The following is a 230686-nucleotide window of genomic DNA, read 5'->3' on the forward strand; positions in this document are numbered from 1 at the left end:
GTTTTAGGGAATTGCTTCGCCACTTTCTCTACGATAGGCGCTTGCTGGAACCCTACTGCAACGATTGGGCTGAAACCGCGCTGAGCCATGCGCAGCATCGCTTGCTCACGCTGTGCCTCGTTGGTGATTTCAAACTCACCGTAGCTGATACCTGTATCAGTCTTAAACGCTTCTGCGCCAGTATAAGCAGCCTGGTTGAATGATTTGTCGAACTTACCACCCATATCGAAAATGACAGAAGGCTTGAACTGAGCTGCTGACGCCGATGCAGACATTAGACCCAGAGTAACTGCTGCAGCCAGTGAGGTGATCGTTTTCATCCTTGATACTCCATCTATTGAGGAAATCCGTTGTTTGATAAATTTATACGCTAGGGGCTGTTGACCTTTGGTGGTTAAATTTTGTTCTCGCTATAAGCGTTTTAGGCGCGGCGAGGTGTGTGCCGCCTAGTCATTCTAAGCAAATACACCTCAACAAAGCGTAAAACGCTTAGGGCAGAACCCTTCGGGCAGCGTTTGTGGGGAATTTCTGCTGCGTTATCGTCTTCTCATGTAGGCTAGCTACACATCGAAGCCTCTGCCTTGCATAAAATCCCCACAAACTGCTGCAAAAATCATCACCAAAGGTCAACAGCCCCTAGCCACATGAAGACTCAGAGCTTCATATGATTTGGATATATGTATTCATAGGACAAATTAACATTTCATCCACAAAGCACGGACAAATATCGTTCCGCATGCGGTGAAATCTTGAACGCTTTCACACACCGCGCGCATTTACGTGCGCTGACTCTCGTTTTCACAGGGGGCTTCTATGGTGGCTCTTACAGTATTACATCAACAAACACCAAACGGTGATCAGAAGACCGACCCGGCACTGGCTTTCCACTCTCGTTGTATATGAATGGAGCTAAAGCATCATCTACTTTGGGCCAGAACACACCAGAATTGATCGGTTTAAGATGGTGAGATGGCAGCACATAGTCCAACCTTAAGCCTCGGTTATGGGTCGCACGGCCTTTTCCTCTCATCCGCGAATCTGATACAGACCTTGTCGCCCCTTCACTTTGTGGCTGAACATCATGAAGAATGAGATCAGAAAGCAAAGTGCGGATCATCGCTTTGTCCCCATCTCCGTTGACAGGATCCGCATTCAGATCACCCATAATGACAAACGCTTCGCTGCTATCAAGTCCACCTCGCTTTCCGCTGTCGTCAACAAGAAAAGGGGCGTTGGTCACAATGTCATGCAGTAGCCTCAGCTCATCAGCGTTTCTTCTTAAGTTACGCTTTTCTGGGCCATCGAAAACCGGAGGTGTAGGGTGACATGCTACCAAGTGAATACGCTTATCTCCGACAATCACTGGCAGTGCGATGTGGTTTTTGGATGAGAGACGGATGGATTCCAATCCCTTATTCAAAAAATACGATTCTGGCATCTGGCTGCCAGGATAATCCTGCCAAGTGGTTTTTTGCCAATGGCGGCAGTTTTCGATATCGAGGGGGTATTTGCTGAGAATGGCAAAGCCATATTGGCCGTGATGCCTACCGAAACCATGTGCCCTTTCTGGCGACACCGAGATCTCCTCTCCTTCAACAACAGACAACCCCGTGTTAGTGGCAGGAAGGTAAGAGTAAGGGAAGTGAATCGCTAGTTGCCCAAACTGAGACTTCTCGAGGTATTCATTCTGGAAAAACGCCAGCATGCCATCATCGCCGCCATTTCCAGGGTGATCGAATTCGCACAAAAGCAAAACGTCAGGCTGACTGTGTTGGATCACAGCGGCAATATTGGCGAAACGACGATGCGTTCCTTCCTCCAGTTGACTGAAGAGTTCGCCAGATTTGTCTGCCGACATTGCCACATTGAAAGTGGCAAACCTCAGCGTTTTGGGTGCAGACGCCATTTGCTCAGACATGATGATACTACTTGCTCTGTTTCAGTCCACAAATAGTAACCCTCTGAGCAACTTAAGAGCAACGTTCCTTACCAAGCGTCATAGAAAGTGCCTCTCGAATATACTTTGCATCTGCTTCTGCGCGGTGTGGAGCAGGCCCAAGAGATTCCAGTGCGGCAAGAAAATCTTGCCTGCTAACACCATCATGATTGAGAAGCCAATGGCCAACTTCCGTCAGGGTAAAAGTTGGTCGCATATGTGCTGCTTTATATAAACGACCCAACCAGAACAAATCCCACTGGCTATCACACAAAACATCGCTGTAATAGCAGAGCGCCCCATTGAGATGCTTACACACATCGATGACAGAAAGCCCGTCTTTTTTCAACGCGAAACGACTCAGACCATGAATTTCTGTTTCAGCAAAATCATCCCAATGCTGCCAGTTCTCGGGAGAGGTATCTGGGTTTATTAGTAAGCTGATACTGTTACCGTCTGGCAAACTGTAACCAACTTCAATGGGATATGAAGCTTCCGTGAGTCCAGACGCTTCAAAATCGAGGGTAACCCACATATTATCGCTCCATGATAATGTAGTGCTCATGAATGGTTGGCGGAAATACATGTCAGGCGTGGGCAATTGCAACAGGCACATCCACTTTGCCCTGCAATATCATCCCGTTATCACATCTGTTGTATTCTGCATTGATTGTATACCTCAGACAGGAAACCTGCGGAATTTCTGACCAAAGAAGAGAGGTTTATCCCATCCCTTTGCGACGAAAGCAGTTCCGACTGAGAAATATCAGTAATTGTACTAGCACGGATATGCAACAGCGAACGAGTGTCATACGAAACTAAATGTAGTGCGTTTCATTTTTTCTGCACGTAAAACATTAACCGTATGTCATATTCACTATCGCTTTATCACTTTTTAGAAAATTAGCTTTAGGCAATATTGATGATTGACCAATCGAGGCAGGTAACTCCCGTGCTCGGGTTTGCTGGATTTAGTGGTTCAGGAAAAACCACTTTGCTGGAAGCCGTTATCCCACATTTAAATTCCTCGGGCTTACGGGTAGGGCTTTTGAAACACAGCCATCATGACATCGAACCGGATAAACCTACCAAAGACAGCTATCGACTCCGCTATGCTGGCAGCGACCAGCTTTTACTGGCAACCTCTAGACGCCACATGCTGTTTTTTGAGTATCGAGGCAATGAAGAAAGAGACCCTCAGTTAAGAGAGTGTTTGGCTCAACTCGACCATTCACGGCTTGACATCGTGCTTGTTGAAGGCTTTCGCAATGAAACTCTGCCAAAAATCGAAATTCACAGGCCAAGTTACGGAAAGCCGACTTTATTTCCGCATGACACTCATATTATTGCCATTGCTTATGACCAGAAACCTGATGCTTTAGATGAGTTCAATCTACCAAGTCTGGACCTGAACCAGCCATCAGATATTGCCGGATTCATAAAATACTGGCTGGCAAATGCGCCCGAAAGTGAGAAATATCTCGCTTATGAGCTAAAGCTGTAAAAATACCTATTTGGCGCGAAATAATGAGGTGAACAACCACAATGATAATGTAACAATCATTTTGTGTCGGGACTCTTGGTGCCAGCTGTACATTATTACAGCAACCAATTAGACAGATGCCTAGTGGATGAATTGACGATCTATGTCGGCCTTTTCCCATTAATGGGTCGCCCGTTTCGGTTAAAAACTTCAAAATGAGTCTTTCTAAAAATGCACAAGAAGTTAGATATGAAGTCAACTACCCGCACCGTCAGTTCAAATAAACAAGTCGCACTCGTTGCCCACGACCATTGCAAATCAGAATTGCTACGTTGGGTAAAAGAACACAAAGACGCACTAGCTCATCACAAACTCTTCGCCACAGGTACCACTGGAAACATCCTAAGCCGTGAAACCGGCTTAGCCATCACCTCTTTAATGAGTGGTCCAATGGGTGGCGACCAACAGTTGGGCGCAATGATTTGCGAAAAGAAAATCGATGTGCTGGTCTTCTTCTGGGATCCACTCTGTGCCGTTCCTCATGATCCTGATGTAAAGGCACTACTCCGTATCGCCACAGTTTGGAACATTCCGGTGGCCATCAACCGCGCTTCTGCAAACTACCTAATCACTTCACCAATGATGATGAACGAAATTGACATCGAAGTGCCAGATTACGATAAATATCTATCAGAAAGGCTATAATCCTTAACTCATGATTATCCAGCCCAAAATTCAAGGTGTGGTAGCACGTAGCTGCCACCCTTTCGGTTGTCAGGCAGCTATCTCTGAGCAAATTTCAAAATCACTTTCCCAACAATCTCCTTCAAGGATTTTGCCCAAGCGCGTTTTGGTGCTTGGCGCGTCATCCGGATTTGGCCTTGCTTCTCGAATTGCTCTTGCATTTGGGTCAGCAAAGGCAGGAACCATTGGGGTGTCCTTCGAGCGCGGCGTGTCAGAAAAAGGCATTGGCAGTGCAGGATGGTACAACAACATCTTCTTCCGTGATGCTGCAGAAAAAGAGGGATTGGTATCTACCAACATTGTAGGCGATGCGTTTTCCGCCGAAACCCGTGAGCAAGTAGCAAAGGCCATTGAGTGTGATTTCGATGGCCAGGTTGATTTAGTAGTCTATTCTCTCGCGACAGGTATAAGGCCAAACCCTGAAAACGGCGAATTCTGGCGCTCAGCAATTCGTCCTGTTGGGGAGACTGTAGAGGGTTACTCGGTCAACTTCGAGAAAAACAGTCTGGACATGGTCTCGTTCCCTCCAGCAACCGAGCAGGAAATCGAAGAGACCGTGAAGGTGATGGGCGGTGAAGACTGGCTTAGTTGGATGCAGTTCCTCAGCGAGAGAAAGCTACTATCTAAAGGCTGTGAAACGGTGGCCTACTCCTACATTGGTCCCGAACACACCCATGCCATTTACCACAAAGGCACGTTAGGACTCGCTAAAACCCATCTACACAACACCCGTGATGATATCAACACACTGCTAGAAAACATAGAGGGTAATGCCAATATCGCTGTGTGTAAGGCTTTAGTTACCAAGGCGAGCGTGTTTATACCGGGTTTGACTCCTTACCTTCTGGCGCTTTACCACGTGATGAAGCAGAAAGGACTTCATGAAGGTTGTATCGAGCAAATGAACCGCTTGTTTTACGACAAGTGGCAAAACAGTTCGGCGCGCGATGCTGAAGGCTTGATCCGCATGGATGATTGGGAACTGCGAGATGACGTCCAACAGGAAGTAAACGCACTGTTGGCTGAAATGAATACTGAAAACTTCACTGATGTCGGTGATTACCAAGGCGTCCTAGGCGAGTTCTTGCAGCTGAACGGCTTTGAATTCGATTCCGTCGACTACTCACAGGATGTCGACATTGAGGCACTCAAGGTGCTTCACCCTTAGTTTAAGCGTCCGATAAGTCTGCTGAAGATAAAAATGGCAGAGCTACTCTGCCATTGTTATCGTTTATCCCGACGTTGGATATTCCAGAAGGGCTTTAATCTCATCCAAGTGCTTTCTCACCCAAGTACGGTTTATCGCGCCCCAGTCTTTAATCTCATATCCACCGTTTTTATTAGCACCGACAAATTCGGTTTCAATATCCAACTCGCCAAGCGCTTCAATCGTGTCCTGAGCCGTTCGTCTCGGCATACCGGTTTCGCTAATAATGGCAGGGACAGTATTTACGCCATTGTCGATAAGGTGCGCCACCAACAGGCGACGATAGAAACTGGTTTTGGTTTTGCTCGGTTTACTCAAATGCTTTCCCTTTCAGATTATTAGCCTGATTTAGACTGACGTTGAGTGTAACGCCAAAGCATGGCAGAAAAATGTTATCCGCTGTTTTTAGTGCAGCAACTCACGTCATTGTGTCCACCCATAAGTGAAATCATGCGTAATGCAACAATCCACACCCAGTCTCAGCAATAATACGGGATTCACCGACTGCACGCTGAGATGCGTGCCAGACTGTTCGGTGCTCAAACTATTCCGATATCAAAACGGAGGACAGTGATGGCTCAGCAAAAAACAAAAGTATCCACCCACGAGACCATGGAAAATGCTTATGGTGACGACGTCGAACATAAGCACAACAAAGATCACCTCGATTACCGCGCCCATTAGCCCAGCCATGGACACCACTTGCATGGTGGTGTGAATTCGCACAAAGGGACTCACCACCATCACCGCACAACACACCACCACCATCACTACTATGGTCCGGTGACGATTGTTATGGGCCCGGACGAGGACGACGAATAATAGATGACAGGTAGAGCCCGATGATCGTCGGGCTTTGTCCAGATTAGAGATACACTGACACACCAACGGCGAATCTAGGCTTTATTGCCATATGCAAACAACCTCTTGGCGTTGGGCTGGTTTTTTCCTCACATACAAACTGACCTGTAGCACTAGACGCTCTCATAGCGAGTATGGTTGAAAATAGGTTCCTGTCAGTTTCGTTGATGCTGCAATATGAGCCATTGGATAACTTGACGATTGGATTTAGGCTTTGCCCAGCCCAATAAGTAACAACTTGTTCGATTTTTACATTGTTGTTCCGATGCCAGCCACCATCAAAATGGGGGTATCAGCACTCACCCCGAATGAGTTCACTAAAAGAGAAAATAAAATTAGATTAATTGGCTTCATTAAATAGAATCCTTCCTATATACCGATAATTAGTCTCTGGAACCATATAGACAACCCAATAAAATGGCTCCCTCTTAGAGGAATTAAACACTCTCAAGGTAAGTGAAGAGTCATCTGTGATAATCTTATAAACCCTTTCATTTGTCCTAAAAGAAAACGTTTTATCTGTAAATCTTGTTGAAAGTCCCTGCAAAGAGCGAACAATCTCAATTGAACTTTGAGGCTCTCCATCTAAAAAAACAGAGTACTCGCTATAAGGCTTGGACACAAAGCTCTTTATTTCCGACTCTACTTTAATTTTAAGAAACCCATCAAAGACAAAAAAACCTCCCCAGACAAAGGCGACTACGGAAAATAAACAGACGGAAGCCCGGAAAACTTTTTTAGCTTTTTTCTTTATAATTAGAAGAGAAATCAAAATCAAAGGAGAGGAAAAAAAAGGATTTTACCAATGAAATAATATGTATCTACGTAGTCTTTTAAGCTCATCGTTATCAACAAAACTCTTACTGTATTGAAGGTAGTTCTTAGTTAGGCCAAATATCCTACCTTAGAGGAATCCCAAACTCCAGCCGCATGGTCGCACCTATTACCCATCGGTTAGACCCTAGCTGTAAAACCAAGACCCAATCATTTCTCTCGCCATCAATAATTAAGGCCGCTGCTGAGTTCGGTAGTATCGCAAGTATTGATAGAATAGTATACTTTGAGTAGTGTTCCTTCTTCATCTTTTGCATTCCCTATAAAGTAATCACCCTTGTAAAGTGGTGAGATTTTAGCTGAAGAGTAAAAAGACCATTTCGATTCCCCCTGATAATATGCATTAATCGAAAATTTATACCCTTTTTCTAATTCAAAAACAATATATAGACGAGTATCTCTTCTAGCACTCTGATTACTAATAGAAGTAGCATACGTAGCTCTATTAATTATTTTCTTTATTTTAACCTCGTTAAATCCTTAGGGCTGAATCTATAAACGTTGCTATACCACCTTGATGAAATACCAATATCATAGCCGTAGGTAGGCGTTACTTGAATGAAACTATTGTTTAGTGAATCTGGGTACGCATCCACTATAATTGCAGCCAGCTGCTTTGCAATATTAGCATCGTAAACATCTTTTTTATTAAGAAAAACATTAGCTTCAACAAATTTTATTGTTTTGCTGCCAGAATCAAACGAGTTAAAAGCACTCGAAACTTCTTGAACCGTCGCACTTTTTACTAGTTCATTTTTTCTTATCTCTCTTTCAGTTTCTAACAGACTTATAAAATCCTTAGATTTGACCAAATCAGATGTAAAGATAGGAGAAAGAAAGGATGTTATAAGAACCAACGTTACTATAACCAGATGCGTTTTCCATATTGAAAGAGGAGTACCGATACTACCATTAACACTCACAACATAAGTCCCGCTTACTAGATCATGTAGTGACTGTCTAGTAACACGATTGAAGATATATAAATAAAGTATAGATAGGAAGCCACCCAATATAATAAAAGACAATGGATAAATTAAGTATGGGAGAAGTACTTCGGAAGAGAGTTGCGCTCCAGAAAGAAAGATCGGGATCAAAAAAAAGCTAGATCTTAAAAACGACCTTGGCAGACTAACTGTTGAGTTTGATGAATCTACAACTCTTATCTTTAACAGCATCTTACCTAATATTTGGCCATTCACTAAAGAGCTATTCATTACTCCAAAATAGACAATCGATATAGCAAAGCCTACTAATAAACCCCACCCACCAAGCTGAGCGAGAAAGTCTTTTTGGGTGATACCTAAAAGATTCCCGACAATTGATAAAAATAGAAAATCAGCACATAAAGCTCCGATTCTTCGCCAGAATCCACAAATCCATGTTTCTTGTGCTTTCCCCAAAATAAAGCCCTTAGTATGAGATAGAGCGACCTTTGTGAAAATACCCCAAAACGGTGTGCTTCTGTATTATGCGACACCTTTTCTAGTCCTACATGTACCAACAGTGCAAAGCTCTGGGTCTTTAACTTCCCAACTCCACCCATTAATTAAGCATCCAATCGTCACCTACCAGACGTAGAGTTTGAAGCAGGCAAGGACGATTGACACAGCCACAAGGCCAATCCAACCGATTGAACGTGTCACTGACTCCGGTGATTGGGTGTTGATTTGAGGGAATAAAATCGCCCCTAAAGACAATAGAGGTACCAGACCGTATAGCTGCCCCATTTGTGATGAAGTCCCTAGCGGAAACGGGGGAACAAACACATTAAAAATCGTAGTTGAATAAGAAATTCAGATCGTGTCCCACCAGTGCCCCATTTAGAGGAACTACGGAGAACTAATTCCATAAATTCATAATATTAAATACTTACAGTAATTTTGGCCCCAAATGTATACCAGCGGCAGAAGCAAGTTTGATTCTGCTTTTGGAGGTCTTGTTTGGACCACTACTGGTTTGGCTAATTCTAGGAGAAGTGCCAACTCCCTCTGTGGCAACGGGTGCAGGTTTAATTGTCGTAACTTTGGCAGCTCACACCCTCTGGAATCAACGCAAGCAAAGCCGTTAGCTTTCTTTTTCTTTCACCAAACCATCACCGGAGCGCAGCAGCATACCCAATAACTGTTCATTGCTAATGGGCTCCCCAGATAACACACTGGCAAGGATTTCACTGCCAAACAGCTGAGGCGATAGCAATACGTCCGCGTTTACACGCTTAACCTTCTTCATATTCTTGGCGTCATTCACTGCGGTAACCACTTTAATATCGGGCGAGATGGCCTTTACCGAAAGTACGATAAATGCGTTGGTGGCATCATCTTCCGTCAACGCCAACACAGCACGACAATGCTCGACACCCGCTTCCAATAACACATCGCTGTCGGTGCTATCGCCGGAAATAATATCGAGCTTAGTCCCTACTCTTTGCTCAATCTGGGCAAACTTATCTTCGTCTTCAATCGTCACCATAGTGACAGCCAATTCGCGCTTATGAAGCTGCCAAATCGTGCTGGATGCCAGCACTGAAGTGCCACAGACAATAAAGTGATTTTTCCTGTTCATCGGCTTTTGCACTCCTTTCACAAGCTTGTTCAACCCTCCCCGGATAATCGGGCCAAATACGGTAGTCAGAGAGGTAGCAAATACGGTGATCCCTGCGATGATAACAGAGATGGTAAACAGCCTCGCCGCCTCAGTTTGAGGGATAATGTCGCCATAACCGACGGTGGTCATAGTCACCATGGAAAAGTAAAACGCCGTCATCAAATCATGGATAGCGGGATGGAAGCCTTCACCGAAATAGAGCGCACCGTAAGTGGAATAAAACAGCAAAACGGCAAAGCTTATAAAGGCTGCAATACCACCCGCTGTGGCACTGGAATGGTTGAAGTCTTTGCTCAGCAAAATCAACAGTAATACGGCGCTGGCGCTCCAATACAAATGCGCGCCAAGATGCGGGAAAAAATGCCAGGTAAAGGTGAACACAATCATCAACAGAATGAGACTCACCGCCCAGGCAATCCGCGCTCTGAACAACAAACCAAAGGCGTTCAGCATCAAGAAGATACCGAGGAGTAACCAAGGCCCATTGACCGCATGTGTCCAGTTGATGTCAGTAAAGCTTTTGATGTGGAACAGCGCCACCAAATCGAGATTCTGTCCCCAAACAGATTGGAAAATCAGAAAGCCATTGATAAATACCAATGCGGCGACTAGAGAGTGACGAACACGACGCCAGAAATCGAGAGCTTTTTGAAGAAGATGAATGTGCAATCTGGTCACCTGAGAGACTAATCCGAAGGGAGTATAGTTCTCAGCCCACTTGCACTATGTTTTGTTGCCAAGACAGTGGGATGCAAAAGAAAACCCGTGCTGGGCGGGTTTTCAAGACTGACTTTGATTCAATCTGCGCGGTTCATTTGGGCAAGGATTTCCTCAGCCGCCCGCTTTGGCGATTCCGCATGGCAAATCGCTGACACCAGCGCAACACCCGCAAGCCTTGTCGCCATCACCTCATTAAGGTTAGAGGTGTTAATACCACCAATCGCAACAATCGGATAGCCGCTTTGCTCAACGGCTTTTCGTAGCCCTTCAACACCCCACTCTTTCTTGATATTGGTTTTTGTTGGCGTCGCGAATATCGCACTGAGACCAAGATAATCGACAGGTAAGTTATCGGCTTCTTCAAGCTGGGCTTCGGTTTCGATAGATAGCCCCAGCAGTTTGTCAGGACCAATCAAATCAAGAGCAATCTCTGCTGGCATGTCCGATTGGCCAAGGTGCACGCCATCCGCATCAACCGCTAAAGCCACATCAACACGGTCATTGATGATAAGTGGAACACCGGTTCCTGCCAGAATCGCTTTCACCGCTTTTGCCCGCTCGATAAACGCCCTGACATCACCGTGCTTCTCTCGCACCTGCACCATGGTGACACCACCTGCCACGGCTTCGGAAACCACGTTTTTCAACGTATCCAAATCCTGTTGGTCATCAGTCACCAGATACAAGCGATATGGGTTTAACGTCTTTTCCGTGTTCATGAGATTTTCAGGCGTTTGAGAAGCGTCGCTTCATCCAGTTGGTAAAGTGCATCCAGGATCTCAACTTGCAAACTGCCCGGTCCCTTTGCCCTTTCAGCGGCAATTTCTCCCACCACGCCCATGACGGCTGCGGCTGCAAGTCCGGTATTCTCCCCAACAGCTGCAAACGCTCCAGTAAGAGCAGACAGCGAACAACCCATACCCGTAACGTAAGGCATCATTTCATGACCGTTGTTGAGCTGGGTTTCCCCTTGAGATGTCACGATGTAATCTGTCGCGCCAGAGACCACAACGTTACAGTTGTAAGCTTCAACCAAATACCTCGCTGCCCCAAGAGCGGCTTCGCTGCTGTCCAACGCATCCACACCTTTGCTTTGCGCTCGCTCTCCGGCCAATGCAATGATTTCTGAGGCATTGCCCCGAATGATGAGGGATTCAGCCCAGGCTGCGATTTGTCTTGAAGTCTCGGTGCGAAGCGCGCTGGCTCCGCAACCGACAGGATCCAGCACCACGGTTTTCTTATTCAGGTTGGCTTGCTCAACAGCATGAATCATGCGCGGCGTCCAAGCGCTGTCCAACGTACCGATATTGATCACCAAGGCACCGGAAAATGACATCATCTCTGCCATTTCCTGCTGGGAGTGCGCCATGATTGGGGACGCCCCGAGCGCCAGCAACGCGTTGGCAGAGTTATTCATCACCACATAGTTAGTAATGTTCACCACCAGCGGTTTGGACTCTCTAACCTGTTTAAGTGCCGCTACGATCGTTTCTGTGTTCATCGCCTGCTCCTTTTCAGCGCACCGCGCCGTGTCCTTGGTAAAAGTGATTTACTGGGCCGTGGCCCTGCCCGACTTCGAGTTCGTCTGCGTGAGAAATGGCCTCAGAGATATAGCGTTTTGCAAGCGCTACAGCCTGACTTAACTCATTGCCTTGCGCCAAATAAGACGCAATAGCCGAAGACAGCGTGCAACCTGTGCCGTGCGTATTCTTGGTCTGCGTGCGTTTGGCAGAGAAAGTCTCAACCTGGTCTTCGAAAATCAAAAGGTCATTGCTGTTTTCGTCGGACTCCAAATGCCCACCTTTCAAAAGCACCGACCCAGAACCCAGAGCGCGCAGGTCTGCAATCATCTCACTCATCTCTTGCTCGGTTTGGGGCACCTCCGCGCCTGTTAATGCGGAGCCTTCCGGCAAATTGGGCGTAATGATATTGGCCAACGGCAGCAGTTCATTTTTCAGCGTGCTGATGGCCTCTTGCTTCAACAGCAAATCGCCACTGGTTGCGACCATCACAGGGTCAACCACCAGATACTGAGGGCGATAATGGCGGATTTTGTCTGCGACAACTTTGATGATATTGGCATCTGCCAACATACCCACTTTCACTGCGACCACATTAAGGTCGGAAAACACGGCATCCAACTGATGGGCAAGGTGTTCGACGGGAATCGGGAAAATAGCAGATACGCCGAGCGTGTTTTGAGCAGTGATGGCAGTGACCGCTGAACAGGCATAGCTTCCCGTCGCGGAAATGGCTTTGATATCTGCCTGAATACCTGCGCCGCCACCGCTGTCAGAGCCTGCAATGGTGAGAACAATGGGTGTTTGCTTTGATTGGTCTTGCATGGAAGTCCCTTAAAAATAAGGGGAACTTGAGAAAGCTGGGGATGGTAGTTAGTGAATACTGGCCCGATTGAAACCCAACTTCAACATAGTTCCCTACGTCAGTATTAACTGCCTCAGGTTCAACGGGTCACGCGATGCGTTCTCAGCCAATTGGCTCCCCGACTATGGCTTCGATACTAACAAGATTACCTGAAAGTGCAATCGCTTACCCCGCAGGTGATCACCTCCTCCGGCTGAAAAGTTCATCAATCGAATCAGGGTAAAGTGAAATTTTGTTGACCTTACCGCTAGGTAAAGGTTTACACTTGTCGGTAATGTTGTTTCGCTATTGAAGTTAGATGCGTATTTCTTCTCTCAGAAAATACTGGATATCCATCATCAGCCTGCTTGCCATGCTGGTGTCGGCTATTGCATCTGGCTCTCCGATGAACACAATGGAAATGATGACCCAACATCATCAGCCTGTTGTGCCCTGCGAAATGAAAGAGCAAATGGCTAATCCACATGCCGGTCACACCATGATGACCGAAGCCTCTGCTCCTGACTGCGGTTCAGCGTCCGGCATGGACCACAACTGTTGCCCTGCAACCTGCTTCTCTGCCTTTGCGCTATTCACAGACCAACAAACATCCCCACTCAATCAGGCCAAACTGGCACTGATGAATACCGACCTGTCAGCCCCGACGGTCTATCAACCACAGTCTCTCTACAGACCTCCAATATCCTAAATCCATCATATTGACCTTGTTGCGCCCGAAATAAGGCGCTGAGTGTATTTTCGCGTCGCTTTTCGACGCCAGAAATGGATTTAGTTATGAAATTCAAACCAAGCTTACTGGCTTTGTCGGTATGTGCTCTGGTCTCTGTCTCTGTACCTGTTTTTGCCCACAGTGTGGCAACAGCAGCTGAGATAACGGCCAAGCAAGACTCTCTGACACAGTTGATTGAACAGGCGCTGCGCTATGATGCCAGTCGCAAACAGTTTTATGCGCAATCTCAAGCCATGCGTGAAACCGGCATTGCCAGCGCAACGCTGATGGATCCGAAGCTTAAAGTCGGGTTCGGCGGGTTACCTATCGACAGTTTTCAGTTCGACCAAGACCCAATGACCAATATCTCTTTGGGTCTGATGCAACAATTCGAACGTGGTGAAACCCTCTCGCTACAGCAGAGAAAAGCCAATCAACAAGCCGACGGTATGTCGCTTCAAGTCGACGCCCGCGAGCGCGATATTGCCAATGGTATTACCCAACTTTGGCTGGAATTGGGGTATCAGCAACAAGCCGAAGATATTCTGAAAGAAAACCAACGCCTGATGCGTGAACTGGCCAACTTCATTCAAACCAATTATTCGATTGGCAAAAACGAAGCACAGGATTTACTGAACGCACAACTGCAAGTGAGCAAGCTGGATGAAAAACTTCAGGCCAATGCCCAAATGCAGCGCCGCATTACCTCGCAGCTTTCCGAATGGCTCGGTACAGAATGGCTGGCACAAAATGGTCAACTTCTCACGTCAAACCAACTCGATTGGCAACACCTGAACCAACGCATTGAACGCTCAGACGGCACTGAGCATTACGCACTGTTGGTCGATCACCCTATGGTCAAAATGACCGATGCCGCCATTTCAGCCAGCGAAACGCAGGTGGAAATTGCCGAGCAAGCTTACGCACCGCAATTTGGTGTTGAAGTCATGTATGCCTACCGACAGGCAAACGGCATGAACGGCCAACCAGCATCAGATTTGGTCAGTGCTTACCTGACCATGGATTTACCGCTGTTTACGGATAACCGTCAGGATAAAAACCATGCTGCTGCCCAGTACCAGGTAGGTGCAGCCAAGTCCCAGAAAGATCTTCTTCTCGCACAGATGAACGCCAAGGTGAATGCCTTGCTCGTTGACAGGGAAAACCTGGAACAGCGTTTGGAGCGCTACCGAAACACCCTGATTGAACAAGCAAAGGCGCGCACTCAAGCCGTTGAACGTGGATATCAGAACAACACCGCACAGTTCAGCGATGTGATTGCCGCTGCCAGCGATGAGCTGACACTCGCGCTGGAAAAACAGCGCCTTATCACTGACCTGAACTTAGTGAACAGCAACCTCGCTGCTTTGCTGGGTGGCTTTGACTATCGCGTCGAAACGCCGGATATCGCACAACCAACAACAAGAAACGCTCATCAGTAACGGGGAAATAACAATGAAAACAATGCAAGTAGCCACATTGGCGTTACTGGTCGGTGGCGTGATTGGGTTTAGCGCGAATCAATTTATGGCCGGGCATGGCCACGATATGTCGGCCATGGCAGAAAGTACTTCATCTGCAGGCTCAGACGAGCCTCTGTACTGGGTCGCACCGATGGACCCTAACTATCAGCGCGATAAGCCGGGTAAATCACCGATGGGGATGGATTTGATCCCGGTTTATGCCGAAGACCTGGCTGGGGGTAACGACAAACCCGGCACAGTGAAAATCGACCCAGCAGTTGAAAATAACCTTGGCGTGAAAACGGCGGCCGTTGAGTTATCCCAACTATCTCCACGCATCGAAACCGTCGGTTACATCGCCTTCGATGAGAGCCTGCTATGGCAAACGAACGTCCGTGTCGCGGGCTGGGTTGAGAAACTTTACATCAACGCAGTCGGAGAGAAAGTCAGTAAAGGCGATGTGCTTTTCACGCTCTACTCTCCTGAGCTGGTCAAAGCGCAGGAAGAACTGCTCAACGCCTACCGCACTGGCCGAAATGGGCTGGTCAAAGGCGCGACCGAACGTCTGGTTTCACTTGGCGTCGACCGCGAACAGATCCAGCAAATTAAAAAGCGTGGCAAAGCCTCACAAACTATTGAAGTAAAGGCGCTCGCAGACGGTGTCATCGCAAGCCTGAACATTCGCGAAGGGGGTTATCTTTCCCCTGCTCAAGCGGTGATCAGTGCAGGCCCATTAGAAGAAGTCTGGGTTGATGCCGAAGTCTTCGAACGTCAGGCCCACTGGGTGAAAGCAGGCAGCAAAGCCACCATGACGCTCGACGCGATTCCCGGTCAGGAATGGCAAGGTAAGGTCGACTACGTTTATCCGATTCTGGATCCAAAAACCCGAACCCTTCGCGTTCGCCTGAAATTCTCGAATCAGGATGGCGATCTCAAGCCGAACATGTTCGCCAATATTGCATTGCAACCAGTGACCGATGAGGCGGTGCTGACTATTCCTAAGTCATCAGTGATCCGCTCTGGCGGCATGACCCGCGTGGTGCTGGCAGAAGGTGAAGGCAAATATCGCTCTGCCCGCATCGAGGTTGGTCGCGAAGCAGGCGATAAGATCGAGGTACTGCAAGGGCTCACAGAGCAAGATCGCATTGTCACTTCTGCACACTTCATGCTGGACTCTGAGTCTAGCCAATCTGCAGATTTAGCGCGCATCTCTTCTTCTCAAGATCAGGGTGTAGTACCACCACCTGAAACCCAGTGGGCAAAAGGCGAAATCACTAACGTGATGGCAGGCCACCGCATGCTGACCATCAACCATGAACCCGTTCCTGAATGGAACTGGCCGGGCATGGTGATGGATTTCACCTTTGCAGAAGGCATCGAAATGGGCGACTTCTCTGCTGGTCAGGCCATCGACTTCGAAATGCAGAAAGGCGCTTCCGGTCAATACGAAATCGTTGATTACAAAGTCAGTGAAAGCACAACACCAAATGAAGTTTGGGTCGTCGGCGATATCTCCATGTTAATGGCAGATTTCGGCATGATCACACTCAACCACCAGCCGGTAGATGAGTGGAACTGGGAAGCAGGAGAAATGAACTTCTCGGTAGATGGAGACGTTGACCTTGGCAGCTTTGCAGAAGGTCAGACGGTACGTTTTCAGGTTCAGAAAAACGGTTCTGACTACACACTGAAAGCGCTGGAGCTGAATGGAGGTAATCAATGATTGGCGCAATTATTCGCTGGTCGATTGCCAACCGTTTTCTGATGTTGGTTGCGACCTTATTCCTGACGTTGGGTGGTCTCTACAGCGTAAAAAATACGCCTGTTGATGCCATTCCTGATTTGTCTGATGTTCAAGTGATCATCAAAACCACCTATCCCGGCCAAGCGCCACAGGTAGTGGAAGATCAGGTCACCTACCCTCTCACTACCGCGATGTTGGCGGTGCCGGGTGCGGAAACCGTACGCGGGTATTCCTTCTTTGGCGACTCGTACGTTTATATCATTTTCAATGATGATACCGACATGTATTGGGCACGCTCCCGTGTGTTGGAATACCTAAGCCAGGTTGCACCCAAACTGCCGCCGAATGCCAAACCCACCCTGGGTCCGGATGCTACCGGTGTGGGCTGGATTTACAGCTACGTGTTGCAGGACAAAACTGGGCAACACGATCTGGCTGAACTTCGCAGCTTGCAGGATTGGTTCCTGAAGTACGAGCTTCAAACGGTCGAAGGTGTATCAGAAGTGGCCACTGTCGGCGGCATGGTGAAGCAGTATCAAGTGCAAATTGACCCTGCCAAACTGCGTGCTTATGACCTGACCTTGCAACAGGTCAACATGGCAATCCAGAACGGCAACCAAGAAGCGGGCGCGTCGGTGATCGAAATCGCTGAAGCTGAGCACATGGTACGCACCACAGGTTACCTTTCCAGCGTGGAAGATATTCAATCACTGCCTATCAAGGTAACCGACAAAGGCACGCCTCTGTTGCTGGGTGACATCGCGGATATCAACATCGGCCCTCAAATGCGCCGCGGTATTTCCGAGTTTAACGGTGAAGGTGAAGCGGTTGGCGGCGTGATTGTGATGCGCTTTGGTGAAAACGCCAGCGAGGTGATTGGCAACGTTAAAACCAAACTGGAAGACCTCAAACGCAGCTTGCCGGAAGGTGTGGAAATCGTCCCGACCTATGACCGCTCGACGCTTATTGATGCGGCCGTTGAGAACCTTTGGAAGAAGCTCGCGGAAGAGTTCATCGTGGTTGCGGTGGTCTGTGCTCTGTTCCTGTTCCATATCCGCTCGTCGCTGGTTATCGCCATCAGTTTGCCAATCGGTATTCTCTCTGCGTTTATCGTGATGCACTGGCAAGGTATTAACGCCAACATCATGTCGTTAGGCGGTATCGCCATCGCCATCGGTGCCATGGTGGACGGCGCGATCGTGATGATAGAGAACGTCCATAAGCATATTGAACGAACGCCGCTGACGGACAAAAACCGCTGGCAGGTGATCAGCAAAGCCGCAGAAGAAGTCGGTGCGCCACTGTTCTTCTCGCTGCTGATCATTACGCTGAGCTTTGTTCCTGTGTTCGCCCTGGAAGGTCAGGAAGGCAAAATGTTCTCGCCACTGGCGTTCACCAAAACCTACGCAATGGCTGCCGCTGCCGGTTTGGCGATCACGCTCGTGCCTGTGTTGATGGGTTACTTCATTCGCGGAAAGGTACTGCCTGAGAACAAGAACCCGGTAAACCGCGGTTTGGTGGCGCTATATCGCCCACTGTTGAACCTCAGCCTGAAATTCCCGAAAACCATGATTGTGGTAGCAATCGCACTGATGGCGTCGGCGTACTACCCGACCAGTAAGCTCGGCAGCGAATTCATCCCACCGCTGGATGAAGGTGACCTGATGTACATGCCAACCACTTACCCTGGCATTTCCATCGGTAAAGCGCGTGAACTGCTGCAACAGACTAACAAGCTGATCAAAACCGTACCTGAAGTGGAATCTGTCTGGGGCAAGATTGGCCGTGCCGAGACCGCGACGGACCCTGCACCGCTGACCATGATTGAAACCGTGATCCAATTGAAACCTCGCGAAGAATGGCGTGACGGTGTCACGACAGATTCACTGCGTAAGGAGTTCGATGATCTGGTGAACTTCCCGGGATTAACCAACGCCTGGGTGATGCCGATTAAAACCCGTATCGACATGCTGGCCACCGGAATCAAGACACCGATTGGTATCAAGATCGCCGGCCCAGATTTGGCGGTGATTGAAACTATTGGCTCCCAACTTGAGCCGATCCTGAACGGCGTCGAAGGCACAGCCTCAGTTTACGCAGAACGCGTTGCTGGCGGGCGCTACGTCACTATCGATATTAAACGTCGTGCCGCCGCCCGTTACGGCCTCAGCATCAAAGATGTTCAGCAGGTGATTACTACTGCAGTAGGTGGCATGAATGTCGGCGAAACCATCGAAGGCTTGGAGCGCTACCCCATCAACGTGCGTTATCCGCAAGATTACCGCGACTCAGTGGTGAAGCTTCAGGAACTGCCTTTGGTAACACCAAACGGTGCGCGTATTGCGCTAGCGGACGTCGCGGATATTCGTTACGAAGATGGCCCACCGATGATCAAAACGGAAAACGCGCGTCCTAACGGCTGGGTGTTTGTCGATATCGACGGCCGTGATCTGGGCTCTTATGTGGCAGAAGCACAGCAAACCGTCGCAGAGCAGTTGGTACTGCCAGCAGGGTATTCACTCGCTTGGTCAGGGCAATACGAATACATGGAACGCGCCAAAGAACGCCTGAGCGTTGTGGTTCCTGTGACGATCGCCATCATCATGTTGCTGCTTTACATGAGTTTCCGCCGCGTCGGTGAAGTGCTGATCATCATGGCAACCCTGCCACTCTCTCTGGTCGGCGGCCTGTGGCTGATGCACTACCTTGGCTTCAACTTCTCCGTTGCTGTTGGCGTGGGTTTTATCGCCCTTGCCGGTGTTGCGGTGGAGATTGGGGTCATCATGTTGGTTTACCTCAATCAGGCTTGGCATTACCGCAAACTCCATGCTCAGGAAGAAAACCAACCGCTCACAATCACGGATTTAACCGATGCCATTCGCGAAGGCGCAGGCTTACGTGTACGTCCGGTCATGATGACGGTGCTGACAGTCATTATCGGCCTTATCCCCATCATGTATGGCGAGGGTACAGGCTCTGAGGTCATGCAACGTATCGCCGCGCCAATGATTGGCGGCATGGCGTCTGCCCTGCTGCTCACCCTGCTGGTTCTCCCAGCCATCTTCAAGCTATGGAAAAACAAAGAAGTCACCCAAAACGCATAACAAATCCACTGGGCTTTTTAGCCCAGTGATAACCATTTTTAAAAGGAAAACACGATGAAAAAGACACTGATTGCACTTTCTCTGGCTCTGGTTACCACTGGTGTATTTGCTGACACGATGGACCATTCGAAAATGGACCACGGTTCTATGGATCACAGCACGATGAATCATGGAGAAATGGATCATAGCGCCATGGGTCATGGTGATATGGACCACTCTAAAATGGACCATTCAAACATGATGAACATGGAAGGCATGTCAGCGGTAGGTATGCCAGCTAACGGCGCGAAGCCCGACAAAGTGGTTCACGTTATCCTGACTGATGACATGCGCATCAACTTCAAAAAAGACGTGACTATCGAACCGAACGATGTGGTGCAGTTCGTGGTGATGAACGCGGGTAAAATCGACCACGAGTTCTCTATTGGTTCGATGGAAGAGCAACTGAAACACCGTGAGATGATGAAAACCATGACAGGCCATCACGATCATGATTCGGGCAGCACGGTGACCGTGAAGCCGGGTAAAGCCAAACAGCTGCTGTGGCACTTCCATGGTGACAAGAATGTGGAGTTTGCTTGTAACATCCCAGGCCATGCGGAAGCAGGTATGGTGAAGAGTGTGAAGCTATAACTCATCAGACAAAGTGGCGCAATGATGCGGCTCTTTCATTTTTGTAGGAAAAGGCGTCATTAAAGATGTATTAGAGAGGGGCTGCAAAGAAATAAGCCTCTTTCGCACTCAACACATGTTGATAAACAATTTGGACTCTTCTGTTCTTTTTGGTAAAGATGATTCATTCACTAGGTTCGAAAAGTAAGAATGCTCAGCGGGTATTTTCTGCTGATTACGTCAAATAGGTGGGTGTAGAGAAAGCCGAAAGTGAGTCAGGTTAGTGAGTATTCTTTTGCTACATATTGACTCACCCTGTAACAAAATGACCAAATAAGCATACACTGCAATCCCGGGGCAAATTGACCAATAATATGGGTAACATGTAAAATTTTCCGACAAATTCACTAAATACAGGGTCAAATAGAATGACTACTCACTACTCTCTGCAACATGACTGTTGTTGAAATTAGATTCATCTCTCACATCAAACCCAAAAACTCGGACATTCATTGCAACATCAAGACAACATAGGTCATATAATCCTTCCACTATTGGAACAGGACTCAATAAATAACCAATGTCACGATGTACCCCCTCTTACAAAAGTCTTGAAGTCTTTCTGGCTGTAGCCAGAACCCAGTCTTATTTCCTAGCCGGAGAGGAAATGTGTATCGATGCAACAGGCGTCTATAAGCACATTAAGACTGTCGAAAACTACTTTGATCAGCGACTGGTACTTGGCAGTAAGGGGAATGTAAAACTGAGCGAAGCCGGGAAGCAATTGGCAAAGCAATTAAATGATGGATTTGAAATCATCAACTCGGCTTGTTCAACGCTAAAAAAAGATGATTCGTTGAATGTAAAACTCCCAATCTCTTTCGGATTGCGCTGGTTACTCCCCAATACCCACGATAACTTTTCAATGGTTAGCGAATTCGGTCAATTTCACTTTCATGTTGCCTATAGCCACACCATCGATTTTGCCGATGAAGACTTTGATATGGCAGTGGTTTATACCGTTAATAGCAAGGATGAGAAGTTCTACAATGAGCAGCTCGTTGCTGTCGCTAAACCGGAATACCTTAAAACCCTCAACGATCCTTCTTGGCCTGAGTTGCTCAAACACGGACGCATCGTTCACCCTACATCGACTGAAGCCGACTGGAACATCTTTCTGAACAAATTGAATATAGATATTTCCCAAAGTTGTTGCTCGCAGCGCATGATGACGGATTCCATCAGCAGCGCAATTTCCATCGTTAAGGAGATTGGTGGTATTGCCGTGGTAGATCCCCTCTTCATCCAAAAGGAAATTGCCAGTGGGGAATTGGTGATGGTGACACCAGAGGTCGTACCAACTGGATTTGGCTACAAACTCGCTGGTTCACGTGTTATGCCGGATGAGGATGCCTATCGATTTTTTGAAAAGTGGCTGACGGAAAACTGCCAATTCGTTCTCCCCGCCTTATCACAGGCTGACGTCGCATAAAAAACTCGCCCTAGGGCGAGTTTTTACGGTTTTGAAGAGCTTCAAATAAATATCGTTAGGAGTTTACGGGCACTTCTGATGCGTTGGTTTCCTCGTTGCCCTTCTCTCCTGGCCTTCGCATATTTGCCAACATACTTGCCCCTAAGATCAGTGCTCCGCAAACCACACCGGACAGCGTTGGGATTTCATCAAAAAACACCACACCAATAATAAATGCCATAGGAACTGACAGATAAAGCAACACGCTACCTGTAGACACATGTGCTCGGCGGAACCCCATAATAATGAAATAGTTGTAGGCATTTCCCAACACTGCCGCGAGAAGTACGATGCCCCATTGCATGGCCGAGATATCTACCCAGCCTTCCACAAACACTGTCATTGGCAGAGATACCGCGGCCAACGGTACCGCCAACCAGAACAGCATAAACTGGGGGTTTTCTTGTGAGCCAAGGCGTTTGTTTAGAACATGTTCGACAGCAAGTGTCAGTGCCGCCACAATCGGCGCAACCACACTGAAGCCACTTCCCGCCTCTTCAGGTCGATTGATGTAAAACACCGCACCAAAACCTACTAAACTCGCGATAACATTCTTCAGCGAAATCTTTTCACCGAGTAAAACAACAGCCAGCGGGATAATGAAAATAGGCTCTGCAAACAAAATGGTAATCACGGTGGCAAACGGTAGGTTGGCCAAGGAGTAAAACAAGGCGTAACAACCCACCAGATTGAGCGCAAAGCGCCAGTAGTAGATACGGCGATCTTTAATCGTCTCGCGCTTTTTCCAGTAGTAGACCACCACAGGCAAGATGACTAAAGTGCCGATTATCCAGCGCATAAACAGCAACTGCCAAGTGCCTATATCACCACCAGCAAGCTTGATAAAAGCATCCATGGCCGTCGCAGAAAGGACAGCCAGGAATATCATCGCCAGTCCACTCCAATGTGTCTCTCTATGCAAAAGACGCCTCCTTGTCCTCTTGCTCGGCGTCAAACCATGGCGTTTCTATGCGCTGCGGTCTAGCGATAACATCGCTTAGGTATTCATAGACAGAGCCATGGTAAAGTCCTTTACCATGCAGCCACTCATCGTTGTAAACCGTGTTCAGGTACTTTTCTCCGCCATCGCAAATCAGGCAAACCATGTTGCCGCTGCCTTCGCGCTTCGCACAGCGTTTAATGGCTTCGTAAATTGCGCCACCCGCTGAACCACCCACCAACAATCCGTGCTCACGGGCGAGATATCGACAGGTCGTGAAGGCTTCCGCATCGCTGACGCGAACGCCTTCGTCAAGAAGGTCAGGGTCGTAAAATGGCCCCATCACATCCCCTTCTGGCATGCCTGTTCCAGATTGCCAGTAAGGCCCACTTGGGAAACCGAAAATCACCGAACCAACCGGTTCCACACCAATAATTTCCAGCGCTGGATAACGCACGCGAAGCGCCTCGCCTACACCGACGATGCTCCCGCCTGTGCCAACGCAACAAACCAGACTATCGAGGTCGTCGCCAAGCTGCTCCTGGAGCTCTACCGCCAGCGTGTTGGTGTAACCCGCTGGGTTCGCAGCGTTATTGCACTGGTCCATAAACAGACCGCCATCAATAGAAGCGGCAAGATTTCGTGCAGTTTCAATGCGGGCAACCGTTGCCACTTCATCATCGGCAAAATCACCTTCCAGCAGATGTATTTTGCCACCATAGGCTTTTACCGCTGCAAGTTTGTCGGGGGCCGCATGATGATCGACAACGGCGATAAAGTTGATGCCAATTTCCGCACACATATAAGCGAGTGCAGTGGCAGTGTTACCGGAAGAGGATTCCACCACTGTTCCGCCGCGTTTCAATCGACCTGAGCGCAGCGCATCAAAAAGCATCTCCCTTGCCATACGATCTTTCATGCTTTGCCCGGGATTATTCTTTTCCACTTTCAGCCAAAGCGTCCAATCACTATGGGAAAATTTCAAGGCAAGCATTGGGGTTTCCCCAATCATTTGATGCATTGCTGTGCAGAGTTTCATCCCCTTACCTCCTCGATTAAAAAAGAATCTTCCTTGTTATCCAGTACAACTTTGTTAGGGATAGGCAAACCATGAAAGCGAGTTTCCAGCAGATCCATCAGATAGCCAGCGGTGTTATTAAAAACCAGTAAGTCTCCCGCTTTGGGCATTTGAGAAAAGGGGACTTTTCGGTAAGTTAGTACATCTTCCTCAAGGCAGCTTTGCCCTGCGATGTATGCACGAACAGGGATAAAGCTATCTGTGCTCTCCTCAGAAACTGGAAGATGTAAAGGATCGACGATAAATTCTGAGTTGAACCAGGTCTCAGAGAAACTAAAGCTCAGTCCTTTGACAATCACACAGTAATCTCCCGCATTGGTGGTTTTGGTACCAAGCACCTCGAAAGTGGTAAAACCAGCCCCATCAGTTAATGCCCTTCCGGGCTCAACAATAAGCTCTATTCTGTTGGCTTTGAGGCGTGCTGCGTTGTCGCCTTCTTTCAGGACTTTCTCCACAGCGGTTTCCAGGGTATCCGGATGCCAGTAAGGGTAAAAACTTTTTGGCATGCGGCCCGCAGCAAAATCCTCTTTATCGATAGCATTTTGAAAACGTCGCCAAGTAGCTTCTTCGACATAGCGGAGCGGATATCCGCCACCAATGTTTATTGCCTTCCAGCGAATGTCGGCCCCAAAGCGTAACGCGTCTGCAATATCAAGCAGTTCAGATAACGCTTTGCCTCGCTCAAAGGGGCAGTAACCAGAAAGGTGGAATCCCGCCCCTTCCAATTCAATATTTGACAGGCTGTCAGCAAACAATGAAGCTGCTTTGAGTTTCTCTTTGTTCATTCCAAAACGAGTGTGGGGCTGCTCTGCGTTCCAGCGAAGTAATACTCGAGCACTCTTCCCTATTGATGACGCAAGTCCCTGAATTTGAATTAACTCCTCGTCGGTGTCGACAACAATTCTGGCTTCCTGTCTAAGCGCCAGTGTCAGAAACGCTTCCGACTTAAACGGCCCCGACAGGCTACACTGTCGCCCAATCACGCCTTGGGTAAGAGCCAATTGGAATTCTTCAAGGGATGATACATCTATGCCAATTCCTTCCTCAGCGGCCGCTTTTACCAATGCAGCCGAGCGATTGGTTTTCATGGCGTACAGCACTTGGAAATGTGCTCCCAATTGATGGGAAAGTACCTGTTTTAAGCTATTGATATTTTCCTTTATGCGGTGGGGAAGAATAGCGTGAAATGGTGTGTTTGCCGCGTTGGTGATAAGTGGAAAAAGTTGGCGATAAGGAAGCGACAGATCCTCTTTTGCCGGAAAGCGGATGTCGAAGTCGTTACGTGCTACCACCTCCACCCCAGTATCCATACTGATATGATTCATTGCGTCTCCAGCGTCCAGGCTACAAATCAGGACAGCCGCGTGAAAAATTCAAGCATCTTGGCTGTGTTCAATTACCCGAACAATCTGAGGCACTTATTCCTAAGTGCACCAGATTGTCGGTTTCTATGATTAATTTTCAGGACATCACACGCTATAGAATTAAGTGCACATTAGTCTGCATTTTTTGCATTCCTTTGCTTTGGAGACACTTTTCCTACTCGCTGGAGCTAACAAAAACGGGTGGAGGCATAATTTCACTAACGGGAATCTGCGGCGCATAATCCGCATGATTAGGAATCATATTACCTACGCCAGAGTTGGTCAGAAAAGGGATAATCCAAATCAGCCAAGGTGGCTGCGGACAGTCAAATGCCGAAGATGTATCCGATAAAACCGCTTCAGTAAATGGTGTGCCAAGCTGATAGATGTCTCCGGTATTAAGCCCAAACTCCGTAAGGACATGTTGCCAGACCGATTTACTCATCCATTTTTTGAGAAGCACTTCATAACTTACACGCACCAGCTCAGCCTTCATTTGCTCGTCCTGACCCAGTCGCTCCTCAAGGCAGGCAAGCGGTGGTGGCAGACGTTCACCTATCATCAGCTGAACCATGTCTATGACAGTCAGGCGAACGACCCCATATCCCATAAGGTCGAAGACTACAGAGGGTAAATCAGAGCGCTTTGTTCCCGCCAAAGGGCGGCTCATATCCTCCACATTACGGAGTTTGACCCTAAATGAAGCCAGCATTTGGTCTTTGCTGTCTGTTGCTGATGCCCTTCCCTGCTGTCCTGACATAATGGTCAAAGCACGGAGGCGGTGAAGCGTTGAAAGGACAAGGCTTAGCGCCATGTCCGCATCTTTTTTGCTTTCAACTGTACGACTGAAATTACCCTGGGAATAGCCGCTCAATCTACACAGTTGAAGCGCGCTGAAATTAAGTTTCTCCAGTTCTTTCCGGACCGCTTCTGAAGGTGGTGCATGGAGTCTCAACATATGGCAAGCCGAAGACTGCAATTCGCGAACCAGCATGCTCGTACTTTCAGCATCTCCCCAACGATTCAATGGAAACAAAGCCGGTAAGAATTTCGACGCAGCGCGGGCGGAACCATCTTGCATGCCGGCGAGGCAAAACATATTACTCCAAGAAAGCACTACTGTATCTGTGCGCTCCTGATAACAGAGATCTGCGGTAAAAGTGCCGTTGTCCTGAAATGACAACGGGCGAAGGCAATAGGCGTATGTTGGCTGTGTCATCACTCCCCCCTAAATGAACAGCGAGGCTGTAAACAACGCTAACTTCTTGGGTCAGCTCGAGTAGATGACAGCGTACAAGTTAAGGCTGGGGGATATTTGGAATTGTTTGCAACTGCGAATGCAGGAAATGCACCTCCATGATTTTCAAGAATTTTTGTTGCATGCTGAGAGCATTTTATAAAGGACAGCTCTGTTAACTAAGCTAAACCCAACATAGCGGACCCAGAAAAATACATAGCGGGGTTTACTTGGGCAACCCCCACTTGCCCTTCGGGCCGTTGCCTAATCGGCTTCGCCGAACAACGCTGTCTCACTTCGCTCGGCTGAACCCATAGGGTCTAGGGCTCTGCACCCTATTCTTGAAAGGGGTAAAAATGCAAAAAGGCCGCTGATAGTTCAGCGGCCTTTTCTAATATGGCGGAGAGATAGGGATTTGAACCCTAGATACGCTATTAACGTATGCCGGTTTTCAAGACCGGTGCTTTCAACCACTCAGCCATCTCTCCGTAAGTGCGGCGAATATTAACGGGGGCGCGGAAGAGTGTAAACCCCTTTTCTACACATTCGCATTTAAGTGCCTCTTTTTTAAACGCACTGACGGTATAAGACGAAAGTTTCCACAAATATCCAGCCAAAAGATCCAACATCCAAGCCGAAAGGCGCAATTAACCCTCTGATTTGGTCAGTTTCTCATGGTTGTGACTACAATGATGAAAAAAGCCTTGCGCTATTGATAGGCATATCACTTTGACAACCGAAGAGATGAAGGCACTTCCTGCTTAACATTAAACGTCGCAGAAAGGTCTGGAGGTCATCTTGTGGAGCATAGGCTAATTGGCCAACGAGAAGAGAGACGACAATGAAAACTTCAGATTTATTTGTGCGTGCGCTGGAAAATGAGGGTGTTGACTATATCTACGGCATTCCGGGTGAAGAAAATCTCGATTTTCTGAACTCGCTGAAAGATTCCAAAATTGAACTCATCCTGACTCGTCATGAGCAAGCTGCAGGGTTTATGGCAGCGACATATGGTCGATTAACCGGGAAACCCGGAGTCTGTCTCTCAACACTTGGTCCAGGTGCAACGAATTTTGTTACAGCGGCTGCTTATGCTCAATTAGGCGCGATGCCGATGCTAATGCTTGGCGGTCAAAAGCCGATTCGTAAGAGTAAGCAAGGACGTTTCCAGATTGTTGATGTCGTCAACCTAATGAAACCAATTACCAAGTATTCCGAACAAGTCGTAGACGGCAATAATGTCCCCGCAATGGTACGCGAATCCTTCCGTGTGTGTATGGAAGAGCGTCCGGGCGCTGGTTATCTCGAACTTCCGGAAGATATTGCCGAAGAAGATTCAGGCGCAACGGTATTTGATGTGGTGAATCACCGAAGGCCTGATGCGAACGAGAAATGTCTCGATCAGGCAGCAGAAATGATCAAAAACGCCAAGATGCCGCTGTTGTTGATTGGTGCGGGTGCTAATCGCAAACGTTCCAGCCAAGCTCTAAAAGAATTCATCGAAAAAACGGGTATCTATTTCTTCAATACTCAAATGGGTAAAGGTGTGGTGGATGAGCGTCATGAGCGTTTTATCGGCACTGCAGCCCTTTCAAGCCATGACTTCCTGCACTGTGCGATTGAAAAAGCTGACCTGATTATCAACGTCGGTCACGATGTCATCGAGAAGCCTCCGTTCTTTATGGAGAAAGGCGGTACCAAAGTCATTCACATCAACTTCTTTGCAGCGCGCACTGATGAAGTGTACTTCCCGCAACTCAATGTCGTAGGTGACATCTGTTCATCAGTGGGCCGTCTGACGGAGAAAGTCGGCAAGCTTTCACAAGATATGAGCTATTTCGGCCGCGTAAAAGCCCATGTTGATGAGCGCACTACCAAGTACTTTGAAGATCGACGCTTCCCTATTCTTCCCCAACGTCTTGTGAAAATCCTACGTGACCAGTTAGATGATGAAGACATCGTCACACTCGATAACGGCGTATACAAAATCTGGTTTGCTCGCAATTACCAGTGCCACAGCAATAATACCCTTTTATTGGATAACGCCCTCGCCACAATGGGCGCGGGTTTGCCTTCAGCCATGGTGGCTAAACAACTCTATCCGGACAAGAAAGTGGTATCAGTCAACGGTGATGGCGGCTTCATGATGAACTCGCAGGAAATCGAGACCGCAGTTCGTATGGGGCTGGATCTGGTCGTTATCATACTGAACGACAGCGCCTACGGCATGATCAAGTGGAAACAGGAAGGCATGGAATTCGACAACTTTGGTTTGGATTTCGGTAACCCTGATTTCGTGAAATACGCCAACAGCTTCGGTGCGATTGGTCACCGTCCTGATAGCCATGACGAATTCCAGTCGATTCTAAAACATGCGCTAAACACCAAAGGCGTTCACCTCATTGATTTGCCAGTGGACTACTCACTAAACCACTCCATTTTGAATGTTCTTATCAAGGAAAGCCGTTCTATCGGATAAAGGGAGAGTGTAAACATCATGTCTGAACTGAACGTCTATCGCCCCTATGATGGCGGTTTGATTCGGTCGCTGCCAATGCAGACAGCCGACGATGTAGAAACAGCGCTGGCGACAGCGCACACGCTGTTTCTCGACAGAAACACATGGATGCCGCCATATCAGCGCATTGAGATTCTTGAACGTGTGATTGAAATCATGTCGTCTCAGGTAGAGTCACTCACACGCATGGCTGCGGAAGAAGGTGGTAAGCCCTACATCGACTCCAAAGTAGAAGTGCTGCGTGCCATCAACGGCGTAAAGCTGGCCATTGAACATATTCCGCAAATCAAAGGTGAGCAGATCCCGATGGGACAAACCTCGGCATCAGTAAATCGCATGGCTTTCACGATTCGTGAGCCAATTGGTGTCGTAGCGTCTGTGAGTGCTTTCAATCACCCACTCAACCTAATCGTACATCAGGTCATTCCTGCATTGGCAGTAGGTTGTCCTGTGATTGTAAAACCCGCGCTAACCACACCCCTATCTTGCCTGAGATTAGTTGAGATCCTGCATGAAGCGGGCTTACCCAAAGGTTGGTGTCAGGCACTGGTTTGCGACAACGACGCTTCCAGCAAACTGGTCTCTGATTCACGGGTTAACTTTCTTTCATTTATTGGCTCTGCAAAAGTAGGCTGGATGCTGAGATCGCAACTCGCACCGGGCACACGCTGTGCACTGGAACATGGTGGTGCCGCCCCTGTGATTGTTGATGACAGCGCCAATATTGATGAGGTCGTACCTATGCTTGCCAAAGGCGGCTTCTACCATGCAGGACAAGTTTGTGTATCTGTCCAGCGAGTGTACGCACAGCAAGGGTTTTGTCGTGAACTGGCGGTAAGACTTGCACAGGCAGCAGAAAAGATGAAGGTCGGTGATCCATTGGATCCGGATATAGAAGTCGGTCCGCTCATTCTGCCGCGCGAAGTCGAACGTGTTGACGAGTGGGTGCAGGAAGCAGTAAAAAGCGGTGCTGAATTGCTTTGTGGTGGCAAGAAAATCTCCGAGAGTTGCTACGCGCCAACCGTATTACTCAACCCACCGGATGACGTCCGCGTTTCCCAAATGGAAATCTTTGGCCCCGTGGTGTGCGTGTACTCTTATGCTGACAAACAAACGGCTATTGACCGTGCAAATGGATTGCCATATGCCTTTCAAGCAGCGGTGTTTACCAACGATTTAGAAGACGCATTGAATGTCACTCAGCAACTCAACGCAACTGCAGTGATGGTAAACGACCACACAGCATTCCGTGTCGACTGGATGCCATTTGGCGGCCGCGACGCTTCTGGTGTGGGCCTTGGTGGCATTCAATATTCCATGCATGAAATGACAAGGGACAAGATGCTCGTGTTTAAGAGCAAGCATTTGTGAGAAGGCCTATTTAAATCTATCCCTCTGACCCACCCCTGTTACCAGCGACAGCGTTCAACACTGGGTGGGTCACCCTATTCTTTTACATCCCAGTTTCGTTGAATTCCCTCCATATCAGATAGCTTAGGCAAAATGTCTTATAGTTAAATCATACATCTCAATTTTACAGCACAGGAGACGGCGTGAATATCCGAGCTAGGGCGATTCTCTTAACCGCGTTCATCTTTACAGCCGTCATCCTTACGTTTATCACAATAACAATCGGTTATCTGGGCGATGCGCGCAAAGAGGAAATGAATTACCGCGCAAAAGAACTCGCTGGGCTTGTTGCTGTTACCTTCGAAATTCCTTTGCTTGAAAAGAATCATACAATCATTAGAGAGATGACAGATCGCTTTGTCACGCATGAAGATCTGACCTATCTGACTATTGATCAGGGGGATACACTGATTGCACATAGCCGGAGCTTGGAGACTCCGGAAGATGGCGTTACAGTGGTTTTCCAAGAAGTGAAGAATGCCGAAGGGAAGGTGCGCTTAAACTTAGGCACACGGCCGGACATTTGGTCCATGTGAACGCAAAAATGAAGGCAAAACACAATGAGCACGAAGATTTGAAATTCTACATTGCGCACTTTGAGGTGGTTGGCAGGAGTAGGGATGATCTTACCCGTGAAAACAATCTCGAAGGCGAAGAACAAAGCCCACCGTAGCGGGCTTCTTCATTCTTTGGCTTGAACAAGCTATAACGCAATAAACACGCCTGCCAGCGCAGCACTCATCAAGTTAGCTAAAGTCGCCGCCACTACGGCTCGGAAGCCTAGCTTTGCGACATCCTGCCTACGCCCTGGAGCCATAGCACCGATTGAGCCTAGGTTAATCGCAATCGAACCAATGTTGGCAAAACCACACAGAGCAAAGGTGACAATGATTTGGCTGTGCTCTGTCAGCGCGTCTTTCACGTTTACAAAATCCATGAATGCAACGAATTCGTTAAGAATTGTCTTCTGACCAATCAGTGCTCCCGCACTGAGCGCTTCATTCAAAGGAATACCCGCTGCAAATGCCAGTGGAGAGAAAAGGTAACCGAAGATCAACTGTAGCGTCAGACCGTCATATCCAAACCAAGTACCCACAATTTCAAACCCAGCGTTTACCATTGCAATCACGCTCACGAAGGCAATCAACATGGTACCGACAGCCACGGCCACTTTCACACCGTTCATTGCACCGGATGCCAATGCATCAATCGCGTTAACATCTGTACTCTTCTCTAGCTCGATGTTTGATTGGTCAATCGCAACTTCACGCTCTGGCACCAGCATCTTTGCCATCAAGAGGCCACCTGGAGCAGCCATAAAGCTCGCCGCAATCAGGTACTTCAATTCGATACCAAGAGCAGCATAACCACCTAAAACAGAGCCAGCGACAGAAGCCATACCACCCACCATGATGGCAAACAACTCTGAACGGGTCATGTTCTTCAGGAATGGGCGAATAACCAGTGAAGACTCACTCTGGGAAAGGAAAATGTTGCTGGTCGCAGCCAAAGACTCAACCTGAGAAGTACCCAGAAAACGTCGAATTGCACCGCCAATCACTTTGATCAGCCATTGCATGATACCAAGGTAATAGAGAAGAGAAATGATGGCGGAAAGGAAGATGATAAGAGGAAGAACGCGGATAGCAAAAATGAAATTGCCACTTGCTAAATCACCGAAAACGAAGCTGATACCTTCGTCCGCAAAAGCTAATAATCCTGAAACGCCGTTGCTGATTGAACCGAGAAGAGATTGACCAAGGGGGAAATAGAGAACCAGCGCGGCGAAGCCGGCCTGAAGAGAGAAAGCGCCAAGAACAGTTCGCCAATTGATGTCACGACGACTGTCTGATAGTGCGTAAGCACACGCCAACAGGGCCAATACGCCGGCCAAGCTGTAGAAGATTTGCATTATGTTACCTTGCTATTGTATCTGGATTTTGGAGGGTTTGATTAGACGCGCGTAGGCAAAGGCAACATGGCAGGAGGCTGCAAATGCTGTCCTACCCCAAGACGAATATCAAAGGCCCATATACCCAAACGACCTGAAGATACAGGATGTAGTTTGTTTGGGTATTCATGCTCACAGTTACGCTGGGCCCAGTTCCTTGGGGCAAGTTTCCATTTTGCAGCCGATTGAAAGCTTGGTTATTCACGCCATTCGTTAACGAAAAGCGCTCGCTTTAACCGGGCAGAGAATATAGCAAAGCCAAACCGTGCGTGACAATGATCGCTTTTGTTAAATTTCATGGTTTGATTACAGAACAAGCACAAAAGGCTGATTTAGATAAAAACTAACAAAGAGAAAGCCCGGCTAGAAAACCGGGCTTGTCGATTTATCATTGAGCTAAACTCACTTCAAATGGAAGATTTGTTCAGTCTCCAGTGAGGTCATCGCACGTACCTGACGCCAAACGTAGTAGAAAATACCAAGCATCATCAACATGCTTGGGATCGCAATCATTGGATAGCTATAGAGCGTCATCTTGCCCAGTTCTTCATTGAATGCCACTGTGCCTGCCGGACTGGTCACAATCCAGGTTGCGAGGAAATAATTCATCGCTGATGAGAAAACGAAAGTGCTGGCAAACAGATAGTTGGACGTTGTCAGGCAACGCTCAAACGCTTCGGTATTGTTAGTTTGTGCCAAACGTTCTTTGATAAGTTCAAGGTTGAGCAGCGTGTCGTTGAAGATCATCTTCTTCACAATAGGGTAAGGCGTGAAGGTAGAAATGAGTACCGCCAGACCAATTACGCCAGGAATCAACGCTTCCTTAATCGCCAGCCATTGAGTGTCCAGTTCAAGAAGGCCGATCCCCCCCGTCAGCAGCACACTGACAAAGCCCAGTGCAGCAATCAGGTTCAGTTTCTTACTGCGGATGAGTTCCATGCCACCATATGCTACCGGGAAAGCCAGCGCCACAACCAACGCCATTACGGTGCCAAGGTGTTCTTCACCGCTAAACTTCATCAAAATGAATGAAGGCAAAAATACGTTAAAGACAATTTCGAACAATGCGTTCGGCTTTTTAGTTTCGGTATTACTCATAATCTTCCAGTTTAAAGCGCCATGTTATTTTTCAGGCTTTGTTGAATTGTTCCCTGACAGCCACGAGATGTAAAGGTTGGATACCTCATCCTGTGTAACGACATGTGTCGATTCCCTAGTTCTTCAGGCAGCTATTTGATGTAAAAGGTTCCGAAAAAGCTCGAGTGACTGGGATTTTGAGATACAAAAAAGTCCCGACATTTCTGTCGAGGCTTGGTTGTGTTGGCGGAGCGAATGGGATTCAACGCGCCGGGCGCCCGGACGCGACCCAAAGTGCGCAGCACTTTCTGGGGCGCGTATAAGAAAAAAGCCTGACGCTTTCGCATCAGGCTTAAATCGTTGGCGGAACGGCTGGGCTGGCGCTCCAGCGGGACTCAAGCCGCATGGCTCGTGAGAGCCCCCCTCTTGGAATCTGATAGATACAAAAAAGCCCCGACATTTCTGTCGAGGCTTCATTGTGTTGGCGGAGCGGACGGGACTCGAACCCGCGACCCCCGGCGTGACAGGCCGGTATTCTAACCAACTGAACTACCGCTCCAATTCTTGTGAAATCCGGCTTTACAGCCCAACTTCCAGAATGTGGCGGAGAGATAGGGATTTGAACCCTAGATACGCTATTAACGTATGCCGGTTTTCAAGACCGGTGCTTTCAACCACTCAGCCATCTCTCCGTAAGTGCGGCGAATATTAGCGAGGTCTCGGAAGGCTGTAAACCCCCTTTTTGCATGTTTTAATTCAAATGCTCAAAAAGCCACCAAGAAGTGTGCATTTTCTTGCTGCACATCAGAAAACCCAGTATCTTAAAAATGGGAAATTAACCTTCAAAACGAATTTTAAACTTTCTCGTCCCCTGAATGTCAGTGACTGCTAGAATGCCCGTTATCTAAAACAATTCGAACATAGCGATGACAAAAAAACTGCTCACCTTCTTTCTTTGCTTTTTTGCCCTTTCACCTGCATTTGCTACCGAACAACCGGAAATCATCAGAGGCGCAGCCTGTATAGTCTCAGATGGCCAAGGCCGCGTGTTAGTCACCCGGGATATTCTAAATAACCGAATTTCAATACCTGGCGGCTTTGTAGATAGTGACAACCCCGCTGACGCTGCGATCCGCGAAACCCTCGAAGAGACGGGTATTGCGGTTGAAGTAGTCAAAGAGTTTGCACGATTAGATAGAGCCGTTTTGTTTGATTGTCGTGCCCTATCCCCTATTGCCATCCACAGTCAGGAAGATGGCAATGCTATGGTGGCCAGTTGGCAAGCGGAGCATTTCGGCCGGGAAGTTCGCAACGTCTCCATGATGAAACCAAGCTCGGTAGACATTAAAGAAGTCCGATTCCCCGATCAGATAAGAATGATCCCAACCTGGCTGGAAACAGCTACACCCAGTGAAACCGCCCACTTCGAAGAGTTCAGTCATATGAGTGCTGAGTTCAATGTATGGAATGCATCGATTAACCAAACGTTCCAACAAGCCATCAAAGCAATGCCTTCCATTTGGGGTGGACTGCTTACAGCGTCCTCGGCAATGGGAAGCGGCGTGTTGTTCTTCTTGCTTATCCCAATTGCAATGGCAGCTGGCGGCGTAAAACGGGTTTCTCAATTGATGTTTACAACCGTCGCTGTCACCTTGATTGTCAGCTTCGCAAAGCTGCATTTTGCTGTTCCCAGACCCTTTTATCTGTTCCCAGATCTTCAGCTTACAAGCGCTTCAGGCTTCGCTTTCCCGAGTGGCCATACAGCGACAGCCTTCGCAGTGTGGGGACTGGTTTATCTGTGGTTGAAACAAGCAGGTAAGGGATATCTCGCTATTTGGTTAATACCGTCGGCATTGGTGGCATTAAGCCGCGTTTATCTTGGTGTCCATTATGTTACCGACGTGCTGGCCGGAGCCGTGATTGGTACGTTGGTGGTGTCAGTTTCACACGCTTTGACTCAACACCAGAGCAAAGTTGTTTCACCAGTATTGTGGGCTCTGATTACCGTTGTCACCCTTCCGCTCGCCGCCACCCAGATCCAGCCAACTTTTCTCTACTGTGCGGCTTTTTCACTGACTTTCGCTGTGATGCTATTCCTGACAAAAAAGCAAATCCCGACTATTGATGCACCTTTAGGTCAGAAGGGTTTCATTTGGGCATTTGTCAGTGTCGCGGGAATCGCCGGGCTGATTGGCGGCACTGGGCAAGTGTCCAACTCAAGTATCGAAATTCTTGCTGCAACCACACTGGGGTTTGCCTTGTTGGCTGTGTTGTTATCTTGGTTGGTTCCTAAACTCAGCAGATAATTCGCCAACAGCCCGCCACAATAAAGAGCGCCCAGAGGCGCTCTTTCAACTATCAGACTTATTAGCCTTTGGCGATATCTGCCAATTCTTTTTCCGCATCGTGATCAATTTCCACATGCGTAACAACACCAGCAGTCGGGTCGTTAAAGATAGACTCATCCAGCTTACCTTCGCTTTTCGCAACAATACAGCTTACCGCCGCATCACCGGTCACGTTAACCGCAGTACGCACCATATCCAACAGGCGGTCAACACCCAGAATCAAGCCAATGCCCTCCAGCGGCAGACCAACCTGCGCGAATACCATCGACAACATGATTAAACCAACACCTGGTACACCCGCGGTACCGATGGAAGCCAGGACAGCCATCAAGATAACGGTCAGGAAGCCACCAACACCCAGGTCAATGCCATAGATATTGGCGATAAATACCGTCGCCACACCCTGCATAATCGCCGTACCATCCATGTTGATAGTTGCTCCGAACGGAACGGTGAAAGAACCGACAGAGTTCTTCACACCCATACGCTCAGTCACGGTGCGCAGCGTAACAGGAATAGTCGCATTCGAGCTTGCAGTACTGAAAGCGAATACCTGCATGTTGCGCGCCTTCTTCATGAAGGTCACGATGTTCAGGCCAGAGAAGACTTTCAGAATGGTCGGGATAACCACAAAGAGGTGCAGTAATAGAATAGCAATCAGCACGACCACGTAGCCAATCAGTTCAACGAAAAGCCCTAAACCGAGGTTAGCCATGGCTTTGGCGATCAAACAGAACACTGCGTAAGGAGCGATCTCCATGATGAGCGTAACCATCTTCATCATGATTTCGTTCAACACTTCCACCAGCTCAACCACTTTCTTCGCTTCTTTACCCACCATCAAGATGCACACACCCATCAGGATCGCGAAGAAGATGATTTGCAGCATCTCACCCTCAGAAAGCGCATTCACTGGGTTGTTTGGGATGATGTCGATAAGTACTTGAGAAAGTGGCGGTGCTTCACGACCCGAGAATGCGGTATCAGCCGCCATTTGCATGCCAGTACCGATACCGCTGATTGATGCGATTATGATTGCAACGGCTATAGCAACAGCAGTAGTCAGAATGTAAAGACCAAAGGATTTAGAACCCACCCGGCCAAGCGTTTTAATGTCACCAATCCCGCAAACCCCGCAAATTAGCGAGAAAAGTACCAGCGGAACAACCATCATTTTCAACGCGTTAACAAACATTTTTCCCACAACGTGGAACAAACCGTTTGTAATGTAGGTCTCAACAAATCCACCTGCTGGGTTTAAGCCCAGAATGTTAATAGCGAGTCCAAGAATAATACCGCCTACCAAGCCGACAATAACCTTGGCGGTTAGGCTCATCTTGCCATCACCGTTTGATGCAGCATCTACCATAATTACCTCCATGATTTTAGTTATGCAGTCGTGAAAACTCTTTCTTTTGTCTAATTAACTGTCAATTGGCAAAATCTGCACAAGCTAATTACGCATAAATAGTCACAAGGAGAGATATTCCACTCACTCAATGAGAAAGTGATTTGATTAGCTTAAAAATCAATCCGCAGCGAAAGACTTATGTATGGAAAGTCCACGACTGGCAATAGATATATCCTGAATTCAAAGAAGGCTTTGTCTCGAAATTGAGTGTAAATGCAGTTTCTGTTAACAGGGTGTTAACTAAATTTGTTGTATGAGAAAAAAGGCAAACAAGAGTCAACTGGGTTCCCCCGGTAAACCGAAAACTACACCTCGGCCGATATCAAAACTGACCGATTTCACCGCACGGAAATGACCATCATCTGTGATGTAGTCAACGCACAGATCTCGAACGCTTAACAAAGGGTCAATATGAAAGGCATGTTCACTTGCCATGCAGATTCACTCTCAAAACAATATTGAATGCAAACCATTATCATTTATTTTTGCAGTAAAGTAAGTCCTAAAAAAAGAGTGAATTAGATCGCAGAGAATGGGGTAAGGATCGCCGGCATCCTTTCATGTATAATCCCCGCTCATTTCTTGAACCCGTGGTAAGCATGAGTCAATGTCCTGAGTGCGGAAACGCACTTGAATGTACCGCTGAATCAGGTCAATGCTGGTGCATGCAGTATCCCAATATTCTTCCTCCGGCAGCAGAGGACAACCTCTCGTGTCTGTGTAAAAACTGCCTGGCGAAACGCATCAACGAGAAACTGGAAACCCTTTATCAGGAATACAGCACCAATGATTTGATTCGTCTGGCAAAGCCCTATCGCGAGGAGAAGGAGTTAGTGGAAGGACTGGATTACACCATCGAACGTGGACTCTATGTATTCTCAGCTTGGTACCATTTACGCCGTGGCACCTGTTGCGGAAACGGCTGTCGCCACTGCCCATACGGCAAAGCAGAGCCATCAGGCTACAACAAAGTGGGCTAAATCACGGACTCATTGAAGTTCTTCGCTGAAAATACGCCGTTTTTTCACCCAAACGAGGCAATCCAGAAAAATGAAAATCGTTGCAGTCACCGCCTGCCCAACAGGCATTGCCCACACTTACATGGCTGCCGCTGAACTCAAAAAAGCAGCACAACAAATCGATATTCAAATCATGGTTGAGACCCAAGGTGCGATGGGCATTGAGAATCCTCTCAGCATTCAAGACATCGCCCGTGCCAATGTGGTGTTGATTGCCTCCGACATTGAAGTAGAAGACCGCGCCCGATTCTCGGGCAGTAAAATCCACTGTGTGACCATTGAAGAAGTCCTGACGGATCCTTTGAAAGTATTGGAGCGCTGCAAGTCGTTATGATCACCCGGAGGATAACCTTCTTTGTTGATGAAGAAGGCTTGGCAGCATGGAGGCTGAACCGTCTGAAAACGATGGCGGGGTATTTCCGATCTGTCACTATGTTATGCAATATCTCCCAACGCAAACAAGCCAGCGTCGAACATCCTATTCGGATGATGAGCCTGAGTATCAAGCCTGGCGATCTCTGCCAGTTATTGATTGAAGGGTCTGATGCCGAGCTTGCTTCCATGGTGCTCACCGATTTTCTGGATGAACATGCTCACGTCCTTTCCGGTGGTAAAAACAGTGCGCCGTTCGAGCCTTCTAATCATGTCACCCTGCCTTTCACGGGCTGTATCCACCGCATTGACAATTCTCCATTGGATAAACATACGTTATTGGCAGAGTTCGCGCTGAGAGTATCAATGAATGAATCTACCAGTCAGGAAGACTTGTTCAATGCGCTATGTAAACGGGAGAGTGTTTCGGCAACCTGCATGGGCAATGGCATTGCACTGCCCCATATCATTTCACCGAATGTCAGCAAGGCGCATCTGATGATAGCGACCACAGCGTTGCCATTGGATTGGGGCTCAAAGCGCGGTGAAGTGACGCGGGTGGTAGGAATGATGCTCCCTGCGCCGCCGGTTCGCGAGCATGTGCTCGCCTTTTCTGGCTTTTCCCAATTGCTATTAGAAAAACATTTCTGTCGCTATCTGACCGATAATCAGGATACGGATATTCTGGAAACCATTATCGTTCATTCCCTTTCCAATGCGTCAGTCTGAGCCCCGATATTCAGACGGTGTCATGCCAGTTTTGGACTTAAACACGCGGTAGAAGTAATTCACATCCTGAAAACCACAACGGGTCGCCACTTCCGCAAGACGAAAGTCATAGCGTTTCAACATGAACTTGGCGCGATCTATCCGCACCCAGGTAATGTAATCCGCCATCCGCATATGGCCTTGCTGACGGAAAAGCCGCGACAGGTGATTCGGCGTGATATTGAAGCGATGCGCTATCGACTCGCGCGTGATGTGGCGGTGAAAGTTCTCCTGAATGTAGATACAAATCCCCTGATACAAATCTTCCACCCGATTGCGCGTAGCTGCTGTCGGCGCAGTGAGCATCTGCTGGCAATAGCTCAACAGCGCGTGGAGCAGATATCCATCCATCGGCGTTTGCACGGGCTCTTTGGCAAGTGTATTCAGCGCAGCGAGAATGTGGTCAATCGCATGGCCAGTTCGGGTTTGGAGACTGTGCTTTTGCACATCATAGAAGCCCGGTTGATTCTTGGCCTTACTCACCAAACTGAAGCCCAGTTGGCGCTTACCAAACAGAAGACTCAGTACAGAGCAGTCTGTGTCCCAGTTGGGTTTATTCCAGCTGTTTGGCGGCACATACAAAGCATCCCCTGCCAATAGTTTTGATTCGGTGATCGACTTGTCGGGATTTTCCAGAAGGTTGGGATATTCACCGCTAATCACCAGTTCAACCCGGGGAAAATTGACCTGATAACTGAATTGAGGTGGTGTTACCTGATCACTGGCAAACCAGACGTGATTGAAATGTTCGCGCTCTGCCAGAATATTCTCCAGCAGTAATTGAAAGACCTGACTCATGGTTGTTTTATCTAGGGGCTGTTGACCTTTGGTGGTTAAATTTTGTTCTAGCCATAAACGTTTTAGGCGCGGCGAAGTGTGTGCCGCCTAGTCACTCTAAGCAAATACACCTCAACAAAGCATAAAACGTTTAGAGCAGAACCCTTTGGGCAGCCAGAGAGTCTCTACAGCACACATCCAATGCGTGACTAAGCTCACCAAAAACAGGCCTTTTGACGCCATTTTAAAGTTACTAATCTCTAGCGGTTAAATATTTCTAAAAATGACCACCTCAATCAAATAGATAATAATATAAATATAAATCATTGTTTAAAATTGTATTTTATAGAATCTCTTGCAAAAAAGTAACTCTTCTCTTACTGAGAACAAGATCACACCTCACTTTTAATGATACAAATATCCAGCAAAAGCCTTATCTCTCCTCTTCAAACAGTGCGCGCTAAAACGGGAAAATATATGTATTGGTGAGAACCGTTAAAAACAAAAACTTTTGAGGGATAGACATCATGATTACATCGCTAATCAATGAAGATCTGATTTGCCTGAACCTGAAAGCAACGTCCAAAGAAGACGTTTTTACAGAGATGATTGAACTTCTGCATGCTCAGGGCAGAGTCAACGACAAAGCACAGTTCCTGGCTGATATTCACGCACGTGAAGAACTGGGTAACACCGGTTTCGAAGATGGCGTTGCCCTGCCGCACTCAAAGAGTGCAGCGGTAATTGAGCCTGCTGTTGCTATCGGTATCAGCCGCGAAGGCATCGAATACGGCGCTGAAGATGGTCTGCCTTCAAAACTCTTTTTCATGATTGCTTCGCCAGACGGCGGCGCAAACCACCATATTGAAGTGCTGGCTGAACTGTCTTCAAAACTGATTGAAGATGGCTTTATCGAAAGCTTCATGAAAGCCGAAAGCGCTAAAGAGGCGCTAGCTCTGCTACTTGAGAAAAAAGAAGAGCTGAAAACACCAGAAGCCAATAAAGGTTTGCTGATTGGTGTGACTGGTTGCCCTGCTGGTGTTGCACACACTTATCTGGCGGCAGAAGCTCTGGAAAAAGGTGCAGCGGAATTGGGCTTTGAAATGAAGGTAGAAACCAATGGTTCTATCGGCGTGAAAAACAGCCCGACTGCGGAAGAAATTGCCCGCGCAGAAGCGATTATCGTTTCCTGTGACAAGCAGGTGGACATGACCCGTTTTGCTGGCAAACGCCTAATCAAAACCGGTGTTAAAGCGCCAATCAAAGATGCAAAAGGCTTGATCAATCAAGCGCTCGATGCCCCAGCATACGTTGCCTCTGCTGATGATAAAGCATCTGAGTCGTCTGAGAGCAAAGCTTCACAGGCACGTTCTGATTTGTATCGCTACCTGATGAATGGTGTATCTCACATGATCCCATTCGTGGTAACAGGTGGTCTTCTAATCGCACTGGCACTGGCAATTGGCGGTCAGCCTACCGAAGCGGGCATGGCGATCCCTTCCGGCAGTATATGGAACAAAGTCCTGGATGTGGGCGTGGTGGCTTTCACCTTGATGATTCCAATCCTTGCTGGCTACATCGCTTACGCGATTGCTGATCGTCCGGGTCTGGCTCCGGGCCTGATTGGTGGCTGGATTGCCAATAACGGTTCGTTCTACGGCGCAGAAGCGGGTACAGGCTTCATCGGCGCTATCGTTGCGGGTCTGCTGGTTGGTTACTTCGTGAAATGGGTGGCTACCCGCGACTATCACAAGTTTATCCAGCCGCTGGTGCCAATCATGATTGCACCTATCACAGGATCCCTTTTCATTGCTGGTCTGTTTATCTTCGTTATCGGCGCGCCAATCGCTGGACTGATGGAAGGTCTGAACACCATGCTGACCAGTATGAGCACAGGTAACGTTATCCTACTGGGTATTGTGTTGGGTGGTATGGCTGGCTTCGACATGGGTGGTCCATTCAACAAAGTGGCATTCCTCTTCTCAGTAGGCATGATTGCAAGCGGCCAAACACAGTTCATGGGGGCAATGGCGTGTGCAATTCCGGTCGCTCCACTGGGTATGGCGCTGGCTACCGTGATCGGCCGCAAGTTCAACATCTTCGAACAATCTGAAATCGAAGCGGGTAAAGCATCAGGTGCAATGGGTTTGGTTGGTATCTCTGAAGGTGCGATTCCATTCGCGGCGCAAGATCCAATGTCAGTGATTCCTGCTAACGTTATCGGCTCAATGGTGGCCGCAGTGATGGCCTTCTCCTTCGGCATCACCAACAGTGTGGCGCACGGTGGTCCAGTTGTTGCTCTTCTGGGTGCAATGAATAAACCTTTGCTGGCTCTGGCTTGTATGGCAGTAGGTGCAATCGTCACCGCGCTGGTCGCTGTTTCTCTCAAGAAAATGCGTCAGGCGAAAACGCAAAACGAAGTAGCTACAGCATAACCAAATGAATAGCGCTCCCTATCGGGAGCGTTTTATTTTGCACAATATCAGCTATGCACAGACATAATTTGGTAGACTTATTGTCAGGTTTTAAGGGCTTAAAGACAAACAATGACAACGCAATTTTTCCCCCTGAGAAACGTTATCCAGGATTACGCCTGGGGCAGTTACACGTCGCTGACTGAACTGTTTGATATGCCAAATCCAGATCACAAGCCACAGGCAGAAATCTGGATGGGCACCCACCCAAATGGGTGCTCAAAAATTGCTGTCGATAGTAAAGAAACCCTGCTGTCAGATTTCATTGGCTCAGACATGGAGAACATTCTGGGCGCATCCACTACCCAACAATTTGGCGAACTACCTTATCTGTTCAAAGTTCTGTGCGCAGAAAAAGCACTCTCGGTGCAGGTTCACCCAAGCAAGGAACAGGCTGAAGCAGGTTTTGCAAAAGAAGAAGCGGCAGGCATTCCCCTTTCAGCAAGCTTTCGCAACTACAAAGATCCGAATCACAAGCCAGAACTGGTTTTCGCACTGACCAAATACACTGCAATGAACGGCTTTCGTGATTACAGTGAAATTCTGGATTTCTTCCACCAGCTAAACATCGAAGAGCTGGCATCGCTGGTTAAAGCGTTTGAAGCAAATCAAAACGAACAAGGCTTGAGCGAATTCTTCGGTGCACTTCTTTCTCTGGAAGGCGAAGCCAAAAATGCAGCCGTAACAAAACTGCTGGCCTATGCAGATGCGAACCAAACTGATGAATTGTTTGCGTTACTGTTGACACTGTCTAAGCAATACCCTGGCGATATTGGCCTGTTCTCACCGCTGATCCTGAACACGCTAACATTTCAGCCGGGCGAAGCGATGTTCCTTGATGCTTGCACACCGCATGCTTACATCAAAGGCACCGGGCTGGAAATCATGGCGAATTCAGACAACGTTTTACGAGCGGGCCTGACACCAAAGCATATGGATGTAAAAGAACTGATTTCCTGTACCCGCTGTTTACCGATGCCGAAAGACACCATTCTTTTGGCACCCAGTATCGAGGGCAATGCACAGCATTACCCAATTCCGGTACCAGACTTCAAGTTCAGCGTTTACGGTAACACTCAAAATGAGCTTTTGAGCACTCAAAGTGCAGAGATCTTGATTGCTATTGATGCGCCATTGACGGTGACACACAACAACGGTGAAAGTGTCACACTGGGCAAAGGCGAGTCGGTATTCATCCCTGCTTATGTCGGTGTTTATCAAACTACCTGTGCCGGCTTATTTGCCCGCGCTTATAACTAGTCACACCTGAATCCCCCTAAGATAAGAAAGTCCGGCAAACGCTGGGCTTCTTTTTCTCCTATTTAAAGAACAATGTGCGCTCCCCATCATGACAGTCCATTGACGCTACTGTCGCTCTGTAGATGGCTCAATGAGATATGTAACAATCAATTAACAATGTATTTCCACCATCTGAGAAAGTGTTGCTAATGCCAAATACGCTAAAATAATGGCTTAGTTTGCTATGTTTAACATAACGAAAAGCCCTACTATGCCTAGGGGCTGTTGACCTTTGGTGATGATTTTTGCAGCAGTTTGTGGGGATTTTATGCAAGGCAGAGGCTTCGATGTGTAGCTAGCCTACATGAGAAGACGATAACGCAGCAGAAATTCCCCACAAACGCTGCCAGAAGGGTTCTGCTCTAACCGTTTTATGCTTTGTTGAGGTGTATTTGCTTAGAATGACTAGGCGGCAAACACCTCGCCGCGCCTAAAACGCTTATAGCTAGAACAAAATTTAACCATCAAAGGTCAACAGCCCCCTATTACTGAACAGGCAATGTATCAGTATTTAGTGTGCTCGAGGGAGTCATCTCACACTTAAAGAAAGCGCTTTCACAGGCAATTGAGATAGTGAGCACGCAGTCTAACTGGAACTGACTACCCTCGGAGGGGCTCTATGCTCAAAGGAAAAATTATAGTGTCAGGAGTAACGTCACTGGCTATTGTGTCGGGCTGCTTTCTAGAATCGAAAGTCCCCTATTTCCCGGATTGGCCGCAGATTAACAGCGCCATTAAAAAAGATCCGGAGATTGAAAGCCGGGTCGCGGAAATACTCGCGCAAATGACGCTGGAAGAGAAAGTTGGCCAGATGATCCAACCCGACCTTCGCAGCGTGACACCTGAAGAAGCCAAAGAATACAAACTGGGCTCCATTCTTAACGGAGGTGGAGGCTGGCCCGACGGCAATAAATACGCCACAGCACAGGACTGGGCGGAAGAAGCGGACAAATACTATCTTGCCCTTGAAGAAGCTTATGCAGAACGTGGTTTCCGTATTCCTTTCATGTGGGCAACCGATGCCGTGCACGGCCACAACAATGTTTTCAAAGCCACTGTCTTCCCACATAACATTGGCCTTGGTGCTGCTAACAACCCCAAACTTATCAAACAAATCGGTAAAGCCACTGCACGCGAGGTCGCTGCAACCGGCCTTGATTGGACATTCGCACCCACTGTCGCTACCCCGCGTGATTATCGGTGGGGGCGTGTTTACGAAGGCTATTCAGAGGATCCCGAAATCGTTTATCAGTACGCTGGAAAGATGGTTGAAGGCCTGCAAGGCGGCGTAAAAGGCCTGAAAAGTGAGCGTCACGTTATCTCTAACGTCAAGCATTGGCTGGGGGATGGTGGTACCACTGACGGTGTCGACCGCGGCATGAATGAATACAGCGAGGAGTATCTTCGCAATATTCATGCAACTGGCTATTTCTCAGGGCTGGATGCAGGTGCACAAGTGGTCATGACCTCGTTCAACTCCTGGTACAACGATAGTAATTACGATGTTATGGGCACCGACAATTATAACAAGAAGCTTCACGGCAGTAAGTACATCGTTAATGATGTACTGAAAGACAAAATGGGCTTTGATGGTTTGGTTGTCACCGACTGGAATGGTCACAGCGAGATCAACGGCTGTACCGCAGGTAACTGCCCTCAAGCCGTGCTGGCCGGTAACGATATATTTATGGTCACCGCCCGTAAAGACTGGCAGGCGTTCTACCACAATGTAATCGATCAGGTCAATGACGGTATTATCCCAATGACCCGAATCGATGATGCCGTTACCCGAATTCTTCGTGTAAAAATGCGTGCAGGGCTTTGGAAGAAGCCTCAACCTAGCTTGCGTCGCCTAGCTGGCAAGCAGGATATTCTAGGCTCTGATGCACACCGCGAACTTGCGCGTAAAGCTGTCAGCCAATCACTGGTACTGCTAAAGAATAAAGACAAAGCGCTTCCCCTTTCTACCAAGAAGCAATATCTAGTAGTCGGTAGCGCGGTCAATGATATCCAGAAACAAACAGGCGGATGGTCCTTGACCTGGCAGGGCACCGAAAACACGCTAGAACGTGACTTTCCGGGTGCTACCACTATGTTGATGGCGATGCAGGCTCAAGTCGGTGAAGAGAATGTCTTTACGGATGTGTCTTCCGCACCAAAAGGTGTCACCGCGGTCGTCGTGATTGGGGAGGACCCTTACGCTGAAATGTTTGGTGATATCAACAAAACCAAGACGTTGGAATATGCCACGCTGAAATCTTCTTATGGTACCGACCTTCGCCTGATCAAGTCGCTCAAAGATCAAGGTTTTAAAGTCATCACGGTCTTCTTCTCTGGCCGCCCACTTTATGTAAACGAAGAGATTAACCACTCTGATGCTTTTGTGGCTGCGTGGCTACCAGGCACAGAAGCGGGCGGTATCACTGACGTGCTTTTTGGTGTTGATGACAAAGACTTCCGCGGTCGTCTTTCTTTCTCCTGGCCAAAAACCAAGTGTTCTACCACAATCAACCGCAAAGCACCGAATCTGGTCAGCTACGAAACGCCGGAAATGGAGCAGGATATCGAAGGCGACCACGCTCCATTGTTCGCTTACGGCTATGGCCTTTCTTACAACAAGAGGAAAAGCAGTAAGCTGAAAACCGATCTGGATAATCTGCCACTCGATCCCCGCGAATACGGTTGTGGCCTGGATGCACCAGATGACGGTATTGCGACCACCAATCTGGAAATTTTTGGTCGTTCAGCCGATGATGAATTTACACCTCGCATTGCAGGCTCATCGAATGGCTGGGTCGGCGAAACCGTATCTAACGGTACACCAACTACGATTGGTTCTATCACCACCACGCCGATTGACCACCTCCACCAGCAAGATGCAGTGAATGTGAAGTTCACGGGTGAAGCGCCAGCGCAGATCTATATGCAAACGGCGGATGAGCAGGTAACCGACAAGCAAAGTTACCTCAATTCAGACGCTACCCTGCAGTTCGATATAGACATGAAATCAACCGCGCCGCAAAGCATGATTCTCGCTACTCACTGTGAGTGGCCGTGTCTGGGTCAGGTGCCTATCCACAAAGTCTTGCCTGCGCCAAGCGGCCAGAACGAAACCAAGTGGACGACCATCAAGATACCTCTGCAGTGCTTTGCTGACGAAGGCATGGCCTTCCAGATCCTAAACACACCCTTCCTGATTTATTCAGACGGTGAGGTTGAGTTCAATCTGGGCGAGATTCGCTATGTGCCTCGTAGTCTTGATGCAGCAGAAGACGCCATCACCTGTGAAGCGTTGAAAGTCCCTGTCGAACCTCCACTGGAAGGCGGACTCATTGATATCTGGCAAACGTGGGAGCCAAACATTAACACTTGGCAAGCACGTACCGACACTTGGGAAGGTTTGACCGACCATGTCGTCGTGACTGGCAACGATCCTTCTGATACCACTCACGAGTTCACCGTTACTTACGATGCGGCGAGCCCTGAGTATTACAAAGGCTTGGTGCTGGTGCAGGGTAAAACCTTAAACCTGTCTAATTTCACTTCAGGCAACCTGACGTTCGATATTTACATCGAAACCTATGGTGAACCTTCAAACCCTGGTGAAACCCAAACCGAAGAATTGGTCGTTAAGATGGAATCGACAGCTGGCTCTGGCAATGACTATCCGTTGGGCAGCCTTACTACTGGACAATGGCACGCCATTTCAGTACCCGTTGCGGAACTAAACACGGGCGCTTTAGATATCACCAAAGTGAATACGCCGTTCGCCACCTTGTCTGACTGGAATGCGTCACAAGCTGGCGTGGTTTACCGCATCAGGAACATCAAACTGGAGCAATAAGCTCACTCATAAATTGTTCCCAAAGCCCGCTTCGGCGGGCTTTTTTTGTCTTTCTCGACAATTCCTCCGACTAACCTCCGTTTTTCCAGCCCATGCAAAAGAGATGACAGGTCTGATACGGTAACATCTTGATGTCTGGAGATTATGTGGAAAGGAATCCATGCCGTTCAAATCTATGTCGTTTTGCTATCCGTGGCGTCCCTATCAATCCCGCGTGCTCGATGCCATTCATGAGCACCTCAACGATCAACGACTGCACATCGTCGCTGCACCTGGCGCAGGCAAAACTACTTTGGGATTGGAGGTGTTCCGACTATTGGGGAAACCGACTCTGGTGCTCTCTCCAACCCGCGTGATACGCGACCAATGGATTGACCGTCTTAAAGATTTTTGCGATACCGACTCGGTACATGCATTGCCTTGGGTCAGCAATTCTATTGCAGAGCCGAAGACTCTCACTTCCATCACTTATCAGGCTCTGCACACCAAGCTCTCCGACGTGTTGGACAGTGAAAATGACGAAGCCGCGACGCTAGAAGACGACGATGGACTGGAAGGAGAAGAAGTTGACTGCTTTATTCAGCTTCTGCAAATCCACAAGATTAAAGTCCTGATCCTCGACGAAGCCCATCACCTTCGCAACGAATGGTGGCGGGCACTAGAAAAAGTATGTCAGGAAATCCCCGACATCACGCTGGTCTCGCTGACTGCCACACCACCTTATGATGCCCAAGGCCATGAATGGTCACGGTACGAACAACTTTGTGGCCCCATTGACGAAGAAATCTCAGTCCCCGAATTGGTGAAAGCAGTCACTCTATGCGCCCATCAGGATTATGTCTGGGCCTGCAACGCGACCCAAAAAGAAAGTCAACAAATCGAAGAATACGACGAGCAAGTGTCTACCCTTTGCCAATCAATGTTCGATAACCCAACCTTCGAAGCGGTCGTGCTTGCTCACCCTTGGCTGAATGAGGGAGAGTTTGAGCTGGCAGTGATCAAGCAACCCGAAATCGCCATCGCATTGCTGAGTTTTCTGAAAGCCAAAAATCTGCCCCTCGATGCGCAGTTGAAAACACTGTTGGACCTTACAGCCACTGATATTCCAGAGCTTGGCCGACATTGGTGGCAGGTATTAATTGAAACGGTTCTTTTCTCCAATACCTTCCAGCATGGCGAAGAGCATCTGTCATTTATCGATGATTTAAAGAGGCAGCTCAGAGCCAATGAGCTCCTCTACAAACGCGAATTATCACTTGAGCGTTCACGTCGCAATGAGCGATCGCTTGCGTTAAGCGGCGCCAAGGTAGAGGCCTGCATCAAGATTCATCACCTTGAACTTAAAAAACGTAGAAAATCCTTGCGGCAGGTCTTTTTGACTGACTATATCCGCGACGAAAACCTGACATCAGAAATCGATGCTGGAGAAACCAATCTCGGCGCGTGGCCCGTGTTTAAAACCATTACCTCAGACTCACCAATTCGTGATCAGGTAGGTTTGCTGACTGGTCGTCTGAGTATTATTCCCACTCCACTATTGCCCGACCTCATCAAGCATATTAGTCATGACAAAATTAAAGCCCAAGCCATGGGCTATGAGGGGCAATATCAGAAAGTGACTGCACCATTAAACCAACTGACCATCGCTTTTACCGCGCTGCTGATGGAAGGCAAGCTCAAGGTACTTGTTGGCACACGTTCGCTGTTGGGCGAAGGTTGGGATGCACCTGCAATCAATTCGTTGATCCTCGCCAGTTCAGTCGGTTCGTTTATGCTCACCAATCAAATGCGCGGGCGGGCTATCCGTATCGACAAAAGCGCGCCGGATAAAATCAGTTCGATTTGGCATCTTGCCGCCATCAACGTAAAGGCTTTTTCCGGTTGGTCTGACTATGACAACCTCAAGCGACGCTTTGATACTTTTGTCGGCCTATCCGAGAAAGACGATACCATTGAAAGCGGCTTTGACCGCATGGCAGCGAGATGGCTAAAGAGTGATTACGTCCAAACAGGGACCTCACCAATTTTCGCCAACAACTCGCAAATGAGCCAGCGCTTTAAAGATATTGAACGCGTGGGTGCCCGCTGGAAGAAGGCACTAACAGTAGAAGGCTCTGCGAGGGTATTGCCATCAGTCAAAACACCACAAATTCAGGCGCTCCGTGGGTATATGCTCAAAAACAGCTGGCGCTATCTGTTTTCACAGCTGTTGATCGCCTTGTCCGGCACCTTTTTTTGGACGGTGCACTTATTCCAAAGCTCTAGCAACGTATTGTTACTGCTGGCTATGGCACTCACTGCCACCCTTATCTACAAATTTCCGCAAACCATCGCGACCACCAAAACCTTGTTACGTTTCTTGCCCGTAGATGGGGCACTCAAACAAATGGGTGTGGCATTGGCAGAAGCGCTTTGTCAGGCAGGATTTGTAGAAACCTCTATCCGCAGAATGAAAGTCAATGTCTATGAAACAGCAGATGGGCAATTTTATCTCTCCCTGTCTGGCTGCAGTTTCTATGAGTCTTCGATATTCGCCGATTGCATGCATGAGATTGTTTCGCCGATCGACAACCCAAGGTATTTGGTGATTCGGGAAGGCAAATTTCTAGGCACCAAGCGCGACGATTACCATGCTGTTCCTCTTCGGTTTGGTGCAAAGAAAGAGACTGCGATGATCTTCTATAAGGCTTGGTGTCAGCGCGTCAGCTTATCTGAGCTGATCTACACAAGAACACCGCAAGGGAGGCAGGCGCTCTTACAGGCCAAAATGAAGGCCTTTTCGTCCAACTTCGAAAACGAGGTCAAACGTCAGGATCGCTGGAACTGAAAGTCTTTAATAACTATTTGAAATTTGAATTGATAATACCAGTTTTCATGATTACCTTTTGTTTCTCAAACCAGTGGTTTGCTGCGCGTTTGTTTTTACCTTAATGTCAGAGTCATCAAAACGCACTTTTCCGGTTCAAGGATGGCACGGAAATCATGGAAAATAGCCTCAGTATTCGCGCTTACACCCGCAAGCGACAGGGTCATGCGCACAACTACCATCAACTGGTTCTGCCCATTAAAGGCACAGTCCAGATTGAGCTAGATAACTATTCTGGCGCTGTCATTGTTGGCGAATGTATTGTGATTCAAGCTGGTACTTTTCATCACTTCCGCGCCAACGAAGCAGCAAGGTTTATTGTAGCTGATATGACTGAGCTACCGCACAATATCACTACACCTGATTTCGCGGTGTTTTCCATCAGTGCGCCTTTTCTCAGTTACCTCTACTTCGTGGAAAAACAGCTAGAGAATGAGGTTGATAAATTACTGGAAGAAGCGATATTCAGTGTATTCTCTTGTTTGCTTGCACAGCAGAAAAGTAACGATGTGCCTGATCCGCGTATCCGTAAAGTACAGGCATACATTGTCGAGCACCTAGATACCGAACTATCCATTCAATCTCTCGCAGCACAAGCTTGTTTGAGCCCAACCCAATTCAAAAAGCGTTTCAAAGAAATGCTCGGTATAAGTACTTTCCACTACATCACTTTGCAACGTATGGAGAAAGCTAAAGCTCTGCTGACTCACACGGATTTACCTGTGCAGATAGTGTCCGAGCGGGTTGGTTATCGTGATCTTTCAGCGTTCAGCCGCCGCTTTTCAACACACTTCGGCATGTCACCAAGAGTCTTGGCTGGTAACAGGGAATAAAGCGGCTTTTTAGCAACAAAAAGCGTCCTTTCAGCAAAGTTTTATAGCCAAGCTAGCACTATCCTTGTTCTCATTCGAACAGATAGGGCTGGATGATTGAATAATGAAAGGTACTGCACTGAACATGGACCGCTCACTTCAAGGTAGCCTAGCCATTCTATTTTCCTCTATCCTCTGGGGAACAACTGGAACAGCAGTGACTTTCGTACCAGATATTAGCCCTTTAGGCATTGGCGCCTTTTCTATGGGAATATGCGGTTTGTTACTGGCATTGATGGCGAGAAAACCGCTTAAGGCAGACTGGTCACTGATTCTCCAGTCTCGCTCTGCATTGATCGTCAGTGTTGTCGCACTTACGGTTTATCCTCTCGCCTTTTACTCTTCAATACGCATGGCTGGTATTGCCGTTGGGACGGTGGTGTCTATTTCCAGCGCCCCTCTTTTGACTGTTTTTATCAACCGTCTTTTGGGCAAAGAAAATAGTGTGAGTTTTCGCTGGATATTGAGCTTTCTGCTGGGAACAGTCGGAATAGCCATGTTGACCCTTGCTGAATCAGGTCACGTGGCATTAACTGATGAAAACAGCCAGAAGTTGCTTGGGGTTTTACTCGGACTGGTAGCAGGGCTCTCTTACGCTATCTATACCTGGGTAGCAAAAAAACTGATTAATAGTGGTGTGAAATCTGAATCTGCCATGGCTGCCATCTTTGGCTTGGGTGCCTGTGTACTTCTTCCAACCTTGTTCTTCACCGGAAGCAATTTATTTTCTACCTGGTGGAACGCCGGCGTCTCGCTCTATATGACGCTTATTCCCATGTTTTTTGGCTACCTTGTCTTTGGGTTTGGCCTTCGCCACGTTGATGCCAGTAAAGCAACCTTGTTGACGCTCTTTGAACCCGTTGTTGCAGCCTGTTTTGCTGTTGTGATTGTCGGTGAGGTGATTACAACTATTGGCTGGATTGGGATGATGCTCATCTTGATATGTTTGCTATTGCAAGCGACCCAAAAAACTCGACACTCGAGTGTCGTCGTCCGTCAAGCTTGATACTTTCTCAGAAAATCGGAGAGGATGTATACGCTGTTGCTCTCGCCTTTTTGCTCCGCTAACAAAAAATCATAGATCGCGTTTTCATGGTCACTGACCAATTCGAACAATTCGAAGTGTTCGGTTGCACGATTTGTGGCCTCTTGATAACGCTTTTGGTAAGGCGCAACCCAATCCACCATCGTATCAATTAAAGATTGCCAAGGCAGATCAACCCATTTCCCTGCATCTGCCACGCCTTTAGCAGTCTTATCCTCATCGGTTTCCGGCATTAACTCACCCAATTGTCCGAACCCTTCTCGCAGGCGCTTTGCTGTTAGCAACTCGACATCCAACAATAGTTGCCAGACATGTTGTTTATCGCCATCCCGACGTTGCTCTATGAAGTGCTGGAAAAACGCAATGCCATAGAGTTCGCCAAGATAGGCGGATTTCAATTGTGCAATCATTTCATTCTCCTACGGATTCGGTTACGAAGCGGTTGTGCACCACGATAAATCAGCAAAGACGCAAGGATCAGCGAACAACCGGCAATCTTATGACCCGGCATAGCTTCATAATACCAAACAACACTAAGGATCACTGTCCATACTGGCTCCAATATCATAATGATTGCGGCATTGGCAGCGCTTGCACCTTTTTGCCCCAGCGTTTGCATCAAATAACGAAGACTGGTGGCCACAACCACACTCAACGCAAACCAAATCCAGATATTCGCCGGAACATGCTCCGGCCAAGTCTCCGTTGAGAGCGAGGCAATCGTTGCTATCACGCCGGTAACAAATAGCTGCACGCAGGTCAGCACTAATGCTGGAATACGTTGGGCATAACGGCTGTTGGCGTTGAAGTGAATCGCGAGACACACTGCCGCCAGTAAGAACCAGATTTGGCTTGCAGATAACTGCCAACCCACACCACCCAGAGACAGCAGTGCCAAACCGCATACTGCGATTGGCATCGAAAACCAAAAAATACGCGGTGGTACCTGTTTGAATAGTAGCCAGGCGATAGGTGGTACAAACAGCATCGACAGGCTCATGATGAATGCCCCCTCCCCTATCGAGGTACTGACAGACATGGCATAGATCCAGGAAAGCAGTGCACATGAAAGAATGCTTCCCACTCCGCCAGCGCGGAGAAGATCAGCTTTTTCCACTCGTCTAAAAGATTTCACGCAAAAAGGCATGAGAAACAAAGACGCAGCAATAAAACGAAGACCAACAAAACCAAAGGGTGGCAACCCTTGAATCGCCTCTTTAGAGAAAATCCAGCCCCAGGCTGCCAATACCGTAGCAGCAAGCAAAATCAAAGAAGCGCGTCTTTCAGCCAACATTTCGCACCAAAAAAAGAAAAGGAACAAAGAGGCGGGCATTATCCCATTCAGTAATGTTCATGAACATGAAAAATGCGAGAAACAACAAAAAAAGCTATCCCTCAGCACTTTAGTAAAATTCATTTCCATGTGGTCAGAGCGAGCACAAAGGATAGCTTTCAGATAGCGCAGGATAAAGTCGCCTCAAACGCTGCCCGAAGGATTCAGATTTACGCCTTTTACCAAAATCAACAAGCCCTGTTAACAAGAAGCTTCGATAAAGCTCTACAGTATTTACTGTGTTTGTTATAAATAGAATATACCTAGGATATCTCATGCAGTAAGGATGAAAAATGAGTGCAGGACAAAGGGACATCACATTACGTTTTCTAGCAGAACCCGGAGATGTCAATTTTGGCGGTAAGGTACACGGTGGTGCCGTGATGAAATGGATTGACCTTGCAGCCTACGCAAATGCAGCGGCATGGAGTGGCAAATATTGCATTACTGCATACGCAGGCGGTATTCGCTTCGTGCAACCAATTCACGTTGGTAACCTTGTCGAAGTCAGTGCCAAAGTCATCTACACGGGCACATCTTCCATGCATATTGCAATTGATGTGCAGGCCAGTGACCCGAAAGAGATGAAAAATCGTCTGACTACCCACTGTATCGTCATCATGGTGGCCGTGGACGAAAACGGTAAGCCAACACCTATTCCGAAATGGGTGCCGGAAACTGACGAAGACAAAGAGCTTGAACAATCTGCCATTCGTCTGATGAACATGCGTAAGCAAATCGGCGAAGAGATGGAAGCGCATGTAAAACTTCTTAAGTAGGAAACAATAGGCTCTCTACTCAGTATCTCCAAATTTCTTTGCTATGTTTGGATGCAGTAGGAGTTTATATCTAAAAGAGCTAAAGATGTAGGATTCAGAGAGTTTGACTGACGTTGTGATCGCGGCGTTCCTTTGCAGGTCAAAAAGGAACAACAAGGATGACGCCAGTCAACTCGTCCAAAGGGAGGGCCTCAATGCGCCCACTTCATCGTTAAATTCCACGGAAACAGAATAACTAATACTCGCGAAATTTGCCTCGAATTGAACGCACTGATGACCTCTGAATGAGAGCATCTTCAGGTAGTTTGGGTATAAACTCACGATAGTAGCTAGTCGGCCCTGAATTACAAATAAGACACTGATCTATTTGATGATCTCATCGATCTTCCTACCCTCATATTGCAAGCTTTTTAAGCCTCCCCTTCCAAAACCTTGCAATTTGGGTGATGAAAATGAAACCGAAAACGCCTGAACGGACAGAGCACAACCTCTTTCGCCTTGAGCTGGTCAACATGATTAATCTGCGGCACGAGCTGGTGAAACTGGCTCAGGTGATTGACTGGCAAGCCCTCAATGATGCCTTCGAGCCTTTGTATCACGGGGAAACAGGGAGACCGGGTAACAACATACGCCTTATGTGTGGGCTCCATTACCTCAAACATGTCTACGCCCTGTCCGATGAAGAAGTCTGTGCCCGATGGGTAGAAAACCCCTACTATCAGTACTTTTGCGGCAATGTGTATTTTGAGCACAAACTCCCGATAAACCCCTCGTCGATGACCCGCTTCCGCCAACGCATCGGTGAAGACGGGGCAAAGAAGTTGCTTCAACTGACGGTTGAAGCGGGTGTGAAGACCAAAACCGTCAAACCTGCGAGTTTTAAACAGGTGGTGGTTGATACCACAGTGATGGAAAAGGCGGTCGCGTTTCCCACCGATGCCAAGCTGTTAAACCGGTGTCGTGAACATCTGGTCACACTCACCCACAAGCAAGGGATGGGTCTTCGCCAAAGCTATGCCCGATTGGGTAAGCGTGCCCTGCTAAAAGTCTGGCGCTACGGCCATGCCCGACAGTTCAAACGAATGCGTCGGGAGGTCAAACGGCTTAAGACCTATCTGGGGCGGGTAGCGCGGGATATCCAACGCCGACTGGTTAACCATCCCCATCTACGCCCTGTTTTTGAAGAGAAATTGTGCCAGGCAGAGCGCCTTCTCACACAAGGTAAAACAGGCAAAAACAAGTTGTACAGCCTTCACGCACCGGAAGTGGAGTGTATCGCCAAAGGCAAAGCGCATAAGAAATATGAGTTTGGTGTGAAAGTGGGCATCGTCACCACGTTAAAGGAGCAATTTGTGTTATGCAGCCAAGTCTTCCCCGGTCGCCCTTATGACGGTCATACCTTGTTTCGCAGTCTGGGAGAAGCGTCTCGCCAATGCGGTTGTTGGGCAGAAAAGGCGTTGGTAGACCGAGGTTGCCGGGGCTATCTGACGCAGGGAAATGACTGTTTTACCATTCACATAGCGGGTCAAAAGCGAGGGTTGACGGTGCATGAGAAACAAACACTCAAACGACGAAATGCGATAGAGCCTATCATCGGGCACATGAAGACAGACGGTCTGTTAGGGAGGAACTCTCTGCTGGGTGAAATGGGCGATGCCATCAACGCCGTGCTTTGTGGTGCTGGACAGAACCTGAGAATGATTTTGAAGAAGCTACGGCTTCTTTTTGTCTGGGTTTTGGCCCAGATGATGAGCCATCAAGGGCAGATGCCAGTTCAGGACAATGAACAAAGGGGCTATTGCTACTAAGCAGGCGCAGTTGTCTAAAAAATAGGGAAGCTGGTATTTCAGCTTCCTTATTTTTTGCTTGATTTCTTAATGGCAAAAACGGCTTTTTCAGGGCCGACTAGCTATAGTGTAACGAACTCAGTTAAATCCCACGTAAAATAGTTCGTTCGACAGCCTCATACGGTGTGAACTTTATTTCTTCAAACTAAAAAATTCAGTGGTCGTTTTTAGCTTTTTAAACCACTTTAAAAGAGCCATGCACACAGTGTTCTGACTTATACCTCCAATAAAAATAACAACTTTATTACTCGATCTTCTTCCACACTCATTACAGAAAACCTCACACAATATAGTTTTTATTCGATACTATTATTTCGATTAGCAGGCTAAATTTCATGCCAAGACATTCATATCTGATATAGTAAAAATCCGAAGCCTCCACAGCCATCAAGAATATAAGCACGCCGTTCCATAGAAGTTAATCGTTAGCCACAAATATCAATAGACGATTCTCAAGTACTAGGAGAAACTTAAATATCACTCTGAGGTAGGGAACTGTCAGAGAGATTATTCAGCGATTTTTTTGATACTGACTTTCATATTACAAGAACTAGAGCATCAATAAACATGAATATCAGCCTTAATTAACACTTGAGTAGGTCATTACCTGTCAAGTCTCTCTCGGATCGATAAATTATGATAGGCCAATTGAGAAAATCATTTTTATTTGCTATTAATCATTAACTTAACAGTCGACCACTATTACGTAGACATCACCCACCTAGCACTAAGCTAGTACTTTAGAATTAAGCAACCTAATATCTTAAAACTCGGCAATAGGTAAAGAAATCAATACAAGAAAAGCATGTTTAAATAGCCCAAGTTGAAACCATCAATCTTTGAAAATCCAAAGTAGCACTCAGTAAAAAAACTTAGCCAATGAATGAACACCGTTTAAATTCATGAGGTTATTATTGAGATTACGTTTAGTTAAGCCTGCAAAGTTTTCAGTAAATTGCAAAAAGAAACCATGGAAACATACAGTCTTTAGATTTCGCCAGACACCTATTATTTAACAACTCATGTCTCACATTCGAGACGATAGAGGTTTGAATATTCCCTATCACCACTGTTACATTCGAAATATCCCACAACTTAAAAGTTAAATTTGCCTATTTCGGCCGCGAACCAATATGAGGTCAAAAATAATGCCCAACACGATTAATGGAACTGAAAATAACGACACACTTAACGGGACCATTGAAGTAGATACTATCTATGGAAACGGTGGTGATGACACTATTAATGGAAACGGTGGTGATGACGTTCTTTATGGTAATGATGGTCGTGACAGGGTCTCGGGTGGCGACGGAAATGACACTGTGTATGGTGGCATCGGCAATGACCGGCTATTCGGAAATGATGGTGATGACGAGCTACATGGGGACGAAGGTAATGACATTATCGCTGGCGGAACAGGTGATGATTCGATTTTTGGCGGTACCGGACGGGATGTTCTAGATGGGGCGTCCGGAGACGATAAGCTCTATGGTGGTGATGATTCCGACAACCTCTACGGGCAGGATGGAAATGATACGCTTAAAGGCGGTGCAGGCGATGATTATATTTACGGAGGTGAAGGCTTAGACCACCTTCAGGGAGAAGATGGGAATGACACCCTGTCAGGCAACGCCGGTGACGATGAGATTGAAGCTGGTAAAGGTGAAGACATTGTCTATGGCGGCTCTGGTGATGATGAGATTGATGGTGGTGACGGTGATGATATTTTATATGGCGACACAGGTAGCGAGTCTCCAATCAGTTCTGTAGCCTCGCGCTCCTTTCGTTTTCAGAGCCTTGATAGCGCGATTACATACAACGACACCATTACCGCGGGTAACGGAAACGACACTGTATACGGCGAAAACGGCGATGACCAGCTTCATGGTGAAAGTGGCGACGACAAAATCTACGGTGGAAACGGCAATGACCGCCTAACTGGTGGCTCAGGTTTTGACCTTCTCGAAGGAGGGGCTGGTGATGACACCTTAGAGGGGGGTGCTGACGACGACGAGCTGTCTGGCGAAGAAGGCAACGATACACTATCCGGCGGTGTCGGCGACGACACGATTAAAGGTGGTCTAGGCGCTGATACCATTTATGGTGATGAAGGTAACGATGTCATTTTTGGTGACGAAGGCAAAGATACCCTCTCGGGTGGTGAAGGTGATGACAAGATAAATGGTGGTGAGGGCGACGATGTCATTGGCGGTGATGCCGGTGATGACAAAATCTATGGTGAGGATGGCAACGATGTCCTCTCCGGCGGCGAAGGCAATGACTCCCTGTTTGGGGGCATAGGCAATGACACACTCAATGGGGAATCAGGTAATGATGTTCTTCATGGTCAGGATGGCAACGACATCTTAAAAGGCGAAGATGGTGACGATACACTTCACGGCGGCAACGGTAACGACAGCATTTATGGTGGAGTAGGTAGCGATTACCTTCATGGAGATTCTGGCGCAGACCACTTAGAAGGTGGCGAAGGAGATGACCATTTAGATGGCGGTAGCGAAAATGACGTACTCCATGGTCAAGATGGTAACGACACACTCACTGGTGGGACAGGTAACGATATTCTGACTGGTGGAGCGGGTAACGATGAACTCCATGGTGGCGATGATAACGACAGACTCTATGGCCAAGACGGAAATGACAAAATATTTGGCGATGGTGGTAACGACTATATAGAGGCAGGCGCAGGCAACGATACCGTTGACGGCGGTGACAATAATGACGAGATTTATGGCCAGGGTGGCATCGATAACATCGATGCAGGTGCAGGGAATGACTATGCCAACGGTGGCAATGACAAAGATAGGGTTGATGGCGGCGATGGTGACGATGTTGTTGATGGTGGCGCAGGCAACGACCATGTATTAGGCGGCAATGGTGACGACCGAGTTTATGCCGGTACAGGTTGGGATCACTTATGGGGCGGAGAAGGTAACGACAAACTCTACGCTGGTGATGACAGCATAGGCGACGCCCTGTTTGGCGAGAATGGCGACGACGAGCTCTATGGTAATAAAGGAAACGACTACATCGTTTCGGGCGCCGGAAATGACAAAGCCTATGGCGGCGCGGGTGATGACGTTCTTTATGGCCAGGATGGTGACGACCTTATCGAAGCAGGAGAAGGCAACGACTACGTCGAAGCGGGCAACGGTAACGACGCTGTCAAGGGCGATACAGGCAATGACACCATTCATGGCCAGGGTGGCATCGATAACATCGATGCAGGTGCAGGGAATGACTATGCCAACGGTGGCAATGACAAAGATAGGGTTGATGGCGGCGATGGTGACGATGTTGTTGATGGTGGCGCAGGCAACGACCATGTATTAGGCGGCAATGGTGACGACCGCGTTTATGCCGGTACAGGTTGGGATCACTTATGGGGCGGAGAAGGTAACGACAAACTCTACGCTGGTGATGACAGCATAGGCGACGCCCTGTTTGGCGAGAATGGCGACGACGAACTCTATGGCAATAAAGGAAACGACTACATCGTTTCCGGCGCCGGAAATGACAAAGCCTATGGCGGCGCGGGTGATGACGTCCTTTACGGCCAGGATGGTGACGACCTTATCGAAGCAGGAGAAGGCAACGACTACGTCGAAGCGGGCAACGGTAATGATGTTGTCAAAGGTGATACAGGCAATGACACCATTCATGGCCAGGGTGGCATCGATAACATCGATGCAGGTGCAGGGAATGACTATGCCAACGGTGGCAATGACAAAGATAGGGTTGATGGCGGCGATGGTGACGATGTTGTTGATGGTGGCGCAGGCAACGACCATGTATTAGGCGGCAATGGTGACGACCGAGTTTATGCCGGTACAGGTTGGGATCACTTATGGGGCGGAGAAGGTAACGACAAACTCTACGCTGGTGATGACAGCATAGGCGACGCCCTGTTTGGCGAGAATGGCGACGACGAACTCTATGGCAATAAAGGAAACGACTACATCGTTTCCGGCGCCGGAAATGACAAAGCCTATGGCGGCGCGGGTGATGACGTCCTTTATGGCCAGGATGGTGACGATCTAATTGAAGCAGGAGATGGCAACGACTACGTCGAAGCCGGCAACGGTAACGACGTTGTCAAAGGTGATACAGGCAATGACACCATTTATGGCCAGGGTGGCATTGATAACATCGATGCAGGTGCAGGGAATGACTATGCCAACGGTGGCAATGACAAAGATAGGGTTGATGGCGGCGATGGTGACGATGTTGTTGATGGTGGCGCAGGCAACGACCATGTATTAGGCGGCAATGGTGACGACCGCGTTTATGCCGGTACAGGTTGGGATCACTTATGGGGCGGAGAAGGTAACGACAAACTCTACGCTGGTGATGACAGCATAGGCGACGCTCTGTTTGGCGAGAATGGCGACGACGAACTCTATGGCAATAAAGGAAACGACTACATCGTTTCCGGCGCCGGAAATGACAAAGCCTATGGCGGCGCGGGTGATGACGTCCTTTATGGCCAGGATGGTGACGATCTAATTGAAGCAGGAGATGGCAACGACTACGTCGAAGCGGGCAACGGTAACGACGTTGTCAAGGGCGATGCAGGCAACGACACTATTTATGGCCAGGATGGCAATGACACTATCTATGCCGGCGCAGGCAATGACGGTGTAGACGGTGGTAACCACAACGATATTATCCATGGTCAGGACGGTCATGATGGCCTATCCGGTGGTTCGGGCGACGACTACGTCAACGGCGGAAACCACAACGACCGCGTCTACGGCAATGACGGAAACGACCATCTTGTCGGCGAAAACGGTCATGACCTGCTGGTTGGCGGCCATGGCAACGACAAGCTCGAAGGCGGCAACGATAACGATAAGCTCTACGGCGAATGGGGGGATGACGCCCTGTACGGCGGTGCCGGTAACGATGAGCTTTATGGCCAGGATGGCCACGACTATATCCTGGGTCAGGACGGTGACGATCTCATCAAGGGTGGCACCGGTAACGATACCATTGGTGGTGACAACGGGAATGACACCATTTATGGCGAAGACGGCCACGACCGCATCTGGGGTGGCACCGGCAATGACACCATAGATGGCGGTAACCATAACGACACCATTTACGGCGAAGATGGCAATGACACTATCTATGCCGGCACAGGCAATGACGGTGTTGACGGTGGTAACCACAATGACGTGATCTATGGCCAGGACGGTGATGATGGTCTGTCCGGTGGATGGGGCGACGACTACGTCAACGGCGGAAACCACAACGACCGCGTCTACGGCAATGACGGAAACGACCATCTTGTCGGCGAAAACGGTCATGACCTGCTGGTTGGCGGCCATGGCAATGACACCCTCGAAGGCGGCAACGATAACGATAAGCTCTACGGCGAATGGGGGGATGACGCCCTGTACGGCGGCGCCGGTAACGATGAACTTTATGGCCAGGATGGCCACGACTATATCCTGGGTCAGGACGGTGACGATCTCATCAAGGGTGGCACCGGTAACGATACCATTGGTGGTGACAACGGGAATGACACCATTTATGGCGAAGACGGCCACGACCGCATCTGGGGTGGCACCGGCAATGACACCATAGATGGCGGTAACCATAACGACACCATTTACGGCGAAGATGGCAATGACACAATCTATGCCGGCGCAGGCAATGACGGTGTAGACGGTGGTAACCACAATGACGTGATCTATGGCCAGGACGGTGATGATGGTCTGTCAGGTGGATGGGGCGACGACTACGTCAACGGCGGAAACCACAATGACCGAGTCTACGGCAATGACGGAAACGACCATCTTGTCGGCGAAAACGGTCATGACCTGCTGGTTGGCGGCCACGGCAATGACACCCTCGACGGCGGCAATGACAACGATAAGCTCTACGGCGAATGGGGGGATGACCGCTTAATCGGAGGTGAAGGTGACGATATTCTCCATGGTCAGGACGGTAATGACCGCCTTGAAGGCGATAACGGCAACGATGCCCTGTACGGCGGTAACCATAACGATGTCCTGATTGGCGGCCACGGAAATGACCACCTCGATGGCGGCGAGCATGACGACAAACTCTACGGCCAGTGGGGCAATGACCGTCTCGAAGGCGGCAATGGTAACGATGGCCTGTGGGGTGAAGATGGCGACGACACCCTAGTCGGCGGTCACGGTAACGACCACCTCAACGGCGGTAACGGCAACGACACGCTGCATGGCCAGTGGGGTCACGATGACATGCACGGCCTGGCCGGTGACGACAAACTCTATGGCTGGACCGGCAATGATACCCTCCGCGGCGGTGACGGTAATGACCACCTCTACGGCGAGCAGGATAACGACTCCCTCTTTGGTGACAATGGCCATGACCGACTTTACGGCGGTACGGGTAACGACTACCTTCACGGCGGCAATGACAACGACGCGCTATATGGTGAAGACGGGAATGACACCCTGGTTGGCGGCCACGGTAATGACGCCTTGTACGGCAATAGTGGCGACGATGTCCTTCATGGTGAATGGGGCAATGACTATATCGAAGGCAATGGCGGTAACGACTGGATCTCCGGTGGAGATAATGATGACCGACTATACGGCTTAGGACAGAATGACCGCATTTGGGGTGGAAACGGCAACGATCACATCGAAGGCGGAAATGATGGGGACTGGTTATACGGTGAAGCAGGCAATGACACTGTCCTTGGAGGCACCGGTAATGATTACATTGAAGGTGGTGATGGTAATGACTACCTGACAGGTGATGGTCACGACGACGTTATCCATGGTGGCGCGGGCGATGACACCATACTTGGTGGTAACGAAAAAGACCAACTTCACGGTGGTGACGGTGCCGACAGAATATGGGGCGGCGCAGATAATGATCTTCTCCACGGCAACTCAGGTAATGACCACTTATGGGGCGAGGATGGTAAAGACACCCTCTATGGCGATGGGGGCAACGATTGCCTTTATGGCGGCAATAACGATGACGTCCTTTACGGTGAGGGGCAAAACGATCTTCTGTACGGGGGCTACGGCAATGATTACATCGACGGTGGTAATGACGGCGATGCACTTTATGGTGAGCACGGAAATGACACCATCATCGGCGGAACAGGTAATGATTACATGGATGGTGGTGATGGACACGACACCTTAAAAGGTGGTGGACATGATGACAGGCTCTTAGGTGGTGCCGGTAACGACCACCTCTACGGTGAAAATGAAAAAGACCGTTTATATGGTGGAGATGGAAATGATTTCCTCAGCGGTGGGGCTGACAACGATTATCTTTGGGGTGACAGTGGTGCCGATACACTGTGCGGTGATAACGGCCAGGACTTCCTCAATGGCGGTTACGGAAACGACAGGCTTTATGGCGGTAACAACAAAGATATCTTCTATTTTGAGCGTTGGGCTGGCTCCGATGTCGTCGCTGACTTCAACAAATGGCAAGACAAGATCCAGATTGATGATTCTCTGGCAACGAACTATAACCAACTTTCCTACTGGGCAGACGGTAACAATACTGTTATCTCGGTTAACAATGGTTCCGCCTATATTACGCTAGAGAATTACTCAACCTCTAATATGAGTTCAGACATGTTCCATTTCGTCTAATGAGGTAACTGCAACAGCAACCCAAACGGGCAGTGAAAACTGCCCGTTTTTGTTAAGACATCAGCGCTGATGATTTTGATTTCTTCTATCTGTCTTGATGTTTCACATCATCGTTCTGAAAACAGCGCCGATTGGCGCTGTTTTTTCAACTTAGACCTCAAAAAACCTTACACCGCGTATCAAAACTAAGCCAGTCAAGCTGATAGGCATTTAGTAGCATCAATTTAGAAAAGGAAATTCAAATATAAGCTCATTGGTTAGCAAGAAAGTCTCACCAGAATCATGGAAGTTGGCGGTCATGAAAAATTTAGTTTTAGCTCTATTCTCTGTTGTACTGATTGTTAGTTGCGGTGGCGGTGTGTAGTAGCTATGTAACTATAGCCAACGAACAACATTCTAAATTTAAAGAGTATTGGGTTCCAAATAAGATAAGTAGATTGGTTGGTGCTTACCAAGACAATAATGGTAATGTATGGATCTCTGGAAGAACAAAAAATAATACATTTATAGCAATAAAGGTTGAAGGTCCAACATTATAGGTAAAGGCCCCAAATTATGGGGGCTATCTCATTCGTTCAATAAAGTGAGAGAAACAGACCGAAAAGTCGGCGAAATGATCAATGAAAAGCAGCTGCCGTTGGTTGAGCTTGGAGCTTACATAGACAGAGGCAAAGTAATCAAGTCCGATAGGGCTGAGTTTTATAGTACTGCCAATTTCCTAGACTTTGTAAGTGAATACGGCAATAAAACCCCTTTTCGCTGGCAGTTTACTCCCTCCCGGCAGCACGGCATTACTGTAGAATCCGGCAAGGACTTTTTCTTTGAAAACCTGGCTTCCAGCCTGAAAGACAATCCCGTTTCTTGGGACATGAAAGCTATTCTTGCCAACAGTGATGATGATATTGATAACGCTGCAATCCCATGGACAGGTGAACACCGAACCATCACGGCTGCAAAACTGGTTATCGATAGCATTAGCTCAGAAGCCGATGGCCAGTGCGATAAGATTAACTTTGACCCACTGGTTTTAGCCAAGGGTATTTCTCCTTCAGAAGATCCTATTCTAAAAGCAAGAAGCCCTGTTTATGCCGTAGAGTTAGGAAGAAGGCTCAGCGAAAAAGCCAAAATGTAGAGTAGATAAAGCGGTGCTTCTGCGCCGCTTTATCTAGGGCCTGTTGACCTTTGGTAACACCGTGACAAGCTAAGGTTCAATCTGCCCTCTTATCTCGCCACTTCCAACCGCAGGTGTATGCACATTCACATAATGCCCGCCCGACTGAAACGCCAATTTTTGTTCGTCAGTTAAAGCGGTTCCTTCTGGCGTTTGCCATACGTTAACGTCATCCACGCTTTGCTCCAAACCAACCACGACGCCACCATTGGTGCCTGCTATGCCTTGGTGGATATGTGCCGCTACTGCATCTTCAACACCTTGGGTAACCAATCTTAAATCCAGGTGACCGTTTACATCATTCAGCAAGGCATAACCATCACCGCTCGCGTCTGTCGTAACTGGCGGAACTTCCTGATCGCCTGACAGCGGGAAGGTGTAGATGGAATAGTCAGACGAGAAAATCTGCCCACGGATTTCACCAGGCGGGTTCGCTGGCGTGTGGAAGTTGGTGTAAAAGGCGCCTGAAAGCATGTCTTCAAACGTTTCTGCACTTAGTGACGTGTCTTCAGGCGCCGTCCACACATTGGGATCCTCCGCGTTTTGATCCAACACCACCAGCACGCCACCATTGCTGCCAACGCGACCAGTATGGATATGGGCTGCGACTGCATCTTCAATGCCCTGCGAATTCACCCTTAGATTCAGCGTTTCTTCGACGCTGTTATAAGCCAGATACCCTTGTCCACTGGCACCTGTCGTGACCGACGGCACCTGTTGGCTGCCATCCGCTTTAAAGGATATAATCATGGTAGTCTTTGGTACGATTTGCGCGCGAACTTCGCCGGAAGGCACCGCTTCGGTGTGAAGATTGATGTACCAATCGCCGTTCTTCAGCGCTTCCATTTCTGCATGACTTAAGCCGTTCTCACGAACCACTAAATAGCGCTTTTCACCGTGTTTCCATTTGTGCTTTTTCGGCGCTTCGAAAGTGTATTTCACCCCGCCTGTCTGCCCTATTCCACCGCTGTGAATATGGGCAAACTTAAAGCCTTCAGTACCATCGATATACAGCCTTGCCCGAAGTTTTCTACGCTTCTCATCAAGCCTGACAATTGCTTTTGTTGATAGCTCCGAATCATTGATAGGTACTGCCTGACTGTCACTCAAGGTTAAACGATAAGTTTGAGTAGCCTCGAATCCACACGCTGACAATAGAAACACCGTTATCAACACCACTAGCTTTTTCATCCTAAAGTCCTCTTTCATTCCAAGTATTCAGGCTTGTCTCTATGCCTGTTCTCTGAAGACGAAAATAGAATTTGGTCAGATGCAGTGCTTTGAACAATTATCTATAAGCGTGAGTGAATATTCAGGAGTGAAATGCTAAGTGCGGTATCGAGACAGAAAGCTGTAAAGCGAGGAATGCGTAGCCCAAAGATCAATCCCCCCCGCCACCACAGCCACCACCATCTCCACCACCGTCACTAATGCCATCAGCAGTAGATCCTGCACAGCCTGAAGAGCAGCCAATATGGCTGGCGCAGTATTCGTTTGCATGACTCTTTTGACAGTCGAGCGTGTACTTGAAGCCGTCTTCAATGTTCAACTTTGAATCAATTTCAAACAGCAAAGGAAGCCTTGTCGGATTGACGGGGTCGATGTTGTGGTGAACACAGGATAAGCGCCATGCCCGTTTGATACCTTCTAACGCTCGCGTAGGCGTAACCATGGCTTCCGTCGGCGTATGGTGCAAAAAGCGATTAAACGCTTTATCGCAAAACGATTGGTATTCACGCGTGAATAAAATGAACTCGTGCCAAGCCACATCAACAACCTGTGAAGGCATCGCGACAATGCGTTTGTTAGCGACATGACAAAGTAAGAAATATTCTTTCAAACCATCCAGCACCAATGAAAGGTTTTCATCGGTCAGGTGGGGATAACGCTGGGCCACTTTTGTTTTGATGATTTTGTTAAATCGATAAGTGCCGATAAATGCGTATTGATCTTTTCGTTTTTGGTTCCGCGAAACAATGAACACTGCAACAACCAAAACCACTATCCCTATAAGCCAGATTTGCATATCACGCCCTACCCACTTTTTTACTACGCTAACTGAATCTGAAGGTAGATAAAACGGATGAATTCTCAAAACTAAGTGAAAATCAAAATCATCACCGGGAATAATGAACGAGATAACGGAGAGGCTTACGCAAAAGTAAAAACCGCTGCTTAGCGCGCCCAACCCACTCAATATGAACCAATACTCACAATCAATTACCCAAATTTGTACACAAGTAAAGCATCAACGGCACTGCCTATTAAAAAGATAGGAAGAAACAATCATATTTTGGGGAAAATGCTGGTATTTTATTGGCCTCACGACCTTGGGCACGTTTCTCCATTCGAGACTGATTAATCGCCCATCGCAGGGAAATCCAAATGGCGAAAGAAAACAACAATATTGTGATTTTTGGTGCTTCCGGTGATCTTGCTAAGCGCAAGCTGATCCCAGCCCTCTATCACCTTTATGCAAATGGCATGATGCCAGAGAACTTTACGATTCTTGGCGTTAGCCGCACCGACTACTCCGACGACGCTTTCCGCGACAAACTCGCCTCGTTTTTAAGAGAAAATGAGAAGGTGGATGAAGCCGTTCTCGCGCGTTTTAGCCAACACCTATACTACCTTCCTATCAATCCTGCTGAGTCCAGCGAATACAGCAAACTGGTTACCCGCCTGGACGAACTGAGCGATAAGCACCACACCGGCAACAACAATCTCTACTATCTAGCGACGCCGCCAAGCCTTTATGGTGTTATCCCCGAGTGTCTTGCAGACCACAACCTCCATGAACAAACCAACGGATGGAAGCGCCTTATTGTTGAGAAGCCGTTCGGCTATGACACAGCATCTGCAGAAGAGTTGGACAAGAAACTCCACCGTAATTTCAACGAAAAACAGCTGTACCACATCGACCATTATCTGGGTAAAGAGACGGTTCAGAACCTGTTGGTATTCCGCTTTTCAAACGGGATGTTTGAGCCTCTGTGGAACCGTAACTTCATTGATTACGTTGAAATCACGGGCGCTGAATTCCTCGGTGTAGAAGGTCGTGGCGGTTACTACGACGGTTCAGGCGCGGTGCGCGACATGCTGCAGAACCACCTGCTTCAGGTGCTGGGTATGGTTGCGATGGAACCACCCGCGGCTATCCGCTCTGACTCCATTCGTGATGAAGTCACCAAGGTAATGCAGAGCTTCCGTCCGCTGAGTGACGACGATCTGAAGAACAATCTGGTGTTGGGTCAGTACACTGGCTCCAACGTTCGTGGCGAAAAGCTGTTAGGCTATCGCGAAGAGCCGGGCGTGGCAGAAGATTCACGTACCGAAACTTACATCGGCTTGAAGATGTTTGTCGACACCTGGCGCTGGAATGGCGTGCCATTTTATGTACGCACAGGAAAGCGCTTACCAACACGTGTGACCGAAGTGGTTATCCACTTCAAGAAAACCCCTCACCCTGTGTTTGGCGCCAATGCCCCCGAGAACAAACTTATTATCCGCATTCAACCGGATGAAGGCATTCTGATGAGCTTCGGCCTGAAGAAACCAGGTGCTGGTTTTGAAGCCAAAGAAGTCTCAATGGAATTCCACTATCAGGATCTGAAAGAGGCACAACTGCTGACTGCCTACGAGCGCCTACTGTTGGATGCCGTAAAAGGTGACTCGACGCTTTTCGCGCGCTCTGATGCGGTAAAAGCGTGTTGGGAGTTTGTTGAACCCATTCTGCGCTACAAGGAAGATCCAGATGTACTGTTCGGCTATGCCGCAGGCACCTGGGGCCCAGAAAAAGCGGATACGCTGCTGAAACGCGATGGACGCGATTGGCGTTATCCATGTAAGAACCTAACCAATACAGAATATTGCGAGCTGTGAAATGAAGGAATTCCGCATTTTAGATAATGCAGACGCCGTGGTGCTAGAACTTGCGTCATCGATGAAAAACCTGAGTGAACAAGGACGTCCCGTTCATATATCACTCTCTGGTGGCAGCACACCGAAACTACTGTTCAAACTACTGGCACAGCCAGAGTGGGCAAAGAGCATTCAATGGCAAAACCTCCACTTCTGGTGGGGTGACGAGCGTTGTGTGGCACCGGATGATGCTGAAAGCAACTTTGGCGAAGCCAACGCTTTGCTATTTAGCCAAATCGATATCCCTGCTGAGAATATTCACCGCATTCGTGGTGAAGACGAAGCAGAGCAGGAGGCCAAGCGACTGGCTGACGAAATCAAAGCCCTCGTACCTGAGAAAAACGGCCTGCCAGCATTTGACTGGGTCCTACTTGGCATGGGCGACGACGGCCACACGGCTTCCCTCTTCCCGGGTCAGACAGATTATGACAAACCTGAAACAACCGTGGTTGCAGCGCATCCACAATCAGGTCAGTTGCGCGTATCAAAAAGTGCCTGCCTACTGAAAAATGCTCACCGTATCAGCTATCTGGTGCTGGGTGCAGAAAAAGCAGAAATGATTGAAGCGATTCACGGTGAAAACGCCGACGCAAACCTGCCTTATCCGGCAGCACATATTCAATCCACACATGGCACAACAGAATGGTTTTTAGATGCTGCTGCCGCAAAGGCATTGGCGTAAGGAGTTTATAGAAATGAAAGGCGATATCGGCGTAATTGGTCTGGCGGTAATGGGCCAGAACCTTATCCTGAATATGAACGACAACGGCTTCAAGGTGGTTGCTTACAACCGCACCACGTCGAAAGTTGACGAGTTCCTTGAAGGCGCAGCAAAAGGCACCAACATCATTGGTGCATACTCGCTGGAAGATTTGGTTGAGAAGCTGGAAAAACCGCGCAAAGTGATGCTGATGGTACGTGCGGGCGACGTTGTTGATCAGTTTATCGACGCCCTGACTCCGCTGCTGGATGAAGGCGACATCATCATCGATGGCGGTAACTCTAACTACCCTGACAGCACACGCCGCATGAAAGACCTGGAAGAAAAAGGTCTGGTATTCATCGGCGCTGGCGTTTCAGGTGGTGAAGAAGGTGCGCGTTTCGGACCTTCAATCATGCCAGGTGGTAACCCTGCGGGTTGGCCAGCAGTAAAACCTATCTTCCAAGCGATTTCTGCAAAAACCGACAGCGGCGAAGCTTGCTGTGACTGGGTTGGCCGTGAAGGTGCAGGCCACTTCGTGAAGATGGTTCACAACGGAATCGAATACGGCGACATGCAGCTGATCAGTGAAGCTTACCACTTCATGAAAGAAGGTCTGGGCATGAACCACGATGAAATGCAGGCGACCATGACTGCATGGAACAAGACCGAGCTGGACAGCTACCTGATGGAAATCAGTGCTGAAATCGTGGGCTACCGCGACGAAGACGGCGACATCGTGCTGGAGAAAATCCTTGATACCGCAGGCCAGAAAGGCACCGGTAAATGGACAGGCATCAATGCGCTGGACTTCGGTATTCCACTGACGCTGATCACTGAATCTGTCTTTGCGCGCGCACTGTCTGCACGTAAAGAAGAGCGTGAAGAAGCCGCTACTCTGTTCCAACACAAAATTGGTCCTGTAGAAGGCGACCGCCAAGTTTGGCTGGAAGCACTGCGTAAAGCACTGCTGGCAGCAAAAATCATCTCTTACGCGCAAGGCTTCATGCTGATCCGCGAAGCGTCTGAGCAATACAACTGGGACCTGAACTACGGTAACGTTGCCCTGCTGTGGCGTGGTGGCTGTATCATCCGCAGTGCGTTCCTTGGTAACATCCGCGATGCATACGAAGCAAACCCAGAGCTGAAATTCCTGGGCTCTGACGAGTACTTCAAGAACATCCTGGAAGATTGCATGGGCTCATGGCGTAAAGTCGTGGCGAAGACTTTCGAAATCGGCCTGCCATCACCAGGCCTATCTTCAGCACTGACCTTCCTTGATGGTTACACAACTGCACGCCTGCCAGCGAACATGCTGCAAGCACAGCGCGACTACTTCGGTGCGCACACTTATGAGCGTACTGACCGTCCACGTGGTGAATTCTTCCACACCAACTGGACTGGTAAAGGCGGCGACACGGTATCGACCACTTACAACAGCTAATCCCTGTTGCTGTAACAAAAAAAGGAGCCGAATGGCTCCTTTTTTGTTCCACATATCAAAAAGTAAAAGTTATTCACCTGCAGCTCGCCGATGCTCCAAATCGCAACAGAGCGTCGGGTACATCTTCGCTAAGTCTTTCTTGAGGTATTCTACAAATGCGCGGGCTGTGGGAGATAGGCTAACTGTTCTGCGGTGTACCAACATAACAAAACGATAAACGGTGACATCTTCGATAGAAAAAGAAAGCAGTCTCCCAGAAGACACTTCATCCTGAACCAGAAAGTGAGAGGCAATAGCAATACCGGCATTCAGTTCTACTGATTTTTTCACGGCCTCCATGCTACCCAGCGCCACCACTTGCTTAAAGTCCATGCTTTTGCCGCTGGTTGTCTCCAGGTTTTTGACCGTAGAGCTCTTTCGATTAGAAGTCAGCAGTGTCTGACCTTGAAGATCATCTAAAGAAATGGAATGTTTACCCACCCATTTGTCTCTCACCATAGGGTGCTGAGGTGACACAATGACCGCAAGACCATCTCTTAGAATAGGCTCAAACTTCAATTTCTTATCATCAACGCCAACATCAGCAGGCTGAGAGACAAACCCTAATTCACACTCTGATCCAAAGGAGATCTCACTGATCACATCCTTTGCATACTTTATCTGGGATTCCAGTTCAATGCCTGGGAACCTGAGATGAAAGCTGGATAAGACCTGAGGAAGGATATAGGTTCCGGGTGTATTGGAACTGCAGATTTTCAACTCACCAATAGAGAGTTGATCAATGTTTAACAACTCGTTCTTTGAGTCGCGAAGAGCAACTATTATGGCTTCACAATAGGGCAGTATTTGCTGTCCCGCCAAGGTCAGTTCAACGCCTCTACCATCCCGATGAAGTAGTTGGACTTTATAGTAATCCTCTAACTTCTTAATCCTTTGGGACATCGTCGCTTGAGTACAAAAACACTCTTCGGCCGCCTGAGTAAAACTTCCCAAACGAGCAATGTTAACAAACGCCTCAAAATTCTCGATTCTCACCGTAGATCCCTCTCGAAGATGAGAAACAGCATGACAGCCACAGTGTCACCGTCATGCTGCTTTTATTACGCGCCGAGTTTTCTAACAGCCTCCAAGTGATCCATCTGAATATGGAAAAAATCTATCGCTGTGAGATTGTTCAAAGCGCCATGAACAAGAAATTTCTCGCCGAAGTCTTCAACGGGCAAACTTCTCACATTCCCACCCGCAAAGAATGTAGGTACCGGATCCCCGGAGTGGTCACGCCGATCACACGGCGTTGAATGATCACTGGTATATCCAATGTAGCACTGTTCCAAATCTATCTGCTGAAGAATGTGGCCAACCATCATATCGAGGTTAATTGCTGTGGAGACCTTTGTCATAGGCTGACAGTCGTGACCAGCAAGATCAGGAGCCTTCACATGCAGTACAACCCAGTCGTATCCTTCTTTCAGTTTACTGACAGCCAGTTCAGCTTTGCCAATGTAGTCCGTATCATAGCCTGCTGTAAAACCTTTCTGATGGAATACATCCAGCCCTGCCATTCTGGCAATACCCAACACTGTTCTGTCACCCGCTATACAAGCACCACGGATGCCAAAAGACTCTGTCATTTTAGGGGCCTGAATTTCACGGCCAATACCTCTCAACAAAATCATATTAGCAGGTGGCAGTCCATCTAGGATACGCTGCTGATTCACCGGATGAAGACTCAAGACTGAGTACATTTTCTCTGTCAGCTCATTGATAATCTTGGCTGTTTCGAGCGCATCTTTATCTTCAACTAACGCAGCGCTTTGCTGAACCCGCTCACCTTCTTTCGCAGTACCAGGATCCGTGGTACTGATATGCTCTGAAAGATTTTGACCACGAATAACAACCGCCACTCTATGCGCACTTAAAGCACGGGCAATCACTCTGGCACCATTAGAAAGTACAATGCCGTCGATCGCTTCCGCCAGTTCATCAGTGTTTTGGTTAATGCGGCCAGCACGCCTATCAATCACGGTTAGTTCATCATCAACCGTCGCGAAATTGCCACGAAACGCAATATCGCTGGGAAGTAGGTCAATACCCGCTCCGTAAGCTTCTATCGGCCCTCTTCCCGTGTACACCTCATAAGGGTCATAGCCAAAAATAGCTAAGTGACCAACATCCGTCCCGACTGGAACACCGGGCTTTACTGGATAGACGTTGCCAAAAAGACCCTTGGATGCAAGCTCCTTTAAATTAGGCGTCGCCGCATATTCGAGCGGTGTCAGCTCATTTAATAATGATATCGGGTTATCTCCCATACCATCGGCGATGATTAGTAGTGCTTGCTTGCTCATTTTTGCCCCTCTGGCAGTGAAGATTCTGACTCATTGTTTTCTGAAAGCACATCTCTGCGTTTCCATAATAAAGCTCCCGAAAGCAGGATGACGACGCTCCAAAGTACCCATTTAATCATTGGAGATGGTCGATACAGTCTCACTTTGAGTTCAACTTCATCCCCTGCGGATACACCAGAGCGCTCAACGCTCACCTCTTTCCAGCCGTCATTTTCACCAATCTCAAAAGTCTTCTTTTTCTTTGACCATTTAGGTGTCACCACGCCATAAAGCTCTGTGCCTTTTGGCACTGAAAACTGGGTAGAAAATTTCTCAATCGTTGAAGGCGATGTATTTACAAAGGTGTACGAGACACGGGTAACCCCACCCGGATGGCTGTACTTAAGTTTCGCCTTCTTCTCTTTGTAAACCTTCCCTACGTCGAAAGTTTGTGTGAGCGCAACAGGGCGACCATCTGCTTCGAAGCGGTACAAAATGGCCTCTCTGCCATGAATCGCCTGCTCGATCGGCTTTTCAAGCAAGGTCCCGCCCAACACTTCGTAATTCGTCAAAGACCCCTTCTTATATGCGGGCAAGTAAACCCATCCTTCATTGTTGGGCATCGCAATGACATCAGCGGTTATCTTTGCATCAGCACCAGAGGGATAAATAACTTCATGATACTGCTCAATGCTTCCGAAGCTTTCAGCAAGCGCCATTGGAGATAAAGCCAACGTAGCGCCCACCAGACTTAAACGGGATAGATTCTTTAAACTCAGTTTCAATAAATGCTTTAACATGACAAACCCTCCTATGGTGTAATGCCGAGATACGCGAACCAGGTAAACGACGCTCCAAACATCAAGCACCATTTGGCCAACAAGGTTAAAACACCATAAGTAAGCTGGTTATTGACTGAGAAATAACCCGTACTGTAGTAAATCAGGTTTGCTTTGCTGTGTGGCGGAAGCGTAATGGTATCCGCGATGGTAAATGCTGCAGGTAAGGCCAGCATGAGTGGTGGGACACCCGCACTTTCCGCTAGTCCAATCAGCGTTGGGATTAGAATAATGGTTCGGACGGTTTTACTGGTAAAGACAAAGTGACTGAAGCTCGATATCGCTATTACAACCGCGTAGAGCATAGTGAAGCTCATATCTTTCACACCAAAGTGGCTGAAAATACTGCCCAATGCCCATGAAGCTACACCCGTTTCACTAAGAGAGACGCCCACAGCATAAGCACCAGCCGCAAACACCATCAAGTTCCATGGAATCTTCGCTTCTTTCCATGTCAATATGCCTACATAAGGCATGAAGAAAATTGACGCTGAGATAACAGCAACCATGACGAGACTAATCTGGAAACCGAACAAGTCCATATGCCATTTATCTGTCGCCCATAAGAAAATGGTAACGAAAAAGATAGAAGCGGCTTTCTTTTCATCAAGTGATACAGGGCCCAGTTCAAGATACTGTCTGTTAATTTCTTTTATTTCTTCCCCCCCTGCCTTAGCAGCGCCATTTGGTTTGAAGAGGAAAATACCGATAAAGAAAGAAGCGATAAGCGTTAGGATCGCGATAGGTGCAGAGGCAATAAACCATTCACCCCATGACACGGAAGAACCCGTCAGTTCTTTCATCAAGCCGATCGCAAGAATTTGAGGTGCTGTTGCTGTGACAATCGCAGAAGTTGAAATATTGTTAGCTTGTAAACCTTGAATAGATAGCAGTTTACCTAAGTTCTTATTTCCACTTTCTACATTGAAGGCTTTTGCAATGAGCAGCACAATCGGTAAAAGCATTGCTGCACGTGCAGTTGTAGAAGGAACGATAAACGCGATAGTGAAGTTTGCTGCCATTAATGAGAGCAGCATAGATTTCCAGGTTTTACCAAAACGCGTGATGATGGCTAGCGCTATCCGCTTTGCAAGTCCACTCTTCTCCATACCAGATGTAATGATGAACGCAGATATCATCAACCAAATGACACCGTACCCCATCGTACCCAGCGCATTCTTTTCTGCCCATCCGCCCAATATCGACAAAAGTGCTATAGATATCATAGAAACTGCGTAATTGGGCAGGGATTCAGTAACCCATAGGATGAGAGCGAATAAGAAAATACCCAGAGACATCTTACCTTCAAAACTAATGCCTTCCGGGGTTGGAATAGAATAAAAGATCGCTAGAACTACCATCGCTAAAGGTAGCCCAACGTAATACATTATTTTCTCCGTTTTACTTTTTGATTTTAGATCTCTCACAATGCTTACCACTAGCATTCTCCTTTGCTTAGAGTTTGTGAAACAGTCTTATAGGTATTATAAATCTTGACATTCACCAAGATGAAAAAAGAGACTACATTCCGCTAATTATCGAATCCAATTAAATTAGTAAATAACATGAATCACCTTATTGAATACCTGTAAGCCCACTCAGACAATAAAAAATAAAGCATTGATAATAAACAACTTAAATGTAAATCATCACAAAATACATAGATGTATCACAGTTGGAAACCGAGGATCTATAAACAGAGTTCAAAACAAGAAGACTAGCTATCTATACATTATGATTAATAATTCATATAACCTATGTCAGGCGTATTAAAAGACCTATTCAATAATAATTTAAATTGAGAGATAAAAAACAAATAAACACGCACCACTCAATCATACGAAAAGATATTCACGAATAGGAATGATTTATTTTTAATATAAAAAAGTGAGGAAAAGAAAGTCTTGGTTTACAGCCAATCTTGGCTGTACAAAATTTGCTGGCGAACGCATAAACGCTGGTGATTGATTTGACGCACACTTTCGTGTCATCGCTAACATCTCTCGCATCCAACGCCCGATGATCTCTCGTCTCTTAATTGGATATCTACACCCAAATGACAAACCAGTAATCATTAGGAGACTAAAATGCGAAACATCTTCCTCATATTCACTGTCAGCTTTAGCCTAGTAACCTTCTCTTCTTTCGCAAAATCCTCAGACGGTATCGAGTATCTCAACTCCGGCAAAGTGCTCCCGACCCACCTCCCATTTTCAGAGGCAGTTCGGGTCGATAACACCCTTTACCTTTCAGGACAGATTGGCATTTTGCCGGGAACATTAAAGTTGGCTCCGGGTGGCGTTCAAGCTGAGTCGAAGCAAACGATGGAAAACATCAAAATATCCCTCGAAGCTAATGGTTATAGCATGAGTGATCTCGTCAAATGCACCGTGATGCTGGCTGATATTTCAGAGTGGGCGACATTCAACGAGATCTACAAAACCTATTTTTCCGGAAAGTATCCGGCGAGAAGCGCGTTTGGTGCAAATGGACTGGCTTTGGGCGCCAAAGTTGAAGTGGAATGCATTGCTGCTGTTGACTGATTAACCTCAGCCACACAACCGTGAAAAAGGCCGAATTTTAATGGCCTTTTTTTGTTTAAATTCATACTGATATTATCATTTCGCTAATACCTACTCTACTCATCACCTTCGCTTTTTATAGGAGCAGACACCCCATTAATAGTTTCGCATCAATACCATATTGACCAAGGACGATCTTGCTGGTAACTTGGTTTCGCATCGAAACAATATAAATGGTACCACTAAAAAGGAGAAACAAAATGGCAAACCTAAACCCAGTAAACATCGCGAATGCAGACAGCAAACAAACCGAATTATTTGATCAAATTCAGAATGCATTCGGTGCTGTCCCTAACATGTTCAAAACGATTGGCCACTCCTCGTCGGCATTGGAAAGCATGTGGACCTCATTTGGTGCACTTGCCAAAGGAAACATAGGCGCTAAGCTCGGTGAGCAAATTGCAGTGCTGGTCGCTGACATCAATCGCTGCGAGTATTGCCTTTCCGCACACACCGTTTTGGGACAAAATGCAGGAGCAACCCTAGACCAAATGAATGCCGCTCAGCGTGGTATTGCAGAAGACGCTAAATCTCAGGCGGCACTGGACTTTGCCTCCAAACTGGTCAGATTCAATGGTCAAGTGAGAGAATCGGATGTGCAAGCAGTCCGTGCCGCTGGTTTCTCCGATTCAGATATTGCTGAAATTCTTGCTCATGTCGCTTTGAATATCTTCACAAACTACACCAACGTCGCTTTTGATGTAGAAGTCGATTTCCCAAAAGTTAGCCTGACCAAACGTTAATGAAATCAGGGGTGGGAGTTTTGCCTTTCACCACCCCTATACCTATCCAGATAAAGCTGAAAAGTGACTTCTCCTAATTGGCACAAACAATAAAGTCACAGCAATTGACTTTGTTCTGCCCCCTGCCCTCACCATCGTAATGATTTAATTAGCGATACCAAATCTTTTCACTTGCATACAGTTAAACGGCTTACGTCTCTGTTGCATTAGTTACCGCGTTCAAATCAGCCTGAGCGACTTCACAAGCTTGGTAAAACGCTTTTGTTGCCAATGCGTGACCTTTAGAACCATCACCAAAAGCATTCTTTAGTGCATAAAAAGTTTTTCTGATTTGTACAGATATACAAACCCTCATAACTTGCCGATTCATACAACAAGAAGCCAGGAGGCACCATGAGCTCATCATTTATCAACGGTATTAACCTTCCCGCGTTAGACGAATACACTCAGAAAACGATCAAAAGCGCCCCCCAAGCTATCTCCCATTACGCCATAGAAGCGAATTGGGTATATGGCACCAACACCAAAATCACTACGTTAAACCAGAAAGTCGGAGACATCGACATCCAGAAAAACTTCACGTTTGAAATTGATGAACCTGAAGCCTTGCTGGGCGAAAACCGCTTCCCAACACCTCAGGACTACCTGCTAGGTGGCTTAGCTGGTTGCATGATGGCAAGCTTTGTCATTACTGCCGCACAAAAGGGCATCGAGATTAAAAGCGTGAAGTTGACCATTGCCGGTGACTTGAATCTGCACGGATTCCTAGAAGTCGATCCATCAGCAAAAGTGGGATTTGATGAAATTGAGTACCACTTTGAAGTAAAGGGAAACGGTACGCAATCGGACTATGACGACATCATCCAAACGGTTCGGGAACGCTCTCCGAATTATCACACCATTCAGGATGCGGTTACGTTGAAGGCCGTTTCTTCGGTACATACACATAACGAAAGCTAAACCCATATAGCAACGAGAACCCAAAGATGAATAAGTTCAGAAAGATAGCTCTCATCTGTTATATCGTTCCCGCGTTGACACTGCTCATTATTGGCATCATCTACACATTTAAAGGTGAATTTATGCCTTATCACTCAGTAGCCGTTCAACTCAATTGGGAAGAAGTACCCGGAACATTTCAGATACTAATTACCGCATTGATGAGGGCATTTGGCGGCGTCAGTATTGCGCTTTCCTTCGCCATACTTCTGATGCTTTTTTTCCCGTTCCGTTCACAAGAACCTTGGGCTGACTGGGCTATCCCGACCACCTTGATTGTTGCAAACATGGGCTCGTTCTATGCCATGAGCCATGTAATTTTGAACACCGAAGCCCAACCTCCGGTTGGTGCGGCATTAGTCAGCCTTATTTTTACCCTATTGGGACTGCTATTTAACATTAAGAAGAAACGCTAACGGATTGACACTGGGTGCGAAAATAGAGGTCGAATGCATCACAGCGGTTCAGTGATTGATTCTGAGCCATATACAATGAGAAAGGCTGCCAATCGGCAGCCTTTCTATTAAACTCATTTCTAATGTATCCAACCTACTCACCCGAACGGCTAATAGCCTCTTTGCCGTTATAGACCAATCGCGTCGACCAAGGGATAGGGTTTCTCAGCGCAAAATGCGCCATGCAGCCGTTTTCAGCTTCATCCAGCAGATCTTTAATTCTCTCTTCCGGTTCAGGGCTGTCAATAATCACGTGCGTTTCGACAATGTCGCACCCGCCGTCAGTCATGTAACCGTGCTCACGCATATGACCGAGGTTGGTTCTGAACACAATGCGCTGTTCAAGCTTCAACGAATCTACCTGGATTTTTCGGGCAGTGAGGATATCCGTCAAGTGCGTCATCAAACAAAAGCCGATGCCCGCTGAAAAGAACGCTAACGGTGGTGGCGCCGTGTCATTACCAACAGGCGGCTGTTCATCGCAATAGAGCTTTACCGGACTGAAACCCGGAATATTGACGGAAACCACCCCCGTTTTTTTTTGCATGTCTCCGGCCTTCGCGCTTAGGTTCACTTCAAAGCGATACGGTTCCGGGTGTCGGGCTTTCGAGAAGGTAGATTGTTGGTATTGGGTGGTTGCCGGCTGTTCACTGCTCAGTTCGCCAACATGAAAGAACTTTTCGTTCGACATTGTACTCTCCTTATACGCACTAGAGCCTGATTAAATCTTACCCAAGAACAGGTGGAGAATGCCGTCAAAGTCCCCTTTGAGATGAGATTTTTCGGTGCTATCATTCAATTTATAATACTTTATTGAAGGAAATCGTCATGTTGACTAGTCAGGACAAAAAAATACTCTCACAACTTCAAGAGAACGGACGCATGACGATTGTCGAGCTCGCCAAAGCCACTGACATGTCAGAATCAACCTGTCTACGACGCACAAAAAGCCTTGAAGATTCCGGTGTGATAAAAGGCTATGGCGCAATGCTTGATGCCGAAGAAGCAGGATTTGGTGTGACGGCTTTTGTTCAGGTCAGCATCGATCAGAAAAGCGAAGCGGCATTTGATTTGTTTAAGTCAGCAGTGAAAGATCACCCGCTCATCCTGGAGTGCTATTCCCTTTCCGGCTCTTATGACCATCTGATGAAAGTGGTCGCCAGAACCAATAAAGAACTCTCACACTTTGTATTGAAGACATTGAGAAGCTTTCCTGAAGTGAGAGAGGCGCAAACCCTGTTTGTGTTGGATGAAGTGAAACACACAATGGCGTTACCCATTAATCTGGCAGAGCCGGTTAAGAAGGGTTGATTCTCTCTTAAATTTTCCACGATTAGTGTAACGAAAAAACGACCCTACTGAGAGCCGTTTTTGTTAGTAAAGTGAATTCTACTATTTCACATGCTTACGCCAAGTATCTTAGCGTAACCAGCCGACAAAATTACTATTACTCTTCACCTGATAAAGCAGCGGCTAACTCTGGATCATCGAAAAATGCATCAAGCAATATTTTCACCGCTTCCTGGTAACCGATATGTGCATTGGGAATAGCAATGTTGCCCATGAAAGAAGACTCCCATTCGTGATGAATTTTATGAGTCTTTTCATAGATGGTCTTTTCACTACGGACAACATTGAAGTCTGCAGCTAAATCAGCCGTACCGATACTTGTACCAGAAGCATCGACATTGTTTTCTGTTAGCACAGCATTAATAACAGTATTGCTATTTTCATCCCATAAAGAGGCCAGTTTGAGTTCTTCTTCCAACCCTTTCTTAAGGTATTCAGCATATGAGTTGCTATAAGGAGAAGACATACGCCCTCCTCTTAGTGTCACATTGTTAACAGACACTTCTTCCATGGAGAAGTCGCCAGATTTCATATCCGCGAATTCAACATCCTTCAACTCATTCCCGACAAGAAGACCTGCTTGATAGGGAGGAGCCATCGTCGAACAGCCAGAAACCATCGCTACAAGAAACAGCAATGCAATACACTTCTTAATATTCATGAATAACTCCTTTTACTTCCTAAACTCTGGCGCAGCTGCGATTTCTTGCAACATTTTCTTATAAGCGTCTTCAGTCGCCCGTCGAGCGGACAGGGAAAAGTCATGCTTAAACTCATCAAATTCCGCTTTACCCTCAGATGTAACGGTTTTGCTCCAAACATTTGCGCCAGAACTATCAACCGCAGAACAAGTCAACTCATAGGTAAAGTCGGTTGGGGGCCAAGTGAAAGCACTATCCGAAGAGGAGTCCGTTTTTAGTTGAGTACTGAAGACATAACTAATGTTTTTATCAGCAATAAACGCTCTGTTATCGCCGTCTTCAAGCGAATATACTTTCGAGAATACTCGTGCCAACATTGCATGTAAGGCAACTTCAGTATCTGCGTACGGCTTGTAGGTAACATCATCACCACCGCCACCCGGTGTAGTCACTGACTTTACGCGATCTTCACTTGAGATATGGTATGCAACGGTCTTATCGATTTTATTCTGAACATTTACAGATGTAATGTTTTCTATTGGTGGGGAAATCTGTATCGCATGTGAACATCCACCAAGGATTGAAACAAGAGCAATACTTCCAGCTAATTTCATAAATCCATTCATATTACAACTCCTAAAAAGCCACATATAAGTTTGAGGCACAGACTTTCTTTATCATGACTCAGCTTTACTACTAACGTTGTGTAGCTATATATCAAATATCGATTGAGTTAAAGATCCATATTTAATAGCTAATATATAATTTGCCTCCACCATAACGTACGACGGTAGATAACCCGTTAACTTTACAGCATCACTTTTGGAATCAGTATACTAAAATACCGATAAACATATGAATATCTTACAGTTGCGACGCGCGGCACGTTCGAATAGATTAAGCACCAGTTGATAGTCTCGTATGCTACACAACCTCAGAAAATAGGCATTTTTAAAGTTGAGATTTGTCACATAACCAATGATATTTACAAACAACCAGCTAGCTTATTCCGACTCGTTTCATAATAAATCAATAAATTATCAATATTTAACTAGCCAACATTTAGATACAATAAAGTACACTTAGCTTTATTTATGATTTTCACCAGAGCTCATAAGAAACACTACTTCGTTATGTATTTTAGAGGTTAAAATTCACCCCAGTCTTCATTGTTAATCTTTTCGGAATCACCTTTATTTTCCCTAATAACGTTTCTGTTGGCTGAAACTAGTCTTCAACATCACCACCTTTATCTTCTACGGCAAACACCTCAAGTATTGCAACAACAGCTGCAGCCTGATGAACCATATTCGCACTCAAGGTTGAAACTTCTTCAGCCAGTGCGGCGTTTTGTTGCGTAATGTCATCAATATCTTCTGAAAAAGAAGAGCGCTTGATACAAAAAGCTCTTGAGAAAGCGAGGGCCAAACTTGCTGCTAGCTGCTGAATATCGTGAAAGTTTGGCAGTTGAAAAATAAATGCAGAATGACACTATTGCTTAATAGATCTCAAACCGCCCTAATGCCGATCAGTTAAGCAATAAATGATCGGTTGAACGATCCTTATAGGCTGTCAAAATCCGAGTGTTTCTCTGCACTCGGATTTCTTTATGTTCTTAAGGCAAGCGCTCGACCGAATACACCAATTCTCTGCTGACCAACTCAATGGGCTATCAGATCTCCTTTGCCCAACACTGATTAATCAATGTCTTGAAGACACGGGCGTCGCCACGATTCGTAAGCGTCGACTCCCCATGGAACTGATGGTGTGGAGCGTGGTGGGAATGTCTCTTTATCGGCATCTATCGATGAGCAAGGTGGTCTCTCAGCTCGATATATTACTTCCGGGTAAGAAGCCTTTTGTTGCGCCGAGCGCGGTGATTCATGCCCGTAAGAAACTAGGACATGAACCCGTAGAAGCGGTGTTCAACCAAACTCAGCAATTGTGGCATGAGAAAACCCCGCATCCCGATTGGTACGGGCTCACTTTGCATGCCGTCGATGGCGTGGTTTGGCGAACACCTGATACGACTGACAATGATAAGGCGTTTAGTCGAACAGGTAATAAAACAACGACGTCAGACTATCCTCAAGTTCGCATGGTCTGCCACATGGAATTGACGAGCCATCTGCTCAACAGTGCCGCCTTTGACTCCGTCTCGGTCAGTGAGATTGACCTCACTGCTCAGCTTATCGACAAAGCCCAAGACAATAGCCTTACCCTGTTTGACAAAGGCTTCTATGCATTGGGACTTCTCCATCGTTGGCAAAGCCAAGGAGAGGAAAGACACTGGCTAATTCCCCTGCGTAAAGGGGCGCAATATAAGACGTTAAGAAAACTGGGACGCGGTCAGGAGCTGGTTGAACTCTCCCTGACTGCCCAAGCGAAAAAGAAGTGGGTAGATGCGCCGGATACACTGGAAGCCAGACTCATTACCACCAAGATAAAAGGGAAAGAAGTCAAACTGCTGACTTCCATGACCGATCCTAAGCGTTATATAGGTGCAGATATCGCAGAGCTCTACAGTCATCGCTGGGAAGTCGAATTAGGCTACCGAGAGATGAAACAGTACATGCTTCAAAATAGCCTGACGCTAAGAAGTAAAACGCCGGCGTTAGTGAAACAGGAGCTTTGGGGAATGCTGCTCGCCTATAACCTGTTGCGTTTTATGATGTGCCAGATGGCGTATTCCTTGAATACGGTGATGCCATACCAAATAGGCTTTAAGCAGGCATCGATATTTTTGGTGAGTCAGTTGCAAATGCTTCCGGCTGTCGCGCCGGGCAGATACCCAGAAGTACTCAGATATATCCTCGATATGGCAGAGAGCTTTTTGCTTCCAGAGAGGCGGGAGAGGACATATCCCAGAGCAGTAAAGAAAAGGCCCAGTCGCTATGCGACTAGGCCTTCTAGAAAGCGTCATTCAGCTTAATTCACATGCATTACTCAAACCGCCCGCCTTTTCAGGCGGGCGTTTATCATCTCCTCCAACAACCTTTGCTCTTTTCTCGCTTTCTCATAGCTCTGCTTTTTCTTCCAATGCTCTAGTGCCTTTTCCAAGCCCTGAACACGGGCGTGTCGATATTCCAGCTCGTGTTTTACCGCAGCACATTCTGCTTCCAGTACGGCTTGTTCCTGTTGGCAATGGTTGAACATTTTTTGCAGCATTTGGTCGACGCGGGTGAGGTTCATGAGCGCGGCGCTGTTGAAGGTCGGGGCGCTGTTTGTCGATGAGTTTGCGTGCTGTTTGAGGTCGGTAAGTTGGCCTAGCTTGGTTTCAATGTGGGCATGGCGCTGGCGCATGGTTTCCAACTTTTGCCCCGTCCGATCGCGGTGTTTTTCTTCAACTTGTTGGAGTTTGCCGCAGGCTTTGATTTTAGCGTCCATCACTCACCTTCTGTTGAGCATTGTTAGCGTCTTTTGACCCTAGGATTGAAAAAGCTGAGCCAGTGCCGTCAGGCTGTCGGTGTAATCGGATTTCTCGCTGACATCCTGCAGCAGGTAGGCTTTGAGGTGCGGATACATCGCCACTGAGCGGTCGAGTTCCGGATCTTGTCCCGGTTGATAGCCGCCAAGTGGCAGGAGTTCTTTAACCTGAAGGTAATTGGAATAAAGTGTGCGGAACTGGTTAGCCACAGTGACATGAGAAGGCTGGGTGCAGCCAGACATGCAACGACTGATGGAAGCGTTGATATCAATTGCCGGATAATGGCCTTGCTCCGCAAGCTGGCGCGACAGGACTACGTGTCCATCGAGGATCGCGCGAGCGGAATCGACTACTGGGTCTTGCTGATCATCCCCTTCGGCCAACACGGTATAAATTGCCGTTAGGCTACCGTATTGATTTTCGCTGTTTCCCGCCCGCTCTAAAAGCTGTGGCAGCAAGCTGAAAACGGAAGACGGATAGCCGCGGGATGCCGGTGGCTCACCCAGAGAAAGGGCAATTTCCCGCTGCGCCATGGCATAGCGGGTAAGCGAATCCATCAATAGCAACACGTCTTTGCCCTGGTCGCGGAAATACTCTGCAGCGCGGTGGCAAAGCAGTGTGGCGCGAAGTCGCATCAGTGGCGATTCATCTGCGGGGGCGGCAATAATAATCGCTTTCTGGCGCGCTTCCGGCGTCAGGTTACGTTCGATAAATTCGCGTACTTCGCGACCACGTTCACCAATCAAACCTACCACAATCACATCGGCTTCGGTGTTTTGGGTGATCATGCCCATCAGCACACTCTTACCCACGCCACTGCCCGCCATCAAGCCAATACGCTGCCCCTTACCAACTGTAAGCAATCCATTGATGGCACGAACGCCGACATTCAACGGTGTGTCTACCGGGCGGCGCTTTAGCGGGTTAATGGGTTTAGGTTCGAGGGAAACACGCTCGCCACCTTTAAGGGGCGTGCCGTCATCAATCGCTTCACCTTGTCCATTCACCACACGCCCCAACCAATGGGCGCTGATTTGCACTGTGCTGTCGCCATCCAGCGGCACCACTTTCGCACCTGCGAACAATCCACCTAAGCGGCGCAATGGCATCAGGTACGCCACATTGTGGTCAAACCCCACTACCTGCGCTTCAATCATGTCGCCTTCGGCGGTTTCCACCAAACAGCGTTGTTCCAGTTTGAAGCGGCAGCCCACAGCCTGAAGCATTAACCCGTTCACTTTCACTAATCGTCCGGTGACTCGGGCAATGGGAATAGAATCGAGCGAAGCCAGTGCATCGCTCAGTCGTTCAGACAGCAGATCGTGCGCCAGCGAGTTACTCATTCACCGCCTCGGATTGTTCTTCGCGCGGTTCTTGAAGAGGTTGAGTGTTAAAAGATTGTGACACCGTCACCTCATCAAGCAAGTGTTGCTTGACGTTGTCCATGCAGGTTTGCAGTCGCGAATCGCAACTGGCATCCGCTTCCGCTTCTTCTGTCACTAAATGGCAGCCTCCCACAGGCAGTTCTAAATTCGAAACCAGCTTCCAGGCGTTTGGCAAATCCGCATTGATCTGGCTGATACGCTCCAGATCCTGCGGGTTCAGATGCACCGTGACTTTCTCTGATTTGCCCGGAAGGGCCTCGAGGGTTTCATCTACCAGCGTCAGGATTTGCTGTGGCATCAGCGTCAGCTCAGCACGGATAACCTGCTGCGCAACCTTCTGCACCAGTTCGCAAATCATATGGCGTTGCTGCTGCTCGCGTTCTGCCTGCCAACGGGACAGCGCCTGAAAGAGTTCATTCACGGGTTTAGCGGCATCCAGAAACGCCTGTCGACCTGATTGCTCACCGGACACAAAGCCTTTCTGGAAGCCTTCTTTCTGCCCTTCCAGCAAACCTTGTTGTTTGCCCTGATCTGCCCCCTGACGGAAACCCTCCTGATGGCCCTGCTCCAGTCCTTGCTGGAAACCCGCTTCCAATTTCTGCTGCATGTCGGCTTGAAGGCCAAGGTTGCCGTCTAACTCCAAGCCAAATGGCTCATCCGTCGGCGCAACCGGCTTTGCCAGTGGTGGAAAGCGGTGTACACGATAGCCAGAGGGTGGGACTTTCATAAACTTTCCGGTCATGGCTTACTCCACCGTCGCTTCTTCGTAAAGAACCAGTTCAATGTCGCCCGCCTCACTCAGCGCGCGCACCATCTGCATGATTTCAGCACGTGCAGATTCCACACGGCTTAGCGGCACAGCGCCACGAAGTTCCATGTCATCTTCCAGTGCTTTTGCCATACGCTGGGGCATGGAACGCTTGATGGATTGCTGAAGCATGATTTCAGCGCCTTTGAGCGCCACAGACCAAAGCTCTGTCGGGATTTGCTGCACCAGTTTGTCGAGGGTGTCTTCGCGCTGACGGCTGAGCACCATAAAGTCGAACATGTTCTCCTCGATTTCTGTCGCGACGTTTTCATCATGAAGGCGCAGCATTTCCATCAGGGTGGCACGATCACCTTCGAAGCGGTTGATGATGTCCGCGACCTGTTTCACACCGGAAAGCGGCGCGCTCTGCACCACGGAAACCTGCGCGATGCAGCGTTCAATCAAGTCATTCAGATCATTCATTACCTGATGATCGATGTCCTGCAAACGGGCGATACGGTAAAGCAGTTCGTCGTGGTAATCCGATGGCAGATGTTTCAGTACCGCGGATGAACTTTCGGCGGGAAGATACGCGAGGAAAATCGCCTGCATCTGCGGGTGTTCACAGGCAATAAAGCGCGCTAAAACATCTGACTCCACCCATTGCAGGCGCTGCATGTTGTTTCGGATTTCATCGCCATACAAGTTGTTGAGAAGTCCTTTTGCCAAATCGTTACCCAGCGCTTTGCGCAGCGTATTCGAGAGGTATTCTTTCGACGCCCCCCGAATGCCGGAATGCAATCGGAAATCTTCAAAGAAATGTTGGATCACGCCCCGGGCACTATCACTTTGAATGCCGCTGAGCTGCGCCATGGAGCGGGTGACGCGTTGTGTTTCCTCGCGGCTGAAATGCTGCAGCACCTTGGCGGCAGCATCTTCACCCATTCCGAGCAGCACCAGCGCCGTCTGCTCGATATGATTAAGCGTTTGATTCGGCTTTGACTGTGCTGTGTTCATTCACGTTCACCCATTGTTTAAGAATTTCTGCCACGCGCGCCGGTTCTTCGTTGGCGATGAGCTGCAGGTGTTTCAATTGGATTTCGAGCGGTGATCCCGGCGGTGGCAGCATGTCATTGCCTACATCCAGGCCGGAACTGACTGCGATGCCTTTCTCAGAGAGTCGGCGGTTCAGCGCTTCTTCACGCTCGCGCTCTTCGCGGGTTTGCAGGTTGTCGTAAGTCATCTCTTCCTGCGGCTCTGCAAATTCCAGCTCTTTATTGCGGCGATCTGCGCCAGTCAGATGCATGATAAGCGGACGCAGCACGAAGAAGATCATCGCCATCCCCAACATGCCGCCGATCACGTAACGAAGCGGTTGCTGCACAGCGGCGTCCTGCCACCAAGGAATAGCTGGCGGCGCATCGATTTCAATCGGCGTGAAGTTAAAGCTCATCAGGCTTAGGCTGTCACCGCGCGCCTGCGCAATACCAACTGCATCCATGACCATGGTGGAAATTTGTGTTTTCTCTTCCGGTGTCCATGCCGTGCCGTTGGGTGCCGCCGCCTCGTTCAGCAGCACCGATACATTCAGCTTGTTGATCTGACCTTGCTGATACTGGGTTCGGCGCACACTGCTTCCCACCGCAAACTGACGGTTCACTTCTGAACTGGTGTTGGTGTTTGAACTGTCTTTTGTCGGCTTCTCGCCCGTTACTGGCGGCTGATTGCTCAATGCACCCGGAACGCCTAAAGCGATTTGATCAACAGAGTTGTTGTGAATGGTGTGCTCGTTACGAACCACAGGGTTGTTATCAAGGATCTCCTGCGTTTCTTCGACTTGACTGAAGTTCATGTCAGCCGCCACCTGCACACGGAAGTTCGCTGGCCCGACAATGGGCGTCAGCATGTCTGCCGCACGCTGGATAACCTGTTTCTCAACCTGCTTTTGGTATTCCAGATATTTGGCATTCACCTTACCCGCTTCTGCAGAGGCGACATCGGCACTCAGCAGGCGTCCATACTGGTCAATCACAGAGACAAATTCCGGCTTCATGCCTGTCACACTGCCGACAATCAGATTGATGATGGCTTCAACCTGATCCGGTTTGAGATCTTCACCCGGCTTGAGTTCCAGCATTACCGAAGCCGAAGGGTTTTCGCTGTTCTGGCGAACAAAAAGCGTTTGACGTGGAATGGCGAGGTGAACGCGCGCGTTGGAAACAGCATTAAGGGAAATGATGGTGCGCACTAACTCCCCTTCCAAGCCATGGCGGTATCTCGCCGTTTCCATAAACTGGCTGGTACCGAGCGAGCTGTCTTCTTTCAGGGTATCCAGCCCCGTCGGCAATTTGGCTTTCACGCCTTTCGCCGCAAGCAACATGCGGATACGCGCCACTTCACCTTCCGGCACCAAGACCTGTCCGTTTTGTTCCTGCAGTCGGTAGCTGATGCCTTCAGTTTCCAGCACAGAAACAATCTCACCGGTATCAAAGCGTTCCTGTTGGCTGTAAAGCGGACGGAAGGTTTGTGAAGAGCTCCAGAGCGCAACGACGATAATCGCTGCGACGATAGCGGCCATCACCGCCGAAAGCACCAAATTGCGCTGACTGGACGACCACAGCGCTTTCGCTTTGGCGGTCAGCGCATCCATGTTATTCGACGATGCATCAGCCGGGTTCACGGTCGCTGCACCTGTCACTTGGGTAGAGAGTTGAGACATGAGTTACACCGGCATCTTCATGATGTCATCAAAGGAAGTGACCACCTTGTTGCGTACCTGCATCAAGGCATTAAAAGAAAGGCTCGCTTTCTGACTGGCAACCATAGCACCAACCAAATCATCACTCTGACCAAGCTCAACTGCCGTCGTTTTCTGGCTGGCGAGCGATTGGTGCTGGTTCACCGAATCCAACACATTGGTGACCGCTTGCGAGAATGACAGCGGTTGGTTAGTGCCCTGCTCTATCGCTTTCACATCCATCGGATTAGCGCTGACCACAAAATCCGGCTGCGCCTGCACACGCATCGCGTCCATTTTGGTGAGCATGAGTTGCTCGGCAGACATGGCGTTGTTTATTGATTGATTAGACATGGTTCACCTCCATTAAGCCGCTGAGCCAAGGGCCGACTGTAAATCAATGCCCTGTTCACGCATTGCCTGCAGTTTGTAGCGCAGCGCTCGGGTGGTCACACCCAGCGCATCTGCGGTTTTCGTGCGGTTGCCGCCGAACTGGCGGAGCTTGTCGAGAATGAACTGAAACTCTGCATGGCGCTTGGCTTCCACATGGTTGAAGCGCTCAGCTGGCATAACAGCCAACGGGGTGTTTTCCAGTTCAATCGGCAGCATCAAATCCTGCGCGGTGATGTAGTCGCCGTGACGCATGACCAACGCACGCTGAATCACGTTTTCCAATTCACGGATATTGCCCGGCCAGTTGTATTGGCTGAGCGCAGAAATCGCATCGTCAGACAGTCGACAATTATTGCTGTCCTGATACTTTTCGATAAAGAAATGACTGATAGGAAGAATGTCTTCACGGCGTTCGCGAAGCGGTGGCCAATGAAGCGGAAGAACATCCAGACGGTAAAAAAGATCTTCACGAAATTGGCCTTTCTGCACTTCTTCACGAAGGTCTTTATTGGTGGCAGCGATGACACGGATATCCAACTGAATGGCTTTATGGCTGCCAACGCGCTCGACTTCCCGCTCTTGCAGAACGCGCAGTAACTTGGCTTGCACCGCCGGGGACATTTCGCCGATTTCATCCAGCAAGATGGTGCCGCCATTGGCTTCTTCGAACTTACCGCTTTGGGATTGCAGCGCGCCTGTAAACGCCCCTTTCACGTGTCCAAACAACACAGCCTCAAGCATAGACTCAGGAATGGCAGCACAGTTCACAGCCACAAAAGGACCATCACAACGTGGGGAATGCTCATGAACATAACGCGCCAGCACTTCTTTGCCCGTGCCGGATTCGCCGGTGATCAACACGCTGGCACTGGTGCAGGCCGCACGATGCGCAAGTTGCAGCACCTGCTTGCTTCGCCAGGATTCAGCAACAATGTTCGCCAGCGGTTTGCCCAGCGCTTCAACGCGACGAAGCAAATTTAAAAGCTGTTTAGCTTCGAATGGGCGAAGCAGGTAATCCGTCGCACCTGCTTTCATGGTTTCCGCAGCCAGAATGCCTTCATCCTGATTGACGATGGCAATCGCGATGCCACCATTTCGCTGCTTCTGGTGGCAAGCCACCCATTCGCGGATGCCCATGTCAGGCAAATTTGAACTCACCAGCGTGATCGTGGCTGGTTCGCCGAGCAGTGCACTTCTTCCTGTGCGGGCGTGTCGAACCCGATAGCCCGCATCTTTCAATACATCGATGACCGGGAACGCAAGCGACTCGCTTGGCTCGACCAGCAAAATTTCCGTTTTCTTCATCATTGAACCTTTGCCGCTGTCTTATTGGTGATTTCTCGTTGTTTGTTATCTGAAGGCACAACCTGCTCTGAACCGCGTACTAGTCTGACGGTAACGCGGCGGTTCAGCGCCTGCCCTTCTTTGGTGTCATTACTCGCGATGGGATAACGCTCACCATGAGCGCGTACTTCAATCATGTCGCGCGTAACACCAAAGGTTTCCAATGTCTCTGCGACTTTCTCTGCACGAGCGCGTGAGGTATTCAAATTGGCAATCGCACTGCCAACGCTGTCGGTGTGCCCATCAATCAAAATGGTGGCAATGCGGTCGTCCAGCTTGAGATAGCTGACCATGGCATTGAGTTTGTCTTTCTGGCTGGGGGTGAGAGATGACTGACCAAACGCAAAAGGCAGAGACAAGGTTCTGGCTTCTTTGAACGTCATCCCCGGCAGTTTGGCGCGACAGCGGTTAAATGCTGTCAGGCTTTGTTGGATGCGAATCGTTGGCAGCAGGTAGGAAGCGGAAGTGTTTTTTCCGGCAAGCGCAATGTGCACCCATTGGCTAGTCTGCGCTGCATCCAGCATTTCAATCACATCTTGTGTGAAAATCAGGGGCGAATCCGGCGTGACCCTGATGTCAGACACCTCAATGCTGATAGGCGCAGACCAGGCCGGAGCGTGTTGTGACAGCGTCGCGGTTTCAAAATGATTAATATTTTCTTTAAGTGATGCGGAAAAATGTAATTTATTTCCCGGAAGTGCGCGGAAGTAAAATTTCCCCTCTGGAATTTCCGAATGAATTAATTGGCATTCAAAGTCACCGTGTTTAAATTCCCAGGAAGATAAATCCATTGGAACCACGATCTCACTTTTTGCCAGCGCGTCATTTGAATTTAATAAAAGAAAAATCAGAAAAACGCAGATCTGTATATTTTTTAGACAGACGCAAATATATCTATTCATTCTCTCAAACATAGATAACCTTAAGCCAATATTTATTTCACCCAACTTGGAATAATTGTCACACTGATTACCTTATTGGCGATAAGCGTCAGAAAAACCACACGCCTTGCGTCAATATAATGGCAGTAAGCTATTAAGAATCCAGTACTATCTCGGGCTAGCCTTTGTCCAGGCTTAGTTTTATAGGATTGATCAAAAGTAATTAATCTGAAGTGAGATTACTGTTTGAATTAATCTTTAATCATCCACTTTTAATTTGATCAGCAAGCTACTCGTAAATAAGTTTTATTAAAAGCAGTAATATAAAACCTTATCTAACATGTGAACTAACGTCACAGACTTTAAATAACACGCTAAAAATAAATAAAAAACTCTGTGTAGACTGTGGCACACAGTGAGCAACTAGCTCCAAAGTTATATAAGCGGTAACTATAAATGGAAACGACAAACACCAAGCCTCAATTTGAGGCGGTCAGCGTCGAATTGCTGGGAAAGCCGATTCATTCGGTACGTGAAAACTTAGAAGGTTTTTTAGCGCCATTTGCGCTAACTCTGCGTCATTCCCTGCAAAGCTGGCTAAAAAACAATCAGGTCGACGTCAGATTCCAGGGCGTTGAGCTACATACCCTTCGTCTCGATGACATCGACAAGGAAACACTCTCCACGTTCAAGCATGATGACGGCGGCTTCGCCTACGTTCATCTTGATGCCGCCACACTGATTGCTCTTTCAGACAGTTTCTATGGTGCCAGTGTTGCGCGAAGCAACACTGTACTGACCGCCAGCGACAAGCGCCTTCAGGAACGTATTGGCAAACTGGTGATTGGCACTATCGCGCCTGATGAAATGTGGACACAAAGCGAGTTTGAGCCCGGCTATGACATGGGACTTCGCGCCACGCTGGATATCCAGTTCGGAGAGCATTCCGGCCAGTTGACCATGGACATTGAAGGCAACCTCATCCGCACATTGATTGAAGAACTGGGTTTACAGAGCGAAAAAGATCTCTCCGACGCATTCTCCCAGTCTCTCGCGACAACCCCTGTTCGTCTCAATGTGTTACTGAGCAAGAAAACCATGCCGCTCAGCGACGTACTGGATCTCGCCCCAAACGACATTTTGCCGATTGAGCTACTGACCAACGTGCCCGTCAGCATTGGCAATGAACAGCTGTTTACTGGCCGCGTTGCGGAGCAGGACGGACAGTTGGTACTGACTTTAAACCACGAATAAGGATTCCCACCGTGAGCACAGCATCTGAAACCGCTACCTTCAGTGGCGATGACCTGAATTTTGATGATTTCCAACTGGAAGATTTTGATACCCCAGCCCTGTCGCAACCTGCCGCGATGCCGGAGCGAGACTTGAGCTTTTTCAAGAAAATCCCAGTGACTGTGACATTGGAAGTTGCCAGCAAAGAAATCGCTCTGGGTGATTTGATGAAAGCTGGTGAAGGTAGCGTGATTGAGTTAGACAAGCTCAACGGCGAGCCGCTGGATGTGAAGGTAAACGGTTCTCTGATGGGTCATGCCGAAGTGGTTGTAGTGAATGACAAATACGGCCTTCGCCTGATTGATGTCGTAGACTCTGCTCTGGCCGGAGTGGGTCAATAAGCCATGGTGGTATCCCGTTCCCTCAGAGTCTGTGCAGGCAGTATTTTGGTTGCGATGGCGCTCTTCGCTGCGCCAGCCTTGGCAGACAATGGTCTGACGATTCTGTCGGTTACCGATGGCGCGACCGAGCAGGAATACAGCGTGAAGCTGCAGATCTTGCTGCTGATGACAGCACTGAGCTTTCTGCCTGCTTTCATTTTGATGGGAACGAGCTTTACCCGGATTATCGTCGTCCTGGCGATTTTGCGTCAGGCTCTGGGTTTACAACAAAGTCCGCCAAACCGCGTGTTGGTGGGCATTGCCCTCGCGCTGACGCTGTTGATCATGCGCCCGGTCTGGAGCGACATTTACGACAACGCCTTCAAACCTTATGACGCAGGGGAAATCACCCTGATGCAGGCGTTCTCGGTAGCTGAAACGCCAGTGCGTGACTTCATGCTCAAGCAAACTCACCAAAGCGCCCTTGAGCAGATGCTGCGTATCGCCAACGAGCCACTCGACCAGAATGTCGAAGACATTTCCTTTGCTGTCATGCTGCCTGCCTTTGTCATCAGCGAGCTGAAAACCGCTTTCCAAATCGGCTTTATGCTGTTTATTCCTTTTTTGATCATCGACTTGGTGGTCGCCAGTGTTTTGATGGCAATGGGTATGATGATGCTCTCCCCCCTCATCATCTCATTGCCATTCAAACTCGTGGTGTTTGTGCTGGTTGACGGCTGGGCAATGACGGTCGGCACCCTTGCCGCCAGCTTTGGGTAGCCGCGTAGTGAGTGCTTTTGTTGCAGATAGTTTTGTTGCGAATGGTTTTATCGCGCATGGTTTATCGCGAATGGTTTATCGCGAATGGTAGCTAAGTCATGACTCCCGAACTCGTCGTCACTCTCTTTTCCAATGCAGTTTGGCTCATCATTCTGATGGTGGCTGTGCTAGTGGTGCCTGGCCTTTTGGTTGGCTTAGTGATTGCGATTTTTCAGGCTGCCACACAAATCAACGAACAAACCCTGAGCTTCTTGCCTCGCCTTATTGCGACCCTGCTCATGGTGATTTTCGCCGGACACTGGATGCTCCGGAAAATCATGGAGCTGTTCGAATACCTGTTTCTCAATATTCCGGGAATGATTGGCTGATGGCGCTGACATTCGCAGAACTTTCAGCCATTCTCGGTCAGCTCTGGTGGCCGTTTTTTCGTATCGGTGCCGTGTTTATTTCGATGCCGTTTTTCGGCGATGCTTTAATTCCGGTGTGGGTGCGCAGCCTGTTGGCGCTTTCAATTGTCGTCATCACCGCGCCTTTGATGCCGACCATGCCAGCGGTAGATTTGTTTTCCCTGACCTCTCTTTTCCTTGCCTTCGAGCAGGCGATCTGGGGACTTTTCTTTGGCCTTATCCTTCATCTGCTTTTTTCCGTTTTCACCATGCTCGGCCAGATAGTCTCACTGCAAATGGGTCTCGGCATGGCAATGATGAATGACCCGGTCAACGGCCTATCGGTGGCGGTGCTTGGCCGTATTTTCCTTCTGTTTTGCACCTTATTGTTCCTGTCACTGGAAGGCCATCTTCTGGTTATCGACATTCTGATCCAAAGCTTTGTGATTTGGCCAGTAGGCTCAGGGTTAACCGCGCTTTCCCTTCAAGGGGTCATTAATGTCTTTGGGTGGATGTTCGCGTCTGCGCTTGCATTGGCGCTTCCTGCCATCGTTTCCATGCTACTGGCCAACATCAGCTTTGGTGTGATGAACCGCGCCGCGCCGTCGCTCAACGTGTATGCACTGGGTTTTCCCATGACCATGCTGCTTGGCTTGTTCAGCGTCTTGCTGTCGATTTCCGGTGTACCGGATAAATACACAGAATTGGTGCATGACACGCTTCGTCATCTCAACAGCTTTATGGTGGGGGGCGCATGAGCGAACAGTCGTCTCAGGATAAAACGGAACAGGCCTCGCCCCAGAAGATCAAAAAGGCGAGAGAAGAAGGCCAGATCCCCCGCGCCAAGGAATTCACTACCGCCGTGATTTTCCTTGCTGTCGCCGTCTACTTCTATAGCCAGCTCCCCACCATTTGGGAAGCCATAAGCGGGGTATTCCGCTTCAACATGTCGCTGACCAAAACAGACCTCGAAAATCCCTCTCAGGCGATTGAGCATGTCGGCCAGAGCCTTGCCATCATGATTGAGCTTCTGCTGCCGATGTTCGTCATGATCATCGTCGCAACGGTGTTGAGCTCTCTAGTGCTGGGTGGCTGGATGTTCCGCACTGCCAACGTCTTACCCAAGCTCAGTAAACTCAGTCCAATTAATGGCATTAAGCGGATGTTTTCCACTCGCTCGCTGGTGGAGCTCATCAAATCCACCCTGAAAGTGTCGGTCATTTCCGGTGTGCTTTACGGCTTTTTGGATAACAACCTTCAACCGCTGCTTGGCATGCAGAATCTGCCGCTCTCACAGGGTGTCGTCATGATCATGAATATCCTGTTCGAAGGCTTGCTATTGATGGGGTTTGCCCTGCTGTTGTTTGGTGTGATTGATATTCCCTACCAGCGTTGGGAGCACATGAAAGAACTGCGTATGACCAAGCAGGAGCTGAAAGAAGAGTTCAAAAACAACGAAGGCCGCCCGGAAGTTAAACAGCGTATTCGACAAATCCAACAGCAGTTTGCCCGCCGACGAATTGATAAAGCCGTGCCAAATGCGGATGTGGTGATCAGCAACCCAACCCACTATGCCGTGGCCTTGAAATACGACACCAAGCTTTCAGAGGCCCCTTTCGTTGTTGCCAAAGGCGTAGATGAAACCGCCATGCATATTCAGCGCATTGCGCGGGAAAACAACGTGGAAATCATCCATTCCCCGCCGCTGACCCGTTCGATTTATCACACCACTGCGATTGAACAAGCCATTCCCAGCCAGCTTTATATCGCAGTGGCACACATTCTGACTTATGTCCTGCAGGTGAAGGCTTTTCGTGAAGGGCGCGGCGACAAACCTATGTCGTTGCCGCACTTTTCGATTCCCAAGCACCTGCAGCACTGATTTGCTTTCGCACCACCATGAAGGACCAGAGATATGCTTAACCGGTTAAAAGCCTTCCAGGAATCAGCCAAAGGGCGCATCGGTATTCCGGTTGTGCTCCTGATGCTGCTTGCTATGGTTATCCTGCCATTGCCGCCGCTTTTGCTGGATGCCCTTTTCACGTTCAACATTGTGCTGGCGATTCTGGTATTGCTGGTCAGCACCACCGCTAAGCGACCGCTGGATTTCTCCATTTTCCCAACCATACTGCTGGTTGCGACCCTACTCCGCCTGGCACTGAACGTGGCATCGACCCGTATCGTGCTACTCGAAGGTCACAATGGAGGCGACGCAGCGGGTAAGGTTATTCAAGCCTTCGGTGAAGTGGTCATTGGTGGTAACTACCTGATTGGTATGGTGGTATTTGTCATCTTGATGATCATTAACTTTGTGGTGATCACCAAAGGTGGCGAACGTATTTCCGAAGTCAGCGCCCGCTTTACCCTGGATGCCTTGCCCGGCAAACAGATGGCGATTGATGCCGACCTGAATGCAGGGTTGATCGATCAGGAAACCGCCCGCCTTCGTCGTAAGGAAGTCGCGAATGAAGCGGACTTCCATGGCTCAATGGACGGTGCGTCCAAGTTCGTTCGCGGTGATGCCATCGCGGGTATGCTCATTCTCTTCATCAATCTGATTGGTGGTGTCAGCATCGGCGTGTTTGACCACGGTCTGACAGGTTCGGAGGCTATGCGTACCTATGCGCTGCTGACTATCGGTGATGGTCTGGTCGCCCAGATCCCTTCCCTCTTGCTGGCAACAGCGGCGGCTATCATCGTGACCCGTATCAACGATTCCGACAACGACATGACGGAAACGGTACGTAAGCAGTTACTCGCTACCCCAGCCACGCTCTACACAGTCTCAGGCATCATGGTAGTCATTGGTATCGTACCGGGCATGCCACATATGGCGTTTTTCGCCTTTGCGGGTGTGCTGGCTTTTGCAGGCTGGCGACAAAGCAAAGCGCCGGTTGAAGACAAGCAACTGGACGAAGTGGCCGCCATTTCTCATGTGATGCAGCGTGAGGAAGAAGCGAACCTGAGCTGGGATGATATTCCCCACGTGCATACCCTTTCCCTGGCGCTGGGTTATCGATTGGTGCATCTGGTCAATAAAGATCAGGGGGCACCACTTACCCAACGTATCCGCGGTGTCCGCCGGAATCTTTCTGAACAAATCGGCTTCCTGCTGCCGGAAGTGCGTATCCGCGACAACCTGAGCCTGAAACCGAATCAGTACACCCTTTCCCTTAATGGCGAAGTGATTGAGCAAGGCTTTATTGAACCTGACCGTTTAATGGCCATTGCGGTCGGCGAAACCTATGGTGAAGTGGACGGCATTCTCGGCAGCGACCCGGCGTATCAATTGCCCGCGGTCTGGATTGAACATACCGACAAAGCCAAAGCCCTCAACATGGGTTATCAGGTTGTCGACGACAGCACGGTTATCGCTACCCACATCAGCAAGGTAATGAAATCCAACCTCGCTGATTTGTTCACCCATGACGATGTCGATGCGATGAACCAGCGCCTGACTCATCAGGCACCGAAACTGGCGCAGGCATTGAGCGCAGCACTGACACCCGCGCAGCAACTCAAGGTTTATCGACAATTGCTGTTAGATCAAGTGCCGCTTCGCGATATCCGCACCATCGCCAACACTATGTTGGAGTCGGCGGAAAACACTAAAGACCCAATTCTGGTCGCGGCGGATGTGCGCTGCACGCTTCGCCGTACCCTGTTCAATCTGGTCGCGGGTCAGAAAAATGAACTGAATGTATATGCCTTGTCTGATGAGCTGGAAAAGATGCTGCTCACCTCGCTGCAACAGGCACAGGCAAGTGGCCCCGTGATGCTGGACAGTTTCCCGATTGAGCCAAACATTCTGGGACAATTCCAACAGAACCTGCCGTTGATTCGCCAGCAACTGAAGCAACAAGGCATGGCGCCAATCCTTCTGGTGATGCCACAACTCCGCCCATTGATTGCGCGCTATGCCCGCACCTTTACACAAGGACTAGCGGTGCTTTCTTACAATGAAGTTCCTGAAAATAAACAGATCAATGTGGTAGGAAACCTTGGCTAATCTCAATGTTCACCAGTTGATGCTAAAAAAGCTCACTGTGTTGATTGAACACCACGTCGACACGGAAGACGACATGCTGATCCTCAACGCCTTTCGTCAGAACGATATTAAACATGTGTGCCAGGCCATCCGCGATGTCAAAACCGAGGATGTTGTCTATCAGCACGTGACACTTCGCTTCGGTAGCCGCGGTGAACAAAGTGTTTACCGCTTTGAGCTATCCGAAGGCATGCGCTTTGCACTCGACCTTTACAGCCTTTACCTCGCACTCCGTCAAAGTCGTTTTCAAATCGACACCTTTCACCCCAGTTTGTTGAACCATATTGTGGTGCCGATTGATGCGAATGCCCTGCTTTGGCGAAAAGGTCATGAAGCACTGCACCAGATGTTGGCGCTGGATAAACGGGCATTCCGCTTCGTCATTCCCTCTCTACAAATTCAGGTGCCGGAAAAATCCCATCCGCAGTTAGTCTCTTTGGTAGCCAGAATTCGCGCCCATGCGGGAGCACTCTGGTTCGATATTTCGATTCCCTGCCAGCAGCTTGAATTTATAAGAAAGCACCTGCCGGATAGGGTAAAGCTCGCCATTTCTCTGGATAGCAAAACGGACCGACATGCTCTTTTGCCCGTGGTGCGTTTTCTTCGTACCCATAAAATGCCATGGGTAGCGGGACGCGTAGCGAGCCAGGGTGAGTTGAGCCAATATCGTCTGCTTGGCGCGACACATTACTTTGGTTACTTCAGCGACATTCCGGTTTCCATGTCATTCAAACCCCTGACAGTTCAAGAATTATTGGGGCTTGAACCTGAATTCACGGAATGAAGATCACTAAACAATAACGAATCCTGCCAATTCATTGTTATTTTTAATTTTCCGGTTAATCCTTTCGAAAAACCATCCGCCTCTAGTTAGTGAGCAGGGGAGAACCCGAAGCCTGATAAACAGTTAACCAAGGAGCTTAGAATGGCTTTATCAATGCACACTAACTACGCGTCGCTTGTTACTCAAAATACTCTGAACAACACAAGCAACCTTCTGAACAATGCGATGGAGCGTCTGAGCACCGGTTACCGCATCAACTCAGCAGCTGACGATGCAGCAGGCCTGCAAATCGCAAACCGTCTGGACAGCCAGACCCGCGGCATGAACGTGGCAATGCGTAACGCACAAGACGGCATCTCTATGATGCAAACGGCGGAAGGTGCGATGGATGAAATGACCAACATCGTTTACCGCATGAGTGATCTGGCGACTCAGGCACTGAACGGTTCAAACGGTGCTGACGAACTGGCAGCACTGGATGCAGAATACCAACAGTTGACAGCTGAGCTGACCAACATCATGGATAACACCAGCTTCGGTGGTAATAAGCTGCTGAAAACCGGTAGCTTCGCTGCAGGTGCAGTCAACTTCCAAATCGGTGCAACGTCTGCTGAACGTCTGGCCGTTGACGTATCAACTGAGCTGGGCGATCTGGACGCTGCAGTAGGTGGTTTGGGTGACCTGACCACAGCAGCAAACGCTGACGCAGCTCTGAAAGCACTAAAAGAAACGGATGGCGGTATCCTCAAAAATCTGGGTGCAACACGTGCAGCATTCGGTGCGAACATCAACCGTCTTGAGCACACCATTGTTAACTTGGGCAACATGACTGAAAACACCGCTGCTGCTAAAGGCCGTATCACTGATGCAGACTTTGCGGTTGAATCTTCAAATATGACCAAGAACCAAATGTTGATGCAGGCAGGTACCACTGTTCTGTCTCAGACCAACCAATTGCCTGGTATGGCGATGTCCCTACTGCGCTAATCGCGCGAACGATTCTTCTTTGTCCAGAACCGGACTTTTTTCCAAGCCTCCTTCGGGAGGTTTTTTTGTTTTCAGGGTGCGGAACAAAGGTGGAGAAACAAAGTCTTGGGAAAGAAGTTCAGGCAGCATCTTCACTGCCCAAACATAACCCGTTACCGGGGGCCGTTAGATAATCGGGTCGCTAATTCCCAGAGGGATTCAGGCACCTCTACTTCTTTTATTTCATTGATAAACTGGCCGGGCAAACGGGTTCCATCATCTTGAGAGACAAGATCAGCCACCTGCTGACATCTTTCATAAAAATAATCAGAGTTTGTCGGGTCTATGATGAGGAAAAACTGCCCTAAATCGTGGGGGTCACCTTGTGGCGCTTTAAGCGGCTTAACGAACTGAGAAGCGATTCCGCCCGTCATACCGGCTGTCAGCAACTCGGCCATCAGGCCAAATCCCCAACCTTTGTACCCTCCCGCTGAAACCAAAGAACCCGCTAAAGCCTTGTGCGGGTCAGTGGTAGGTTGGCCATGTTCATCTAACGCCCAGCCTTCAGGAATTGACTCTCCTGCTTCTTTTGCCATGGTGATTTTCCCAAGGGCGACCACTGTGGTGGACTGGTCAAACTGCATGGCGATTCCGCCTTCTCCATCAGGTACGGAAAAAGCCACGGGGTTAGTGCCTATGGTACGAACTTTCCCACCAGGGGGCGCAACAATGGGAGAAGAGTTGGTAAAGCCAATCGCGATAAAACCATGACGCGCCAACTGCTCGGTGAAAAAACCTAACGAGGTGCAGGTATGGCTATGACCAATAGCCAATGATGCCGTGCCATTGTCGCGAGCTGCTGAAATTGCAGCAGGTAATGCGCGCTCAAAAGCAGGTTGAGCAAAGCCATATTTGGCATCGACTTTCACAAAACCCGGCTTTGGCAAAGTGACTTCCGGTTCTGCATCTTTTGATACCCTGCCCGAAACGAGTTGCTCGCAATAACTTTGCAAATAATACAACCCGCAGATCCGGTTGTTCCGCGATTCATTTTTAGCAACAGCATGGGCAACAGATTCTGCAATCCACGGTAACGCTCCATGTTTTTCTAACGCTGTTTTACAAACCTGATGAATCTCAGAAATTGTAATCACTGGCATATATACTCCTTTCGTATTTAGCACCCAAATCAGACCTTTCCTTTGTTTACACCCGAAGCCGATAAGCCCGACAAACGACAGGAATGAACACGTCTGGTTTGTGTGTTGATTTTATACCCAAACAATCTGAAGATGCTCGCATTCAGAGGTCATCAATGCGTTCAATTCGAGTTAAATTTCGCGAGGAATAGCCGTTCTATTTCCGTGGAATTTAACGATGAAGTGGGCGCATTGAGGGCCTCCCTTCGGGCGAGTTGACTGACGTCGTGCTCTTTGTTGTTCCTTTTTGATGGAGGTGACTACGCCCGCAAAGGAACGCCGCGATCACAACGCCAGTCAAACTCGCTGAATCCTGCATCTTCAGGTTATTTGGGTATATATGGTCAACTTACCCTCGGATTTCCTCTCTTAGCTGATTGTGGTGGTGGTTTGTTGAAACTCTTCGGCGGCATCATCAAGCGCTTTCCACAAATAGTCTGCACTTGAAATATCGCTCAGGATGAGAAAACGCGTTTGCTCAAATTCGCTCTTTGATACGTTCACTACGACAGAAGAAACACGCGCCACAGATGTTTGAGCAATGCAACCCCGCTTAAAGGTGTCACCGCTAAGATCGACTGCACATACTTTGGCGAACATTTCCGGACAGTCGTCGCCAGTCAGAACAAACAGAGCATGACTATGCTGACAATACAAGCGGGTTACCTGTTCGCGCTGTTCTGCCTCTTTTTCCAGTTCTATCATAGCGTCGGTGTTTTGGTCTCTCTTATCGACTAACCAAAATTCAGTGTGGCCAAGACGCAGAATCCACAAACCATTAGGCATCTTAAGCGCGCGATTGGGCTGCTCTGGTATCAGTATTCCATGAGCTTCCAGAAATGCAGCGACCTGCGCTCCTCTAAAACCGATGCGATTAGACGTCGTCGCATCATAGAAAGAAATAGATGACAGGTGATGCTCCTGCTCGATGCAACTCTGTCTGCGTTCTGGCTGAGAACTGACTGAAAACAAACTCATGTTAATTGACCTCCTGTCGTTCACCTTCCGGATCGTAAAATGGCAATGGGACGACTTCCGGCCACACTTCTTTTCCGTCCACCCGGATCGGGATTAAGGTTCCCTTTTCTTGCTGGTCAATGCCTACGAATGCCAGTCCGATATAAGCATCCAAGGTTGAGGAATATTCACAGGAAGTAACATTTCCTGTGATGTTGGAATCCGCCCCTGCCCTATCCAACACCAGATGTCCTTCCTCTGGCTTGGGTGAAGACTTGTCGAGCTTAAACCCAACCAGTTTGCGGGTTTGCTCGCGGCGCATCACGATATCTACCGAGCGAGAGCCGACATAAAACGGCTTGGCTTTTGCGATCGCCCATCCCAATGAAAGTTCACCGGGGTGAGACATGCCATCCGTGTCCTGTCCTACGATGATATGGCCTTTTTCCAGCCTCAGCAGCCGCTGCGCTTCCACCCCAAACGGCCGCATGCTGAACGCCTCACCGGCGTCCATCAGAATGTCCCAGATGTTGAGCGCAAACAGGGTCGGCATATGAATTTCATAGCCCAACTCTCCTACAAATCCGACACGCATCAGTCGCACTGGCATCCCCTCGATGTGCCCTTCCCGATATTCAAGATAAGGAAAAGCTTCGGGGGAAAAATCCACATCGTGACAGACTTTCTCAAGCACTTTTCGCGCGTTGGGGCCCGCTACATTCACTGCTGAAAACGCCGAGGTCACATTGGCAATGTCGACATCCAGCCGCCATTGCGCATTCCACTTCTTCATTTCACGATAAACCGCATCGACGCCGCTGGTTGTTGCCGTGACATAGTAGTGGTCCTCTGCAATCCGGCATGCGACACCGTCGTCAATCACCACACCCTGTTCGTTGGTCAGCACAGCGTAGCGGGTTCTACCAACAGGTTGTTTCACAAAGGCAAAGGTGTACATGCGGTTCAGGAATTCCGGCGCATCAGGCCCGTAAACTTCAATACCGCCCAACGTACTAACATCAATGATCCCGACATTTTGTCTAACCGCAGAGACTTCATCCTGAATCAGCGCATTGCGTTGCGATGTCTCTCCATAGTAAGCGGGACGTCGCCATGCGCCAGCAGGCATAAATTGCGCCCCAAGACTTTCGTGCCTTTCATGCATTGGGGTTTTACGCACGGGATTGAAAATCCTACCTGCTAAGTACGCCAGTTTCTCGGGAATAAACGGTGGCCTGGCGGTCGTCACGCCCGTTTCACTCACGGTTCTGTCTGTTGCCATGGCCACCAAACGCGCACTGGGTAGTGCGGAGTGACGGCCCTGTGAAGGACCCATCCCTACAGTGGAAAATCGTTTAACCAACTGAATATCCCGATAGCCTAAACGCGTGGCATTGATGATGTCTTTAGATTGCAGATCTTCATCAAAATCAACGAAGTCTTTTCCTTTAGGGTGCGGAAATATTGGCCACGGAAAGTTAGTTGAGACGTCACATTGAACCTTGATGCCAGCAACCTCTGAAAAACCCAGCTGCTGCAAACATTGGTAAGCTGCACGTTGTCCGTCTGCTATGACCTTATCCAGTTCATGAATACCATTCACTGAGCCCGCAATGTGCAGATTTGCCGGGAGATTCTTCAAGGTGAACCGGGCTGATTTATCGTCGTAGCTTAGCTGGGCACCTGCCTGACACAGCAGTTGGTAAGTCGGCATGTATCCCGCAGACATACAGAGTAGATCACAAGAAATGGTCGAGACTTTTTGTTCGACACCGTAATCCTCATTGATCGAATATACGTCCACCGCTGACAGGTGGTTATTTTTTGCTGTCGCCTCATAAACCGTCGCGCCGGGGACGACTGGGATGCCAAGAGACTCGACGCTATCAACCAGATCTTTTCGCGGCTGGGATTGGCGCATATCGACGATGGAAACAACATCGACACCCTGCTCTGCTAACTCGATAGCCGTTAGATATCCATCATCATTTCCGGTTAACACAACGGATTTTTTGCCTGGCCTTACGGCGTAGTGCTTCATCAATCTCATAGCTGCGCTGCACAACACCACGCCCGGCAGATCATTGTTTCTGAACACCACATGCTGCTCAAATTCACCCGAAGCGACAATGCACTGTTTGGCCCTGATTTTATACATACGATTACCCGTCTGTACTGGCAAATAGTTATCTGCAAACCAGGCATTGCAAACGGCATCTGTCATCACACGAATTTTCGGATGATGAGTCGCGATTGAACAAAGCGCATTCAGCATTTCTTCTGTCGCCTCACCATCGATATCAAACCGGTGGTAAGTCAGTGCACCGCCAAGCTGCTTGTTTTCATCAACAAGGATCACGTCTGCACCATTTTCTGCAGCAGTAATGGCAGCATTCAGGCCCGCAGGCCCCGCACCCACTACCATCACATCACAGAACAAATAGGCCTTGTCGTGGTAAGTTGGCTCGAAGTCCAAATCAGCCAAACCCAGACCTGCTTTTTTACGGATGAGCGGCTCCCACTTATCCCAGATACCTTTAGGTTTATAAAACGCACGATAGTAAAAGCCGACGGGCATAAACCGACCCACTTTTTCTAATATTGCATCGGCGTCTTTTTCCAGTGATCCGCTGTAGTTTTGTCCCATCACCTCTGGTGATTCGGCAATGCCTATACGGTCTGCCAACACATTAGCTTCTTCTGGCAGTTGAACCAGTGTATTTGCATCCTGACCAGCCATTGAAAGTGGTCCGCGCGGCCGATGGTATTTGAACGATCGGGACAGCAGCCATTGATCGTGAGCAACCAAGGCACTGGCAACCGTATCGCCATCGAACCCGATATAGCTCGTACCTTCAAACTCAAACCGCACACGCCGATCGCGTGAAATCAAAGACCCCATTGGAGGCGCTAGTCGATTTGCATCAGTCATTGCTTCCCTCCTTGTCCTTGGTCAGGGGCGGCATCAAAAGAGACCCTTTTTGTGAAAATCTCGCTTGGATCGTAGGTATCAATGATCTCGTCAGAGGCTGTGTGTCTTTCAGCAATAAACCAGTAGCCGGACGCACTGTGGAACCACCATTCCTGAACGACTTTGATGTTGTTGTCAGCATAAAAAACGTATTCGGCCCACTCTTTGTCAGAACACTCACGATGGTTTGGCATGGCTTTCACTTCCCCACCGTAGACAAACTCATTGATGTTTCTTGGACCGTTCAAGGGGCATGGCATTATTTTCATAAAAACTCTCCTAATGGCTTGCGGCCGTCGCCCCCATTTCGTTTACCTGTCGGAACACGTCAAACCGATCCATCGAGAATGGCGCAATCAGCTCCGGTACTTTTCCACCTGAGGCCACCAATTCGGCCATGGTTTTTCCGCAAATCGGTGTCGACTTAAATCCCCATGTTCCCCACCCTGCGTCCAAGTAGTAGTTCTCGACTGGGCTCAACCCCATGATCGGGCTATAATCGCTGGTCATATCTGTCGTGCCTGCCCACTGTCGAAGCAACTTGAAATTCGCCATGAATGGAAACATTTCAATAGCACTCGCTATCAGGCTCTCTTTGAGATCCAGCGTCGATCGGGTGTTATAAAGCGGATAAGGATCAGACCCACCACCAAAGACAATTTCTCCGCGGCCGGTTTGTTGAACGTAGCAATGCAGTGCGGAAGAGCTGACGAGAGGATTAAGGAACGGTTTAACGGGGGTGGTGACCATGGCTTGAAGTGGGTAACTGGTGAGGGGCATGCGAAAGCCCGCCATCCCGGCAACAATCGAGCTATGCCCGGCGACGGCCTGCACCACACAACCGCACCCAACGGTGCCCCGGTTGGTTTCAACAGAGACGACCTTCCCGTTCGAAGTATTAACACCTGTCACTTCCGTTAACTGGTGCAGCTCTACGCCACGTTGGGTTGCACCTTTTGCGTATCCCCAAGCTACGGCATCATGCCTTGCAGTCGCGCCATCAATATGCCAAAGCCCCGCCAGGATGGGCATATCGGCAGGGTTCATGTTCAAGGTAGGTACCAATTCGCGTATTTGCTGCGGATCGATCAGCTCAGTTCTACCGCCAAAATGTTTATTGACTTCCGTACGCTGCCGGAACGAGCGAACGGTGGCATCAGTGTGAGCCAGAGTCAGTTGTCCGCGGGAGGAGTACATGATGTTGAAGTCAAACTCGTTGGAGAGATTCTGGAATAATTTGACGGACTCACTGTAGAACTTAACGCCTTCTGAGGTTAAGTAGTTAGAGCGGATAACGGCGGTGTTCCTTGCCGTGTTCCCGCCACCCAAATAGCCCTTTTCGAGAATCGCAACATCAGTGATACCGTGATATTTGGCAAGGTAATAGGCAGTAGCAACGCCATGTCCACCACCACCAATAATCACTACGTCGTAGTGATGCTTTAGATTGCTGGGAACCGGTAAGTCCGCATCCTTCTCAAAGGGATAGTCATTCGTCAGACCATATTTTAAAAGCGAAAAAGGCACAGCAGACTCCTTTCTTAACGTGCTTTGACAACAGGCTGTTTGACGCCTCGTTGTTTGGCTGCGACCAGTGTATTTTTGATAAGGCAAGCGATGGTCATAGGGCCAATGCCTCCCGGGACAGGGGTTATTGCTTTGCAGATATCAGCGACATCCGCAAAGTTAACGTCTCCGACCAGCTTGCGTTTTCCGTCTTTTTCAATGGCGTTGATGCCGACATCCAAAACCACTGCACCGGGTTTGACCCAAGCACTATCCAACAACTCGGGGACACCGACAGCAGCAACGAGAATATCGGCTTGTTTGCAGAGACTGGCAGCATCTACCGTTTTTGAATGCACCACGGTGACAGTGCAATTGGCTTGGAGCAGCATGCTCGCCATGGGCTTGCCCACGATATTGGATCGGCCCACGACAACGGCATGTTTCCCCGACAAGTCGCCAACTTCCCTTTTCAGAATTTCAAGGCAACCTAACGGTGTGCAAGGGACAAGATGCGCCTGCCCAGTAGCCAGTTGCCCGACATTCATGGGGTGAAAGCCATCTACGTCTTTTTCAGGCGTGATCAGGTTGATAATGCGCTCTTCTGAAAGGTGTGCTGGTAAAGGGAGTTGAACGAGAATGCCATCGATATCATCACGCTCATTCAGCTCGGTCACAATGTCATCAAGCGCCTGTTGGGAGCATGACGCGTCCAAATGAGTAATCACCGAATGCAATCCCGCTTTTTCAGCGGTTCGGATTTTGTTACGAACATAAATCGCACTGGCAGGATCTTCTCCCACCAGCACTACCGCTAACCCAGGACGCTGATATCCAAGCGCAGTCCTGGTTTTCACTTCCTCAGCCATCTCCTCAACCAAGCGCTCTGCAAGCTGACGACCATCAATAACATTCAAAGACACAATCACCTCTGCTGACTATTGAAAGACAACGGTTTTGTTACCGTACATGAACACACGATGTTCCAGATGAAGCCTGACAGCCTGTGCGAGTGCGATGGTTTCCGTATCCCGGCCAACCGCCACCAGTCTGTCTGAAGAATAAGTATGGCCCACAGGCTGAACACTCTGCTGAATGATTGGGCCTTCATCGAGATCAGAGGTGACGTAGTGCGCCGTAGCACCAATCAGCTTTACCCCGCGAGCATGTGCCTGATGATAAGGCTTGGCACCTTTAAAACTTGGCAAGAATGAATGATGGATATTGATGGCTTTGCCGTGAAGTTTTTTACAGAGATCGTCTGAGAGGATCTGCATGTAACGAGCAAGGATAACGAGCTCAGTGTCTGTCTCTTGAATGACATCCAGAAGCGCAGCTTCCTGTCTCGGCTTGTTTTCAGCGTTGATAGGTAGCCAGATAAAACGAATACCGGCTCGCTCAACAATTGGTCGCAGATCTTTATGATTGGAAACGACGGCGGTCACCTCCATTGGCAACTCGCCATTTTCATGTCTGTATAGAAGGTCCTTCAAACAATGATCGAACTTACTCACCATGATGAGCACGCGCATAGGCTTTTCGACATCAAAGAATTCCCAGTCCATATGGAATCGACTGACTTGTTCTTCAAACCCTTCCCTGATCATCTCCAGATCGACATCCGGAGATTCAATCCGACACACGGCACGCATAAAGAAATTGCCATTTTCTTCGTCATCAAACTGATGCAGCTCGGAGATATAGCAGCTAAGACCCGCCAGATAGGAAGTGACTGCCGCAAGAATCCCACTCGATGCATCACACGTTGCCTTAAGAATAAACTCCTTTGACTCTTGCATGTTCCATCCTGTTGGTTGCTTTACGTACTTGTCGATTTGATATGTGAATTGTCATTAAATTGACAGTACGGATGGACAAGAAAACAAATTAAACACATATTTTATTCATATTTGAATTTTTCATTTACATGCGAGGAAAAGATGAGCAAAGCGGACTATCAAGTTCAGTCCTTGGCAAAGGGATTGGAAATCATTGAACTGTTCGATGCAGAGCACCGAATTCTCAGCACCAATGACTTTGCTGAGCGTTTGGGTGTCAGTCAGTCGTCTATCTACCGAATCGTCCAAACTTTGTTGGATAAAAACTACCTACGAAAAGTTGCCAGAAACGCATATACATTGGGGCCCCAGGTCGTTTCGAGGGGATTTTCTTTTTTGGCCGGGCAGGGTTTGGTCGACATTGCGGCCCCTCACCTCAAAAAGCTGAGAGATGACACCAGTATCTCTTGTCATTTGGCCATTAGGGATGGTCTGGAAACGCTATACGTATATCGTGCACAAGCCTCGCAGCGGTTGTCAGTCAATATTCCTTTGGGAACCAGATTGCCTTGCCATACCAATGCAATGGGTCGGATTTTGCTCCAGCAACTGAGCGACATTGAGCTCAGTGCCGTCTACCAATCGATTCATCTGGATATGTACCCTAAGCCCCACCCCCAGACTTTTCCAGAACTGAAGCACTTACTCGCCAAAGAAAAGAAACAGGGTTTTGCCTTGAATCGCTCTGATAACGCAACAGCCATTGCCGCGCCCATCACTGATTATCTGGGTAACATCATTGCAGCCATCAACATTTCAGGTGCAGAGCAAATTATGGATAAGCGGCACCAATTCGAAGCAGCCAAAGAAAGTTTACTCAATACTGCCAAAACCATTTCCTACGAAGCACCTGCTTGACCTCGTTTGAAAGCTAAAGCTTAAAACGTCTTCCTCCGAGTAAGCAGAATCCTGCCACTTCATGTTGCTTGGGTATACCAGTAGGCAGTGACTTTTCAATCATCGAGTCAGCTAGCGTAGAGAAGTAAAAGAGTATATCTATCTCAATAAAAATAGACGTTTATAGTGCATCTCTAGTTCAGATCTTTCATGATATTGAACAGACATGAACCATCTCATAAAAATGAGCCTATGAGTTTGATTGAATCGCCACCCAGTGAAGTCACTGATGAAGATATTGATAGACTAGATTTCCTCCTTAAGGACATCGACTCTGACATAGCACTGTCTATGGCCTATGTCAGACGAGTACATCAAGTCTCATTCAAGAACTTAAAGAGTAAGTTTATCGGTATCAATGTCGACACACTTCAAAAGTACATGCAGCCCTCTTATCAAGGTCACCGTCCCCTTCATGTTGTTGCTGCATTCAGCTGGATGATGATGGTACCCATGACTGCCTTTTACTATGGTCTGAGATTGAGAGAGTATTACCGTGGTATGGAAGACGCATCAATTGAAGCATTAATAAGAACTGGAAAGATACCTTTGTGTCAGTTTAATGCTGTCCTGACCATTATTACCCAACTTTATTCAGAACAAGACAAAAAGGAGTTTGATGTATTTCGCTCTGAGCTTGAAGGGATAAAAGAATATCAGGGTATAAACTACGACAGCCTTCTCCCGCCAGAAAGGTTGGATCTTGAGGTATTTGGAGAAGATTACTATCGATCACTGGCTATCAATCTAAAACAGTTTAGAACTGCGTTCTCTATTTCAACTGAGACAATGTGCAGAGTTCTTGGCATATCGCAATACCAATACCAAATACTCGAAAATGAAAATAAGCCAGTTGCTTTCTCAGTTGCTGTTGGATTCAGGGGAAAACTTGGGTTCAAGTTGAATTCCCATGCAAGCTTCACCTCCGAAATGACTTCTTTCCCTCAATTTCACCACCTCCGTGTTGCTCAGCACGTTCGCGACACACTTATCGTTGAAGCGATGAGACGGTTAAATAGCAAACAAAAGAAACATGTCTCTCAAATTCTATTCTCCTTATCAAAACTTTACATATAAGACTGTGATTTCAAAGATTTGATTGAAAATAGTCAACGTAAAATACGCAACAAATTACGTTGACCATTATTCTTAATCTTCTGATAATTATGCTGACAATTTATGTAGGGATTTTTCTACATTAACCGCAGAGGAAGCGAGTAGTATAAGTGCCGTAGCCACAATTTCAGGATGCTCCAAGTGAGCCAAGTGATCTGAGTTTTTTATCTCCATGTATTGGCTGTTTGGCAGTTGTTCGCAGAACGCTTTGGCTATTTTTGTTGTGACATAAGGATCATGCTCAGCAGCACAAACAATTGCCGGAACTGTGATTTTTTTAATGTTGCTCGGTTTGTGAACAAGTAGTCTAATTGAGTTATCAAAAAACATACTGATACGCGTTTCATCAAGGTTTGCGATATTCTTTGCCATTGCTTTTTTGATGACTTTAGATCGGGGAATATTTTGATCATCAGCAGTGAGTGAGTCGATAAACGTGTCAGCAAATTCACGTTTACTTTGCATTGCTGCGGCAATCATTCTCTTTGTAGCGGCAATACCTGATTTTGGAATACCAGGAACACCGCCACAAATACTAAGAGACTTAACACCTCTCCATATGCAACATAATTCCGTAGCAATAGCAGTTGCGTATGAGAAACCAATAATATGTGCAGCTCGTATATCCATATAATTAATGAAATCAAGCAACATTTGGCTTTGCTCTTGAATTGAAACAGATACGCCTAATGGCTCAGCGTAACCTGTTCCGGGAATCTCTAACGTAATACATGTAAGTGTCTTTGAGAAACTCTCAGAATAGAACCTCACACTTTCAATATCTTGCAGTGCGCCAAGTAAAAATATAGCGACTTGCTCAGTGGATTTATTTTCAGTCATTGAGTAGCGGTACAGTTTGCTGTTTAGAATTACGTGTTTCATCTTTAATACCTCATAAAAAACGAGGTAAAACTATATCCGCTTACAACTGACAAGATCACTGTACAATATATCGTTCTGTATATGTTTTTCTTTTAACTATTAAAGTGAGATTAATAGGAGATAACGTGAGTAAAGCAATGTCAAACGTCACAATGGCGCAGAGGGTTAAGATAGCAAGGGCAGAGTCGGGTAAAACCCAGGTAGAAATGGCTCGTTTGTTGTGTATAGCCAGACAAACATATTTGGACCTGGAGACAGGAAAGACTGAACCTAGAGTGTCTACACTCAAGGACATTGCAGCTATTACTAATTTTCCGCTTCTTTGGTTCTTTGACGAAGTAGAGGAAGATCTAGACCATCAGAGGACGCAGCATAGTCAGGATGTAGTAGATTTTCTGAAAGTCGTTTCCAGACTCCCTGACAACTCAAGAAAAGAATTTCTACAAACCAGTAAACAGCTTGCAACATGTATGGTAAACCTTGTAGAAGGTGAGTGAGTTATATATTTGAAAGAAAAGTAACCTATTCACCTAGCTTAGTTAATACACCTTAAGCATCTGAAATTTGAAGAATTTATTGCTTCTAAAAGCTCCCCTAAAATCTATCGTCTATTCCCGAATAATCTGGAAATGCTTCCCTGAGACGCATCATTCTCTGGCTCAAGATCACCTTTCTACGCGTTTAACCTCTTAATACCACTCGACTTTTTGTCGCCTTTATACCCAAACAACCTGAAGATACTCGCATTCAGAGGTCATCAATGCGTTCAATTCGAGGCAAATTTCGCGAGGAATAGTCGTTCTATTTCCGTGGAATTTAACGATGAAGTGGGCGCATTGAAGGCCTCCCTTCGGGCGAGTTGACTGACGTCGTGCTCTTTGTTGTTCTTTTTTGATGGAGGTGACGACACCTACAAAGGAACGCCGCGAACACAACGCCAGTCAAACTCGCTGAATCCTGCATCTTCAGGTTATTTGATGAGATAGCTGTTAGGAAAAATCCCTTTTTCAGCAGGAAGCGACGGAACCCCACAAAGGAAATGTTGCTTCCGCCCTCTATAAACAACCGTGCTAATTCATTGTTTTTATTAGCACTAATCAATGGCATACATCTTGCGATTTGTTGTTCATACAAAAACGCATTGACCTGATGCACAGGGAGCAAACCCATGAGTTCGTTAGACCCAATCACAATGGCAACGCAGTTGGCGACCTTTGACGTTCAACCTTTCCAGATGCGTTACCAAATGCAGGCTGATAAGTATCAAGCGCAAATTGCTGCACTGGGCAAAGTGGATTCGGCACTGCGAGATTTCCGCAATGCAGTGAACGACATGAACAGCACGGGCAGCAGCATCATCAAGAACACCGCAACCACCACGCAGGATGGTTTTTTTTCCGCGAGTGCGGATGCCAATGCGCTGAGTGGTAGCTACCAGATTTTTGTTGAGCAGATTGCGTCTGCGCATCAGGCTTCAGCGGGCATGCCAGCGGACATGGATGCCAACACTGAAATCCCCACCACTGGTGAACTCACCTTCACCGTAAACGGAGAACAAATGGTGATTGACCTCTCCACTGTTGATACCGACGGTGATGGAAAGGCCACCATGGGCGATTTGGTCAAAGCCATCAACAACAGCACCAATCCGGGTGTGAATGCCACGCCGGTTCGCTCGAATGGCCAAACCCACCTGATGCTTTCATCCACAGAAACAGGCGCGGCAAACCGTGTTGAAGTCAGTGCGACGGGCACCGGTGCCACCTGGTTTGAAGATGGCTTTGCCAACCTCAACACAATCACAGAGCCGAAAGACGCAGTCATTTGGCTGGGCGCGCAGAACTCTGGCCTCAAGCTGACCAATGCCAGCAACACCTTTGAAGGGGTGATTGATGGCGTAGATATCACGGTCACGAAAGCGCAAACCACCGGAGATGCGGCGATTGGCTTGAATGTCGGTGTAGATGCTGAATCAACCAAAGAGCAGGCCAACAAGTTCATTGAGGCCTACAACACGCTGATCACGACGCTGGATGAGCACACAGCGTTGGGCGGTGAAGATCAAAAACGTGGCGCATTAGCCAACGACCCAACACTCCGTTCTATCGAAAGCCAGCTATCCGGCACTCTGCGTAGCGATTTCAACGGCATGCGATTGGCTGATGTAGGTATCAGCATTAACCGTGAAGGCAAGATGGAGCTGTATAACGACAAGTTCACCGAAGCCCAGAAGAATAACAGTGCTGCCCTAGAGCAGATGTTTAACGGCAAAGGCAACCTGCTCGATTCAATCGACTCTATGATGGAGCCCTACCTGAAGTTTTCTTCCGGCTTGCTCAGCTCTCGCAAAGAGTCGCTGCAAAGCAACATCGACCGCATTGACGATAAGCAAGCCCAACTCGAGCGCAAGTACGACATGGCGTACGACCGCTACCTAAAACAATTTACCCAGATGAACAACATCATGACCCAGATGAACCAAACCATGTCGATGTTTGGTTAGGAGAACTTTTTATGCTTATGGACTCTGGTTATGACTCTTATCAGCAAGTGGACTTGGACGCACAGGCCGCTTCCGCTTCCCCTCACCAGTTGGTGGTGATGCTGATTGATGGCCTGTTGGATGAGGTGGAACGCACTCGCGGCCACATTACTGCTGGCCGACTGGCGCAAAAAGGCACCAGCATCAGCAAATGTATGAACATTTTGATTGGCCTCGATAGCGCGCTGGATGATGAGAAAGGCGGTGAAGTCGCAGAAAACCTCCACCAGCTTTACGACTTCTGCCAAATGGAGCTTTACCAGGCGAGCCTGAATAACGACGTGGACAAACTCACCAACGTTGAACGCGTAATGGGCAATATTCGTGAAGGATGGATGAATTTTGGCCAGCAATCCTAGCGTTACCGGCGCGCTGATACGGCAGATAACAAAGCGAACCCAGAAAGCCGTCGAATTAAAAGACTGGCAAGCGCTAAAGCAGCTGGATCTTAAAGTGAGGGAGATACTGAAAAATCACCCAGAATGCCTTAAGGATCCGGCGTTACGACCTGAGTTTGATCGCCTCAAAGCGACTTATCAACGTGCATCTCGAACCTTAAACGAAGCCATTAACACGACAAAAGTAGAGTTGGAATCCATCCAGTCCCAACAAGAGCGTGCCAAAGCTTACCAAACCACAATGACTATGGATTTTTGATGATAACTTCGACGTCATTGACACAAACGCCTGCCCTGAAAGCAGATAGCGTTGGAGAGAGCCAAGTTCGCATACACGCGGCGGTTGGCGTTAACCCGCAGTCAGGATCAACGCATGCCTTTCTTTTAGGTCAGGCCTTGCCGACATTCACCGATGAGGCTAAAAGCCTTGATGAACTCGCCGAGTCAATTGCAGGTTTAAATACGGCAGAGCTCGCTCTTTTGGACCCAATTAACCCAACACTCAGCCAAACACCAAAGCAGATGGCCGAATTTGGTATGCCTCTGCAAACGGATAACGGAGGAGAAAGAGCCTTCAAGAGCGATATTCGTGGTCTAGCCCGTGTAGAAGCCAGCCTAATTGATTCACGAACAACCCAAACCTTGCAACAACCAATGCTGAGCCAGGCAGACGCGATCAAACCTGGCCAAATTTCATTGGCAGGATTAGAACCCTCAGCGCAACAAAACTTGCAGCAGGTACTTAACAATCTGCCTCAAATAGGTGTGAGCACTTCAGCTCAAGCGAACTTTAATCCGGCAACAAACGCGTCACCTTCGATTGCTGTAAGCCCGGAGTGGGCAACCGTAAAAGTCGACACATCACAGAGTAAATGGGGTGAGCAGATGATGCAGGTCCTGCAGGATCGCGTCACCCTTCAGGCCCAACAAAACATGCAGGAAGCACGTATTCGCCTCGACCCACCAGATCTCGGCAAGCTTGATTTACTCGTACGCGTTGAAGGGGACCGCCTGAGTGTGAATATCAACGCGAATACTGTCGCTACCCGTGAAGCTTTGGTTCAGATTTCTGAGCGCCTTCGCGCCGAACTCCAGAACCAGAACTTTGTGCATGTAGACGTGAATGTCGGTGACGGTGAAAGCGGCAGTTCCCGCCAATCCCATGCTGATGACGATCTCCATATTTTCGCAGCCCGCGATATTCATAACGAGCCTCACTCTTCAACCGATTACGGCGACCATTGGCTCAACACCCAAGCCTGATCACTCCACAAGGAAATAGTCATGACAAAACAACAACTACTCGTCTTTTCTGGCGCCATGATTGTCACCAGCGCACTGGTTTCGGCAGGCACTGTGATGGGTGGACTTTGGTACATGCAAAACCAGCCGAAAACAGAAACGGTTAAACAGCCATTGTTTGAGAAGTTCTCACTCCCTTTCCTGTTTGAGCAGGATGAGCCACAAAATGGCCCTAGCTTCCATGAGCTCGAGAAGATCGTGCTCTCTGTGAAGGGCAATCGCCAAACACACTTTGTGATGCTGGAACTCGCGGTCGAAACCCGTCATCCCGATCGTATCGCGAGCATTGACGACTATATGCCCGTGGTCCAAAACGCCCTGCTCAGACTTTTCGCTAACAAGCACTATGACGACCTGCAGCAAGATGGCGCGATCGATACGCTACAAAAAGAGGTGAAAGACACCCTGCTCTTAGCCTTTGCAAAAACAGATCTGGTGCGTGATATAGACGATGTGCTGCTGACCAAATACGTGGTTCAGTAAGGAGCGCTCATGTTGGATATGACCTACCAAGAAGGGTATGCCGAGCCGGAGGTCGCCAGTGTACCGGCACAACCTGTCGACGAGAACAAACTGCTCCAACTGCACCAGATTTTGGTCAAGCGCGTGGTTAACCAACTGCGCGCCCATTCCAATACCCATTGCAGCATCGAAGACATGCAGCAAATCGGACTGATTGGCCTTTTGGAAGCAGGAAGACGCTACGGCAATATTGACGACCCACAATTCCCAGCATTTGCGGTATGCCGTATCCGCGGGGCCATTCTGGATGAGCTTCGCCGTCTGGATTGGCGTTCACGAAAAACCCGCCAGCAGGCACATGAACTCAATGATGTTACGCGTGATCTGACCCGGGCACTCGGCAGGCCACCGACGGATGCGGAGATCATTAAAGCACTGGGAACCGATGAGAAGGACTACCATGCCCGGCTGAATGCGTCGCTCGCCGGGGAAATGCAGAGCTTGGATCAGCTTTTAGAAAACGGCGCGGATGGCCAATTTGATTCTCACTACGACGTCACGGTACACGAGCAAAACCGCATGTGTCTGGAAGCAGCACTCAGCCGGCTTTCCAAGCGCGATCAACTGCTGCTGACCCTTTTCTATCAACACGACCTCAACCTGCACGAAATCGCGCTGGTACTGGATTTAACACCACCACGCATTTGCCAGTTACACAAACAGGCACTGAAGCAACTCAACCACTTTCTGTCTGAATAGGATCACTGAATCCAGGAGTCTAGGATGCAAAAACTATTAGGAGCCATCATTGTTTTGGTGGGTGTATTTGGCGGCTACGTGATGGCAGGCGGTAAACTCGGTGCCATCTGGCAGCCAGCTGAATTTATGATCATCATAGGAGCAGCTTTGGGCTCGCTGATCATCGGTAACCCGCCTCAAGTATTGAAAGAAATGCGTATACAGTTTATGCGTGTTTTGCGTCGTCCGCGCAACGAGCAGGAATATTACATGGAGCTGATGGCACTGCTTCAGGTCCTGCTGGAAACCGTGCGTAGCGGTGGTTTCAAATCCCTTGACCGCCATATTGAAAACCCCTCTGAAAGTACACTTTTCAACCGCTACTCCTTGGTTGCTCAAGATTATCGTCTCGTTTCTTTTATTACAGACAATTTACGTTTAATGGCGATGGGACAAATGTCGCCTCATGAATTAGAGGGACTGCTCGAACAGGAAATCGATGCCATTGAAACAGACCTGCTTTTGCCTTCGCGTTCAATGCAGCGCACTGCAGAAGCCCTGCCAGGTTTCGGTATTCTCGCAGCAGTTGGCGGCATCATCATCACTATGAGTGCCATTGACGGTTCCATCGCAATGATTGGCTATCACGTTGCTGCCGCCCTCGTAGGTACATTTTTGGGGATCTTCGGCTGTTACTGCTGTCTGGACCCCGCCAGTAATGCCATGGCTCAACGCGTGAAACGCGAAATGTCGGCTTATGAATGCGTACGCGCCACTCTGGTTGCCTACGTTGCCAAAAAGCCGACTTTGCTTGCGATTGACGCTGGCCGTAAACACATTCAGCTGGACATTAAACCCACCTTTAACCAAATGGAGAAGTGGCTGGCTGAACAGGAGGGATAATGCAAAGACAAGAACATGTGGTATTCAAGCGCGCCAAACATAAAGGGCACGACGAACACCATGGCGGTGCATGGAAGGTCGCTTTTGCGGATTTCATGATTGCGCTGATGGCCCTGTTTCTTGTGTTATGGGTGATGCAGGTCGTCGATAAAGAGGAGCGTAAAGCCATCATGGCAAACCTCCACAGTGCCAGCGTATTCGACAAAAGCTTCGGCAACCCGTTTGACTCTTCGCAGAGCATTTCTCCCATTGATTTGGCATCGGACTCTTCGGTGCCAAGCCAACATAATTCCAATCATACCGTAAGCTCTTTCTTTCAGGGCGATGGTGATGGCCCTGAAACCGATTCTCTGATCCACGGTACCTTCGACAGTCAGGAACGCTTAACCGTTCTTGCTGAGCTAATTGAAGAAATGGCGCGTCAGGTGAACGCCTCTGGCAACGTCAATGTGATTGTCACGCCGCAAGGACTTCGCATTGTGCTTCAAGACGATTTTAAGCAGCACATGTTTAGCCGCGGTGGCACAGAACTCATGCCCTTCTTTGAAGATTTGCTGCTGGCACTGGCTCCAGTTTTCCACCAAGTTGAGAACCCACTGATCATTAGTGGCCATACTGACGCCACCCAGTTTAAAAAAAGCCTTCAGTACTACATCGAACTGGGATCTTTCTTCCCGCCGCGCGAACCGCGCCCATCAAACCTTGGTGGCAGGCGGTATGCCGGATTCCCGAGTCCTACAAGTGACCGGTATGTCTGACCGTGCACTATTGAACAGCAGTGATCCTGAATCAGCGGAAAACCGCCGCATCGAGCTGTTTATCCTAACCACGCCTGCAGCAGAAGTGATATCAACCCTGTTCGGACGCGAGTCAAAAAGCGCACTGGACGGCGCCAAGGAAAAAGCAGACTTTAATCAGCCTGTCATTCGTCATGACATGATTAACTACGAAGTCCACGCCACCAAAGCATCACAAACCCAGGCTTCTCTTCGGGACTTGTAACCGCTTCATGTCGGGAGACGAGCTGAATTCATGCTGTAGAGATTCAGTCCCGACATGCTTTTTCCATTCAAATCAATAGTTCGAGTTCGTTATGCACACTGACGCGCCTAAAAAAGATACGGTGAAAAAAGCCTTTCTATGGCTGGTCGTGTTTGATTACGTCCTTTTGGCGCTATTTTTGTCCCAGCTTTCCAACCTTACGCTAAATGGAGGCATCTTCATCAGTACGCTCTTGATGCTGTATAACCTTCTACTGTCAGGACTCTGCTTTCAGCGCACATCGCATCAGGACAGCTATATCATCTACCCTACTATCTCAGCCACCATGCTGGCGTTCGTCTGCTTCCTATATTTCTTCTTTTTAGTGTGACGGTACTGATACCCAAACAACCTGTAGATACTCAATATTAAGACCGTATAGGTTTGAAGGGTTTGGGGTATATGCCCAATTTAAACTGTCTTCCTCCTGTGACGTAAGCGCCAATAGCCGCATTCCACCTTGAATATCAGCGGGCTCTGAACACAAAATTAAAACACAGCACCGTTATTATCTCTCCTACTCACTGCATTGCTAAGGGGCCACTATGCTGCGTTTATTTACCATTGAATCTGGCGCGATAACTGAAATACCGATAGGCGAAGGTGCCGATCTCAAACAGTTAGTCGGTCAGGCAAAGTGGATAGACGCTCACGACCCCACCGACACCGAACGTGAATTAGTCAGCTCTCTGCTAAGAATTGATTTACCAGAATCTGACGATGTAGAAGAGATTGAAACCTCAGCACGTTACTTCACGGATAAAAGCGGCCTGCATGTTCACTCCCTGTTTCTCTCTAAAAGCGAAGGACGACACACCACAGTTACTGTCGCCTGCATCTTGCAGAGTGAGCGATTGATTACGATACGTGATGGCGATGTTGCCGATTTTCGGTTGTTAAGGCTTCGTGCCCGTCGTCGCCAGGTACGTTGTAAAGACGTTGAAACCTTGCTGGTGACCTTGCTTGAGCAGAAGGTCGAAAACCATGCGGATACCCTGGAAGACCTACATCGGGAGTTGGAAAAAGTCAGTCATGCTGTGTTGGAAGATGACGATTCTGACTTGGAAGAAAGTATAGAGCAGTTGGCAAAGCTTGAAGACAGTAACGGGAAAGTACGCCTTTGTTTGATGGACAACCAGCGTGCGATTTCTTTCCTACTTCGTCATTTACAAAGCCGCAATGAACACCGTGAAACTCTGCATGAAATCGGCCGTGACATCGATGCATTGATGTCCCATACCACTTTCCTCTTCGACAAGATCAACTTCTTGATGGATTCAACTCAGGGCTTTATCAACATTGAGCAAAACCAGATTATCAAGATCTTTTCGATCGCCGCCGTTGTTTTCCTGCCCCCGACAGTAGTGGCCAGTGTATATGGAATGAACTTCCAGTTTATGCCCGAGCTGGAATGGAAATATGGCTTCCCCTTCGCGATCACCTTAATGATAGCTTCCGGGGTCGCTCCTCTGGTTTATTTTAAGAAGAAGGGGTGGTTATGAGGCGCACTCATTTACCTTCTTCTGTCGATAGCTGAGGATCATGCCTCTCTAAAAACTTCTGATTTTCACGGCGTATATCCGCGGAGATGTCATCATACAAAAATGGCAAGAACACGTATCGAGACCCAGAAATCACGGGCTTTGCTTCGTGCAAAAGCGAGCAGGAAAATACGCATGCACCTCCTGCTGGAACCACATATTTTTGCTGACCAAATTCCGGGAAGCAAAGTTCTCCTCCCTCATAACCACCTGTATTCAGGTTGATGGAGACTGCGAACTTCCGGTGAGCAGTGCCTTTCGTTGTGTTATCTCGATGTGGCCTGAAGTGACCCGAACTTTCTGCGTCGTAACACGCCACCAGATAGCGTTCGATACGTGTGGCATTGAATTGAAAAGCCTTTTTGATTTCAGGCAGCAAACGGTATCGGATTCTCATCAGACAAGCGTTCCTGAGATCAGCATCCTGGATTAACTCATCACTTCTGCTCTTGTGAGCACGGTTGTGTACTTCCACAGTTTTACCATCCAGCTCCTGCATAAAGCCAGATGGCTTACCGCCTCTTTCATCATAGTATTTGATAAGCGCCTGACAAAAATCAGGTTCAAATATACGCGGAACTATCAGCACGGGTGCAGGAACATCCGATATCCTGCCCTTCTTAATCGGAGGAAGCGTCGAGAGAACTTCAAGCACTTTGGCTAGGTGGGTTTCCCCATAACTTTTGGAGGTGATAGCGATATTGGCAACGACACGCAATCGTTCGTCCAAGATGAAAGTTTGCGCCTTTACCTTTCCTGCTTCATAAAGAGCCCCAAACTTGGCTGCCACCGACATATCGAAATCCTGCAGAAGAGACATCGCAAATGTAAGATCCTCAAAAAGCGCTTCAGAATCATCGTTCGAGTCACTTGTTACACCCAAAAATCTATAAGAATGCATATTGAACGTGTCTTCGAATTCAAAGAAGGCGTCTATTGTACGGCGAATTTGAGGCAATCGAAGTGAACCGAGAAAGCTCAGAACAACATAATTCCCCGCAACGGTATGAAACCTAAACCTCGGGTTTTTAGGTGATTGGCATTCAAACCAGGGGACTGGTTCACCGATCCTTAGCTTGTTCATTTACTGCTCCAAGCAACTCATTCAAAAGCGGTTTAGCATCAGGTGCGCTACCGCATACTTGGGCACAAGAATATAAGTAATTTAGTCTCAAGTCCGCCTCACAAATAAGATGAAAAATGAAACTGTTTTACTAAGAAAGTGACTTGATTGGCAGGTTTGACTCTCAATCACCTCAACAACCCCACCACGCTATGCCTTTTCACATTTGCTTGTGCATTCAGTGCTTCAAATGTCTTACCAAATTTGCCTGAAGATGACTGAAACTGCTCTAGGCGGGTATTCACTTCCTCTATTGAAAGCGCGGGTTTGGTTTGATGGAGGTTGTTTATCTGGCTGGACAGTTCTCCATGAAATTGGCGGGCTTGATCAAGACCGGTATGGACTTGCTGCAAGTGCTGATTGATCTTACTGATGGTGTTTTTGATACCTTCACGACTGCTGAGATCAAAGCCAAGTTCTGCAATGCCTTCAGGATCAGGCGTTAAGGTCAGGGTGTTAGGTTGACCCGCGGGGAACCGATAACCTTGGCCTGTCACCATCACTTTCTGCTGCATCTGGCGGTAGGAAGACTCTTGGGTTTCAAACAGGATTGAACCATCTTCACCCAAGGAAGCGCGCATACCGAGAGGAATAAGGCTTCTATCGAGCATCTTCAGGGTAGATTGTCCGTCGGATTGACCATCAAATTGAATCATCACTGATTGACCTTGCGGGAAGTCGAGACGAATTTGCTCTGCTCTTTCTGGAAGACGGTTGATATTCAAGCCAGGGATAGAAAATCGGCGGATATCCGCGCTATCGAGACGGACACGAAGCTCATTATCTACCACTTTTTTACCATCAAATCGCGCTTGGTGAAGGATGGTTTCGATGTTTTGTTTACTTTTAGCCAGGGTTTCCTTTAACCCCGGAATATTTTGGGCTCCGTAGGAAAGTGCCTGCATTAACCCGCTCTTCATCTGGCTAAGTTCCTTGCCAACAAGTTGTAAAGACTTGGCAGCGATTTGAACAGATGTCGCTTGCTGCTGACCTTGTGCCAACAGCATCTTAGAAACAGAATAGGCTGACGTAGTGTCAGCCTTTACCAAAGTGTATTTCGGGGTTGCAATACTGCCTTGATCCGGTGAGCGTGACGGGGTGATGGCTGTCTGCTCATGACTGGTTAGACGAATGCCATGAGGTCTCACCTCTACCTTACGCATTGCCATACATTGCTTTCCTAAATTCGGTCGAACAGATTCAGATCGTTAATTTTTACGTAGCTCGCCTGCGTGGCTTGCAGCGCTGCGAGGTAATTGCTCAGGCGCACCGATGCTTCGCCATAGTCGAGCGCAGAAATGTCGCTGTTGACCTTGTCGACAAACAGTTTTTTTTCGCTGTGCGTGCTGTCCATCAAATCCAGGTTATTCAGACTTCCACCGATTTCTGTCATTGCACCCAGCACATTACTGGATGTTGCATCAATGGCACTCAGGGTTGATTCCACCTGATTCTCGAAATTCGCCGTGGGATTTTTGAACTCAGTGATCAAGGCATCAAGCTGGTTCAGCACATTATCACTACCACCGAGCTCGACGATGTCTTTTGCTGTCATGTTTGATTCCATGGTCACGCCTTTTGCTACCGTCACCACACGCTTATCACTGTTCCCATCAACCACATACGCACCACTAATATTGGAGAGCGAAGGCTTGTCGGTTTGTGTGCCGGAGAAAAGATAATGCCCCTCTTCATCCTGAGCATTAAAGGAAGACACAATGGAATCTCGCAGACTTTCCAGCTCAGTGATCATGCCGGCACGGTCTTCGTCTGTGAGAGTGCCGTTTGCCCCCCATAACACCAGATCACGCATCTCTTTCAGGCTATCGTTCACTGAGTCCAAATACACTTCCTGACTAGACAACGTCGTTTTCACGTTCGCTATGTTGGTCTGATACTGGGAAATCGCGGCGCCTTCACGCTCGAGGTTAAGCAATTTGATAGACGCCATCGGGTCGTCAGACAGCTTGGTCAGGCGGTTACTTGTCGCCATTTGTTGAAGCACTTCACCGAGACCTGAGTTATTTACCTGCAGGCTTTGCAGCATCATCTGGCTGAATTGGGTATCACTGACTCGCATGATGACTTTCCTTAAAAGAGTTGCAACACAGACTGGAACAGGTCGTTCGCGGTACTGATGACTTTCATGTTGGCGTTATGGGCATTGGCAAACATCATCAGATTGCCTGCTTCCTCGTCCTTCGATACTGCGCTGAGATTATCGCGCTGCGCTAATGCCTGCTTGTTCATGGCGGCCTTTGCCTCGAAATCCGCTTCTGACTGACGTGCTTTAATCGCGGTTTCACCCACCATGGCAGTGAAGGCATCATTCAGCGAGAGGTTACCAAAACCGGAGATAGCGACCGGCTTGGTGCTGATATCAATCAGGTTTTTCAGTACGTCACTGTTACCCGGCGTGCCGTCGCTGGAAAATGCCAGCTCTTCAGCCTTGATATCTGTGATGGTGAGACTGGCTGCCGGATTGGATGGATCGTAGATAAACAGTGGCTTGCCGTCGTTCCCGTTCAAGTCCTTACCCGTCGCCAATACCGCATTAAATTCGTCTGCCAATGCTTTTGCCATGTCATTGATAGCAAGTTGATTGGGTTTTAATACATCATTTTGGTAGTCATTGAGTGCGCCAAGCTCACCCCCCACCGATCCTTTGATCGCGAAGCTCTGATGACCAAATTCCACGTTGAGCGTCGCCATGTACGCATCATCAGGATCCGGAACCACTTTCAACTGTCCATAATCGCCGCTCATGACCAAAGGCTGGCCTGACGCCAATGTCACCTGCACGGTACCGTCCGCCTGATCAGTCGTTTTTACTTCCATCACTTTAGAAAGTTCACCAATCAGCATGTCGCGGGTATCCATGAGCCGGGCTGGATTGCCGCCTGCTCCTTGCATCTCGGTGATTTGCTGATTCACTGCGGCGATATTGCTAAGCAGACTGTTAGTATGAGACACCGCCGCAGTACGCTGGTCGTGCATATCCTTGTGTTGGTTATGCATGGCATCATTGAGAGCATTAAAGCGACGCGAAATCGCTTCGGCTTCATTGATAATTTGCTGACGAAGTGGCTGGGACTCAGGCTTGGTCGTTGCATCATTCAGCGCCGCAAAGACGGAATCTAGACCTGCTGAGAGACTGAAACCATCGGCACCCAAGGTGTTTTCCAAATGACTCATGTTGGTTGTATAGCGGGCAGCGTAGGCTGCCGTGCTGCTGGTCGACCAAAGTTGCTTCACCAAAAATCCATCTGTGACACGGCGAATGCTGGTGACTTCCACCCCCATTCCCGCTTCAAAAGCGTTGTGCTTTGAGCCACCCACCGAGACCATGATCGCCTGCTGACGGCTGTAGCCTGGGGTGTTCACGTTTGCCACATTCTGCGCGGTCACTTCGAGCCCCACGCGGTTAGCATTGAGGCCAGACATAGCGATATTCACGAGGTTCATTTACAGCTCCAATCTTCTTATCAGCGGCTGTGAGAAAGCAGTTGTCGTCACCACTTCATTGCGCTGTTTATTCTGAGAGGCGACCTCATCGTTTGCTTTGTTAACGCTGCTGCAGCGGCTAAAACCAGGAGAAACATGAGCTTGTGACCTTGCTTCCGCTTTGATCACGCAATGTTCATCGTTCGCAGCATCAAAGGTTGACAGAAGATTGACCACTGACTCAGAAACTGATTTTTTCGGCTCTGGTGCCTGTGGGGAAACCTGTGAAGTCATGGGTGCGGCTGGTACTGAAGGACTCAACTGCTTCACCAGCATGTCTGCAATACCTGCATTTTGGTTTCTTGCCATTTCAATCGCCAACTGCCCGTCATGCATATCGCGGAACACGCCATATTGCTGACTTGAAAAAGGACTGTCCTCATCCGCCAGTACATCGCTGCTGCTGCGCATCTGCCTGAGCACCAGTTGCAGAAACATGGCTTCGAATTGTCCGGCGACTTCTTTCAATGCACCTTGCTGATCGCTGCTGTGGCGGATTTTTGCCAGCGCGCTGTTATCGTGATAAAGCATTGCGCTCATTTGCGCTTGCTCCCGCATTCCATCTAGGTTCATGTCAGCTCCTTAAATCACGACCAGTTCTGCATTCAGTGCTCCAGCTTCGGAGAGCGCCTGAAGAATCGACATCAAGTCTGTTGGTGTCGCACCAAGACTGTTTACCGCACTGACGATGGTGTTGAGATCCGTCCCCGGAGGCCAAATCACCATCTGCGCTTTGTCTTCGTTGATATCGATCTCTGAGTTATCAACGGTCACTGTCTCACCATCAGCAAAGGCATTTGGCTGACTCACCTGCTGGGTTTCTGAAATCGTGACGGTGAGGTTGCCGTGACTGACAGCCGCTTCACCGACTTTCACGTTTTTACCAATCACCACAGTACCGGTTCGGGAGTTGAAGACCACACGTGCGGGCTTACGCCCTTCTTCCACGCTCATTTCTTCCAGCATGGAAAGCATGATGACACGTTGCTGCGTATCTTCCGGAGCACGCATTTCGATGCGGGCATTGTTGATGGCCATCGCCACATCCGGACCAAACGTCGTGTTGATTTCGCGGGCGATGTTTTTCGCTGTCGTAAAACTGGCTTTGCGAAGATTCAGGGTGATGGTGTCGCGCTCATTAAAATCAGTCGGGATCTCACGCTCCAGCGTGGCACCGTTCGGGATCCGCCCTGTGGTCGGTGTGTTTACTGTAGTTTTAGATCCACTGCGACCTTCTGCAGTGACGCCACCTACCACAACGTTACCCTGTGCGACGGCATAAACGTCACCATCAATACCGCGAAGTGGGGTCAAAAGTAATGTTCCCCCACGCAGGCTTTTAGCATCACCAATCGACGAAACCACGATATCGATGGTTTGCCCCGGCCCCACATTCGGATCTACCATGGCAGTGACGGACACTGATGCCACATTACGCAATTTCGGGTCAGTATTGGCATCAATCTGCACGCCAAACTGTCGCAGCATGTTGGTAATAGACTGGGAGGTGAATTTCACCTGATTACGGTCACCTTGACCGTCCAGACCCACAACTAAGCCGTATCCCACCAGCTGGTTCTGGCGAATACCCTGGATATCGACCAAATCCATGATGGGGATTTTCACTTCTGCCTGCGCCATCGCGGAAACCCCCAGCGAAAATGCCAACAGCAGTGATGAAAAAATTGTTTTACCTTGCTTCATTAGAACGGCACCCATGGAGAATTGAAGAATTGCGTCAGCCAGCCCGACGCGTTGCTGTCCGCAAGTGCGCCACGGCCGGCGTACGTGATACGGGCATCGCCTATACGCTGGGAGGAAATCTGGTTGCTGCGGTTGATATCATCAACGCGGACGATACCGGTCAGGCGAATAAACTCATCGCCTTGATTCAGGCGCAGCCATTTTTCGCCGTTGATGCGAAGCACACCATTCGGCAGTACTTCATGCACTGTCACCGTAATCGCGCCCTGAAGCTTGTTACCTTGTGAGCTGGAAGCACTGCCATCGAACGAGCGGTCTGCATCGATACTGACCGCTGCACCTTCAATGGTATTGGTGCCTAGAACCGGAGCAGCAAAGCCAACACCAGAACGCTTTCCATAACGGGTGTCGGCCTTTTTCTGCGAGTTGGTTTCTTCTGATAACATCACAGTCAGGATATCGCCCACACGGTACGCACGGCGATCCTGGAACAGTGTCATGGTGTATTGGTGTCGATAAAGGCTGCCATCCTTTGCTTCCGGCAGCGAATAATCCAGCACAGGCGGCGCGTATGCTTCCTCATCCGGTTTTGGCGGCGTGAACTCCTGCCTTCCTGCACATCCCGCCAGCACCAAAAGTGCTAGCACCCAGCTTCTCGCAAGCCACTTCATCGCCCCTTCCTTCATCTTCACCCACTCACCTACACTGATTGCGCGACAAACTTGAGCATGTCGTCAGCGGCTGATACCACTTTGGCATTCATCTCATAAGCGCGCTGCGTGGTGATCATGTCGACCATCTCTTCCACCACCTGCACGTTCGAACCTTCCAGCGCACCCTGTTTGATGCTGCCTGCACCGTCTTCACCCGCAATCAACTCTTCTGCCAGACCGCTCGCTTCCGTTTCACGGAACAGGTTGCCGCCAATCGCTTCTAAACCCGCAGGGTTGATAAACTTCGCCAACGTGATTTGGCCGATATTCTGTGGTTGGGAATCACCAGCTGTGGTCACAGACACATTGCCATCGACACCCACAGAAACAGACACCGCGTTATCCGGGATCTGTACTTGTGGCATCAGCGGCAAGCCCTGACTGTTCACCATCAAACCTTCTGAGTTAACGTGGAATTGGCCATTGCGCGAATACATAATTTGGCCGTCGGAGTTTTCAATCTGGAAGAAGCCTTGGCCCATAACCGCAAGATCCAGTTCCTGACTGGTGTTCTGGGTGTTGCCCTGAGTAAAGACTTTCTGCGTGCCAACCACGCGCACGCCACTACCCAGCTGCACACCACTTGGCAGTTGGTTGATATCATCAACCTGCGCACCGGGTTGGCGTTGAATGCTGTAGAACAGATCTTCGAATACCACACGATCGCGCTTGAAGCCGACCGTATTAACGTTGGCGAGGTTGTTGGAGATGGCAGTCATTTTGGTGTCCTGCGCCGCCATCCCTGTTTTGCTTACCCACAATGATGAGTGCATTGGTTATCTCCTTTCACAGCCGCGCTTAGCGCGCAGCCATCAATTTATTGCCCGATTGCGCCAAGGTTTCTGCCGTTTTCATCATGCGTACCTGCATTTCAAAGTTGCGGGTCAGTGACATGATGCCCACCAACTCATCAATGGCAGACACGTTACTGCCTTCGATATGCTCATTGGCGACCTGAACGGTTGGGTCAATGTCGAACGGTGCTCCGTCGATGCTGTGAAGCAGGCCATCACTTTCTTTCTGGATTTGGGTGATATCCGGATTCACCAGCTTCAGCGTGCCAACCTGAAGCTCAGCACCACCACCTGGTGGAACAATTGACACCACACCGCGTTCGCTGATTTCCACTTTTTGATGATCAGGCAGCGCCATTGGCGCGCCGTCTGCACTCAATACCTGAAAGCCATTCACGGTCAGTGCGCCAAAGTTGTCCGCCTTGATATTGCCGGCACGGGTATAAGCTTCATTGCCAACCGGCGTTTGTACAGCAAGATACCCGTTGCCCATGATGGCGATATCCAGTGCGCGGCCGGTTTTCGTCACGTCACCGGAATCAAAGCGGGTCATGGCGGAGTTGGTAACGGCCATAGTGCGGCCATCAAAACCTGAGCCATTGAGCTGAAGGCTTTGCACGCGTTCCATATCCGCACGGAAACCCGCAGTATCAGCATTAGAGAGGTTATTCGACCGAACATGCTGCGCCTTCAGAACACGGCTCGCACCGGACGTGGCGGTAAATAACAAGCTATCCATATTCTGTTTCCTTAAATCGCGTTAAACAGCGCCTGAGTCAGCTTGTCATTAGTCGAAATGGTTTTGGCGTTGGCTTGATAATTACGCTGAGCGGTCATCAGGCTGACAAGCTCGGTGGTCAAATCCACGTTCGAACCTTCCAGCGCGCCCGGCGTCAGACCACCCAACGTGCCCGATCCCGGAGCACCAAGAATCGGCGCGCCTGAACCATAGCTTTGTGTCCACGCTGTGCCACTCACTTTAGAAAGGCCTTGCGGGTTGGCAAAGTCAGCCAATACAACCTGTCCTTGAAGCTGGGACTGGCCGTTAGTGTAAGTCGCGTAAACCATGCCGTTATCCTCCACACGCACGCCCGCCAGTTCGCCCGAGGTGTAACCGTTCGGGTTATTGGTGCTTACGCCAAACGCCGCACCGAACTGGGTGCTGCCAACCAGATTGATATCCAGGCTCACCGGCTCTGCACCTGCTGCCGGGAAGGAGACATTGAACGGTGCGGTTGGCGCTGCCAATGTGCCATCTTGATTGAAATTCACGGCAACGGTTTCAACCGGTGTTGGGCTCCCATCCACTTGCACATTGACCTGCCACTGGTTATCACCGGTTTTGGTGAAGTACTGGGTCACTGTGTGGGAGTTGCCGAGGGAGTCGTAAACTTTAGAGGTATAGGATGAATTGAAAGAGCTTGGGTCATTCGGATCAAAGGGGGTTGCTGTCTGATCAATGACTTCAGCACTTGCGTCAAAGTTGGCAATGAAATCCAGTTTATCCGTCGCTTTTGCATTCAAAGAGGACGTGGAAATTTTCAGGTCGCCCACTGAGCCAGAAAGCAGATTTCCGCCGCCATCAACACTGTAGCCTTGGAGTTTTGCACCGTTGTTGGAAACCACAAAGTTGTCTTTGTCGGTGCCGAATACGCCTGCGCGGGTGTAGAGCATTTGGCCTGCACTGTCTTTGGTCACAAAGAAACCACTGCCGTTAATGGCCAAATCCATCACGCGTCCCGTGCCAGTTACAGAACCATTCTTATCGAAATTTTGGGAAATGGACGCCACTTCCACGCCACCTGGCTGCATGCCGTTGTAAACCGCTGAGAACTCGGTACGAGCGCCTTTAAATCCATAGGTGGACGCATTGGCAATGTTATGGCTGATGGTATTCAGCTCGGTATTGGTCGCATCCAGACCGCTCAGTGCGATATTAAAACTCATGATTAACCTCTGTTCCTTGTTATTGTTTTGGCTTGGTGACTATGCCCCAAACTGGGCGATCGAATAGAAAGGCACGCTGCCCACACCCGCAATATTCACCAGTGCTGCACCGCCAGTACTTGGAATTCGAACCTGCTCAACCTTGCCAGCCAGCAAGATATTAGGATTCGCCTGTCCGTCCTGAACCTTGACGGACACTTTGTATTCACCCGGTTTTAGCCCCAGCTTTTCCGGGTCGATAGAAAAATCCACATCGCCCTTTCCATAAGCACCAAGGGGAATTTCGGTTTTCTGACCATAGGCATCCTGTACCACCAGCGTGACCTGATTAGAGGCATGCTCCAGCTCGATTTTTCCGTTCTGGATGCCTTCCCCAAGTTCAAACTCGTTGGAATCCACATACACGGTTTGACCCACCAAACCTGCCGTAGAAAGCACCTGCATGTTGTCCATCAGCACCATGCTGTTTTGCATCATGCCGGACATGTTCTCCATGCTCTGAACCTGGGAAAACTGCGCTAGCTGGCTGACATATTCAGTGCCATCAAGGGGATTGAGCGGATCCTGATTCTGGATTTGCGCCACCATCAGGGTGATAAATTCGTTTTGCAGAGAGGAAGAATTGTTCATGTCGAGCGGGTTATTGGCGATCCCAGACTCGTCAGCGGAAGCTTTCACCGGCGTATCTGCAGAAAGAGCGGAATAGTGTGCAATGCTCATTAGCTGCCCTGCCCTAATTTCAGCAGGCCTTGCTGCATGCTTTTCACATTCGACATCACTTCAACATTGGTTTCGAAGCTTCGGGTGGCAGACATCATGTCTGCCATCTCAGAAACCACATCAATGCCCGGGTAGTAAACATAACCCTCGTCGTTTGCCAGCGGGTTGTTTGGCTCAAAGCGCTTTTCTGCTTCGTTGCTGCTCTTCACCACATCAACAATTCGCACTTCGGCATTCGGGTATGTATTCTTCCCCGCGGTGAGTTGGGTATTGCTGTAAACAGTGGCAAATACTGGCTTGAGTGCCTTGTAAGCATCATCCGGATTCGCTGATACCGCATCAGCGTTGGCGAGGTTACTCGCGACGGTATTCAGGCGGACAGTCTGAGCTGTCATGGCAGAACCTGCGATGGTGTAGATATCCGTAAATGCCATGGTTAACGTCCTTCAATCACTTTCGCCAGGCCATTGAATTTCATATTCAGGAAGGTCAGGCTGGTTTGAAAATCCATATTGTTCTGGGTGAACTTGGCTTGCTCGACCCCAAGCTCAACGGTATTACCATCTTTGCTGTTCTGATAAGGAATCGAATACTGTGCAGCTATCTGCATTTTTGGCGGCGCTTTCTTCACGCTGTCAGATGACATTTCACCCATCACAGTGGTAAAGCTCAGGTCCTTGGCGAGGTATCCGGGCGTATCAACATTCGCTAGGTTACTCGCGAGGACTTTGGTACGCTGGACGCGAAAATTCAGAGCATCCGGGTGCACACCCAAGGCTTGTTCAAACGTGATAGCCATGCCTCTCTCCTTTTAGGGTTAATTCCAATACCCAAGGAACAAAACAAGATGCATGCCAGAAATATAAACAATAAATTTCAATGATTTATAAAAAAGAAAGGAAGCCCAACTTCCGCAAATCGGAAGTCTCCGTCAGAAGAGGGAAACACCAAACTTCCCTCCAGAACGTGTTGCTGGTGTTAACGTTAGGACTGGTCACATCACCCGCTTTCGCCAAGCCTGAAACCATGACACTCAAAAGCGTTGAAGATGCAGTTTCGAAAGCCTATGAAGACGAAATAAACAACATTGCCGCATCGAGAAACTGGCAGGAATTTCAATTCAGCGCAGACATTCGGGTGCCGCCCTCTGCCGTACACTTACCAAGATGCCAATCCGAGCTTGTGATAGAAGGAAGGGACAACCAATCTATGCCTATCGGTAACCTGCGCAGAACCGTGAGCTGTGAAGATGGGGATAGAAGCTGGCGGCTGAATGTATCGCTCAAAACCTCCCTGACCCTGCCCGTGGTCGTCGCCAAGCATAATCTTCAACGCGGTGAGACAGTGACTGCCCTGGCACTCTCAGTTGAGCCTCGGGCATTGACCCGCGATGAGCTCTTTTTTACCGAAATATCTGACGCCACCGACTATCAAACAGCGAGGCGAATTCGAACAGGACACATCTTGAACCCCGACAAGCTGATTGCTATCCCCCTGATAGAGAAAGGCAATGAAGTGGTGGTGATTGCCAGTAAAAATGGCTTCTCGGCCAGCACGAAAGGTGTGGCGTTAGAAAGCGGGAAGAAAGGAGAGCAAATCGACGTGCAGAATCTTTCTTCTAACAAAGTCGTCCGTGCCATCGTGACTGGACTCAATCAGGTTCACACTCAGTTTTAAACCTTAAAAGCTCAAAATGCTTTCTATTTAGTTTAACTTTGAGCTTTTGTGTAAACTTACTCTTATCATTGCTCGGTATTCTGACTCTCACTTAATGAAAAGGAGAGCCAAAATGAAATTCACCGTTTTAATTCCAATCCTTGCAGCCGCCGCATTTAACAGCCAGGCATTCACCTTGACGAGCAATGATATTCAGGAAGGCTCGCGAATGGCTGACACCTTTGCGTTTAAGGGTTTTGGTTGCAGCGGAGAAAACCTCTCACCGCAACTGAGCTGGAAAGATGCTCCGGAAGGCACCAAGAGTTTTGCTATTACCGCTTACGACCCCGATGCACCGACAGGTAGCGGATGGTGGCACTGGGTAGCATTGGATATTCCCGCTTCCACCAAAAGCATGAAACAAGGCGCTTCAGGGCATTTGAAGCAAATGCGTGAGATGGAAAATGATTATGGTGCAATTGGGTATGGCGGCGCTTGTCCACCTGTAGGCCACGGCATGCACCGCTATCAATTTACAGTATGGGCGATGCCTGCCGAAAAGTTAGCGTTACCAGATAACCCATCCAATGCGCTAATCGGGTACATGCTCAATGCCACCGCATTGGATAAAGCGACGCAGACTGCAACCTATGTGAGAGAGTAAGAAATAGAATGACGAGAGCATTGGTACAAACAGGACAATTTCGAGGCATCACTAATCAGCCGCTGCGTAATGTGCTCGTATACGCTCCGACGATTGTCTGGGTAAACCGTGGGCTCAAACAACTTTGGTGGCACGACAGTTCCCGTCATTACTCGCCACAAGACTGGTTGGTGGTTCCAGCCAGTCATTCCCTCACTTTCGTTAATGAGCCTTCACAGACCGATTTCTTTTCAAGAACACTGACCTTTCTGGATCCGCCGCCACGTGAATGGCTAGAGGAAACACAGCAAGTATCAATCACTGAAGAACCACGGCTCACAGTGACACCGCAACTCGCCTATTGCTTTGAAACTCTCTATGAAATGGCTGGAAAGTCGCTGTCAGAAACCACGCAGAGGCATTTCCTGATGGGATTCTATGCTGAGCTGAAAGAGGCTAAGGCACTTCATCTGCTCTATCCTGGCGCAGAAACCTCACTAAAAGAAAAGCTCGCCAGCTACCTCAGCCTCAACCCTAGCGAGGCACATAGCATTGAAACCATTGCGGCAAACTTTTCCATGAGCCCCGCGACGTTAAAACGGAGACTCGCTGCGGAAGACACTTCCTTCCGCACTGTTCTTACCAATGTTCGCATGGTCTACGCCTTATCACTGATGCAGAAATCCCGTTCACAGCTCAACGTAGCGCTGGCATGTGGCTATCAATCAGAAGCACGGTTTTCCAGCCGTTTTAAAGAAACATTTGGTCTTTCACCAAAGGAATACGTTCAAACCCTGTAGTGTTCAAAGATTGACCAAAATTCCCGTTTTTGTGGACTGAGCTTGGCATTTTTTGCCCAGGCTTCTCGCGCCCGGATTCGTTTCTCGGTTAAAAGAGGCTTTGCGAAGGTAGAAAATTCATCATTGTATTTAATGTGGCAAATGTTCCTGTCGCATAACCTCAGTAAGCACCAACACCACTGATGAACCAGGACGAATACCATGAAAATCGACAAAGTCGCAGGTGGACACGTTAACCACACCAACTTGAGCCAAACCACGCCTAAATCGCCAGAATCCCCTGTTCCCCCATCAGTTTCTGAGACTCACATCAATACTAATACTGCTGCGATTGAGAAAGCTCAGCAAGACATGGCGAATCTAGCAAATGTGGATATGACGAAAGTTGAGGAAATCCGAGGAGCTCTTCAACGTGGAGAGCTGGGATTGGATATGCAGGCGTTGTCACAGGCAGTGATGAAGTTTCACACCGGACACGAGTGATTGAGAGATGATGACGTCAGACAAAAAGCAATTAATTAAGGCTTTCCTGCAAACGGTAGGACATGATATCCGGCACTATCAGGCGCTTTTGCCTTTACTCAAAGCGCAGCGAGCGCTCTACCTGACGTTTGATGCCAACTTACTTGACGCCAACACCAAGCAGCAATTACCGCTCTTGGCGGCGTTAAAACGTTCGTCCAATGAAAGATCGCAAAGCCTGATACAGCTGGGGCTTTCCGCAGATGATAACGGAATAACCCGGCTACTTTCAGTGTTGCCGAATACGCTATCGACACAAGCCAAAAATCAATGGTCGATGCTCAAAAATCTCATTGAACAATGCCAAAAGTACAATGCCGAAAATGGCCAAACCTCTGCCAGTTTCCATGAAATGCTGAGTCAAATGACGACCGCTTCATCACCGACTTATCAAGAAAACACGCTCTAAGTTATGCTCAACAGGCACTACCAAAAAACACGTCAAACACTGCTGCTTTCGTGTTTTCTGTTTTTTCCTGTTTCGGTTTTTGCAAAGCCTTCTCAACAAGCCATTTCAAAAGAACTCGCAGTGCTTTCGCCACATGAAAAGCAAATCCAGCAACGCTTCAATGCCAATAACTCATTGGTCTCTGACATTCTGAAAAGGCTAAAAGCACATCAGTTACCCCAAAGCTTGGTGCTAGTCCCCATGCTGGAGTCTTCTTTCAATCCCAATGTAGTTTCATCGGCTAGCGCTACTGGCTTATGGCAATTGATGCCCGCAACCGCAGAGCGTTTTGGATTAAGCGTTTCACCCAATCATGATCAACGTTTTGACATCTCCGCGAGCACAGACGCCGCGTTGGCTTACCTCAGCTTTCTTCATAAGAAGTTTAAAGGCGATTTGTCACTGACGTTGGCTGCTTACAATGCAGGTGAAGGACGTGTATCCAGAGCAATAAAGCGCGCTGGAAATTCGCGGTTCACTGCACTGACACTGCCATCAGAAACCCATCAATACATCAGCCGCTTCTACGCGCTTTCCACGTTGGTCGATGTGAACGACCTCACCCCTTCACCACGATTCTCTTTGTTTGCCAATGGCGCAGAGGTTTCAACCTCTCCGTTGATCGAGTTCGAGACACTTCCACCTTTGATCAAACTTTAGTCGGTTAGCCATAAGGAATTTGAGATACAAAAAAGCCCGCTCGGTGAGCGGGCTTTATCTATTGTGGCGGAGCCAAAACGAGGAATAGAGGGATTGACTCGGTCGCAAGCTCCCTTGCCCTTCGGGCCGTTGCCTACCCGGCTTCGCCGGACAACGTTGTCTCGCTTCGCTCGGCTGAACCTAGAATCTAGGGTTCTGCATTCTTGCGAGGGTTAAAAATGCAAAAAGGCCGCTGATAGTTCAGCGGCCTTTTTGAATGTGGCGGAGAGATAGGGATTTGAACCCTAGATACGCTATTAACGTATGCCGGTTTTCAAGACCGGTGCTTTCAACCACTCAGCCATCTCTCCGTAAGTGCCGCAAATACTAGCGGCAGTTCAGAAAACTGTAAATATTTTTTTATCCAATTAGGTTTGTTTGATGCTTTTAAAATCAATTGGCTTCTATTCTGTCCTCATGCAAGCGCAATCTTAAGAAACAACCACGAAACACATTCACATTTGCCTTACTTTAAAGACAAACTTTCAGAAGTTTTGGAGCATAATATGTAATCGTATATGGTACTTCACTTTGCTGTATCATCCTGTTAAAACAGATCGTTAAGGAAATGCTTGGCGAGGCTTTTAAACGAATGGCCTAATATTCAGCTCATTCCAAATGCACACTAAAAGCCAGTTTATTAAGCAATAGCAGTTAGGATTATCATGCAACTCAGTAACTTCTTACTTAAGCTCTCTAACACTCCTGAGCTCGTTGAATTCGAAGACACCATTTCAGTCATTGATCGTTTTTATCAGTACTCTCCGGCGGAATTCATGAATGGCGACTTGATCAATAAAGCGGGTCAAAACACGGGGTCATGCAAGATTTTTGCGTTTGGAAAGTTACACGGACTTGATGAACGTTCTGTATTAGCATGTTTTGGCAGATACTACAGAGATGATGTTCTGGGCCACCCCAGCGGTAAAGACCACCTAAACATTCGAAATTTCATTCATAATGGTTGGAAAGGTGTTTCCTTCGACAGACTTCCGTTGTCACCCAAAGAACCTCGAAATAACTAAGAGAAATCCCCTCGTTTGAGGGGCTTTCAATCTTTAACCATCTTTGTTTATTTGCACGATGAGTTCGTCTTCTATTTGCGCGGCCATCTCATTGGCGACCTGACATGTCCCTGCATTTTCATGACCACCGCCACCATACTTCAACATTAATTCACCAATATTTGTTTGTGATGATCTATCAAAAATAGACTTACCACATGCGAACACTGTATTTTGTTTTTTGAGTCCCCACAGCACGTGAATAGAGATATTACACTGCGGATAAAGCGCGTAAATTTCGAACCGATTGCCAGCCCAAATTGTATCTTCACGGCGTAGATCTAACATAACTAAATTGCCACATACTGATGCACAGCGTCGGATTTGTTCTTGGAACTTTTCTCGATGGCTGAAATAAAGATCAACGCGCTCTATAACATCAGGAAGTGCCATTATTTCTGCGATAGACTTGGCCTTGCAGTGATCAATTAAGTCCATCATCAATTCATAGTTTGAAATACGGAATTCACGGAAACGCCCAAGACCAGTTCTGGAATCCATAATGAAGTTTAGCAACCCCCACCCCTCGGGATAGAGAACCTCGTCTTTGGTATATTGTGCTGAGTCGCCTTTGTCGACCTCTTCCATCATTTCATCCCAGGCCGCAGGGAAAGTACTCTCTCCACCAAAATGCTTCCAGACGACACGAGCTGCCGAAGGCGCATCAGGGTCAATAATATGATTCGCGCTCAGGTCCTGATTTCGGACCATTTCAGAGGAATGATGATCGATGCACAAGTGTGCTTTCGCGTTTTAGGGTAAGTTGGTCGTAATGTCATATTCAGTGATCTCAATGATCCCGTCCTGCATGTCCTTGGGATGCACAAATTTGATCTCATCGATCAAGTCAATGTGCTTTAACAGCACAGCACATACTAGTCCGTCGAAATCACTTCGTGTGATAAGACGATATCGTCTTTCTGGCATTAACTTAACTCCCGTAATTAAAGGCTCGCCATCTGATGGCTTTTTATTTCCAATAACGCTACATACCTTTAAGAATAAGACGAATACCCAGATCTGCAACTTCACTGAGGAAATCTGTTGTTTGTTGTGCTACGCCCGAAAAGAAAAAGCCGCTTTTTTTGAAGCGGCTCTTTGAAGTTTCTTTCTTCACCGTGGTAAGAAGTTCTCACCCAACATGCACCTCACGCTGCCACCCCCGATGGTCTCAATAGTCGATACATCGATTGGAACCAGCTTGCCATGCTTACGCAATACACGCTTTTGCTCTAGGGTGAAAGCATTATAGGCAGAGAGAGACATGGCAATCAGACGTTCGCCTTTGCTGTTTTGTAGCTCGAGGATATTGCCGCAAAACTGCCCCATTTGCTCTTCACTGATTGAAACAACGTCTTTTGTCTTTTGTAGAGAGTTCAGCACCCTGCGACGCTCAAACTCTTCGATGATTTCATCACAGATCACTGCAAACCCTTCACCTACTGCCATCATCACATTGGTGTGGTAAACCGGTGAGCCAGAAGACATATGGGTATCGAAGTAAATCACTTCTTTGACCCCAGCCTGGTTAACGTACTGCTGAAGTAAATCGCGATCGCAACGAACGGATAAAGCTGCATATACGGTGGAGTTAACATGGTCCATGATCATCACACCCGTGCTTTCCAAAAAGGCTTCTGGTGCCTCCAAATCACCTAGGCGATGCACCTTTGCAGGTTTGAACCCGGACTCTTGCAAGGCACTCAAGAGCGCTTCAGGACGTAATTCACGACGACGGTTTTCACACGCCATTGGGAACAGGTAAATGTCGCCATTGGCTGAGGTAGAAAACCAATTATTGGGGAATACGGCATCTGGCGTTTCGCCTTGCTCTGAGGAGTAATCCATCACCGTCACATTCACTCCATGTGACCGTAATAGCTCCACCATACCGTAAAATTCGCTTAACGCTTTGGTGCGGATTTCAGTGTCAGAAAGAGCCAGAGATTTTTGAAACTCATTATCTGCGCTGGTTTCCACATTAAATTTGAAATCAATAGGTGGCACCATCACTACAGCACTCGCTGCATGGACAGTGGCCTGAGAGTTGATCGTATCTCTCGGAATGGGTGCGACCATCTAAACACCTCAACATATTATTAACATTATTGTTGTGAGTTTAAGTTTAGCGATGGTTACATGGGAAAGTTACCTGAATATGAAGGGAATACATCGTCTTAGTTCAAGCATTAACTGATTTAGTATAAAAATTTAGTTAATTTACCTATATGACACAGATTTACCCATCACTTTATCTTAACGTTTCTTTATCAAGACACCGCAATTAAGTCAGGGTTGATCCCAGCGTTTCGCTTGTATTCGGCAATAACAATTTCGCTTCGGGTTTGGATAACACCGGGGAGTTGGATAATACGGGTCGACATGAACTTCTGATAGGCTTTGATGTTCTTCACCCTTATTTTCACCATGGCGTCAAAATCACCAGAAAGTGAATAGCACTCTTCAATTTCAGGGATCAGCATGGCTGATTTAGCGAATTTATCGAAGATTGAAAGGTTGGTTTGATCAAGACGCATGTGAATAAAAACAACCACATCCAAGCCCAACTTCTCCGCCGAAATATCGGCGTGGTAGCCAGAAATGTACCCTTCCCTTTCGAGGCGTTTTACCCTTTCAGAGCATGGCGTCGTAGTGAGATTCACCCTTTTTGCCAGTTCAACCACGGGTAGACGGCCGTTAGTCTGAAGAATTCGAAGTATTTCGATGTCAGTGCGATCGAGCGTAGAGGTAGTATTTGCCATACTGTTACTCCTTTTCCTGCGAAAAAGCTATCATAGTCAATTAGAGCAGGTAATATGACTTTTTCCTATCTCCCTAACAGCAATAATCCTTAGAGTTTTCGGTTAGACAGTAATTTGCGCATTTTCGATAAGGGGCACGCTAAAGAAGAAGCCGCAGGCACCAGCGTCGCGAGAATTAAGATTGAAGCAAGTGCGTTGGAAGATACCTCCCTAGGGGCTATTGATCTTTGGTGTCTCAACATAACTCGTCGGATATTTCACTTCAAAGTGCAGCAATGATCAGGAAAAAAGAAACAAAGAAACAAAGAATAAGAGTAGGTTTCTGATTTTGAATTGAAGCTTGGTCAGGCCATACAAGAATTTCACCAAATTAATGGCCGCAAAGACAAAAAGTACCATTGCTATAAAAACAATAAAAAATCAATAAATTCAATTACTTATTCTTATCCTCCGGATTATCTTCGTTGTCGATATGCTATGTGGCACCTTGAAGTATCAGGTTTATGCCCAAACGACCTGAAGATGCGCGCATTCAGAGGTCATCAATGCGTTCAATTCGAGGCAAATTTCACGAGGAATAGTCGTTCTATTTCCGTGGAATTTAACGAAGAAGTGGGCGCATTGAAGGCCTCCCTTCGGGCGAGTTGAATCCTGCATCTTCAGGTTGTTTAGGTATAGTAAATGAACTTGCCATTTTAATTCCGTGTTTATCTAACAGCTCAACCTTTCAATACCAAAACTGCTAAAATACAGGCGATTTCCTTGTAAGAGATAACCATGACAACCACTACACCTAAAAGCCGCACTGACTGGCTCATCTTCTTCCGCCGTGCAAAGAACGTAGATACGTTGGATTTAATGCTGGATGGTGCCTTGAAGAAGCTCAATACACCTTCCGAACAGGCTGATGCAATACTCGGTCATGAAGCGAGGCTGGATGAGCTGGAAGGTCCAGGTAGATAGGCTGGAGAGCCCAAACACAATGCGTTGGCAGTTGGCAGGAGAAAGGTGTGAAGGGCTCTAACCGACAATTAGAAAGCAATGGGCTGATGGAGGCGAATCAAGTGTTTGCGTGTCACCGATGGCTGATGTGTAACTGAATACTCCGCTATCCGGAGCATTTTGTGGCGAACTCTTCCAGTCCGGATTTGGTTACCCATTGGTTATTGGTATGCCAACTATCTCCTGTTTCAGAACCTGATGAGGAATGGTCAGTTATAAAGGCTAACCACCCAACGAATTCCGTTTTTGAAGAGAATGACCTGATAACCCCAAGATACTCACCATCAGGCAGATACATCGTGCCGCATCGTCACATGATTCCACTCATCAAAATGGGTGTATTGAACAACGCCTTCTTCACTGACAAAACCTACATCGCAGTAGCAGTAATGACTTCACTCTGTCCTGTTATTTGGTCGAAGCTCAGAGGTCAGCTTTTTATACACTTTAAAGTGGTCACCAAAATACAGTATTAGTCGCTGTTGGTCAGAGTCATAAACATATGAGATGTGGCCATCTACTATTTCATCATCCTTCTGATACTCGATATTGCCCGTTTCCAGGTCCTGAAGGACGACTTGACCTTGCCATTTCTCCACATAAAACTTCTGCGGTAAGAAATGTGATATTTTCTGAAACGGTATCCCATACATGCGGTAATCTGTTTCTTCATCTAGATGTATCTTTGAGTGAAACGTTGCATTTCCAGTCTCATAATATTGGTAATTGCAGCCACTTGTAATAATTAGCGTTCTGGTCCCTCTCACTCCGTTGATATGTACGTCATTTATCCAGTGTCCGACGAGGTTTTTAGGAACTTTTACTCCTTCCGGACAGTGGTTTTCTTTACTGGCAATGGTCAATGGTGGTTCACCAGCACCACAACCTGCCAACGTAAATGCTAAAGCTATGCAGAATGTTGTTTTTAACTTCATTATTTTTCCCAGCCAGATGCGCCTGATTGAGTCAGCAGTGCCTTCTATCGAGCGCTAGTAACGCAGAACAGCAGCGAAGGTAATTATTCTGAATGACTGTAGTTACAATGGGTTGTATCAACATTGCGTATTTGGATGAAGAATATTTTTACTTTGCCAATAGGAGGTCGGAAGTGTGCGGTTTCTTACACGACCCTTGAAGCCTACTGCGAGACATGCAACTTGGACGTTGCGCCGGCGCTACTTTCTGCCTGCCGGCTATCTGATAAAGCTATCGCCGCGCTTATCACCGCAGGTTGGGATATCCCCAGTTCAACACTACACCGCTACAGACATCGCCCTTGAGCTCGGAGTATCAGCGCAAAAGGTGGGTAAAACGGCCAACGTAACAGTTAAAACCCGAGAAAAGAATAAACCCCGTGTCGATAGTTGTTGCTGGGTGTTCTTGTTTGGCCTGAAAAGAAAATCTGGCGACTTAACAAATCATTACAAGCCCAATGGTATCTCCGAGCTTTGGGATAGTTGCGTCAAGCGCGCAGGTATCCGGCGCCGTGGACCCTATCAAACCCATCATACGTTTACCGGTTAGATGCTGATCGAGGATGCCAACCCGAGTTGGATTGCTACTCAAATGGGCCATAAGTATACAAAGATGGTGCTGGAAACCTACAGCAAGTTCATGCCCTATGCTTCCCATAATCGGGTTGAAAAATCGAATAAGAGATTCAGTTCATGCTCCATGTAGAGGACACAGAAAGAAGTAATTCCACTAATTCAAAAAGTTATACGTCACAGTAATTTACACATACAAAAAAGCCCAGACCTAAATAGGTCTGGGCTTGCGAATGTGGTTGCGGGAGCCAGATTTGAACTGACGACCTTCGGGTTATGAGCCCGACGAGCTACCAGGCTGCTCCATCCCGCGTCCGTATCTCACCGTTCAAGCACGATGACAACTTAATTGGAGCGACACACGAGGTTCGATCTTCAAGGCTTAGGCGTGACCTCAACCTTGGCAAGGTTGCGCTCTACCAGCTGAGCTAGTGTCGCATGTTACCCGGCTAAGCCGAATAAACTAAATGTGGTTGCGGGAGCCAGATTTGAACTGACGACCTTCGGGTTATGAGCCCGACGAGCTACCAGGCTGCTCCATCCCGCGTCCGTATCTCACCGTTCAAGTACGATGACAACTTAATTGGAGCGACACACGAGGTTCGAACTCGTGACCTCAACCTTGGCAAGGTTGCGCTCTACCAGCTGAGCTAGTGTCGCATGTTACCCGGCTAAGCCGAATAAACTAAATGTGGTTGCGGGAGCCAGATTTGAACTGACGACCTTCGGGTTATGAGCCCGACGAGCTACCAGGCTGCTCCATCCCGCGTCCGTATCTCACCGTTCAAGTGCGATGACAACTTAATTGGAGCGACACACGAGGTTCGAACTCGTGACCTCAACCTTGGCAAGGTTGCGCTCTACCAGCTGAGCTAGTGTCGCATGTTACCCGGCTAAGCCGAATAAACTGTATGTGGTTGCGGGAGCCGGATTTGAACCGACGACCTTCGGGTTATGAGCCCGACGAGCTACCAGGCTGCTCCATCCCGCGTCCGTATCTCATCGTTCTAGCACGATGACAGCTATTCCCATTTCTCAATCCCTTAAAAGAGATTGGAGCGACACACGAGGTTCGAACTCGTGACCTCAACCTTGGCAAGGTTGCGCTCTACCAGCTGAGCTAGTGTCGCATCATGGAGGCGCGTCCCGGAGTCGAACCGAGGTCCACGGATTTGCAATCCGCTGCATAGCCACTCTGCCAACGCGCCTTTGTATGTTCCGCTTTGGTAAGTCGCCTTCCGCTGCGGTACGGTGCGCATTCTACGGATTCGCGTGATCTAGTCAACACTAATTTCGAAATAAAAGTTCGTTCGCTTAAAATCGCGGCAAAGCCGATATAAATCGACCATATCGAGCCTTTTTTGCTCAGAATTTCGCTAAGAAGTTAATATTCCGGAAAGTGAGGTTGATTCTAGGCCCCCTCATTTTTGAGGTTTTCGGCACTGCATGTTGCCAATAAGTCTGGGTTTTGCCCGCCATTATCAGCAGAGAACCAGAACCTAATTCAAATTCCCGTTTTTCTCCGGTTCGAAGATGACGAAGAACAAAGCGGCGAGTTTCGCCAAAACTCAGAGAAGCAATACTTGGCTCGGTACCTAACTCCGGTTCATTATCTTGATGCCACCCCATGTAATCCTGTCCATCACGATAAAGGTTCGCCAGCACAGAATTGTAAGCCGCACCAGACGTTTGCTCACACTGGGACTTCAATGAAAGTAATGATTCAGGCATAACTGCGGCCTTCAGGTTAAGCCCTGAATATGAGTAGGCATCACCAAACCAAGCCTGCATTCGAGGTTGCAGCACTTCACGGCCGAACATTTTAATGGGAAGCCGTTCCCAGGGGAGGTACTCGGAGAGGTGGTGAAAAATATCAGAAGCGATACCAGGGGGAATAAACTCAGGCTCCCAGAACAGTTTCCCGTCTGGAATGTCGATCCATCCTGTTTGCTGAAAAAGATCGCCCTGAAACATCTCACCTCCACTATTGCTTGTGTGAGATGAAGATACCGTTTTACCTCTTAACAATCGAGCGAGATAAAACGGTATAACAAATTAACGAGATGGATCGACGCGGTTTCCACGCATGCCGTTCACACGGAACCAGCCAGCAATACTGTAACGCTCTCGGTTGGTCGGCAATACCTCATGAGGAAATTCTTCCGATAGGAACACCAGTAAACGTCCTGCTTTTGGCCATAGCGTATTGAGATGATTGTCGTCGATATCATAAATCACAATCTCACCACCATCTTCATCCGCCCACTCATCATTGAGATACATCACCGTGGTTAAACGGCGGTTAGAACGGCCTTCGAAAGTATCGAGGTGTTTTTGATAGAAATCGCCGATGTCATAACGCGCGAAGTGCGCTTCATACTCGAACAAACCCAAAAAGAAGTGGCGGTTGACGTCGTTCTTTATCGCTTCCATTCGAGAGAGAAAATCGTCCGAGGCAGGATGCTTTCCGCGCTCCAGCCAGGAAATCTTGTCACTACGGATTTGTTTGTTGGTATGGTGCTGCCGGTGTCGTCCGATGCCAGCAGGTTTCATGCTTTCAGGAATGGCATTACGAAGTTGTTCTACTTCTTCTGCATTCAGGAAATCATCCCACACGTACCAACCTTGGGTATGAAGTGCGTCTAATAACGTATCTGTGTTCATTGTCAGCACCTCTAAATACAAGGGGTAGCGAATCTACCCCTTGTGTTAGTGCTGCTTCAAATCACAGATTTTATGGAAAGGATTTAAAAATCTAATCGTGAGATGGGTCTGCCATTAGTTCGCCAGAGCGTCTTCCATTTTGGCTTTCCAGATCGCCATCGCGAGGGCAGGTTTACGCAGCACTTTCGGCGTTGGAATCCAGCCATGATCGATACGTGAGAACACGTCAAAGCGCCCCGCCTGCCCTGCCATTGCTTCAGCAACAACACGGCCTGCGATATTGGTCAAACCAACGCCATGACCAGTGTAGCCATGGGCTGTATAGATATCATTACCCAAATGCGAGATTTCCGGCATGTAGCTGCGGGTCACCGCAAACAGACCACCCCAGTGATATTCCATCTTCACGTCACCCAGCTGTGGGAACACTTTCAGCATACGTTGGCGCAGACGCTCCTGACTATCTGAATACTCGCCATTGAACGGATGGTTCACACCGCCGAACAGAATGCGTCCGTCAGCAGTCGGGCGGAAATAATCCAGACAGTTATTCAGATCAGACATCGCCATCTTGTTAGTGATTGGCTGGCGATCGCCAAGCTGTTCAGTCACAGCAATGTAAGAAGCCACAGGCAGCACTTTTGATTGCGCCTTGCGATGCAGGCCATCAAGGTATGCGTTACAAGCCAGCAGAACCTGTTTTACTTTCACGCTGCCCTTTGCGGTTTTTACCGTGTTAAACCCTGCCCCTTTTTCCAGTTTGATCACTGGGCTGTTTTCATAGATCTCTGCGCCAACGGAAATCGCCGCTTGCGCCAAACCCAGCGTGTAGTTCAGGGTATGAACGTGACCGCTGTTTGGATCGAATAAGCCGCCCAAATAACGACGGGTGTTGGCTACCTGCTCAATTTTGTCAGTATCCCACCACTCAGCAACCGGATAGCTGTAACGACCATGCTTCAGCTCATGCCAAGACTTCAGCTCTTTCTCCTGACCTTTATTCAACGCCAGCTCGATGTAACCCTCCTGAAAGTCACAATCGATGTTGAACTCGCTGATGCGTTCACGAATGATATCGATAGATTCAACGGACAAATCCCAAAGCTGCTTGCCCCATTCTGGGCCGTACTCTTCGTCAACTTCGCGAAGACCCAGACAATAGCCCACCAGCGCCTGACCACCATTGCGACCTGAGCCACCAAACGCGATGCGTTGACCTTCCAGCACCACCACGCTCATGCCCTTCTTACGAAGTTCAATCGCTGCGTTCGTGCCCGTCAGACCAGCACCGATAATACAAACGTCCGCTTGAATATCACTGGTTAACTCTGGTTGTTGAGGCAAAACATTTGCCGTTGCCTGATAGTAGCTATCGATATACCCGTGTTCTTTCGCCATTTCGCGACTAAATCCTGATAAAAGGGTTAATTAAAAAGATGGCGAATATTCGCACTAAGCCACATTCCAAGCAAGGGATTCTTGCCCCTTCGCCAAGCTCAAAAATAACCGCGTTCGTTGATGCTGTGCGCGGCGCACAAATTGTTACCTTTTCAAAGGGATTCTCATTGACAGAGGGGACAAATGTTTTGATGATGCGCGTTCATTTTTCAGCTTGGTATTTACCCAAACTACCTCAAGGCGCTTTTTCAGCGAAAAGACAGGTTTTACTAGGAGCTTGGTGGAAGGCGAGTAAATGGTTCTACTCCCCATCGCGCTATAAGTAAGACATGTAGGTGAGAGGAAGGAAGTCTACCTGTGCCTTAAGGTAGTTTGGGTATGCCACTTAAGGATAAAACCAAATGAACCAATATCTTAAAGGGGTGAAAGCGGCAAGCATCGCACTTACCGCAACAGTTTCTTTCAACGTTTCTGCAAACAATGAAGTACTGAATATCTACAACTGGGCCGAGTACATGCCAATGGGTGTGATTAAGGCGTTTGGGAAGGAGTACGATGTTTCAGTTAACTATTCAACGTTTGAAAACAATGAATCCATGTATACCAAGCTGAAGTTGCTTGATGGAAAAGGCTATGACCTTGCGTTTGCATCGACATACTTTATCCAGCGCATGAGTGACGAAGGCATGTTGGCGAAAATCGACAAATCGAAAATCCCACATGTTAAAGACATTATTCCTGGTCTGATGGGTCAACCATTCGACAAAAACAACGACTACTCCCTGCCCTACATCTGGGGCGTGACGGCTATCAGTTACAACGGTGACATCGTTGATGGCAGCAATGTGACCAAATGGGCTGATCTTTGGAACGACGAGTTCGCAGGCCAAATCATGCTGCTCGACGACGTACGAGATGTTTTCGGCATGGCACTGAAAGCCAAAGGCTACAGCATCAACACCACCAACGAAGCAGAGATCAAAGAAGCTTATGAAATGCTGAAAGATCTGCGTCCAAATGTCGTGGTTTACAACTCAGATGCACCGCACGTACCGTTTGTGACCGGCGAAGTCGGTATCGGTCAACAGTGGAACGGTAACGCCTACCTAGCACAAGCTGAGATGGAAAACATCGAGTTTGTTTACCCAGACGAAGGCTCAATCCTGTGGATGGATAACTTTATCATTCCGAAAGGCGCTGAGAAGGTCGACCTGGCACATAAGTTCATCGACTTCCTATACCGCCCTGAAAACCAAGCGGCAATGGTCGAAGAGCTGGGTTACCCAGCACCAAGCAAGCGTGCGAAAGAAAAATTGTCTGCGGAATACACCGAGAACAACGTGATTTTCCCATCAGACGAAGATGTTGAAAAAGGCGAATTCACTAACGATGTGGGTGAAGCGGTCAGCATCTACAACCGTTACTGGCAATTGCTGAAAAGCTAACTCGCTTTAATGAAAAAAGCCGCGGCCATGAGCCGCGGTTTTTCGTCTTATTCTGATAGGTCATAGCTAATTCGACGACTTAAAGAAAAGCATGTGTGCCGCACTCAGTGAAATCGCCCCACGCACAATCAACTTAAGCTGCTCTGCAGAAATTCGGGCAAACACCTTGTAGCCAATAAACATCCCGATAAACAGCGCAGGCAAACCACTCGCACTCGCCTGTAAGGTTTCTGTGTTAATCAACCCTAGACTCACCAAGCCCACCAGCTTCATGATATTCAAGGTCAGGAATGCCCAAACCCGTGTCGCCACATAGGCGGATTTATCCATTTTCTGCTCAAGCAGGAATAGTCCCATCAGTGGGCCAGCGGCATTTGCCAGTACACCAACAAACCCACACAATGCACCAGCAACACTCGCTGCATAACGATTGGTGAAAACAGGGAGCGGATGGTAATCCAGCCAGATTGACATACCGAGTAGTGTGAAAATCAAAATACCCAGAATCGTCATGAAGGTATGTGGGTCGATGTTACCCAAAACATAGGTGCCTCCGATGACGCCTAGCGCGCCAAAAGGCAGGAGTTTTGCCAGCACACGCCAATTTACATTTTTGCGGTAAGTCAGCACGGCAATAAAGTCGGTAAGGAGGTAAAGCGGAATGATCACACCCAGCGCTTCCGGTCCTGGAAATGCCAGCATAGTCAGCGGCAAAATGATAAGCCCCATCCCACCGATTGAGAACTTTGAAAAGCCTGTCACAAGACAGGCTAACGAAATGAAAACCAGCGACATATCCATATATTTCCTCCCCTTGGCATCGACCCAGCCCTTCTGACTCAAGTTATGGACGACAGAATGATTCCTGATGTTTTGTAATTACTTTTTCTTCAATGAGGAGTAATCTGCTTACTCGATCATAGGTGTAATCAGGACAGATAAGAATGATTGATTTCCGCTCAGACACAGTGACACAGCCGGATCAAAAAATGCGCGAAGCCATGGCTAACGCACCCGTGGGTGATGACGTATATGGTGACGACCCAACGGTCAATGAGCTGGAGCAGTGGGCTGCTGAGCGCCACGGTTTTGAGGCAGCAGTATTTACCTCATCGGGGACCCAAGCGAACTTGCTGGGTATTCTGGCACATTGTGAGCGTGGTGACGAATATTTGTGCGGTCAACAAGCGCACAATTACAAGTACGAGGCAGGTGGTGCAGCGGTACTGGGCTCTGTTCAACCTCAACCCATCGAGAACAACAAAGACGGAACCCTATGCTTTGAAAAGCTCGCGGCAGCGGTTAAACCGGATGACTCTCATTTTGCGCGCACCAAACTTCTCAGCTTGGAAAACACCATAGGTGGGAAAGTGCTACCTTTGGAATATCTGGCGAGAGCGCGAGAATTCGTGAATCAGCACAACCTGAAACTCCATTTAGATGGCGCTCGTGTTTACAACGCATCCGTAGCGTTGGGCGCAGACATCAAAGAAATCAGCCAGCATTTCGACTCCATGACCATTTGTTTGTCAAAAGGTCTAGGGGCACCGATTGGCTCTTTGCTGTTAGGTGATGCTGACTGCATTCAGCGTGCACGTCGACTGCGTAAAATGGTGGGTGGTGGCATGCGTCAGGCTGGTATCTTGGCGGCAGCCGGTAAGATTGCCCTGACGGAAAATGTCGAACGTCTCAAAGATGATCACGACAACGCCCGTTATCTGTCTGAAAATCTCGGGGCAATTCCGGGTTTCAATACCTTTATCTACCCGGTGCAAACCAACATCGTTTACGCCGATGTTGCCACGCATATTGATATTCGTGCCATTGCGTCTGCGTTGAAAGAACAGGGGATTCTGTTTTCGCCATCTCACAAGGCAATGCGTTTTGTAACCCACAAAGATGTGACGAAACCAGACATAGATACGCTGCTCGCAGCCATCGAAAAACAGCTCTAAACTGGAAGTGAATAACGAAGAGAGAGGCGGTTTTCCGCCTCTTTTTACATAGATAAAAGAGGAATGACCATGGCAGGAGCCAGCCTTCTTACACTGCTTGATGACATTGCCACGATTCTGGATGACGTCTCCGTCATGAGTAAAATCGCCGCGAAAAAGACGGCGGGTGTACTGGGTGACGACCTCGCCCTCAATGCGGAGCAAGTTTCCGGTGTAAAAGCCGACAGGGAGTTACCCGTCGTCTGGGCCGTCGCCAAAGGGTCCTTTTTCAATAAACTGATACTGGTGCCAGCGGCCCTAGCTATCAGTGCCATTGCGCCTTGGCTGATCACGCCGCTGCTGATACTGGGTGGTCTTTTCCTTTGTTTTGAAGGCGCAGAAAAAGTGCTCCATACCTTCTTTCACAAAAAAGAAGAACACTCTGCCAGTGAAGCGCAGGACTTCAATACCGCTACGCTAGACGCCGTAGAATACGAAGCGCAAAAAATAAAAGGTGCTATCCGGACTGACTTTATCCTCTCGGCCGAAATCATTGTCATCACGCTGGGTGTAGTATCAGAAGCTACCTTCCTCACCCAAGTTGTCACCCTGTTTGGCATCGCGTTTTTAATGACGATAGGTGTTTATGGCTTGGTCGCAGTGATTGTCAAAATCGATGATGCCGGACTTTATCTCAGCCAAAAAGCAGGCAGTATCAAACAAGCCGTGGGCCGCGGTCTGCTCTCCTTTGCACCCTACCTGATGAAAGGGCTGTCTATTGTCGGCACAGTCGCCATGTTTTTAGTCGGCGGTGGTATCCTCACCCACGGTGTACATGTTCTTTCTGAACTCATTACAGACGCCGCACAGGAAACTGCGCTGATACCGACCGTCGGCACCGTGATTTCTGCGCTGGTGCCAACATTACTCAATGGTTTGATTGGATTGGTTGCAGGGCTGATTATTGTTGGGCTTTATAGTGTCGCCAGCAAATTGAAGTCATCTAAATCGTGAGATTAAACATCGTAATTGCGTACTACTACGGATTGCCTGAATTTTTAACTACCCTTAACTTTGGATAAAACAGCCAACGTTAGGGAGAACAGAAATGACGGCAAAACATGTATTTATAACTGGTGGCGCGAGTGGCATTGGCTTTGGTGTAGCGCAGGGTTTCGCGCAGGCAGGTCATAAAGTCACCCTTTCTGATATCAACAAGAAAGCACTGGATAATGCCGTTAGCAAACTGAAAAGCCAGTATGATGTGGATGTTCAGGGCGTTGAACTCGATGTCACCAACTCCGAGCAGCTGGCCTCAGCTCCTTCTCATGTTGATGCCCCCGTCGATGTTCTCGTTAACAATGCAGGCATCCAATTTGTCTCCGCGCTGGAGCAATTTCCCGAGGACAAATGGCGTCTTATCATCGATATTTTACTGTGCGGCCCAGCCATGCTAACCAAAGCATTTCTCCCTTCGATGTATGAACACAACTTTGGGCGAATCATCAATGTTGGCTCAATTCACAGCCTTGTCGCCTCTCCGTATAAGTCCGCCTACGTGTCTGCTAAACATGGCCTGTTGGGCTTTTCCAAGACTATCGCGCTGGAAAGTGCAGAGCATGATGTCACCATCAACACGCTTTGCCCTTCCTACGTAAAGACGCCACTTGTCGAAAACCAAATCACGGCACAGGCAAAAAATCACGGCATTACAGAACAAGAGGTGATCAATACCATCATGCTCAAACCGATGCCGAAAAAAGCCTTCATTGAGCTCAGTGAACTAGCCGAAACCGCTCTTTTCCTCTGCTCACCTGCTGCGAAGAACATCACAGCACAGGCCATTACGATTGACGGCGGTTGGACAGCACACTGATTCCCTGCTCCCAAAAGCTGAACCACATCGACTACTTTTTGCGCACTTGTCCACCATAATCCAGTGAATATAGTGCGCCAGCCCACAATGCCAACACGTCCGCGATTCTTTAGCTCAAAATCAGTAAGTTAACAGCGCTACACTAAGTTTTATGAGAAACACAGTGAAAGGAGAGCGCTATGCCACATCAGCCATTGTCCAGTGACATGCTCTATCGCACTTCACAGCTAAACAAACTCGATGTTTCATCCACAAAGCATCTTGAGCCACTTGAAGAGATAGTGGGTCAGGATCGCGCCCGTCAGGCCGTTGAGTTTGCAATGTCCATTAAGGAAAAAGGCTACAACATCTATGCTGTCGGGCAGAATGGTCTCGGCAAGCGAACTATGGTGATGCGCTATCTCAGCCGTCATTGGCAATATACCCATCCAGTTTACGACTGGTGTTATGTCGCCAACTTCCAGGACTCGCGCATTCCCAAAGTACTGCAAATGCCAGCCGGTCGAGGCCTCAAGCTGAAAAAAGACATCGAGAAAATGATGGGTCGCTTGGGCAAGTCCCTGCAGCTCGCGTTTGACAACGAGATGTATTACTCCCGCGCTGATGCACTTAAAAACCGCCTGACAGAAATGCAGGAAGGTGCCTTGGGAGAACTCAGTCAGGAAGCAAAACTGCAAAGTGTCAGCCTGTCTATCACCACCTCCGGTGACTATCAGTTCGTTGCCTTGAACGGTGAAGAACCGCATACCGAAGAGACCTTCGATGCTCTTTCTCAGAAAGAACAGGAGCATTTCGATCAGGCTATTCGAGATCTGGAAATCCAACTCCGCGGTCTGGTACGCAAACTCACCGAGTGGGAAGAGACTTACGCAGAGAAACAGCAAAAGCTGGATGAAGAAATTGCTAACGAAGCGATTTCCCATCATGTGGTTAAGTTGATCGAGTCCTATTCTGACCTGCCTCAGGTGAAGAAATACCTGAAAGAAATGCAGGGCGATGTGCTGGAAAATCTCGATATCTTCCTGCAGGAAAGCGAAGAGCAAGCCGCCCTCGCCTATGCAGCGCTGGATAAGAAATTGCCGCGTCGCTATCAAGTCAATGTGCTGGTCGCGCAGGAAGAAGAAGTGCCACCGGTGATCGTGGAAGATAGCCCGACGTACCACAACATTTTCGGATACGTAGAAAACGCAACATACAAAGGCACCGTTTTCACCGATTTCTCTTTGATCCGCCCGGGTAGCATCCATCGAGCAAACGGCGGTGTCCTGCTGATTGATGCGGTAAAAGTGCTAGAACGCCCTTACGTTTGGGACGGTCTGAAACGCGCCCTGAGTTCACGTAAAGCCTCACTCAGTTCTCTGGAACGTGAAGTGACCCTGAGCGGCACTATCTCTCTGGAACCAGAGCCAATTCCACTGGATGTGAAAATCATCCTATTTGGTGACTATCACACCTACAAACTGCTGCAACACTATGATGCAGAGTTCAGTGAGCTATTCAGGGTAACCGCCGATTTCGAAGATGACATGCCACGCAATGATGACAGCGAAATGAAATATGCCATGTTCATCTCCAGCATTTGTCACGACAACAACCTGTTGCATTGTGATCCCGGTGCCATTGGCCGAATCATTGAGCACAGCAGTCGTCAGTCCGGCGATCAGGATAAGCTTTCCCTGCACTCAGCCGATATTGCGAACCTACTGCGCGAATCGAACTATCAGGCCAGAGTCAGCAATGCCAACATCATCCGAGCATCTCACGTCGAAAAGGCATTGGCGAGCCGCGACATGCGCGTCAGCCGCTTGCGTGATCACGTCATGGAAGGTTTCACCACAGGCACAACCCTGATTGACACCAAAGGCAAAGCCGTTGGTCAGGTCAACGCTTTGTCTGTATTGGCAACCAACGATTTTAGCTTTGGCGCTCCAAACCGAATCACTGCAACGACCTCGTTTGGTGATGGCGCCGTGCTGGATATCGAGCGCAGCGTCGAGCTAGGCGGCAGCATTCACTCCAAAGGTGTGATGATCTTGACTGCCTACTTGTCATCCCTGTTAGGTAAACAAGCAAAAATCCCGCTGACTACCCGCATCACGTTTGAGCAATCTTACGGTGGCGTAGATGGCGACAGCGCATCCATGGCGGAATTCTGTGCCATTCTTTCCGCAATTTCCGGCGTACCACTGCGTCAGGATCTGTCTATCACAGGCTCGATGAACCAGTTTGGTCAGGCGCAACCGATTGGTGGCGTTAACGAGAAAATCGAAGGCTTCTTCGATGTTTGCACTATCAAGGGTCCAAAGTCGACTCAAGGTGTGATTATTCCCCGCTCCAACGTGCATAACCTGATGCTGCGTAAAGATATCATCCATGCCGTAGAGAAAGGTAAATTCCACATCTATGCGATTGACCATGTCAGCGAAGCCATCGAACTGTTCACAGGCATCCCAGCAGGAAAACCCGACAGCAAAGGAAAGTTCAAGACAGATACTTTGTTGCACAAGGCATCAGAAAAGCTGGATGTGTTGAGGAAGAATGCTTCAAAAGCTTAGTGTTTTATATAGAAACAGAAAGCCGACTTTTCAGTCGGCTTTTTCTATGCTGATCTTCGTGCACTTGTCTTCAATTAACCGTAAGCAATCGAAGGCAGCCAGAGTACGAGATTTGGCCAAAACACTAACATCACCAGTGCCAGCAATTGAAGGATAATGAACGGGATAACACCCTTGTAAATATCCATTAATTTCACTTCCGGTGGGCATACCCCTTTCAGGTAGAACAAAGCGAACCCAACGGGTGGTGTTAAGAAGCTGGTTTGCAAAGCCATAGCCACTAACATCACAAACCATACCAACTCAGGGTTATCCAATCCTGGATAGTCACCAATGCTCAAATCCAATCCCAACACCACGGGCGCCAGTAGCGGTAGCACAATCAGGGTAATTTCAATCCAATCGAGGAAGAAACCCAGCAGGAAAATAACCAGCAGAATAAATGCAACGATACCATAAGGACCAAATGGCAAAGCCTCAAAAGCACTTTCGATAAACTCATCACCGCCAAGTTCTCTCAGTACCAAAGCAAAACAGGTGGCACCAATGAAAATGGCAAAGATATAAGCGGTGGTTTTATAGCTGTCGAGAAGCACTTCTTTTAACACGGCCATCGAAAACCGCTTGTAAAAGGCTGCCAGTAAAATCGCACCGAAGGCCCCCACACCTGAGGCTTCCGTCGGCGTGGCTATCCCCGCGAAGATGGAGCCTAAAACTACAATGATCAGCATGAAAGTAGGTACAATGGCTTTGGCTACATCTTTGATGACTGCCCAATCCACCCCTTTGGCATCTTGCGGTAACGGCAGGGAATCTGACTTAACCACCCCCACGATCAGCAAGTACACAATATAGATTGCGCCTAGCATCAAACCGGGGAACATCGCTCCCATAAAGAGATCACCCACGGAAAGACCCAGCTGATCCGCCATGATCACCAGCATGATGGAAGGCGGCAGCAAGATCCCCAGTGTGCCTGCCGAGGCGACTGTACCCAGTGCTAATGGAAGGTTATAGCCCTGCTTCATCATGGCAGGCAATGACATGGTTGCCAGCAACACTACCGATGCGCCGATGATCCCCGTCGATGCGGCGAGGATAATACCAATCGCCATCACGGTAATTGCCAAACCACCATGTACTCGACCAAATAGTGCCTGCATCGCGTGCATCAAGCGGTCCGCAACACCAGATTTATCGAGCATATTTCCCATGAATATGAACATCGGCAAAGCCACCAATATCCAGTTGTCCATGATTTTATAGAGGCGGTTGACTACTAGCCCCAAGGTGGTGAAATCCAACCCGGTCCAGGTATCGAGGTAGATATCGCTGTAATAGCCGATAAAGGCAAAAGTCACACCTATTCCACCCAATACCCAAGCAACAGGAATGCCGATAAACAGCAGCAAAATAAAGATGCCGAACATCGCTAGGATAAGAATCTCATTCGCTTCCATGCGACCCTCCTTTTCTCAGATACGCCACCGCACGGAGCAATCTTGAGAGGCTGGCGAAGGCCAGCAATGCAGCACTGAATGGAATGGCAGATTTAATCACCCATCGCCATGGCAGTCCTGATGGCGCATTTGAACGCTCATCCACCCGCCAGGCTTCGTAGACGAAGTCAAGGGAGTGGATAAAAATGACGTACATGAAAGGCCAGACGAAAAACAACACTGTGATAATTTCTATCCAGGATTTCGTTTTCTGAGAAAAGCGGTGATAGAAAATATCCACCCGGACATGGGTTCCGGTAATCTCGGCATACGATAAACCAAACAAAACACCGATGGCGTAGAGGTGCCACTGCAACTCTTCCAGTGCGATTTGGCCATTGTTGAACACTTTACGAAGCACTACCTGCGTGATGATAACCAAAACCAAAATGAGATAGCTCCAAGCCAGTGTGCGTCCGACAATCCGGACGACATGCTCAATGCTGTCTGCAATTGGTGAAGCAGGAAGTGAGTCAGAAGGCTGGGTCATAACTTGCTCCTAAACCCATGAAAAGAAAAAACGGGCAGCGTCCTGCTGCCCGAAACCACACTAGTTGCTGCGTGGTAGGAACCCTTTCGACACCCAAGTCTGGTAGTTGTGACGGAAGTCAGACATGTCCTCCCAAACTTTGTCAAAGTAAGCATCTTTCTTCTGCTCTTCCACCACTTCCAGCCAGGTAGATTCAAACAGATTCAACATTTCATTGTTCCAGTAACGAAGTTCAACACCTTGTTCCTGCGCTTTTTGCATCGCCTCAAACTGCATGGCTTCTCCTTCCGCAATGGAGTTTGTCATTGAAGCCAGACAAAGTGTTTCAAGCGCCGCTTGTTGATCTTCTTCCATGTCGTTCCAAGTATCTTTGTTGATCAAAAGTTCGAACATGGTTGCCTGTTGGTGCCAGCCAGGGAAGTAGTTGTATTTCACAATCTTGTGGAAGCCCAAACGCTGATCAATTGCTGGCTGTGAGAATTCACTGGCATCAATCGCACCTTTCTCAAGAGCACCGAAGATTTCTCCACCTGGTAGCTGAACGGTACCCACCCCCAGCTTTTCCATTACCTGACCGCCCAAGCCAAAGAAGCGCATCGTCAAACCTTTCAGGTCTTCTGGCTTTTCTATAGGTTTTTTGAACCAACCGGAGGTTTCTGGCGAGATAATCGCACATGGCAGCACCTTGACGTTATAGCCCGCTTCGTCATACATGCCTTGGTAGAGTTTCAGGCCATTTCCATAGAACATCCAAGCCATGTATTCCGGCGCCTCGGGTCCGAATGGTACGGCTGAAAACAGCGCAGCTGCCGGCATTTTCCCTTGCCAATAACCTGCTGTTGCATAACCAGAATTCACTTTCCCGCTTGATACTGCATCAAGAATTTCCATGGGAGCGACCAGTTTTCCTGGCTCGTACACTTTCATCTTGATGGTATTGCCAGAGATGGGTTGAACACGCTCAGAAACCCACTTTATAGGTGTGCCGAGCGCGGGCAGGTGAGTACCAAATGCGATAGGCGTTTTTAGCAATACTTTGTCAGCCAGGGCTGAGCCTGAAAAACAAAGCGTTGCTAAAGCGGCCGCTTTCATAGATGTTGACATTACTTTTTTCATTGTCCACTCCTTGGTGCGCAGCTTCACTTTTTGGAATGTATGCGGATGCTGCATATAGGGTTGAGGTTTAGAGCACACTGAGACCGTTAAAAAGTTGTTAACATCCAGACTATCCCTGCAACCTCGAAAAAAATATCAGGTAGAAAACGGACTTAGCGTCCATAGCATTGCGTAGGGTCTGTACGTAGTTGTACGTAATCAAGTGATGCTCAACGAAGCTGGCGGAGTGAAATGACGAAGTTATCAGGCATAGTGATGCCACTCAGGATAAAATTACTGATGCTCACAATGCTTCCTTTGCTCTTGATGTTTGGGCTGATTATTGGCTTAGTGGTGATTCAGTCAGACACACTGTCTAAGAATCAGGCCAATCTCATCCGATCAGAAACTCTCTCGTCCAAGAAACAAGAATTGCTGAAGTACGTAGAACTCGCACGGGCATCAATTTCTCCGGTTTATGATGCCGCTGGCGAAAACGATGAAAAAGCGAAACAGCAAGTCATCGATATTTTGAATAGCCTCACCTACGGCGAAGATGGCTATTTTTTTGCCTACACCTACGACGGCACCAATTTAGTCCTGCCTTATCAACCCGAGTTTGTGGGTCAAAACATATGGGAAGTCGAAGACAGCCGCGGTTTTAAACTGTTACAAGCGCTCATCAACACAGCTAAACTCGGTGGAGGGTTTGTTGACTATTACTGGCACAAGCCTTCCCGCAAAGAGCAGGTAAAAAAACTCAGTTACGCCATTGGCCTCGACAAATGGGGGTGGATGGTTGGGACCGGTGTTTACATCGATGACATCGAGATTCAGGTCGAATCCGTCCACAGCAAGATTGACGAAACCATCAGTAAGACCTTTATCGGGTTGGGTATAGCGCTCGTCATCACAATCGGGATCATGGCAAGCCTCGCTACCAGCATTCACATCAACGCCAGAGAATTGGCTGACCAAAAACTGCAGGCTTTAAACCGACAACTGATCGAGTCACAGGAAGAAGAACGAACTCGTGTAGCACGGGAACTTCATGATGGTATCAACCAAATTCTGGTGTCTGTCAAGTACCGTCTCGACAACATCAAAGAAGCTAAATCTGACGCTGAGCGCGAACTGAATATCGTGAAGGGTCAATCTACCCTAAGCGAAGCAGTTCGCGAACTTCGTCGCATTTCGAAAGACTTACGCCCCGCCTTGCTGGATGATCTGGGGCTTTTGATCGCATTGGAAGATCTTGCCAAAGAAGTGTCCCAACGTTCTGGAATAAAAGTGCTTTTTGAACATCATCTGGATATGAGAAAAGTATCGAAATCTGCTGAGATCACCCTATTCCGAGTCGCACAAGAGGCACTTCATAACGCCGAGAAACACGCGAAAGCGAAAGCAGTCGACATAATTTTGCAGGAGGAAGAAGGAGAAATCGTGCTCACAGTTGCAGATGACGGCATTGGTTTTGAAGAGCATAGAGTGTCTAATACCAGCCAGTCGATGGGCTTAAAAAACATGCGGGAGCGTATCGAGAACCTCGATGGCACCTTCTCTATCAGTAGCTTGCAAGACCAGGGAACGGAAGTGCGGGCAATTGTGCCTATTGCAGTTTAAAAGCGAAACACTAACCAGTGACAAATAGGAGAATCACATGACCACGCTATTACTTGCAGACGATCATGTCTTGCTACAGGATGGATTAATGGAGCGCTTATCCAAGCAGCCTCAATTCACCATCATTGGTGCTGCAAGTGACGGTGAATCAGCCATCGAGCAATCACTGGCTTTACGACCTGACATTCTGCTCACTGACATTTCTATGCCAAAGAAAACTGGCTTGGAAGTGCTGAGTGAACTTCGTGAAAAAGCCCCGATGATCAAAGTTGTTATCCTCAGCATGCACAATAACAAAGAGTACATTGTTTCTGCTTTTCGAGGAGGAGCCAAAGGCTATGTGCTGAAAGACGTCTCATCTCAAGAATTGGTGCAGGCTCTAGATATCATCGCAGGTGGTGGCTCTTACTTCAGTGCAGGCGTTTCTGAAACGCTCATGGAAAGCATGAGCCAAATGGTAAACAGGGAACACGAAGACAACGTCCCTACCCCTCGCGAAAAAGATGTGCTTATCCTTATCGCCAACGGCGCTTGTAACAAAACCATCGCTCGCGAACTAAACATCAGCGTACGAACCGTGGAAACCCATCGCCTTCGCGTAAAGAAAAAGCTTGGCGTGACCTCGACCGCAGGCTTAGTTAAATATGCGATTGAACAAGGTTGGGTCAAAGGGGAAATGGAACATTAACCATTCTGATACTCCATTTAAAACCCACCGCCATAAACAGGTAAAATATTTGCTCAGAATTACATATAAAATACTGATTGTTAGTTGGTTTTCTTTCTCATCTCTAAACTAAAGATAACGCCTCGACCACCGAATTGCCCCAACACAATAAGATGGTATGCAAGGCTTAGGATCTCTCCTGCTGTTCTGCTTTAACTGCACTGTTTACTGTTGCCAACAAACAGGAAAAATCCCGCTAGAATTGACCCACACCTCACCAGATACTTTCACCGATGCTATGCTTAAAACAACGAAGAATCAAAGAGGTAGCGTACGGTATTTCTTTGACACTCTGAGTATGCTTGGCGAACAGCAGTTCTACGAGGAACATGAAGCTAAGAAACATGTTCGCATCACACAGCCGATTATGGTGGACGGTATCGTCACGCACCGCTAGTCAGGCATTTCTTTTTACCGATATGGAGCGCGCATGAAAATAGTTCTCGTCACCGGCGGTAGTAGCGGCATTGGACTTCAAACCGTGCTTTCCTTTCATGACGCCGGGTATAAAGTCATTACCTGTTCCCGTAATGAAGAAAAGTGGAATCAGGCAATGGCAAAGTATCCTCAGCTTTCAGCGGTCGATTACCTGCCTTTAGATTTGAAAGATGTTCACCAGGTTGACCGTTTCTTCGGTTATATTCGAGAGAACTATGGCCATATAGACATTGCCATCAATAACGCTGCACCCATAATCGCATCGCGGGGGGAGTTCTCTGAACTTCCCATTGATGCACTCTACAGCACTATGATAAGCGATTACTGGGTGCCTGCGCTGTGTCTCCGCTATGAACTTCCCTTGATGCAGGAAGGTGCTTGCATCATCAATGTCAGCTCCGTTAACGGGATTCGCCCAACCCCAAATGCTGCCATGTATTCCGGCACCAAGCATGGACTGGAGGGGATTACACGATCTGTAGCGGTAGAAGCAATCCGAAAAGGGATTCGTGTAAACGGTGTTGCCCCGGGCGTGACCTGGACACCCCGCTGGGAGCAAAAACAGCAAGAATTGGGAGCCACACTCAAACAGACAGTCGAAAGTCAGGTGCCTTGTCAGCGCTTTGCAGAGCCGCAGGAAATTGCAGATGCCATTATTTTTCTCAGCTCAGATAAAGCAAAATATGTCGTCGGACACACACTGGTCATCGATGGTGGATTGAGTCTGACATAAGTATTGAAGACTAAAACAGAGAGGCTGCATCATGCAGCCTCTTTTCGTTTCATTAGCTCTGCTTTTATTCGCTCGTTTTTCTTCCCATCACCAAACGGCCAGCACCTAACAGGATCATGCTCAGCAATACTAAGATGTTCATGCTACCACCACTGCTGCCACCGCCGGAATGGGTCGGTGCCGGCTGGGTAAACATGGGCTGATTGTTATCCGCTCGGGTTGGTTCAACGGGTTTATTCTTTTTCACCTCACGAGCACTTTGCTCTTTGAGGACCCGCGTCTGATTCTTACGTTCTATTCCCAGTTGTTGGAAGACCTGTTCTTCCACGACCAGCAGCGAGGTGTAATCAGTCAGCAAACCATATTCCAGTGCAATGTCTTCGATAGCCTGCTCTTTGTCACTGTCTTTTTGCTCCAGGTAATCCATTTGCTCCTGCAAGTCGCGAATCGCTGAAAATGCCCACATTCTCTCAAGCTCAGGATGCGCTGTTGCAGAATCAGGCAACATCACTTTGGTGCGGTATTCGCGGGAATCACCGGCAATATCCATAGTGAGCTTGATATCAGCTTCCCCGCCTTTGAAGTAATGACCGAATACGGTCAGTTGTTCCCCGCGATACAGACTGCTGATTTGCTCCGGCGTCAGGTCTTTGATTTTCACACCATCAATATCGAGTTGGATGTTTCGGTACGCCTGATGCGTTAACTTACTGGTGATGTTCATTAAGTGGCCGATAATGTCATCCGCGTTAGATACTGACGTTGCCACGCCGTTCGACAACTTGGTCATCGGCACCAGCAGCGGCGTGTTGGCACTATTGCCCATGATGAAGGTAAACAGTCGCACATCGTGCTTCTCCATCAAATCGAAGAAGCGGCGCTTTTCGGTCACACCTACATTGGCTACCCCGTCGGTGACCAATACGATCCCGGTCGGACGATCGTCATCCAGTTTACGGATTGCAGCCGACATGCCTTCATAGAGATTGGTGCCATTACTTGGTTCAACCTGCTCAACGGACTGCAGTGCTTTGCTCACATTCGCAGGGTTAGCCGCCACAAAGCCGCCGGTGAGATCATAGGTATTGCTGTCAAACATCACGACGCGGAACCTGTCTTCAGAAGGCAACTTCCCTAATCCCTGACGGACACCTTCCACCAGTGTGGAATATTTGCCGGCCATGGAACCTGACTTATCCAGAACGAACACCCAATCACGCCCTTGCGTGACGCGGGTCAGGTCTTCACCTGGCGTGAATGTCAGCTTCACAGTGCCGCGTTTCGAGTTTTCTGGGTCGCGGTAGGCCACCATATCAACACGGCCGGGTAAACCATCCTGCAAGCGCCAGTAGAAAACCATGTCCTGATCCAGTCGCATTGAAGTATTTATCGCTTGCTGTGTCTCCCCTTCATGCACCGCATTGGCAATGTGAGTGCTGATATTTGCCTTCCATGTGGTGTGTTCACCATCCGCTTCTTGCGTGATCACCGCTGACGGATGCGCTGGCAACCGGACACCATCAACAGGATATGATGAACGCAGTATCACATTGAACGAAAAGTCCTGCTCCACTTTGTCATTGCGCGTCCAAAAACTGCTTTTGGCTTCATCCACACCCCCTTCTTCCAACGGATAAACATAGCGCCCGATACCGTGATCCAACAATGCGTCCTGCATATATACCAGCTTCACTTTTACGCTCTGCAGAGGCTGCACCGGATACACCCTCATATCAAAGGTTCTGTATTCGTCTTTCTCTGTCAGTGCTGTGGCATTGCCCTGCGCTTTTTGCTCATCGTAGATCTTGCGGGCTTTTTCTTTGGAAACTGCTTCCGCAATCACCGGCGATCCGTTAATCCAATAGATAAACTCACCCACAACGGCTTGCTGGGGCACAGGAAAAGAGTACAGGGCTTCCAGCTCAATATCGTTAGGGTTATAGAACGTCTGTTCAATCGATGTCGTGGCATAGCCGTCCTGAATAGAGACATCAACATGGTGTGATTCAATTTGGAGATCTTTATATTGGCTGTTGACGGGTTTGAGCAAACCCGCTGCCAACGTTTTAGACGAAAACGTGGTGATAAACAGGGCGATAAAAACTACGCCCCAGATGGCGATTTGCGAAGTCATTTTCGGTCGGTTCAGCATCATTGCCTCCTTTACCTTCTGTCATCAGAGATTCTTTCTCCGGTTGCTCAGTAGGTTGCATTAAGGCTCGAAAGCAATAAAGCCTGACGGACAAGGTGGCTAATGGCGCTACTGCGGGTATTATCTGGCGAGACTTTTCTTTGAACCGTCTTCGTTTTCAAATTCATCAAACAGCGGGAACGTCCATCGACGGAGGGCGATAACCATCGACGTACCATGTCTTTCTTGCATGGCTAAATCGCCGTCACTGTTACACGATTCATAGAACTCTTTAACAAGGCGCTGGATGCGTTGCTGGAATTTGTAATTGGTCGGCAGAGACATAAGCCCAGTAGACATAACAAGTTTTTCGTCGTCTTTAGAGAAATGAGTGCGGAAGAACGTTTTAACGACCTGCTGCTGAAAGAACTGCTGAATAGGGCCACCGGCAATCCATGAGAAAGAAGGAGATATCTTCAATTTAATGCGGTTTTCAGGCATCAACTCAATCACCTTGATACGATCAAGATGTGCTAATTTTTGAATGATTTGCGGCTTAGTGAGGTTATATTGACTGAGGATTTGTTCAAAGCGATAGCCGTTGGTAATGCACACAGCCACGAGCAAAAGCGCCCCGTCAGCAACTAATTGTTCTTCTTGTTCCCAAGTCAATGAAGATAGGTTTTGGCTTTCATCTTCGGCCAATTTAAACAACGCCGTCATTTCCAGGTCAATCAGTTTGCACACAGCAGACAACCGTTCGAGGCTCATGCTTCCGCCATTGGCAAAAAGCCGCTTCACTGAGCCTTCACTCAGATCGAGTGCTTTCGCGACATCCTGATAATTCACATTGCGTAATTTTAACTGCTTTTTCAGTGCTTGAATGACCTGATCACACTCTGACATGACTCTCTCCTTGATTGACCACCTAACGTTAAGCGGAATCTAAGCAAATGCCAAGGCAAACAAGTCATTGTCATGCAAGGATGCTCCCGTCACCATTGATACTGGTGGCACTATAGTCTTCCCCAAAAGCCTCCATCTGTCATCTGCAAAGCAGAAAGACTCAGTTCCGTGCGCGCACAAAAGATATGTTGTGTTGGATAACTGAATGCACAGTGTTTGCCCCGGGTTCCATTATTGGTCAGTGCATCGTTTATATCCATATCAGCTCTCCTGATGATGGGAAGACGGGGTTTGAGAAGCGGATGCTTTCACTCTCAAGTGTCACATTGCCAGGTTTGGGAAGATAAAGTATCAAATATGTCTAATAGGTCGTTAGCTGCTTACATTGCTGGTATTGGGCCTGTGCCCTTGGCCCAGATTACGTCTTTGATTATGTCCTCGGTCATTCCTTTTACATGAAGGCCAGTAAACTGGCAGGATAAAGGACAAAGTCTTATCTAACTGACCTCCAGACAAATTTCCCTATTCTACATGCCTAGTATTCCTAACTTGAGTGGTGGGTTTCCCTTGCTATTCTCCTACTCCCAAAACAGTAGTGGAGAGCATCCTATGGAAACGCAGACCAACAAAGCTATGGCGACTTATGATGTAGTAATCGTTGGTGCTGGTGCTGGCGGCATCGCCGTGGCCTCCAGTCTTTTGAAACGTGATCGCGAGCTAAATGTCACTATCATTGACCCATCAGAGAACCATTTTTATCAACCTGGTTGGACGCTTGTTGGCGGGGGAGTATTTGATTTCAGCCAAACGGAGCGAGAAACAGCAGCAGTCATTCCCAAATCAGCCAAATGGATAAAACAGGCAGTCAGGGCTTTTACACCAGACAAAAACACGGTCACGCTGGATGACGGCAAGTTAGTGGAATATAAATATCTAGTGGTAAGCCCTGGTTTAACACTGGATTGGGATGCAATTGAAGGGTTAAAAAGTACGCTTGGCAACAATGGTGTTACGTCTAACTACCATGTTGATCTCTCACCCTACACTTGGGAATCAGTGAAGCAGCTCAAAAAGGGAAAAGCGGTTTTCACTCAACCCCCAATGCCGATTAAATGTGCTGGTGCCCCCCAGAAAGCACTTTATCTATCTGCTCACTATTGGGAACGTAACCGTCTACTGGATAACATTAATATTCAGTTTCATACTGCATTACCCAGTCTTTTTGGTGTACCTGATTTCGTTCCAGCACTTCAGTCGTACATGAAACGTTATGGTGCTAGCCCGCATTTTAATTCACAGCTTGTCAGTGTTGATGGACAGAGTAAAACGGCCATATTCAGTTCAAACAATGAAAATCAAGAAACCCAAATGCGCGAGGTAAAATTCGATCTTTTACATGTTGTCCCGCCGCAGCGTGCACCACAATTCATTGCTGAAAGTGCCTTGGCCGATAGTAACGGGTGGTTGGATGTCAGCCATACCTCTTTGCGCCACCGTCATTATGACAACATTTGGGGGATAGGCGATGTCATTGGTGCCCCTAACGCGAAAACAGCTGCTGCTGTTCGAAAGCAGGCACCGATTGTTGCGGAAAACATCATTCGTCGTATCGGAAATCAACCGCAATTAGAGATTTATGATGGTTATGGTGCTTGCCCGCTTACAGTAGAAAAAGGGAAAGTAGTGCTGGCGGAATTTGGGTATGGGGGAAAACTCAAGCCAACATTTCCTTCTTGGATACTCGATGGCAGCATGGCCACAAAGACAGCCTGGAATATGAAAGCACACCTTTTTCCATATGTTTATTGGAATATGATGCTAAAAGGGCACGAGTTGTTAACGAAAATGGAGTAGCTAGTTTTTCCAATGCGTGTTGCGGCGGCGAATAGCGGACAGTGAATTTCCCATTGGTGATCATCATCGAAACAAGCATTGTCGCTTACGCATTAGAGAACCGGTCGAAAGCTATTGAATAAGACTGATGATGCTTGCTTACTGTAACGTCAAATAGGGTAGAAACGTGCTAGACCACTGGTCTAACAGAAGTTTGGATGATTTTTACGCAAAATAGTCGTTTTAGTAAAGACATCTGTAGGTAATAGACCGTATTTTTAAAACTTGAAAACTGTTCCCAGAAAAGTTAGAAACGCCACTTCCTGGGAAGTGGCGTTTCTCTATTCAGCATTTTTGTAGATACAACCAACGCATAAATTGTTTCAACAATTTTAGTTTCAAAACAACTTACTCTTTACCGAATATGTTGTTTTCTTGCTCTTGAACGCGAATGAACGTTGTGCGCTTAGTCAGTTCTTTCAGCTGCGCTGCACCAACATAAGTGCATGTTGAGCGCACACCACCCAGAATATCTGCAATGGTGTTGTGAACTGAACCACGGAAAGGAAGCATAACGGTTTTACCTTCTGCAGCTCGGTATTTCGCCACACCACCAGAATGCTTGTCCATTGCTGATTGAGAAGACATGCCGTAGAACTTCATGAAAGACTTGCCGTCTTTTTCAATCACTTCGCCGCCGCTTTCTTCGTGGCCAGCCAGCATACCACCCAGCATCACGAAATCTGCACCGCCACCGAACGCTTTTGCTACGTCACCAGCACATGAACAGCCACCATCACCGACGATACGGCCGCCAAGACCGTGCGCGGCATCCGCACACTCAATGATGGCAGACAGTTGCGGGTAACCCACACCGGTTTTTACGCGGGTAGTGCACACAGAGCCAGGCCCGATACCTACTTTCACGATATCTGCACCAGCAAGGATAAGCTCTTCAACCATGTCGCCAGTCACTACGTTACCCGCGCTGATCACTTTGTCCGGGAACTCAGCGCGCACTTTCTCAACGTACTCAACCAAGTGTTCTGAATAACCGTTAGCAATGTCAATACAAATGAAGATCAGCTCATCTGACAGCGCCATGATTTCCTGAGTTTTGACGAAATCTGCTTCAGACGTACCGGTAGATACCATCACGTTGTTCAACACTTTAGCGTCAGCTTCCGCTACGAATGCCGCCCAATCTTCTACTGTGTAGTGTTTGTGAACAGCGGTCATACAGCCATGTTCAGCCAACGCTTTCGCCATGTCGAAGGATCCAACTGAGTCCATGTTTGCTGCAATCACAGGTACACCTGACCATTGACGGCCACTGTGCTTGAAGGTAAACTCGCGGGTTAATTCAACTTGAGAGCGGCTTTTTAGGGTAGAACGTTTCGGGCGAAACAGTACATCTTTGAAACCCAACTTCAAGTCTTGTTCGATACGCATTTGTCTTTCCTTACTTCATTGAGACATCTTGCCCTTTCGGACAGGTTGCTTTCATATGTTTTGAACCGTTGGCAGACAGTTCAAAACTTCACCAGAAAGCAGGCACAAAAAAACCGGAGCGTTGGCAGACGCTCCGGTTTTCAGCATTATAGGCACAGAAATTTTTCAAGCAAGTCTGATATTTGTATTTTTTTTGTGGTACCTTTTGTCAGATTACAACTTCAGAAAAGCGCCTTTTTGAACCTCCGCCTCTCCTCAGAAACTCCATTTATCTAGCTGATTAAAAAAGAAAAACCGTGCATTCCTTATCGAAACACACGGCTTAATTTTAAGACTTTTTAGTCCTTACAGTACCTTTTTCCAAGGTCCCCATGCTTCACTCAGAAGTGGATCGTCGCCCTGTGTCCAGTACATGGCTTCGTAAGTGACACCATCCACCACCACACGGTCGCCCGTGTTGTAAACTTTGGTTGGACTCCATGCGTTCGGGTCTACTGGCTCACCGCCACCACCTGGATTACCTGTAGACGGCTTATCTGCATCAGTCACAACGCGCACCGTTGGCCAGTTAGCGTGCGAGCCATAGAAGTTAGTCACACATTTCTCGTAGTCGCCTGGTACAAGTGCAGAGTATGCCGTTTGGAAGCCCACCAGCTCACACTCGAAAGAGAAACCGCCCGGACGGTCTGCATAGTATTTCCAGTTACCATCCCAGTTGGTGTAAAGCACATCAGTTGCGCCTTGCAGGTTCAGGCTTCCGAATGGTGTTTGCTGCCAACAGGTATTTTTCTCGTCTGCTTCAATTGGAATTTCATAGTACGCTGCCAAGCCCTCCCAGTAACGGATTCGGTTTACCGGCTGACCTTTGTCTTTGTTTTGCTCGCCACACTCAATACCACCATTGATGATGTTGATGGTCGTACCGAAGCCGTAACCGATACCCGCATCAGTTTCACGTTGAGAAGGCTTCCAGGTACGATCGATAACGTGCAGCATCGCTGGCTTCGGTGCTTGTGGTGTTAGGAAGAACCAAATCGCAGATGCCAGGTTCAACCAGGAGTCCGCAACCAGTGCTGGTTCGTTCAGCAATCGGGTGGCATCGCCATCAAACATTACTTCAGAGAACATGCCGTAGTTAAAGTGGTAAGAAAGCTGTTTCGCACCACGGCCGAAATATCCCTGACCTGTCGCACATGGCCAACGGCGGTTTTGCCAGTCGTCCTGACCACAACCTGTGGTGTAACCTTCTTGACCTTCTGCCCAGCCCATTTCACGAACATGCACCAACGCCTGCTGCCACTCTTCAAGCGCAAGTGGATTGTCAGACACGTTGTCGACAGCGATGTGACCACCAGTTTCCTGCGAGAAGTGTGCAAACGCAGTGACGATAGACTTTTTACAGATCGCATCAGCATCACGTCCATCGGTGTAATCACCACAGAACGCCGGGAACTTACCAATTGCTTTGAGGAAGCGGGTGTAGGTGTACTCAGGCGCTGCCATCTGGGTCAGGAAGTTCCAATCAGTTTCCGGGAAAACACGCTCAACGCGTTTCACGTTATCAGGGTTGGTTGCTGCCCCAGGTAAAATGGCATTTACCACTGAGTTTGGCTGGGTACGAAGTGCCTGGGACCAGATGTCATACATTGGGTCCAAAGTCAGCGCATCTTCTGCGGCCTGAATTTCTGATTGGGAAACAACAAATCCGTTTGGATTGTCAGGATCTTGAACTGGGTCCATGGTAATGGCGCTGTGAGCCAGAAAGCTCGCACCAAACAGGGCGGTAAATAAAGCCGAGTGTTTCATCTTAAATTCCTTATCAAAACGACATAGGAGCATCACGTCGCTCCTCCTGATTGCGCCGGTATTTAAGCGTTGTGTACCTGCTCGCTTTCCTGGAAATATGTTCGGAAAGCTGAACGTTAGTCACCTTCACTTTGTATCGTTATATGTGGCGCGAACAGGGAAACTATATGCATTTGTTGATACACAAGACGAACACTATCGGCGGCAGAAATACCAGAATGCTTAATGCGCCGACGAGTTATGAGACAAGAGAGTATGTTGCGGAGTGATTATTTGATGGTGAGCATATTCTCAATAAAAATACACAACAGAATGCACTGCTTTCTAGACATAAAATTAAACGATTATTCTGCGATAGGCTTCATATTTATATTAACACTCCGAGAAGCACACATTTTTTGCGCCACCGGGTCGTGCCAAAAAAGCTGTGCTCTGTAACGAATTAAGAGCACAGCCTGTTTGTTGTTTTAGCAATCAGCTTTTACGGTTTATCAGACTTTTTTCCAAGGTCCCCATTGTGTACCTGATTCCGGGTTGTCACCCTGAGTCCAGTATCGCGCTTCATAGATCACTCCGTTAACCGTGACACGATCACCTGCTAGATATACCGCTGTTTCACTCCAGGTATCGTTTGGTGTATCACCATCGCCAGGATTGGAGCCATCACCAGGGTCAGTATCAATGACATCAACAACACGCACTGCTGGCCAACCTGTGTGGGATTCATAGAAGTTTGTCACACACTTCTCGTAGTCACCTTCAACCAGCGCAGAATACGCCGTTTGGTAACCCACCAACTCACATTCGAAAGAGTAACCACCCGGGCGGTCTGCGAAGTACTTCCAGTTGCCATCCCAGTTGGTATAAAGCACATCTGTTGCACCTTGCAGGTTAAGGCTGCCATAAGGCAGTTGTTGCCAACAGGTATTCGTTTCATCCGCTTCGATTGGGATATTGAAATGTTTCGCGAGCCCTTCCCAGTATCGAATCCGGTTAACTGGCTGACCCTTGTCTTTGTTCTGCTCACCACACTCAATCCCACCATTGATGATGTTGATTGTGGTACCAAACCCGTAGCCAATCCCCGCATCCAACTCTCGCTGTGAAGGCACCCATGTTCGGTCAATCACATGCAACATCGCAGGTTTAGGTGCTTGTGGTGTAAGGAAAAACCAGATCGCGGAAGCAAGATTCAGCCAGGAATCAGCCACGAGGCCAGGCTCGTCGAGCAGCTTGGTTGCATCACCCGCGTACATCACTTCTGAAAATGCGCCGTAGTTAAAATGGTAAGAAAGCTGCTTTGCACCTCGACCAAAGTAGCCCTGACCCGCTGCACAAGGCCAGCGTTTGTTTTGCCAGTCATTCTGCCCGCAGCCAGTCGTGTAACCTTCCTGCCCCTCTGACCAGCCCATTTCGCGGACATGGACAAGCGCCTGCTGCCACTCTTCCAAACCTTGTGGGTTATCCCAATGGTTGTCTTTTGCAATATGACCACCTGTTTCCTGAGCAAAGTGCGCAAACGCAGTCACGATCGACTTCCTACAAATAGCATCAGAATCACGGCCATCTGTGTATTCACCACAGAACGCAGGGAACTTGCCAATCGCACGCAGGAATCGGGTATAGGTATATTCTGGCGCTGCCATTTGAGTCAGGAAATGCCAGTCTGTTTGTGGGAACACACGCTCAACACGTTTGACGTTCTCAGGGTTAGTAGCCTCCCCCGGAAAAATCGCTTCAACAACACCGTTGGTGCGCGTACGCAGTGCCTGTGCCCAAATGGTATACATCGGGTCTTGCGTTTTTGCCGTCTCGGCCGCATGCACTTCTGCACGGGTGACAATGAAACCCTCTGGATTTTGTGGATCAGGCTCAGGATTCATTGCTACTGCCCCTGGGGCGGCAAGTGTTGCAGCTATCATCGCACTGAGAAAAGCGGTCTGTTTCATCTTCTAAAGTCCTTATCAAAATGAATGATTGGCAAGCTATTTCACTTCTACTTCTTTGGTATTTGGCGATTTTCTCGCTCCGCAAATCATTTACGGAAAGCGAATTTAGCTACCACATCAAATATATGCATCAAGAGATAAAAGACTCGACAAGTATCCAGCAAAGAAATGTCAGACTGGATGCAACCTGACTAAATATTGATAAAACATGGTTTGTTGTAGGGTTAATTTTTGAAGTGAAGCAAGTTCAATGCAGTATTCGTATGTTTAAAAAATCCGAAGTCAAGTCATCTTTTCGAACGAAATATTCATTTTAATCAGTAAGCTAGCTACTTCATGTTTATAATTTCTTCTCTGGAGGGAAGGATATGACTGACGCGCAACGTATCATTGCTGAGGCACAACAATTAGGCGACGCCAAGATCGCCGAACATTCAGGTAGGTTCTTTAAATCTGGTCCCGGAGAATATGGTGAAGGTGATAAGTTCATTGGTATTAGAGTGCCCGTTGTCAGACAGCTCGCTAAGCATTATAAGTCAGTCTCTCTCAAGACAATTTCAGTACTGCTGGAAAGCGAATGGCATGAAATCAGACTGCTTGCTTTGGTGATTCTGTCTGAGCAATATAAGAAAGCCAACGCAGAACAACAAAAAGTCATTTTTGATTTCTATCTTTCACGAACCCATCTTATTAATAACTGGGATCTGGTCGACAGCTCCGCACACCATATTGTCGGCGGTTACCTCACCAATAAAAAGCGGGACATTCTCTACTCGCTGGCTGAATCAAGCAGCCTATGGGAACGACGGATAGCAATGATGGCTACCTTCCCTTTCATACGGAAAAACCAGTTTGACGACACCATCAAACTTGCGGAAAAGCTGCTTCAAGATAAAGAAGATTTGATCCACAAAATGTGTGGCTGGATGCTGAGGGAGATCGGGAAAAGAGACCTTCCCCTGCTACGCACTTTTCTCGACAGGCATGGTCCAGAAATGCCAAGAACCATGCTGCGCTATGCCATTGAAAAAATGTCTACGGAGGAAAGAAAGCACTATTTGGCCGTGAAGTGATTACAGTGCGCGGATTTTCTTATCCAGCTCATAACCTTGATCGGTCACCAGCTTTTCAAGCACTTCAATGCGGTTTTTAAGCGCATCAATTTCAGCGACCAGCTCCCCTGAGCTCTCTGCGACTTTGTTCGCTTCGAATTCACGCAACTGTGCCCGGTAGGCAAAGTAGCTTTTCAGTGTCCGCGTTCCAACAACCAGCGCAACAATGATGATGACAAATAGCAGTGCGTCCATTTTTGCTCCTCCTGAGCCAACACACCAATCACTCAGCGTATTTCGATAAATCCCCGTAATGGTCGGATCATTAGTCAGTTTCAGTGCAATTTCCAAGCAATAAAAGCTAACACTCTGACACAATTCATAAAATCAGAAGAAACGAGTATTAAAAAGGGAGCCGAAACTCCCTTACATTTAAGTTTAAATCAGCTCACTGACCACTGTGACAAAGTGCGCTTGAAATCCTGATAATCAAATTCGTTCAGTAATTGGATATCACCATTGCTGCGTTGGCAATAAACCGATGGCATGCGAAGGCCGTTAAACCAGTTCAGTTTCACCATGGTGTAGCCAGCACTATCAAGAATGTGCAGACGCTGACCCACTTTAAGTGGTTCGTCAAAACTCGCCACGCAGAACTGATCACCCGCTAGACAAGAGCAACTGCCAATGACATATGTGTGCTCGCCATTCTCGCTGGCTTCACCAATCGACGCAGGTTCGTTGTAGATGAGCGTGTCCAGTCGATGAGCTTCCGTCGCGCTATCTACAATCGCTGTTTTCATCTCGTTTTCGACGATATCCACCACGGTAACAACTAGGTCGGTCGTTTTAGTGATGATGGCTTCGCCCGGTTCCAGATAAAGCTGCACACCATGGCGCTCACCGAACGCTTTCAGTGCAGCTGCCAGTTTTTCAATGTTGTATCCTGGCCAGGTAAAGAAGACACCACCACCGAGACTCACCCACTCTAATTTGTCGAGGTAGCTACCGAACTTTTCTGAGATGGCATCAAGCAAGCCGACAAAGGCGTCGACGTCTTTGTTCTCGCAGTTCATATGGAACATCACGCCATTGAGTGACGCAAAAATCTCTGGATCAATCTTATCGAAATGAACGCCCAGACGGGAGAACTTACGCGCAGGGTTCGCCAGATCCTGACCCGCATAGCTCACACCAGGGTTCAAGCGAAGGCCAATCGACGCTTTTCCTTCTACCAGGTGGCGATAAGCTGTCAGCTGAGATTGGCTGTTGAAGATCATTTTGTCGCAGATATCCGCCACTTCACGCACGTCATCTTCGCTGTAACCAACGCTATAAGCGTGGGTTTCGCCACCAAAGGTTTCGTGGCCCAATTTCACTTCAAAAGGACCACTGCTGGTCGTGCCATCTAGGTACGGCTTGATGATGTCGAAAACACCCCAGGTAGAGAAGCATTTCAGTGCCAGTACCAGCTTAACGCCAGAGAGCTCTTTCAGGAGTTTCGCTTTCTCGAGGTTTTCAATCAACTTATCTTCTTCAATCAGAAAATAAGGGGTTTTTAATTCTGTTGGATTCATGGTCTTTCTCTACAGAAAAGCCTGCATAACAGAAACTGTCATGCAGGCATTTACTTAAGTCGCGCTTATTTCAGGATGTTGATAACTGGCTCGCTTGGTGACAGTTCTTCAACGCCCCAGTCCAGACCAATTGATGGCATCAGCTCCAGGAATGGATCTGGGTCCAACTGTTCCATGTTGAATACGCCTTTGCCATTCCACTCGCCTTTGAAGTAAAGCAGCGCTGCAGTGATGGCAGGAACACCGGTAGTGTAAGCAATCGCTTGGTGTTCAACGTCTTTATAAGCCACTTCGTGGTCAGCATTGTTGTATACAAATACGCTGCGCTGCTTGCCGTCTTTCTTACCCTGAACCCAGGTACCGATACAGGTTTTACCTGTGTAACCCGGTGCCAGAGATGTTGGGTCTGGCAGTAGCGCTTTCAGCACTTTCAATGGCTCAACCACTGTGCCATCACCCAGAGTGATTGGGTCTGGGCTAAGAAGACCAATATCGCGCATGCAGTTAAAGTAGTTCAGGTAACGGTCGCCAAAGCCCATCCAGAACTCAATACGTTTAGCGGGAATAAACTCTTTCAGAGAGCGCACTTCGTCATGCGCCATTGAGTAAACTTTGTGACTGCCAACCAGAGGGAAATCAAATTCCATCATGCGGGTGTGACAACCCACTTGCTTCCACTCACCCTGTTCCCAGTAGAAAGAATCACCTTGGATTTCCAGCATGTTGGTTTCTGGGTCAAAGTTGGTCGCGAACTTTTTGCCGTGGTCACCGGCATTCACGTCCATCACGTCAATGGTGTCGATTTCGTCAAACAAGTGCTTGTATGCGTAAGCAGCAAAAACACTCACTACGCCTGGATCGAAGCCTGCACCCAGAATACCCGTGATGCCTGCTTCTTCGAATTTCTCGCGGTAGCCCCACTGCCAGTCATAAGCTTGTGGCACCTGCTGACCTTCAGAACACAGGTCAACAGCAACAGAGGTATCGAGGTAAGACGTTTTGGTCTGGTAGCACGCTTCCATGATGGTCATGTTGACCCATGGAGGACCCGCATTGATAACCAGATCCGGCTTCACTTCATTGATCAGTGCAACCAGCGCTTCCACGTCATCAGCATCAACCGCTCGTGATTCCAGCTTGTAGCTGGAATCTTTCTGGTTGTTACGACCTTTAATAGATTCAATGATCGCTTCACATTTACCCACAGTGCGGGAAGCAATGGTGTAGTCGCCAAACACATCGTTGTTCTGCGCTGCTTTATGCGCAATAACCCAACCAACACCACCTGCACCAATTTGTAAAACTGCCATGTTAAATTCCTTTCAAAACTACCGGTTCAAATGCCCGGCAAAAAAATCAGAGTGAAGACTGTTTGACGATTTCGCCGCCCAGCGTTTCAAGTTCAGTGAGTAGTTGCTCAAAATCTGCCAGTGACAGGCATGGGTTGAGCAGCGTAAATTTCAGCGCAATGTCACCATCAACCACGGTTTCTCCGACCACAGCGCGACCCTGTACTAAGCCATCCAAACGGATTTGCTTGTTGAGGGCATCCAGATCCAAAGACTTATTTGAACCTGTGTAGCGGAACAACACGGTGGACAGACAAGGTACAGCCAGAAGCTCGAAGTCTGGGCGGTGATTCACCATATCCGCAACTTGCTGCGTTTGGTTCAGGAGGTGATCAACCATAGAGCCGAGCGCCTGTGGGCCAACGTTTTGCAGCGTCATCCAGACTTTCAGGGCATCAAAGCGACGTGTAGTGGCGATAGATTTGTCCACCAGATTCGGCAGCACATCTTCTTCACGGTTGAGGTAATCGGCGTGATGGCGAATATAGCCAAAGTGCGCTTTATCTTTCAGCAGCACTGCGCCACAGCTGATTGGCTGGAAGAACATTTTGTGGAAATCGACAGTCACGGAATCAGCACGTTCAATACCTTCAAGACGTGCGTGGTGGCGACTCAGGATCAACGCACCGCCATATGCCGCATCTACGTGCATCCAAAGACCATGCTTTTCAGCAAGATCCGCAACATCATCCAGATCATCGATAGATCCGTTATCCGTGGTACCTGCGGTTCCAGTGATCACAAACGGAATCAAACCTTCAGCTTTTAGCGATGTCACCGCTTCTTCTGCTGATTCGATGCTGATGGTGCCATCGGTGTAGGTATCGACGCAGACGACTGCATTTTCACCCAGACCCAGCAATGACGCTGATTTCTGCATAGTGAAGTGGGAGTTCTTCGAGCAAATCACGCGAAGCTTGTCGGCGTATTCCGGCAAACCATCTTTCTGCACATCATGACCGCTGATTTGCTTGATGATGTGGTCACGCGCCATCAGCAGACCCATCAGGTTGCTTTGGGTACCACCGCTGGTGAACACACCGTCTGATTGCTCATCAAAGCCAAAACGCTTGCAAAGCCAGTCAGTGACTTCTTGCTCTACAAAGGTCGCAGCACTTGCCTGATCCCAAGAGTCCATAGACTGGTTCAGCGCAGTGATAAAGGCTTCTGCAGCCACAGCAGGCAGCATTGGCGGCGTATGTAAGTGCGCGATGCAATGAGGATGCTGAACAATGATGGAATTCTTACCGATCAAGTCCGTCGTCTCATCAATCACATCCGTCAGCGACTGAGGGTTTTCGCCCAATTGCGCGCGGCGGATTTGCGATTGCAGCACCATTGGGTCGAGACCGCTGTATGGCGACTCAGTGGATTCGAACAGTTTTTTGAGCGCCAGCGTGCTTTGGTTCATGGCGGATTCAAAACCGTCAGCACCCTGCTTGCCAACATGGATAAAGTGCTCGCGCCAGCTTTGCTGGATGCTGTCCATCGGCTGAGAAACAGGTTTTGGTTCAACCAGTGAGTCAATCGCCTCTTCCAGCGCTTTCAGCGCGAAGTCGATTTGCTCAAAAGTGATGATGATTGGCGGCAGGAAGCGCAGCACTGAGCCTTCGCGTCCACCTTTTTCAATGATCAATCCGCGCTCAAGTGCCGCTCGCTGAATAGCAACCGTCAGTTCTGGGGCCGATTGAGGTTCGCCAAATTTATTCTTGGTGCCTTCTGGGTCGCAAATCTCAACACCCAGCATCAAGCCTTTGCCACGAACTTCCGCGATACAAGTCGTTTTCTCAGCAATTTTCTCAAGGCCTCGGCGAAGGTATTCACCTGAAACTGCAGCTTGGTTTGCCAGGTTGTCACGACGGATGATTTCCATCGCTTTCGCACCGGATACCATCGCAAGTTGATTACCGCGGAAAGTACCAGTGTGCTCACCCGGACGCCAGGTGTCGATTTCTTTGTCGAACACCAACAGCGACATTGGCAAACCGCCACCAACTGCTTTAGAAAGACAAAGAATGTCTGGTGTGATGCCTGCATCTTCAAACGCAAAGTGGGAGCCAGTTTTACCGATACCACATTGGATTTCATCGAAAATCAGCAGAATGCCGTGCTCTTGGGTAATACGGCGCAGTTCTTTCAACCAGAACGCTGGCGCGGGGATGACTCCACCCTCGCCTTGCACTGGCTCAACGATAATGGCAGCAGGTTTCTGCACACCACTTTCGTCATCAGCCAGCATACGTTCAATGTAACGCAAGCCCTGACGCGCACCTTGTTCGCCATGAAGGCCATATGGGCAACGTAGATCGTATGGGAAAGGCAGGAAATGAACATCTGCCATCAAACCCTGACGACGTGCTTTGGTGCCAAGGTTACCCATCAGCGCCATGGTACCGTTGGTCATGCCATGGTAAGCACCGTGGAACGCGGCAATGGTGTTACGGCCAGTGGTTTGTTTGGCGAGTTTAATTGCCGCTTCAACGGCGTCAGCACCCGAAGGACCACAGAACTGGACCTTCGCATTTTCAGCAAAGTCTTGAGGAAGAAACGCCATCAGCTCACGAATGAATGCATCTTTCGCTGGCGTCGTAATATCCAGCGTTTGATAGGGAATGCCAGCGTGAAGCTGTTCAATCAAAGCCTGATTGATTTCAGGATGGTTATAGCCAAGTGCCAGAGTCCCCGCGCCTGCGAGGCAGTCCAGATAAATCTGACCGCGGCTGTCTTCGACCAGTGCACCATTCGCTTTTGCAATGGCAACTGGCAAGCGGCGAGGATAAGAACGAACCTCAGATTCGTAATGCTCCTGACTCAGCAATAGTTCGTCTGGTGTCAGGTCGTGAAGGCCTTTTAAAACAGGGACAGGGCTCGTCGCCAGCATGTCCTGCGTTTCTGTAGGAAAGTTAATCATTGTTGTTGATCTTCCATGTTCACCACCCTCGCTCTGCAGAATTTGCGTGCAGCAGTCCCTTCGCACAAATCTTGTGTTAAGAGGAATTCAGCAGATGAGTCGTGGAGCACACCCCCGAAAGTTCGGGAAATACCCGCAGAATCACGTCATGCGATATCGGCGGAAACCATAGTGTGTTCGAGCGCGCTAAAACAAAGACGGCAAAGCATCACGATCGAGTCGTGGGGGAACAGCTTTAAAACGTTTGGAAAGCGTCTCTTTTGATCGGGTAGATCAAGGCTCAGTAATAATACTGCAGTTTGGTAAAACGAAGCTGAAGTGGAGGTAATACATAATCACTGTTGGGTTCCTCAATATGCCCCGACTTCGTTGAAGTCAGACAGCTCTATTAATGCCCTTCTACTAGGAAACCATTTCCTAGTACCTACGGTGCGACGACAACTTCTTCAACATTGCGCCACGTGTGTCCCGAAAAGCTCTACGTTCGAGATTGCCGCGAACGGTAACATAGCCACTTTTTTGAACTCAAGCGTTTTTTTCAAATAAGTGAAAAATAGGTAACCCATTTACATTTGTTACATTTGGAGTGTCGAGTACTTTTTCTTGAAAGTGAAAGCAGCGTTCCACAGAGATCATCGATGAGCAAAAAAATAAGAAAATAATAGGAAAAAAATAAGTTGCTATTTTCATAAAAGTTATGAAAGTAAGTTTTTATCATTCTCTCATGTAACATTTTTAAGATTATAAATATTGGGTATTCATTAAATATTTTTTCTATGTTAAACCTAAAAATGAACAGCAGGAATGCAAATTCGTCGACGGGTTAATGTTCAAAAAATAACCAAACAATTGGTTCTAAAATTTAATTTTATAGGAAGAAAACAAATGGATAAAAATACCCCTTTTTTTAGTAACTTTATTGAAGCAGACACTATTACTAAAGAAGAAGCGAACCAGATTTCTGGCGGATGGATCTTTCCTAACGAAATTGCAACACGTAAAGCTCCGTCTGATGACGATGAAGGTTTTTTCTTTCCAACGGACGAGTTGCCTGCGTTGCCTCCGCTAAGCTAATCTGAGCTAATATAAAAATCAGACTTAATTAATATAGACTGCTATTCCTATCTATATATCAAGATTTTGTCTCTAAGTTATCACCCCCAATTATTGGGGGTGATATTGAAAGAATAATATGCATAACTCCAAAAAAAGTATCCTGTGCATCACGCACTCACAGGACACCTTTCCGGTTGAATGGGTAATAGAACATCTGAATTCAGCGGGTATAGAAGGAATCCGTTTAAACAGCGATCAGTTTCCCCTACATGTTCAAATCGGTGGAAGCATAAGACAATCTGATTTTAACTCAGAGAACGTATTCGTTCAAAGTGATGTCGATACAATTATATCGACAAAAGATTGGTTGATTGATGAGTCTAATATTGGTGCTATATGGCATAGAAAAAATGTAGTGAGTGATTTATCTTCGGCACTAGAGGGGGAAATATTAGCACAGGCAACTCGTGAGTCAGAGAGCATTAAGTGCGCTTTGTTGTGCAGCTTAGGTGACGTGTTTTGGCTTGATCACCCCAATATACAAATGGCCAGTGAAAATAAGTGGCTTCAGCTTAAACTGGCTAAAAAAGCTGGTCTCGATATTCCGGCGACATTATTTACTAACATTCCCAATCAAGTGAAGGAATTCTACAAACAGTGCGACGGTGATATTGTAGCAAAAATGCACACGGCTCTAACTGTATCTATGGGAAAGCCACCCGCCTTTGTCTATACCTCGAAGGTCACAGAGGAGCACCTCAAAGATCTTTCCTCATTGCGTTTTTCACCAATGATTTTCCAAAAAAGAGTCAAAAAGCAAACGGAGTTGCGAATCGCATATATTGATGGACATTTATTCCCTGCTCAAGTGAATCTTAGTAGTGAAGATGACAAGGAGTTACTCGACTGGCGTAAAGCTCCCCCTACGACTTCAAACTGGAAACATGTTGATATTCCCGAAGACCTGATACGAAAACTTCGCATCTTCATGGCTTCTATGAATTTAAAGTTTGGTGCTATCGATATCATATTGGATATAGAGAACAAATATCATTTCCTTGAAGTAAACCCGGCAGGAGAATGGGGAATGTTAGAGGCAGAGCTGGGCTTACCTATTTCGGAGCACATCGCCCAAACGCTCATTAAATATAGCAATTAGTAAAAGACAGGCTGAAAGAAGCATGACTAAAAACAAAGTACTTATTATTACCCACTCAAAAGATAACCCGAGTATTGATACAGTTTCTGAGCACTTACGCACTTTGGGCGCCATTCCAATCCGATTTAATACTGATCTTTTTCCAACAGAAGTTCAAATTGCAAGTCACCAGCTTAACGGTGGTAATATAAGCGTGTTAAACACGGAAACGGGTGAAGTAGTACAAAGCAGTGAAATAATGGCAGTTTGGTATCGTCGTTTCTACCCTGCCAAAGGACTACCTGCGGATATGGACATTCAGTTGAAACAACCGTCAATAGAGGAGAGTAAGCGAACTATACTTGGCTTTTTAGATAGCTTGCAGTGTTTCAAACTCGACGATTATTGGGATGTAAAGCATGCATCAAATAAAGAATATCAACTAATGTTAGCTCGCAAAGTGGGTTTAGATTTACCGAACACGTTAACCAGTAACTCACCAGATGCGGTTCGCCAATTTTTTACTGATAATAAGGGGAGAATTATCACCAAAATGCAGACTGCCTTTTCAATATGGCATGAAGATGTTGAGCAGGTGGTATTTACCAATAAGGTCACAGAGGAACACCTTGATAAATTAGAAGAATTAAACCTCTGTCCAATGGTATTTCAGGAGCATATAGAAAAAGAAGTTGAGCTTAGAGCAACCGTCGTTGGTAACCAAGTATTCTGTGCCTCCATTGACCCTGACATTATGAAAGGCATGGAAACTGATTGGCGTAAAAGAGGTATGTACACTCTCGATAAATGGCAACCTTATAAATTACCAAAAGAAGAAGCTGACAAATTGGTCACGCTTGCCAAAAAGTTGAATCTCAATTATGGCGCGGCAGACATCATATTAACGCCTGATGGAGCTTACAAATTTCTTGAGATAAATCCGTGCGGTGAGTTTTACTGGATGGACGTATACCAAGAGCTTGGGATCTGTGAGGCTATTGCAAATAACCTAGTATCAGCTGGGCGCTAACCAAAAGCTTATTGTGCTTATGCCCGAGTTCAGTCCCAGGTCGGGCTTGTATACCATTGGAGATCACTATTGAGCCAGCTGTATCGTCAATCTGTTATTGACGCACAAAAACAACGACTCCATGGCGATGTGTTGCTTACACAACCCTTGTCTATTTCTCTTATCGTAGCCATTTTGTTTATTTCACTCAGCTTACTTGTGTTGTTTCTTAATTATGCAGAGTACAGCCGTAAAGAGACTGTTCAAGGTTACATTTTGCCAGATAGAGGTATTATTAAATCTTTTTCTCAACGTAAAGGCATCGTTGAAACTGTTCACATCATGGAGGGACAAGAGGTCGAGAAAGGCCAACCTCTGGTCACTATTATCTCGAGAAGCAAACTAGAGAATGGACTCGATCTCAATCAAACGATTGTTAAAGAATTTGAAAAGCAATATCAGTACATCAACAAAGAAATTGAGTATCAAAATACCTTGCATGTCCAGCAAATGGAAAAACAGAATTTACTCGTTTCCGATATCGAGCGCCAACTTTCTGCTATTGAAAGTCAGCAGTCACTGATCAATGAAAAATACCAACTTCAGCTCGAACGAGAGGCGCAGCATCTGAAGCTACACAGAGAAGGGCATCTTTCCGCTCTGGACCTTCAATCTCAAAAAGAAACTTTAATTGAAATCAAAGCCCAGAAAGAGAGAGTGATAGCTAATGAGCTGGATTTGCGAAAGGCTCGAAATACATTGCAGTCTGATTTGACTATTCTTCCCAAGCAACATCAGTTGAACGTTTTGGAATTAGAGCAGCAGAAGTCTTCGATTCGGCAGCAGCTCAGCCAAGCACAGGGGAATGCTATCCATGTATTGACCGCTAATGAAAAAGGAAAGGCTACAGGGATAAACGTCGTAACTGGAGAAACGGTTCAAGATAATGATTTGTTGTTGAGTCTAATTCCTGAAAACGCAAAGCTGATCGCTGAACTTTTTTTGCCAACTCGGTCAGCAGGATTTGTTAAGAAAGAGGATTTAGTCAAGCTCAGGTTGGAAGCTTTCCCATACCAAAGGTTTGGTTATTTAAGCGGGAAAGTTTCACATATTGGTACTGTACTTCTGCAGCAAGGAGAATCTCCCCTACCAATTAATGAGCCGGTTTATCGTATACGCGTATCTCTTGACAAGGAGCATATCGACTTTAAAGGTTCAACTATTCCGCTTAAAAACGGCATGCTGCTGGAGGCAGACATATTATTGGAAAGCCGAAGCATTATGGGTTGGATCCTTGAACCCGTCTATGGACTATTAGGAAAGATTTGATATGAACTCAATCGTAAAAGAGCCTCATATTACAGAACTTCTGGAGTATTCTGGCAATAAAAAAGTGGCCATGATTTCACAGACAGAAGCAGCAGAATGTGGAGTTGCTTGTCTCGCAATGGTTTCGACCTATTATGGACACAAACTTGATATGCCTGCAGCACGAAGGTTCCATACTCCTGGTCTAAAAGGTATTAATGTTCAGCAATTAATCCAAACGGCAGACAAGATGCAATTGGCTGCTCGCGCACTCAAATGCCCATTAGAGCATGTCGGGAAGTTAACTTTACCCTGTATATTGCACTGGGACCTTAATCACTTTGTTGTCCTTACTGGAGTCAAGAAAAACAAACTCACCATTAATGATCCAGCGTCTGGCACACGTGTATTATCTCTCGAAGAGTTCAGCAAACACTATACAGGGATAGCCATTGAGTTGATCCCAACAAAACAGTTTGAGAAAAAAGATTCGCGCCAAAAAATGGGGATTAGCCAGCTATGGACTCGAATCTCGGGTATCGGGAAAGTGCTAACCACACTCGTGATGCTCACCATTCTATTGCAGATTTTTATGTTGCTGAGCCCTTACTACATTCAATTGGTCGTCGATGAAGTATTGACGAGTTTCGACAATTCTCTATTGGTGGTGTTGGCAGTTGGCTTTAGCCTTCTATTGTTTTTTAACATTATTACCAAAGCGATAAGAAGCTGGTTGATCTTGCGGTTATCGAGTCAGTTGAATCTACAAATGGGTGCTAACTTATTACGTCATTTGTTGCGTTTACCTATGAGTTATTTTGAGACACGTCATATCGGCGATTTAGTATCACGCTTTGGCTCACTCAGTCAGGTAAGAGAGCGCATGACAACTGGGCTGGTTGAAACCATTGTGGATGGGTTCATGTCATTGGCTATCTTAGGTGTGATGTTCGCATATAGCCAGTTCTTAACCGCTGTCGTCTTGTGCATCATTTCTATGTATCTCGCGATTCGACTGGCTCTGTATAATACGTTGCGACAAGCAACGGAAGTGTCAATTGAAGCTAAAGCCAAAGAGCAAAGCCAATTTTTAGAAACCGCTCGTGGAATTCAGACTATTCGTCTGTTTAATGCAGAATCCCTTCGCCAGAGTAACTGGCAAAATCGTTATAGCGCCGTCATTAATGCCGATATAAAGTTAGGAAAGCTCAACATTGGTTTTGAGTCAGCAAATCAATTTCTTTTCGGATTGGAGAATATTTTTATCATTTTTCTTGCTGCTACTGCCGTCATGAATGGAGAACTGACGATAGGGATGCTATTCGCTTTTCTTGCCTATAAAGATCAACTGACTACCCGAATGTCGGTGTTAATTGAACAAATTGTGCAGTTTAAAATGTTGCGATTGCACTTAGATCGCATAGCTGATATCGCCCTGCATGAACAAGAACCTCATCGCGAAAAAGGTCGCAATCTGATACAAATGCGCGGTAGCATCAAGTTAGTGGACTTGTCTTTTAAATACTCGCCAGATGAAGAGTATATATTTAAAAACGTAAATTTAGAGGTGAATGCGGGTGAGTCGGTAGCGCTCGTTGGGCCCTCTGGTTGCGGGAAATCGACGTTACTGAAAATCATGCTGGGCTTGTTGCAACCGACATCTGGTAGAGTGTTAGTTGATGGGGAAGATATAAGAGACTTGGGGTTGTCTAACTATCGAAATTACATCGGCTCTGTGATGCAAGACGACACTCTACTCACCGGAACCATAGAAGAGAACATATCATTCTTTGACCCAGAGCCTGATCAACAACTGCTATCTCATTGCGCTTATTTGGCGGGGATTCACGAAGATATTCTCAACTTACCGATGAACTATCGAAGTTTAGTGTCTGACATGGGTTCTAATTTCTCAGGTGGACAAACCCAGCGGTTATTACTTGCTCGTGCTTTATACCGACGTCCCGCAATACTCTTTTTGGATGAAGCGACCAGTCATCTAGATGTCGAGAACGAAAGTAGGATAAATGAAAATATCAAAAACCTACCATTCACCCGGTTAATGATTGCTCATCGACCTGAAACGATAGAGAGCGCAGATCGCGTGGTGAACTTAGCGGATCTATAAACCAAAACTTCTCATTACTCAGGAACGGACTTTTTGTTGACCGGTCCGTGCGGTAAGGTGCCCCTTTACGTTTCGGCAAATCCACCCTGAGTTATTCTATGCCTGTGCATATCCCAAATCAGCTGACGGTTGGTAATTTTTCACTACCTACTGATAGCTTTGAATAACACCATATCCTTATATATGAACTTGTCCTATTTCATAAAGCCTGACGGCATCTTGCTCCAAACGATCTGATGTCGCAGGGTTGAGTTAACCTCATTTTCTACATGTACCTTACTTCACCGTATTTTGTTTACATTTTAGTCAGGACAAAGTGGAGCATCTGATGAGCAAGCATTGAAGAAATAGAAAAAAAGGCCAAAATCAGGTACTTCCCCCTCACCCCCCATTCGCTTATGCTACTTTCTTTTGGGTAGATAAGTACCTGTTATTTCAACGTTAGGTATCATCATGAATAAAACAAATACAATAGTATGGCTTGTCATTTTCATCGCTGTTTTTGTTTGGTCGGCCATCAATCCAAAAGATCAATTCACCTGGTTCCTTGAAGTTGCGCCCGCGCTTATCGCACTTATCGTTTTAGCAGTAACTAAAAAAACTTACCCACTCACCAAAATCACTTACATCTTTATTCTGATTCATTGTGTCATTTTGATGGTGGGTGGACATTACACATATGCAGAAGTCCCCCTGTTTGATTACCTAAAAGAGATAACCAATTCCGCTCGCAATAACTACGACAAGGTTGGCCATTTTGCTCAGGGTTTCATTCCTGCATTGGTTGCCCGAGAGGTACTTATTCGAAACTCAGTGATACCCTCTCCGAGATGGCGTAACTTCTTTATCGTATCGTTCTGTTTGGCTCTCAGCGCTTTCTACGAGCTTATCGAGTGGTGGGTTGCTGCTCTATCTGGAGAGTCCGCTGATGCTTTTCTCGGTACTCAGGGCTATATGTGGGACACCCAATCAGATATGTTTCTAGCAATGATTGGCGCCATCACATCACTTGTATTACTGAGCAAGATACATGACAAGCAAATTGCAAAGCTCAGCATGGATGAACTCACCCAGGATAAATAAGGACTTGCACAGGGCTACCATCGACTAATATTGAACAAATTTGGCCAAAGACTATGCAATTGAATGACGTCATGTCTGCATGTGGTTGGGTGATATGCCTCGCACCCTCAGAAACCTGATGGGCTTTTCTGGTCACGGCCTTGCGAAGCGCGGAAACCTGCTCTACATTTTGTTCGACCACCGAGTAGTGAGCAGCCACCAACTGTGTGAGCAAGTTGCCGTCCTCAAGGCTTCGCTCCGTCACTTCGCGGTGGTCAATCATCTTCTGCCGTTCAATGCCCGTGTTTGCCTATCTGAGGCAGTCTGCCTTGTGTCGTCGTGCGTGGCCTGCGCTTTCTCAGGAAGCACCGACTCAGACAAACGGAGGTGAGATTCCGTGAGGTTTGACGAAGAAGTTGGCACATTGATATCCTCCCTTAGGGCGAATTGACCGGTATCGTGCATCTTCAAATTGTATGGGTTTATAGGGTAGTAGGAGAAAATTCTTCCCATTACCCACCGAATTAATCGCAATTTAGATAGTCTGTCATTAGGCACTCACGAGCTAATTTCTCAGCATCGGAAATTTGGGCGCCACTCAATGGTGTAGTAATTTTTACGGGCTCTTCGGGGTTTTCATTTTTTTGGGAGATATAAAACTACATGTATGATTTTGTATCATTCTGTTCGACCCCACGGCCTCGCTTATACATCCAGGCTAATTTTTGCTGACCCTGCTCGTCGCCCTGTTTCGCTGCTAATCGGTAATATTTCACAGCTTCCTCGAAATTTCTCTCAACCCCAAGACCTTCTTTGTACATCCAACCCAAATTAGTTTGAGCTCTCGCGAACCCTTTGTCTGCCGCCAAACGATAGTATTTCACAGCCTCAGAGTCGCTTCGCGGAACTCCTAGCCCGTCCTCGTGGAGTTCACCAAGATAGGTGAGCCCTCTTGAGTCTCCTTCTTCTGCTGCGAGTCGATAGTACTTAACCGCTTCAATATTACTTTTAGGCACGCCTCGTCCTTCTTCGTACATCCAACCAAGATTGTTTTGCGCAACGTCATACCCTTGACCAGCAGCCAAGCGATAATATTTCAGCGCCATACTATCACTCTGAGATATCCCTCTACCTTTGCGGTACATCCAACCTAAGCTATTCTGTGCGCGCATGACCCAAGTCAGCCGCAGATTGATACGAAGCCCGCATGAGAATAGACTCCACTATTCTTGCAGGAGTGATGCCGCCTTATTGGACTGACGCCAATAACCAAGACCACCATGGGATGAGCATAGAAGAACTAAAGCAGGTGAAAGCAGCAATAAACCTACAAGGGTTCGTACTCCATGACAAACAACGAAAGATGAAGCAGGAAGTGGATAATCTGGATAGCTTTGAAGCGGTGTTAGCGTTTAAAGTCGGACAACAGACCGTTTAAGCAGTGTTCACAGAACCTCTCACACTGCACAAAGAAACCGCTTAAAATGGGATACCAGACACTTTTCAAAATAAGCGGTTTCATTTCCCATTTTTCGCGGCGGGCTACATAAAAATAGAGAAAGCAGAAGCGTAGAAAGTTTGTGGCAAGGAATGGCGATTGATCAAAAGAAGGATATAACAAAAAGCCCACAAGCTTATGCTTGTAGGCCTTAGTTTAAATGGTGCCCCGGGCCGGACTTGAACCGGCACAACGCGAACGTCGAGGGATTTTAAATCCCTTGTGTCTACCAATTCCACCACCAGGGCACGCAATTCTTTGATTGCGATGATAGGCACCATCTGCAAATAATTTGGAGCGACACACGAGGTTCGAACTCGTGACCTCAACCTTGGCAAGGTTGCGCTCTACCAACTGAGCTAGTGTCGCATGTTACCCGGCATTGCCGAATAAACTAAATGTGGTGCGGGAGCCGGATTTTATCCGGGCGGCGCATCCGTCGACTGCCTGAGGGTTATGTCAAAACAAAACACCCAAACTGTCTGAATAATTGGTTGCGGGAGCCGGATTTGAACCGACGACCTTCGGGTTATGAGCCCGACGAGCTACCAGGCTGCTCCATCCCGCGTCCGTATCTCATTGTTCTCGCACAATGACAGCGATTCCCATTTCCCAATCTCTTTAAAAGAGATTGGAGCGACACACGAGGTTCGAACTCGTGACCTCAACCTTGGCAAGGTTGCGCTCTACCAGCTGAGCTAGTGTCGCATCATGGAGGCGCGTCCCGGAGTCGAACCGAGGTCCACGGATTTGCAATCCGCTGCATAGCCACTCTGCCAACGCGCCTTCGTTTGTCCCGCTTTGGTAAGTTGTCTTCCTCTGCGGTACGGGTTGGCATTCTACATAAGTTTTTTTAGCTGTCACGCACTAATTTCGGCGTTTTGGTTTGTTTGCTTCTTTATCGAGCAAATCTGATAAATATCAGCCACATTGATCAAAGTTTTAGCAAAAACCTCTGGATTTTTTATAGCAGCCCTTACAAACCGTGGCCTTTGTGTGCCATCAATAAAAAAGCCAGCTTGTCATCGCTGGCTTTAGTCTTTGATATTTCAAGATGATTAGATAGCTTTAACGTCGAAATCCACTTCTGGGTTGACGTCAGCGTCGTAGTCCACACCCTCGACACCGAAGCCAAACAACTTCAGGAATTCTTCTTTGTATTCGACGTAGTCTGTCAGCTCTTTCAAGTTATCTGCGGTAATTTGTGGCCACAGGTCACGACAATGCTGTTGAATGTCGTCACGCAGTTCCCAGTCATCCAAACGCAGACGGTTTTTGTCATCTACTTCTGCTGCCGAGCCATCAGCCTTATAAAGGCGCTGGCTGAACATACGGTAGATTTGCTCCATACAGCCTTCATGTACATCTTCAGCGCGCATTTTCTTGAACACCATCGCGATATAGAGCGGCATAACTGGAATCGCAGAGCTCGCCTGAGTCACAACTGATTTGAGCACTGCAACATTTGCGGTACCGCCCGTTGCAGAAAGCTTGTCATTCAGCGCTGCAGCAGCACGGTCTAAGTCCATCTTCGCGCGGCCCAATGCGCCGTCCCAGTAGATTGGCCATGTCAGTTCAGTACCGATGTAGCTGTATGCCACGGTCTTACAACCGTCAGCCAGCACGCCCGCATCAGACAGTGCCTGAATCCACAGTTCCCAATCCTCGCCGCCCATCACGGTAACGGTGTCTTTGATTTCCTGCTCTGTTGCAGGCTCAACACTGGCTTCGATGATTTGGTCTTTGTTGGTGTCGACCGCTGTAGAGGTGTAAACATCACCAATTGGCTTCAGTGATGAACGAACCACTTCACCGGTTTTTGGCAGTTTACGAACTGGGGAAGCCAGTGAGTAAACCACCATATCAACCTGACCAAGATCTTCTTTAATCAGCTCGATCGCTTTCTTTTTCGCTTCATCAGAGAATGCATCACCGTTTAGGCTCTTTGAGTAAAGGCCTTCTTCCTTGGCGAACTTGTCGAATGCCGCAGAGTTGTACCAACCCGCTGTGCCCGGCTTTTTCTCTGTGCCTGGCTTTTCGAAAAACACACCGATGGTCGCTGCACCGCCGCCAAACGCAGCAGCAATGCGCGATGACAGGCCATAGCCGCTAGATGAACCCACCACCAGTACACGTTTTGGTGCGTTGGCTATTGGGCCTTGGGCTTTGGTGTATTCGATTTGCTCTTTTACGTTAGCTTCACATCCTTTTGGATGGGTAGTCGTACAGATAAATCCGCGAATTTTCGGTTTGATGATCATATTCAACCTTCCTTTCAAAGTTGGGCTTAGGATAAATACTTCATCTTGTTTTGGCACTTATTTTTGTCGCAAAACCCCAATTTCGGGTAGTGGTTGGAGGTGTTAGCAAGAAAAAACGCCGCTGTTGCGGCGTTTTTGAGAACAATTCTGCTGTTATGCAGCTTTACCTTTCTTTCGGCTTGTCGGCACAGGTGCCGAGTCTGACTTGAACCAGGAAGGGTCGAAGTTATCCACCTGAATCGCTTCGTAGCGAAGTCCATCAGCGTGTTTGACTTGATCGACTTCTTCCTGAGTCAGAATGTTCTGTTCAAGGGCTGCATCCAAACGATCTGACAACAAACCTTTCGCAGGAATTTTCTTCTCCTTTGCTGCAACCGCCATTTTCTTCTCCAGTGGTTTCACTGCCACCATGGCTTCGAAGGCGCGCTCCATGATAGCTACTGGGTCAGTTGCTTTGTCACCGACATAGCAAAGGTGCGTCAGACGCTCACGATGTGCACCCGGCGTCATCAGCAGGTCAGCAATTTGCGTTGCCAGCTTGTCTGATGGTGCTTTGTAGTGCATACCCAGTGGGAAAAGGATGGCACGCAGCGAGAAACCAACACCTTTCTGTGGGAAGTTATTGAACGCGCCGTCAAACGCCTCCGCACATTTGTTCAGGCAGTATTGCAGTGAATAATGAACGAAAGGTAGGTCTGACTGTTGGCGACCTTCATCTTCATAGCGTTTCAATACTGCTGATGCCAGGTAAAGGTGGCTCAGCACATCACCCAAACGGGCTGAGAGCATTTCACGGCGTTTTAGCTCACCGCCCAATGTCAGCATGGCTACATCAGCAGTGACCGCCAGCGCACGACTCATACGGGACAGTTGACGGTAGTAAGCCGCTGTTTCGCCTGAAACCGGTGATTTGTTGAAGCTGGAACGGGTAAACGCATTAGTGAAAGACATCAGCACGTTCTTCGTAGCAAAGCCAATGTGCTTGATGAGAAGAGAATCAAACACTTCTGCACCTTTTTCGCCATCAGCCTCTGCCGCCGCTTCCATTTCTTTCAGCACATAAGGGTGGCAACGTGTCGCCCCCTGGCCAAAGATCATCAGGTTGCGGGTCAGAATGTTTGCCCCTTCTACAGTGATTGCAACGGGCATACCAAAGTAATGATGGCCCACATAGTTTAGTGGCCCCAACTGGATGGCTCGACCTGCATGGATATCCATCGAGTCGTTTAGGATAGTTCGCGCCAGTTCGGTCATGTGGTATTTGGCGATTGCGGTCACAATACCCGGTTTCTCTTTCATATCCAGAGAAGTCGTCGTCAATGTGCGTGCCGCTTCGAGCATGTAGGTGTAACCACCAATGCGTCCCATCGCCTCGCCCACGCCTTCAAATTTACCAATGTGCATACCGAACTGCTTACGTACATACGCGTAAGAACCAGTGGTACGCGCCGTCAGGTGACCGACTGCCGTGCCCAGTGCTGGCAGAGAAATACCGCGGCCCGCTGACAGACATTCCACCAGCATACGCCAGCCACGACCCACATAGTCTTGACCACCGATAACCCACTCCATTGGAATGAAAACATCCTGACCACGTGTTGGACCATTCATGAAGGACAAACCCAATGGATTGTGACGTTCACCGATTTCGACGCCTTTATGATCCGCTGGGATAAGTGCACAAGTGATACCGAGTTGTTCTTGGTCACCTAACAGGCCTTCTGGGTCATGAAGTTTGAAAGCAAGGCCCAGCACAGATGCGACCGGCGCAAGTGTGATGTAACGCTTGTTCCATGTCAGGCGAATACCCAGCACTTCTTTCCCTTCATGCTCGCCCATGCATACGATGCCTTTGTCCGGGATAGAACCTGCATCTGAACCCGCTTCAGGGCCAGTCAAAGCAAAACAAGGAACATCCTTCCCATTTGCAAGCCGTGGCAACCAGTAATTCTTTTGATCCTCAGTACCGTAGTGCGTTAACAGTTCACCCGGACCCAGAGAGTTAGGTACCATCACTGTCACTGCTGCACTCAAGCTGCGTGTCGCGATACGTGATACAATCGTCGAGTTCGCATAGGCAGAAAACTCAAGACCACCGTATTCTTTTGGAATGATCAGCGAGAAGAATTTTTCTTTTTTCAGAAATTCCCACACCTGTGGTGGCAAGTCTTTACGTTCTTGAACAATGTCGAAATCGTCCAGCATCCCCAGAAGTTCTTCCAGTTGGTTATCCACGAACGCTTTTTCTTCTTCAGTTAAACGCGGCTTTGGATACTGCAGCAACTTGCGCCAGTCGGGATTACCGGCGAACAACTCGCCATCCCACCATACACTGCCAGCTTCCATCGCCTCACGCTCCGTTTCAGAAAGCGGCGGAAGTACCTTTTTGAAAAACTTAAACGCTGGGTCGCTTAAATAGCGTCTTCTAAGTGATGGTTGAGAGCTCATGATTCAGATCCTTGTATTTGTAACACGTAAATTTCTTATTATTTTTTTAGCTTTAGCCTGCACTGCGTGGAATATCGCGCGGCACAAGTGATAGTTCCTGACTGGCAGGTGCATCTACACCAGCAGCCAGATAAGGAATCAATCGATCGAGAATGTCTTCAGTAGTCACATTGTTTCCGAAGTCATTCTCCGCAATTTCACTCAATGCTACATTCGACGCCATGGTGAAAATCACCGCGCCCAGGGTAAAGTGAAGTCGCCAGAAAACATGTTCAGGTTTCAGTGAAGGATTTGCTTTGATGACAGCCTGGGTAAAGAGGGTCAGTACGGAATCGTAACGCGTTGTAATAAACCAGCGGAGGTGACCCTGTACGTCGGTGTAGCCACGGCCGATGAGCTGCATGAAAGTCGATGCGCCATGGCGGCGAAAGGTGTCCAATCCCAAAAGTGGGCGCTTGGTACATGCAAACACTTCTTCCATCGAAATGTCATCTTTGACCAGTAGCAGTTTTAATTCCTGCTCCAGTAGCGGCATGAACTGTTCGAGATACCGGGCGAGAACCGCACGCACAAGTGACTTCTTATCACCAAAGTGATAGTTAACAGAAGCTAGGTTTACACCCGCCTTGCTCGTGATGGTGCGAAGAGAGGTCTCTTTAAAACCATGCTCAGCAAACAACTGCTCCGCGGCATCGAGAATTTTTCCTTTGGTTTCGCCTTTCCCTGCCATTTTCATTCACCTGTATTAAACACTTGTTTAACTTTACATCTCGTTAGCATTAATAACAACCCCTAAACAACCATCAAAAAAGCCTATGTTCTTGGGCAAAAAATGTGTTGTCGTAACTTGTTGTAAAGTAATGTCATTCGAGGAAATGGCTTAGTGTCACACTCATTAATGAGAAAAAAATCGAACCTTTTGGGAACAATTGGCATTTCATCAGGTCACATATAATGCCACTGCTTTTTCTTAGAAGTTTTTATTCTTCTGGAGCCCGTACACTGAGTTGAGTACGGGCTTTTTTTCGTCTGGCGTCAGGGATTAAGGAGCTTGAAAAGAGAATAATTTTTCGAAATTTTTGAACTTTATGAAAACACGCCAGTCTCAAAGTATGTAGATAGCAGATAAGTGCCTTTTGATGTATTGCTGGCCGCCACACATGAATTCTGACTTATCGCTAGATGCTGCTGCTTTTTCTTACTCCTGCTTACAAATATTCATGTTGCCCGCTTCAGATGAAGCGGGCTTTTTTTGTTGTCTGCATTTCACGAATTCATATCGGGAAAAGGCATATCAAAAGGTGACGGATACTTCAGCGTCAGACTCAATGTTTTTAACGTATGGGTGGGCTCAATCACTTTCCCCTGCCCTCCATCTTCAATAAATACAGGTTCCTTCATGCCCAAACCATTTGCAGCCCAACGATAGAAGTCAGATCGCGTCGGATGATCTGTTGCACTCAAATGGAAAACCTCTCCGCCTCGCTGCAACGAAATAATGGAGCTTATCGCTTCAATACAGTCGTCGCGATGAATGAGATTCACTGGATCCAACCCGCCGCTGACATTATCTCTTCCTGCCAAGTGTTTCCCTGGGTGTCTCTCATCACCAATTAAACCTGTCAGTCTCAGCACGACACCATGCTCACCGAACTCGCTTAGCACGTATTCTTCAATTTCCCGATGTGCTTTTCCAGATTCAGTATCCGGCTCACACACTGTGTTTTCTGTAACGACCCCTGTGATACTGCCGTAAACGGAAGAGGTACTGATAAAGATGAACTGCTTCACCCCACCAGACTTTGCCCTATCGACTAAATTCTTCATGGCATCAGCAAATTTGTGTCTGTCAAAAGAACGCCGGCCCGGCGGGATGTTGGCAACAAAAACATCACTACCAAACAGAGGCTGAGATGATGATTCTGCATTTTCACTGTATACATCGAACACCACACTATTAATATTCTTCAATTTCAGACTTTTAAGTGAATCCTCGCTACGTTTACTGCCTGTAACCGCATACCCACCTTGGTGCAAATATTCGGCGAGTGGAAGGCCAAGCCAGCCACACCCGCTTATTGAAACTGTTTTATATGGTTCCGACATAGAAAGCTCCCTGTAAGCAATTTTCATTTCTTATCTTCATTCATTCGAGACGTGCCACAAGAACCGAACGCAATTCGCATTTGATGAAAAAAACCTCCGGGGCTGTGTAATTAAGCAACTAAAAGCGTGAATGAATACAAATTTTTAAAGGTATTTTTTGGTTAAAATGTCATTAAACGAATCCAACCGTTAAAATCGACTATAACATTGTTGGACATCGAAATATTTCACCCAATAGCGTCAGACTGAGCAGACCAAAAAAACAAGGTGGCAATGACTGACAAAACAGACAGCGGAAGTAACGCGGTAATCTGAATGAACACCCTGGAAAAAATACAAAAAAATATTGAAAACTTTAGTAAGTCGGAAAGGAAAGTCGCTGAAGTGATTATCGCCTCTCCCCAGACTGCTATTCACTCCAGCATAGCGACGCTCGCCAAAATGGCAGACGTCAGCGAACCAACGGTGAACCGTTTCTGCCGAAGGCTGGATACCAAAGGCTTCCCTGATTTTAAACTTCATCTGGCACAAAGCCTGGCAAACGGTACACCCTATGTGAACCGAAATGTCGAGGAGCACGACAGCGCTGACGCTTACACCTCGAAGATTTTCGAATCGACGATGGCGTGTCTGGATGTGGCGAAAAACAGCATCGACCCTCATCAAATCAACCGCGCGGTAGATTTGCTGACACAAGCCAAGAAAATTTCTTTCTTCGGCCTTGGAGCATCGGCTTCTGTTGCCCATGATGCTCAAAACAAATTTTTCCGCTTCAACATTCCAATTGTTTGCTTCAATGATATCGTGATGCAGCGTATGAGCTGTATCAATTGTTCAGATGGTGATGTCGTTGTGGTGATTTCTCACACCGGACGAACCAAATCACTGGTTGATGTGGCAAACCTTGCGAAGGAAAATGGCGCTACCGTTATCGGAGTGACAGAGAAAGGTTCTCCACTTGATAAAGTCTGTTCTCTGACCATCACACTGGATGTGCCGGAAGATACCGACATCTATATGCCTATGGCAAGCCGCGTGGTTCAGATGACCGTCATTGATGTTCTAGCAACAGGCTTCACTCTTCGCCGAGGCCCTGGGTTCCGTGAGAACCTCAAACGAGTAAAAGAAGCCATCAAGGATTCTCGATTCAATAAGGAATCGCTCACCTGATTTAAAGGGCAGACCTAAGGTCTGCCCTTTTTCTTTGAGTTCCGCCCGCTCAGCTACACTTCTTAATAAAGATAATTATCACTATCTATACAGCTATCTTTTCGTAAGCATTTTTACTCAGGAGACTGTCATGTCTGAGAATTTACGTCGAACAAAGATCTTGACCACGTTGGGGCCAGCGACTGATAAGGAAGATGTGCTGGAACAAATCATTGCTGCTGGCGCCAACGTCGTTAGGATGAACTTTTCTCATGGTACCCCTGAAGACCATATAGAACGTGCCAACAAGGTACGTGCTATCGCAGCTAAGTTGGGGCGCCATGTCGGTATTCTTGGAGACCTACAAGGACCGAAAATACGCGTATCAACTTTCGCCAATGGCAGAGTTCAGCTAGTTGTGGGCGATCGTTTCGTTTTGGATGCTGCGCTTGAGCCCGGGAAAGGTGATAAAGAGTGTGTGGGCATTGACTACAAAAACCTCCCCAATGATGTCGATACAGACGATGTTCTCTTGCTTGATGATGGCCGGGTACAGTTGAAAGTCATCTCGGTAGACGGTACTCGTATTCTTACTGAAGTCATGGTTGGAGGGCCACTTTCGAATAACAAAGGCATCAACAAAAAAGGTGGTGGCCTCTCTGCGCCCGCTCTAACCGACAAGGATAAGCAAGATATTCTTACTGCAGCAAAAATCAAAGTGGACTTTCTAGCCATATCCTTCCCCCGTAATGGGGACGACATGCGTTTGGCAAGGTCGTTAGCCAAGAAGGCGGGATTGGAAACTAGCTTGGTCGCTAAAGTAGAACGCGCTGAAACTGTCTCTTCTGACGAGAATATTGACGATATTATCGAGGCGTCTGACGTCGTTATGGTGGCACGTGGAGATCTGGGCGTAGAGATTGGCGATCCTGAACTTGTAGGCGTACAGAAAAAACTCATTCGTCGCGCACGTTCGTTGAATCGATGCGTTATTACTGCAACCCAGATGATGGAGTCAATGATCAAAGCGCCCATGCCAACGCGTGCTGAAGTCATGGATGTTGCAAACGCTGTCTTAGATGGGACAGATGCCGTTATGCTCTCCGCAGAGACGGCTGCAGGCGACTATCCACTGGAAACAGTGAAAGCCATGGCAGAAGTTTGTATTGGTGCAGAGAAAATGCCATCGATTAATGTTTCAAACCATCGCCTCAACAAGGAGTTTGAGTTGATTGAAGAAACGGTTTCGATGGCGACAATGTATGCCGCGAACCACATGCCTCAAGTTAAAGCGATGGTGACATTGACCGAGTCTGGCAGGACAGCGCTGATGATGTCGAGGATTAGTTCCGGTAAACCTATTTTTGCACTATCCAGACACGAATCGACTCTGTGTCGATTAGCGTTATACAGGGGGGTCACTCCCGTACACTTCGAAAGTGATACAGGTGCAGGTTCTGAGGTTGCTCACAGAGCCATTGCTCACCTGAAGCAACTGGGGTATCTGAACCAATGGGATGTGGTGATTATTACTCAAGGTGACATCAACGAGTACGTAAAAACCACAAACACGATGCGTTTAATCACCGTGACCTAGCTGGTGTCTGGTACCAACGAATCTTCCGAAAGCCCCGACCCTCAGGGGCTTAATCATCTGATTCATTCTACTTTTTTAGCCACCCTTTCTCAGCAGCTTCCGTCAGTATCGTCTGTACCTTTTCCCAAAGAAGTACTGAACCTTTTTCTATCTTGCTGTTAATCTTCAACGCTTGATCATGCCGAACGCCGTACTCTTTCCAGCTTTGTCCTTCGCTGTGATAGTTCAGGAGCATAGGCAGCATACGATCCAACGCTTTTCCATAGCGCGCTTCAGGTGTTTCCCCTGCTTCAAACTCCAACCAAAGAGCCATTAGCGCGTCCCGCTGGTCTTCCGGCAATAAACCAAAGATACGCTTCGCCGCTTTCAGCTCTTTCTCAGGCTGAAGTTTTGCTGCTTCCAAATCATAAACAAAGGTATCGCCCGCATCGATTTCCACTACATCGTGAATAAGCAGCATTTTGACCACTTTTGCCACATCGACAGCTTCGTTGGCATGCTCTTGGAGCAAAACTGCCATCAAAGCAACCTGCCAGCTGTGCTCAGCAGAGTTTTCCAACCTACCTGCATCACTCCTAACACGAGTTCTCCTGAGTACCGCTTTGAGTTGATCAATCTCTACAATCAATGCCAGTTGCTTTTCCAGCCTTTCAACCGCCGACATATCACTCATTGGTCGAGGCTACCCATTTGGTGTTAATGACAGAGGTGAGGATGTGGTCTTCCCAGTTCCCGTTGATCAGCAGGTAATCTTTGGCTTCGCCTTCTTTTTTAAATCCCGCCGCGTTCAGAACCGCTTCACTGCGTTTGTTTCTTGGCATGTAAGACGCCATGATGCGGTGCAAATTCAGGTTATCGAAAAGCCATTGGTTGGTCGCCTTCAGTGCCCGTCGCATAATACCTCTCCCCTGTGCTGTTTCAGCCAGTGAATAGCCCACATTACAGGCGTGAAAAGGGAACTGCATGATGTTGTTATAGGTAATTACCCCACAGACCTCATCATTGCCCTCTTCGAAAATCATGAAATAATAGGCAAGTCCGTGACGCTGCAGTTCGATTAATTGAATAACGCGCCTTTCCCAACCTTCTTGGGTAAAGAAACTGTCTCCCCGCAAGGGTTCCCAAGGTGCCAGATACTGGCGATTGACCTGAAAATAGCTCACGATAAGTGGGAGATCAGGCTTCTGTATCGCACGAATAATAAGATTATCAATACGTAAATGCGGGAAAGGGTTTATAATTTCGACAGACAATTCGCCTCCTATCCAACTGTGTCGTTACTTATGTATTACGATAGCTTTGAATCACCGCTGGGGAAAATTCACTTATTGGCTGATGAGTCTGGGCTCAGACAATTGACCTTATGTCTTCATCACCCTGTTGAGTCGTGCAAACAGTGGAAACACTCTCCCAAGCACCTCACTCCGTACAAAAAACAAATTCTCGAGTTCCTCAAAGGGGAACGCTCCAAGTTTGACATTCTACTCGCGCCAGACGGCACAGGGTTCCAGCATAAAGTCTGGCAAGTACTCCGTGAAATCCCATACGGAGAAACAAGGTCTTACGCTGATATTGCGCGGGAAATCGGCAATCCTCAAGCTTCTCGGGCCGTCGGAATGGCGAACAATGTCAATCCCATCCCTTTGGTCATCCCTTGCCACCGTGTCATTAGCAGCGGTGGTGAATTGACCGGCTATCGCTATGGTTTGGAGATCAAACAAAAGCTCCTTACCATGGAAAAAAACGGTGGCTGAGACCACCGTTTTTGTTTTTTATTTCTTACCAATGCTGTATTCACGAAGTTTGTTTGCCACAGCGGTGTGAGAAACGCTGAGTCGCTTCGCCAGCTTACGAGTTGAAGGATAACTGCGATATAAGTTCGACAAAATACCCGACTCGTAACGCTTCATAATGTCGTCCAGCGAGCCTTCCAGTGTCTCCTCAGTCAGGAAAGCACTTTGCTCCGTTTCCGGCAATTGGATGTCATCTTTGGTCAGGCAGCCTTCTTCGATTTGTGTCATTGCGCGGAACAGCACGTTTCTAAGCTGTCTAACGTTACCAGGCCATGAATATTGATTCAGCAACTCGAGTACGCCTTGTTGCAGCATCGGTCTTTCCTGCCCCAATTCTGCGGCGAACTGATTAAGGAAAAGTTCAGCGAGCGGTTGCACATCCGATGGACGCTCACGCAGCGGCGATACCGTCAGGGAAAGAACATTTAGTCGATAATACAAATCCTCTCGGAATTGCCCTGCGGTTACGCGCTCTGACAGGTTTTTCTGCGTTGAGCAGATCACACGCACATCAACCTTGATTTCTTTCTCTTCACCTACACGGCGGAAAGTACCATCCTGCATAAAGCGAAGCAGTTTGATTTGCAGATGTTGGCTCATCTCCCCCACTTCATAGAGGAATACGGTCCCACCATCAGCTTGCTCAAGCTGGCCTTTCTTTCCTTCATGACCTTCCATTGGTGCACAGCCAAACAACTCGGTTTCTGCAGCATCATCTGGCATGGACACACAGTTTACCAGCAGAAACGGATTTTCCGCACGGTGTGAACGTTGGTGACAGGCTTTAGCCAGCATCTCTTTTCCTGTGCCGGTTTCACCTTGAATCAGCAGCGGTGCATCCAGCGTCGCAAATTTTTTGGCCTGATTCACCAAACTACGAAACTTACTGGATTGTCCCACCAAATGCTCAAAACCGTGCTCGCCCGGCGTGCGGTACAAGGTGGTGGGCAGATGATTAATGGAAACTTGCTTAAGCTGAATTACCGCGCTTGCCAACACATCTTTATCTTCACTGTCGGTCACATAAACGGGCATCACTTCCATCAGGTAATCCATGCCTGAAAGCACAACCTGGCGGTGGATTTGACCAGCGTTATCACGCTCTAGCCAATGGGTGAAGTTGAAGTCAGGGAACACAGTGTTGGCAGACTCGCCAATTAAGTCAGATTCTTCGCTGCCCATCAGACGCAATGCTGCCTTGTTCGCCATGTCGACTTTACCACTGAGGTTAACCGAAAAGACGGGATCGCTGAGTGTTTCAAGCAACGCGCGCAGCTCACGATGTTCGCGCTCGGCGGGCAGGAACTGGATTTTCCGTACATCAGTCACGCCGCTGATCAGACGGATTTCGGACATCAAATGCCGGAACTCTTCGAATTCCACTTCTGGGCAGTTGAGGTAGATAATGCCGACCTGGTCGATTTCAATACCGCGCAAGTCAATATTGCGACGCGCCAGAATGTCGAGGAGTTCGCGGGTTAATCCAAGTCGATCTTCGCAAAAGACCTGTAATCTCACGTTGGTGTCCTGTATGCAGTGGGCTGACGGCATCCTGTATTACGGTGTCAGCCGCGTTGAAATGATAAGTCTCTGAGGCGAAACCTCATCAATCCCTGATGGATTGCACTATTCAATTAGCTGTATAAATAAGTGTCAGGAATTGTTGACAGTGAGAGGAGTGTGCGCCTCTCAAGCCATTCAGTCAAGAGGCGTCAATGAAAACGTGAGAGAGCCAATCCTCTCCCTGCAAAAGGAAAACAGCGCCATTGACGTTAGGGTCTGCTGACCTTTGGTGATGGTTTTTGCAGCAGTTTGTGGGGATTTTATGCATGGCAGAGGCTTCGATGTGTAGCTGGCCTTCACGGGAAGCCAGTAACGCAGGAGAAAGTCCCCACAAACGCTACCCGAAGGGTTCGACTGCGCGTCCCATAACCTAAGCGTTTTGTGCTTTGTTGAGGGCCACTAGGCGCACACACCTCGCCGCGCCTAAAACGCTTATGGCTAGAACAAAATCCAACCACTAAAGATCAACAGCCCCTAGTTCCCTGGGGTCAGTTTGGTCAGCAACTGCTTACGCATGTCAGATAGCTTCGGTGCCTTGGTACCAATATAAGGCAGCGGACGCATCACAGACATGGCTTTATAACCAAGTCTTGCGGTTAACAAACCCACACCTAAGCCTTGTGCAGTCCTTGCAGACAGCTTGCCAGCAATATCGACAGACAACAGGTCAGTACCGATATCCGTGAGCGCCTCGCTGGCACCGGCAAATGCCATGTTAGCCAATACCAGCCTCAATAAGCGAATGCGCGACCAATAGCCCAACTTCACACCATACACTTTCGAAATTTGCTCCAATAGCCTGAAGTTGCGCCATGCCACCAACAACATGTCAGCAATGGCGAGTGGACTGAGTGCAACCATGACCGCCGCTTCAGATGCGTATTTGGTCACCATTTTCTTGGCACGGGCATCTTGTTCTGTCACCACCATCTGGTCGTAGAGTTCGAAGACTTCACGGTCATTGTGCGTAGCAGCTAAAGATGTCTGCCATTTGTCATAGCCCGTTGTCAGTTCAACACCTGACTGTTTGGAGAGCTTCTCACACACCCCTTTGGCTTTGCCAATGCCTTCAGCAGCCATGATGTCGGTGACTTCGTCTCGCTCATCTTGTCGTCCTTTCAAGCGGCGTAGTGCCAGAAACTCGCGCCCCAAGGCGCCTATGCCCATCGCCGCAATACCAGCAATAAAGCCGCTCCAGCCAACGGCCAGCCAATCTCCGGTCTGCACTGCTGTCCAGACAGAATCAACCGTTTGCCAACAGACCAAACCAATGCCTGCTGCTGCAAGCGAGCGCAATCCCCAACGTTTTTTTCTCGGTGAGGTTAAAGTGGCTTCCAATGCCTGCTCAGCATCGCTTTCTTCTTCCACGCTGGTGATAGCAAACGATGAGTTGTCCTGCTCAAATTGACGCTGAAGCGTCAGGTCAGGAGATTCATCCTGTTGTTTTTCAGGCTCATCAAACACGACAGCTTTTTTATAATCGTTCATCTCGCCTCCTACCTCAGTTTGTCGCCCAGCAAATATTGCAACGCCTTGTCCACGCGAATGTGCGGCAAAGGCTCGTCTACATCGGTTTGCATCGGTCGGAACTGACGAAATTCGAACTGGTTATCCTGCCAGAAAGACTCACCCGGTAACCGAGACGGCACATCGCCCGGGTACATCAACATTGGCTTACCATTTTCCAACGTGCCACGCAGTGCAGACATGGTTTCACCCTGATGATTCACCATACCGGGCTCAGTCGCTTGAATAGAAGCGAGACTGACACACTCCATATCAATCCCTTCAAACGCTGCTGTTTGCCAAGCTTCGTGGATCAACTGCTGGAGCAGTGAAACCAGATTTGGATGCTGATCCGGCGTGACATGATCAGCTTTGGTCGCCGCAAAAAGAATCTTGTCGATACGTGGCGCAAAGAGACGGCGCAATAAGCCACTTTTACCGTAGCGGAAGCTTTGCATTAACTGCTCTAGAGCCATTCGCATGTCATTGAATGACGCTGGCCCCGCATTAAGCGGTTGCAGGGTATCCACCAGCACAATTTGTCGGTCGACTTTAGAGAAATGCTCCTGATAGAAGCCTTTCACAATGTGCTGGCAGTAGTAATCGTAACGCTGTTTCAACATGGCGTAGTTGCTGCCTTTCGGCGCATTGGACAGTTGGCTCTCACCATACTTATTGCCAACTAATGGGAAGAACTGAAGCACGGGTGCACCTGCATATTCGCCCGGTAACACAAATCGGCCCGGTTGCACCCAATGCATTCCCCCTTCTTCCTTGCAGGCATGGAGGTAAGCGGTAAATTTCGCCGCTATCTCGCCGATCAGTTTTTCGTCCGCGTCTGCCAATGGGTCGAAGCTATCGACCGCTTCCAGCCAAGCCTCTGCCAGCTCTTTCCGCTTGCCAGTCAAGATGCCACTTTGTTTACGCGACCACTCTTCAAAACTCATGGAAAGCAGCGGCAAATCAAGCAGCCATTCTCCGGGATAATCAACGATATCGAGATACAGCGTCGCCGTATCCTGCAACAACTTCATCGCCCCTTTTTCAGGTCGATAACGGATTTCCAGCCTGATCTCGCTGACATCGCGCGTTGGAGAAGGCCAAGTTGGCGGATGCGCGCGCAATGATTGAATGCCAAGATCGTAGTCAAAGGCAGGAATATGAAGCTGACTCTGCTGAACCCGTCGCGCACCGAGAACACGTCCTTCGCGGACGGGCGCAAACAAAGGCATGCGCGGATTGGTCGCGCTGTGCAGCAGCTGATTGATGAGTGAGGTGATAAAGGCGGTTTTACCGGCACGGGAAAGCCCTGTCACCGCTAGGCGAACATGTCTGTCGAGACTACGGCTCACCCATTTATTCACCTGACGCTTCACTGAATTCATAAATAGCAGCACCCCTCAAAAGATAAATCCCCCGCGATAAAAGCGGGGGATAACATCATCATGGATTTTGATTAGAGCTTTTTGAACTGTCGGTTCAATTCGTACTCTTTTGATGTTACATACGCTTCCATTTTGGCAACGTCGTATTCCATCTCTCCCATTTCATTATCAATATCGGCCAGCAATTGGCTTGCTGATTTCCCTTGTTGCCAAGGTTTTTGTTTCACTTGATGCTCTTTGTAATGGAAAGTCCGCTTTGCCTCTTCCGGCGGCATTTTTTCAAGGATGAGCATGGCAGCAATGTATGCCACGATAACGAAAAAGCCCAGTCCCATCAGAAATGCCGTCACAGTCAGGATCCTCACTAACCAGATTTCCATCCCGAAGTAGTCGGCGACACCTGCACAAACGCCACCGATCTTCCCGTTTACAGGATCACGATACAACGTTTTGCTCATTGTCTATGTCTCCAATTTGGCGCTTCCTCATCAAGAATGCGCTCCAGAGAATGAATGCGGTCCTGCAATGCTTCCGCGCGGTTTGCCAGGGCTTGCAATTGCTCAAACTCATCACCACTCAAGCCCTGACCGACTTGTCGTTTACTGCGGTAGTGGAGCCACAACCACAGTGGTGCAACGAATACAAAAAACACCACCAGTGGAATTGAAAGAAACGCCATTGACATGTCTACTCCTTACCTTTGAGAAGGCTTATTCTTTGTCCTTAAGTTCCGCTTTCATGCGTTCAAGTTCTTTTTCGATTTCATCCTGCGCTTGCAGGTCTGCAAATTCGTCTTCAAGACGTTTGCCTTTACCAATGCTGTAGCTGTCTGCTTCTGCTTCCAACTCATCAATGCGGCGCTCGTATTGCTCGAATTTCGCCAGCGCTTCATCAGTGCGGCCGGGATCCAGTTGGCGACGAACGTCACGGCGTTTGCCAGCTGCTTCACGGCGAATCACCAGAGCTTGCTGACGGGCGCGGGTTTCTGCTAGCTTGGTTTCAAGCTCTGCGATTTCGTTACCCAGTTTACCGATAGTCTCTTCGACCAGATTGTACTCTTCTTTGAGAGTCAGTAAGACATCGTGCACTTTCTGTTTTTCAATCAGTGCCGCGCGAGCCAGATCTTCACGAGATTTCTGAAGGGCCAGTGTCGCTTTTTCCTGCCAATCCGTCAGTTGACGCTCTATGCCTTCGATTTTACGCGCCAGTTCTTTTTTGTCTGCCAGCGCACGTGCTGAGGAAGTGCGAACTTCAACCAGTGTGTCTTCCATTTCCTGAATGATCAGGCGAACCATTTTTTGTGGATCTTCTGCTTTATCCAGCAGTGAATTGACGTTAGCGTTAACAATATCTGCAAAGCGAGAGAAAATACCCATTGTGATGCTCCTTATTGCCGAATGCGCCCTGTGCGCTTACAGGTGAGGGAAAACCTCATTTGCCAGATATATATCAAGCCCCGTGCCAACTTTTATATCCTATAAATTACAACAAGTTAACTCATTACGTGCATTTTCCCCTCATAAGGGTATGATTAAATAAACTAACAGTTGGCAAATTTCACCATGCAGAAACCTGACAACCTGATTGGCGAATCCGATCACTTCCTTTCCGTTCTCGATCATGTCTCCCGTCTTGCGCCGCTCGACCGCCCTGTACTGATTCTGGGGGAGCGGGGTACAGGTAAAGAGCTCATCGCCAAGCGCCTGCATTATTTATCACGCCGTTGGGACGGCCCGCTGGTCAGCCTGAACTGCGCAGCACTGAGTGAAGGCCTGATTGATTCTGAGCTGTTTGGCCATGAAGCCGGCTCTTTCAGTGGCGCCAAAGGAAAGCACAAAGGCCGCTTTGAGCGGGCTGAAGGTGGGACTTTGTTTCTGGACGAATTAGCAACATCGCCACTTGGCGTGCAGGAAAAGCTCCTTCGTGTCATCGAGTACGGTGAATATGAACGCGTGGGCGGCAGTGATGTGCTGAGCGCGGATGTCAGACTGGTATGCGCGACTAACGAGAACTTACCCCAGATGGCCGATGACGGTGAGTTCCGCGCTGATCTTCTAGATAGGCTTGCCTTTGATGTTATCCACCTTCCGCCATTGCGAGAACGTCAGGGAGACATTCTGCTTCTTGCCGAGTATTACGCGCTTAAAATGTGTCGAGAGCTTGGTTACAGCTACTTTTCCGGCTTTTCGGCAGAAGCGGTGAAGCTTCTCAACACCTATCGCTGGCCGGGTAACGTACGTGAGCTGAAAAACGTGGTAGAACGCGCCATATACCGTCACGCCGACGAAGGCAGCGAGATTGATGCGGAAGATATTCAACTCGACCCATTCAAAGCGCCTTGGCGAAACGAAAAGCCTGCAGAGAAATCTGAGTCGAAATCAGAAATCACCTTCCCACTCGATTTACGTCAATGGCAGCAGGATCAGGAGAAGGAAATTGTTGAAAAGGCGATGGAACAAGCACGTTTTAATCAACGTCGCGCCGCAGAGCTGCTTGGCTTAAGCTACCATCAAATAAGAGGGTTACTGCGAAAATACATCCTAGTTGGTGAGGAAAACACCGATTCGGCATAAGTTTTTCGCCAATTGCTCTGAAATTACTCAGATATTTACGCCGCCACTTGGTGACTCCGTTGCTTAAGTGGTAAATTAAAACACTTAACCTTATCACCTAATCATTGGCTTATGAGCGCTCTAGGCCGCTTGCTACTGGCAGGCGTTACCATCCTCTTCTTGGCAGGATGTGAAGACCCGTTCTCCGATAACGCTGCGCGTAACCGTGGTTTCATTTATTGCGGCCCGGGTCAACCCAATACTTTCAATCCACAGTTGACCGATGGCGGCCTAACTGCTGATGCACTCTCCAGCCAAATCTATGATCGGCTTCTTCAACTTGACCCGCAGACTTACAAGCCTGTTCCTATGTTGGCACAGAGTTGGAAAGTGAGCCCTGATGGCAAAGAATATGTCTTCAATCTTCGCCAGAGCGCCAGCTTTCAGGTTACGGACTGGTTTGTTCCCCATCGTGGCGTAAATGCAGAGGATGTGGTTTTCAGCTTCAAGCGACTGATTGACCCTGAGCATCCTTTTCACGATGTTTCCGGCGGCGACTATCCATGGTTTGAAAGTATGGATTTCGGTGGGCTGGTGGATGATGTCGTCGCACTTGATGACTACACAGTAAAATTTACCCTATCGCGCCCTGATGTTTCATTCCTGTCTACCCTTTCAACCACCTATGCGGTTGTCCATTCAGCGGAATACGCTGAACATCTTTTAAAGAAAGGCACGCTAGATAAAATAGATTCACACCCTGTCGGCTCAGGTGCATTCTACCTCGATGAATATGAGCCTCACCGCTTCATTCGCTTGAAACGGCACTGGGGTTATTGGAATGGTGCGGCACCCATGGAGCAGGTTGCGTACGACATCAGTAACCGTGGTACTGGCTCGCTGAGTAAACTCATCACCCGCGAATGTGATGTGCTTTCATCACCCATAGCCAGCCAACTTTCCGTTATTGAAAACAATCCCGATTTTGTACTGGCCTCGCAGACAGGCATGAATGTGGCGTTTCTCGCACTCAATACCCGTCACCCCGCTCTCTCTGAGTTGGAAGTTAGGCAAGCCATTAGTCTGGCCATTAACCGCGACACACTGATCCAATCGGTTTACTACGGTACAGGCACACCCGCTAACGGCATGTTGCCACCGATGTCTTGGGCCTATAACGAAAAGTCTAATGTGGTTTACGACCCGCAACTTGCCCTCAGCCTGATGGCCAAAGCCGGTTACCGTCACGGCTTTGAAGTGGATCTGATTGTGCCTTTGACACCTAAAGCCTACAACCCAAGTCCAAGAAAAACGGCAGAGTTAGTTCAGGCGAATCTGGCGCCGATTGGTATCACAGTTAATATCATTGCGCTCGAAGATATTAACCGTAAGCTGCTGCGTGATGATATTGACGAGCTTGGCATGGTGTTAACTGGATGGATAGCAGACAACGGTGACCCGGACAATTTCCTGAGGCCACTGCTTTCCTGCAACGCAAAATTCACTGGCTGGAACCTCTCCAACTGGTGTAACCGTTATTTTGACCGTTTCATCGATTCAGCAATTGCCACCGACGAACGAAATGAACGCCGCAATCTTTATTTGCAAGCGCAACGCATCCTTAATGAGCGTATGCCAGTGATCCCGCTGGCACACGGTGTTCACTATCAGGCGCGAAATGCGTCACTTCAGGGCATCACGTTAAGCCCGTTTGGAGACAAATCTTTTGCTAACGTATCCAGGAGCCGCTGATCTATGTTGATCTATGCTATTCGCCGGCTCAATCTTTTCATTATTACCCTGCTGATTCTGACAATGATCGGCTATAACATCGTGAAACTCGACCCGCTCTCGGTGTTCAATCAATATGAGTACTGGACAGGCTGGACACTGTACCTGCGTGAGCTCATGCAAGGTAACCTTGGTATCGCTGCTAATGGTCAACCTGTGACAGAGTCCTTATCCCGTGTCTTCCCCGCAACGCTAGAGTTGTGCTTCTTTGCTTTCTTACTGGCATTGTTGTTGGGTATTCCATTTGGCACTCTGGCAGGCATTCGCCGTGGCTCTTCAACAGATATGGTGATTTCATCGCTAACTCTGTTCACGTTTTCCATGCCAATCTTCTGGATGGCTATCCTGATGATCATGGTGTTCTCATTGTATTTGGGTTGGCTGCCAGTTTCTGGCCGTTACAACCTGCTGTTCGAAATCCCATCCATAACGGGCTTTGCGTTCGTTGATGTGCTGCTGTCCAATCATCCACAGCGCAGTCAGGCGTTGGAGGACATTATCCGCCACCTCATTATGCCGACACTAGTGCTAGCTGTGGCGCCAACAACCGAAATCATCAAGCTATTGCGTGACTCCGTTGCAGACGTGATGAGCCAAAACTACATCAAGGCAGCAGCGACCAAAGGACTGTCGAAATCAGAAATCGTCATGCGTCATGTGCTGAAAAATGCCCTACCGCCAATTATTCCTAAGTTCGGGATACAGATTTCTACCATGATGACCTTTGCCATCATTACAGAGTCAGTTTTCAACTGGCCGGGTATTGGTACCTGGCTGTTGGATGCACTGAGCTTCCAGGACTATGTAGCCGTACAAGCTGGTGTGCTTGCCGTTGGTAGTGTTGTTCTTATCGCGAACATTTTCTCTGATCTCACCGGAGCTGCGATCAGCCCTCTGGCAAGGAAGGAATGGTATGCCCTCAAATAGTGTTTATTTAGAAGAGCGCATTCCAACGCAACTTGAGCGCTCATGGAAAGCGTTTCGGGAAAATACCCTTGCGGTGTTCGGCTTCTGGTGTCTGTGCATTTTGCTTTTGGTCACCATCTTGGCACCTTGGATTGCCCCTTACGGCGCGCAGTTCCAGACTGGTGAGCTACTCATGCCACCTTCTTGGGACACCAAAGGTACAGTTGATTACTTTCTGGGTACAGACGATCTAACGCGGGACATGCTTTCCCGGCTGATTGAAGGATCCCGACTCACCTTTGGCTATGCGGTACTTGTCGCTTTGGCAGCAGGTGTTCTGGGTGTACTTATCGGTATTCTGGCAGGTATGACTTCGGGTCTGAAATCCAGCTTCCTAAATCACCTATTAGACACAGTGCTGTCTATTCCCTCCCTACTGTTGGCAATCATTGTGGTTGCGTTTCAAGGTCCCGGGGAGCTGAGTGTTTTGCTGGCGGTATGGCTAGCATTAATCCCACGCTTTATCCGCGCGGTCTACACTGCGGTCCATGCGGAAATGGAAAAAGAGTACATTCTGGCAGCGCGTTTGGATGGGGCGAACAGCTTCTATTTACTGTATCACTCCGTATTACCTAATATTCTGGTAACACTGAGCACAGAATTGACCCGCGCGATTTCGGTAGCCATTCTAGATATTGCAGCACTGGGCTTTCTTGGTCTCGGCGCACAGGCACCGTCTCCGGAATGGGGCGCAATGCTGGGCGATTCGATCGAACTAGTATTCACCGCACCTTGGACGGTGACCTTGCCAGGACTGGCTATCATGATCAGCGTACTTGTCGTCAACCTAGTGGGTGATGGCATTACTCAAGCGATTAATGCGGGGACAGAATAATGCCGTTGTTAGATATTCGACACCTGACGATAGAAATCGAAACACCGCAAGGTCTGGTCAAAGCGGTCGACCGGATGAGCCTGACCATCAGTGAAGGTGAAATCCGTGGTTTGGTGGGTGAATCAGGCTCGGGTAAGAGTCTGGTAGCTAAAGCCATCTGTGGTGTCACTAAAGATAACTGGCGCGTCACTGCAGATCGCCTTCGCCTTGGTAATATTGACCTTCTTGCCCTTCCTGCCCGTGAACGACGCCACGTTGTCGGCAAAGACATTGCGATGATTTTCCAAGAGCCTTCGACCTGTCTCGACCCATCTGAACAGGTGGGCTATCAGTTGGAAGAAGCCATTCCTTCTGACTCATTCAGCGGGAGTTGGTGGCAAAGACTTTCGTGGCGCAAACAGCAGTCCATCGCGCTGCTGCACAAGGTGGGAATTAAAGACCACAAGCGCATCATGAAGAGCTATCCGTATGAACTCACGGATGGTGAGTGTCAGAAAGTCATGATTGCGATGGCTATTGCTAACCGCCCTCGCCTTTTGATTGCTGACGAACCAACCAACGATTTGGACCCGATCACACAGGCTCAAATCTTCCGCCTGCTCAGCCGTACCAACCAGTTGGCAAATACTACCATTTTGCTGATCAGCCACGACCTGACTACCGTGACCCAATGGGCGGACCGAATTACCGTGATGTACTGCGGGCAATCTGTTGAATCAGCAGGGCGAAAACAGATCCTGCAAGCGCCTCATCACCCTTATACAGATGCGCTCCTTCGCGCGATGCCGGACTTCAGTCAGGACATTCCGCACAAGAGTAAACTGGAAGCCTTACCCGGCTCGATTCCTCCTTTGCAGCATTTGCCAATAGGCTGTCGTTTAGGCCCCCGTTGTCCTTACGCCCAGCGCAAGTGTGTAGAGGTTCCTCGGACGCGCAAAGTGAAAAATCATAAGTTCGCCTGTCATTTCCCACTCAATATGGAAGTCAAAAAGCATGACCGCACTGCTTGAAGTCGATGGCTTGTGTAAAAACTATCAATACCGCACAGGTCTTTTCACCAAGCGGGTGATAGAGGCGGTAAAGCCTGTTTCTTTCTCCATAGAAGCAGGCGAAACCCTGGCATTTATTGGTGAGAATGGTTCCGGTAAATCTACCCTTGCCAAGATGCTCGCTGGCGTGGTGTCACCAACGGGTGGTGAGATTCGTGTGAATGGCGAAGTGTTGGGCGCAAGCGATTATCAAACCCGCTGTAAACTTATCCGGATGATTTTTCAGGATCCCAACACATCATTGAATCCACGAAACCAGATAGGGCAAATACTCGAAGCGCCACTTAAGCGAAACACCAATATGACGCCCCAAGAACGCGAAAGACGTGTTGTCGATACGTTACGTCAGGTGGGACTGCTCCCCGAACATGCCTACTTCTACCCACAAATGCTGGCAACTGGTCAAAAGCAACGTGTATCCCTCGCTAGAGCCCTAATCCTTCAGCCTTGTGTGATTGTTGCCGATGAAGCATTAAACGGGCTGGACATGTCGATGCGCTCGCAGATCCTTAATCTGCTGCTAGAGCTACAAGAGTTGATGGGTTTGTCCTATGTTTATGTGTCTCAGCACATGGGGGTAGTCAAGCATGTCGCCGACAAGGTCATGGTGATGCAAAATGGCGAGGTTGTCGAGTCTGGTACTACCCAACAGGTTTTCACAGCACCTGAGCACGCATTGACGCAAAGGCTGATAGAAAGTCACTTTACCGCACCGACACTGGACAGGCGTTCGAGATACCATATGGCCTAATGCGAAAAAGCCCTGCAATGCAGGGCTTTTTATTAACTTCTCAAATACTATTGGCGGTATGCCAATGATGCATTGATTTCCGTTAGCACAGCCATTGGGTCTGCAGCTTGGGTGATCGGACGACCAATGACCAGATAATCAGAGCCAGCCGTTACTGCCTCTACCGGTGTCATGATACGTCGTTGGTCACCGGCATCGCTGCCCGCAGGACGAATACCAGGCGTCACCAGCTTAAATTCCTGACCAAGCGCGCTTTTCAACATCGCAGACTCATGCGCTGAACAAACCACACCATCAAGGCCGCTATTACGGGTCAGCGTTGCCAGCGACATCACATGTTCCTGTGGCTCGCGGCTAATACCGATACCCGCCAAATCGCTTTGCTCCATGCTGGTCAGCACCGTTACGCCAATCAGCATTGGTTTATCTTTACCATAAGGTTCAAGCGCTTCACGTGCTGCCACCATCATGCGCTCGCCACCACTGGCGTGAACATTCACCATCCAAACACCCAGTTCTGCTGCTGCAGCAACCGCTCGCGCACAGGTATTTGGAATGTCATGGAACTTAAGGTCAAGAAAGACAGTGTGTCCACGCTCGTGCAGTTTACGAACGTAGTCAGGACCATACAGGGTAAACATTTCCTTACCCACTTTCAGGTGACAACTGCCTGGCTCGATGCGATCGACAAACGCCAGCGCCTGATCAATGTTTGGGTAATCCAATGCAACAATTACTTTAGGGTCCTGCATTCCTATTTATTCTCCGTCTAGGCCTCGTATCGGTTTTATCGACCCCCACCCTTTACAGGACGGACAATGCCAGTAAAGCGAGTGAGTCGAAAAGCCACACTTTCGACAGCGATAGTGTGGCTTCACTTTTAATTGTTCCTCTACCAAGTGCTTCAGTGTGTTCAAGCTGGTTTTACCGCGACCTTCTTCTGCTTGTTCTACGTGCAGTTGCATCAGCTTGTGGAAGCCTTTCATGGTAGGATTTTTCGTCAACTGACGGGTGAGGAAGCTTTGCGCCATGGCCGCATTTTCATGGGCGCTGATAATATCAGACATCATCAGTTCTGCTGAAGCACCAGTGTTCTTTTCGATGCAGCTTTTTAAAAAGCGAACCAAGGACATTTCTTTGCCCATTTCGCTATAACATTTATCTAGCAATGGCAGAGCTTCACTAACAAAATCAGGGTCTTGCTCCAGAACTTGCTCAAGGACTCTCGCTGCATCTTTATAGTCTTCATTGCCAATATCAAGACGGGCAAGCATTAGAGAAGCGCGCACACAAGCTTTGTCAGTAGTCAGGGCTTTCTTAAGAAGTTGACGAGCACCTTTCTCATCATTATCGCCCATAGACTGCATCGCCAGCTCACAGTAGAAATGGGAAATATCGCGCTTGAGTTTACTCTTACCACCTTTAACCAACTTGCTAGCTATATCGATCGCCTTTTCCCATTCGCGGGTTTGTTGATAAATGGCAAGAAGTTGCTGAAGGGCAAATTCTTTGTAGTCAGGTTCATCAACGAGTTGGTGGAAAATCTTTTCTGCTCGGTCAAAAAAGCCGGCAACCATATAGTCTTTGGCAAGCTGTTGAAGCGCAAGGTTACGCTGGTCAAGCGTGAGATTTGGACGGGCAATCAGATTTTGGTGAATACGAATAGCACGGTCTACCTCTCCGCGGGAGCGGAAAAGGTTACCGAGAGCAAGGTGGGTGTCTATCGTCTCGTTATCGACTTGGAGCAGTTCTATAAAAAGGTCCACTGCTTTGTCAGACTGGTCTGACAAAAGCAGGTTAAGACCTGCGACATACTGTCTTGATAGATGATGCGACTGATCCTGTCGACGATGACGAGCATTCCTATTGCCCATATACCAACCGTAACCGGCGGCAATTGGCAGCAACAGAAACAGCAGCTCTAGCATTTACGCTTATTCCTTAACAGGGTCCGTACGCAGTTTGTCCAACTCCTGGCGCTGCTTGTTTACCTGCTTTTTCAGCATGGCTGCAGACATTCGCGCTTTCAGATAAAGCATGCCGCAAATCAGCCAGCCAAGAGCAAAACCAGTGCCAAAGACTACGCCCAAAAGTAGAGATAATCGAAACTCTCCCTGTGCCACCAGATAGTTGAAGTTCACGACTTCCTGATTCTGTGCACCAAGGGCGAGTGTGATAAGAAAACACAGGACGAGTAAAACGATACCAATAATCTTCACAGTCACTCCCTCATTATTATCTCCGGTTGTAGATGCTCAACATGTTGCATCAAACACTTACCGGACTCTTATACCTAAACCCCCTCGGCAACTGCTATGCCTAGAAGAAGAGATTTGGGTATATATGTGATTATGCAGTAATTTGGCTTGTCAGACCATTGCAATAGACATAAAAAAAACGGCATACGAATAGCATGCCGTTTTTTTATTCGGAATCGAATCAGCTAATGTTGACTCGGTCGCGAAGCTCCTTGCCCGGTTTGAAGTGAGGGACGTACTTGCCGTCGAGCTCAACTTTGTCTCCCGTTTTTGGATTGCGTCCAACGCGAGGAGCGCGATAATGCAAAGAGAAACTACCAAAACCACGAATCTCGATTCTGTCACCTTCCTCGAGTGTAGTGGCCATGTGTTCAAGGATTTCCTTGATGGCATCTTCTACCTGTTTGGCAGAAAGATGGGTTTGTTGACTACATAGTCTTTCGATCAACTCAGACTTGGTCATGATCACCCCGCTTTTAGTATGTTTCTCAACAGTATAACTGTAGAGGGGGAATTTTTCCCCCTCACTTCACATTAATTATTCGCTTTTCGCAGCTTTGAACGCGTCAGCCATTGCATTACCGAACGAAGCTTCGTCAGCTTTGTTCAGAGTTGCCATTGCTTCTTGCTCTTCAGCTTCGTCTTTCGCGCGAACAGACAGGTTGATTACGCGGTTCTTACGGTCAACACCGGTGAACTTCGCTTCAACTTCGTCGCCAACAGCCAGAACCAGAGTTGCATCTTCAACGCGGTCACGTGATGCTTCAGAAGCACGCAGGTAACCTTCAACGCCTTCGATCAGCTCAACGGTTGCGCCTTTAGCGTCAACTGCAGTTACTTTACCCTTAACAATCGCACCTTTCTTGTTGTCAGCAAGGTAGTTGTTGAATGGGTCTTCTTCCATCTGCTTGATGCCCAGAGAGATACGCTCACGCTCAGCATCTACTTGCAGAACAACTGCAGAGATTTCGTCGCCTTTCTTGAAGTCGCGAACTGCTTCTTCACCAGCAACATTCCAAGAAATGTCAGACAGGTGAACCAGACCGTCGATGCCGCCGTCCAGACCGATGAAGATACCAAAGTCAGTGATTGACTTGATCTTACCAGTTACGCGATCGCCTTTGTTTTGCATTTCTGCAAACGACTGCCATGGGTTAGCTTTACATTGCTTCAGACCCAGGCTGATGCGACGACGCTCTTCGTCGATGTCCAGAACCATAACTTCAACTTCGTCACCCACGTTAACAACTTTAGATGGGTGAATGTTCTTGTTAGTCCAGTCCATTTCAGAAACGTGTACTAGACCTTCAACGCCTTCTTCGATTTCAACGAAGCAGCCGTAGTCAGTCAGGTTGGTTACGCGACCAGTCAGTTTGTGACCTTCTGGGTAACGGTTAGCGATTGCTACCCATGGATCTTCACCCAGTTGCTTCAGACCCAGTGATACGCGAGTGCGGTCACGGTCGAACTTCAGAACTTTAACCAGAATCTCGTCACCTACGTTAACGATTTCTGATGGGTGCTTAACGCGTTTCCAAGCCATGTCAGTGATGTGTAGCAGGCCGTCAACACCGCCCAGATCTACGAATGCACCGTAGTCGGTCAGGTTCTTAACGATACCTTTAACTTCCATGCCTTCTTGCAGAGAAGCCAGCAGTTCATCACGCTCAACGCTGTTTTCAGATTCGATAACTGCGCGACGAGAAACAACAACGTTGTTGCGCTTCTGGTCCAGCTTGATAACTTTGAACTCCAGCTCTTTGCCTTCAAGGTGAGCAGTGTCACGTACTGGACGTACGTCAACCAGTGAACCTGGCAGGAACGCACGGATGCCGTTCAGCTCAACAGTGAAACCGCCTTTAACTTTACCGTTGATAACACCGATAACAGTTTCAGCTTCTTCGTAAGCTTTCTCCAGTTGGATCCAAGCTTCGTGGCGCTTCGCTTTTTCGCGAGACAGTTGAGTCTCACCGAAACCATCTTCAATCGCGTCCAGTGCTACGTCTACTTCAGCACCAACTTCGATTTCCAGTTCGCCAGCAGCGTTTTTGAATTGCTCAGCTGGGATAGAAGATTCAGATTTCAGGCCTGCGTCAACCAGAACGTAACCGTTCTCGATAGCAACTACAGTACCTTTAACGATCGCACCTGGGCGGGTTTCTAGCTCTTTAAGAGATTCTTCAAAGAGTGAAGCAAAAGATTCAGTCATTAATTTAATCTTCAATATTTAAACTACCACGGGTGTCCTACCACGTGGGGTTGATAGTAATGTCAGTCATCATCCTTGCGACCAACGGTTTAAACCCGCTGCTTTCAAGAAGCAACGGTAAGTTTACTTTCAATATAGGACAATGCTTGCTCTAGCACCTGCTCAATGTTGAGAGAGGTCGAATCCAGAACTAAAGCATCATCTGCGGGACGTAATGGTGCGACTGCTCGGTTGCGGTCACGATTATCACGTTCCTGAATTTCGCTCAAAAGGCGGTCAAAGTTAACATCTAACCCCTTTAGTTGCAACTGATTCATGCGGCGCTGAGCGCGTTCTTCAGCGCTTGCGTCTAGGAAGATTTTCGCTTCCGCCTTTGGGAAGACGACCGTGCCCATATCACGACCATCAGCTACTAATCCAGGTGCTTCTGCAAACGCGCGTTGGCGTCGCAGTAGGGCTTCGCGAACGCGAGGTAAAGCTGCCACTTTCGATGCCGCCATACCCGTTTCCTCTTTGCGCAGTTCGCTAGACACATCCTCACCCTCTAGGATCACTTTTACCAGCTCACCTTCAGCTTTGAACTGTACGTCTAAATGGGCAGCCAAAGGAACCAAAGCCTCTTCCGAATCAGGGTTAACGCCATGGTGAATAGCCGCTAACGCAAGCACGCGATAAATCGCGCCAGAGTCAAGCAAATGCCAGCCCAGCTTCTCTGCCAATAGCATGCAAAGGGTACCTTTTCCGGCACCGCTAGGGCCATCAACAGTAATTACGGGTGCTTGGGTAGACATATAATTCTCCAGATCGTTTTAAAATAGAGCAATTTAGTCGATGAATACTCACCAGTTTACCGCGAATTACTCCATAGAATCGGTGGCGTATTATAGGGAAGTCTAGGTAAAAAAAACAGGCCAGCGGATCGCTGACCTGTTGTCTGTCTCTTACAAACTGTCTCATTAACTTTCCGATAACGATGCCAGTTTGTCGAAGTAGTCAGGGAAGGTTTTAGAGGTACATTTTGGGTCATTAATGGTCACAGGCGTCCCACCCAAAGCAACCAGCGAGAAACACATCGCTATACGGTGATCATCATAGGTATCAATCGCTGCATGCTGTAGGTTTGGTGTTGGAGTGATGGTAATGTAGTCGTCCCCCTCCTCCACTTCCGCACCAACTTTACGAAGTTCAGTGGCCATAGCAGCCAAGCGATCCGTTTCCTTCACGCGCCAGTTGTACACGTTACGAATAGATGTGGTGCCTTCTGCAAAAAGGGCTGCGGTAGCAATTGTCATCGCCGCATCAGGGATATGGTTAAAATCCAAGTCGACGGCTTTTAATTCTCCATGACGTGCAATCACATAATCATCGCCCCACTCGATATCGGCCCCCATTACAGCCAGCGCATCAGCAAATTTCACATCACCCTGTACGCTCTTTTTACCAATCCCCGTCACCTTCACTTCACCGCCTTTTATGGCAGCAGCGGCAAGGAAGTAAGACGCTGATGATGCATCCCCTTCAACCAGAAAATCACCCGGCGCGGTGTATGATTGGTTACCCTTCACATGGAAAGTCTGGTAATCGCTATTTGCAACCTCAACACCAAACTGCGCCATGATGTGCAGAGTAATGTCGATGTAAGGCTTTGAAACCAGTTCGCCTTTGATTTGAATGTTGGTATCACCACTAAAAAGCGGAGCCGTCATCAAAAGCGCTGTTAGGAACTGGCTTGAAATCGTCCCATCAATTTCTACATCACCACCCTGGATATCCTGACTGATGATTTTCAATGGTGGATAGTTTTCATTTTCCAGATAGGTTACGTCTGCGCCGACCGTGCGCATCGCCTCAATCAGGTGTCCGATAGGACGTTCCTTCATGCGCGGCTCACCCGTCAGTACATATTCACCTTCGCCAAGACATAACGCCGCCGCCAGCGGGCGCATTGCAGTACCCGCATTCCCAAGGAAAAGCTCAAGGGGTTCAGACGTTTTAAATGCGCCGCCCAGACCTTCAACTTCACACTCAGTTTTGTCAACTGACAGACGATAAGTCACGCCTAGCTTGCTCAAAGCATTGAGCATATGGCGAATGTCATCACTATCCAGCAGGTTGGTCAGGCGGGTTGTGCCCTTCGCCAGCGCGGCAAGTAGAAGTGCGCGATTAGAAACACTTTTAGAACCGGGAAGATTCACTTCACCGTTAATTTTAGAAATGGGTTGTAACGTCAACTGCTCCATCTGAACAAAATAGATCCTTAATTTTTCGTACCTCGAGAGTAACGAAAAAGCAGCGCTGGGGCTACCCTTTGCTGCTTTTAAAGATCAATTGATGTTCCTATGTCTAACGGGTCATTTTCTTCACAAAAACTACAACGAACAGAGCGATCGTAAAGCTTCCAGTGAATGCTTCTGAAGCGGCAACCAATCGCGACATTCCTACCGGTATAAAGTCACCATAGCCGAGTGTCGTAAAGGTCACCACGCTGTAATATAGGCAATCAAAAAGTGCAATCATATTGGCATCAATAGGTTGGGAATGCTGAAACCCAACGTATTCCCCAGCTAATTGAATCCCAGTAAAGAAGTAAATCATGGCGCACAACAAAATCAGAGTCAGTGAAAAAATACGACTCTCAGCATAGCCACAAAAAAGATCAACCGTTTTGGAGATTGCCCGTTGCGTGGAAAAAAGCGGCATTTGATTGATGTTAGAGACGGGTAGCGACGATAAACACAATTATCACTGCCCTTTGGGCAAGACTCGGTTAGCGATCTTTAAGATCATCGTCTAGTGGCAACACCAGATTTAGAACAATCGCCGTTAGGCCACCCGCTGCCATTCCAGATGAAAGGATGTTCTTAATCCAATCAGGCATAAACTGAAGGATTTCTGGCTTCTGAGCAATACCTAAGCCCATTGAGAATGAAAGCGCCATGATAAGAATCGCGCGACGGTTAAGCTCACAGCGGGAAATAATACGGATACCCGATGCAGCAATGGTACCGAACATCACGATGGTTGCACCGCCAAGTACGGGTTCTGGAATGAGTTGAACCAGCGTTGCTACCCCGGGCAGCAGGCCCAAAATCACCAGCATACCCGCAACAAAGTAACCGATATAACGGCTTGCAACGCCGGTTAACTGGATAATGCCATTGTTCTGGCTAAACGTAGAATTAGGAAAGCTGTTCAATACCCCTGCTAATGCCGAGTTCACGCCATCCGCCAATACACCTCCTTTAATACGCTTCATATAAACAGGGCCTGACACTGGCTGCTCTGACGTTTCCGACGTCGCTGTAATGCCACCAATTGCCTCCAACGAGGTCACCAAAAAGATAATGATTAGAGGAATAAGTAGCGCAAAGTCGAATGAGATGCCGTACTGCATAGGTTGCGGAATAGCAAATAAGGCAACACCTTCTGTTGGTGCGCTGTTCACCATACCCAAGGCGTAAGCGATGATTGTGCCGACTGTCATCGCGATCACAATCGACGACACCCGTAGATAAGGATTGTTGATACGGTTAAGTAACACGATGACAAACAACACCGAGCCCGCAAGCAACAGGTTTTTCAAATCACCAAAGGTGCCATTTTCGATGGCTGCATAACCACCACCCATCGAGGTTAAGCCTACCTGAATCAGAGTCAATCCAATCAGGGTAACGACGGTACCGGATACTAGCGGCGTAATAATGCGCTGCGCATGCTCCAGCACACGGGAAAGAAAAACTTCAGTCAGGGAAGCGACCATAATGGTACCGAAGATCGCGGCCATCATGCTTTCCGTTGGCGTACCGCCTGCCTTCATCGCCAGACCAGCGCCAATAATTGGTCCCAGAAAATTAAAACTGGTGCCTTGAATGGACAACAACCCTGACCCTAAAGGGCCAAAAGTGTGGATTTGGATAAACGAGGCGATACCTGAAGCAAACAGAGACATGCTTACAATGGTGTTGGTGTCACTCGTAGGAAGCCCAAGTGCCTGACAGATAATTAAAGAGGGCGTCACGACTGCGACAAACATAGCTAAAAGGTGTTGGAAAGCAGCGAAAAGTGTTTGTGGCAAGGGTGGTCTGTCATCCAATCGATAGACGAGTTCCGATGGACGAACGTTTTCTGATAGGCGCTGAGAGCTCGTTGTTGTACCTATTAAAACTCACTCGCTGCAATACGCTGAATGGGTAGAGAAGTTGATGGAATGCTTCTCTCTGTGATTGCTGTTACTCAGAGCATTCAATCCCTTAAGTGATTGGGCTGAAGGAAATTTCGCGCCATTCTATCTGGGAAAAAAACAAAAGCAATCGGTTGCGTAAACCGTTTGCGGCAGGTGCTTACGCTTTGTTCTGATTTAACACTTCGTATACAAGTAAGCAGAAAAGCTGATACGAATAGGTATACTCTCTCTGGTCTGATGAGAAAGGATTCCCAAGTGTCGACGCTGATCAAACTTCACCAGTTAGACGGATACATTCAATCCATTTACCTCGCGGAGCATCATCACGGCATCTTGCTCTTGGATGGGTGCAGCCGGGCTGACTTTGATAAAGTCTGCCAGTTCATCACCCAAGAGCTGAACCGCCCTTTAAATGATCTGAAGTTGGTTGTCGTCACTCACATGCACCCCGACCATGCAGGTGGTGCAGTCAAGCTTCGAGAATTATCGGGCTGCGAGATAGCCACTTCCAATGTGTCAGGCGACTGGTATCAAGGACTCGACGGCATGCTGATGCATTGGAGCGACTTACTTTTGGCAAAGTGGGTAGCCAAACGGAAAGGCCAGCCAGCCAGCCAAAAACATTTGGTACAATAGAAAGCTGAAAGCAGACGTGTTGTTGAATGATGAAGAGCCTCTTCCCGGCTTTGATGAATGGAAAGCGCTTTTTACCCAAGGGCATACCGATCGCGATTTGTCTCTATACCATGAACCGACACATCGTGTTTACGTGGCCGACTTAATGGTCACAGTCAAAGGGCGTTACATTCCCCCTTTTCCTGTTTTCTATCCTAATCGCTACAAAGCATCTATCGACAAAATCGCACAACTTCAACCTGATAGCGTGTGGCTTGCCCATGGCGGTGAAATTGAATTGACGGAAGAGATTATCGCTCATTTGAGAGCCCGTTCACCGAACCGCCCGATCACCCATTGGCGCTCGGTGAAAGCCAAAGTCAGACGTGTAATTTTAAAAAAAACGGCGTAAAAAAACCGCCAATTAATAGCGGTTTCTAGAACGCGATGGTAAGCGCAAACCTGGCTTATTACACGTTTTCAGCTTCGAAGTCTTTCATAAAGGCAACCAGTGCCTGAACACCCTCCAAAGACATCGCATTGTAGATAGATGCACGCATGCCACCCACATCACGGTGACCTTTTAGTGCTTTCAGACCAAGCGCATCTGATTCAGCCAGGAATTTCGCGTCCAGCTCAGGATTCACCAACTGGAAAGGCACGTTCATCAGAGATCGGTTGTCAGTATGGATGTTGTTTACATAGAAATCAGAGCCATCAATGAAGTCATAAAGCAGCGCGGCTTTCTCTTCATTTTTCTTCTGCATGGCTTCCACACCACCCTGCTCTTTCAGCCACTTGTACACTTCACCTGCCAGATACCAGCCAAACGTCGGTGGCGTATTAAACATAGACTCTTTGTCTACTAGCGTTGTGTAGTTCAGTATGTTCGGCAGGAAATCTTTCGCTTTGCCCAGTAGGTCGTCGCGAACAATCACTAGCGTGATACCAGCAGGGCCGATATTTTTCTGCGCGCCCGCGTAAATCACACCGTATTTAGACACATCGATGGGACGAGAAAGAATAGTTGAAGACATGTCAGCAACGATTGGCTTATCTGTTTCAGGCAAATCGCGAATCTCAATACCATCAATGGTTTCATTTGGACAGAAGTGAACGAAAGCAGCATCGCTACTCAACTTCCAGTCTTTTGCTGGCAGGATAGCGCGTTTGCCATCGATTTCTGTTTTAACGGTAACCACATTAGGCGTGCAATATTTTTTGGCTTCTTTTACTGCACTTGCTGCCCAGTAGCCGCCATCCACGTAATCAGCAATAGTGTTGCTACCAAGCAGATTCATTGGCACTGCGGCAAACTGCGCACGGGCACCACCTTGTGCGTAAAGGACATGGTAGTTTTCAGGAATAGACAGCAGTTCACGGAGGTTTTTCTCGGCTTCATCAACAACAGCCAGAAATTCCTTACTGCGGTGGGAGATCTCCATGACGGAAGTACCCAAGCCGTTCCAGTTAGTCAGTTCACCCTGTACTTTTTCCAGAACCGCTTCCGGCAACATCGCCGGGCCAGCAGAGAAGTTATATACCTTTTCCATGATTTTTGAATGCTCCTGCATTAAATCGCTTATTTATGGCTTTCTAATTTTGTCACTAAGGAAATTCATTCCCGACAACGCCCGCAAATCGGGACGATGAGAAGCCGTGATGAATTGTTGTTCATTTTGTTTTATCACCTTTCGCAAACGATTGGAACGGAAAGTGTTGAACTAATTACGTCACAATTGAAAAGGGGATAAAAAAAACGCAGCGAATGCTGCGTTTTTTTCAGATTGATGAATGCAAGGCAGGAATTACTCCTCAGTTGCTTCTCCATCTGTTGAGTCTTCTGCTGGTGCTTCGCCAGTTGGTTGCGCTTCCGCGTCAACTTCACCGTCTTCATCCAATGGCAGTAATTCTTCATCAGGTTCATCGATGCGCTGAAGACCAACCACTTTCTCGTCTTCCGAGGTGCGGATTAGCGTCACACCCTGGGTGTTACGGCCAACCTGGCTGACTTCTGCCACGCGGGTGCGTACTAGCGTGCCTGCATTTGTGATCATCATAAATTCATCGCCGGTTTCAGCCTGAACAGCACCGACTACACAGCCGTTGCGCTCAGAAACCTTGATAGAAACCACACCCTGTGTCGCACGGCTCTTCGCTGGGTACTCACCAAGCTCAGTACGTTTACCGTAACCGTTTTCAGTTACCGTCAAAACGTCACCGTCATTGTGAGGAACAATCAGGGAAACAACTTTGTCACCCTCTGCCAACTTGATACCACGCACACCTGCTGCGGTGCGGCCCATGCCGCGAACCTGACCTTCGTTGAAGCGAACAACCTTACCAGATTTAGAGAACAGCATGATGTCGTTATCGCCAGTAGTTATATCAACACCAATCAGAGAGTCGTTTTCACGCAGATTCACTGCGATGATACCAGCGCTACGAGGACGGCTGAAATCAGTCAGCGGCGTCTTCTTCACAGTACCGTCACCGGTTGCCATGAAGACGAACTTGTCTTCTTCGTACTCTTTAACAGGAAGGATCGCAGTGATGCGTTCATCCTGCTCTAGAGGTAGGAGGTTAACAATTGGCTTACCACGAGCAGTACGTGATGCCAGAGGCAATTGGTAAACCTTCAGCCAGTACATACGGCCACGGCTTGAGAAACACAGAATAGTATCGTGTGTATTCGCGACCAGAAGACGCTCAATGTAGTCTTCTTCTTTCATTCGTGTCGCTGACTTACCTTTACCACCGCGACGCTGCGCTTCGTAGTCAGTCAGAGGCTGATACTTCACGTAACCTTCGTGCGACAGGGTCACAACAACATCTTCCTGATTGATCAGGTCTTCGATGTCGATGTCGGCACTTGCAGCTGTGATTTCAGTACGGCGCTCATCGCCAAAACCATCACGAACAGCAGTTAGCTCTTCGGTGATCACTTCCATCAGGCGCTCAGGGCTGGACAGAATGAACATCAGCTCACCGATCAGTGCCAGCAGCTCTTTGTACTCATCCAGGATCTTCTCGTGCTCGAGGCCGGTCAGTTTGTGCAGACGCAGATCCAAGATTGCTTGTGCTTGTTGTTCAGTCAGGTAGTACTTACCGTCACGAACACCGAACTCGTCTTCTAGCCACTCTGGACGGGCAGCATCAACACCGGTTGCTTCGAGCATTGCAGCCACAGTGCCTAGATCCCAACCACGGTTTTGCAGCTCTTCGCGCGCAATCGCTGGGGTTTGTGCGTTGCGGATCATTTCGATGATTTCATCGATATTCGCCAGAGCAATGGCCAAACCTTCAAGGATGTGTGCACGGTCTCGTGCTTTACGCAGTTCGAAAATAGTACGACGTGTCACCACTTCACGGCGGTGATTCACGAAGCACTTCAGCATATCTTTCAGGCCAAACAGGCGTGGCTGGTTGTTGTCCAGCGCAACCATGTTGATACCGAAAGAGGTTTGAAGCTGAGTTTGAGCGTACAGGTTGTTAAGGATAACCTCGCCTACCGCATCGCGCTTACATTCAATAACAATGCGCATGCCGTCTTTGTCAGACTCGTCGCGCAGAGCACTGATGCCTTCAATCTTCTTATCTTTAACCAGCTCGGCGATCTTCTCGATCAAACGTGCTTTGTTCACCTGATAAGGGATCTCGGTAACGATGATGGTTTCTTTGCCGTTCTTCTCGACTTCAATATCTGCTTTTGAGCGCAGATAAATCTTGCCTCGACCGGTGCGGTAAGCGTCTTCAATGCCTTTACGGCCATTGATCATTGCAGCCGTTGGAAAATCAGGGCCCGGAATGTGAGTCATCAGCTCTTCAATCGTGATGTCTTCATTCTCAATATAAGCCAAACAACCGTTAATAACTTCTGTCAGGTTATGCGGAGGAATATTGGTCGCCATACCTACTGCAATACCGGACGCACCGTTAACCAGCAGGTTTGGAATCCGGGTAGGCATTACCTCTGGGATCTGCTCAGTACCGTCGTAGTTAGGAACATAATCGACAGTTTCTTTATCCAGGTCAGCCAGAAGTTCATGGGCGATTTTCGCCATGCGAACTTCGGTATAACGCATTGCTGCCGCTGAGTCGCCGTCGATCGAACCGAAGTTACCCTGGCCATCGACCAGCATGTAACGCAGTGAAAACGGCTGAGCCATACGAACAATGGTGTCGTAAACAGCGCTGTCACCGTGTGGGTGGTATTTACCGATCACATCGCCAACAACACGTGCAGATTTTTTATATGCTTTGTTCCAGTCGTTGCCCAGTACATTCATCGCGAAAAGAACGCGGCGGTGTACAGGCTTAAGGCCATCACGCACATCTGGAAGAGCTCGACCCACGATAACGGACATCGCGTAGTCGAGGTATGAGCTTTTCAGCTCCTCTTCAATGTTGACGGGCGTGATCTCTTTAGCAAGATCGCTCATGGAGCCAATATCCCTCAGGTAAGTATGTCAAAAATGACTACGTGCAAGACCAGTTAGAATACCACAAAAGCAGGCAAAGAGTCATAGCCTAAACCCGAGATAAATCACGAATTACTCTTATTTTGGCGCTCTAACGCACGACAGGGCGAAAAAACGCTCAGCTGCAGGGTGGAACTAGCAAAATTTGCCAGAAAGGCTGAGAAGCGCTCAGGCGTGTTTTTTCATATCCAAAGCCTGCTAAATCGTATTCAGCCGATAAAACCATCCACCTCACGGATCCGGAAGTAATAAAGGAAGGAAAAGTACAATGGGAACCTGATCTCAATATCCCCTATTTTAGTATGGGGAAATACTCATGACACAAAAAAGTATCGCTAAAAAAATCAGGGGGCGCTATGTTACATCAAGCAATCAATGCGGTGGGTATGGCAATCATTGTTGGAAAATACACTTTGTTATGGCTTCTAGTTGCCGTTGCCAATGCCGCTTAACTTTTCTCCAACACGATAATCACGACTTTTCCAATATCGCGGGGGGCTCCGCCTCCGGCTCTGTGATCTCCTCACCAATCCTTTTCTACTCGCCAACCGTAACGAAATTTAATGCATTGAGACTTCAACCTCGTTGCTTTCAACAATAAATCTTCCACCTGCAATGGCCATCAAAACGGGTATAATGAAAAAAAATTTAGGGATAAGATTTAGATGACAACCCAACTCAACGTTGATCCGGCGGAAATTCAAAAATTCGAAGACATGGCTTCCCGCTGGTGGGATTTGGAAGGCGAGTTCAAGCCTTTACACCGAATCAATCCCCTTCGCCTCAACTACGTCATTGAGAAAAGTAGTGGGATTTTTGGCAAGAAAGTACTCGATGTGGGTTGTGGCGGCGGTATCCTGGCAGAAAGCATGGCACGTGAAGGTGCAGATGTGACTGGTCTTGATATGGGCAAAGAGCCTCTAACAGTAGCACGTCTGCACGCACTGGAAACGGGCATCGCCGTTTCTTACGTGCAATCCACTGCCGAGGAACATGCTGAAGCACACTTAGGTTACTACGATGTGGTGACATGCATGGAAATGCTTGAACATGTACCCGATCCCGCTTCCGTCATTGCTTCTTGCGCAAAAATGGTCAAACCGGGCGGGCACGTATTCTTCTCTACCCTAAACCGCAATACCAAATCCTGGCTGTTTGCGATTGTCGGCGCTGAGCATGTCATGAAGATTGTGCCGAAAGGCACGCATGACCATAAGAAATTTATTCGACCTTCTGAACTGCTGAAGATGATTGACTGCACGCCACTTCAGGAACAACACATGACAGGCCTACACTATAACCCACTGACGAATCGATACTGGCTGTCACCACGTAATGTGGATGTGAATTATATCGTACATACTCAGAGCCCGGAATAATCCGGGCTTTATTTTACAGCGCCTGGGGCTGTTGACCTCATACAAGGAAAGTTAATGAAAGGAAGCGTAGACGCAGTTCTGTTTGATTTGGATGGCACTTTGCTCGACACAGCACCAGATATGGCCAATGCCGCAAACTGTGTGCTTAGAGAGCATGGGTTATCCACCCTTTCAGATACCCAGATTCAAGCCAATACAAGTCATGGAGCCAGAGGGTTGCTGCGCACTGGATTCGGTGACTCACTGGAAGGAAAAGACCTCGACCAACTGCGACTGTCTTTTCTCGGTCACTATGCAGATAACATTTGCACTACAACCACACTATATAGTGGTGTGGTTGAATTACTGGAACAACTCACTATGCGACAAATCCCCTGGGGTATTGTGACCAATAAACCTGGTTTCCTGACCGGAATGCTGCTCCCTTACTTTCCTTTATTACTCCAGGCCAGAACTATCGTTTGTGCAGACACTACTCCTTATGCAAAGCCCCACCCTGCACCGTTGCTACGCGGCGCATCGATTCTGACTATTGAGCCAGAAAAGTGTCTATACGTTGGGGACATACAAAACGACATCGTGGCAGCTAAAGCGGCTAACATGATGTCTGCTATCGCCTCTTGGGGGTATATCGGGGAAGAAGATCGACCAAGCGAATGGGAGGCGGATCTGATTTTTAACACACCTGTAGAGATTCTGTCATTATTCTGATCCTAATCACACAGCCACAGAACAGAAAATAACCACTATTCAGATGCTTAACGGGATGCACCTAAAGCACTATCAGGCAAGCATAATATTTTTTTTTATTTAATTTCGTACTGTAAAAAGCATTGCTTTTTTCTATACCATTGCCTTACTTGGTATAAAGCAGTGAGTAAGCACTAACATAATAATTACCATCCCCAAGATATCCACAGCCCCCTACTTTGGGGGGAACTTGCATTATCCTCATCCCACCACTATCTTGTTACTCAAGCAGAGCGTAGACCCCACATATAGTGTTTTGATGACTACGCCATAAGTTAATATCGATCACAAATCATCCTTGCAATTTGTGAAACTTTGCAAAAACAGCTCTTCAGGCAAGGAAATACCGGGAACAAGATAAATGAACCAACAAATTACCGTCCAAAAGCGCAGTGGTGTCAAAGAAAACATAGATCTCGACAAAATCCACCGTGTCATTACTTGGGCCGCGGAAGGCCTCGACAATGTATCCGTATCACAGGTCGAACTGCGTTCTCATATTCAATTTTACGACGGTATCAAAACTGAAGACATTCATGAAACCATCATCAAAGCTGCAGCAGATCTGATCTCTGAAGAGACACCTGACTACCAGTATCTGGCAGCGCGCCTGGCGGTCTTCCACTTGCGCAAGAAGGCTTACGGCCAATTTGAGCCACCAACGCTTTTCGATCATGTCAACAAAATGGTTGATATGGGTAAGTATGATAAGCATCTGCTTGAAGACTATACTGCCGAAGAATTAAATATTCTTGATACCTACATTGACCACTGGCGTGATATGAACTTTTCGTACGCTGCTGTGAAGCAACTGGAAGGTAAATATTTGGTACAAAACCGTGTTACCGGTGAAATCTACGAAAGTGCACAGTTTTTGTACATTATGGTTGCAGCATGTCTGTTTGCGAACTATCCGAAAGAAACCCGCCTAGATTACATCCGTCGTTTCTATGATGCGGTATCTCTATTTAAGATTTCTCTGCCTACTCCAATCATGTCTGGTGTCCGCACACCAACACGTCAGTTCAGTTCTTGTGTACTGATTGAGTGTGATGATAGCTTGGATTCCATCAACGCAACCGCTAGCGCGATCGTTCGTTACGTTAGCCAGCGTGCTGGTATCGGTATCAACGCAGGCCGAATCCGTGCATTGGGTAGCCCTATCCGTGGCGGTGAAGCTTTCCACACAGGCTGTATTCCTTTCTACAAATACTTCCAAACAGCTGTGAAATGTTGCTCACAAGGTGGTGTACGTGGTGGTGCAGCTACCCTGTTCTACCCAATGTGGCATCGTGAAGTAGAAAGCCTGTTGGTTCTGAAGAATAACCGCGGTGTTGAAGAAAACCGTGTTCGCCACATGGACTATGGCGTTCAAATCAACAAACTGATGTACACCCGTTTGATCAAAGGCGAGAGCATTTCTCTATTCTCACCATCAGATGTACCGGGACTGTACGACGCGTTCTTTGCGGACCAAGAGGAATTTGAGCGTCTGTACGTTCAGTACGAGAACGACCCATCAATCAAGCGCGAAACACGTAAAGCAGTAGAGTTGTTCTCGCTGATGATGCAAGAGCGTGCCTCAACGGGTCGTATCTACATTCAGAACGTGGACCACTGTAATACTCACAGCCCGTTTGACCCTCAGGTAGCGCCGATTCGTCAGTCTAACCTGTGTCTGGAAATTGCGTTGCCGACTAAGCCACTGACCAACGTTGAAGACGATCAGGGCGAAATTGCACTGTGTACGCTGTCTGCGTTTAACCTGGGTGCGATTAAAGAACTGGACGAGCTGGAAGAGTTGGCTGACCTGACTATCCGTGCTCTGGACTCACTGCTTGATTATCAGGATTACCCTCTGCCAGCAGCGCGTAAAGCGACCATGAACCGCCGTACTCTGGGTGTGGGCGTGATCAACTTTGCTTACTATTTGGCGAAAAATGGCGTGCGTTACTCAGACGGCAGTGCAAACGGCCTGACTCACCGTACGTTCGAAGCGATTCAGTACTACCTGTTGAAAGCGTCTGTTGGTCTGGCGAAAGAGCAAGGCGCATGTCCTTCGTTTAACGAAACCAACTACGCGAAAGGCTTACTGCCAATCGACACTTACAAGCGTGATTTGGATGCGATTTGTGACGAACCACTGCGCTTTGATTGGGACGCATTGCGCGCAGAGATCATGGAGCATGGTCTGCGTAACTCAACACTTTCTGCACTGATGCCTTCAGAGACGTCTTCGCAAATCTCTAATGCAACCAACGGGATCGAACCACCACGCGGCTTCGTATCAATTAAAGCATCGAAAGATGGCATCTTGAAGCAAGTCGTTCCTGAGTACGAAAAATACAAAGACAACTACGAGTTGCTTTGGAACATCGAGTCAAACGACGGTTACCTGCAACTGGTTGGTCTGATGCAAAAGTTCGTGGATCAGGCAATCTCTGCCAACACGAACTACGACCCAAGCAAACAGGCTGGTGGCAAGGTACCAATGAAGCTGCTTCTTAAAGATCTACTTTCTGCCTACAAGCTGGGTGTCAAAACCCTGTACTATCACAACACCCGTGATGGTGCAGACGATGCGCAGAAAGATCTCGCTGCACAAGATGATGATTGCGCAGGCGGCGCTTGCAAAATCTAAGAAAAGAATTTTGAGGGAGCACTAGCTCCCTCTTTGAAGTTTCAACCTGATTGGTAAATTTACGGCAATGGCTTACAGCACTTTTTCTAAAGAAAACAACAACGCGCTCAAGGAACCAATGTTCTTTGGTCAGCCGGTTAACGTCGCTCGCTACGACCAACAAAAGTACGAAATTTTTGAAAAGCTGATCGAGAAACAGCTTTCCTTCTTCTGGCGTCCAGAAGAAGTCGATGTCTCCAGTGATCGCATCGACTACAACAAACTACCAGAACATGAAAAGCATATTTTCATCAGTAATCTGAAATACCAAACACTGCTGGATTCTATCCAAGGCCGCAGCCCGAATGTTGCGCTGTTGCCGCTGGTTTCTATTCCAGAACTGGAAACCTGGATTGAAACCTGGTCTTTCTCTGAGACTATTCACTCGCGTTCTTACACCCATATCATCCGGAACATCGTGACCAATCCGGCACTGGTGTTTGATGACATCGTGGTCAATGAGCACATCATCAAGCGCGCGAATGACATAGCGGGTTACTACGATGACCTGATTCAGGCAACCAGCGATTACCACCGTTTAGGCGAAGGTGAGCATACAGTTAACGGCGAAACCGTTGTGGTGTCTCTGCGCGAGTTAAAGAAAAAGCTGTATGTCTGCCTGATGTCTGTCAATGCGCTTGAAGCGATTCGTTTCTACGTAAGCTTTGCCTGTTCATTTGCATTCGCAGAGCGTGAACTGATGGAAGGTAATGCCAAGATCATTAAACTGATTGCCCGCGATGAAGCACTTCATCTGACCAGTACCCAACACATGCTGAACATCCTGCGCTCTGGTGACGACGATCCAGAAATGGCCGAGATAGCCAAAGAGTGCGAGCAAACATGTTTTGACCTATTCAAAAATGCCGCTGAGCAAGAGAAAGAATGGGCAGAATACCTGTTTAAAGACGGCTCAATGATTGGCCTGA

General features: G+C 48.1%; 197 protein-coding genes, 18 tRNA genes, 7 pseudogenes and 1 riboswitch (2 of these 223 running past the window's edge). Of the genes and pseudogenes, 98 read left to right on the forward strand and 124 right to left on the reverse strand.

The features are described 5' to 3' along the window. From VP504_RS04185 to VP504_RS04195, 3 genes are all read right to left on the reverse strand, one after another. Positions 1-320, reverse strand: partial view of a BMP family lipoprotein gene (locus tag VP504_RS04185; protein ID WP_062714776.1) — the 5' end (the start) only. 679 nt of this gene lie to the left of the window's left edge; 320 of the gene's 999 nt are visible here — the first part of the coding sequence; it begins with the start codon at positions 318-320; its stop codon lies off the left edge, out of view. 503 nt (positions 321-823) lie between these two features. Further along, positions 824-1918, reverse strand: a complete 1095-nt coding sequence (locus tag VP504_RS04190; protein ID WP_325893086.1) for an endonuclease/exonuclease/phosphatase family protein — start codon at positions 1916-1918, stop codon at positions 824-826. A gap of 52 nt (positions 1919-1970) precedes the next feature. Beyond that, on the reverse strand, positions 1971-2471 hold the full coding sequence (locus tag VP504_RS04195) for a hypothetical protein (protein WP_325893087.1): 501 nt from the start codon (positions 2469-2471) through the stop codon (positions 1971-1973). A gap of 387 nt (positions 2472-2858) precedes the next feature. Between VP504_RS04195 and mobB the strand changes: the two genes are divergently transcribed. The 3 genes from mobB (at position 2859) to fabV (VP504_RS04210) (ending at position 5331) form a co-directional block, all read left to right on the forward strand. Beyond that, positions 2859-3440 carry a molybdopterin-guanine dinucleotide biosynthesis protein B gene (gene mobB / locus VP504_RS04200; RefSeq protein WP_325893979.1) on the forward strand — a complete coding sequence of 194 codons (582 nt, stop codon included), beginning with the start codon at positions 2859-2861 and terminating at the stop codon, positions 3438-3440. Positions 3441-3668: 228 nt separating this feature from the next. Continuing rightward, on the forward strand, positions 3669-4124 hold the full coding sequence (locus VP504_RS04205; RefSeq protein ID WP_325893089.1) for a methylglyoxal synthase: 456 nt from the start codon (positions 3669-3671) through the stop codon (positions 4122-4124). A 10-nt stretch (positions 4125-4134) separates the two neighbouring features. Continuing rightward, on the forward strand, positions 4135-5331 hold the full coding sequence (gene fabV / locus VP504_RS04210) for an enoyl-ACP reductase FabV (RefSeq protein WP_325893090.1): 1197 nt from the start codon (positions 4135-4137) through the stop codon (positions 5329-5331). Positions 5332-5394: 63 nt separating this feature from the next. Here fabV (VP504_RS04210) and VP504_RS04215 read toward each other — a convergent pair whose 3' ends face one another. Further along, positions 5395-5688 carry a winged helix-turn-helix domain-containing protein gene (locus VP504_RS04215; RefSeq protein WP_062714786.1) on the reverse strand — a complete coding sequence of 98 codons (294 nt, stop codon included), beginning with the start codon at positions 5686-5688 and terminating at the stop codon, positions 5395-5397. 255 nt (positions 5689-5943) lie between these two features. Between VP504_RS04215 and VP504_RS04220 the strand changes: the two are divergent. Beyond that, positions 5944-6192: pseudogene (locus VP504_RS04220) on the forward strand (hypothetical protein). Positions 6193-7523: 1331 nt separating this feature from the next. Here VP504_RS04220 and VP504_RS04225 read toward each other — a convergent pair. The 6 genes from VP504_RS04225 to thiD all read right to left on the reverse strand — a co-directional run bounded on the left by VP504_RS04225 (position 7524) and on the right by thiD (position 12737). Then, complete coding sequence (locus VP504_RS04225) at positions 7524-8468, reverse strand: RDD family protein (protein ID WP_325893091.1); 945 nt, start codon at positions 8466-8468, stop codon at positions 7524-7526. Positions 8469-8633: 165 nt separating this feature from the next. Further along, positions 8634-8795, reverse strand: coding sequence for a hypothetical protein (locus VP504_RS04230; protein WP_325893092.1), 162 nt, complete (start codon positions 8793-8795; stop codon positions 8634-8636). Between the two features lie 337 nt (positions 8796-9132). Next, complete coding sequence (gene kch, locus VP504_RS04235; RefSeq protein WP_325893093.1) at positions 9133-10341, reverse strand: voltage-gated potassium channel protein; 1209 nt, start codon at positions 10339-10341, stop codon at positions 9133-9135. Between the two features lie 128 nt (positions 10342-10469). Next, positions 10470-11111: a thiamine phosphate synthase gene (gene thiE, locus VP504_RS04240; protein ID WP_325893094.1), complete on the reverse strand. Its 642-nt coding sequence runs from the start codon at positions 11109-11111 to the stop codon at positions 10470-10472. Further along, positions 11108-11893: a hydroxyethylthiazole kinase gene (gene thiM / locus VP504_RS04245; RefSeq protein ID WP_325893095.1), complete on the reverse strand. Its 786-nt coding sequence runs from the start codon at positions 11891-11893 to the stop codon at positions 11108-11110. Before thiM ends, thiE begins: the two co-directional genes overlap by 4 nt. A 13-nt stretch (positions 11894-11906) precedes the next feature. Then, positions 11907-12737, reverse strand: a complete 831-nt coding sequence (thiD, locus tag VP504_RS04250) for a bifunctional hydroxymethylpyrimidine kinase/phosphomethylpyrimidine kinase (RefSeq protein WP_325893096.1) — start codon at positions 12735-12737, stop codon at positions 11907-11909. A 73-nt stretch (positions 12738-12810) separates the two neighbouring features. Beyond that, a riboswitch (TPP riboswitch) is annotated at positions 12811-12908 on the reverse strand. Positions 12909-13075: 167 nt separating this feature from the next. Here thiD and VP504_RS04255 point away from each other — a divergent pair. From VP504_RS04255 to VP504_RS04280, 6 genes are all read left to right on the forward strand, one after another. Further along, on the forward strand, positions 13076-13465 hold the full coding sequence (locus VP504_RS04255) for a hypothetical protein (RefSeq protein ID WP_325893097.1): 390 nt from the start codon (positions 13076-13078) through the stop codon (positions 13463-13465). An 86-nt stretch (positions 13466-13551) separates the two neighbouring features. After that, a complete protein-coding gene (locus VP504_RS04260; RefSeq protein WP_325893098.1) occupies positions 13552-14928 on the forward strand; it encodes a TolC family protein in 1377 nt (458 codons plus the stop codon). A 13-nt stretch (positions 14929-14941) separates the two neighbouring features. Continuing rightward, entirely contained in the window at positions 14942-16672 is a 1731-nt protein-coding gene (locus VP504_RS04265) for an efflux RND transporter periplasmic adaptor subunit (RefSeq protein ID WP_325893099.1), read from the forward strand. Next, a complete protein-coding gene (locus VP504_RS04270; protein ID WP_325893100.1) occupies positions 16669-19797 on the forward strand; it encodes an efflux RND transporter permease subunit in 3129 nt (1042 codons plus the stop codon). Before VP504_RS04265 ends, VP504_RS04270 begins: the two co-directional genes overlap by 4 nt. A 54-nt stretch (positions 19798-19851) precedes the next feature. Continuing rightward, positions 19852-20430 carry a copper-resistant cuproprotein CopI gene (gene copI / locus VP504_RS04275; protein WP_325893101.1) on the forward strand — a complete coding sequence of 193 codons (579 nt, stop codon included), beginning with the start codon at positions 19852-19854 and terminating at the stop codon, positions 20428-20430. A gap of 559 nt (positions 20431-20989) precedes the next feature. Beyond that, positions 20990-21901: a LysR substrate-binding domain-containing protein gene (locus tag VP504_RS04280; protein WP_325893102.1), complete on the forward strand. Its 912-nt coding sequence runs from the start codon at positions 20990-20992 to the stop codon at positions 21899-21901. Positions 21902-21956: 55 nt separating this feature from the next. On the opposite strand, the gene VP504_RS04285 is transcribed toward VP504_RS04280, so the two are convergent. From VP504_RS04285 to VP504_RS04305, 5 genes are all read right to left on the reverse strand, one after another. Further along, positions 21957-22862, reverse strand: coding sequence for a DMT family transporter (locus VP504_RS04285; protein ID WP_325893103.1), 906 nt, complete (start codon positions 22860-22862; stop codon positions 21957-21959). Continuing rightward, on the reverse strand, positions 22855-23919 hold the full coding sequence (locus VP504_RS04290) for a PLP-dependent cysteine synthase family protein (RefSeq protein ID WP_325893104.1): 1065 nt from the start codon (positions 23917-23919) through the stop codon (positions 22855-22857). Before VP504_RS04290 ends, VP504_RS04285 begins: the two co-directional genes overlap by 8 nt. Further along, entirely contained in the window at positions 23916-25283 is a 1368-nt protein-coding gene (locus VP504_RS04295; protein WP_325893105.1) for an alanine racemase, read from the reverse strand. The genes VP504_RS04290 and VP504_RS04295 overlap by 4 nt, the downstream gene beginning before the upstream one ends. A gap of 214 nt (positions 25284-25497) precedes the next feature. Next, positions 25498-26541, reverse strand: a complete 1044-nt coding sequence (locus VP504_RS04300; protein ID WP_325893106.1) for a hypothetical protein — start codon at positions 26539-26541, stop codon at positions 25498-25500. A 415-nt stretch (positions 26542-26956) separates the two neighbouring features. Beyond that, positions 26957-27047: transfer RNA gene (locus VP504_RS04305), tRNA-Ser, on the reverse strand. Between the two features lie 353 nt (positions 27048-27400). Between VP504_RS04305 and VP504_RS04310 the strand changes: the two genes are divergently transcribed. From VP504_RS04310 to VP504_RS04320, 3 genes are all read left to right on the forward strand, one after another. Further along, positions 27401-29038, forward strand: a complete 1638-nt coding sequence (locus tag VP504_RS04310) for an acetolactate synthase large subunit (RefSeq protein ID WP_325893107.1) — start codon at positions 27401-27403, stop codon at positions 29036-29038. Positions 29039-29056: 18 nt separating this feature from the next. Then, complete coding sequence (locus tag VP504_RS04315) at positions 29057-30448, forward strand: aldehyde dehydrogenase family protein (RefSeq protein WP_325893108.1); 1392 nt, start codon at positions 29057-29059, stop codon at positions 30446-30448. Positions 30449-30630: 182 nt separating this feature from the next. After that, positions 30631-31023 (forward strand): hypothetical protein, encoded by a 393-nt coding sequence (locus tag VP504_RS04320; protein WP_325893109.1) that lies wholly within the window; start codon positions 30631-30633, stop codon positions 31021-31023. A 167-nt stretch (positions 31024-31190) separates the two neighbouring features. Here VP504_RS04320 and VP504_RS04325 read toward each other — a convergent pair whose 3' ends face one another. The 4 genes from VP504_RS04325 to VP504_RS04340 all read right to left on the reverse strand — a co-directional run bounded on the left by VP504_RS04325 (position 31191) and on the right by VP504_RS04340 (position 34207). Beyond that, positions 31191-32399 (reverse strand): NupC/NupG family nucleoside CNT transporter, encoded by a 1209-nt coding sequence (locus tag VP504_RS04325; RefSeq protein ID WP_325893110.1) that lies wholly within the window; start codon positions 32397-32399, stop codon positions 31191-31193. Between the two features lie 441 nt (positions 32400-32840). Continuing rightward, positions 32841-33536 (reverse strand): VC0807 family protein, encoded by a 696-nt coding sequence (locus VP504_RS04330; RefSeq protein WP_325893111.1) that lies wholly within the window; start codon positions 33534-33536, stop codon positions 32841-32843. Between the two features lie 461 nt (positions 33537-33997). Next, a tRNA-Asp gene (locus tag VP504_RS04335) sits at positions 33998-34074 on the reverse strand. 42 nt (positions 34075-34116) lie between these two features. Beyond that, a tRNA-Ser gene (locus tag VP504_RS04340) sits at positions 34117-34207 on the reverse strand. 234 nt (positions 34208-34441) lie between these two features. On the opposite strand from VP504_RS04340, the gene VP504_RS04345 reads away from it, so the two are divergent. Continuing rightward, on the forward strand, positions 34442-35821 hold the full coding sequence (locus VP504_RS04345; RefSeq protein WP_325893112.1) for a bifunctional NUDIX hydrolase/phosphatase PAP2 family protein: 1380 nt from the start codon (positions 34442-34444) through the stop codon (positions 35819-35821). 61 nt (positions 35822-35882) lie between these two features. Here the strand turns inward: VP504_RS04345 and VP504_RS04350 are convergent, their stop codons facing one another. Both VP504_RS04350 and VP504_RS04355 read right to left on the reverse strand, forming a co-directional pair. Next, the gene (locus VP504_RS04350; protein WP_325893113.1) at positions 35883-37232 is read right to left on the reverse strand and encodes a dicarboxylate/amino acid:cation symporter; all 1350 of its coding nucleotides are present in this window, start codon (positions 37230-37232) and stop codon (positions 35883-35885) included. 327 nt (positions 37233-37559) lie between these two features. Next, positions 37560-37709: pseudogene (locus VP504_RS04355) on the reverse strand (ABC transporter ATP-binding protein); the annotation flags it as partial. Between the two features lie 125 nt (positions 37710-37834). Here VP504_RS04355 and VP504_RS04360 point away from each other — a divergent pair. The 3 genes from VP504_RS04360 (at position 37835) to VP504_RS04370 (ending at position 39394) form a co-directional block, all read left to right on the forward strand. Continuing rightward, a complete protein-coding gene (locus VP504_RS04360) occupies positions 37835-38254 on the forward strand; it encodes a cysteine-rich CWC family protein (RefSeq protein WP_325893114.1) in 420 nt (139 codons plus the stop codon). 70 nt (positions 38255-38324) lie between these two features. Next, complete coding sequence (locus VP504_RS04365; RefSeq protein WP_325893115.1) at positions 38325-38627, forward strand: PTS fructose transporter subunit IIB; 303 nt, start codon at positions 38325-38327, stop codon at positions 38625-38627. Beyond that, a complete protein-coding gene (locus VP504_RS04370; RefSeq protein WP_325893116.1) occupies positions 38624-39394 on the forward strand; it encodes a PTS sugar transporter subunit IIA in 771 nt (256 codons plus the stop codon). The genes VP504_RS04365 and VP504_RS04370 overlap by 4 nt, the downstream gene beginning before the upstream one ends. Here the strand turns inward: VP504_RS04370 and VP504_RS04375 are convergent. Then, complete coding sequence (locus tag VP504_RS04375; protein WP_325893117.1) at positions 39386-40231, reverse strand: AraC family transcriptional regulator; 846 nt, start codon at positions 40229-40231, stop codon at positions 39386-39388. The two genes, VP504_RS04370 and VP504_RS04375, sit on opposite strands and share 9 nt — an antisense overlap. Positions 40232-40737: 506 nt before the next feature. Between VP504_RS04375 and VP504_RS04380 the strand changes: the two genes are divergently transcribed. From VP504_RS04380 to VP504_RS04405, 6 genes are all read left to right on the forward strand, one after another. After that, complete coding sequence (locus tag VP504_RS04380; protein ID WP_325893118.1) at positions 40738-42645, forward strand: fructose-specific PTS transporter subunit EIIC; 1908 nt, start codon at positions 40738-40740, stop codon at positions 42643-42645. A 111-nt stretch (positions 42646-42756) separates the two neighbouring features. Next, the gene (gene manA, locus VP504_RS04385; RefSeq protein WP_325893119.1) at positions 42757-43944 is read left to right on the forward strand and encodes a mannose-6-phosphate isomerase, class I; all 1188 of its coding nucleotides are present in this window, start codon (positions 42757-42759) and stop codon (positions 43942-43944) included. A gap of 658 nt (positions 43945-44602) precedes the next feature. Continuing rightward, a complete protein-coding gene (locus VP504_RS04390) occupies positions 44603-47827 on the forward strand; it encodes a glycoside hydrolase family 3 protein (RefSeq protein ID WP_325893120.1) in 3225 nt (1074 codons plus the stop codon). 160 nt (positions 47828-47987) lie between these two features. Beyond that, positions 47988-50654, forward strand: coding sequence for a DEAD/DEAH box helicase family protein (locus tag VP504_RS04395; RefSeq protein ID WP_325893121.1), 2667 nt, complete (start codon positions 47988-47990; stop codon positions 50652-50654). Positions 50655-50809: 155 nt separating this feature from the next. After that, positions 50810-51526 (forward strand): AraC family transcriptional regulator, encoded by a 717-nt coding sequence (locus VP504_RS04400; RefSeq protein WP_325893122.1) that lies wholly within the window; start codon positions 50810-50812, stop codon positions 51524-51526. Positions 51527-51629: 103 nt separating this feature from the next. After that, positions 51630-52571, forward strand: a complete 942-nt coding sequence (locus VP504_RS04405) for a DMT family transporter (RefSeq protein WP_325893123.1) — start codon at positions 51630-51632, stop codon at positions 52569-52571. On the opposite strand, the gene VP504_RS04410 is transcribed toward VP504_RS04405, so the two are convergent. Both VP504_RS04410 and VP504_RS04415 read right to left on the reverse strand, forming a co-directional pair. Beyond that, the gene (locus VP504_RS04410) at positions 52562-53020 is read right to left on the reverse strand and encodes a hypothetical protein (RefSeq protein ID WP_325893124.1); all 459 of its coding nucleotides are present in this window, start codon (positions 53018-53020) and stop codon (positions 52562-52564) included. The genes VP504_RS04405 and VP504_RS04410 overlap by 10 nt on opposite strands. Further along, positions 53017-53904, reverse strand: coding sequence for a DMT family transporter (locus tag VP504_RS04415; protein ID WP_325893125.1), 888 nt, complete (start codon positions 53902-53904; stop codon positions 53017-53019). Before VP504_RS04415 ends, VP504_RS04410 begins: the two co-directional genes overlap by 4 nt. 332 nt (positions 53905-54236) lie before the next feature. On the opposite strand from VP504_RS04415, the gene VP504_RS04420 reads away from it, so the two are divergent. From VP504_RS04420 to VP504_RS04435, 4 genes are all read left to right on the forward strand, one after another. Then, the gene (locus VP504_RS04420; protein WP_325893127.1) at positions 54237-54722 is read left to right on the forward strand and encodes an acyl-CoA thioesterase; all 486 of its coding nucleotides are present in this window, start codon (positions 54237-54239) and stop codon (positions 54720-54722) included. A 452-nt stretch (positions 54723-55174) separates the two neighbouring features. Continuing rightward, positions 55175-56530 (forward strand): IS5 family transposase, encoded by a 1356-nt coding sequence (locus VP504_RS04425; protein ID WP_325893128.1) that lies wholly within the window; start codon positions 55175-55177, stop codon positions 56528-56530. 1187 nt (positions 56531-57717) lie between these two features. Next, positions 57718-64203, forward strand: a complete 6486-nt coding sequence (locus tag VP504_RS04430; protein WP_325893129.1) for a calcium-binding protein — start codon at positions 57718-57720, stop codon at positions 64201-64203. 613 nt (positions 64204-64816) lie between these two features. Then, positions 64817-65335: a hypothetical protein gene (locus VP504_RS04435; RefSeq protein ID WP_325893130.1), complete on the forward strand. Its 519-nt coding sequence runs from the start codon at positions 64817-64819 to the stop codon at positions 65333-65335. A gap of 69 nt (positions 65336-65404) precedes the next feature. On the opposite strand, the gene VP504_RS04440 is transcribed toward VP504_RS04435, so the two are convergent. Beyond that, positions 65405-66565: a CHRD domain-containing protein gene (locus VP504_RS04440; protein ID WP_325893131.1), complete on the reverse strand. Its 1161-nt coding sequence runs from the start codon at positions 66563-66565 to the stop codon at positions 65405-65407. 190 nt (positions 66566-66755) lie between these two features. After that, entirely contained in the window at positions 66756-67400 is a 645-nt protein-coding gene (locus VP504_RS04445) for a glycine-rich domain-containing protein (protein WP_325893132.1), read from the reverse strand. Positions 67401-67759: 359 nt separating this feature from the next. Here VP504_RS04445 and zwf point away from each other — a divergent pair, with 359 nt between their 5' ends. From zwf to gnd, 3 genes are read left to right on the forward strand one after another with little or no spacing between them, the layout of a single operon-like run. Beyond that, positions 67760-69256 (forward strand): glucose-6-phosphate dehydrogenase, encoded by a 1497-nt coding sequence (gene zwf, locus VP504_RS04450; RefSeq protein ID WP_325893133.1) that lies wholly within the window; start codon positions 67760-67762, stop codon positions 69254-69256. A gap of 1 nt (position 69257) precedes the next feature. Further along, complete coding sequence (gene pgl, locus VP504_RS04455; protein WP_325893135.1) at positions 69258-69977, forward strand: 6-phosphogluconolactonase; 720 nt, start codon at positions 69258-69260, stop codon at positions 69975-69977. A gap of 13 nt (positions 69978-69990) precedes the next feature. Next, positions 69991-71439 (forward strand): decarboxylating NADP(+)-dependent phosphogluconate dehydrogenase, encoded by a 1449-nt coding sequence (gene gnd, locus VP504_RS04460; protein ID WP_325893136.1) that lies wholly within the window; start codon positions 69991-69993, stop codon positions 71437-71439. 69 nt (positions 71440-71508) lie between these two features. Here gnd and VP504_RS04465 read toward each other — a convergent pair whose 3' ends face one another. The 4 genes from VP504_RS04465 to VP504_RS04480 all read right to left on the reverse strand — a co-directional run bounded on the left by VP504_RS04465 (position 71509) and on the right by VP504_RS04480 (position 75993). After that, positions 71509-72474, reverse strand: coding sequence for a LysR family transcriptional regulator (locus VP504_RS04465; protein WP_325893137.1), 966 nt, complete (start codon positions 72472-72474; stop codon positions 71509-71511). A gap of 65 nt (positions 72475-72539) precedes the next feature. Continuing rightward, positions 72540-73787 carry a 2,3-bisphosphoglycerate-independent phosphoglycerate mutase gene (apgM, locus tag VP504_RS04470; protein ID WP_325893138.1) on the reverse strand — a complete coding sequence of 416 codons (1248 nt, stop codon included), beginning with the start codon at positions 73785-73787 and terminating at the stop codon, positions 72540-72542. Next, positions 73784-74566, reverse strand: coding sequence for a hypothetical protein (locus VP504_RS04475; RefSeq protein WP_325893139.1), 783 nt, complete (start codon positions 74564-74566; stop codon positions 73784-73786). The genes apgM and VP504_RS04475 overlap by 4 nt, the downstream gene beginning before the upstream one ends. Before the next feature lie 11 nt (positions 74567-74577). Then, the gene (locus VP504_RS04480; RefSeq protein ID WP_325893140.1) at positions 74578-75993 is read right to left on the reverse strand and encodes an SLC13 family permease; all 1416 of its coding nucleotides are present in this window, start codon (positions 75991-75993) and stop codon (positions 74578-74580) included. Positions 75994-76692: 699 nt separating this feature from the next. Here VP504_RS04480 and VP504_RS04485 point away from each other — a divergent pair. From VP504_RS04485 to VP504_RS04500, 4 genes are all read left to right on the forward strand, one after another. Beyond that, positions 76693-77148: a RidA family protein gene (locus VP504_RS04485; RefSeq protein ID WP_325893142.1), complete on the forward strand. Its 456-nt coding sequence runs from the start codon at positions 76693-76695 to the stop codon at positions 77146-77148. Positions 77149-77387: 239 nt separating this feature from the next. Next, on the forward strand, positions 77388-77930 hold the full coding sequence (locus tag VP504_RS04490; protein ID WP_325893143.1) for a carboxymuconolactone decarboxylase family protein: 543 nt from the start codon (positions 77388-77390) through the stop codon (positions 77928-77930). A gap of 393 nt (positions 77931-78323) precedes the next feature. Then, positions 78324-78890, forward strand: a complete 567-nt coding sequence (locus VP504_RS04495; protein WP_325893144.1) for an OsmC family protein — start codon at positions 78324-78326, stop codon at positions 78888-78890. A 26-nt stretch (positions 78891-78916) separates the two neighbouring features. After that, positions 78917-79345, forward strand: coding sequence for a hypothetical protein (locus VP504_RS04500; RefSeq protein WP_325893145.1), 429 nt, complete (start codon positions 78917-78919; stop codon positions 79343-79345). 133 nt (positions 79346-79478) lie between these two features. On the opposite strand, the gene VP504_RS04505 is transcribed toward VP504_RS04500, so the two are convergent. Continuing rightward, positions 79479-80075: an OsmC family protein gene (locus VP504_RS04505; RefSeq protein ID WP_325893146.1), complete on the reverse strand. Its 597-nt coding sequence runs from the start codon at positions 80073-80075 to the stop codon at positions 79479-79481. 137 nt (positions 80076-80212) lie between these two features. Here VP504_RS04505 and VP504_RS04510 point away from each other — a divergent pair, with 137 nt between their 5' ends. Beyond that, positions 80213-80695: an Lrp/AsnC family transcriptional regulator gene (locus VP504_RS04510; protein WP_325893147.1), complete on the forward strand. Its 483-nt coding sequence runs from the start codon at positions 80213-80215 to the stop codon at positions 80693-80695. 136 nt (positions 80696-80831) lie between these two features. Here VP504_RS04510 and VP504_RS04515 read toward each other — a convergent pair whose 3' ends face one another. The 3 genes from VP504_RS04515 to VP504_RS04525 form a co-directional block, all read right to left on the reverse strand. Then, positions 80832-81395 carry a hypothetical protein gene (locus VP504_RS04515; protein WP_325893148.1) on the reverse strand — a complete coding sequence of 188 codons (564 nt, stop codon included), beginning with the start codon at positions 81393-81395 and terminating at the stop codon, positions 80832-80834. A gap of 12 nt (positions 81396-81407) precedes the next feature. After that, positions 81408-82001, reverse strand: a complete 594-nt coding sequence (locus VP504_RS04520; protein WP_325893149.1) for a hypothetical protein — start codon at positions 81999-82001, stop codon at positions 81408-81410. Positions 82002-82602: 601 nt separating this feature from the next. Beyond that, positions 82603-82803 (reverse strand): hypothetical protein, encoded by a 201-nt coding sequence (locus tag VP504_RS04525; protein WP_325893150.1) that lies wholly within the window; start codon positions 82801-82803, stop codon positions 82603-82605. A 181-nt stretch (positions 82804-82984) separates the two neighbouring features. On the opposite strand from VP504_RS04525, the gene VP504_RS04530 reads away from it, so the two are divergent. Beyond that, positions 82985-84307, forward strand: a complete 1323-nt coding sequence (locus VP504_RS04530) for an IS4 family transposase (protein ID WP_325893151.1) — start codon at positions 82985-82987, stop codon at positions 84305-84307. A 14-nt stretch (positions 84308-84321) separates the two neighbouring features. On the opposite strand, the gene fliJ is transcribed toward VP504_RS04530, so the two are convergent. From fliJ to VP504_RS04570, 8 genes are read right to left on the reverse strand one after another with little or no spacing between them, the layout of a single operon-like run. Beyond that, a complete protein-coding gene (gene fliJ, locus VP504_RS04535) occupies positions 84322-84762 on the reverse strand; it encodes a flagellar export protein FliJ (RefSeq protein WP_325893153.1) in 441 nt (146 codons plus the stop codon). A gap of 39 nt (positions 84763-84801) precedes the next feature. After that, positions 84802-86145 (reverse strand): flagellar protein export ATPase FliI, encoded by a 1344-nt coding sequence (gene fliI / locus VP504_RS04540; protein WP_325893154.1) that lies wholly within the window; start codon positions 86143-86145, stop codon positions 84802-84804. After that, a complete protein-coding gene (gene fliH, locus VP504_RS04545) occupies positions 86138-86914 on the reverse strand; it encodes a flagellar assembly protein FliH (RefSeq protein ID WP_325893981.1) in 777 nt (258 codons plus the stop codon). Before fliH ends, fliI begins: the two co-directional genes overlap by 8 nt. An 18-nt stretch (positions 86915-86932) precedes the next feature. Further along, complete coding sequence (locus VP504_RS04550) at positions 86933-87952, reverse strand: flagellar motor switch protein FliG (RefSeq protein ID WP_325893156.1); 1020 nt, start codon at positions 87950-87952, stop codon at positions 86933-86935. Beyond that, positions 87915-89654 (reverse strand): flagellar basal-body MS-ring/collar protein FliF, encoded by a 1740-nt coding sequence (gene fliF / locus VP504_RS04555; RefSeq protein ID WP_325893157.1) that lies wholly within the window; start codon positions 89652-89654, stop codon positions 87915-87917. Before fliF ends, VP504_RS04550 begins: the two co-directional genes overlap by 38 nt. Before the next feature lie 3 nt (positions 89655-89657). Beyond that, complete coding sequence (fliE, locus tag VP504_RS04560) at positions 89658-90026, reverse strand: flagellar hook-basal body complex protein FliE (protein ID WP_325893159.1); 369 nt, start codon at positions 90024-90026, stop codon at positions 89658-89660. Positions 90027-90038: 12 nt separating this feature from the next. Beyond that, complete coding sequence (locus tag VP504_RS04565) at positions 90039-91370, reverse strand: sigma-54 dependent transcriptional regulator (protein ID WP_325893982.1); 1332 nt, start codon at positions 91368-91370, stop codon at positions 90039-90041. Continuing rightward, a complete protein-coding gene (locus VP504_RS04570; RefSeq protein ID WP_325893161.1) occupies positions 91370-92200 on the reverse strand; it encodes a MotY family protein in 831 nt (276 codons plus the stop codon). Before VP504_RS04570 ends, VP504_RS04565 begins: the two co-directional genes overlap by 1 nt. Before the next feature lie 546 nt (positions 92201-92746). Here VP504_RS04570 and VP504_RS04575 point away from each other — a divergent pair. The 9 genes from VP504_RS04575 to lafA all read left to right on the forward strand — a co-directional run bounded on the left by VP504_RS04575 (position 92747) and on the right by lafA (position 100888). Beyond that, a complete protein-coding gene (locus VP504_RS04575) occupies positions 92747-93544 on the forward strand; it encodes a FliM/FliN family flagellar motor switch protein (protein ID WP_325893162.1) in 798 nt (265 codons plus the stop codon). Between the two features lie 11 nt (positions 93545-93555). Further along, entirely contained in the window at positions 93556-93924 is a 369-nt protein-coding gene (fliN, locus tag VP504_RS04580) for a flagellar motor switch protein FliN (RefSeq protein WP_062713597.1), read from the forward strand. Between the two features lie 54 nt (positions 93925-93978). Then, a complete protein-coding gene (gene fliP / locus VP504_RS04585; protein WP_442788907.1) occupies positions 93979-94683 on the forward strand; it encodes a flagellar type III secretion system pore protein FliP in 705 nt (234 codons plus the stop codon). A gap of 98 nt (positions 94684-94781) precedes the next feature. Then, positions 94782-95051 (forward strand): flagellar biosynthesis protein FliQ, encoded by a 270-nt coding sequence (fliQ, locus tag VP504_RS04590; protein ID WP_062713600.1) that lies wholly within the window; start codon positions 94782-94784, stop codon positions 95049-95051. Then, the gene (gene fliR / locus VP504_RS04595) at positions 95051-95827 is read left to right on the forward strand and encodes a flagellar biosynthetic protein FliR (RefSeq protein ID WP_325893165.1); all 777 of its coding nucleotides are present in this window, start codon (positions 95051-95053) and stop codon (positions 95825-95827) included. The genes fliQ and fliR overlap by 1 nt, the downstream gene beginning before the upstream one ends. Further along, complete coding sequence (gene flhB, locus VP504_RS04600) at positions 95824-96951, forward strand: flagellar biosynthesis protein FlhB (protein ID WP_325893166.1); 1128 nt, start codon at positions 95824-95826, stop codon at positions 96949-96951. Before fliR ends, flhB begins: the two co-directional genes overlap by 4 nt. A gap of 33 nt (positions 96952-96984) precedes the next feature. Then, positions 96985-99078 carry a flagellar biosynthesis protein FlhA gene (gene flhA / locus VP504_RS04605; RefSeq protein WP_325893167.1) on the forward strand — a complete coding sequence of 698 codons (2094 nt, stop codon included), beginning with the start codon at positions 96985-96987 and terminating at the stop codon, positions 99076-99078. Between the two features lie 19 nt (positions 99079-99097). Further along, positions 99098-99901 (forward strand): diguanylate phosphodiesterase, encoded by an 804-nt coding sequence (locus tag VP504_RS04610; protein WP_325893983.1) that lies wholly within the window; start codon positions 99098-99100, stop codon positions 99899-99901. Positions 99902-100042: 141 nt separating this feature from the next. Further along, positions 100043-100888 (forward strand): lateral flagellin LafA, encoded by an 846-nt coding sequence (gene lafA / locus VP504_RS04615; RefSeq protein WP_325893168.1) that lies wholly within the window; start codon positions 100043-100045, stop codon positions 100886-100888. Between the two features lie 152 nt (positions 100889-101040). On the opposite strand, the gene VP504_RS04620 is transcribed toward lafA, so the two are convergent. The 7 genes from VP504_RS04620 to purU all read right to left on the reverse strand — a co-directional run bounded on the left by VP504_RS04620 (position 101041) and on the right by purU (position 109299). Continuing rightward, complete coding sequence (locus tag VP504_RS04620; protein ID WP_325893169.1) at positions 101041-102051, reverse strand: Ldh family oxidoreductase; 1011 nt, start codon at positions 102049-102051, stop codon at positions 101041-101043. Between the two features lie 384 nt (positions 102052-102435). Beyond that, positions 102436-103044 carry a hypothetical protein gene (locus tag VP504_RS04625; RefSeq protein ID WP_325893171.1) on the reverse strand — a complete coding sequence of 203 codons (609 nt, stop codon included), beginning with the start codon at positions 103042-103044 and terminating at the stop codon, positions 102436-102438. Position 103045: 1 nt separating this feature from the next. Beyond that, complete coding sequence (locus VP504_RS04630) at positions 103046-105955, reverse strand: FAD-dependent oxidoreductase (protein WP_325893172.1); 2910 nt, start codon at positions 105953-105955, stop codon at positions 103046-103048. Then, positions 105952-106263 carry a sarcosine oxidase subunit delta gene (locus tag VP504_RS04635; protein WP_325893173.1) on the reverse strand — a complete coding sequence of 104 codons (312 nt, stop codon included), beginning with the start codon at positions 106261-106263 and terminating at the stop codon, positions 105952-105954. The genes VP504_RS04630 and VP504_RS04635 overlap by 4 nt, the downstream gene beginning before the upstream one ends. A 10-nt stretch (positions 106264-106273) precedes the next feature. Continuing rightward, the gene (locus VP504_RS04640; protein ID WP_325893174.1) at positions 106274-107521 is read right to left on the reverse strand and encodes an FAD-dependent oxidoreductase; all 1248 of its coding nucleotides are present in this window, start codon (positions 107519-107521) and stop codon (positions 106274-106276) included. A gap of 14 nt (positions 107522-107535) precedes the next feature. Continuing rightward, the gene (gene folD / locus VP504_RS04645; RefSeq protein ID WP_442788908.1) at positions 107536-108369 is read right to left on the reverse strand and encodes a bifunctional methylenetetrahydrofolate dehydrogenase/methenyltetrahydrofolate cyclohydrolase FolD; all 834 of its coding nucleotides are present in this window, start codon (positions 108367-108369) and stop codon (positions 107536-107538) included. Between the two features lie 69 nt (positions 108370-108438). Next, positions 108439-109299, reverse strand: coding sequence for a formyltetrahydrofolate deformylase (gene purU / locus VP504_RS04650; RefSeq protein WP_325893176.1), 861 nt, complete (start codon positions 109297-109299; stop codon positions 108439-108441). A gap of 141 nt (positions 109300-109440) precedes the next feature. Between purU and VP504_RS04655 the strand changes: the two genes are divergently transcribed. Beyond that, complete coding sequence (locus VP504_RS04655) at positions 109441-110196, forward strand: IclR family transcriptional regulator (RefSeq protein WP_325893177.1); 756 nt, start codon at positions 109441-109443, stop codon at positions 110194-110196. A gap of 231 nt (positions 110197-110427) precedes the next feature. Then, the gene (locus tag VP504_RS04660) at positions 110428-111312 is read left to right on the forward strand and encodes a hypothetical protein (protein WP_325893178.1); all 885 of its coding nucleotides are present in this window, start codon (positions 110428-110430) and stop codon (positions 111310-111312) included. An 87-nt stretch (positions 111313-111399) separates the two neighbouring features. On the opposite strand, the gene VP504_RS04665 is transcribed toward VP504_RS04660, so the two are convergent. Continuing rightward, entirely contained in the window at positions 111400-112233 is an 834-nt protein-coding gene (locus VP504_RS04665; RefSeq protein ID WP_325893179.1) for an alpha/beta fold hydrolase, read from the reverse strand. 125 nt (positions 112234-112358) lie between these two features. Between VP504_RS04665 and VP504_RS04670 the strand changes: the two genes are divergently transcribed. The 11 genes and pseudogenes from VP504_RS04670 to corA all read left to right on the forward strand — a co-directional run bounded on the left by VP504_RS04670 (position 112359) and on the right by corA (position 121121). Further along, positions 112359-112730: a helix-turn-helix transcriptional regulator gene (locus VP504_RS04670; RefSeq protein ID WP_325893180.1), complete on the forward strand. Its 372-nt coding sequence runs from the start codon at positions 112359-112361 to the stop codon at positions 112728-112730. A gap of 671 nt (positions 112731-113401) precedes the next feature. Then, positions 113402-114736 carry a flagellar filament capping protein FliD gene (fliD, locus tag VP504_RS04675; protein ID WP_325893181.1) on the forward strand — a complete coding sequence of 445 codons (1335 nt, stop codon included), beginning with the start codon at positions 113402-113404 and terminating at the stop codon, positions 114734-114736. A gap of 11 nt (positions 114737-114747) precedes the next feature. Further along, complete coding sequence (fliS, locus tag VP504_RS04680; RefSeq protein WP_325893182.1) at positions 114748-115134, forward strand: flagellar export chaperone FliS; 387 nt, start codon at positions 114748-114750, stop codon at positions 115132-115134. Beyond that, positions 115118-115432, forward strand: coding sequence for a hypothetical protein (locus tag VP504_RS04685; RefSeq protein ID WP_325893183.1), 315 nt, complete (start codon positions 115118-115120; stop codon positions 115430-115432). The genes fliS and VP504_RS04685 overlap by 17 nt, the downstream gene beginning before the upstream one ends. Further along, complete coding sequence (locus VP504_RS04690) at positions 115432-116436, forward strand: flagellar hook-length control protein FliK (RefSeq protein WP_325893184.1); 1005 nt, start codon at positions 115432-115434, stop codon at positions 116434-116436. The genes VP504_RS04685 and VP504_RS04690 overlap by 1 nt, the downstream gene beginning before the upstream one ends. A gap of 21 nt (positions 116437-116457) precedes the next feature. Beyond that, the gene (locus VP504_RS04695) at positions 116458-116958 is read left to right on the forward strand and encodes a flagellar basal body-associated FliL family protein (protein ID WP_325893185.1); all 501 of its coding nucleotides are present in this window, start codon (positions 116458-116460) and stop codon (positions 116956-116958) included. 9 nt (positions 116959-116967) lie between these two features. Then, positions 116968-117696 carry a FliA/WhiG family RNA polymerase sigma factor gene (locus VP504_RS04700; protein ID WP_325893186.1) on the forward strand — a complete coding sequence of 243 codons (729 nt, stop codon included), beginning with the start codon at positions 116968-116970 and terminating at the stop codon, positions 117694-117696. A gap of 24 nt (positions 117697-117720) precedes the next feature. Continuing rightward, positions 117721-118578, forward strand: a complete 858-nt coding sequence (motA, locus tag VP504_RS04705) for a flagellar motor stator protein MotA (RefSeq protein ID WP_325893187.1) — start codon at positions 117721-117723, stop codon at positions 118576-118578. Then, positions 118578-119580: pseudogene (locus VP504_RS04710) on the forward strand (flagellar motor protein MotB). The gene motA and the pseudogene VP504_RS04710 overlap by 1 nt, the downstream one beginning before the upstream one ends. Before the next feature lie 91 nt (positions 119581-119671). Then, positions 119672-119950, forward strand: a complete 279-nt coding sequence (locus tag VP504_RS04715) for a hypothetical protein (RefSeq protein WP_325893188.1) — start codon at positions 119672-119674, stop codon at positions 119948-119950. A gap of 214 nt (positions 119951-120164) precedes the next feature. After that, entirely contained in the window at positions 120165-121121 is a 957-nt protein-coding gene (gene corA / locus VP504_RS04720) for a magnesium/cobalt transporter CorA (RefSeq protein ID WP_325893189.1), read from the forward strand. A 7-nt stretch (positions 121122-121128) separates the two neighbouring features. Here the strand turns inward: corA and VP504_RS04725 are convergent, their stop codons facing one another. The 13 genes from VP504_RS04725 to flgB form a co-directional block, all read right to left on the reverse strand. Continuing rightward, the gene (locus tag VP504_RS04725; protein ID WP_325893190.1) at positions 121129-122244 is read right to left on the reverse strand and encodes a redoxin domain-containing protein; all 1116 of its coding nucleotides are present in this window, start codon (positions 122242-122244) and stop codon (positions 121129-121131) included. Positions 122245-122411: 167 nt separating this feature from the next. Beyond that, positions 122412-123452 carry a flagellin gene (locus tag VP504_RS04730; RefSeq protein ID WP_325893191.1) on the reverse strand — a complete coding sequence of 347 codons (1041 nt, stop codon included), beginning with the start codon at positions 123450-123452 and terminating at the stop codon, positions 122412-122414. 11 nt (positions 123453-123463) lie between these two features. Then, positions 123464-124363: a flagellar hook-associated protein FlgL gene (gene flgL / locus VP504_RS04735; RefSeq protein ID WP_325893192.1), complete on the reverse strand. Its 900-nt coding sequence runs from the start codon at positions 124361-124363 to the stop codon at positions 123464-123466. An 11-nt stretch (positions 124364-124374) separates the two neighbouring features. After that, the gene (gene flgK, locus VP504_RS04740) at positions 124375-125748 is read right to left on the reverse strand and encodes a flagellar hook-associated protein FlgK (protein WP_325893193.1); all 1374 of its coding nucleotides are present in this window, start codon (positions 125746-125748) and stop codon (positions 124375-124377) included. After that, positions 125749-126360 carry a rod-binding protein gene (locus tag VP504_RS04745; RefSeq protein WP_325893194.1) on the reverse strand — a complete coding sequence of 204 codons (612 nt, stop codon included), beginning with the start codon at positions 126358-126360 and terminating at the stop codon, positions 125749-125751. Between the two features lie 9 nt (positions 126361-126369). Continuing rightward, positions 126370-127491, reverse strand: coding sequence for a flagellar basal body P-ring protein FlgI (locus VP504_RS04750; RefSeq protein ID WP_325893195.1), 1122 nt, complete (start codon positions 127489-127491; stop codon positions 126370-126372). Next, a complete protein-coding gene (gene flgH, locus VP504_RS04755) occupies positions 127491-128162 on the reverse strand; it encodes a flagellar basal body L-ring protein FlgH (RefSeq protein ID WP_325893196.1) in 672 nt (223 codons plus the stop codon). The genes VP504_RS04750 and flgH overlap by 1 nt, the downstream gene beginning before the upstream one ends. Before the next feature lie 29 nt (positions 128163-128191). After that, positions 128192-128977: a flagellar basal-body rod protein FlgG gene (flgG, locus tag VP504_RS04760; protein ID WP_325893197.1), complete on the reverse strand. Its 786-nt coding sequence runs from the start codon at positions 128975-128977 to the stop codon at positions 128192-128194. Positions 128978-129002: 25 nt separating this feature from the next. Beyond that, on the reverse strand, positions 129003-129737 hold the full coding sequence (flgF, locus tag VP504_RS04765; RefSeq protein ID WP_325893198.1) for a flagellar basal-body rod protein FlgF: 735 nt from the start codon (positions 129735-129737) through the stop codon (positions 129003-129005). Between the two features lie 11 nt (positions 129738-129748). Beyond that, complete coding sequence (gene flgE / locus VP504_RS04770; protein WP_325893199.1) at positions 129749-130945, reverse strand: flagellar hook protein FlgE; 1197 nt, start codon at positions 130943-130945, stop codon at positions 129749-129751. Positions 130946-130984: 39 nt separating this feature from the next. Next, positions 130985-131665, reverse strand: coding sequence for a flagellar hook assembly protein FlgD (gene flgD / locus VP504_RS04775; RefSeq protein ID WP_325893200.1), 681 nt, complete (start codon positions 131663-131665; stop codon positions 130985-130987). Beyond that, the gene (gene flgC, locus VP504_RS04780; RefSeq protein WP_325893201.1) at positions 131665-132099 is read right to left on the reverse strand and encodes a flagellar basal body rod protein FlgC; all 435 of its coding nucleotides are present in this window, start codon (positions 132097-132099) and stop codon (positions 131665-131667) included. Before flgC ends, flgD begins: the two co-directional genes overlap by 1 nt. A gap of 2 nt (positions 132100-132101) precedes the next feature. Beyond that, positions 132102-132464 carry a flagellar basal body rod protein FlgB gene (gene flgB / locus VP504_RS04785; protein WP_325893202.1) on the reverse strand — a complete coding sequence of 121 codons (363 nt, stop codon included), beginning with the start codon at positions 132462-132464 and terminating at the stop codon, positions 132102-132104. A gap of 80 nt (positions 132465-132544) precedes the next feature. Between flgB and flgA the strand changes: the two genes are divergently transcribed. From flgA to VP504_RS04815, 6 genes are all read left to right on the forward strand, one after another. Further along, positions 132545-133342 carry a flagellar basal body P-ring formation chaperone FlgA gene (gene flgA, locus VP504_RS04790; protein WP_325893203.1) on the forward strand — a complete coding sequence of 266 codons (798 nt, stop codon included), beginning with the start codon at positions 132545-132547 and terminating at the stop codon, positions 133340-133342. Positions 133343-133454: 112 nt separating this feature from the next. Beyond that, complete coding sequence (locus tag VP504_RS04795; protein ID WP_325893204.1) at positions 133455-133985, forward strand: YbhB/YbcL family Raf kinase inhibitor-like protein; 531 nt, start codon at positions 133455-133457, stop codon at positions 133983-133985. Between the two features lie 8 nt (positions 133986-133993). Next, on the forward strand, positions 133994-134764 hold the full coding sequence (locus VP504_RS04800; RefSeq protein WP_325893206.1) for a helix-turn-helix transcriptional regulator: 771 nt from the start codon (positions 133994-133996) through the stop codon (positions 134762-134764). A gap of 201 nt (positions 134765-134965) precedes the next feature. After that, entirely contained in the window at positions 134966-135247 is a 282-nt protein-coding gene (flgM, locus tag VP504_RS04805; RefSeq protein WP_325893207.1) for a flagellar biosynthesis anti-sigma factor FlgM, read from the forward strand. Positions 135248-135254: 7 nt separating this feature from the next. Beyond that, positions 135255-135695, forward strand: coding sequence for a flagellar protein FlgN (locus VP504_RS04810; protein ID WP_325893208.1), 441 nt, complete (start codon positions 135255-135257; stop codon positions 135693-135695). Between the two features lie 3 nt (positions 135696-135698). Beyond that, a complete protein-coding gene (locus VP504_RS04815; RefSeq protein ID WP_442788892.1) occupies positions 135699-136394 on the forward strand; it encodes a lytic transglycosylase domain-containing protein in 696 nt (231 codons plus the stop codon). A 259-nt stretch (positions 136395-136653) separates the two neighbouring features. On the opposite strand, the gene VP504_RS04820 is transcribed toward VP504_RS04815, so the two are convergent. Further along, a tRNA-Ser gene (locus VP504_RS04820) sits at positions 136654-136744 on the reverse strand. A 354-nt stretch (positions 136745-137098) separates the two neighbouring features. Between VP504_RS04820 and VP504_RS04825 the strand changes: the two genes are divergently transcribed. Further along, positions 137099-137458 carry a HopJ type III effector protein gene (locus tag VP504_RS04825; RefSeq protein ID WP_062711272.1) on the forward strand — a complete coding sequence of 120 codons (360 nt, stop codon included), beginning with the start codon at positions 137099-137101 and terminating at the stop codon, positions 137456-137458. A 33-nt stretch (positions 137459-137491) separates the two neighbouring features. Here the strand turns inward: VP504_RS04825 and VP504_RS04830 are convergent. From VP504_RS04830 to VP504_RS04840, 3 genes and pseudogenes are all read right to left on the reverse strand, one after another. Further along, a pseudogene (locus VP504_RS04830) lies at positions 137492-138424 on the reverse strand (exopolyphosphatase). 186 nt (positions 138425-138610) lie between these two features. Then, positions 138611-139576 carry an arginine deiminase-related protein gene (locus VP504_RS04835; protein ID WP_325893210.1) on the reverse strand — a complete coding sequence of 322 codons (966 nt, stop codon included), beginning with the start codon at positions 139574-139576 and terminating at the stop codon, positions 138611-138613. A 191-nt stretch (positions 139577-139767) separates the two neighbouring features. Beyond that, positions 139768-140259 (reverse strand): Lrp/AsnC family transcriptional regulator, encoded by a 492-nt coding sequence (locus VP504_RS04840; RefSeq protein ID WP_325893211.1) that lies wholly within the window; start codon positions 140257-140259, stop codon positions 139768-139770. Positions 140260-141036: 777 nt separating this feature from the next. On the opposite strand from VP504_RS04840, the gene VP504_RS04845 reads away from it, so the two are divergent. After that, positions 141037-141222 carry a hypothetical protein gene (locus tag VP504_RS04845; protein ID WP_325893212.1) on the forward strand — a complete coding sequence of 62 codons (186 nt, stop codon included), beginning with the start codon at positions 141037-141039 and terminating at the stop codon, positions 141220-141222. Positions 141223-141656: 434 nt separating this feature from the next. Here the strand turns inward: VP504_RS04845 and VP504_RS04850 are convergent, their stop codons facing one another. The 13 genes from VP504_RS04850 to VP504_RS04910 form a co-directional block, all read right to left on the reverse strand. Beyond that, positions 141657-142196, reverse strand: a complete 540-nt coding sequence (locus tag VP504_RS04850) for a hypothetical protein (protein ID WP_325893213.1) — start codon at positions 142194-142196, stop codon at positions 141657-141659. Positions 142197-143044: 848 nt separating this feature from the next. Next, positions 143045-143121: transfer RNA gene (locus VP504_RS04855), tRNA-Met, on the reverse strand. A 37-nt stretch (positions 143122-143158) separates the two neighbouring features. Then, positions 143159-143246: transfer RNA gene (locus VP504_RS04860), tRNA-Gly, on the reverse strand. A 32-nt stretch (positions 143247-143278) separates the two neighbouring features. Next, positions 143279-143355 (reverse strand) — tRNA-Met (locus VP504_RS04865). Between the two features lie 37 nt (positions 143356-143392). Next, positions 143393-143468, reverse strand: a tRNA-Gly gene (locus VP504_RS04870). Between the two features lie 32 nt (positions 143469-143500). Then, positions 143501-143577 (reverse strand) — tRNA-Met (locus tag VP504_RS04875). A gap of 37 nt (positions 143578-143614) precedes the next feature. Continuing rightward, positions 143615-143690: transfer RNA gene (locus VP504_RS04880), tRNA-Gly, on the reverse strand. 32 nt (positions 143691-143722) lie between these two features. Then, positions 143723-143799: transfer RNA gene (locus VP504_RS04885), tRNA-Met, on the reverse strand. A 63-nt stretch (positions 143800-143862) separates the two neighbouring features. Further along, positions 143863-143938 (reverse strand) — tRNA-Gly (locus VP504_RS04890). A gap of 4 nt (positions 143939-143942) precedes the next feature. Next, positions 143943-144016: transfer RNA gene (locus VP504_RS04895), tRNA-Cys, on the reverse strand. Between the two features lie 157 nt (positions 144017-144173). Further along, positions 144174-144782, reverse strand: coding sequence for an alpha-ketoglutarate-dependent dioxygenase AlkB family protein (locus VP504_RS04900; protein ID WP_325893214.1), 609 nt, complete (start codon positions 144780-144782; stop codon positions 144174-144176). Between the two features lie 81 nt (positions 144783-144863). Beyond that, positions 144864-145472 carry a 2OG-Fe(II) oxygenase gene (locus VP504_RS04905; protein ID WP_325893215.1) on the reverse strand — a complete coding sequence of 203 codons (609 nt, stop codon included), beginning with the start codon at positions 145470-145472 and terminating at the stop codon, positions 144864-144866. A 114-nt stretch (positions 145473-145586) separates the two neighbouring features. Further along, positions 145587-146870: an NAD(P)/FAD-dependent oxidoreductase gene (locus VP504_RS04910; RefSeq protein WP_325893216.1), complete on the reverse strand. Its 1284-nt coding sequence runs from the start codon at positions 146868-146870 to the stop codon at positions 145587-145589. Positions 146871-146908: 38 nt separating this feature from the next. Between VP504_RS04910 and VP504_RS04915 the strand changes: the two genes are divergently transcribed. Both VP504_RS04915 and VP504_RS04920 read left to right on the forward strand, forming a co-directional pair. Further along, positions 146909-147196, forward strand: coding sequence for a hypothetical protein (locus VP504_RS04915; protein ID WP_325893217.1), 288 nt, complete (start codon positions 146909-146911; stop codon positions 147194-147196). Positions 147197-147271: 75 nt separating this feature from the next. Further along, entirely contained in the window at positions 147272-148315 is a 1044-nt protein-coding gene (locus VP504_RS04920) for an ABC transporter substrate-binding protein (protein WP_325893218.1), read from the forward strand. A 66-nt stretch (positions 148316-148381) separates the two neighbouring features. On the opposite strand, the gene VP504_RS04925 is transcribed toward VP504_RS04920, so the two are convergent. Next, positions 148382-149116, reverse strand: a complete 735-nt coding sequence (locus VP504_RS04925; RefSeq protein WP_251875772.1) for a sulfite exporter TauE/SafE family protein — start codon at positions 149114-149116, stop codon at positions 148382-148384. A gap of 143 nt (positions 149117-149259) precedes the next feature. Here VP504_RS04925 and ltaE point away from each other — a divergent pair, with 143 nt between their 5' ends. The 4 genes from ltaE to VP504_RS04945 all read left to right on the forward strand — a co-directional run bounded on the left by ltaE (position 149260) and on the right by VP504_RS04945 (position 154680). Then, positions 149260-150270 (forward strand): low-specificity L-threonine aldolase, encoded by a 1011-nt coding sequence (gene ltaE / locus VP504_RS04930; RefSeq protein WP_325893219.1) that lies wholly within the window; start codon positions 149260-149262, stop codon positions 150268-150270. A gap of 69 nt (positions 150271-150339) precedes the next feature. Further along, positions 150340-151263, forward strand: coding sequence for a DUF808 domain-containing protein (locus VP504_RS04935; RefSeq protein ID WP_325893220.1), 924 nt, complete (start codon positions 150340-150342; stop codon positions 151261-151263). Between the two features lie 94 nt (positions 151264-151357). Further along, positions 151358-152125 (forward strand): 3-hydroxybutyrate dehydrogenase, encoded by a 768-nt coding sequence (locus tag VP504_RS04940; RefSeq protein WP_325893221.1) that lies wholly within the window; start codon positions 151358-151360, stop codon positions 152123-152125. A 179-nt stretch (positions 152126-152304) separates the two neighbouring features. Further along, positions 152305-154680, forward strand: coding sequence for a Lon protease family protein (locus VP504_RS04945; RefSeq protein ID WP_325893222.1), 2376 nt, complete (start codon positions 152305-152307; stop codon positions 154678-154680). Positions 154681-154754: 74 nt separating this feature from the next. On the opposite strand, the gene VP504_RS04950 is transcribed toward VP504_RS04945, so the two are convergent. The 3 genes from VP504_RS04950 to VP504_RS04960 are packed head-to-tail and all read right to left on the reverse strand — an operon-like array spanning position 154755 to position 157785. Further along, positions 154755-156140, reverse strand: a complete 1386-nt coding sequence (locus VP504_RS04950; protein ID WP_325893223.1) for a TRAP transporter large permease — start codon at positions 156138-156140, stop codon at positions 154755-154757. Then, positions 156127-156669: a TRAP transporter small permease subunit gene (locus VP504_RS04955; protein WP_325893224.1), complete on the reverse strand. Its 543-nt coding sequence runs from the start codon at positions 156667-156669 to the stop codon at positions 156127-156129. Before VP504_RS04955 ends, VP504_RS04950 begins: the two co-directional genes overlap by 14 nt. 60 nt (positions 156670-156729) lie before the next feature. Continuing rightward, positions 156730-157785, reverse strand: a complete 1056-nt coding sequence (locus tag VP504_RS04960; protein WP_325893225.1) for a TRAP transporter substrate-binding protein — start codon at positions 157783-157785, stop codon at positions 156730-156732. 231 nt (positions 157786-158016) lie between these two features. Between VP504_RS04960 and VP504_RS04965 the strand changes: the two genes are divergently transcribed. The 3 genes from VP504_RS04965 to VP504_RS04975 all read left to right on the forward strand — a co-directional run bounded on the left by VP504_RS04965 (position 158017) and on the right by VP504_RS04975 (position 161285). Then, complete coding sequence (locus tag VP504_RS04965; protein WP_325893226.1) at positions 158017-159387, forward strand: cache domain-containing protein; 1371 nt, start codon at positions 158017-158019, stop codon at positions 159385-159387. 37 nt (positions 159388-159424) lie between these two features. After that, the gene (locus tag VP504_RS04970) at positions 159425-160075 is read left to right on the forward strand and encodes a response regulator transcription factor (RefSeq protein ID WP_325893227.1); all 651 of its coding nucleotides are present in this window, start codon (positions 159425-159427) and stop codon (positions 160073-160075) included. A gap of 469 nt (positions 160076-160544) precedes the next feature. Continuing rightward, the gene (locus VP504_RS04975; protein WP_325893228.1) at positions 160545-161285 is read left to right on the forward strand and encodes an SDR family NAD(P)-dependent oxidoreductase; all 741 of its coding nucleotides are present in this window, start codon (positions 160545-160547) and stop codon (positions 161283-161285) included. 64 nt (positions 161286-161349) lie between these two features. Here VP504_RS04975 and VP504_RS04980 read toward each other — a convergent pair whose 3' ends face one another. Next, positions 161350-163437: a VIT and vWA domain-containing protein gene (locus VP504_RS04980; RefSeq protein ID WP_325893985.1), complete on the reverse strand. Its 2088-nt coding sequence runs from the start codon at positions 163435-163437 to the stop codon at positions 161350-161352. 120 nt (positions 163438-163557) lie between these two features. Further along, positions 163558-164322 (reverse strand): helix-turn-helix domain-containing protein, encoded by a 765-nt coding sequence (locus tag VP504_RS04985; protein ID WP_325893229.1) that lies wholly within the window; start codon positions 164320-164322, stop codon positions 163558-163560. Between the two features lie 609 nt (positions 164323-164931). On the opposite strand from VP504_RS04985, the gene VP504_RS04990 reads away from it, so the two are divergent. Further along, positions 164932-166176, forward strand: a complete 1245-nt coding sequence (locus VP504_RS04990) for an NAD(P)/FAD-dependent oxidoreductase (RefSeq protein WP_325893230.1) — start codon at positions 164932-164934, stop codon at positions 166174-166176. 387 nt (positions 166177-166563) lie between these two features. Here VP504_RS04990 and VP504_RS04995 read toward each other — a convergent pair whose 3' ends face one another. The 3 genes from VP504_RS04995 to VP504_RS05005 form a co-directional block, all read right to left on the reverse strand. Further along, entirely contained in the window at positions 166564-167607 is a 1044-nt protein-coding gene (locus VP504_RS04995; protein ID WP_325893231.1) for a GMP reductase, read from the reverse strand. 345 nt (positions 167608-167952) lie between these two features. Continuing rightward, the gene (locus VP504_RS05000) at positions 167953-169413 is read right to left on the reverse strand and encodes a chitinase (protein ID WP_325893232.1); all 1461 of its coding nucleotides are present in this window, start codon (positions 169411-169413) and stop codon (positions 167953-167955) included. A gap of 491 nt (positions 169414-169904) precedes the next feature. Then, complete coding sequence (locus VP504_RS05005) at positions 169905-171362, reverse strand: chitinase (RefSeq protein ID WP_325893233.1); 1458 nt, start codon at positions 171360-171362, stop codon at positions 169905-169907. Positions 171363-171730: 368 nt separating this feature from the next. Here VP504_RS05005 and VP504_RS05010 point away from each other — a divergent pair, with 368 nt between their 5' ends. Continuing rightward, positions 171731-172435, forward strand: a complete 705-nt coding sequence (locus VP504_RS05010; protein ID WP_325893234.1) for a DNA alkylation repair protein — start codon at positions 171731-171733, stop codon at positions 172433-172435. Here VP504_RS05010 and VP504_RS05015 read toward each other — a convergent pair whose 3' ends face one another. The 4 genes from VP504_RS05015 to VP504_RS05030 all read right to left on the reverse strand — a co-directional run bounded on the left by VP504_RS05015 (position 172436) and on the right by VP504_RS05030 (position 178251). Then, positions 172436-172669, reverse strand: coding sequence for a hypothetical protein (locus tag VP504_RS05015; protein WP_325893235.1), 234 nt, complete (start codon positions 172667-172669; stop codon positions 172436-172438). Positions 172670-172857: 188 nt separating this feature from the next. Next, positions 172858-173991: a carboxynorspermidine decarboxylase gene (gene nspC, locus VP504_RS05020; protein WP_325893236.1), complete on the reverse strand. Its 1134-nt coding sequence runs from the start codon at positions 173989-173991 to the stop codon at positions 172858-172860. A 65-nt stretch (positions 173992-174056) separates the two neighbouring features. After that, a complete protein-coding gene (locus VP504_RS05025; RefSeq protein ID WP_325893237.1) occupies positions 174057-175301 on the reverse strand; it encodes a carboxynorspermidine synthase in 1245 nt (414 codons plus the stop codon). A gap of 46 nt (positions 175302-175347) precedes the next feature. Then, positions 175348-178251 carry a pyridoxal phosphate-dependent class III aminotransferase gene (locus VP504_RS05030; protein ID WP_325893238.1) on the reverse strand — a complete coding sequence of 968 codons (2904 nt, stop codon included), beginning with the start codon at positions 178249-178251 and terminating at the stop codon, positions 175348-175350. A gap of 804 nt (positions 178252-179055) precedes the next feature. On the opposite strand from VP504_RS05030, the gene VP504_RS05035 reads away from it, so the two are divergent. The 6 genes from VP504_RS05035 (at position 179056) to VP504_RS05060 (ending at position 185973) form a co-directional block, all read left to right on the forward strand. After that, the gene (locus tag VP504_RS05035; protein ID WP_325893239.1) at positions 179056-179325 is read left to right on the forward strand and encodes a hypothetical protein; all 270 of its coding nucleotides are present in this window, start codon (positions 179056-179058) and stop codon (positions 179323-179325) included. A gap of 118 nt (positions 179326-179443) precedes the next feature. Continuing rightward, positions 179444-180466, forward strand: coding sequence for an MvdC/MvdD family ATP grasp protein (locus tag VP504_RS05040; protein ID WP_325893240.1), 1023 nt, complete (start codon positions 179444-179446; stop codon positions 180464-180466). Positions 180467-180488: 22 nt separating this feature from the next. Then, positions 180489-181475 carry an MvdC/MvdD family ATP grasp protein gene (locus tag VP504_RS05045; protein ID WP_325893241.1) on the forward strand — a complete coding sequence of 329 codons (987 nt, stop codon included), beginning with the start codon at positions 180489-180491 and terminating at the stop codon, positions 181473-181475. Between the two features lie 69 nt (positions 181476-181544). Then, on the forward strand, positions 181545-182783 hold the full coding sequence (locus VP504_RS05050; protein WP_325893242.1) for an HlyD family efflux transporter periplasmic adaptor subunit: 1239 nt from the start codon (positions 181545-181547) through the stop codon (positions 182781-182783). A gap of 1 nt (position 182784) precedes the next feature. Further along, positions 182785-184890, forward strand: a complete 2106-nt coding sequence (locus VP504_RS05055; protein WP_325893243.1) for a peptidase domain-containing ABC transporter — start codon at positions 182785-182787, stop codon at positions 184888-184890. Between the two features lie 453 nt (positions 184891-185343). Next, the gene (locus tag VP504_RS05060; RefSeq protein ID WP_325893244.1) at positions 185344-185973 is read left to right on the forward strand and encodes a DUF2238 domain-containing protein; all 630 of its coding nucleotides are present in this window, start codon (positions 185344-185346) and stop codon (positions 185971-185973) included. Here VP504_RS05060 and VP504_RS05065 read toward each other — a convergent pair. The 3 genes and pseudogenes from VP504_RS05065 to VP504_RS25580 form a co-directional block, all read right to left on the reverse strand. Next, complete coding sequence (locus VP504_RS05065) at positions 185957-186235, reverse strand: hypothetical protein (RefSeq protein ID WP_325893245.1); 279 nt, start codon at positions 186233-186235, stop codon at positions 185957-185959. The genes VP504_RS05060 and VP504_RS05065 overlap by 17 nt on opposite strands. A 376-nt stretch (positions 186236-186611) precedes the next feature. Beyond that, positions 186612-187058, reverse strand: a complete 447-nt coding sequence (locus VP504_RS05070; protein ID WP_325893246.1) for a tetratricopeptide repeat protein — start codon at positions 187056-187058, stop codon at positions 186612-186614. 6 nt (positions 187059-187064) lie between these two features. After that, a pseudogene (locus VP504_RS25580) lies at positions 187065-187124 on the reverse strand (hypothetical protein); the annotation flags it as partial. 35 nt (positions 187125-187159) lie between these two features. Between VP504_RS25580 and VP504_RS05075 the strand changes: the two are divergent. Continuing rightward, on the forward strand, positions 187160-187390 hold the full coding sequence (locus VP504_RS05075; protein WP_325893247.1) for a DUF4376 domain-containing protein: 231 nt from the start codon (positions 187160-187162) through the stop codon (positions 187388-187390). Between the two features lie 221 nt (positions 187391-187611). Here VP504_RS05075 and VP504_RS05080 read toward each other — a convergent pair. From VP504_RS05080 to VP504_RS05120, 9 genes are all read right to left on the reverse strand, one after another. Beyond that, positions 187612-187698, reverse strand: a tRNA-Leu gene (locus VP504_RS05080). Positions 187699-187743: 45 nt separating this feature from the next. Beyond that, positions 187744-187819, reverse strand: a tRNA-Gly gene (locus tag VP504_RS05085). Positions 187820-187941: 122 nt separating this feature from the next. Further along, positions 187942-188018, reverse strand: a tRNA-Met gene (locus VP504_RS05090). A 64-nt stretch (positions 188019-188082) separates the two neighbouring features. After that, positions 188083-188158 (reverse strand) — tRNA-Gly (locus VP504_RS05095). A gap of 4 nt (positions 188159-188162) precedes the next feature. After that, positions 188163-188236 (reverse strand) — tRNA-Cys (locus tag VP504_RS05100). Between the two features lie 272 nt (positions 188237-188508). Continuing rightward, positions 188509-189711, reverse strand: a complete 1203-nt coding sequence (gene fabV, locus VP504_RS05105) for an enoyl-ACP reductase FabV (protein WP_325893248.1) — start codon at positions 189709-189711, stop codon at positions 188509-188511. A 153-nt stretch (positions 189712-189864) separates the two neighbouring features. After that, positions 189865-192159, reverse strand: coding sequence for an acyl-CoA dehydrogenase (locus VP504_RS05110; RefSeq protein ID WP_325893250.1), 2295 nt, complete (start codon positions 192157-192159; stop codon positions 189865-189867). A 52-nt stretch (positions 192160-192211) separates the two neighbouring features. Beyond that, positions 192212-192889, reverse strand: coding sequence for a TetR/AcrR family transcriptional regulator (locus tag VP504_RS05115; protein WP_325893251.1), 678 nt, complete (start codon positions 192887-192889; stop codon positions 192212-192214). A 536-nt stretch (positions 192890-193425) separates the two neighbouring features. Beyond that, positions 193426-194265: an NAD(P)H-binding protein gene (locus VP504_RS05120; protein ID WP_325893252.1), complete on the reverse strand. Its 840-nt coding sequence runs from the start codon at positions 194263-194265 to the stop codon at positions 193426-193428. Between the two features lie 315 nt (positions 194266-194580). Here VP504_RS05120 and VP504_RS05125 point away from each other — a divergent pair, with 315 nt between their 5' ends. Both VP504_RS05125 and pyk read left to right on the forward strand, forming a co-directional pair. Next, positions 194581-195435 (forward strand): MurR/RpiR family transcriptional regulator, encoded by an 855-nt coding sequence (locus VP504_RS05125; RefSeq protein ID WP_062706753.1) that lies wholly within the window; start codon positions 194581-194583, stop codon positions 195433-195435. 130 nt (positions 195436-195565) lie between these two features. After that, positions 195566-197011: a pyruvate kinase gene (gene pyk / locus VP504_RS05130; RefSeq protein WP_325893253.1), complete on the forward strand. Its 1446-nt coding sequence runs from the start codon at positions 195566-195568 to the stop codon at positions 197009-197011. A gap of 67 nt (positions 197012-197078) precedes the next feature. Here pyk and VP504_RS05135 read toward each other — a convergent pair whose 3' ends face one another. After that, positions 197079-197684, reverse strand: a complete 606-nt coding sequence (locus tag VP504_RS05135) for an HD domain-containing protein (RefSeq protein WP_325893254.1) — start codon at positions 197682-197684, stop codon at positions 197079-197081. Beyond that, entirely contained in the window at positions 197677-198264 is a 588-nt protein-coding gene (gene rimJ, locus VP504_RS05140; protein ID WP_325893255.1) for a ribosomal protein S5-alanine N-acetyltransferase, read from the reverse strand. The genes VP504_RS05135 and rimJ overlap by 8 nt, the downstream gene beginning before the upstream one ends. 30 nt (positions 198265-198294) lie before the next feature. On the opposite strand from rimJ, the gene VP504_RS05145 reads away from it, so the two are divergent. Then, the gene (locus tag VP504_RS05145) at positions 198295-198765 is read left to right on the forward strand and encodes a methylated-DNA--[protein]-cysteine S-methyltransferase (RefSeq protein ID WP_325893256.1); all 471 of its coding nucleotides are present in this window, start codon (positions 198295-198297) and stop codon (positions 198763-198765) included. A gap of 18 nt (positions 198766-198783) precedes the next feature. Here VP504_RS05145 and tyrR read toward each other — a convergent pair whose 3' ends face one another. From tyrR to pspA, 6 genes are all read right to left on the reverse strand, one after another. Continuing rightward, a complete protein-coding gene (gene tyrR, locus VP504_RS05150) occupies positions 198784-200322 on the reverse strand; it encodes a transcriptional regulator TyrR (RefSeq protein WP_325893257.1) in 1539 nt (512 codons plus the stop codon). A gap of 519 nt (positions 200323-200841) precedes the next feature. After that, positions 200842-201855, reverse strand: a complete 1014-nt coding sequence (locus VP504_RS05155; RefSeq protein ID WP_325893258.1) for a YcjF family protein — start codon at positions 201853-201855, stop codon at positions 200842-200844. A gap of 8 nt (positions 201856-201863) precedes the next feature. Next, positions 201864-203258 (reverse strand): YcjX family protein, encoded by a 1395-nt coding sequence (locus VP504_RS05160; RefSeq protein ID WP_325893260.1) that lies wholly within the window; start codon positions 203256-203258, stop codon positions 201864-201866. A 71-nt stretch (positions 203259-203329) separates the two neighbouring features. Beyond that, on the reverse strand, positions 203330-203716 hold the full coding sequence (gene pspC / locus VP504_RS05165) for an envelope stress response membrane protein PspC (RefSeq protein WP_325893261.1): 387 nt from the start codon (positions 203714-203716) through the stop codon (positions 203330-203332). Next, entirely contained in the window at positions 203713-203943 is a 231-nt protein-coding gene (gene pspB / locus VP504_RS05170; RefSeq protein WP_002539261.1) for an envelope stress response membrane protein PspB, read from the reverse strand. The genes pspC and pspB overlap by 4 nt, the downstream gene beginning before the upstream one ends. 25 nt (positions 203944-203968) lie before the next feature. Next, positions 203969-204634, reverse strand: a complete 666-nt coding sequence (pspA, locus tag VP504_RS05175) for a phage shock protein PspA (RefSeq protein WP_325893262.1) — start codon at positions 204632-204634, stop codon at positions 203969-203971. Positions 204635-204820: 186 nt separating this feature from the next. On the opposite strand from pspA, the gene pspF reads away from it, so the two are divergent. From pspF to VP504_RS05205, 6 genes are all read left to right on the forward strand, one after another. After that, the gene (gene pspF / locus VP504_RS05180) at positions 204821-205831 is read left to right on the forward strand and encodes a phage shock protein operon transcriptional activator (protein WP_325893263.1); all 1011 of its coding nucleotides are present in this window, start codon (positions 204821-204823) and stop codon (positions 205829-205831) included. 111 nt (positions 205832-205942) lie between these two features. Further along, positions 205943-207562 (forward strand): ABC transporter substrate-binding protein SapA, encoded by a 1620-nt coding sequence (sapA, locus tag VP504_RS05185; RefSeq protein ID WP_325893265.1) that lies wholly within the window; start codon positions 205943-205945, stop codon positions 207560-207562. Between the two features lie 3 nt (positions 207563-207565). Further along, entirely contained in the window at positions 207566-208528 is a 963-nt protein-coding gene (locus VP504_RS05190; protein ID WP_325893266.1) for an ABC transporter permease, read from the forward strand. Beyond that, the gene (gene sapC / locus VP504_RS05195) at positions 208515-209402 is read left to right on the forward strand and encodes a putrescine export ABC transporter permease SapC (RefSeq protein WP_251875840.1); all 888 of its coding nucleotides are present in this window, start codon (positions 208515-208517) and stop codon (positions 209400-209402) included. The genes VP504_RS05190 and sapC overlap by 14 nt, the downstream gene beginning before the upstream one ends. Further along, positions 209402-210412, forward strand: a complete 1011-nt coding sequence (locus VP504_RS05200) for a peptide ABC transporter ATP-binding protein (protein ID WP_251875842.1) — start codon at positions 209402-209404, stop codon at positions 210410-210412. The genes sapC and VP504_RS05200 overlap by 1 nt, the downstream gene beginning before the upstream one ends. Then, positions 210396-211202, forward strand: a complete 807-nt coding sequence (locus VP504_RS05205; RefSeq protein WP_062660899.1) for a peptide ABC transporter ATP-binding protein — start codon at positions 210396-210398, stop codon at positions 211200-211202. The genes VP504_RS05200 and VP504_RS05205 overlap by 17 nt, the downstream gene beginning before the upstream one ends. Before the next feature lie 47 nt (positions 211203-211249). Here the strand turns inward: VP504_RS05205 and pyrF are convergent, their stop codons facing one another. The 9 genes and pseudogenes from pyrF to VP504_RS05250 form a co-directional block, all read right to left on the reverse strand. Then, on the reverse strand, positions 211250-211954 hold the full coding sequence (gene pyrF / locus VP504_RS05210) for an orotidine-5'-phosphate decarboxylase (RefSeq protein WP_325893267.1): 705 nt from the start codon (positions 211952-211954) through the stop codon (positions 211250-211252). Between the two features lie 6 nt (positions 211955-211960). After that, entirely contained in the window at positions 211961-213130 is a 1170-nt protein-coding gene (lapB, locus tag VP504_RS05215; RefSeq protein WP_325893268.1) for a lipopolysaccharide assembly protein LapB, read from the reverse strand. Positions 213131-213136: 6 nt separating this feature from the next. Further along, positions 213137-213421, reverse strand: coding sequence for a LapA family protein (locus VP504_RS05220; RefSeq protein WP_002539246.1), 285 nt, complete (start codon positions 213419-213421; stop codon positions 213137-213139). 220 nt (positions 213422-213641) lie between these two features. Further along, positions 213642-213923 carry an integration host factor subunit beta gene (gene ihfB / locus VP504_RS05225; protein ID WP_002539244.1) on the reverse strand — a complete coding sequence of 94 codons (282 nt, stop codon included), beginning with the start codon at positions 213921-213923 and terminating at the stop codon, positions 213642-213644. A gap of 75 nt (positions 213924-213998) precedes the next feature. Continuing rightward, positions 213999-215669 (reverse strand): 30S ribosomal protein S1, encoded by a 1671-nt coding sequence (gene rpsA / locus VP504_RS05230; RefSeq protein ID WP_002539243.1) that lies wholly within the window; start codon positions 215667-215669, stop codon positions 213999-214001. Between the two features lie 104 nt (positions 215670-215773). After that, positions 215774-216460 carry a (d)CMP kinase gene (gene cmk / locus VP504_RS05235; RefSeq protein ID WP_325893269.1) on the reverse strand — a complete coding sequence of 229 codons (687 nt, stop codon included), beginning with the start codon at positions 216458-216460 and terminating at the stop codon, positions 215774-215776. A gap of 165 nt (positions 216461-216625) precedes the next feature. Next, positions 216626-217909, reverse strand: a complete 1284-nt coding sequence (gene aroA, locus VP504_RS05240) for a 3-phosphoshikimate 1-carboxyvinyltransferase (RefSeq protein ID WP_325893270.1) — start codon at positions 217907-217909, stop codon at positions 216626-216628. 103 nt (positions 217910-218012) lie between these two features. Beyond that, positions 218013-218372, reverse strand: a pseudogene (locus tag VP504_RS05245) (ion channel); the annotation flags it as partial. Positions 218373-218436: 64 nt separating this feature from the next. Then, positions 218437-219744 (reverse strand): nucleobase:cation symporter-2 family protein, encoded by a 1308-nt coding sequence (locus tag VP504_RS05250; RefSeq protein WP_325893272.1) that lies wholly within the window; start codon positions 219742-219744, stop codon positions 218437-218439. Positions 219745-220119: 375 nt separating this feature from the next. Between VP504_RS05250 and VP504_RS05255 the strand changes: the two are divergent. Continuing rightward, a pseudogene (locus VP504_RS05255) lies at positions 220120-220879 on the forward strand (MBL fold metallo-hydrolase). 58 nt (positions 220880-220937) lie between these two features. Here the strand turns inward: VP504_RS05255 and serC are convergent. Together serC and gyrA are read right to left on the reverse strand one after the other, a co-directional pair. Continuing rightward, positions 220938-222020 (reverse strand): 3-phosphoserine/phosphohydroxythreonine transaminase, encoded by a 1083-nt coding sequence (gene serC / locus VP504_RS05260; RefSeq protein ID WP_325893273.1) that lies wholly within the window; start codon positions 222018-222020, stop codon positions 220938-220940. A gap of 255 nt (positions 222021-222275) precedes the next feature. Continuing rightward, positions 222276-224909, reverse strand: coding sequence for a DNA topoisomerase (ATP-hydrolyzing) subunit A (gene gyrA / locus VP504_RS05265; protein WP_325893275.1), 2634 nt, complete (start codon positions 224907-224909; stop codon positions 222276-222278). A gap of 704 nt (positions 224910-225613) precedes the next feature. On the opposite strand from gyrA, the gene ubiG reads away from it, so the two are divergent. The 4 genes from ubiG to nrdB form a co-directional block, all read left to right on the forward strand. After that, positions 225614-226327 carry a bifunctional 2-polyprenyl-6-hydroxyphenol methylase/3-demethylubiquinol 3-O-methyltransferase UbiG gene (ubiG, locus tag VP504_RS05270; RefSeq protein ID WP_325893276.1) on the forward strand — a complete coding sequence of 238 codons (714 nt, stop codon included), beginning with the start codon at positions 225614-225616 and terminating at the stop codon, positions 226325-226327. A 54-nt stretch (positions 226328-226381) separates the two neighbouring features. After that, the gene (locus VP504_RS05275) at positions 226382-227038 is read left to right on the forward strand and encodes an HAD family hydrolase (protein ID WP_325893277.1); all 657 of its coding nucleotides are present in this window, start codon (positions 226382-226384) and stop codon (positions 227036-227038) included. Positions 227039-227438: 400 nt separating this feature from the next. Beyond that, the gene (gene nrdA, locus VP504_RS05280) at positions 227439-229718 is read left to right on the forward strand and encodes a class 1a ribonucleoside-diphosphate reductase subunit alpha (protein WP_325893278.1); all 2280 of its coding nucleotides are present in this window, start codon (positions 227439-227441) and stop codon (positions 229716-229718) included. 67 nt (positions 229719-229785) lie between these two features. Further along, a protein-coding gene (nrdB, locus tag VP504_RS05285; protein ID WP_325893280.1) for a class Ia ribonucleoside-diphosphate reductase subunit beta crosses the window boundary here: on the forward strand, positions 229786-230686 show its 5' portion. Its footprint extends 233 nt past the window's final position; 901 of the gene's 1134 nt are visible here — the first part of the coding sequence; its start codon is at positions 229786-229788; its stop codon lies beyond the right edge, outside the window.

Origin of the sequence: Grimontia sp. NTOU-MAR1 (genome assembly GCF_035758505.1) — a bacterium.
In the GTDB taxonomy this organism is placed as follows: domain Bacteria; phylum Pseudomonadota; class Gammaproteobacteria; order Enterobacterales; family Vibrionaceae; genus Enterovibrio; species Enterovibrio marinus.

Bases quoted from the DNA above. Each gene is read 5' to 3' on its own strand.
- VP504_RS04190 (WP_325893086.1), bottom strand. From the start codon at position 1,918: ATGTCTGAGCAAATGGCGTCTGCACCCAAAACGCTGAGGTTTGCCACT.
- VP504_RS04195 (WP_325893087.1), bottom strand. From the start codon at position 2,471: ATGTGGGTTACCCTCGATTTTGAAGCGTCTGGACTCACGGAAGCTTCA.
- mobB (WP_325893979.1), top strand. From the start codon at position 2,859: ATGATTGACCAATCGAGGCAGGTAACTCCCGTGCTCGGGTTTGCTGGA.
- VP504_RS04205 (WP_325893089.1), top strand. From the start codon at position 3,669: ATGAAGTCAACTACCCGCACCGTCAGTTCAAATAAACAAGTCGCACTC.
- fabV (WP_325893090.1), top strand. From the start codon at position 4,135: ATGATTATCCAGCCCAAAATTCAAGGTGTGGTAGCACGTAGCTGCCAC.
- VP504_RS04230 (WP_325893092.1), bottom strand. From the start codon at position 8,795: ATGGGGCAGCTATACGGTCTGGTACCTCTATTGTCTTTAGGGGCGATT.
- thiE (WP_325893094.1), bottom strand. From the start codon at position 11,111: ATGAACACGGAAAAGACGTTAAACCCATATCGCTTGTATCTGGTGACT.
- thiM (WP_325893095.1), bottom strand. From the start codon at position 11,893: ATGAACACAGAAACGATCGTAGCGGCACTTAAACAGGTTAGAGAGTCC.
- thiD (WP_325893096.1), bottom strand. From the start codon at position 12,737: ATGCAAGACCAATCAAAGCAAACACCCATTGTTCTCACCATTGCAGGC.
- VP504_RS04255 (WP_325893097.1), top strand. From the start codon at position 13,076: ATGCGTATTTCTTCTCTCAGAAAATACTGGATATCCATCATCAGCCTG.
- VP504_RS04260 (WP_325893098.1), top strand. From the start codon at position 13,552: ATGAAATTCAAACCAAGCTTACTGGCTTTGTCGGTATGTGCTCTGGTC.
- VP504_RS04265 (WP_325893099.1), top strand. From the start codon at position 14,942: ATGAAAACAATGCAAGTAGCCACATTGGCGTTACTGGTCGGTGGCGTG.
- VP504_RS04270 (WP_325893100.1), top strand. From the start codon at position 16,669: ATGATTGGCGCAATTATTCGCTGGTCGATTGCCAACCGTTTTCTGATG.
- copI (WP_325893101.1), top strand. From the start codon at position 19,852: ATGAAAAAGACACTGATTGCACTTTCTCTGGCTCTGGTTACCACTGGT.
- VP504_RS04280 (WP_325893102.1), top strand. From the start codon at position 20,990: ATGTCACGATGTACCCCCTCTTACAAAAGTCTTGAAGTCTTTCTGGCT.
- VP504_RS04290 (WP_325893104.1), bottom strand. From the start codon at position 23,919: ATGAAACTCTGCACAGCAATGCATCAAATGATTGGGGAAACCCCAATG.
- VP504_RS04295 (WP_325893105.1), bottom strand. From the start codon at position 25,283: ATGAATCATATCAGTATGGATACTGGGGTGGAGGTGGTAGCACGTAAC.
- VP504_RS04300 (WP_325893106.1), bottom strand. From the start codon at position 26,541: ATGACACAGCCAACATACGCCTATTGCCTTCGCCCGTTGTCATTTCAG.
- VP504_RS04310 (WP_325893107.1), top strand. From the start codon at position 27,401: ATGAAAACTTCAGATTTATTTGTGCGTGCGCTGGAAAATGAGGGTGTT.
- VP504_RS04315 (WP_325893108.1), top strand. From the start codon at position 29,057: ATGTCTGAACTGAACGTCTATCGCCCCTATGATGGCGGTTTGATTCGG.
- VP504_RS04325 (WP_325893110.1), bottom strand. From the start codon at position 32,399: ATGCAAATCTTCTACAGCTTGGCCGGCGTATTGGCCCTGTTGGCGTGT.
- VP504_RS04330 (WP_325893111.1), bottom strand. From the start codon at position 33,536: ATGAGTAATACCGAAACTAAAAAGCCGAACGCATTGTTCGAAATTGTC.
- VP504_RS04345 (WP_325893112.1), top strand. From the start codon at position 34,442: ATGACAAAAAAACTGCTCACCTTCTTTCTTTGCTTTTTTGCCCTTTCA.
- VP504_RS04350 (WP_325893113.1), bottom strand. From the start codon at position 37,232: ATGGTAGATGCTGCATCAAACGGTGATGGCAAGATGAGCCTAACCGCC.
- VP504_RS04360 (WP_325893114.1), top strand. From the start codon at position 37,835: ATGTATAATCCCCGCTCATTTCTTGAACCCGTGGTAAGCATGAGTCAA.
- VP504_RS04365 (WP_325893115.1), top strand. From the start codon at position 38,325: ATGAAAATCGTTGCAGTCACCGCCTGCCCAACAGGCATTGCCCACACT.
- VP504_RS04370 (WP_325893116.1), top strand. From the start codon at position 38,624: ATGATCACCCGGAGGATAACCTTCTTTGTTGATGAAGAAGGCTTGGCA.
- VP504_RS04375 (WP_325893117.1), bottom strand. From the start codon at position 40,231: ATGAGTCAGGTCTTTCAATTACTGCTGGAGAATATTCTGGCAGAGCGC.
- VP504_RS04380 (WP_325893118.1), top strand. From the start codon at position 40,738: ATGATTACATCGCTAATCAATGAAGATCTGATTTGCCTGAACCTGAAA.
- manA (WP_325893119.1), top strand. From the start codon at position 42,757: ATGACAACGCAATTTTTCCCCCTGAGAAACGTTATCCAGGATTACGCC.
- VP504_RS04390 (WP_325893120.1), top strand. From the start codon at position 44,603: ATGCTCAAAGGAAAAATTATAGTGTCAGGAGTAACGTCACTGGCTATT.
- VP504_RS04395 (WP_325893121.1), top strand. From the start codon at position 47,988: ATGCCGTTCAAATCTATGTCGTTTTGCTATCCGTGGCGTCCCTATCAA.
- VP504_RS04400 (WP_325893122.1), top strand. From the start codon at position 50,810: ATGGAAAATAGCCTCAGTATTCGCGCTTACACCCGCAAGCGACAGGGT.
- VP504_RS04405 (WP_325893123.1), top strand. From the start codon at position 51,630: ATGAAAGGTACTGCACTGAACATGGACCGCTCACTTCAAGGTAGCCTA.
- VP504_RS04410 (WP_325893124.1), bottom strand. From the start codon at position 53,020: ATGATTGCACAATTGAAATCCGCCTATCTTGGCGAACTCTATGGCATT.
- VP504_RS04415 (WP_325893125.1), bottom strand. From the start codon at position 53,904: ATGTTGGCTGAAAGACGCGCTTCTTTGATTTTGCTTGCTGCTACGGTA.
- VP504_RS04420 (WP_325893127.1), top strand. From the start codon at position 54,237: ATGAGTGCAGGACAAAGGGACATCACATTACGTTTTCTAGCAGAACCC.
- VP504_RS04425 (WP_325893128.1), top strand. From the start codon at position 55,175: ATGAAACCGAAAACGCCTGAACGGACAGAGCACAACCTCTTTCGCCTT.
- VP504_RS04430 (WP_325893129.1), top strand. From the start codon at position 57,718: ATGCCCAACACGATTAATGGAACTGAAAATAACGACACACTTAACGGG.
- VP504_RS04435 (WP_325893130.1), top strand. From the start codon at position 64,817: ATGATCAATGAAAAGCAGCTGCCGTTGGTTGAGCTTGGAGCTTACATA.
- VP504_RS04440 (WP_325893131.1), bottom strand. From the start codon at position 66,565: ATGAAAAAGCTAGTGGTGTTGATAACGGTGTTTCTATTGTCAGCGTGT.
- VP504_RS04445 (WP_325893132.1), bottom strand. From the start codon at position 67,400: ATGCAAATCTGGCTTATAGGGATAGTGGTTTTGGTTGTTGCAGTGTTC.
- zwf (WP_325893133.1), top strand. From the start codon at position 67,760: ATGGCGAAAGAAAACAACAATATTGTGATTTTTGGTGCTTCCGGTGAT.
- pgl (WP_325893135.1), top strand. From the start codon at position 69,258: ATGAAGGAATTCCGCATTTTAGATAATGCAGACGCCGTGGTGCTAGAA.
- gnd (WP_325893136.1), top strand. From the start codon at position 69,991: ATGAAAGGCGATATCGGCGTAATTGGTCTGGCGGTAATGGGCCAGAAC.
- apgM (WP_325893138.1), bottom strand. From the start codon at position 73,787: ATGAGCAAGCAAGCACTACTAATCATCGCCGATGGTATGGGAGATAAC.
- VP504_RS04475 (WP_325893139.1), bottom strand. From the start codon at position 74,566: ATGTTAAAGCATTTATTGAAACTGAGTTTAAAGAATCTATCCCGTTTA.
- VP504_RS04480 (WP_325893140.1), bottom strand. From the start codon at position 75,993: ATGTATTACGTTGGGCTACCTTTAGCGATGGTAGTTCTAGCGATCTTT.
- VP504_RS04485 (WP_325893142.1), top strand. From the start codon at position 76,693: ATGCGAAACATCTTCCTCATATTCACTGTCAGCTTTAGCCTAGTAACC.
- VP504_RS04490 (WP_325893143.1), top strand. From the start codon at position 77,388: ATGGCAAACCTAAACCCAGTAAACATCGCGAATGCAGACAGCAAACAA.
- VP504_RS04495 (WP_325893144.1), top strand. From the start codon at position 78,324: ATGAGCTCATCATTTATCAACGGTATTAACCTTCCCGCGTTAGACGAA.
- VP504_RS04500 (WP_325893145.1), top strand. From the start codon at position 78,917: ATGAATAAGTTCAGAAAGATAGCTCTCATCTGTTATATCGTTCCCGCG.
- VP504_RS04505 (WP_325893146.1), bottom strand. From the start codon at position 80,075: ATGTCGAACGAAAAGTTCTTTCATGTTGGCGAACTGAGCAGTGAACAG.
- VP504_RS04510 (WP_325893147.1), top strand. From the start codon at position 80,213: ATGTTGACTAGTCAGGACAAAAAAATACTCTCACAACTTCAAGAGAAC.
- VP504_RS04515 (WP_325893148.1), bottom strand. From the start codon at position 81,395: ATGAATATTAAGAAGTGTATTGCATTGCTGTTTCTTGTAGCGATGGTT.
- VP504_RS04520 (WP_325893149.1), bottom strand. From the start codon at position 82,001: ATGAATGGATTTATGAAATTAGCTGGAAGTATTGCTCTTGTTTCAATC.
- VP504_RS04530 (WP_325893151.1), top strand. From the start codon at position 82,985: ATGTTCTTAAGGCAAGCGCTCGACCGAATACACCAATTCTCTGCTGAC.
- fliJ (WP_325893153.1), bottom strand. From the start codon at position 84,762: ATGGACGCTAAAATCAAAGCCTGCGGCAAACTCCAACAAGTTGAAGAA.
- fliI (WP_325893154.1), bottom strand. From the start codon at position 86,145: ATGAGTAACTCGCTGGCGCACGATCTGCTGTCTGAACGACTGAGCGAT.
- fliH (WP_325893981.1), bottom strand. From the start codon at position 86,914: ATGAAAGTCCCACCCTCTGGCTATCGTGTACACCGCTTTCCACCACTG.
- VP504_RS04550 (WP_325893156.1), bottom strand. From the start codon at position 87,952: ATGAACACAGCACAGTCAAAGCCGAATCAAACGCTTAATCATATCGAG.
- fliF (WP_325893157.1), bottom strand. From the start codon at position 89,654: ATGTCTCAACTCTCTACCCAAGTGACAGGTGCAGCGACCGTGAACCCG.
- fliE (WP_325893159.1), bottom strand. From the start codon at position 90,026: ATGTCTAATCAATCAATAAACAACGCCATGTCTGCCGAGCAACTCATG.
- VP504_RS04565 (WP_325893982.1), bottom strand. From the start codon at position 91,370: ATGAAGAAAACGGAAATTTTGCTGGTCGAGCCAAGCGAGTCGCTTGCG.
- VP504_RS04570 (WP_325893161.1), bottom strand. From the start codon at position 92,200: ATGGATTTATCTTCCTGGGAATTTAAACACGGTGACTTTGAATGCCAA.
- VP504_RS04575 (WP_325893162.1), top strand. From the start codon at position 92,747: ATGGAAACGACAAACACCAAGCCTCAATTTGAGGCGGTCAGCGTCGAA.
- fliP (WP_442788907.1), top strand. From the start codon at position 93,979: ATGGCGCTCTTCGCTGCGCCAGCCTTGGCAGACAATGGTCTGACGATT.
- fliQ (WP_062713600.1), top strand. From the start codon at position 94,782: ATGACTCCCGAACTCGTCGTCACTCTCTTTTCCAATGCAGTTTGGCTC.
- fliR (WP_325893165.1), top strand. From the start codon at position 95,051: ATGGCGCTGACATTCGCAGAACTTTCAGCCATTCTCGGTCAGCTCTGG.
- flhB (WP_325893166.1), top strand. From the start codon at position 95,824: ATGAGCGAACAGTCGTCTCAGGATAAAACGGAACAGGCCTCGCCCCAG.
- flhA (WP_325893167.1), top strand. From the start codon at position 96,985: ATGCTTAACCGGTTAAAAGCCTTCCAGGAATCAGCCAAAGGGCGCATC.
- VP504_RS04610 (WP_325893983.1), top strand. From the start codon at position 99,098: ATGCTAAAAAAGCTCACTGTGTTGATTGAACACCACGTCGACACGGAA.
- lafA (WP_325893168.1), top strand. From the start codon at position 100,043: ATGGCTTTATCAATGCACACTAACTACGCGTCGCTTGTTACTCAAAAT.
- VP504_RS04625 (WP_325893171.1), bottom strand. From the start codon at position 103,044: ATGAGTTTGTTTTCAGTCAGTTCTCAGCCAGAACGCAGACAGAGTTGC.
- VP504_RS04630 (WP_325893172.1), bottom strand. From the start codon at position 105,955: ATGACTGATGCAAATCGACTAGCGCCTCCAATGGGGTCTTTGATTTCA.
- VP504_RS04635 (WP_325893173.1), bottom strand. From the start codon at position 106,263: ATGAAAATAATGCCATGCCCCTTGAACGGTCCAAGAAACATCAATGAG.
- folD (WP_442788908.1), bottom strand. From the start codon at position 108,369: ATGGCTGAGGAAGTGAAAACCAGGACTGCGCTTGGATATCAGCGTCCT.
- purU (WP_325893176.1), bottom strand. From the start codon at position 109,299: ATGCAAGAGTCAAAGGAGTTTATTCTTAAGGCAACGTGTGATGCATCG.
- VP504_RS04655 (WP_325893177.1), top strand. From the start codon at position 109,441: ATGAGCAAAGCGGACTATCAAGTTCAGTCCTTGGCAAAGGGATTGGAA.
- VP504_RS04660 (WP_325893178.1), top strand. From the start codon at position 110,428: ATGAGTTTGATTGAATCGCCACCCAGTGAAGTCACTGATGAAGATATT.
- VP504_RS04665 (WP_325893179.1), bottom strand. From the start codon at position 112,233: ATGAAACACGTAATTCTAAACAGCAAACTGTACCGCTACTCAATGACT.
- fliD (WP_325893181.1), top strand. From the start codon at position 113,402: ATGAGTTCGTTAGACCCAATCACAATGGCAACGCAGTTGGCGACCTTT.
- fliS (WP_325893182.1), top strand. From the start codon at position 114,748: ATGCTTATGGACTCTGGTTATGACTCTTATCAGCAAGTGGACTTGGAC.
- VP504_RS04690 (WP_325893184.1), top strand. From the start codon at position 115,432: ATGATAACTTCGACGTCATTGACACAAACGCCTGCCCTGAAAGCAGAT.
- VP504_RS04695 (WP_325893185.1), top strand. From the start codon at position 116,458: ATGACAAAACAACAACTACTCGTCTTTTCTGGCGCCATGATTGTCACC.
- VP504_RS04700 (WP_325893186.1), top strand. From the start codon at position 116,968: ATGTTGGATATGACCTACCAAGAAGGGTATGCCGAGCCGGAGGTCGCC.
- motA (WP_325893187.1), top strand. From the start codon at position 117,721: ATGCAAAAACTATTAGGAGCCATCATTGTTTTGGTGGGTGTATTTGGC.
- VP504_RS04715 (WP_325893188.1), top strand. From the start codon at position 119,672: ATGCACACTGACGCGCCTAAAAAAGATACGGTGAAAAAAGCCTTTCTA.
- corA (WP_325893189.1), top strand. From the start codon at position 120,165: ATGCTGCGTTTATTTACCATTGAATCTGGCGCGATAACTGAAATACCG.
- VP504_RS04725 (WP_325893190.1), bottom strand. From the start codon at position 122,244: ATGAACAAGCTAAGGATCGGTGAACCAGTCCCCTGGTTTGAATGCCAA.
- VP504_RS04730 (WP_325893191.1), bottom strand. From the start codon at position 123,452: ATGGCAATGCGTAAGGTAGAGGTGAGACCTCATGGCATTCGTCTAACC.
- flgL (WP_325893192.1), bottom strand. From the start codon at position 124,363: ATGCGAGTCAGTGATACCCAATTCAGCCAGATGATGCTGCAAAGCCTG.
- flgK (WP_325893193.1), bottom strand. From the start codon at position 125,748: ATGAACCTCGTGAATATCGCTATGTCTGGCCTCAATGCTAACCGCGTG.
- VP504_RS04745 (WP_325893194.1), bottom strand. From the start codon at position 126,360: ATGAACCTAGATGGAATGCGGGAGCAAGCGCAAATGAGCGCAATGCTT.
- VP504_RS04750 (WP_325893195.1), bottom strand. From the start codon at position 127,491: ATGAAGCAAGGTAAAACAATTTTTTCATCACTGCTGTTGGCATTTTCG.
- flgH (WP_325893196.1), bottom strand. From the start codon at position 128,162: ATGAAGTGGCTTGCGAGAAGCTGGGTGCTAGCACTTTTGGTGCTGGCG.
- flgG (WP_325893197.1), bottom strand. From the start codon at position 128,977: ATGCACTCATCATTGTGGGTAAGCAAAACAGGGATGGCGGCGCAGGAC.
- flgF (WP_325893198.1), bottom strand. From the start codon at position 129,737: ATGGATAGCTTGTTATTTACCGCCACGTCCGGTGCGAGCCGTGTTCTG.
- flgE (WP_325893199.1), bottom strand. From the start codon at position 130,945: ATGAGTTTTAATATCGCACTGAGCGGTCTGGATGCGACCAATACCGAG.
- flgD (WP_325893200.1), bottom strand. From the start codon at position 131,665: ATGAGCATTGCACACTATTCCGCTCTTTCTGCAGATACGCCGGTGAAA.
- flgC (WP_325893201.1), bottom strand. From the start codon at position 132,099: ATGGCATTTACGGATATCTACACCATCGCAGGTTCTGCCATGACAGCT.
- flgB (WP_325893202.1), bottom strand. From the start codon at position 132,464: ATGGCTATCACGTTTGAACAAGCCTTGGGTGTGCACCCGGATGCTCTG.
- flgA (WP_325893203.1), top strand. From the start codon at position 132,545: ATGATTTATAAAAAAGAAAGGAAGCCCAACTTCCGCAAATCGGAAGTC.
- VP504_RS04795 (WP_325893204.1), top strand. From the start codon at position 133,455: ATGAAATTCACCGTTTTAATTCCAATCCTTGCAGCCGCCGCATTTAAC.
- VP504_RS04800 (WP_325893206.1), top strand. From the start codon at position 133,994: ATGACGAGAGCATTGGTACAAACAGGACAATTTCGAGGCATCACTAAT.
- flgM (WP_325893207.1), top strand. From the start codon at position 134,966: ATGAAAATCGACAAAGTCGCAGGTGGACACGTTAACCACACCAACTTG.
- VP504_RS04810 (WP_325893208.1), top strand. From the start codon at position 135,255: ATGATGACGTCAGACAAAAAGCAATTAATTAAGGCTTTCCTGCAAACG.
- VP504_RS04815 (WP_442788892.1), top strand. From the start codon at position 135,699: ATGCTCAACAGGCACTACCAAAAAACACGTCAAACACTGCTGCTTTCG.
- VP504_RS04825 (WP_062711272.1), top strand. From the start codon at position 137,099: ATGCAACTCAGTAACTTCTTACTTAAGCTCTCTAACACTCCTGAGCTC.
- VP504_RS04835 (WP_325893210.1), bottom strand. From the start codon at position 139,576: ATGGTCGCACCCATTCCGAGAGATACGATCAACTCTCAGGCCACTGTC.
- VP504_RS04840 (WP_325893211.1), bottom strand. From the start codon at position 140,259: ATGGCAAATACTACCTCTACGCTCGATCGCACTGACATCGAAATACTT.
- VP504_RS04845 (WP_325893212.1), top strand. From the start codon at position 141,037: ATGACAACCACTACACCTAAAAGCCGCACTGACTGGCTCATCTTCTTC.
- VP504_RS04850 (WP_325893213.1), bottom strand. From the start codon at position 142,196: ATGAAGTTAAAAACAACATTCTGCATAGCTTTAGCATTTACGTTGGCA.
- VP504_RS04900 (WP_325893214.1), bottom strand. From the start codon at position 144,782: ATGTTTCAGGGCGATCTTTTTCAGCAAACAGGATGGATCGACATTCCA.
- VP504_RS04905 (WP_325893215.1), bottom strand. From the start codon at position 145,472: ATGAACACAGATACGTTATTAGACGCACTTCATACCCAAGGTTGGTAC.
- VP504_RS04910 (WP_325893216.1), bottom strand. From the start codon at position 146,870: ATGGCGAAAGAACACGGGTATATCGATAGCTACTATCAGGCAACGGCA.
- VP504_RS04915 (WP_325893217.1), top strand. From the start codon at position 146,909: ATGGCGAATATTCGCACTAAGCCACATTCCAAGCAAGGGATTCTTGCC.
- VP504_RS04920 (WP_325893218.1), top strand. From the start codon at position 147,272: ATGAACCAATATCTTAAAGGGGTGAAAGCGGCAAGCATCGCACTTACC.
- VP504_RS04925 (WP_251875772.1), bottom strand. From the start codon at position 149,116: ATGGATATGTCGCTGGTTTTCATTTCGTTAGCCTGTCTTGTGACAGGC.
- ltaE (WP_325893219.1), top strand. From the start codon at position 149,260: ATGATTGATTTCCGCTCAGACACAGTGACACAGCCGGATCAAAAAATG.
- VP504_RS04935 (WP_325893220.1), top strand. From the start codon at position 150,340: ATGGCAGGAGCCAGCCTTCTTACACTGCTTGATGACATTGCCACGATT.
- VP504_RS04940 (WP_325893221.1), top strand. From the start codon at position 151,358: ATGACGGCAAAACATGTATTTATAACTGGTGGCGCGAGTGGCATTGGC.
- VP504_RS04945 (WP_325893222.1), top strand. From the start codon at position 152,305: ATGCCACATCAGCCATTGTCCAGTGACATGCTCTATCGCACTTCACAG.
- VP504_RS04950 (WP_325893223.1), bottom strand. From the start codon at position 156,140: ATGGAAGCGAATGAGATTCTTATCCTAGCGATGTTCGGCATCTTTATT.
- VP504_RS04955 (WP_325893224.1), bottom strand. From the start codon at position 156,669: ATGACCCAGCCTTCTGACTCACTTCCTGCTTCACCAATTGCAGACAGC.
- VP504_RS04960 (WP_325893225.1), bottom strand. From the start codon at position 157,785: ATGAAAAAAGTAATGTCAACATCTATGAAAGCGGCCGCTTTAGCAACG.
- VP504_RS04965 (WP_325893226.1), top strand. From the start codon at position 158,017: ATGACGAAGTTATCAGGCATAGTGATGCCACTCAGGATAAAATTACTG.
- VP504_RS04970 (WP_325893227.1), top strand. From the start codon at position 159,425: ATGACCACGCTATTACTTGCAGACGATCATGTCTTGCTACAGGATGGA.
- VP504_RS04975 (WP_325893228.1), top strand. From the start codon at position 160,545: ATGAAAATAGTTCTCGTCACCGGCGGTAGTAGCGGCATTGGACTTCAA.
- VP504_RS04980 (WP_325893985.1), bottom strand. From the start codon at position 163,437: ATGCTGAACCGACCGAAAATGACTTCGCAAATCGCCATCTGGGGCGTA.
- VP504_RS04985 (WP_325893229.1), bottom strand. From the start codon at position 164,322: ATGTCAGAGTGTGATCAGGTCATTCAAGCACTGAAAAAGCAGTTAAAA.
- VP504_RS04990 (WP_325893230.1), top strand. From the start codon at position 164,932: ATGGAAACGCAGACCAACAAAGCTATGGCGACTTATGATGTAGTAATC.
- VP504_RS04995 (WP_325893231.1), bottom strand. From the start codon at position 167,607: ATGCGTATCGAACAAGACTTGAAGTTGGGTTTCAAAGATGTACTGTTT.
- VP504_RS05000 (WP_325893232.1), bottom strand. From the start codon at position 169,413: ATGAAACACTCGGCTTTATTTACCGCCCTGTTTGGTGCGAGCTTTCTG.
- VP504_RS05005 (WP_325893233.1), bottom strand. From the start codon at position 171,362: ATGAAACAGACCGCTTTTCTCAGTGCGATGATAGCTGCAACACTTGCC.
- VP504_RS05010 (WP_325893234.1), top strand. From the start codon at position 171,731: ATGACTGACGCGCAACGTATCATTGCTGAGGCACAACAATTAGGCGAC.
- VP504_RS05015 (WP_325893235.1), bottom strand. From the start codon at position 172,669: ATGGACGCACTGCTATTTGTCATCATCATTGTTGCGCTGGTTGTTGGA.
- nspC (WP_325893236.1), bottom strand. From the start codon at position 173,991: ATGAATCCAACAGAATTAAAAACCCCTTATTTTCTGATTGAAGAAGAT.
- VP504_RS05025 (WP_325893237.1), bottom strand. From the start codon at position 175,301: ATGGCAGTTTTACAAATTGGTGCAGGTGGTGTTGGTTGGGTTATTGCG.
- VP504_RS05030 (WP_325893238.1), bottom strand. From the start codon at position 178,251: ATGATTAACTTTCCTACAGAAACGCAGGACATGCTGGCGACGAGCCCT.
- VP504_RS05035 (WP_325893239.1), top strand. From the start codon at position 179,056: ATGCAAATTCGTCGACGGGTTAATGTTCAAAAAATAACCAAACAATTG.
- VP504_RS05040 (WP_325893240.1), top strand. From the start codon at position 179,444: ATGCATAACTCCAAAAAAAGTATCCTGTGCATCACGCACTCACAGGAC.
- VP504_RS05045 (WP_325893241.1), top strand. From the start codon at position 180,489: ATGACTAAAAACAAAGTACTTATTATTACCCACTCAAAAGATAACCCG.
- VP504_RS05055 (WP_325893243.1), top strand. From the start codon at position 182,785: ATGAACTCAATCGTAAAAGAGCCTCATATTACAGAACTTCTGGAGTAT.
- VP504_RS05060 (WP_325893244.1), top strand. From the start codon at position 185,344: ATGAATAAAACAAATACAATAGTATGGCTTGTCATTTTCATCGCTGTT.
- VP504_RS05065 (WP_325893245.1), bottom strand. From the start codon at position 186,235: ATGATTGACCACCGCGAAGTGACGGAGCGAAGCCTTGAGGACGGCAAC.
- VP504_RS05070 (WP_325893246.1), bottom strand. From the start codon at position 187,058: ATGGCGCTGAAATATTATCGCTTGGCTGCTGGTCAAGGGTATGACGTT.
- VP504_RS05075 (WP_325893247.1), top strand. From the start codon at position 187,160: ATGAGAATAGACTCCACTATTCTTGCAGGAGTGATGCCGCCTTATTGG.
- fabV (WP_325893248.1), bottom strand. From the start codon at position 189,711: ATGATCATCAAACCGAAAATTCGCGGATTTATCTGTACGACTACCCAT.
- VP504_RS05110 (WP_325893250.1), bottom strand. From the start codon at position 192,159: ATGAGCTCTCAACCATCACTTAGAAGACGCTATTTAAGCGACCCAGCG.
- VP504_RS05115 (WP_325893251.1), bottom strand. From the start codon at position 192,889: ATGGCAGGGAAAGGCGAAACCAAAGGAAAAATTCTCGATGCCGCGGAG.
- VP504_RS05120 (WP_325893252.1), bottom strand. From the start codon at position 194,265: ATGTCGGAACCATATAAAACAGTTTCAATAAGCGGGTGTGGCTGGCTT.
- VP504_RS05125 (WP_062706753.1), top strand. From the start codon at position 194,581: ATGAACACCCTGGAAAAAATACAAAAAAATATTGAAAACTTTAGTAAG.
- pyk (WP_325893253.1), top strand. From the start codon at position 195,566: ATGTCTGAGAATTTACGTCGAACAAAGATCTTGACCACGTTGGGGCCA.
- VP504_RS05135 (WP_325893254.1), bottom strand. From the start codon at position 197,684: ATGAGTGATATGTCGGCGGTTGAAAGGCTGGAAAAGCAACTGGCATTG.
- VP504_RS05145 (WP_325893256.1), top strand. From the start codon at position 198,295: ATGTATTACGATAGCTTTGAATCACCGCTGGGGAAAATTCACTTATTG.
- VP504_RS05155 (WP_325893258.1), bottom strand. From the start codon at position 201,855: ATGAACGATTATAAAAAAGCTGTCGTGTTTGATGAGCCTGAAAAACAA.
- VP504_RS05160 (WP_325893260.1), bottom strand. From the start codon at position 203,258: ATGAATTCAGTGAAGCGTCAGGTGAATAAATGGGTGAGCCGTAGTCTC.
- pspC (WP_325893261.1), bottom strand. From the start codon at position 203,716: ATGAGCAAAACGTTGTATCGTGATCCTGTAAACGGGAAGATCGGTGGC.
- pspB (WP_002539261.1), bottom strand. From the start codon at position 203,943: ATGTCAATGGCGTTTCTTTCAATTCCACTGGTGGTGTTTTTTGTATTC.
- pspA (WP_325893262.1), bottom strand. From the start codon at position 204,634: ATGGGTATTTTCTCTCGCTTTGCAGATATTGTTAACGCTAACGTCAAT.
- pspF (WP_325893263.1), top strand. From the start codon at position 204,821: ATGCAGAAACCTGACAACCTGATTGGCGAATCCGATCACTTCCTTTCC.
- sapA (WP_325893265.1), top strand. From the start codon at position 205,943: ATGAGCGCTCTAGGCCGCTTGCTACTGGCAGGCGTTACCATCCTCTTC.
- VP504_RS05190 (WP_325893266.1), top strand. From the start codon at position 207,566: ATGTTGATCTATGCTATTCGCCGGCTCAATCTTTTCATTATTACCCTG.
- sapC (WP_251875840.1), top strand. From the start codon at position 208,515: ATGCCCTCAAATAGTGTTTATTTAGAAGAGCGCATTCCAACGCAACTT.
- VP504_RS05200 (WP_251875842.1), top strand. From the start codon at position 209,402: ATGCCGTTGTTAGATATTCGACACCTGACGATAGAAATCGAAACACCG.
- VP504_RS05205 (WP_062660899.1), top strand. From the start codon at position 210,396: ATGACCGCACTGCTTGAAGTCGATGGCTTGTGTAAAAACTATCAATAC.
- pyrF (WP_325893267.1), bottom strand. From the start codon at position 211,954: ATGCAGGACCCTAAAGTAATTGTTGCATTGGATTACCCAAACATTGAT.
- lapB (WP_325893268.1), bottom strand. From the start codon at position 213,130: ATGCTAGAGCTGCTGTTTCTGTTGCTGCCAATTGCCGCCGGTTACGGT.
- ihfB (WP_002539244.1), bottom strand. From the start codon at position 213,923: ATGACCAAGTCTGAGTTGATCGAAAGACTATGTAGTCAACAAACCCAT.
- rpsA (WP_002539243.1), bottom strand. From the start codon at position 215,669: ATGACTGAATCTTTTGCTTCACTCTTTGAAGAATCTCTTAAAGAGCTA.
- cmk (WP_325893269.1), bottom strand. From the start codon at position 216,460: ATGTCTACCCAAGCACCCGTAATTACTGTTGATGGCCCTAGCGGTGCC.
- aroA (WP_325893270.1), bottom strand. From the start codon at position 217,909: ATGGAGCAGTTGACGTTACAACCCATTTCTAAAATTAACGGTGAAGTG.
- serC (WP_325893273.1), bottom strand. From the start codon at position 222,020: ATGGAAAAGGTATATAACTTCTCTGCTGGCCCGGCGATGTTGCCGGAA.
- gyrA (WP_325893275.1), bottom strand. From the start codon at position 224,909: ATGAGCGATCTTGCTAAAGAGATCACGCCCGTCAACATTGAAGAGGAG.
- ubiG (WP_325893276.1), top strand. From the start codon at position 225,614: ATGACAACCCAACTCAACGTTGATCCGGCGGAAATTCAAAAATTCGAA.
- VP504_RS05275 (WP_325893277.1), top strand. From the start codon at position 226,382: ATGAAAGGAAGCGTAGACGCAGTTCTGTTTGATTTGGATGGCACTTTG.
- nrdA (WP_325893278.1), top strand. From the start codon at position 227,439: ATGAACCAACAAATTACCGTCCAAAAGCGCAGTGGTGTCAAAGAAAAC.